Annotated in this window: 227 protein-coding genes, 2 pseudogenes, 1 riboswitch and 1 other annotated feature (2 of these 231 running past the window's edge); of the genes and pseudogenes, 35 read left to right on the forward strand and 194 right to left on the reverse strand. The window is 53.7% G+C overall.

Features of this window, described 5'->3' with window-relative positions; all coding sequences use genetic code 11:
- Positions 1-257 carry the start of an ATP-binding protein gene (locus tag V4U88_RS01400; protein WP_334071433.1) on the reverse strand. Its footprint begins 2,062 nt before the window's first position, so only the first 257 of its 2,319 coding nucleotides appear in the window; the start codon lies at positions 255-257; the stop codon falls past the left edge of the window.
- Between the two features lie 44 nt (positions 258-301).
- Positions 302-1,105 (reverse strand): CPBP family intramembrane glutamic endopeptidase, encoded by an 804-nt coding sequence (locus V4U88_RS01405; RefSeq protein WP_334071434.1) that lies wholly within the window; start codon positions 1,103-1,105, stop codon positions 302-304.
- Positions 1,106-1,284: 179 nt separating this feature from the next.
- Between V4U88_RS01405 and V4U88_RS01410 the strand changes: the two genes are divergently transcribed.
- Positions 1,285-2,214 (forward strand): serine hydrolase domain-containing protein, encoded by a 930-nt coding sequence (locus V4U88_RS01410; RefSeq protein ID WP_334071435.1) that lies wholly within the window; start codon positions 1,285-1,287, stop codon positions 2,212-2,214.
- Positions 2,215-2,281: 67 nt separating this feature from the next.
- On the opposite strand, the gene V4U88_RS01415 is transcribed toward V4U88_RS01410, so the two are convergent.
- From V4U88_RS01415 to V4U88_RS01445, 7 genes are all read right to left on the reverse strand, one after another.
- A complete protein-coding gene (locus tag V4U88_RS01415) occupies positions 2,282-2,962 on the reverse strand; it encodes an MOSC domain-containing protein (RefSeq protein WP_334071436.1) in 681 nt (226 codons plus the stop codon).
- A 19-nt stretch (positions 2,963-2,981) separates the two neighbouring features.
- A complete protein-coding gene (locus tag V4U88_RS01420) occupies positions 2,982-3,476 on the reverse strand; it encodes a hypothetical protein (protein WP_334071437.1) in 495 nt (164 codons plus the stop codon).
- The gene (locus V4U88_RS01425; protein WP_334071438.1) at positions 3,473-4,573 is read right to left on the reverse strand and encodes a GIY-YIG nuclease family protein; all 1,101 of its coding nucleotides are present in this window, start codon (positions 4,571-4,573) and stop codon (positions 3,473-3,475) included. The genes V4U88_RS01420 and V4U88_RS01425 overlap by 4 nt, the downstream gene beginning before the upstream one ends.
- A 208-nt stretch (positions 4,574-4,781) precedes the next feature.
- On the reverse strand, positions 4,782-5,336 hold the full coding sequence (locus V4U88_RS01430) for a hypothetical protein (RefSeq protein ID WP_334071439.1): 555 nt from the start codon (positions 5,334-5,336) through the stop codon (positions 4,782-4,784).
- A gap of 179 nt (positions 5,337-5,515) precedes the next feature.
- Positions 5,516-6,538 (reverse strand): DUF5643 domain-containing protein, encoded by a 1,023-nt coding sequence (locus tag V4U88_RS01435; RefSeq protein WP_334071440.1) that lies wholly within the window; start codon positions 6,536-6,538, stop codon positions 5,516-5,518.
- Between the two features lie 21 nt (positions 6,539-6,559).
- Positions 6,560-7,732 (reverse strand): DUF4179 domain-containing protein, encoded by a 1,173-nt coding sequence (locus V4U88_RS01440; protein WP_334071442.1) that lies wholly within the window; start codon positions 7,730-7,732, stop codon positions 6,560-6,562.
- Positions 7,698-8,288: an RNA polymerase sigma factor gene (locus tag V4U88_RS01445; RefSeq protein WP_334071443.1), complete on the reverse strand. Its 591-nt coding sequence runs from the start codon at positions 8,286-8,288 to the stop codon at positions 7,698-7,700. Before V4U88_RS01445 ends, V4U88_RS01440 begins: the two co-directional genes overlap by 35 nt.
- 169 nt (positions 8,289-8,457) lie before the next feature.
- Here V4U88_RS01445 and V4U88_RS01450 point away from each other — a divergent pair, with 169 nt between their 5' ends.
- Complete coding sequence (locus V4U88_RS01450; RefSeq protein ID WP_334071444.1) at positions 8,458-9,327, forward strand: M23 family metallopeptidase; 870 nt, start codon at positions 8,458-8,460, stop codon at positions 9,325-9,327.
- Between the two features lie 10 nt (positions 9,328-9,337).
- Here V4U88_RS01450 and V4U88_RS01455 read toward each other — a convergent pair whose 3' ends face one another.
- From V4U88_RS01455 to V4U88_RS01465, 3 genes are all read right to left on the reverse strand, one after another.
- Positions 9,338-10,351 (reverse strand): phosphotransferase, encoded by a 1,014-nt coding sequence (locus tag V4U88_RS01455; RefSeq protein ID WP_334071445.1) that lies wholly within the window; start codon positions 10,349-10,351, stop codon positions 9,338-9,340.
- 161 nt (positions 10,352-10,512) lie between these two features.
- Complete coding sequence (locus V4U88_RS01460; RefSeq protein WP_334071446.1) at positions 10,513-11,370, reverse strand: alpha/beta fold hydrolase; 858 nt, start codon at positions 11,368-11,370, stop codon at positions 10,513-10,515.
- A gap of 15 nt (positions 11,371-11,385) precedes the next feature.
- Entirely contained in the window at positions 11,386-12,075 is a 690-nt protein-coding gene (locus V4U88_RS01465) for a FadR/GntR family transcriptional regulator (RefSeq protein WP_334071447.1), read from the reverse strand.
- A gap of 150 nt (positions 12,076-12,225) precedes the next feature.
- Here V4U88_RS01465 and V4U88_RS01470 point away from each other — a divergent pair, with 150 nt between their 5' ends.
- The 3 genes from V4U88_RS01470 (at position 12,226) to V4U88_RS01480 (ending at position 16,053) form a co-directional block, all read left to right on the forward strand.
- Positions 12,226-13,638, forward strand: a complete 1,413-nt coding sequence (locus V4U88_RS01470) for an FAD-binding oxidoreductase (RefSeq protein WP_334071448.1) — start codon at positions 12,226-12,228, stop codon at positions 13,636-13,638.
- An 89-nt stretch (positions 13,639-13,727) separates the two neighbouring features.
- A complete protein-coding gene (locus tag V4U88_RS01475) occupies positions 13,728-14,981 on the forward strand; it encodes a (Fe-S)-binding protein (RefSeq protein ID WP_334072043.1) in 1,254 nt (417 codons plus the stop codon).
- Positions 14,982-15,327: 346 nt separating this feature from the next.
- Positions 15,328-16,053: a DUF6273 domain-containing protein gene (locus V4U88_RS01480; protein WP_334071449.1), complete on the forward strand. Its 726-nt coding sequence runs from the start codon at positions 15,328-15,330 to the stop codon at positions 16,051-16,053.
- A gap of 197 nt (positions 16,054-16,250) precedes the next feature.
- Here the strand turns inward: V4U88_RS01480 and V4U88_RS01485 are convergent, their stop codons facing one another.
- From V4U88_RS01485 to V4U88_RS01535, 11 genes are all read right to left on the reverse strand, one after another.
- On the reverse strand, positions 16,251-17,180 hold the full coding sequence (locus V4U88_RS01485; protein ID WP_334071451.1) for an N-acetylglucosamine kinase: 930 nt from the start codon (positions 17,178-17,180) through the stop codon (positions 16,251-16,253).
- Positions 17,181-17,195: 15 nt separating this feature from the next.
- On the reverse strand, positions 17,196-18,764 hold the full coding sequence (locus V4U88_RS01490) for a glycoside hydrolase family 3 protein (protein WP_334071452.1): 1,569 nt from the start codon (positions 18,762-18,764) through the stop codon (positions 17,196-17,198).
- The gene (locus V4U88_RS01495) at positions 18,761-19,918 is read right to left on the reverse strand and encodes an exo-beta-N-acetylmuramidase NamZ family protein (RefSeq protein WP_334071453.1); all 1,158 of its coding nucleotides are present in this window, start codon (positions 19,916-19,918) and stop codon (positions 18,761-18,763) included. The genes V4U88_RS01490 and V4U88_RS01495 overlap by 4 nt, the downstream gene beginning before the upstream one ends.
- A 45-nt stretch (positions 19,919-19,963) precedes the next feature.
- Positions 19,964-20,674, reverse strand: coding sequence for a PIG-L deacetylase family protein (locus tag V4U88_RS01500; RefSeq protein ID WP_334071454.1), 711 nt, complete (start codon positions 20,672-20,674; stop codon positions 19,964-19,966).
- A 2-nt stretch (positions 20,675-20,676) separates the two neighbouring features.
- Positions 20,677-21,645 (reverse strand): GNAT family N-acetyltransferase, encoded by a 969-nt coding sequence (locus V4U88_RS01505; RefSeq protein ID WP_334071455.1) that lies wholly within the window; start codon positions 21,643-21,645, stop codon positions 20,677-20,679.
- Between the two features lie 387 nt (positions 21,646-22,032).
- Entirely contained in the window at positions 22,033-23,232 is a 1,200-nt protein-coding gene (locus tag V4U88_RS01510) for an anhydro-N-acetylmuramic acid kinase (RefSeq protein WP_334071456.1), read from the reverse strand.
- The gene (locus V4U88_RS01515; protein WP_334071457.1) at positions 23,229-24,089 is read right to left on the reverse strand and encodes a carbohydrate ABC transporter permease; all 861 of its coding nucleotides are present in this window, start codon (positions 24,087-24,089) and stop codon (positions 23,229-23,231) included. The genes V4U88_RS01510 and V4U88_RS01515 overlap by 4 nt, the downstream gene beginning before the upstream one ends.
- A 14-nt stretch (positions 24,090-24,103) precedes the next feature.
- Positions 24,104-25,024 carry a carbohydrate ABC transporter permease gene (locus V4U88_RS01520; protein WP_334071458.1) on the reverse strand — a complete coding sequence of 307 codons (921 nt, stop codon included), beginning with the start codon at positions 25,022-25,024 and terminating at the stop codon, positions 24,104-24,106.
- An 85-nt stretch (positions 25,025-25,109) separates the two neighbouring features.
- A complete protein-coding gene (locus V4U88_RS01525) occupies positions 25,110-26,543 on the reverse strand; it encodes an ABC transporter substrate-binding protein (RefSeq protein WP_334071459.1) in 1,434 nt (477 codons plus the stop codon).
- A 30-nt stretch (positions 26,544-26,573) separates the two neighbouring features.
- A complete protein-coding gene (murQ, locus tag V4U88_RS01530; protein ID WP_334071460.1) occupies positions 26,574-27,488 on the reverse strand; it encodes an N-acetylmuramic acid 6-phosphate etherase in 915 nt (304 codons plus the stop codon).
- Between the two features lie 212 nt (positions 27,489-27,700).
- Entirely contained in the window at positions 27,701-28,570 is an 870-nt protein-coding gene (locus V4U88_RS01535; protein ID WP_334072044.1) for a MurR/RpiR family transcriptional regulator, read from the reverse strand.
- Positions 28,571-28,856: 286 nt separating this feature from the next.
- On the opposite strand from V4U88_RS01535, the gene V4U88_RS01540 reads away from it, so the two are divergent.
- Together V4U88_RS01540 and V4U88_RS01545 are read left to right on the forward strand one after the other, a co-directional pair.
- A complete protein-coding gene (locus V4U88_RS01540) occupies positions 28,857-30,149 on the forward strand; it encodes a 6-phospho-beta-glucosidase (RefSeq protein ID WP_334071461.1) in 1,293 nt (430 codons plus the stop codon).
- A gap of 9 nt (positions 30,150-30,158) precedes the next feature.
- Positions 30,159-31,172 carry an N-acetylglucosamine kinase gene (locus V4U88_RS01545; protein WP_334071462.1) on the forward strand — a complete coding sequence of 338 codons (1,014 nt, stop codon included), beginning with the start codon at positions 30,159-30,161 and terminating at the stop codon, positions 31,170-31,172.
- 90 nt (positions 31,173-31,262) lie between these two features.
- Here V4U88_RS01545 and V4U88_RS01550 read toward each other — a convergent pair whose 3' ends face one another.
- Positions 31,263-32,306 (reverse strand): HD-GYP domain-containing protein, encoded by a 1,044-nt coding sequence (locus tag V4U88_RS01550; RefSeq protein WP_334071463.1) that lies wholly within the window; start codon positions 32,304-32,306, stop codon positions 31,263-31,265.
- A gap of 230 nt (positions 32,307-32,536) precedes the next feature.
- Between V4U88_RS01550 and V4U88_RS01555 the strand changes: the two genes are divergently transcribed.
- From V4U88_RS01555 to V4U88_RS01570, 4 genes are read left to right on the forward strand one after another with little or no spacing between them, the layout of a single operon-like run.
- Complete coding sequence (locus V4U88_RS01555; RefSeq protein WP_334071464.1) at positions 32,537-34,153, forward strand: spore germination protein; 1,617 nt, start codon at positions 32,537-32,539, stop codon at positions 34,151-34,153.
- Positions 34,150-35,343 carry a Ger(x)C family spore germination protein gene (locus V4U88_RS01560; protein ID WP_334071465.1) on the forward strand — a complete coding sequence of 398 codons (1,194 nt, stop codon included), beginning with the start codon at positions 34,150-34,152 and terminating at the stop codon, positions 35,341-35,343. Before V4U88_RS01555 ends, V4U88_RS01560 begins: the two co-directional genes overlap by 4 nt.
- 15 nt (positions 35,344-35,358) lie before the next feature.
- Entirely contained in the window at positions 35,359-35,574 is a 216-nt protein-coding gene (locus tag V4U88_RS01565) for a hypothetical protein (protein WP_334071466.1), read from the forward strand.
- A 25-nt stretch (positions 35,575-35,599) separates the two neighbouring features.
- Positions 35,600-36,718, forward strand: a complete 1,119-nt coding sequence (locus V4U88_RS01570) for a GerAB/ArcD/ProY family transporter (protein ID WP_334071467.1) — start codon at positions 35,600-35,602, stop codon at positions 36,716-36,718.
- 15 nt (positions 36,719-36,733) lie between these two features.
- On the opposite strand, the gene V4U88_RS01575 is transcribed toward V4U88_RS01570, so the two are convergent.
- Positions 36,734-37,582 carry a prohibitin family protein gene (locus V4U88_RS01575; protein ID WP_334071468.1) on the reverse strand — a complete coding sequence of 283 codons (849 nt, stop codon included), beginning with the start codon at positions 37,580-37,582 and terminating at the stop codon, positions 36,734-36,736.
- Positions 37,583-37,713: 131 nt separating this feature from the next.
- On the opposite strand from V4U88_RS01575, the gene V4U88_RS01580 reads away from it, so the two are divergent.
- The 3 genes from V4U88_RS01580 to V4U88_RS01590 all read left to right on the forward strand — a co-directional run bounded on the left by V4U88_RS01580 (position 37,714) and on the right by V4U88_RS01590 (position 40,349).
- Positions 37,714-38,559 (forward strand): GNAT family N-acetyltransferase, encoded by an 846-nt coding sequence (locus V4U88_RS01580; protein ID WP_334071469.1) that lies wholly within the window; start codon positions 37,714-37,716, stop codon positions 38,557-38,559.
- Positions 38,560-38,713: 154 nt separating this feature from the next.
- The gene (locus V4U88_RS01585) at positions 38,714-39,577 is read left to right on the forward strand and encodes a class I SAM-dependent methyltransferase (protein ID WP_334071470.1); all 864 of its coding nucleotides are present in this window, start codon (positions 38,714-38,716) and stop codon (positions 39,575-39,577) included.
- Positions 39,578-39,590: 13 nt separating this feature from the next.
- Positions 39,591-40,349, forward strand: a complete 759-nt coding sequence (locus V4U88_RS01590) for an RluA family pseudouridine synthase (protein WP_334071471.1) — start codon at positions 39,591-39,593, stop codon at positions 40,347-40,349.
- Positions 40,350-40,402: 53 nt separating this feature from the next.
- Here the strand turns inward: V4U88_RS01590 and V4U88_RS01595 are convergent, their stop codons facing one another.
- Entirely contained in the window at positions 40,403-40,831 is a 429-nt protein-coding gene (locus V4U88_RS01595) for a MarR family winged helix-turn-helix transcriptional regulator (RefSeq protein WP_334071472.1), read from the reverse strand.
- A 177-nt stretch (positions 40,832-41,008) separates the two neighbouring features.
- Complete coding sequence (locus V4U88_RS01600; protein WP_334071473.1) at positions 41,009-42,076, reverse strand: branched-chain amino acid aminotransferase; 1,068 nt, start codon at positions 42,074-42,076, stop codon at positions 41,009-41,011.
- Positions 42,077-42,291: 215 nt separating this feature from the next.
- On the opposite strand from V4U88_RS01600, the gene V4U88_RS01605 reads away from it, so the two are divergent.
- Positions 42,292-43,173: a LysR family transcriptional regulator gene (locus V4U88_RS01605; protein ID WP_334071474.1), complete on the forward strand. Its 882-nt coding sequence runs from the start codon at positions 42,292-42,294 to the stop codon at positions 43,171-43,173.
- A 534-nt stretch (positions 43,174-43,707) separates the two neighbouring features.
- On the opposite strand, the gene gyrA is transcribed toward V4U88_RS01605, so the two are convergent.
- The 9 genes from gyrA to V4U88_RS01650 form a co-directional block, all read right to left on the reverse strand.
- Complete coding sequence (gyrA, locus tag V4U88_RS01610) at positions 43,708-46,140, reverse strand: DNA gyrase subunit A (protein ID WP_334071475.1); 2,433 nt, start codon at positions 46,138-46,140, stop codon at positions 43,708-43,710.
- A 13-nt stretch (positions 46,141-46,153) separates the two neighbouring features.
- On the reverse strand, positions 46,154-48,139 hold the full coding sequence (gene parE / locus V4U88_RS01615) for a DNA topoisomerase IV subunit B (protein ID WP_334071476.1): 1,986 nt from the start codon (positions 48,137-48,139) through the stop codon (positions 46,154-46,156).
- Between the two features lie 140 nt (positions 48,140-48,279).
- Entirely contained in the window at positions 48,280-49,260 is a 981-nt protein-coding gene (locus tag V4U88_RS01620) for an ABC transporter permease (RefSeq protein ID WP_334071477.1), read from the reverse strand.
- Between the two features lie 7 nt (positions 49,261-49,267).
- Complete coding sequence (locus V4U88_RS01625) at positions 49,268-50,224, reverse strand: ABC transporter ATP-binding protein (RefSeq protein WP_334071478.1); 957 nt, start codon at positions 50,222-50,224, stop codon at positions 49,268-49,270.
- A gap of 22 nt (positions 50,225-50,246) precedes the next feature.
- A complete protein-coding gene (locus V4U88_RS01630) occupies positions 50,247-51,062 on the reverse strand; it encodes a GDSL-type esterase/lipase family protein (protein ID WP_334071479.1) in 816 nt (271 codons plus the stop codon).
- 162 nt (positions 51,063-51,224) lie between these two features.
- Positions 51,225-51,731 (reverse strand): DUF4178 domain-containing protein, encoded by a 507-nt coding sequence (locus tag V4U88_RS01635; RefSeq protein ID WP_334071480.1) that lies wholly within the window; start codon positions 51,729-51,731, stop codon positions 51,225-51,227.
- 38 nt (positions 51,732-51,769) lie between these two features.
- On the reverse strand, positions 51,770-52,441 hold the full coding sequence (locus V4U88_RS01640) for a PspA/IM30 family protein (RefSeq protein WP_334071481.1): 672 nt from the start codon (positions 52,439-52,441) through the stop codon (positions 51,770-51,772).
- Between the two features lie 176 nt (positions 52,442-52,617).
- Positions 52,618-54,384: a dihydroxyacetone kinase subunit DhaK gene (gene dhaK / locus V4U88_RS01645; protein ID WP_334071482.1), complete on the reverse strand. Its 1,767-nt coding sequence runs from the start codon at positions 54,382-54,384 to the stop codon at positions 52,618-52,620.
- Positions 54,381-55,523: a glycerol dehydrogenase gene (locus V4U88_RS01650; RefSeq protein WP_334071483.1), complete on the reverse strand. Its 1,143-nt coding sequence runs from the start codon at positions 55,521-55,523 to the stop codon at positions 54,381-54,383. Before V4U88_RS01650 ends, dhaK begins: the two co-directional genes overlap by 4 nt.
- Positions 55,524-55,699: 176 nt before the next feature.
- Between V4U88_RS01650 and V4U88_RS01655 the strand changes: the two genes are divergently transcribed.
- The gene (locus V4U88_RS01655) at positions 55,700-56,737 is read left to right on the forward strand and encodes a PocR ligand-binding domain-containing protein (protein ID WP_334071484.1); all 1,038 of its coding nucleotides are present in this window, start codon (positions 55,700-55,702) and stop codon (positions 56,735-56,737) included.
- 1 nt (position 56,738) lies between these two features.
- Here the strand turns inward: V4U88_RS01655 and V4U88_RS01660 are convergent, their stop codons facing one another.
- From V4U88_RS01660 to V4U88_RS01700, 9 genes are all read right to left on the reverse strand, one after another.
- On the reverse strand, positions 56,739-57,248 hold the full coding sequence (locus tag V4U88_RS01660; RefSeq protein ID WP_334071485.1) for a CAP domain-containing protein: 510 nt from the start codon (positions 57,246-57,248) through the stop codon (positions 56,739-56,741).
- A 189-nt stretch (positions 57,249-57,437) separates the two neighbouring features.
- Positions 57,438-58,445, reverse strand: coding sequence for a galactose/methyl galactoside ABC transporter permease MglC (mglC, locus tag V4U88_RS01665; protein WP_334071486.1), 1,008 nt, complete (start codon positions 58,443-58,445; stop codon positions 57,438-57,440).
- A gap of 24 nt (positions 58,446-58,469) precedes the next feature.
- Complete coding sequence (locus V4U88_RS01670; protein WP_334071487.1) at positions 58,470-59,981, reverse strand: sugar ABC transporter ATP-binding protein; 1,512 nt, start codon at positions 59,979-59,981, stop codon at positions 58,470-58,472.
- A gap of 167 nt (positions 59,982-60,148) precedes the next feature.
- Positions 60,149-61,186: a galactose ABC transporter substrate-binding protein gene (locus V4U88_RS01675; RefSeq protein WP_334071488.1), complete on the reverse strand. Its 1,038-nt coding sequence runs from the start codon at positions 61,184-61,186 to the stop codon at positions 60,149-60,151.
- A 159-nt stretch (positions 61,187-61,345) separates the two neighbouring features.
- The gene (locus V4U88_RS01680; RefSeq protein WP_334071489.1) at positions 61,346-62,170 is read right to left on the reverse strand and encodes an MBL fold metallo-hydrolase; all 825 of its coding nucleotides are present in this window, start codon (positions 62,168-62,170) and stop codon (positions 61,346-61,348) included.
- A gap of 81 nt (positions 62,171-62,251) precedes the next feature.
- Complete coding sequence (locus tag V4U88_RS01685) at positions 62,252-63,232, reverse strand: substrate-binding domain-containing protein (protein ID WP_334071490.1); 981 nt, start codon at positions 63,230-63,232, stop codon at positions 62,252-62,254.
- Complete coding sequence (locus tag V4U88_RS01690) at positions 63,229-65,073, reverse strand: sensor histidine kinase (RefSeq protein ID WP_334071491.1); 1,845 nt, start codon at positions 65,071-65,073, stop codon at positions 63,229-63,231. The genes V4U88_RS01685 and V4U88_RS01690 overlap by 4 nt, the downstream gene beginning before the upstream one ends.
- On the reverse strand, positions 65,070-66,731 hold the full coding sequence (locus V4U88_RS01695) for a response regulator (protein WP_334071492.1): 1,662 nt from the start codon (positions 66,729-66,731) through the stop codon (positions 65,070-65,072). The genes V4U88_RS01690 and V4U88_RS01695 overlap by 4 nt, the downstream gene beginning before the upstream one ends.
- A 60-nt stretch (positions 66,732-66,791) precedes the next feature.
- Positions 66,792-66,926, reverse strand: coding sequence for a hypothetical protein (locus tag V4U88_RS01700; RefSeq protein ID WP_334071493.1), 135 nt, complete (start codon positions 66,924-66,926; stop codon positions 66,792-66,794).
- 62 nt (positions 66,927-66,988) lie between these two features.
- Here V4U88_RS01700 and V4U88_RS01705 point away from each other — a divergent pair, with 62 nt between their 5' ends.
- Both V4U88_RS01705 and V4U88_RS01710 read left to right on the forward strand, forming a co-directional pair.
- A complete protein-coding gene (locus V4U88_RS01705; RefSeq protein ID WP_334071495.1) occupies positions 66,989-67,579 on the forward strand; it encodes a hypothetical protein in 591 nt (196 codons plus the stop codon).
- 178 nt (positions 67,580-67,757) lie between these two features.
- Positions 67,758-68,639: an AraC family transcriptional regulator gene (locus V4U88_RS01710; protein WP_334071496.1), complete on the forward strand. Its 882-nt coding sequence runs from the start codon at positions 67,758-67,760 to the stop codon at positions 68,637-68,639.
- A gap of 92 nt (positions 68,640-68,731) precedes the next feature.
- On the opposite strand, the gene V4U88_RS01715 is transcribed toward V4U88_RS01710, so the two are convergent.
- The 12 genes from V4U88_RS01715 to leuC all read right to left on the reverse strand — a co-directional run bounded on the left by V4U88_RS01715 (position 68,732) and on the right by leuC (position 85,238).
- Entirely contained in the window at positions 68,732-69,121 is a 390-nt protein-coding gene (locus V4U88_RS01715) for a GNAT family N-acetyltransferase (protein WP_334071498.1), read from the reverse strand.
- 62 nt (positions 69,122-69,183) lie between these two features.
- Entirely contained in the window at positions 69,184-70,365 is a 1,182-nt protein-coding gene (gene purT / locus V4U88_RS01720) for a formate-dependent phosphoribosylglycinamide formyltransferase (protein WP_334071499.1), read from the reverse strand.
- 343 nt (positions 70,366-70,708) lie between these two features.
- Positions 70,709-74,368, reverse strand: a complete 3,660-nt coding sequence (locus V4U88_RS01725) for a dynamin family protein (protein ID WP_334071500.1) — start codon at positions 74,366-74,368, stop codon at positions 70,709-70,711.
- 229 nt (positions 74,369-74,597) lie between these two features.
- Positions 74,598-74,885 carry an NAD/NADP transhydrogenase alpha subunit gene (locus tag V4U88_RS01730; RefSeq protein WP_334071501.1) on the reverse strand — a complete coding sequence of 96 codons (288 nt, stop codon included), beginning with the start codon at positions 74,883-74,885 and terminating at the stop codon, positions 74,598-74,600.
- 35 nt (positions 74,886-74,920) lie between these two features.
- A complete protein-coding gene (nth, locus tag V4U88_RS01735; RefSeq protein ID WP_334071502.1) occupies positions 74,921-75,589 on the reverse strand; it encodes an endonuclease III in 669 nt (222 codons plus the stop codon).
- A 159-nt stretch (positions 75,590-75,748) separates the two neighbouring features.
- Positions 75,749-78,478 (reverse strand): S-layer homology domain-containing protein, encoded by a 2,730-nt coding sequence (locus tag V4U88_RS01740; protein WP_334071503.1) that lies wholly within the window; start codon positions 78,476-78,478, stop codon positions 75,749-75,751.
- A gap of 73 nt (positions 78,479-78,551) precedes the next feature.
- Positions 78,552-79,163, reverse strand: a complete 612-nt coding sequence (locus V4U88_RS01745; protein ID WP_334071504.1) for a GerMN domain-containing protein — start codon at positions 79,161-79,163, stop codon at positions 78,552-78,554.
- A 30-nt stretch (positions 79,164-79,193) separates the two neighbouring features.
- Complete coding sequence (locus tag V4U88_RS01750; protein WP_334071505.1) at positions 79,194-80,630, reverse strand: N-acetylmuramoyl-L-alanine amidase family protein; 1,437 nt, start codon at positions 80,628-80,630, stop codon at positions 79,194-79,196.
- Positions 80,631-80,814: 184 nt separating this feature from the next.
- A complete protein-coding gene (locus tag V4U88_RS01755; protein ID WP_334071506.1) occupies positions 80,815-81,411 on the reverse strand; it encodes a GerMN domain-containing protein in 597 nt (198 codons plus the stop codon).
- Between the two features lie 45 nt (positions 81,412-81,456).
- Positions 81,457-82,959 (reverse strand): N-acetylmuramoyl-L-alanine amidase family protein, encoded by a 1,503-nt coding sequence (locus V4U88_RS01760; protein ID WP_334071507.1) that lies wholly within the window; start codon positions 82,957-82,959, stop codon positions 81,457-81,459.
- Positions 82,960-83,193: 234 nt separating this feature from the next.
- Entirely contained in the window at positions 83,194-83,784 is a 591-nt protein-coding gene (gene leuD, locus V4U88_RS01765; protein WP_334071508.1) for a 3-isopropylmalate dehydratase small subunit, read from the reverse strand.
- Positions 83,785-83,810: 26 nt separating this feature from the next.
- Positions 83,811-85,238, reverse strand: a complete 1,428-nt coding sequence (leuC, locus tag V4U88_RS01770) for a 3-isopropylmalate dehydratase large subunit (protein ID WP_334071509.1) — start codon at positions 85,236-85,238, stop codon at positions 83,811-83,813.
- Positions 85,239-85,501: 263 nt separating this feature from the next.
- On the opposite strand from leuC, the gene V4U88_RS01775 reads away from it, so the two are divergent.
- Positions 85,502-85,822 (forward strand): hypothetical protein, encoded by a 321-nt coding sequence (locus V4U88_RS01775; protein ID WP_334071510.1) that lies wholly within the window; start codon positions 85,502-85,504, stop codon positions 85,820-85,822.
- A gap of 33 nt (positions 85,823-85,855) precedes the next feature.
- Here V4U88_RS01775 and V4U88_RS01780 read toward each other — a convergent pair whose 3' ends face one another.
- From V4U88_RS01780 to lepB, 3 genes are all read right to left on the reverse strand, one after another.
- Positions 85,856-85,951, reverse strand: coding sequence for a YjcZ family sporulation protein (locus tag V4U88_RS01780; RefSeq protein ID WP_334071511.1), 96 nt, complete (start codon positions 85,949-85,951; stop codon positions 85,856-85,858).
- 233 nt (positions 85,952-86,184) lie between these two features.
- Positions 86,185-86,421, reverse strand: coding sequence for a hypothetical protein (locus tag V4U88_RS01785; RefSeq protein WP_334071512.1), 237 nt, complete (start codon positions 86,419-86,421; stop codon positions 86,185-86,187).
- Between the two features lie 34 nt (positions 86,422-86,455).
- Complete coding sequence (gene lepB, locus V4U88_RS01790) at positions 86,456-87,010, reverse strand: signal peptidase I (protein WP_334071513.1); 555 nt, start codon at positions 87,008-87,010, stop codon at positions 86,456-86,458.
- A 124-nt stretch (positions 87,011-87,134) separates the two neighbouring features.
- On the opposite strand from lepB, the gene V4U88_RS01795 reads away from it, so the two are divergent.
- Positions 87,135-88,043, forward strand: coding sequence for a LysR family transcriptional regulator (locus V4U88_RS01795; RefSeq protein ID WP_334071514.1), 909 nt, complete (start codon positions 87,135-87,137; stop codon positions 88,041-88,043).
- On the opposite strand, the gene V4U88_RS01800 is transcribed toward V4U88_RS01795, so the two are convergent.
- Complete coding sequence (locus V4U88_RS01800; RefSeq protein ID WP_334071515.1) at positions 88,031-88,840, reverse strand: carbon-nitrogen family hydrolase; 810 nt, start codon at positions 88,838-88,840, stop codon at positions 88,031-88,033. The two genes, V4U88_RS01795 and V4U88_RS01800, sit on opposite strands and share 13 nt — an antisense overlap.
- Positions 88,841-89,056: 216 nt before the next feature.
- Here V4U88_RS01800 and V4U88_RS01805 point away from each other — a divergent pair, with 216 nt between their 5' ends.
- The 7 genes from V4U88_RS01805 to mtnB all read left to right on the forward strand — a co-directional run bounded on the left by V4U88_RS01805 (position 89,057) and on the right by mtnB (position 96,433).
- A complete protein-coding gene (locus tag V4U88_RS01805) occupies positions 89,057-90,262 on the forward strand; it encodes a pyridoxal phosphate-dependent aminotransferase (RefSeq protein ID WP_334071516.1) in 1,206 nt (401 codons plus the stop codon).
- A gap of 368 nt (positions 90,263-90,630) precedes the next feature.
- Positions 90,631-91,737, forward strand: coding sequence for a glutamate 5-kinase (gene proB, locus V4U88_RS01810; RefSeq protein WP_334071517.1), 1,107 nt, complete (start codon positions 90,631-90,633; stop codon positions 91,735-91,737).
- A 30-nt stretch (positions 91,738-91,767) separates the two neighbouring features.
- A complete protein-coding gene (locus V4U88_RS01815) occupies positions 91,768-93,015 on the forward strand; it encodes a glutamate-5-semialdehyde dehydrogenase (protein WP_334071518.1) in 1,248 nt (415 codons plus the stop codon).
- Positions 93,016-93,035: 20 nt separating this feature from the next.
- Entirely contained in the window at positions 93,036-93,896 is an 861-nt protein-coding gene (gene proC / locus V4U88_RS01820; protein ID WP_334071520.1) for a pyrroline-5-carboxylate reductase, read from the forward strand.
- Positions 93,893-95,113 carry a 2,3-diketo-5-methylthiopentyl-1-phosphate enolase gene (locus V4U88_RS01825; protein WP_334071521.1) on the forward strand — a complete coding sequence of 407 codons (1,221 nt, stop codon included), beginning with the start codon at positions 93,893-93,895 and terminating at the stop codon, positions 95,111-95,113. The genes proC and V4U88_RS01825 overlap by 4 nt, the downstream gene beginning before the upstream one ends.
- On the forward strand, positions 95,110-95,781 hold the full coding sequence (locus V4U88_RS01830; RefSeq protein WP_334071522.1) for a 2-hydroxy-3-keto-5-methylthiopentenyl-1-phosphate phosphatase: 672 nt from the start codon (positions 95,110-95,112) through the stop codon (positions 95,779-95,781). The genes V4U88_RS01825 and V4U88_RS01830 overlap by 4 nt, the downstream gene beginning before the upstream one ends.
- Position 95,782: 1 nt before the next feature.
- Positions 95,783-96,433, forward strand: a complete 651-nt coding sequence (gene mtnB, locus V4U88_RS01835; RefSeq protein WP_334071523.1) for a methylthioribulose 1-phosphate dehydratase — start codon at positions 95,783-95,785, stop codon at positions 96,431-96,433.
- 85 nt (positions 96,434-96,518) lie between these two features.
- Here the strand turns inward: mtnB and V4U88_RS01840 are convergent, their stop codons facing one another.
- From V4U88_RS01840 to V4U88_RS01885, 10 genes are all read right to left on the reverse strand, one after another.
- Positions 96,519-97,718 (reverse strand): MFS transporter, encoded by a 1,200-nt coding sequence (locus tag V4U88_RS01840; protein WP_334072045.1) that lies wholly within the window; start codon positions 97,716-97,718, stop codon positions 96,519-96,521.
- Between the two features lie 227 nt (positions 97,719-97,945).
- Positions 97,946-98,818 (reverse strand): undecaprenyl-diphosphate phosphatase, encoded by an 873-nt coding sequence (locus V4U88_RS01845; RefSeq protein ID WP_334071524.1) that lies wholly within the window; start codon positions 98,816-98,818, stop codon positions 97,946-97,948.
- 18 nt (positions 98,819-98,836) lie between these two features.
- The gene (locus V4U88_RS01850; protein WP_334071525.1) at positions 98,837-99,445 is read right to left on the reverse strand and encodes a DedA family protein; all 609 of its coding nucleotides are present in this window, start codon (positions 99,443-99,445) and stop codon (positions 98,837-98,839) included.
- Between the two features lie 27 nt (positions 99,446-99,472).
- Positions 99,473-101,350, reverse strand: coding sequence for an ABC transporter permease (locus V4U88_RS01855; protein ID WP_334071526.1), 1,878 nt, complete (start codon positions 101,348-101,350; stop codon positions 99,473-99,475).
- 40 nt (positions 101,351-101,390) lie between these two features.
- Positions 101,391-102,161 carry an ABC transporter ATP-binding protein gene (locus V4U88_RS01860; RefSeq protein ID WP_334071527.1) on the reverse strand — a complete coding sequence of 257 codons (771 nt, stop codon included), beginning with the start codon at positions 102,159-102,161 and terminating at the stop codon, positions 101,391-101,393.
- Positions 102,162-102,229: 68 nt separating this feature from the next.
- The gene (locus V4U88_RS01865) at positions 102,230-103,246 is read right to left on the reverse strand and encodes a sensor histidine kinase (RefSeq protein WP_334071528.1); all 1,017 of its coding nucleotides are present in this window, start codon (positions 103,244-103,246) and stop codon (positions 102,230-102,232) included.
- Positions 103,243-103,944: a response regulator transcription factor gene (locus tag V4U88_RS01870; RefSeq protein ID WP_334071529.1), complete on the reverse strand. Its 702-nt coding sequence runs from the start codon at positions 103,942-103,944 to the stop codon at positions 103,243-103,245. The genes V4U88_RS01865 and V4U88_RS01870 overlap by 4 nt, the downstream gene beginning before the upstream one ends.
- A gap of 116 nt (positions 103,945-104,060) precedes the next feature.
- Positions 104,061-105,134, reverse strand: coding sequence for a hypothetical protein (locus V4U88_RS01875; protein ID WP_334071530.1), 1,074 nt, complete (start codon positions 105,132-105,134; stop codon positions 104,061-104,063).
- 57 nt (positions 105,135-105,191) lie between these two features.
- Entirely contained in the window at positions 105,192-105,656 is a 465-nt protein-coding gene (locus tag V4U88_RS01880; RefSeq protein ID WP_334071531.1) for a hypothetical protein, read from the reverse strand.
- On the reverse strand, positions 105,653-106,174 hold the full coding sequence (locus V4U88_RS01885) for an RNA polymerase sigma factor (RefSeq protein WP_334071532.1): 522 nt from the start codon (positions 106,172-106,174) through the stop codon (positions 105,653-105,655). Before V4U88_RS01885 ends, V4U88_RS01880 begins: the two co-directional genes overlap by 4 nt.
- A 351-nt stretch (positions 106,175-106,525) precedes the next feature.
- Here V4U88_RS01885 and V4U88_RS01890 point away from each other — a divergent pair, with 351 nt between their 5' ends.
- Positions 106,526-107,686 (forward strand): asparaginase, encoded by a 1,161-nt coding sequence (locus V4U88_RS01890; RefSeq protein ID WP_334071533.1) that lies wholly within the window; start codon positions 106,526-106,528, stop codon positions 107,684-107,686.
- Positions 107,687-107,871: 185 nt separating this feature from the next.
- Here V4U88_RS01890 and V4U88_RS01895 read toward each other — a convergent pair whose 3' ends face one another.
- The 27 genes from V4U88_RS01895 to V4U88_RS02025 form a co-directional block, all read right to left on the reverse strand.
- A complete protein-coding gene (locus V4U88_RS01895; RefSeq protein WP_334071534.1) occupies positions 107,872-108,783 on the reverse strand; it encodes an ATP-grasp domain-containing protein in 912 nt (303 codons plus the stop codon).
- Between the two features lie 131 nt (positions 108,784-108,914).
- On the reverse strand, positions 108,915-110,186 hold the full coding sequence (locus V4U88_RS01900; RefSeq protein ID WP_334071535.1) for a TolC family protein: 1,272 nt from the start codon (positions 110,184-110,186) through the stop codon (positions 108,915-108,917).
- A gap of 48 nt (positions 110,187-110,234) precedes the next feature.
- A complete protein-coding gene (locus V4U88_RS01905; RefSeq protein ID WP_334071536.1) occupies positions 110,235-111,482 on the reverse strand; it encodes an ABC transporter permease in 1,248 nt (415 codons plus the stop codon).
- Entirely contained in the window at positions 111,479-112,801 is a 1,323-nt protein-coding gene (locus V4U88_RS01910) for an HlyD family secretion protein (protein WP_334071537.1), read from the reverse strand. Before V4U88_RS01910 ends, V4U88_RS01905 begins: the two co-directional genes overlap by 4 nt.
- 34 nt (positions 112,802-112,835) lie before the next feature.
- On the reverse strand, positions 112,836-113,426 hold the full coding sequence (locus V4U88_RS01915; RefSeq protein ID WP_334071538.1) for a TetR/AcrR family transcriptional regulator: 591 nt from the start codon (positions 113,424-113,426) through the stop codon (positions 112,836-112,838).
- Between the two features lie 210 nt (positions 113,427-113,636).
- Positions 113,637-114,323, reverse strand: a complete 687-nt coding sequence (locus V4U88_RS01920) for a DnaD domain-containing protein (RefSeq protein ID WP_334071539.1) — start codon at positions 114,321-114,323, stop codon at positions 113,637-113,639.
- Positions 114,324-114,344: 21 nt separating this feature from the next.
- The gene (gene asnS, locus V4U88_RS01925; protein WP_334071540.1) at positions 114,345-115,640 is read right to left on the reverse strand and encodes an asparagine--tRNA ligase; all 1,296 of its coding nucleotides are present in this window, start codon (positions 115,638-115,640) and stop codon (positions 114,345-114,347) included.
- Between the two features lie 53 nt (positions 115,641-115,693).
- Positions 115,694-116,899 (reverse strand): acetate/propionate family kinase, encoded by a 1,206-nt coding sequence (locus V4U88_RS01930; RefSeq protein WP_334071541.1) that lies wholly within the window; start codon positions 116,897-116,899, stop codon positions 115,694-115,696.
- Entirely contained in the window at positions 116,896-117,768 is an 873-nt protein-coding gene (locus tag V4U88_RS01935; RefSeq protein ID WP_148451947.1) for a 3-hydroxyacyl-CoA dehydrogenase family protein, read from the reverse strand. The genes V4U88_RS01930 and V4U88_RS01935 overlap by 4 nt, the downstream gene beginning before the upstream one ends.
- A 137-nt stretch (positions 117,769-117,905) precedes the next feature.
- Positions 117,906-119,408 carry an AAA family ATPase gene (locus tag V4U88_RS01940; protein ID WP_334071542.1) on the reverse strand — a complete coding sequence of 501 codons (1,503 nt, stop codon included), beginning with the start codon at positions 119,406-119,408 and terminating at the stop codon, positions 117,906-117,908.
- On the reverse strand, positions 119,401-119,934 hold the full coding sequence (locus V4U88_RS01945; RefSeq protein WP_334071543.1) for a hypothetical protein: 534 nt from the start codon (positions 119,932-119,934) through the stop codon (positions 119,401-119,403). Before V4U88_RS01945 ends, V4U88_RS01940 begins: the two co-directional genes overlap by 8 nt.
- 191 nt (positions 119,935-120,125) lie before the next feature.
- Positions 120,126-120,611 carry a cell wall elongation regulator TseB-like domain-containing protein gene (locus tag V4U88_RS01950; RefSeq protein ID WP_334071544.1) on the reverse strand — a complete coding sequence of 162 codons (486 nt, stop codon included), beginning with the start codon at positions 120,609-120,611 and terminating at the stop codon, positions 120,126-120,128.
- A gap of 51 nt (positions 120,612-120,662) precedes the next feature.
- Positions 120,663-121,961, reverse strand: a complete 1,299-nt coding sequence (locus V4U88_RS01955) for an amidohydrolase (protein ID WP_334071545.1) — start codon at positions 121,959-121,961, stop codon at positions 120,663-120,665.
- Positions 121,939-122,601, reverse strand: coding sequence for a redox-sensing transcriptional repressor Rex (locus V4U88_RS01960; protein ID WP_334071546.1), 663 nt, complete (start codon positions 122,599-122,601; stop codon positions 121,939-121,941). Before V4U88_RS01960 ends, V4U88_RS01955 begins: the two co-directional genes overlap by 23 nt.
- Before the next feature lie 35 nt (positions 122,602-122,636).
- Positions 122,637-125,495, reverse strand: coding sequence for an ATP-dependent DNA helicase DinG (gene dinG / locus V4U88_RS01965; RefSeq protein WP_334071547.1), 2,859 nt, complete (start codon positions 125,493-125,495; stop codon positions 122,637-122,639).
- A 180-nt stretch (positions 125,496-125,675) separates the two neighbouring features.
- Positions 125,676-126,308: a tetratricopeptide repeat protein gene (locus V4U88_RS01970; protein WP_334071548.1), complete on the reverse strand. Its 633-nt coding sequence runs from the start codon at positions 126,306-126,308 to the stop codon at positions 125,676-125,678.
- Positions 126,309-126,417: 109 nt separating this feature from the next.
- On the reverse strand, positions 126,418-126,801 hold the full coding sequence (gene panD / locus V4U88_RS01975; RefSeq protein ID WP_334071549.1) for an aspartate 1-decarboxylase: 384 nt from the start codon (positions 126,799-126,801) through the stop codon (positions 126,418-126,420).
- Complete coding sequence (panC, locus tag V4U88_RS01980) at positions 126,794-127,708, reverse strand: pantoate--beta-alanine ligase (protein WP_334071550.1); 915 nt, start codon at positions 127,706-127,708, stop codon at positions 126,794-126,796. The genes panD and panC overlap by 8 nt, the downstream gene beginning before the upstream one ends.
- Entirely contained in the window at positions 127,705-128,574 is an 870-nt protein-coding gene (gene panB / locus V4U88_RS01985) for a 3-methyl-2-oxobutanoate hydroxymethyltransferase (RefSeq protein WP_334071551.1), read from the reverse strand. Before panB ends, panC begins: the two co-directional genes overlap by 4 nt.
- A gap of 276 nt (positions 128,575-128,850) precedes the next feature.
- On the reverse strand, positions 128,851-129,822 hold the full coding sequence (locus V4U88_RS01990) for a biotin--[acetyl-CoA-carboxylase] ligase (RefSeq protein WP_334071552.1): 972 nt from the start codon (positions 129,820-129,822) through the stop codon (positions 128,851-128,853).
- A complete protein-coding gene (locus V4U88_RS01995; protein WP_334071553.1) occupies positions 129,809-131,137 on the reverse strand; it encodes a CCA tRNA nucleotidyltransferase in 1,329 nt (442 codons plus the stop codon). The genes V4U88_RS01990 and V4U88_RS01995 overlap by 14 nt, the downstream gene beginning before the upstream one ends.
- A 58-nt stretch (positions 131,138-131,195) precedes the next feature.
- Positions 131,196-132,356, reverse strand: a complete 1,161-nt coding sequence (gene bshA, locus V4U88_RS02000) for an N-acetyl-alpha-D-glucosaminyl L-malate synthase BshA (protein WP_334071554.1) — start codon at positions 132,354-132,356, stop codon at positions 131,196-131,198.
- A gap of 40 nt (positions 132,357-132,396) precedes the next feature.
- Positions 132,397-133,104 carry a bacillithiol biosynthesis deacetylase BshB1 gene (gene bshB1, locus V4U88_RS02005; RefSeq protein ID WP_334071555.1) on the reverse strand — a complete coding sequence of 236 codons (708 nt, stop codon included), beginning with the start codon at positions 133,102-133,104 and terminating at the stop codon, positions 132,397-132,399.
- Entirely contained in the window at positions 133,101-133,523 is a 423-nt protein-coding gene (gene mgsA / locus V4U88_RS02010; protein WP_334071556.1) for a methylglyoxal synthase, read from the reverse strand. The genes bshB1 and mgsA overlap by 4 nt, the downstream gene beginning before the upstream one ends.
- A gap of 11 nt (positions 133,524-133,534) precedes the next feature.
- Entirely contained in the window at positions 133,535-134,341 is an 807-nt protein-coding gene (dapB, locus tag V4U88_RS02015; RefSeq protein WP_334071557.1) for a 4-hydroxy-tetrahydrodipicolinate reductase, read from the reverse strand.
- Positions 134,342-134,372: 31 nt separating this feature from the next.
- The gene (locus V4U88_RS02020) at positions 134,373-134,906 is read right to left on the reverse strand and encodes a tetratricopeptide repeat protein (RefSeq protein ID WP_334071558.1); all 534 of its coding nucleotides are present in this window, start codon (positions 134,904-134,906) and stop codon (positions 134,373-134,375) included.
- 52 nt (positions 134,907-134,958) lie between these two features.
- Entirely contained in the window at positions 134,959-135,291 is a 333-nt protein-coding gene (locus V4U88_RS02025) for a nucleotide pyrophosphohydrolase (protein ID WP_334071559.1), read from the reverse strand.
- A 151-nt stretch (positions 135,292-135,442) separates the two neighbouring features.
- Between V4U88_RS02025 and V4U88_RS02030 the strand changes: the two genes are divergently transcribed.
- Entirely contained in the window at positions 135,443-136,306 is an 864-nt protein-coding gene (locus V4U88_RS02030; protein ID WP_334071560.1) for a YitT family protein, read from the forward strand.
- A gap of 701 nt (positions 136,307-137,007) precedes the next feature.
- On the opposite strand, the gene V4U88_RS02035 is transcribed toward V4U88_RS02030, so the two are convergent.
- From V4U88_RS02035 to aroC, 24 genes and pseudogenes are all read right to left on the reverse strand, one after another.
- Positions 137,008-137,913, reverse strand: coding sequence for a sporulation protein YpjB (locus V4U88_RS02035; RefSeq protein ID WP_334071561.1), 906 nt, complete (start codon positions 137,911-137,913; stop codon positions 137,008-137,010).
- A gap of 44 nt (positions 137,914-137,957) precedes the next feature.
- Positions 137,958-138,596 (reverse strand): DUF1405 domain-containing protein, encoded by a 639-nt coding sequence (locus V4U88_RS02040; RefSeq protein ID WP_334071562.1) that lies wholly within the window; start codon positions 138,594-138,596, stop codon positions 137,958-137,960.
- A gap of 94 nt (positions 138,597-138,690) precedes the next feature.
- Positions 138,691-139,569, reverse strand: a complete 879-nt coding sequence (locus V4U88_RS02045; protein WP_334071563.1) for a c-type cytochrome — start codon at positions 139,567-139,569, stop codon at positions 138,691-138,693.
- Positions 139,570-139,631: 62 nt separating this feature from the next.
- A complete protein-coding gene (gene qcrB / locus V4U88_RS02050) occupies positions 139,632-140,303 on the reverse strand; it encodes a menaquinol-cytochrome c reductase cytochrome b subunit (RefSeq protein WP_148451926.1) in 672 nt (223 codons plus the stop codon).
- Between the two features lie 16 nt (positions 140,304-140,319).
- On the reverse strand, positions 140,320-140,862 hold the full coding sequence (locus tag V4U88_RS02055; protein WP_334071564.1) for a QcrA and Rieske domain-containing protein: 543 nt from the start codon (positions 140,860-140,862) through the stop codon (positions 140,320-140,322).
- 175 nt (positions 140,863-141,037) lie between these two features.
- Positions 141,038-141,466 carry a DUF2487 family protein gene (locus V4U88_RS02060; protein ID WP_334071565.1) on the reverse strand — a complete coding sequence of 143 codons (429 nt, stop codon included), beginning with the start codon at positions 141,464-141,466 and terminating at the stop codon, positions 141,038-141,040.
- A gap of 78 nt (positions 141,467-141,544) precedes the next feature.
- Entirely contained in the window at positions 141,545-141,727 is a 183-nt protein-coding gene (locus V4U88_RS02065) for an IDEAL domain-containing protein (protein ID WP_334071566.1), read from the reverse strand.
- A 16-nt stretch (positions 141,728-141,743) separates the two neighbouring features.
- Positions 141,744-142,018 (reverse strand): annotated as a pseudogene (locus V4U88_RS02070) (gamma carbonic anhydrase family protein); the annotation flags it as partial.
- Between the two features lie 9 nt (positions 142,019-142,027).
- Positions 142,028-143,116, reverse strand: coding sequence for a DUF5302 domain-containing protein (locus V4U88_RS02075; RefSeq protein ID WP_334071567.1), 1,089 nt, complete (start codon positions 143,114-143,116; stop codon positions 142,028-142,030).
- 106 nt (positions 143,117-143,222) lie between these two features.
- A complete protein-coding gene (locus V4U88_RS02080) occupies positions 143,223-143,822 on the reverse strand; it encodes a histidine phosphatase family protein (RefSeq protein WP_334071568.1) in 600 nt (199 codons plus the stop codon).
- 118 nt (positions 143,823-143,940) lie between these two features.
- Positions 143,941-144,540, reverse strand: coding sequence for a zf-HC2 domain-containing protein (locus tag V4U88_RS02085; protein ID WP_334071569.1), 600 nt, complete (start codon positions 144,538-144,540; stop codon positions 143,941-143,943).
- Entirely contained in the window at positions 144,537-145,130 is a 594-nt protein-coding gene (locus V4U88_RS02090; RefSeq protein ID WP_334071570.1) for an RNA polymerase sigma factor, read from the reverse strand. Before V4U88_RS02090 ends, V4U88_RS02085 begins: the two co-directional genes overlap by 4 nt.
- Before the next feature lie 249 nt (positions 145,131-145,379).
- Positions 145,380-146,165, reverse strand: a complete 786-nt coding sequence (locus V4U88_RS02095) for an SDR family NAD(P)-dependent oxidoreductase (RefSeq protein ID WP_334071571.1) — start codon at positions 146,163-146,165, stop codon at positions 145,380-145,382.
- Positions 146,166-146,627: 462 nt separating this feature from the next.
- Positions 146,628-147,722, reverse strand: a complete 1,095-nt coding sequence (locus V4U88_RS02100; protein WP_334071573.1) for a prephenate dehydrogenase — start codon at positions 147,720-147,722, stop codon at positions 146,628-146,630.
- A 38-nt stretch (positions 147,723-147,760) separates the two neighbouring features.
- Positions 147,761-148,858: a histidinol-phosphate transaminase gene (hisC, locus tag V4U88_RS02105; RefSeq protein ID WP_334071574.1), complete on the reverse strand. Its 1,098-nt coding sequence runs from the start codon at positions 148,856-148,858 to the stop codon at positions 147,761-147,763.
- Positions 148,859-148,909: 51 nt separating this feature from the next.
- The gene (gene trpA, locus V4U88_RS02110; RefSeq protein WP_334071575.1) at positions 148,910-149,740 is read right to left on the reverse strand and encodes a tryptophan synthase subunit alpha; all 831 of its coding nucleotides are present in this window, start codon (positions 149,738-149,740) and stop codon (positions 148,910-148,912) included.
- Positions 149,737-150,948, reverse strand: coding sequence for a tryptophan synthase subunit beta (trpB, locus tag V4U88_RS02115; protein WP_334072046.1), 1,212 nt, complete (start codon positions 150,946-150,948; stop codon positions 149,737-149,739). Before trpB ends, trpA begins: the two co-directional genes overlap by 4 nt.
- 27 nt (positions 150,949-150,975) lie before the next feature.
- Positions 150,976-151,695 (reverse strand): annotated as a pseudogene (locus tag V4U88_RS02120) (phosphoribosylanthranilate isomerase); the annotation flags it as partial.
- Positions 151,616-152,452, reverse strand: a complete 837-nt coding sequence (gene trpC, locus V4U88_RS02125) for an indole-3-glycerol phosphate synthase TrpC (protein ID WP_334071576.1) — start codon at positions 152,450-152,452, stop codon at positions 151,616-151,618. The pseudogene V4U88_RS02120 and the gene trpC, both read right to left, overlap by 80 nt.
- A complete protein-coding gene (gene trpD, locus V4U88_RS02130; protein ID WP_334072047.1) occupies positions 152,442-153,497 on the reverse strand; it encodes an anthranilate phosphoribosyltransferase in 1,056 nt (351 codons plus the stop codon). Before trpD ends, trpC begins: the two co-directional genes overlap by 11 nt.
- Before the next feature lie 22 nt (positions 153,498-153,519).
- The gene (gene trpE / locus V4U88_RS02135; protein ID WP_334071577.1) at positions 153,520-155,082 is read right to left on the reverse strand and encodes an anthranilate synthase component I; all 1,563 of its coding nucleotides are present in this window, start codon (positions 155,080-155,082) and stop codon (positions 153,520-153,522) included.
- A gap of 463 nt (positions 155,083-155,545) precedes the next feature.
- The gene (gene aroH / locus V4U88_RS02140) at positions 155,546-155,920 is read right to left on the reverse strand and encodes a chorismate mutase (RefSeq protein ID WP_334071578.1); all 375 of its coding nucleotides are present in this window, start codon (positions 155,918-155,920) and stop codon (positions 155,546-155,548) included.
- Positions 155,913-157,016 (reverse strand): 3-dehydroquinate synthase, encoded by a 1,104-nt coding sequence (gene aroB, locus V4U88_RS02145; RefSeq protein WP_334071579.1) that lies wholly within the window; start codon positions 157,014-157,016, stop codon positions 155,913-155,915. The genes aroH and aroB overlap by 8 nt, the downstream gene beginning before the upstream one ends.
- Positions 157,016-158,185: a chorismate synthase gene (aroC, locus tag V4U88_RS02150; protein WP_334071580.1), complete on the reverse strand. Its 1,170-nt coding sequence runs from the start codon at positions 158,183-158,185 to the stop codon at positions 157,016-157,018. Before aroC ends, aroB begins: the two co-directional genes overlap by 1 nt.
- Before the next feature lie 245 nt (positions 158,186-158,430).
- Between aroC and V4U88_RS02155 the strand changes: the two genes are divergently transcribed.
- Positions 158,431-158,724: a phosphatidylinositol kinase gene (locus tag V4U88_RS02155; protein WP_334071581.1), complete on the forward strand. Its 294-nt coding sequence runs from the start codon at positions 158,431-158,433 to the stop codon at positions 158,722-158,724.
- A 234-nt stretch (positions 158,725-158,958) separates the two neighbouring features.
- On the opposite strand, the gene V4U88_RS02160 is transcribed toward V4U88_RS02155, so the two are convergent.
- From V4U88_RS02160 to V4U88_RS02325, 34 genes are all read right to left on the reverse strand, one after another.
- The gene (locus V4U88_RS02160) at positions 158,959-159,135 is read right to left on the reverse strand and encodes a hypothetical protein (RefSeq protein ID WP_334071582.1); all 177 of its coding nucleotides are present in this window, start codon (positions 159,133-159,135) and stop codon (positions 158,959-158,961) included.
- A gap of 65 nt (positions 159,136-159,200) precedes the next feature.
- Positions 159,201-160,001 (reverse strand): CheR family methyltransferase, encoded by an 801-nt coding sequence (locus tag V4U88_RS02165; RefSeq protein WP_334072048.1) that lies wholly within the window; start codon positions 159,999-160,001, stop codon positions 159,201-159,203.
- Between the two features lie 17 nt (positions 160,002-160,018).
- Entirely contained in the window at positions 160,019-160,462 is a 444-nt protein-coding gene (ndk, locus tag V4U88_RS02170) for a nucleoside-diphosphate kinase (protein WP_334071583.1), read from the reverse strand.
- 107 nt (positions 160,463-160,569) lie between these two features.
- Positions 160,570-161,544 (reverse strand): polyprenyl synthetase family protein, encoded by a 975-nt coding sequence (locus V4U88_RS02175; RefSeq protein WP_334071584.1) that lies wholly within the window; start codon positions 161,542-161,544, stop codon positions 160,570-160,572.
- Positions 161,541-162,407: a menaquinone biosynthesis protein gene (locus tag V4U88_RS02180; RefSeq protein WP_334071585.1), complete on the reverse strand. Its 867-nt coding sequence runs from the start codon at positions 162,405-162,407 to the stop codon at positions 161,541-161,543. Before V4U88_RS02180 ends, V4U88_RS02175 begins: the two co-directional genes overlap by 4 nt.
- Entirely contained in the window at positions 162,388-163,017 is a 630-nt protein-coding gene (locus V4U88_RS02185; RefSeq protein ID WP_334071586.1) for a UbiX family flavin prenyltransferase, read from the reverse strand. The genes V4U88_RS02180 and V4U88_RS02185 overlap by 20 nt, the downstream gene beginning before the upstream one ends.
- Positions 163,017-163,889, reverse strand: coding sequence for a UbiA-like polyprenyltransferase (locus V4U88_RS02190; RefSeq protein WP_334071587.1), 873 nt, complete (start codon positions 163,887-163,889; stop codon positions 163,017-163,019). Before V4U88_RS02190 ends, V4U88_RS02185 begins: the two co-directional genes overlap by 1 nt.
- On the reverse strand, positions 163,882-164,607 hold the full coding sequence (locus V4U88_RS02195; protein WP_334071588.1) for a demethylmenaquinone methyltransferase: 726 nt from the start codon (positions 164,605-164,607) through the stop codon (positions 163,882-163,884). The genes V4U88_RS02190 and V4U88_RS02195 overlap by 8 nt, the downstream gene beginning before the upstream one ends.
- Before the next feature lie 14 nt (positions 164,608-164,621).
- Positions 164,622-165,494 carry a heptaprenyl diphosphate synthase component 1 gene (locus V4U88_RS02200; protein ID WP_334071590.1) on the reverse strand — a complete coding sequence of 291 codons (873 nt, stop codon included), beginning with the start codon at positions 165,492-165,494 and terminating at the stop codon, positions 164,622-164,624.
- A gap of 106 nt (positions 165,495-165,600) precedes the next feature.
- On the reverse strand, positions 165,601-166,140 hold the full coding sequence (locus V4U88_RS02205) for a hypothetical protein (protein ID WP_334071591.1): 540 nt from the start codon (positions 166,138-166,140) through the stop codon (positions 165,601-165,603).
- A gap of 101 nt (positions 166,141-166,241) precedes the next feature.
- The gene (gene mtrB, locus V4U88_RS02210; RefSeq protein WP_334071592.1) at positions 166,242-166,502 is read right to left on the reverse strand and encodes a trp RNA-binding attenuation protein MtrB; all 261 of its coding nucleotides are present in this window, start codon (positions 166,500-166,502) and stop codon (positions 166,242-166,244) included.
- A gap of 111 nt (positions 166,503-166,613) precedes the next feature.
- On the reverse strand, positions 166,614-166,886 hold the full coding sequence (locus V4U88_RS02215; RefSeq protein WP_334071593.1) for an HU family DNA-binding protein: 273 nt from the start codon (positions 166,884-166,886) through the stop codon (positions 166,614-166,616).
- A 184-nt stretch (positions 166,887-167,070) separates the two neighbouring features.
- Positions 167,071-168,057 (reverse strand): ABC transporter permease, encoded by a 987-nt coding sequence (locus V4U88_RS02220; protein WP_334071594.1) that lies wholly within the window; start codon positions 168,055-168,057, stop codon positions 167,071-167,073.
- The gene (locus tag V4U88_RS02225) at positions 168,054-169,577 is read right to left on the reverse strand and encodes a sugar ABC transporter ATP-binding protein (protein ID WP_334071595.1); all 1,524 of its coding nucleotides are present in this window, start codon (positions 169,575-169,577) and stop codon (positions 168,054-168,056) included. The genes V4U88_RS02220 and V4U88_RS02225 overlap by 4 nt, the downstream gene beginning before the upstream one ends.
- A gap of 94 nt (positions 169,578-169,671) precedes the next feature.
- Positions 169,672-170,787 carry a sugar ABC transporter substrate-binding protein gene (locus tag V4U88_RS02230; protein WP_334071596.1) on the reverse strand — a complete coding sequence of 372 codons (1,116 nt, stop codon included), beginning with the start codon at positions 170,785-170,787 and terminating at the stop codon, positions 169,672-169,674.
- A gap of 148 nt (positions 170,788-170,935) precedes the next feature.
- On the reverse strand, positions 170,936-172,414 hold the full coding sequence (spoIVA, locus tag V4U88_RS02235; protein ID WP_334072049.1) for a stage IV sporulation protein A: 1,479 nt from the start codon (positions 172,412-172,414) through the stop codon (positions 170,936-170,938).
- Between the two features lie 386 nt (positions 172,415-172,800).
- Positions 172,801-173,553 carry a DUF3939 domain-containing protein gene (locus tag V4U88_RS02240; RefSeq protein ID WP_334071597.1) on the reverse strand — a complete coding sequence of 251 codons (753 nt, stop codon included), beginning with the start codon at positions 173,551-173,553 and terminating at the stop codon, positions 172,801-172,803.
- A 245-nt stretch (positions 173,554-173,798) separates the two neighbouring features.
- On the reverse strand, positions 173,799-174,155 hold the full coding sequence (locus V4U88_RS02245; RefSeq protein ID WP_334071598.1) for a 2Fe-2S iron-sulfur cluster-binding protein: 357 nt from the start codon (positions 174,153-174,155) through the stop codon (positions 173,799-173,801).
- Between the two features lie 16 nt (positions 174,156-174,171).
- A complete protein-coding gene (locus V4U88_RS02250) occupies positions 174,172-174,819 on the reverse strand; it encodes a hypothetical protein (RefSeq protein WP_334071599.1) in 648 nt (215 codons plus the stop codon).
- A gap of 29 nt (positions 174,820-174,848) precedes the next feature.
- Complete coding sequence (locus V4U88_RS02255) at positions 174,849-175,028, reverse strand: DUF2768 family protein (protein ID WP_148451894.1); 180 nt, start codon at positions 175,026-175,028, stop codon at positions 174,849-174,851.
- 142 nt (positions 175,029-175,170) lie between these two features.
- Entirely contained in the window at positions 175,171-175,443 is a 273-nt protein-coding gene (locus V4U88_RS02260) for a stage VI sporulation protein F (RefSeq protein WP_334071600.1), read from the reverse strand.
- 98 nt (positions 175,444-175,541) lie between these two features.
- Positions 175,542-176,582: an NAD(P)H-dependent glycerol-3-phosphate dehydrogenase gene (locus V4U88_RS02265; protein WP_334071601.1), complete on the reverse strand. Its 1,041-nt coding sequence runs from the start codon at positions 176,580-176,582 to the stop codon at positions 175,542-175,544.
- Positions 176,575-177,186, reverse strand: a complete 612-nt coding sequence (gene plsY / locus V4U88_RS02270) for a glycerol-3-phosphate 1-O-acyltransferase PlsY (protein ID WP_334071602.1) — start codon at positions 177,184-177,186, stop codon at positions 176,575-176,577. Before plsY ends, V4U88_RS02265 begins: the two co-directional genes overlap by 8 nt.
- A 15-nt stretch (positions 177,187-177,201) precedes the next feature.
- Positions 177,202-178,524, reverse strand: coding sequence for a ribosome biogenesis GTPase Der (gene der / locus V4U88_RS02275; RefSeq protein ID WP_334071603.1), 1,323 nt, complete (start codon positions 178,522-178,524; stop codon positions 177,202-177,204).
- A gap of 189 nt (positions 178,525-178,713) precedes the next feature.
- The gene (gene rpsA / locus V4U88_RS02280; protein WP_148451889.1) at positions 178,714-179,949 is read right to left on the reverse strand and encodes a 30S ribosomal protein S1; all 1,236 of its coding nucleotides are present in this window, start codon (positions 179,947-179,949) and stop codon (positions 178,714-178,716) included.
- Between the two features lie 119 nt (positions 179,950-180,068).
- Positions 180,069-180,650: a lysophospholipid acyltransferase family protein gene (locus V4U88_RS02285; protein WP_334071604.1), complete on the reverse strand. Its 582-nt coding sequence runs from the start codon at positions 180,648-180,650 to the stop codon at positions 180,069-180,071.
- On the reverse strand, positions 180,647-181,354 hold the full coding sequence (cmk, locus tag V4U88_RS02290; protein WP_334071605.1) for a (d)CMP kinase: 708 nt from the start codon (positions 181,352-181,354) through the stop codon (positions 180,647-180,649). Before cmk ends, V4U88_RS02285 begins: the two co-directional genes overlap by 4 nt.
- 117 nt (positions 181,355-181,471) lie before the next feature.
- Positions 181,472-181,681 carry a hypothetical protein gene (locus V4U88_RS02295; RefSeq protein ID WP_334071606.1) on the reverse strand — a complete coding sequence of 70 codons (210 nt, stop codon included), beginning with the start codon at positions 181,679-181,681 and terminating at the stop codon, positions 181,472-181,474.
- Positions 181,682-181,777: 96 nt separating this feature from the next.
- On the reverse strand, positions 181,778-182,431 hold the full coding sequence (locus V4U88_RS02300) for a flagellar brake protein (protein ID WP_334072050.1): 654 nt from the start codon (positions 182,429-182,431) through the stop codon (positions 181,778-181,780).
- Positions 182,432-182,587: 156 nt separating this feature from the next.
- On the reverse strand, positions 182,588-183,943 hold the full coding sequence (gene ypeB / locus V4U88_RS02305; protein ID WP_334071607.1) for a germination protein YpeB: 1,356 nt from the start codon (positions 183,941-183,943) through the stop codon (positions 182,588-182,590).
- A gap of 69 nt (positions 183,944-184,012) precedes the next feature.
- Positions 184,013-184,162, reverse strand: a complete 150-nt coding sequence (locus tag V4U88_RS02310) for a hypothetical protein (protein ID WP_334071608.1) — start codon at positions 184,160-184,162, stop codon at positions 184,013-184,015.
- A 75-nt stretch (positions 184,163-184,237) separates the two neighbouring features.
- Positions 184,238-184,927, reverse strand: a complete 690-nt coding sequence (gene prsW / locus V4U88_RS02315) for a glutamic-type intramembrane protease PrsW (RefSeq protein WP_334071609.1) — start codon at positions 184,925-184,927, stop codon at positions 184,238-184,240.
- 75 nt (positions 184,928-185,002) lie between these two features.
- Positions 185,003-185,623, reverse strand: coding sequence for a genetic competence negative regulator (locus V4U88_RS02320; RefSeq protein WP_148451882.1), 621 nt, complete (start codon positions 185,621-185,623; stop codon positions 185,003-185,005).
- Between the two features lie 189 nt (positions 185,624-185,812).
- Positions 185,813-186,178 carry a hypothetical protein gene (locus V4U88_RS02325; protein ID WP_334071610.1) on the reverse strand — a complete coding sequence of 122 codons (366 nt, stop codon included), beginning with the start codon at positions 186,176-186,178 and terminating at the stop codon, positions 185,813-185,815.
- Between the two features lie 96 nt (positions 186,179-186,274).
- On the opposite strand from V4U88_RS02325, the gene V4U88_RS02330 reads away from it, so the two are divergent.
- Complete coding sequence (locus V4U88_RS02330) at positions 186,275-187,165, forward strand: polysaccharide deacetylase family protein (protein ID WP_334071611.1); 891 nt, start codon at positions 186,275-186,277, stop codon at positions 187,163-187,165.
- Between the two features lie 74 nt (positions 187,166-187,239).
- On the opposite strand, the gene serS is transcribed toward V4U88_RS02330, so the two are convergent.
- The 3 genes from serS to V4U88_RS02345 all read right to left on the reverse strand — a co-directional run bounded on the left by serS (position 187,240) and on the right by V4U88_RS02345 (position 189,726).
- Positions 187,240-188,529 (reverse strand): serine--tRNA ligase, encoded by a 1,290-nt coding sequence (gene serS / locus V4U88_RS02335; RefSeq protein ID WP_334071613.1) that lies wholly within the window; start codon positions 188,527-188,529, stop codon positions 187,240-187,242.
- Between the two features lie 238 nt (positions 188,530-188,767).
- Positions 188,768-189,136 (reverse strand): hypothetical protein, encoded by a 369-nt coding sequence (locus tag V4U88_RS02340; RefSeq protein WP_334071614.1) that lies wholly within the window; start codon positions 189,134-189,136, stop codon positions 188,768-188,770.
- The gene (locus V4U88_RS02345; protein ID WP_334071615.1) at positions 189,133-189,726 is read right to left on the reverse strand and encodes a CPBP family intramembrane glutamic endopeptidase; all 594 of its coding nucleotides are present in this window, start codon (positions 189,724-189,726) and stop codon (positions 189,133-189,135) included. The genes V4U88_RS02340 and V4U88_RS02345 overlap by 4 nt, the downstream gene beginning before the upstream one ends.
- A 102-nt stretch (positions 189,727-189,828) precedes the next feature.
- Here V4U88_RS02345 and V4U88_RS02350 point away from each other — a divergent pair, with 102 nt between their 5' ends.
- Positions 189,829-190,749, forward strand: coding sequence for a hypothetical protein (locus tag V4U88_RS02350; RefSeq protein WP_334071616.1), 921 nt, complete (start codon positions 189,829-189,831; stop codon positions 190,747-190,749).
- A 154-nt stretch (positions 190,750-190,903) separates the two neighbouring features.
- Positions 190,904-191,141 (forward strand) — a binding site (T-box leader).
- Positions 191,142-191,359: 218 nt separating this feature from the next.
- Complete coding sequence (serA, locus tag V4U88_RS02355; RefSeq protein WP_334071617.1) at positions 191,360-192,949, forward strand: phosphoglycerate dehydrogenase; 1,590 nt, start codon at positions 191,360-191,362, stop codon at positions 192,947-192,949.
- 90 nt (positions 192,950-193,039) lie between these two features.
- On the opposite strand, the gene V4U88_RS02360 is transcribed toward serA, so the two are convergent.
- From V4U88_RS02360 to ribD, 22 genes are all read right to left on the reverse strand, one after another.
- Positions 193,040-194,503: an ATP-binding protein gene (locus tag V4U88_RS02360; protein WP_334071618.1), complete on the reverse strand. Its 1,464-nt coding sequence runs from the start codon at positions 194,501-194,503 to the stop codon at positions 193,040-193,042.
- Positions 194,504-195,220 (reverse strand): response regulator transcription factor, encoded by a 717-nt coding sequence (locus V4U88_RS02365; RefSeq protein ID WP_334071619.1) that lies wholly within the window; start codon positions 195,218-195,220, stop codon positions 194,504-194,506.
- 68 nt (positions 195,221-195,288) lie between these two features.
- Positions 195,289-196,551 (reverse strand): cytochrome c biogenesis protein CcsA, encoded by a 1,263-nt coding sequence (gene ccsA / locus V4U88_RS02370; protein WP_334071620.1) that lies wholly within the window; start codon positions 196,549-196,551, stop codon positions 195,289-195,291.
- The gene (gene resB / locus V4U88_RS02375) at positions 196,548-198,218 is read right to left on the reverse strand and encodes a cytochrome c biogenesis protein ResB (protein ID WP_334071621.1); all 1,671 of its coding nucleotides are present in this window, start codon (positions 198,216-198,218) and stop codon (positions 196,548-196,550) included. The genes ccsA and resB overlap by 4 nt, the downstream gene beginning before the upstream one ends.
- 24 nt (positions 198,219-198,242) lie before the next feature.
- Positions 198,243-198,770 carry a peroxiredoxin family protein gene (locus V4U88_RS02380; RefSeq protein WP_334071622.1) on the reverse strand — a complete coding sequence of 176 codons (528 nt, stop codon included), beginning with the start codon at positions 198,768-198,770 and terminating at the stop codon, positions 198,243-198,245.
- Positions 198,771-198,979: 209 nt separating this feature from the next.
- Complete coding sequence (locus V4U88_RS02385) at positions 198,980-199,984, reverse strand: LacI family DNA-binding transcriptional regulator (RefSeq protein WP_334071623.1); 1,005 nt, start codon at positions 199,982-199,984, stop codon at positions 198,980-198,982.
- A 135-nt stretch (positions 199,985-200,119) separates the two neighbouring features.
- Positions 200,120-201,502 (reverse strand): ABC transporter substrate-binding protein, encoded by a 1,383-nt coding sequence (locus tag V4U88_RS02390; protein ID WP_334071624.1) that lies wholly within the window; start codon positions 201,500-201,502, stop codon positions 200,120-200,122.
- Positions 201,503-201,557: 55 nt separating this feature from the next.
- Positions 201,558-202,448, reverse strand: coding sequence for a carbohydrate ABC transporter permease (locus V4U88_RS02395; RefSeq protein ID WP_334071625.1), 891 nt, complete (start codon positions 202,446-202,448; stop codon positions 201,558-201,560).
- Complete coding sequence (locus V4U88_RS02400) at positions 202,445-203,302, reverse strand: carbohydrate ABC transporter permease (RefSeq protein ID WP_334071626.1); 858 nt, start codon at positions 203,300-203,302, stop codon at positions 202,445-202,447. The genes V4U88_RS02395 and V4U88_RS02400 overlap by 4 nt, the downstream gene beginning before the upstream one ends.
- 359 nt (positions 203,303-203,661) lie before the next feature.
- Positions 203,662-204,426, reverse strand: a complete 765-nt coding sequence (locus V4U88_RS02405) for a pseudouridine synthase (protein WP_334071627.1) — start codon at positions 204,424-204,426, stop codon at positions 203,662-203,664.
- 94 nt (positions 204,427-204,520) lie between these two features.
- Entirely contained in the window at positions 204,521-205,507 is a 987-nt protein-coding gene (locus tag V4U88_RS02410; RefSeq protein WP_334071628.1) for a DUF2167 domain-containing protein, read from the reverse strand.
- A 163-nt stretch (positions 205,508-205,670) separates the two neighbouring features.
- Positions 205,671-206,204 (reverse strand): spore maturation protein, encoded by a 534-nt coding sequence (locus V4U88_RS02415; RefSeq protein ID WP_334071629.1) that lies wholly within the window; start codon positions 206,202-206,204, stop codon positions 205,671-205,673.
- 8 nt (positions 206,205-206,212) lie between these two features.
- Positions 206,213-206,845, reverse strand: a complete 633-nt coding sequence (locus V4U88_RS02420; RefSeq protein WP_334071630.1) for a nucleoside recognition domain-containing protein — start codon at positions 206,843-206,845, stop codon at positions 206,213-206,215.
- 28 nt (positions 206,846-206,873) lie between these two features.
- Positions 206,874-208,055 (reverse strand): D-alanyl-D-alanine carboxypeptidase family protein, encoded by a 1,182-nt coding sequence (locus V4U88_RS02425; protein WP_334071631.1) that lies wholly within the window; start codon positions 208,053-208,055, stop codon positions 206,874-206,876.
- Between the two features lie 153 nt (positions 208,056-208,208).
- A complete protein-coding gene (gene ytfJ / locus V4U88_RS02430) occupies positions 208,209-208,703 on the reverse strand; it encodes a GerW family sporulation protein (protein WP_334071632.1) in 495 nt (164 codons plus the stop codon).
- An 82-nt stretch (positions 208,704-208,785) separates the two neighbouring features.
- Positions 208,786-209,484, reverse strand: a complete 699-nt coding sequence (locus V4U88_RS02435; protein ID WP_334071633.1) for a DUF2953 domain-containing protein — start codon at positions 209,482-209,484, stop codon at positions 208,786-208,788.
- A 129-nt stretch (positions 209,485-209,613) separates the two neighbouring features.
- Positions 209,614-210,228 carry an SMC-Scp complex subunit ScpB gene (gene scpB, locus V4U88_RS02440; protein ID WP_334071634.1) on the reverse strand — a complete coding sequence of 205 codons (615 nt, stop codon included), beginning with the start codon at positions 210,226-210,228 and terminating at the stop codon, positions 209,614-209,616.
- On the reverse strand, positions 210,197-210,994 hold the full coding sequence (locus V4U88_RS02445) for a segregation and condensation protein A (RefSeq protein WP_334071635.1): 798 nt from the start codon (positions 210,992-210,994) through the stop codon (positions 210,197-210,199). Before V4U88_RS02445 ends, scpB begins: the two co-directional genes overlap by 32 nt.
- A 97-nt stretch (positions 210,995-211,091) precedes the next feature.
- Complete coding sequence (ribH, locus tag V4U88_RS02450) at positions 211,092-211,559, reverse strand: 6,7-dimethyl-8-ribityllumazine synthase (RefSeq protein ID WP_334071636.1); 468 nt, start codon at positions 211,557-211,559, stop codon at positions 211,092-211,094.
- A gap of 69 nt (positions 211,560-211,628) precedes the next feature.
- A complete protein-coding gene (locus V4U88_RS02455) occupies positions 211,629-212,867 on the reverse strand; it encodes a bifunctional 3,4-dihydroxy-2-butanone-4-phosphate synthase/GTP cyclohydrolase II (protein WP_334071637.1) in 1,239 nt (412 codons plus the stop codon).
- 15 nt (positions 212,868-212,882) lie between these two features.
- The gene (gene ribE / locus V4U88_RS02460) at positions 212,883-213,560 is read right to left on the reverse strand and encodes a riboflavin synthase (RefSeq protein WP_334071638.1); all 678 of its coding nucleotides are present in this window, start codon (positions 213,558-213,560) and stop codon (positions 212,883-212,885) included.
- Positions 213,561-213,572: 12 nt separating this feature from the next.
- Positions 213,573-214,712 carry a bifunctional diaminohydroxyphosphoribosylaminopyrimidine deaminase/5-amino-6-(5-phosphoribosylamino)uracil reductase RibD gene (gene ribD / locus V4U88_RS02465; protein WP_334072051.1) on the reverse strand — a complete coding sequence of 380 codons (1,140 nt, stop codon included), beginning with the start codon at positions 214,710-214,712 and terminating at the stop codon, positions 213,573-213,575.
- Positions 214,713-214,987: 275 nt separating this feature from the next.
- A riboswitch (FMN riboswitch) is annotated at positions 214,988-215,183 on the reverse strand.
- 298 nt (positions 215,184-215,481) lie between these two features.
- On the opposite strand from ribD, the gene tlp reads away from it, so the two are divergent.
- A complete protein-coding gene (gene tlp, locus V4U88_RS02470; protein ID WP_334071639.1) occupies positions 215,482-215,706 on the forward strand; it encodes a small acid-soluble spore protein Tlp in 225 nt (74 codons plus the stop codon).
- A 70-nt stretch (positions 215,707-215,776) separates the two neighbouring features.
- Here the strand turns inward: tlp and V4U88_RS02475 are convergent, their stop codons facing one another.
- The 9 genes from V4U88_RS02475 to V4U88_RS02515 form a co-directional block, all read right to left on the reverse strand.
- Positions 215,777-216,211: a peptidylprolyl isomerase gene (locus V4U88_RS02475; RefSeq protein WP_334071640.1), complete on the reverse strand. Its 435-nt coding sequence runs from the start codon at positions 216,209-216,211 to the stop codon at positions 215,777-215,779.
- Between the two features lie 417 nt (positions 216,212-216,628).
- Positions 216,629-217,960, reverse strand: a complete 1,332-nt coding sequence (gene lysA, locus V4U88_RS02480) for a diaminopimelate decarboxylase (protein ID WP_334071642.1) — start codon at positions 217,958-217,960, stop codon at positions 216,629-216,631.
- Positions 217,961-218,062: 102 nt separating this feature from the next.
- On the reverse strand, positions 218,063-219,718 hold the full coding sequence (locus tag V4U88_RS02485) for a spore germination protein (RefSeq protein WP_442951863.1): 1,656 nt from the start codon (positions 219,716-219,718) through the stop codon (positions 218,063-218,065).
- Positions 219,719-219,742: 24 nt separating this feature from the next.
- Positions 219,743-220,168 carry a stage V sporulation protein AB gene (locus V4U88_RS02490; protein ID WP_334071643.1) on the reverse strand — a complete coding sequence of 142 codons (426 nt, stop codon included), beginning with the start codon at positions 220,166-220,168 and terminating at the stop codon, positions 219,743-219,745.
- Positions 220,165-220,818: a stage V sporulation protein AA gene (locus V4U88_RS02495; protein ID WP_334072053.1), complete on the reverse strand. Its 654-nt coding sequence runs from the start codon at positions 220,816-220,818 to the stop codon at positions 220,165-220,167. Before V4U88_RS02495 ends, V4U88_RS02490 begins: the two co-directional genes overlap by 4 nt.
- A gap of 124 nt (positions 220,819-220,942) precedes the next feature.
- Complete coding sequence (gene sigF / locus V4U88_RS02500) at positions 220,943-221,698, reverse strand: RNA polymerase sporulation sigma factor SigF (RefSeq protein ID WP_334071644.1); 756 nt, start codon at positions 221,696-221,698, stop codon at positions 220,943-220,945.
- 11 nt (positions 221,699-221,709) lie between these two features.
- The gene (gene spoIIAB / locus V4U88_RS02505; protein ID WP_334071645.1) at positions 221,710-222,162 is read right to left on the reverse strand and encodes an anti-sigma F factor; all 453 of its coding nucleotides are present in this window, start codon (positions 222,160-222,162) and stop codon (positions 221,710-221,712) included.
- The gene (gene spoIIAA, locus V4U88_RS02510) at positions 222,159-222,512 is read right to left on the reverse strand and encodes an anti-sigma F factor antagonist (RefSeq protein WP_334071646.1); all 354 of its coding nucleotides are present in this window, start codon (positions 222,510-222,512) and stop codon (positions 222,159-222,161) included. The genes spoIIAB and spoIIAA overlap by 4 nt, the downstream gene beginning before the upstream one ends.
- Positions 222,513-222,601: 89 nt before the next feature.
- Entirely contained in the window at positions 222,602-223,792 is a 1,191-nt protein-coding gene (locus V4U88_RS02515) for a D-alanyl-D-alanine carboxypeptidase family protein (protein WP_334072054.1), read from the reverse strand.
- Between the two features lie 362 nt (positions 223,793-224,154).
- Between V4U88_RS02515 and V4U88_RS02520 the strand changes: the two genes are divergently transcribed.
- Complete coding sequence (locus tag V4U88_RS02520; protein ID WP_334071647.1) at positions 224,155-225,639, forward strand: Lsa family ABC-F type ribosomal protection protein; 1,485 nt, start codon at positions 224,155-224,157, stop codon at positions 225,637-225,639.
- Between the two features lie 381 nt (positions 225,640-226,020).
- On the opposite strand, the gene V4U88_RS02525 is transcribed toward V4U88_RS02520, so the two are convergent.
- The 4 genes from V4U88_RS02525 to xerD all read right to left on the reverse strand — a co-directional run.
- The gene (locus V4U88_RS02525; RefSeq protein ID WP_334071648.1) at positions 226,021-227,352 is read right to left on the reverse strand and encodes a pyrimidine-nucleoside phosphorylase; all 1,332 of its coding nucleotides are present in this window, start codon (positions 227,350-227,352) and stop codon (positions 226,021-226,023) included.
- Positions 227,353-227,371: 19 nt separating this feature from the next.
- Positions 227,372-228,199, reverse strand: a complete 828-nt coding sequence (locus V4U88_RS02530) for a purine-nucleoside phosphorylase (RefSeq protein ID WP_334071649.1) — start codon at positions 228,197-228,199, stop codon at positions 227,372-227,374.
- Positions 228,200-228,217: 18 nt separating this feature from the next.
- Positions 228,218-229,405, reverse strand: coding sequence for a phosphopentomutase (deoB, locus tag V4U88_RS02535; protein WP_334071650.1), 1,188 nt, complete (start codon positions 229,403-229,405; stop codon positions 228,218-228,220).
- Between the two features lie 72 nt (positions 229,406-229,477).
- Positions 229,478-230,060, reverse strand: the 3' portion of a protein-coding gene (gene xerD / locus V4U88_RS02540) for a site-specific tyrosine recombinase XerD (RefSeq protein ID WP_334071651.1). Its footprint extends 338 nt past the window's final position; the window shows 583 of its 921 coding nt (coding positions 339-921); its start codon lies beyond the right edge, outside the window — the gene reads right to left on this strand; the stop codon is at positions 229,478-229,480.

Genomic DNA, 230,060 nt, shown 5'->3' on the forward strand with positions numbered 1-230,060 from the left:
CTTGCGCTCGCTCCTAACCGTTCATCCGCCGCTTCCCCGTCTATGGTCAGCACACGGTCTCCCGGTCCCATCCCCCACACGGCCGCTTTTCCGTAGGGATTCACCTCCGCCACGATCCATTGCGGGCCGCTCCGCTCCAACAATGCCCCGATGTAGGGGTAGCGGATGGATTCAGCATGTATGTACACGGCCAGACACAGAAAAGCCAAAACGGCCAACGTCATTCGAATATGATATTTGGAACCGAACAACGGCATAAATTCCCGTCTCCTTCAAACTAACGAATCGAATCGTCAGAGGGTCACACACCTACCAGGTACAACGTAACGAACCCCCACAGCGTATTGATATAAACGTGAAACAGAATGGCGCCATATATATTTTTGCGCAAACGAACCAGTATTTCGCAAGGAATGATTACGGCAAGAGGAATAAACGCCCAGTTTACGGGGGCTTGCCACATGTGATAGAACTGGAACAGCACGCTGACGATGAGCCAGTTCCATTTGAGGGCTCCGACTTTGCGCAGGAGATACCCGCGAAAGTAAATTTCTTCCCCGATAAAATTGCCGATCAGGCCGATGACGAGCAGCGGCCAGGGGAAATCGTAATAGCCCTGATTGTAGATATGCCATTCTCCCATATGCAGCGCGGGAAGACGATCCAGCATCCCCGACAAGGGAGGATAAATATACTTCATATAGGGAAGGGACAACACGGTGAACACGACCGTGATGATGGGCAGAACGAGAAGCAGCCCTTTAAGATCAAGCTTGGTAAATCCCAGGTATTTCAACGATTGCTTAAAGGTAAGCTTATCCACAAATCTTAGCATGAAAAAAGGAAAAAGAATATGCCAGCCGCTGGCCATCAAAGCCAGAATCAAAAACTGGTAATTATGGCTGGACAACCCCGTCCATGCCATCAGCGGTTCGCGAAACGGGAAAATCAGCAGATAGGTGAAGATGCCCGGGAGGATCCCGAGCGAAAGGTACAACGCGATCCGTTTGGGGGTTTTGGCTTGATGCTGTTCCAGGAAACGGTCCATCTCCGGATCTTTGCGGACAAAAAAGTCGGTAAGGCGGGCTTTCCAGGCGGTACTCATCCGATATTTCCACTCCTCATTCTCTACTCGGTACATTCCCAGAATAGTAGAAAAATCGCTTCGGCGAATCCGTATTGAACGGTGGTTTTCGGGCGGAGCCCGCCGATTTTTTTGCGTGATCACGCAACCGCTGATATAGTAATGGAAATGATGGTAACGAACCAAAGGATGATTATCGTATGAACCTGACCTCATTGCAGCAGACCTTAAATCCGTTTGACCTTCGAAGCTGTTTGATCAGCCACCGCGGAGAGCCCGTGTTCCGGCATTACCGGGATATCCGCTGCGGCACGGAGCCGGCAAAGACCAACTCCTGCACGAAAAGCATACTTTCCGCCCTGATCTGCATCGCGATGGATCAGGGGAAGCTGCCGGAAGCGGGAGCGGCCATCGCCGATTTTTTCCCGCAGCTGGCCGACGATCCAGACCCTCGAAAACGGGACATCACCCTGGAGCATCTCCTGACCATGTCGGCCGGATGGGAATGGACGGAATTCGGCGGGCGCAACTCCTTCCCGCGGATGACCCGGACCTCCAACTGGGTGGACTTTGTGCTTGCGCAGCCTTTGGCCCATCCGCCAGGCGGCCGGATGGAGTACAATTCCGGGGCGTCGCAGCTGCTTTCCTCCATCCTGTTCCAAGCCACCGGCATGGATGCGGCCGCCTTTGCCGAACAATTCTTGTTCGGACCGCTCGGCATCGGAGAATACAAGTGGGAGCAAGATCCCCAGGGGCATCGCACCGGAGGCTTTGGGTTATGGCTGCGCCCGGCCGACCTGCTCAAATTCGGCCAGCTTTATTTGCAGGAAGGCCGCTGGGATGAACAGCACCTGATATCCCGCAGGCTGGCCAAGCTCTCCGTACAGCCCGCCCTTCCTGCAGCTCCGCCGAACCGCGGCAGGTACGCCTGGCACTGGTGGACCGACACTTACGGCGAAACGGCGGAGACGGCTTTTGATTATTTTTATGCGCGCGGCTTTGGCGGCCAGTTTGTTTATGTCGTTCCGAGCCTGGATATCGTGGTCGTCTTGACCGATGATAAACGCAAAAAAGACCGGAGCCCGGTCGATCTTTTCCGCCGGCATATCGCGCCTCTATTGGTTCGGTAAATCCGCAATCCCCGCCTGATCACGAAAAAGGAGGCGATTTCCGCCTCCTTGCATCCCCGCTCTTGGTTTAGTTACCTTGCAGCCGTTCCCGCGTATTTACATCTTGCCCTTCCAACCGCTTCGTCAAGGTAGCCCGCCAGCTCTCCGACAGTTCTTTGACCTCGAGAAGCCGCTTGATGCCATCGACGTTCTTCTTGTCATGGTGCATTATCCGGTTGGCGAAATCCACGGTTACGCCCAGAGGGTGTCGGGTCAGCAGTGTTAACTCCGAGGTTGGGAATACCGTCCCCTCTTCAAGCACCCGGAAATAATAGCCGGTAAAGCCGGTGTCCTGAACTTTTATCGGCATGTCGGGAACCTGGTAACGGGCGGCTAATTTGTAGCAGGGCTGGCGCGGCTGTGTGATTTGCACCACCGCTTCGCCCAATTGAAAAGTATCCCCGATGCACACATCGGTTTCCAGCAGCCCACGTGTGGTCAAGTTCTCGCCGAACGCGCCGAAATCCAGCGTCGTCCCCAGTTCCTGCTCCCAGTAAGGATAATGCTCGTAAGGATACACGCAAACCGCCTTATCCTTGCCGCCATGGTGGACCAGGTCGGCCTGACCGTCCCCATCCAGGTTGATCCGGGACAGAAGCAACGGCCGCCCGGCCGGCTGCTTGCGAATCCCGCTTTCTACCTCTTTATTATTGTACATTAAAGGCTGTGGCTTGCCGATGTTCAATGAAACGATTTCCGCACGTGTCATGGTTTCCCCCTCCGTTAAATTAGATGCAGGTCGGCTTGACCGGAATGTCGTACAGCCCGATCGCCGTCTCCAGCGTTTGATTCAATCGTTGGATCACCTTATACGCCGGCTCCAACGTATCCTCGATCCCGTCGACAAAGAGCTCGATATGGAATTTCAAGCTCGTCCCCAACTGCCGGCCAAGCGGAGAATCCGGCGGCAAAGCAAACGGCCTCATTTGGATCTTCGTCCCTCCCCTGGCAGCATCCCGCACAAACCAGGCCAAAAACTCGATCGCTTCAAGCCCCTCCACCGAGTACTCGATCCCGATTTCAAACTGGATCAGCACTTCATTTTCCATTCCGCCCCCGGTGCGCAATAGAGCGGCATGCGGCAGGTGGGCAAATGGGGGGAAACGCAGCACCTCGGCATCCACCGCAGCCAAATTGTCGACTCCGCTCTCGATTTCCGTAATCCCCTTGAGCTTCATGATGGTTTGATGAAAATCTTGAATTTCGTTCGGATAATGGCTCATCCCGTTCCTCCTGTCATTAGCCTTTCCCCGCCTAAAAAAGACACTACCGCCCGCCTTAGATCATCCTCTCCGTCCGGTTCAAGCCAGGCTTCCGACAGGATCAAATGCCGGCAGGTGCTGTTCCGCAGGTAGCTGTAAATAATTTGCGCTTCATCAATTTCCTCGCGCGTAAGCTCATGAGTGGCGGCCGTCTCCTCCACACAACGGCTGTGAAGCCAGTTCATCAAGGATGAAACCGGCTTGATTCGATCCGCTTCCAGCGGGTTGTATTTGATACTATAAAGAATTTGATGGCGCCGGACAAGAAACAGCTTGCTCTCGCGTTCATTCAGCGGCTCCGACAACAGAATCATCCGGTTTTGCTCGGCGAAAGAGATGACCTTCTCCTGCCGCAGCAGAAGCTTCAAAGCATCGATCCCGTCCCGGTATCTGGCCGCCCGCTCGAAATCAAACTCACCCGCCGCCTCATCCATTTCCCGCTGCATTTCCTCCAAGAGGCCGAAATCCCGGGCTTCCAGAAGCGCTATCAGCCGTTCCATGACGCGATCCGACTCCCTGGCGGCCACTCCCCCAAGACATCCTCCGAGACAAAGGCCGAGGGACACATTCAGGCAAGGACCGCGCGCCCCGGCGGACTGGACGCAGGCAATGCGCAAGCTTTCTTTGATTTTGGTTAGCGCCTTCCCGACCGTATGCCTGCTCGCAGTGTACGGCCCGAAACTTGGCAAATCACTTTCCGGCTCGCCCCGTCGGCCCAGTTCCAGGCTGCGCCTGCCATCCTTGCCCGTCCTTACTTTCACATAGACGTAGGCCTGCGGACTTTTCATCTTCTTGTTATACATCGGCCGCAGCTCATGAATGAGACGGCATTCCAGCATAAAAGCCTCGAATTCGGTATCCGTAATCCTGATCTCAAGGTCCTTCACATTGTTGACCAGCCTCTGCGTTTTTCTCGAATGCTTTTCGGAGGAGGTAAAGTACGATTTGACCCGCTGCTTCAAATTTTTGGATTTACCGACGTACAGAATATCCCCATGACCATCCTTCATCATATAAACGCCCGGTAAGGCGGGAAGGTTCTGCAATTGGTCTATCAAAATGTCCGCCTCCTCTTCCTGCGCTCTTCCACCCTTCCAACTCCAAATAGATGCAAATCTGCAGGCATTTCTGGCTATTTTAGAGAAACGGGTCGGTTTCGCTGAAAATTCCTGCAGATTTGCAGGCATTTTGAAATTCTTGTTCCGTACAAGAAAAAACATGCATATTTGCAGGAATTCTATGTGATCAAGGTTGTGTGACGGAGTGCTAGTTTTTATAGGTTATGGCTGTTCCGCAAAACTCGCACTTCACCGCTTTTTCGGGGTAAACCACCGTCTTAGCGCCGCAGCCGGGACAATCCACGGATATCGGCCCTTTCGGGGGCTCGCTCTTCTGGGGAGCTTGGCCGAACAATACGTTGAAGGCTTCGCCCAAATCACCCAATTCGCCCGGATCGAGGGAGAACGTAACTTGAGACGCCTTCGCGGCGGTTCTCTCTTGGATTAACGAGCGGACAAAGTCGTTAACGAACCTCGCGTCCATTCGCAAATAACCCATGGGGTTATAGACGAAGGCTTGCGGCGGCTCTCCGGAAAGATCCGGGATCTGAGCGCCGGGAGCCAGTTGCTCTTGGGGCTGCGAAGGTGTCGTCGATCCTTTAAATAAGACAATCGAGAGCCAGAGCAGCAGTCCGCCGGGGATTAGAAAAAATAGGGCGGTGGGCAAATCTCTTTGAGCTAGAATAACTATCAAAAAAAACAGCAGAAACAAAAAAGAGACAATGGATGAAATGACGCCCATGGAAAATCTAAAAACCTTCATAACCTCAAATTAATCCTCCTATTATTTACAGAGCACAGAACTCCGGTTTAACCTAGTTTCTATTTCGATATCGGCGTGGCAGTATCCTGCTGACAAACGAAGATTAAGGTCGAAATTTGTCCGTGACAAACGAGAAAAAGGCTGCCCAGGACCCCGAGGTCCATGGACAGCCTGTCAACTTACTTCTTGATTTTGTCCAAAGGAATTTTCATTTCTAATTCCTTCCAGTATGTTTTGGTTCCGACACTTTTCTCCGTGTCACCGACGACGCTCCAGTCTTTTTTATTGACCGTCAGCGTAAACGGTTTGATTGTAACGTACTTCGGTGTTCCTTTCACCGGGCTGTACAACTCGTCGATGTGGTATTTGGTTTTCGGCAGGCTGTTATAGTAAGGGAATTTCTGCTGCTGCAGCAGGTTCCCTTGATCGTCCACGATATCGTAATACATCATGCTGGCGATATATTTGCCGGTCTGCTTGGACGTCGCCGGCACTTTGCCGGTGCTGTCGATGACCAACTGGGTTGTGGACGACGAGATGTACAGTTCCTTGACGGTGTAGCTGAACCCTTTGTGCTTCTTCGTGGCGTTGGGCTTGACAAGAATCGATTTCTTATCGATTTCTACCGGAATCTTGAATTCGAAGGCCTCATCGACCCCGGTCACCTGGGCCTGGATCGTCAGCTCAAACTGATCGGGCCAATCGGCTTTTTTTCCGATTTGATACATACATGCGTTTTTTATTCTCCCAGAGTCGCCGAAGCTGCCCCAATCGTTCATCTCCTGACCGTCGATCAAAAGAGTGGGTCTTTTAATATACCCTTTTCCCTTTTTGTTTTTTTCTCTTTCTTCGTTAAGGATGACAACCGATTCATCGTCCGGAAAATTTGCACCCTGGCGCTCTATGACGAAGGATAACCGGGTTTTGTCGTAAATCAGATGGGATAGCCGGAGCGTCACGCCGTCGTGCGTTACGCTGAGATTGGCCGCGGCGGCGTTCCCGGCCGCGCCGCTGGCCGCCGCCAGCAAAGAGCTATACGACAAAGTTGGCTTAAAGGCCTCATCCAAGGCCGCGGCCTTGGCCGCGGGCAGCGTGCCGGCGACGGGGATCACAGCCCCCAGCACCGCCGCCGCGGTTAAGGTCAGTGCGGATTTCTTCAACAGTTCGGCTATAGAGGATACATCTTTTTTTGTTCTGTTCATCGTTTTCTCCATTCTGGTTGATTATTTTTCCACGGGAATCGTCATTTCCAGATCCTTGATGTAGTTTTTGGTTCCAAGGCTGCCTTGGGTCTCGCCGATAGCCTTCCAAGTCTTCTTGTTGACCGTCAGGGTGTACGGCTTGATCGTGATCGATTTCGGCGTTCCCTTGAACGGCGAGTATAGTTCGTCCACATGATATTCGGTTTTGGGCTCGCTATAAAATAACCCGACCTTGCGTTGATCCAGCATATTCCCTTGGTCATCGACGATATCGTAATACATCATGCTTGCGATATAATCGCCGGACAGTTCCGGGGAACTCGGCACCTTCCCTTTGCTGTCGATAACCAAACGGGTGGTAACCGGTGTGATGACCATCTCTTTTACGTTATAGCTGAAATCCTCATAAGTTTTGGTAGCGTTAGGCTTGAGCAGGAGGGTATTGTCCTGGATTTTCACCGGAACCTTGAATTCAAAGACTTCATCAACCCCCGTCACTTCGGTGCGGATTGTTAATTCAAATTCATTGCCCCAAACCGGTTTTTTAAACTGCACCTCCGCCATGTATGCATTTTCCCGCTTGGCAAAATCTCCATATCCGGCCGTTTGAACGTTCTCTAAACCCTTCAAAATGTCTTTGCCATCAATAAGTAAAGTCGGTTGCCCCCCTTTTATATAACCTTTTGGAATTTGGTCCTCGGGCTTTTCTCTTTCGCTAAGAGGAGCAACCGTACCCGGAAGATCCACGCCTTCCCGGTCCAGGATAAAGGACAATCTCGTTCCGTCATACAACAGGTCGCTGAGTTTCAAAGTGATGCCGTCATGCGTTACGCTCAGGTTGGGATCTATGACCAATCCTTGATCCATAGCGGCCTTGACCGCCTCTTCGCTGGTCCCCTCAAAAAGCGTGCTGAACATCGGAATCTGTTTCAAAGCATCCGCCATCACCGGGGATACAAAGCCCGATCCGACGATGCCTCCTCCGAGAATCGCGGTGGCTGCGGCGGTCAATGCGGCCCGTTTCATGATATTCGGCTTGTTTTTGGCGTACTTTTCCGTTCTGGACATCTCCATCTCCCCAATTCGATTCATAATTTTATCGTTCAAACTTGTCTTAGGTATCGAGGACTGACGAATCATTCGCTCGATCGCTTCCATTTCAGCGGACTCCACTGGATCCGGCCATTTTCCCATGAGCTAACTCTCCTTTTTCAAGAACTCGGTCCATCAGTTTCCGGCGCAACCGTTCATATTTCTTGCGCAGGGTGGCCGGCTTCACGCTCATAACCTCGCCAATTTCATCAAAGCTGTACTGTTCCACGGATTTTAACAACAGGATGTGGCGTTCTTCGGCCGTCAAATACGTCAACAACTCTTCAATCATCGTTTCATGCGGCGAGATCTGTTGAACCGGTTGCTCCTCCATGCACTTTTCGACCAGTTGCATCCATCGGCCCTGCTTCTTCTTCATATTGATCAAATGATGATAAGCGACCTTGTAGAGCCATGCCGAAAATGAGACCTGCCTGCTGTATTTGTGAAGGTTCAGGTAGGCGCGAATAAATATCTCCTGAACCGCGTCTTCCGTTTCCGCATGATTTTTCAAAATATAGTAGCAGTAGGTGTACAGTTGCCGTTCAAACTGCCGGATGATGAGACCGTAGGCGTCCTTGTCTCCCGACTGGATCCTCTCGATCATCGCTTCGATCCGCGCTTTTTTCTCTTCCGCTTCCCCGGGGATTGGCTGCAAAAGATCACCTCCTTGTCTGTTTGCCTATATAACAATTCAGAACGTGCATTTTGTGACATGAATTTTGCAGGGGTGGATATAGTCTATTACGTCTTAATAGGAGGAATAGAAAATCTAACTCGAATCAAGGGGATGTTTGGTTGTGAAAAGACTGCTAAAAACAGCGGGGATGACAAATTTAGTCCTACTCCTGCTCGTCATTGTACTGTGGGGAACCGTGTATGCCGTAAATGGCCTGCCCGGGGCTTATGCCTGGTTTGTCCTGAAATTCGCCGTCCCGCTCTTGGGACTGGCTTATATTCTCATATGTACCGTCCTGCTCCTTATCCGATTTCGCAAAAAAAAGAGCCGCAACCGCGGTTGGACCGGGCTGGGCGTAGGTACCGTTCTGTGTCTGCACCTGCTGCTCATGATGAATGTCATCCCGCTCGCCTATCCCGCACGGATTCAAAGCACCTCTCCCGCTATCACCGTATCCTGGCCGTTTGCCGGGAAAGCGACCGTCGGCTGGGGCGGTGACGCGGTGAACGACAATTCGCCGCATGCGGTTTGGCCTTCCGAACGCTGGGCTTATGATTTGCTCATGGAGCCTTACGGCACGGGAAGTACGAATCCGGAGGATTACGGGATTTGGAACCAGGAAGTGCTTTCTCCGGTCGCCGGAACGGTAATCGCCGCTTATGACGCCGAGCCCGATATCCAACCGGGAAGCGAGGAGATTCTCTCCATGGAAGGGAATCATGTCTACATTCAAATCGAAGAGACCAGAACTTATTTGCTGTTGAATCATTTAAAACAAGGCAGCGTACAAGTAAAAACCGGAGACACCGTGAAGCCGGGAGATGTTCTCGGGCGGGTCGGCAACAGCGGATCGACCTCGGAGCCCCATCTGCACATTCATCATCAGCGGCAAAACCCGTTGACCGTCCTTCATCCCGTCCTGGCGGAAGGGCTGCCGCTGTATTTTGAGGGGACGGATGCCGATCCCATGCCGATAAAAGGGACGGTAGTGGCACCCGTGTTAAACAATAAAGACTGAGCTTGAGTGGCTAAGCCAGATGGTCCAGCAGATGCTCTCGCAAAATTTCGCGAATCCAAATTTCGTCCTGCTTGAGGGCTTCCAGCCCGGCGGACAAAGTCTGCACTTGCGACCGAAGCACCTGCGGGCCATCCGTTCCCTTAAGGAACCTGCTCATAAAATGTAAAAAGACATCGACCTTGCGCAATCTCAGGAGCAGCGGAATCGCCGAGATTTCCTCGGGGATCAGCCTTAAGCGGGCTCCATAGCCGTCGCAAAAGCGGAGGATATTCATCCGCTTTGCGTCATAACCGAGCAAATCCGAAATGGCGACCGCGGCCTCCATCGCACGGACATCCCGTGTGCAAAACTCAAAATCAAGCAAAGCCGTCACAGTCTCTGGACGCTCCGCATCGACCAGCAAATTTGACGGGTTCAAATCGCCGTGCACCAGCTGATGAGGCAATCTGCGAAGCTCCGGGAGCCGGTCGCAAAGCTCCTCGTACGCTTCGCCAAGCAGGAGTAGCGATGGCTTCAGCTCGCGGAACGGCTTCGGAGGACTTCCGCAAAAATCCCGGACAGCCTCATAGCCGCAATCGGGGTAAGCTTGTTGGAGCTCGTAGTAAGCGCGGTATGCCGGAACCTTCTCCATTTGGACCGCCGCCAGCGCCAGCGTCAATTCGGCGGCAGCTTGTCCAAAGGAGTAAGCCGCATGAAACCCGTCTTCTTTGGGCCGGACGCCTTCGATATACTCGAACAGACAAGCATAGCGCTCCGTCCCGTCTTCCAACGCAATAATGGTTTCCCCCTCCGGTGTCCGCACCGGAACGGGGACCTTGAAATTTAGCGGAAACTTTTGCAAATGCATCAGCACATCATGCTCAAATTCGATTTTATCCCGGTCGCGATGAGTTTCATAAATGCGCAGCACGCAGCTGAGTCCTTTGTTTTCCACGTACCGGGTCGTGTTGTTCCAGCCGCTGTCGCCCTCTTTTACCGCCCCGTTCCAATCGGGCCAATACTGTTTCACCATCTCATCTGACATTCTAATCCTCTCCTGGCATTTCAACTTACATAGAACAAACATTCCTAGATTACCAGTATATCATTCCGCCGGACAAAACAAAAAGGAGCCGCACATTGTCAATGAAGCTCCATTCTCTGCGCGGTCCTATTCGTAAGAACAAGGAATTTATTCAAGTATTATTACGAGTAAAGCCATTCTGTAAATACGGCGTCGAAGCGCTCCGCTTCCTCCAGCATTGGACTATGACCGCTGCGGTCAAAGACGGCCTTCCGGAGCTTGGGATATTCGTTCTCGATGCCTTCCCAAAGGGTGTGGGGGCCAACCAAGTAATCGTAGCGCCCTAGGGCCAAAAAGACCGGCTTTTCCGTCAACGTCAGACGATCCGGGATATGGAGCTTCGCGAAGGCCTCCCCCCACAGATAGTCGATCCAGGGCATATTCGTATACACTCCATCCCACGTCGGAGCCGCATCAAACTGGTAATCGAAAAAACTGTGCGCCCCCATCCGAATGCACATATGTGCGAACCGGCGCTCCGGATCGCGTTCAATGTCGGCAGGCAGCCGGGCGAAGTCGGCGTGAAATTTAACTTTTCGCGCTTCGTCCGCGGTTTCTTCGAAAAAGGCAATGCTCCCTTGCTGTCGTTCGGGACTGTTCGACGTAGCCGTGTTCAGTAGGGCTATTTTCCTGACATATTCGGGGTATTTAATCGCATATTCCAAAGCGAGGAAGGCGTTGCCGGAGTGCCCTGCCACTACGAAATCCTTAATCTCAAGCTGCCTGCGGATCGCCTCAATATCATCCAGCACCCGGTTCAGCGGGTCCCGTTCCTGCAGCGCTTCTTGCCCTTCCGGCGAGGGAGCATGTCCCCTGTGATCGATAAAGATCAGCTTGGCTTGCTTGCGGAGCTCCTCCGAAAACAACCTGGGATAGTAAACCGAGCTTCCTACAACAAGCACCGGAACACCTTCCCCCTCCACGCGGTAACGCAACGGGTAACCGTCTATCCAAACCGTTCCCTTTCTCTCAAGATCCATTCCCGTTAATCTCCTCTAAATATCCATACTCGCCGCAATTTCCTTTCCCGCCTTGGTCAAATGAAGGTCCATCAGGCGGCTGGCCTCGCGGCTGTCTTGTTGTTCAATAGCATGAAGCATTTTCTTGTGTTCCTGAAACAGACGCTGTGCCGATTCCTGTTCGCTGAACAGCCAGAGGCTCCGGGTATCGCGCATCGTGCGGAACATCATTTCGGAAATGCTCTCCATCATACCTTGAAGCATTTGGTTTTGCGTCGCTTTGGCCACCGCGAGATGGAAGTTGACGTCATATACCTGGCTGATCGCCTCGTTCCCGATGGCTTCCTCCATCAGACCGACAATCTTGCGCAATTCCTCCAGGTCCATGGCCGTGCGAAAATCCGCCGCCAAACCGATGCTCCCCACTTCCAACATTTTACGGACCTGCAGCAGGTGGATCAATTCCTTTTTGCGGGCGATTTTGTGAACTCCAATAAGGTCAGGCGCCTGCGCCCGGACATAGGTTCCCCCTCCCTGTCTGGTTTCGATCAACCCCTGAGCCTTTAAATGGCTGATCGCCTCGCGCACGGTTGAACGCCCTACGCGAAACCGGGCCGCCAGCGCTTCCATGGTGTCCAGCTTTTGGCCCGGCTTGACATGGCCCGATTCAATAATTCGTCGTATTTCCTCTGTGACGATATCCACATTCTTTTTGCTTAAATCCATCCGGCTTGTTCCTTCCGCTTCAAAATTTAATTGTCATAAATTCTTAATAATAGTCTATACAATTTAAATAAAATATGGTAGATTGATTTCAAATTCGTCAGATGACCTGATTAATTATTCATATTACAGGATCCGGGAGGAGTTGCACAAATGATAACCCCCGAAATCAAGCGGCAATTGATATCTATTGTGGGAAGTTCTTGGGTCAAGGACAGCCCTCACGAGCTCTACTCCTATTCTTACGATGCGACCCCGATGTATCAGTCTCTCCCCGAAGCCGTGGTCATGCCGGCAACTACCGACGAGGTTTCCGCCCTACTTCGGTTGGCCAACGAGCATATGGTTCCGGTCGTTCCCCGGGGATCGGGGACGAATCTGGCGGCCAGCGCCATCCCGGTCCAGGGCGGCATCGTCCTCAATATGAATCGGATGAACCGGATTTTTGAAATCGATACCAAAAACCTGACCGCTACCGTCGGGCCCGGCGTGATTACCGCAGATCTGCACCAGGCCGTCGAGGCATCGGGTCTGTTTTATCCCCCGGACCCCGGTAGTATGCGGATCTCCACGCTAGGCGGGAATTTGTCTCAATGTGCCGGAGGGATGAGGGGGCTAAAATACGGGGTGACCAAGGATTATGTGATGGGTCTGGAATACGTGCTCCCTTCGGGCGAAATTTTGCGCTGCGGCGGAAAAAACGTCAAGGACGTGGCCGGTTACGACATGACCCGCCTCCTCGTCGGATCGGAAGGAACCCTGGCGGTCATTACGGAAATTACGTTGAAACTGCTGCCGCTGCCCGAGACGAAACGAACGCTGCTCGCCTTCTTTACAAGCCTGGTGGATGCCGCCAAAACCGTGGAACAAGTGATTGCCGCCAAAATTATTCCCGCCACGGTGGAATTTATGGACCAGGGAACGATGCGGGTCGTCGATGAATATGCCAAACTGGGCTTGCCTTTGGAGATGAAATCCATGCTGCTGATCGAACAGGACGGCCCGGAGGAGCTGGTCAAGAGAGATATTGCAAGTATTGCGGAGATTGCCAAGGCCAATGGCGCCGCCAACGTCGAAGTGGCCGCAACTTTGGAGGAAGGCGCCAGACTCCTGACCGCCAGACGTTCGGCGCTGTCCGCCCTGTCCCGAATCAAACCGACAACCATCATGGAGGATGCCACCGTCCCGCGCTCCCGCTTGGCTGACATGGTAACGGAAGTGGAGAGAATTGCGGACAAATACGGCCTGCAAATTTGTACGTTCGGCCATGCCGGTGACGGCAACCTGCATCCCACCTGCATGACGGATGAAAGAAATAAAGAAGAGATTGAACGCGTAGAGCAGGCGTTTACGGAAATTTTCGCCGCAGCGCTCGCTTTGGGCGGAACGATTACCGGAGAACACGGCGTCGGACTCGCCAAGAAGAACTACTTGCCTCTAAAAATCGGGGAAGGCGGAATCGATTTAATGAAGCGGATCAAAGAGGCGTTCGATCCCAACCACATTATGAATCCCGGCAAAATTTTCGCCGGCCCCGCGCGCCGTAGAAGGGTGGTGAGACGATGAGCGAAATTGCTCAAAAAAACCAGGCTCTCCCTGCCTGCTCTTCCTTAAGCGAACCGAAGTCAACCGATGGGCTGCCGGAGCGTTTTGATATGGATGAGATCATGAACTGCATGCATTGCGGCTTCTGCCTGCCGACCTGTCCGACCTACGTCCAGACGGGTTTGGAAACCTACAGCCCGCGGGGCCGGATCGCCCTGATGAAAGGCGTGGCCACGGGCCAGCTGGCGGCGGATGCCGAGTTCGAGCACCATATGAACGCCTGCCTCGGCTGCCGTGCCTGCGAAACGGCCTGTCCGGCAGGGGTTCCTTACGGCGAATTGCTGGAAACGGCGCGCGAGGTCGTGCAAGAAACGAAAAAAGCCGGGCAAAAGCCTTCCGCCCTGCGGAACCTGATCTTCAACCGGATCTTTCCGTACCCGAATCGGGTGAAACGGCTGGGGAGCGTGCTGTGGGGCGCACAGACGCTCGGCCTGCAATCCTTCGCCGACCGGACCGGATTGATCCGCATCCTGCCGCGTGAACTGGCCGAAATGCAAAAATCGGTCGGTACCGTCGCTTCCCCCCGGGAACGTCGGACGCGCCAGCCCCGGATGAAAGCAGAGGGCGAAACGCGTTTGACGGTCGGCCTGTTCACCGGCTGTATTATGGATGTGATGTTTTTCGAAACGAACCAGGCGACAGCGCGGCTGTTAACGAAGGCCGGCTGCGATGTGGTATTCTTCGAGGGGCAGGGCTGCTGCGGGGCGATGCACGCCCACTCCGGGGAGATGAGCGGCGCGAAGGAGCTGGCCAAGCGGAACATCGAAGCGTTCGAACGGTCCGGGGTCGACTTCGTCGTCAATAACGCCGGCGGCTGCGGGGCGGCGCTGAAAGAGTACGGGCATTGGTTCAAGGGCGATTCCGCCTGGGAAGAACGGGCCAGACGGTTTGCCGCCCGTAATCGCGACGCGAACGAAATGCTCGCGGAGCTCCCTCCCCTGTCGTTCAGCAAATCGCTGCCGGCGAAGGCTACCTATCAGGATTCCTGCCATCTCGCGCACGGGCAAGGGGTCCGGAATCAGCCCCGCGAGCTGCTGCGCCGCATCCCCGGGCTGGAGCTGGTGGAGATGCGGCAGCCGGACAGCTGCTGCGGTTCCGCCGGTACGTACAATCTCACCCAGTTCGACATGTCGATGCGGATCCTGGACGGCAAAATGGAACAAGTGCGGGAAACCCAGGCCCATCTGATCGTGACCTCGAACCCCGGCTGCCTGCTGCAAATGAAACAGGGTATCTTGCGCGCCGGCCTGGCCGGTCAAATGGAAGCCGTGCATATTATGGATTTACTGGACCGGGCCCTATAGGAGGCAAATTAAAGGGAATTCTTCCCGTTAATTTGGTGCGTATGCGGCTGCAGAGGCGAATTAGCTGGAAAACCTCCGGCTAATTCGCCTCAAATTCTGTATATCGGCCATTGGGCCGCGAAATAGATGGAGCTTTTCCAGCTAAATCCGATCCAAGACCCAAGAGAGCTACATTAACGGGAGGTTTTCCCGTTAGGTGTGCAGGCTCCGACGGTGCGATGGCGCTTTATATCTGCGATTGTGGATGTTGGCAACGTTTCTCCGAAACCATTTCTTCACGTCCTTGCCCAACATCAATTCTTTAGTTCATCCTATATAATAAGAAAAGAACAAGGAGGAGAACGAATTGGAACATGGTAATATTACTATCACGCCGAACCTGGACATCAAGCCCGGCGAAATCATGACTTTCGGCTCGTATCCGCAGTCAGCGGACGGTGAAGAACTGCCGATTGAATGGCGTGTGCTGCAAAATTCGGGCGGCGAATTGTTTATGATTAGCGAGTATATACTGGACTGCAAGCGGTACCATGGCAGCAGCAAGGACATAACGTGGCGTGATTGCGTGGATATTACGTGGCGTGACTGTGATTTGCGCAAGTGGCTGAACGATGAATTCTATAACATCGCATTCAGTGCCGCCGAAAAGGAATATATAAAGACGGCGCATTGCGCGGACAACGGAGAAGGCAGCCCGGAGACGGAGGACAAAGTTTTTTTGCTTAGCGTCGACGAGATAAAGCAGTTTTCCGAAATTCACGGCAAGGATTTGCGGCGCGCGGCTGGAACGGATTTTGCCAAACAGAAAAAAAACGATGGGTGCAGCTTATATGTATATGATAAAACAAATAAAGATAACTTTATCATCAAAAACGGCGAAGAAGTCGGCTGTTCCTGGTGGTGGCTGCGAACTCAGGGAAACAAGCCTTCACGTGCGTTTTTTATCGGTCCGAGTTTCAGTATTCGCAGCTATGCGAATGTCAGTCTGGCCCGTGACGGCGTGCGCCCCGCTTTAATCATTCAAGTGGGATCTCCAGGCCCGTGTGTGATTAACGGGAAAAACTCCCATTAATTTACCGCCATTGGCCCCAGGATCGGATTTAGCCGGAAAAACGCCAGCTATTATCCGACCCTGACCGCCGATCTAACCCATTGCAGATGAATTAGCTGGAGGTTTTCCAGCTAATCATCTCTACGGTATGGTAGACACTCTATTAACGGGAGAAATTCCCGCTAATAGGTCTTCGTCCCGCTTCGATGTACAAGCTCTTATGGCGTTTCTCCGGTAAGTTCCCGGAACGCGATCATCGCCGCCCCGCGGGCGGCATCCTGTTTCGGCAGCGTGCAGACAAGCTCGGGATAGCGCTGCCGCAGCATCCCGCCGAACGCTTCCCGCACCTCTTTATTGCACCGGAGGACGCTTCCCGCCAAAGCGAGTTCACCCGTCTGCAAGCCCAACCGTTCGGCCACAGGAGCAACAAGCTCAACCAAGGCGCCCGCGCTTTGCCTTACAATCGCCAAAGCCTGCTCGTCCCCCATCGCACAAGCCCGAGACAGAATTGGAGCCAGCGCGGCGATATCTTTTTTGTTCGTGTTCTTGTCGTACACGAACCCGATGATTTGCCGCACGCTGCTCATCTGCAGCTGCTCGTATACCATGGCCGTGATGGCGGTCAGCGCGATCCGCCCGTCCTCCGCCCGCACTACCGCGCGCAGCAGGTCCCGTCCGATGCTGTAACCGCTGCCTTCATCATCGATGAGGTACCCGAACCCGCCGGTCCGATGCGTTTGCCCGTTTGCGTTTTGCCCATAACAGATGGAGCCTGTTCCGGCAATGACAATCATCCCGACGGGACTTTCCAATGCTCCGCACAGGGCGGTCACATGATCTCCGGTCAACGTCAAGCCACCGGTATAACCGGCTTCCCGGACGATCGACTCGAGCCGCCTCGCAGTCTCGGGATGGCTAATCCCCGCCGCGCCGATGCAAAGATGCTTGCAAAATGCCAACCCTCGGCAAACGTCGGAGATCCCCCTCATGATTTCATGCAGGCTGTTTCGGACCGTGCTCTCCTGCTGTCCGTTAAAATTGATAGCCCCCGAAACAAAGGAGTGCACCGCCGCTCCCCTCTCATCCATGATGACGACAGCGGTTTTGGTGCCCCCTCCGTCCAGTCCCGCCACATATTGTCTACTCATGCTTGTGTCACTTCCTTATCTCAGAGCGATGCTCATCCGTCCGGTGGCTGTGACAGAGCCGTCCAGAACGCGCGCGACCGACATCACGGCCAGCGGCGTGTACTCGAAAGCGGCCAGCCCGCACACATCACCGTCCAGCATCTCCAAATCGTAGGGACGCCCCAAGGCAACCGCCGTAACTTGGTGCCCCTGCTCCCGTAAACGGCGGACCAGCTTCAACTGGCCCTCATGTTCACGAGCGTTGAATAATCCGATGACGATATGCGGGTACGGTCGTACATCGGCGGCAATCCTTTCGATTTCCTCGTCCTCCGGATCGATGCCGATCACCTGATGCGCCGCAGAGAATATTCGTCCCAACGTCTCCGGAAACGAAAACGCGGCATCGACGCTGCTGGAGGCAAGGTCGGAACGGTATGGCCGGCTTCCGATAAATATTGTCCGCGGATCTCCCGGTTCCACACGTCTTAGTTCACCGCGAACGCGGCAAATGCTCTCCAGGCTCATTTGCTCGGCCGCGCGGCGGTGAGCCGTACAGCCGACGATGGACAAGTCCTGCCCGGCCCGCTCAACCGCGGCATACTTACGTTTATAATACAGCACCTTGGCCACCGCTTCATCCAAAACCTCCATCGGGAGTTCGCCCGATTGAACCGCCTGCTCCAACAGTTCCACCGTTTCGATCACAAGCTCCGGTGTATGGCTGACGAATACCATGTGCACCCCGGCCTGCAAAGCGCCTAACGCCCCTCGGGCCGTACCGTAAAACTCTTTGATCGCATCCATCTCCAGGCAATCGGAAACGATCAGACCATCAAACTGAAGCTCGTTTTTGAGCAGATCGGTCACGATCTTCCGGGACATCGTCGCCGGCACCCGCTCGGCCTCCAGCGCCGGAAACAGGATATGCGCGGTCATGAGACTTTCGGCACCGGCTTCGATGGCCCGGCGGAATGGCACAAGCTCCAGCGCCTCCAGCTCTTCCAGCGTTTTGCCGATGACCGGCAGGCCGAGATGCGAATCGACCGCCGTATCGCCATGCCCGGGAAAATGCTTGACCGCCGCGAGCACGCCGCCGTCCCGCAAACCGCGCAGCATCTGCAGGCCGTACTCGGTAACCGTCTCCGCCGTGTCCCCGTAAGAACGGACATTGATTACCGGGTTGTGCGGATTGTTGTTGATGTCCAGCACCGGCGCCAAATTGAAGTTTATCCCCAGCGCCCGCAGCTCGCGGGCCGTGATGCGCCCGGCGGCATACGCCTGCTCCGGCCGTTCGCCGGAGGCGATCGCCATCGCCCCCGGTACGTTCGTCGCCTCATCCGGCAACCGCGTGACCCGGCCGCCCTCCTGATCGATCGAGATCAGCGCCGACTGCCCCGTCTCCTTCATGATCAACGCTTGCAATTCGCCGCATAACCGGCTTAACTGTTCCACGCCGCCTACATTATGCGAAAATAGAATGATGTTGCCGATTTTATACTCCGTAACCAAGCGGCGCAAATCGCCCGTCATTTCCGGCGCGGAGAAGCCCGTCAGAATCAGTTGGCCGATTTTTTCCCTTACCGTCATCGCCGGAGATGTCATACGTGGTCACCCCTTGAATAGAGATGATACTTCTCTTTCATCTTCGCAAACACCCGGCTCTCCTCCCGGAACTGCTCCAGCATTTCCGATAGCGGCACCGTTCCTTCGCGGTACAGTTTATCGCCGCACAGCAGATCGATAAACGGCCGGGCGTTTTCCTTGACCGGCGACAGGTATGCGAAATCTTCGTAATTTCGCTTGATCGTATAAAGCAGCGTCACCCCGGCCTCCACAGCGTTGAGCGCCCGCGCATCCGTCACGTAAAGTTGCACGCCCCCGCACAATTCCCCGGCAAATTTGGATGTCGTCGGCTTAAAATACACCGGCAGGAACATCACCCCCGGCAGCCGCAGCGCATTCATTTCCGCGGCCAGCGCCTCCGGCTCGATGAATGGCGCGCCGATCATTTCGAACGGAAACGTCGTGCCGCGCCCCTCCGACAGGTTCGTGCCTTCAAACAGGCAGGTGCCGCCGTACAGCAGAGCGGTTTCAAAGCGCGGGATATTCAGCGAAGGATGCACCCAGATCCGCCCCGTTTCCGGAAACAGCATGCGCCGGTCCCAGCCTTCGCAAGGGATGACATGAAGTTCGGCGTTCCAGCCCACCATCTCGTTCGCCATCGCCGCCACCTCTCCCGCGGTCAAGCCGTACCGTACGCAAAGCGGATAATTGCCGACAAACGACTCGAACCCCGGCTTAAGGACATTGCCCTCCACCGTAACGCCGTCCAGCGGGTTAATCCGGTCCAGCACAATAAACGGCTTGCCCGCCTTGGCGCAATCTTCCAAGGCATACAGCATCGTATAAATAAACGTGTAGTAGCGAATCCCCACATCCTGAATATCGTAGACGACCGCATCGACTTCCTCCAGCATCTCCGGCGTCATCCGCTTGGAATCCTTCCGGTACAGACTGTACACCGGAACGCCCGTCAGCGGATCCGTATAGGTTTCGACCATGGCGCCCGCCGCCTGGTCGCCGCGCACGCCGTGTTCCGGCGAAAACAGGGCGGCCAAATGAAAATGCTCCTTCAGTACCTGAATGGTGGACACAAAGCCGGAAGCGAGTCCCGTCGGCGACGTGATCAGTCCCAGGCGTTTCCCTTTGAGCAGCCGGGCGTACGACATGATATTATCGATCCCGCTCTTGACCATAACCACAAACCTCCCCTTAACGGCCTGCTGAAACACGCCGTTTCATTACATCAAATCCGATTTCAGCACGCGCATCGTCTCCGCCGGCACCATAAAAGTCTCCGCATACTGCTTCCGGGCTTCGATGCCGCGCACGCGGGCCAGATGCTTGTAATATTCCAGATAAGGAAAGGAAGCGCTTCCCGTGACGAACCAATGCTGGGACACGGCCTTCACCCACAGGTCGTAGGCCTCCTGGTCGAAATCGATGTACACGTAAGGCTTGTAGTCGACCGCGTCCTCCCAGTTTTCCGCATAGTACAGCCTGGAAGCAAAATGCGCCGGCCGTTCCCGCTTCAGCGAACCCAGCCCGGCGAAAAAGCGCGCGTCGTTCACGATCAAATGCGTAGTCATATGATCTTTGTGCATGCTGTTCTTGAAATGGGTGATCAAGATGTTCGGCCTCACCTCGCGGATCACGTCACACACCCGGTAGCGCATCTCTTCACTGTTCGTCAGCTCGCCGTCGGGAATTTCGAATACGATGGACTCGCCTCCGAGCATCTCGGCAAAAACGGCCGCCTCCCGCACTTTCTGCTCCCGGTACTCGGCCATATCCCTTCCGGCCGGAACGCCGCGTTCCCCGGCGGTCAGCGCCAGCGTGACGACGCGGTCTCCCTTCAGCGCGTGGCTGGCAAGCACGCCTCCCGCGGTTAATTCCATATCCCCCACATGGCCTCCGATAGCCAGAATCGTTAACCGTTCCTGTTCGCTCATCGCTAGAACTCCCTTCTCATGACCGCAAATGTTTTGACCTTCCGAAATCCCGCCTGCTCGTAAATCCGCATCGCCGGATTCGTCATACCGGTAAACAACGACATGTAATCCGTCCCGATCTGTTGAAATGCCTCGCACAGTTTGAAAAATAAAACGCTGCCCAGCCCATGTCCCTCGTGCGCGGGGTGCACTCCGATGCCGGCGAAAAAGCCGCGGCCTTTCTCCTCCCGGATGACCGGCCCGGCAAAGCCAGCGGCCTTTCCGTTCAAGGCTGCGATCACCAGCGGTTCGCCGGCTTCGGCGTACTCGGGAATCTGCCGCCTCCACAGCGGATTGTCGAAGCCGTCCAGCATCTCCACAAGACCGTCGTGCCGGGCGGGATCGTAGAGCTCGACCCGGTATCCGGCTTCGGCCGCCTTTTGCTCCTTGGCCCGGATCTCCTCCGGGATCGTAAATTGTTCGAGCGGCAAATACATGCCGCACTCCCGCGCCCGTTCCGCGTAGCCACTGCGGAGCAAAAAGCCGTGCAGCCCGCTCCCTACCGGGACGCCGGGCGCATTGTTGTGCTCATGCCGCGGCGTGTCGGGGATGTACCACGGCAGCTGCATCGGATTAAAAAACAGCACATCGGCCTGCTTTTTGCCTAAGCTTCGAAAACGCCGCTCCAGGGCTTCCAGCAGTCTTCCGTAACTCTCATCGGTTTGCAGCTCCTCGTCCAGCACGATGCAGGTAATGTAACCCGCGATGTCCCCGAGCGGCAAATCATCACCCGTGCACCCGCAGGCGAAGCCCCGCACCGTCCCGTCTTCGTCCCGCATCACCCATGCCGCTTCGCGGTCAAAATACGGGCTGGCCGTAAAAATGCCTCCAAAACTTTGTTCGGTCAGCGCTTTGTACCCGTCCCGCACCGCTTCCCGGTTCCATAGCTCGATGACCCCGGGGGTGAAACGATCTTCCCATGTCATCAACATGCGCGCGATCCTCCCTGCCTGGTTCCGGCTTGACAACCTCTAGTGCCCCATCAGACAACCTTGATAACATTGAATTCCTGCATATCTGCATGTTTTTTTCTAGTACGGAACAAGAATTTCAAAATTTCTGCAAATCTGCAGGAATTTTTGACGAAACCGGCTCGTTGCTCTAAAATCGCCAGAAATGCCTGCAGATTTGCATCTTTTTTCGCACCCCCTCGTGAATCAGCCTAAATACCTGCAGATTTGCATCTTTTGGAGCTGGAAGGGTTGGAAGGTGCACTCGGCACCTTGATCGCCGTGGGCCTCAAACGATTTGGATGTCTGTGGGCGTGCGAATGTATTCTCAATTTCTCAATATCCCCTACTACTATGTCTGATGGAGCATTAGTAACTGATCTTGCCCATCACCACGGGGCGCTCCGCCCCGGTCACGCCGGGCAGATTGTTGGCCCGCCCGGCCAGCGTATAGCCGGCGAGCAGCGCGAAGGCCACCGCCTCTTTGGCGTCGCTGCTCAGCCCTACTTCTTCCTGGGTCCGTACGGCGACGTTCATCGGTGCCATCTCGGCGTTCAAGAAATCCATCAGCACGGGATTGTAGCTCCCGCCGCCTCCGACGATCAGCGCGTCCGCCGGATCCCGGTCGCGGACGAAGCGGCGGTAAGCTTCGCCGACCGTCCATGCTGTCAACCGCGTCACCGTCGCCACGAGATCGCACGCCGAAAGGCCATGCCGTTCCCGATAGTCCAGCAATCGATCGATATAGGACGCTCCGAACAGCTCCCTTCCGGTCGATTTAGGGATCGGCCGGGAATAATAAGGCTCCCGCTGCAACTCCCGAAGCAGCCCATCATGGATACGCCCGCGTTTGGCCATATCTCCTCCGGCATCCATCGTCTGCCTGCCCAGAGTCAGCCCGGACACCACCCCGTCGATCAGCATGTTGCCGGGGCCCGTGTCGAAGGCGTAAACCTGCTCCGCCCGGCAGCCCGCCGGAAGGACGGTCATGTTGCCGATGCCGCCGATATTTTGCAGCAGCAAAGTCCGGTGCTCTTCCCGGTACAGCAAGTACTCCGTAAAAGGGACAAGCGGCGCCCCTTGCCCGCCCGCGGCCATGTCGGCGACGCGGAAATCGGAGACGCAGGGAATGCCCGTCCGGGCCGCGATCACGGCCCCTTCCCCGATTTGCACCGTATACCGCAAATCGAAGCCGTCCCGTTCATGCGCTTCCGGCGCATGATAGATCGTCTGCCCGTGCGAACCGATCCAGGCGATCTCCCGGGGCGTCAGTCCCGCCTTGCGGATCACCTCCAAAGCCGCCTCCGCGAACAGTTCGCCCAGCCAAACATTCAACCGGCCGACGCGGTCGATCGTCGCTTTCCGCGGATCAAACAGTGCAAAAATTTCTTCCCTGGCTGAAGCCGGATACGGAAAGTTCTCGAACGCCACCAGGCGGACTTGCGGTTTCAGGTCCAGCTCCCCGCGGATTTCCACCACCGCCGCGTCGATCCCGTCGACGGAGGTGCCGGACATGAGTCCCACCGCGTAGCGGGTGCCGCCGCCCCCCTTGCTCCGCCCGTCGTTCATCCTTTCACCGCCCCTACGGTAACGCCTTCCAGGAAGTATTTTTGCAGGCTGAAGAACAGGATAAACATCGGGATCGCCGAAATGGCGGCCCCCGCCATCATCGGGGCAAAATACGTTGTATTGGCAAAACGGAAGTTTTTCAATCCGACTTGAATGGTCTGCATATCCATCGTGTTAGTCACCAGGAACGGCCAGAAGAAGGTATTCCAGCTATCCATAAATGTAAGAATCGCCATGACCGCCATGACCGTTTTGGACAGCGGCACGATCACGCGGATAAAAATTTGGAACTGGTTGCAGCCTTCCACCTTGGCGCATTCCAGGATTTCGTTCGGAATCGACGACATGAACTGTTTGGCCAGAAAAATATTGTAGACCGTGACGATCCCCGGCAGGATGAGCGCGCCGTACGTATTCTGGATTTGGAATACGTTCACGATCAGAATGTAAAGCGGTACCTGGGTAACTTGATAAGGAATCATCATCGCGCAGAGTAAAATAAAGAACAGCACGTTTCTTCCTTTAAACCGGATTTTGGAGAACGCGTATCCGGCCAAGGTAGCAAACACTACATTGAATACCGTGACACTGCCCGCGACGATCAGCGAGTTCAGCAGCCAGCGGTAGGAATATTCGCTGTAATCAAAGAAGAACTTGTAGGAATCCAGTGAGATCTTGGTGGGCCAAAGCGTGTAGCTTAGAGCGCCGGCTTCCACCGGGTCGCCGAAGGAGGAAATAATCATGAAATAGATCGGAAACAGGGTGGCGAGCGCGAAGAGCACAAGCACGATGATCATGAAGGTATTGCGGGCAAGCTTTACGCTTTTGCGTCCGGTATGATTGCTGTATAGCGCCATCGTTCTCTCCTCCCCTAGTACTCAACATCGTTGCCGAGAAATTTGAATTGGATCAGGGAAATACCGGCGATAATCACCGTCAAAATCAGGGATTGCGCGGCGGCTTCGCCAAACTCGAAGTATTTGAACGCGTTGTCGAAGATCAGCAGTCCGACCATCGTCGTCGCGTTGTCCGGGCCACCGCCCGTCATCAGATAAGCGTTCTGGAAAACCTGGAACGAACCGATGACGCCGGTCACGAGCAGGAACAAGGTGGTCGGCTTAAGGCACGGGATCACGATGTACCACAGCTTCTGAAAAAAAGAAGCCCCATCCAGATCCGCCGCTTCGTAATAGCTTGAATCGATGCCGAGCAGCGCGGCGAGATAAATAATGATGCTGGTGCCGTGGCTCGACAGCCAGGCCATCAGCACGAGGGAGAACATGGCCGTCGCGCTCGATCCCAACCAGTTCTGGTTGGCGATGCCGAACACGCCCAGCAGTTGGTTCAATATCCCCGAGGTCATCGGATCAAAAATCCACAGCCATACAACCGATAAAGCGACCCCCGATGCGACGGCGGGGAGGTAGTAAACCGCTTTAAACGTCGTTTGCAGCCCCTTCTTAAAGGGAAGAATCATGATCGCGACGGCAAAGGACAGAAACAGCGATACCGGAACGGTCAGGGCCGTATACACCACAGTATTCGTGATCGATTTCCAAAAGAGCGAATCTTTAAATGTGCTTACGTAATTATCAAAGCCGATGAACACCGAGCCGAGCGGCCGGTACTCCTGAAAGCTGATGATAAAGGCGCTGACCACGGGGTAGGCGGTAAACATGGCGTAGACGACCAGCGCCACGGCGATAAACGCGTAAGCCCAAGCGCCGTCTCCTTTCCATTTGCGCTTCTTGCCGATCTTGGGTGGATTCTGTGCTTTTGCCAAGTGAGCCATAATGTCCAAACTCCTTCTCCAACCGTTTTGCGAAAAAAGGATCGGGCAGCCGAATCGGTTTTACGCGACTGCCCGATGGGTAGGACTAATCGTTTACAATTCCGTCTTGACCGAAGGTGCCGATCGCCTCGGCCTTGACCGCTTCGTACATTTCCTCCGGCGTGATTTCGTTTGCCAGAAGCGCCTGCAGCTTCGGAATGATAACGGCATCCTCGATCTTGATCGCTTTGGCGCCAAGGTCGACCGGGATGTCCGGCCGGGCCGGGTTCGCATGCGAGAGCATCGTTTCCACGGCGGCCACATTGTCCGGATTCCGGTCAACCGTCATGCTCTTGGCCGCTTCTCTCCCGCTCTTCGTGATATGGGCAGCAAATAGATCGTTGTTTGTCGTGGCCGCTACCTTACCGCTTGCCAGGAAGTAGGCGGCTTTTACCACATTTGCCTTATGCTCGGCGGTCGGCTCTTTTTTGCCGCGGAAGGTAACATAACCGTCGACCACAGTGCTGGAAATCGGCTCCTCGCCCACGAAGGTCGGTACCGGCAGGACGATATAATCCACAGGGATGCTGCCTTGTACGGCGCTGCCATCGTTGGCCTTGAGCTTTTCATTATTCTTCTTGGCGGAATTCTCAAACGTCGCGAGCCCTTTGCCGGTGATCATGGTCTGTCCCGTAAGGAACATATTCCAACGTTTGCCGGCATCGACGGAGCTAAGCTCCTTAGGCATCGAGCCGTCGTCGATCAACTGCCGGATCGCCTTCAACACTTCCAGGAAGTTTTTGCTGGTATACGCATATTTCAAATCTTTGTTGAAAGGGGCCGGCATCCCGGCATTTTTAATCAGAATGTTCAAGTAGTCCTTCGCGGTGACGCCGGCGGTAGCGAAAACGAATCCGTATCGTTTCGTGGTGTCGCCTTCCCTGACGACTCCCTTTTTGATCGCTTCGCGGAATTCTTCGTAAGTCCAGCCGTTTTTCTGCACGTTTTTCCAGTCGATCCCCGCGGCCTCAAGATATTCTTTGTTCCCGCCCAGTGCGTGTACTTCCATATAAGCGGGGAACCCGTAGAGTCCTTCGCCTTTCTTCATATATTCCAGCGGCGCGGGATCATAGTCGGCGATCATTTCCGGGGTCGCGGTGTCGGTAATATCCATCAGCATCCCCTGTTGAACGTACTTGGAAATCCCATCCGAGCCAATGAAAGCGATATCAGGAGGACTTCCCGCATTGACCTGCGTATCGAGCTTCTGGGTCATATCCTCCCAGCTCGCAGGTTCGATTTTCAAAGTAAGATTCGGGTAGAGCGCATTAAAGTCTTTCTCCATTTGGGCAAAATTGTTCTGAAATTCCCCCGAAACCGGCGGAAGCAGCGCGGTAATGGTATCTTTCGCTTCCCCGTTCCCGGCTTTTGCAGCGTTTGCGCCGCCGCCTTCGTTACCTTTGGTTCCGCAAGCCGTCAACGTGGCAAGCAGCATAGAGAAAGCCAGCAGTGAAGTCAGTACATGCGTTTTTCTTTTCATTTGAAAATCCTCCCCCCGGGTTATCGAACGTTATCTTACTTGATTGGTTGTGCGAATGGCGGATTTCAGGTTCCCTTCGCATTCCGCAAGAACCCGCTCCGCCTGGACCGCGTCCAGTCCGGTTTTGATCATCAGGATCGCCAGCTTGCAGTTCATGGACGCCTTCGCCAAAAAATCGGCCGCCGTATCCGGATCGACTCCGGTAGCGATCCGGATGATCCGGACCGAACGGTCATAGAGCTTCTTGTTGCTTGCCTTCAGATCCACCATCAAGTTGTTGTAAGTCTTCCCCAGCTTGACCATCGTGCAAGTGGTCAGCATGTTCAGCACCAGCTTCTGGGCCGTGCCCGCTTTCAGCCGGGTCGAGCCCATAATAACCTCGGGGCCGACCACCGGAACGATGCAAATATCGCAGACTTCCTCCAACCGGGACCCCTTGTTATTGACGATGCCGATCGTTACCGCCCCCAATTCGGCGGCTTTCTTCAAACCGGCGATGACGAAGCTGGCCGAGCCGCTGGCCGAAATGCCGATGACGGCGTCCCGCGCTGTCACGCCAACGCGCTCAATTAAAGCGATCCCCTCCTCCGCACTGTCTTCAAAACCTTCAACGGCTACTCTTAATGCCATGTCTCCCCCGGCAATATGTCCCTGCACCAGGGCGGGATCGACACCGAAAGTAGGCGGACATTCGGAGGCGTCCAGCACCCCCAATCTTCCCGAGGTGCCCGCTCCTATATAAAACATTCTGCCACCCTGTTTGAGCAGTTGATGGAGAATATCCACCGCCCTGACGATTTGCGGGATTTCCGCAGCCACAGCAGCAGGAACCTTGGCATCCTCCTGATTGAGCAGCCGCAGCATTTGCTCGGTCGTGCACTCGTCAATCATTTGCGTGTCGGGGTTGATTCCTTCTGTGGTCAGTCCTGCAAAGTATTGTTCCATGGCCGATTCATTCTCCTCACTGGTGAATTGGGACCTCAATTCTTGGTTTTATATTAATTGGGCAAACCTTACACCGTCAATAGTTTTTGAAATAAAATTTTATGATGTAATATTTTTTTGTTTTTTTAATTCGTCCACGAGATAAAAAAAGCCGCCCCTCCATCATCAAAGATGACCTTGGGACAGCCCATTATGTAGCCCAAAATGCCGGGTTATTTCCGGTTTCTATGTTTGAAGGCGAGAATATTGTGCGTTTTTGTAAGAAACTTCTTCACGTTCTGGTAATCCGCGCTCGCCACGCCGGCAAATAAAATGTCGATGACGGTAAGCATGGCGATTCTTGAGCCCATGGCCCCGCTGCGCATCGTCACTTCGGGCGTCGAAATCCCCAGGAGAATGTCGGCCTTATCCGCCAGCTCGCTCTTATTGTACCGGGTGATCGCGATCGTGCTGACTTTGTTCTTCTTGGCCACTTCCAGCGTGTCCAGGATTTCGGCCGTATCTCCCGAATTGGAAACAAAGATGGCCACGTCGCCCTTGCCCAGCAAGGTCGCCGCCGTAAGCTGGCTGTGCGCATCGATATAAGCGTGACACATTTTGTTGATCCGCGAAAATTTTTGCTCACCGTCCTGGCAGATCAGCCCCGAAGCGCCCATGCCGAAAAAAACGATACGGTTGCTCGCCCGGAGTGCTTTAACGGCCCGGTCCACCTCATTCCTGTCCAAAACGCTGAGGGTATCTTCTATGGATTTCATATTGTTACGCGAAATATTCGAAATAATGGTGTTAAGATCGTCCCCCGGCTGAATGTCGGTGTATCCGTCGTTCCGCTCCTCGTCCATGGAGCCGACGGCGGCGGAAATACTCACGATGAAATTTCGGTACCCGCTGTAGCCCATCGTTTTGCAGAAACGCAGCACGGAGGCGTCGCTGGTCTTGCTTAAACGGGCCAGACTCTTGATCGACAAATGCGGAATTTCTTCCGTATTGGCCAAAATATACTCGGCCACCAGCCGCTCTACCGGTGTCAAATTCTCTTTCATTTCCCGGATTTTGATCAGGATATTATCATTAATCGCCATCGCAGCTTCCCTACTCACTTAATGAATTTCTCTTACTCTACTTTTCTCTCAAAAAGCTGACTTCCCATGATATGCATTCATATCTTAAGCGCTTTTTGCGTAAAAAACAAGCGATCTCTTTCAAAAAACCTGGAAATCGATCCCTCCCACTTAAAATTTTATTTCAAAAATATTAATTCAACATAAAATTTATTTACGTTTTTTATTGTCGCATCGATGAACACCATGCTATAATAACCGCGAAAAAGTCTGGATGTTCACGTCATAACAACAAAGGATGGTTTCCATGCATAACAAGTTAAAAATCTCCATTATTGGAGCGGGAAGCACCTATACGCCCGAACTGATCGAGGGTATCCTCAAGCGCAAGCATGCTCTACCGGTCACGGAGCTCGTTCTTATGGACATCGATGCCCGCAAGCTTGATATCGTGGGCCGGCTCTGCGAACGGATGATCCGGGCCGAGCAGCTCACCTGCCGCGTCGTCAGGACGGCGGATCTGGATGAAACGCTGCGGGATGCCGACTTTGTGCTGGGGCAAATTCGCGTCGGCAAACTGGCTGCCCGGATCCTGGACGAGAAGATTCCGCTCAAATACGACCTGATCGGCCAGGAAACCTGCGGCATCGGCGGTTTTTTTAAAGCAATGCGAACCATCCCCGTCATGTTGGGAATCGCGCAGCGGATGAAGGAGCTTTGCCCGGACGCCTGGCTGATCAACTTCTCCAATCCCGCCGGCATTCTTACGGAAGCCCTGCTGAATTATAGCGACGTTAAAATGCTGGGGCTTTGCAACGTTCCCTTCAATATGTTCAAGAGCATCCGTGAAACGCTGCAGTTGGACCACCCGGAGATCACCTATTTGGGACTTAACCACCTCAGCTGGATCACCGCGATCGAACAAGATGGCCAGGACTATCTCAAACGGGCGCTCGATATGGGCCTGAACAGCGAAGCCATGAAGAACATTCCTTCCAGTGGTTTCAGCAAGGAATTGATCCAAATGGTCGGTGCCATCCCTTCCTCCTATCTCGAATACTACTACTTCAAAAACAAGAAGCTGGACCTTCTCCGGTCGAGCGAATTGAGCCGCGGGGAAAAATGCGTGCAAATCGAAGAGGATCTCCTGCAAATCTACTCCGATGCGAATTTGCATACCAAACCCGAGCTGCTGTCCTCCCGGGGTGGGGCCAATTATTCCGAAGTTGCGATCAGTCTGGTGGACGCCATTTACAACGACAAGCAGGAAGTTCATGTGGTAAATTTGTTGAATCGCGGAGCGCTTGAGTTCATGGATGATACGGATGCGGTGGAAGTCCGGGCGGTCATTGGACGCGACGGGGCCAAACCAATCAAAGTTGAAGGTTTCGCGAACCGGCACATCATCGACTACATGCGTATGGTCAAAGCTTACGAGCGCGAGACCGTGACCGCCGCCGTGACCGGAAGCGAAGACGCCGCCATGCGCGCGCTGCTCATGAACCCGCTGGTCGGTGATTATGACGCGGCTTACGCCTGCTTCCAGGAATTGAAGGAAGCGCACAAAGTCTATTTGCCGCAATTTTTTCCCGTAAGTTAGGTTCTGGCCATGGATAAAAAATATGTGATCGGCGTTGATGGCGGAAACAGCAAGACGGATTATTTCCTGTTCGACCTGGACGGCAATTATATCGATCATCTTCATACCGGCACCTGTAGCCATGAACGGTTTCCCGACGGGTATGCCGGCGCGGAACGGGCCATGAGGGAGCATTTAAGCAGGTTGTTGGCGCCCCACCGGCTTGTTCCGGAGCTGCTTGCCGCCGGTGCCTTTGGCTTGGCTGGAGCGGATATCCCTCCGCAAAAAGCCAAACTGTGCGAGGTGGTCGAGCGGCTTGGTTTGGCCCATTTTGCGCTGGATAACGATGCGTTTCTCGGCATCAAGGCGGGGAGCGAAAAAGGGTACGGCGTCTGCTCCATTAACGGGTCGGGGATGTCCACCGCCGGCATATCCGAAACCGGGGAGCGCCTGCAGATCGGCGGAGTCGGCAGCGAACTGTCCGGTGACGAAGCAGGCGGGTTTTATCTGGCCAGACGCGTATTGCGGACGGTTTACGACACCTTTTACCGGCTTGGCCCCAAGACGGCCATGACCGGGCCGGTAATGGAACTGCTGCGTATTCCATCCAAAGCCGATTATATCGAAACCGTGCTGGAGGGCTCGGTAAGGCGAAGCTTACCCACGACAGAACTGGTTCGCATTTTGTTCCGCGCCGCGGACCAAGGAGATTCTGCCGCACTTCAAATCATTCGTCACTCGGGGGAGCAGCTTGCCCGCTCTGTCGCAGGCTGCCTGGAGCACTTGAATTTCGCCGGCGATCGGGAAGCTGACATTATTTTGGCCGGGTCCGTATGGGTCAAGGCCGAGACGCCTCTGCTGTTTGATGGCTTCAGACAGCAGATGGCCGCTCTGACCCAAGTCCCCTGCAATTATATTTTCCTGCAGGTTCCTCCCGCCGCGGGAGCCGTCCTCTGGGCCTTGGAGCTGGCGGGGGAATCCCCCGTGAAGCCGGAACTGCGCGGCAAAGTCATCGGACATATCCAAGAGACGCGACTATCCTGAGAGAAGCCTGGAATTCTATATACAGAATAAAACAGCCGGTTATCGCTTGTATTAGCGGTAACCGGCTGTTTGCCGTTTCTCTGTACATTCTTACATAAAAATTTCTTCCAAGGTCAGTTGGCGTTCCACGGATAGATCGAGGAACTGTTCGTTCACCTTCACCAAAGGGCGGAAATAATCGCTCGGATTGTTCCAGACGATCATCGCGGTCTCCCCGTTGCTCAAACGGGCGTGCTTCCCCACAAAGTGCGGAAGCAAATGGCGGACCAGCGCCTGCACGACCTTCTCGTTCAGTTCCCCGAAGCCGAGCTCGTACACCTCGCGCAGAACAGCCAGCAGCCCCGGTCTGCCCTTAAGCCGGTCTGGAGCCGTCATTTCGACGTACATGTTGGCGACCGCCACGATTTTGGCATACGGATGAATCTCTTCAGCCTGGAGCCCTTGCGGGAATCCGGTACCGTCCTCGCGTTCGTGGTGCTGTAGCGCGACAAGCGCGGGTACCATATCCGGCATGGAATCGCGAATAATTTCAAAGCCGTAACGCGTGTGGCGCCGCATTTCGTCCAACTGCGCCTCATTCAACGAGCCGGAATGATTGCGCAGCTCCTGACGGACCTTGCTTTTTCCGATATCGTGGAGGCAGCCCGCCTTGCTGATCTCATAGCACTCGTCCCGGCTGTAGCCGAGCCAGGAAGCGATGTAATACGACAACAGCCCAACCTGCAGGGAATGGTTGTAAAGATTGACGTCCTCTTCCCCAAACGTGATCAGCAGGGAGACGACATCTTTCTTCTGGTCAATGATTTCAAGCATCGGCTTCAGCTTGTCGTCCACCATCGTTTGATTAAACTTCCCGGTTGTCAGCGCCTCAAGAAATATGGACTGATAGCCTTTCACCGTGGATTCGAAATTATCCTTCAGCAGCTTCTGAAAATCGGACCGGTTCAGCTGGGAAAGCGCCGCCCCGTCCTCCCTTGGTTCGATATCGACATAATCGATACTTTGCCGAATCAGAAGTGCGATTTCTTCCTTATGTATACTTGTTCCCTTTGGCAGAACGTGTAGCCCGGCCTTGTTAAAGATATCCGTCTTTAGCCGGTCCCCATCCTGCAGCTCCATAACGTGGGTTCTCACGAAAGGCCCCCTTCCTTCTCTTCTCTACTTCGGTTCTCTCCGTTTGCAATTTCTAAGATGACACGCCCAACAGGCCGATATATTCAGGCTATATCATAAATATCGATCAAATGACCCCATAATTAAATAGTTCCAAAGTCTGTATTTAAATCGGGCCGAAAGAATAATTTTCCTGTCTCCCGCAAATCTTTATAGTGTCAGAACCTCGTAAAGAAAGGAGGCACACCGCTTTGCCATTTTGGAGAAGACACCGGCTCACTCTGCGGCCCGATAACAAACCGGACCAGGAATCGGGAAATCGATCGGACGTAAACACGAAAAAACCGGAGTCAGGTGGGGAGACGGTTGAGGGACCGGATGCCCGCGATCTTCAAGAACGCCTCGCCTGGTATCAGCGGGAGCTCGATTTATGTTCGGATGTCATCTACAGGCAGTTTGTGCTCAGCACCGGCCAGGAATGCGCGCTCATTTACCTGCGGGGGATGATCAGCCAGCCGACTGTACAGAACTTTATCCTCAGAAGTCTGCAGAAACGGGCCGAGGAGCTTAAAGAAGGCGATATTTTTAAATTTTTGTTCGATGACAAGGGGCTGGACGTTTCTCAAAACAAGTTGGTTACGGATATGAACGAAGGCTTAAACGCGGTTCTTGACGCGGGCGCCTTGCTCCTCATCGATGGGGACCACCGTATGATGACCTTCTCCATTTCGGATTACCCGACGCGCTCCGTCAGCGAAGCGCCCAATGAATCCGTGATCCGCGGGCCGCGGGAAGCCTTTATCGAGGATCTTGAAATCAATCTGACTTTACTGCGCAGGCGATTAAAAAATAAAGATTTTAAGTGTGAGGAGCTTAAATTCGGAACTAAAACCAAGTCGAGCGTCGTCGTTGCCTTTGTACAAGGCGTCGCCAAGCCGGAGATGATTGCCGAAGTCAAACGGAGACTGTCCTACATCGATATTGACGGAATTATGGGAGCCTCTTATCTGGAAGAGTCGATTGAGGATAATCCCTACTCGCCTTTTCCCCAGATGCAATACTCCGAAAGACCGGATGTCATTGCCGCCTCCCTGCTTGAGGGACGAATCGCTTTAATGGTGGACGGAACGCCGTTGGTGCTGCTCGTTCCGGTTACGATGACCATGCTGCTCCAGTCGGCGGAGGACTATTACCAAAGGTTCGTGGCGGCGACATGGATTCGTTGGATACGTTATTTTTTTCTGTTCGCATCCCTGCTGCTGCCCTCCCTTTATATCGCGACGACAACCTTTCACCCTGAAATGATACCGTCACAGCTTCTATATACGCTTGCCGCTTCCCGGGAAATCGTGCCCTTCCCCGCGCTGCTTGAGGCCTTCATTATGGAAATAGCTTTTGAGGCGCTTCGCGAGGCCTCCATACGAATTCCCAAGGCGATCGGCCAAGCCGTTTCCATTATCGGTGCGCTGATCATCGGGACAGCCGCCGTGGAGGCAGGCATCGTATCCGCGGCCATGGTCATCATTGTGTCACTGACGGGGATCGCCTCATTTATCATCCCGCATTTCGATCTGGGCCTGTCTTTTCGGCTGCTACGGTTTCCAATCATGTTTTTGGCCGCGATGTTCGGGCTATACGGGATCGCCTGCGGACTGATCTTGATCTACACTCACCTGACCAACCTGAAATCATTCGGGGTTCCTTATTTGGCACCGATCGCCCCCTTGGTCAAGGATGACTTGAAAGACACTTTGGTAAGGGCACCCTGGTGGCATATGAGAACACGGCCCCCGTTTATGGCGGGGAACAAGATCCGGCAACAAAACAAATCCAGAGACTGGGCGAAGAAGAAAGGTGAAGGCAATTGATCAACAAATACCTGAGGCTGGCGCTCACCACCGGACTAGCCATCGCCGTTCTGGCGATTACCGGAGGCTGCTGGTCATCCAAAGAAATTAACAACCGCGCTTTCGCCCTTTCCATGCTGGTGGACCGGACCGACAACGGCGAAATCGAGCTCACCATCAGTTTCCCCTTGCCGAACCGGATGATTCCCGGCCAAGCCGGCGGCTCCGGACAAGCCAAGGGGGAGCCGTATTCCTTTGTGACCAAGAAAGCCCCCAACATCAGCGAAGCGCTGAGAGAAATCCAAGTGGATATGTCCCGGACCATCTCGTTCGGACAAACCCGAATTATTGTCATCGGCCGAAAGCTGGCGGAGCACGGAATTGAATCGATCATTGAATTCGTCCATCGGCAACCCGCCTTCCATTTAAGCGCCAATATGTTCGTGACGCCCGACAGCTTGAAGGATATAAGCAACACTCCATTAATCTTTGAGCGATTCGTCTCGGATATTTTGCGAAAGTATATCAATCAGCATGTCACTCTCGATACCACGGTCAAAGACTATATTTTGGCTTATTACCAAGGCGGAGACATTCTGCTGCCCCTGCTGAGTTTCGGCCGTCAGCCCGATATCGAAACCTCGGATCAGGCCAAAGACACATGGATGGGAACCGGGGGGGCCGCCATTTTCAAGGGGGGAAAAATGTCCAAGATCGAGCTCTCCACGCAGGAATTAAGGGGGGCTCTATGGATCAGCTCCCAGCTCACATCGTCGATCGTTACAGTTAACGCCCCTTCCGACGGAAAAGAAATCAGTTGTGTCGCCGAAAATATAGGCACTAAAATCAAACCCGAAATTAAAGAAGGGAAAGTCGCTTTTCAGGTCCGGAGCCATGCCGATGCCTATGTTCTTTCCTCGAGTTCCTCGATAGATTTAAAAAATCCGGATAATTTGGAGCAAATCGGTGATTTATTGGAGAAGGATATCGAACGCCGATTTAGCAGCGTTTTGTCCAAAACCAGGAAAGCGCGCTCCGACGCCTTTTTAATGAGCCAATATCTCGACTGGAGATACCCGGAAGAATGGAGGAAGATTAAGCCGAAGTGGCGGGAATACTATGCGACCGAGCTGCCGATTGAGGTCAAAGTCGGAATCAAGCTGGATCGGACCGGCTCAATTACCCGGTCGGTCATGCAAAGAAAACAATAGATAGGGGGGAAGATTATGTTTTGGATTGGAGCCATTTTCTTTGCGGATATGGGATACAAATGGATAAAGCGGCGCAGAGAGGGTGTAGCATGGAAGCACCATTGGTCCGTTCTGGCGGTTTCCTTCCTCTTGTTCCTGCTGGCCGAGGTTCAATTTCTGTTGAAGGACCGGTGGAATTTGCCGATTTTCTTTCATACGATAAGCACATCGATCCAAGCCTGGCTTTTTTGAGATTCTGAATCCGGAGGCAGCCCGTATGCAAAAAAACGTTACTTCAAGCCAAATTTTTTCTCTCTACAACTTATATATTTTTACGACCGTCATAGCTTTTTTGCTGGGTATTTTGCTTGAAGCAGCCGGTTATTCCACTCCTGTCGGGATGATTGTCGGCTCGTTTGCGGGACTGCTATTGGTTTATCCCGCTTATAAAACGGCTTCCTTAAGGCCAAACGAGTTCATCGTCCAATACGGAAGCGAGCTGGTGGGACGGTTGCCGCACCTCTTGTTTATTTTGATGATCATCGGTGCGCAGCTCCTGCTGGCCGCCGTAAATCTGCGGCAGTTATCCGACTTTCTGCAGTCCGTATATTTGATCGGAACTCCGCAGTGGGCTTTGGTCGCGATCTTTGGCATCTGTGTCGCCTATGCGGTTCACTGCGGCCTGGAGACGATTTTCCGGATCGCCCAAGGCATCTTTCTCATCAGTGCGATCGCCTTCTTCATCATCCCTTTTCTTGCGACCCAGGAAGCCAAAAGCGATATGCTAATCGCCTTGATCACCCATTTGAGTCTCGAAGACGTCGGTTCGGGAAGCTATTTGATGGCAATCATGGTTGGCGAGCTCTCTTTTTTGTTTCTTGTATTTCCGTATCTGAAATCTCCCAAAAAGGTATATCGGACTTTCCTGGCCACCATTTTGTCTTCCTTGGTCATCATCTTCTCCCATGCCATCCCGGTCCTGCTTGCCTTCGGGCCTGAGCTTGGGGGCAATCTGACTTATCCCGACATGGAATTGATCCGTTTTATCCGGGTTGGGTCTTTTATCGAAACACTGGACCCCATTTTGATTATCCTGTGGCTGACCAGCATCTTCGTAAAAATCTCTTTTATCATTTATACATCGGTGCATGGCATCTCCCAATTAACCGGGGTCAAAGATCATAGGCCGTTCTCTATCCCGGCTACCGCGTATGCCGCGGTCTTCTCCATTACCCTGGCCAGATCGCATATTGAATTGCTTCGGTTTCTGCTTGAGGGATTGGCCCCCGTTCTGATCCTCACTGAATTTTTCATCCCGTGGATTTACTGGATTGCCGGTACGATTAGGGGTTCGAAACGAAACGAAGAATCCGCCGACAGCGAGTCGGCGGATTGATAATGAGGGAATTGTTCAGGGTTGATTCGTAAACGACTGGATATCAATGAACGGTGTGGCACCGCCTGTCACGGACGGCAGACGCCCATCCCATTTTTCCAGCGCCTTCTCCTGAACTTCGATCTGCTTCAGTTGCACCAGTTCCGGCGTAACCTCCTGCTTTTTCAGCTTGAGCGCCTCCGCTTCGGCCTGCGCCTGGGCGACCTTCTGCTTCGCTTCGATCTCGATCCGTTTCAGATCGTTGCTGGCTTTCAGCGCCTGCTGCTGGGCGACCTGCTTCGCTTCGATCGACTGGTTGAAAGCGTCGGAGAACTTGAAATTGACGATGTTGATTTCATTGACGATCAAGTCATATTTGGCCAGCCGGCTTGTCAAGTGTTCGCTGATTTCGCCAGCGACCATATCGCGCTTGGCGATCAGATCCTCGGCTTGGTATCTTGCGGTGACCTCCTTGACAATTTCCTGAACGGCCGGGTTGATGATCACGGAATCGACATTTCTCCCAACATTGTTCATAAGGTTGTACGCGGATTCCTTGTTCACCGAGTAGTTTACCGCCACATGCGTGGATACCGGCTGCAAATCCTTGGAAGATGCGCTTGTATCCGTTTCCGCTTTGGTCACCTGCGTATTGACCTGAATAACCGTTTGAACAAACGGGATCTTCAAATGAATCCCCGGGGACAATATATTGCTGTCGAGTTTGCCGAACGTTTTATAAAGCCCCACATGCCCGTATTCGATTTGCGCAAAGCTGTTGGCTCCTAAGACCAGGACGACCAGGCCGGCAACCGCCGTTGTCGTTATTCCCTTCACATTAAACTTCCTCTTGGCTCCCGGATTCTTCACAGTCTCCATGTCCATCCCCTCCGTCTCCTGATATCTCCCCGTTTAACGGTTATAGTAAGTAGTACGGAAATATGGCGAAATGGTGTCATGCAGATGCTTTTTTCCCCTGAATCGGCTAGAATACATGCGAAAGGACGTGGTCGAGCGTGATCATTACTAACCCGATAACCTGGGAAGATGTAAAAGAACTGCAGCACATATGCGAGGCTCATGATTCGATCGTGCTGAAGCTGAACTGGGACACGCTGCTGTCCCGCAAACCCGCAGAAAAAGCCGATTTGGCCGAGTATCGGGACGGCCGGCTCATCGGTTTTCTCGGTTTTTACGATTTCGGCAGTTCGGTGGAGCTTTGCGGCATGGTCCATCCCGACTACCGGTGCCAGGGGATTTTTACCCGGCTGCTGCAAAAAGCCCTGAATCCGGAAAGCTTGTCCGCCTACAAGCGGATTTTATTAAATGCGCCCGAAAACAGCGAATCCGCCAAGGCCTTTATGAGCACCGTGCCGTTTACCTACGACTTTTCGGAGTATCAGATGAAGCACGAGCCGAGCGGCGATCTCTCGCTTCCGGTCCGGGACGATGTGATGCTCCGCAGTGCTGAAGCGAAGGATGTGCCTGTGCTCGCCAGGCTGGATAGCGAAGGCTTCGATTTGCCGCTGGAAGAGTCCGTTTCCTTCTATGAAAATTACGAAACGATCGCGGAAAACGAGGTCCTGATGCTGGACGAAAATCCGGTGGGCAAGCTCCGGGTCTCCCGGTCCAACCGGGAAGCCTGGATTTACGGTTTTGCCGTCTCCCCAACCTACCGTGGACACGGTATCGGATCCGCCGCCCTGCGGCAGATCGTCCGCCGCGAGACGGCCGCCGGCTACGAGGTGTGGCTGGAGGTGGCGCTGGACAACCCGAACGCCATGCGGCTTTATGAATCCACCGGCTTCCGGACCGTCCGGGCGCAGGATTATTACCGCTATAATTTTTCCGAATCAAGCTAAACGTTAACTAGCAAACAAGTTTTTCGGGGATGCTGGCATGCCGATAGAAAAATAAGGTACAATAACTAGCGAACTCCACAACTTGGCAGCGATTCTTGATTCGGGCGGTCCGCGAAGGACCGTTCTTTTGAAACGGAAGGAAGGGTTTAAACACATGTACGTAGCAAACGACTGGAAAGATTATGAGGTTATCGATACCGGGAACGGAGAGAAGCTGGAGCGTTGGGGCGATGTCGTGCTCCGGCGTCCGGATCCGCAGATCATTTGGCCGATCCGGGACGAGAACAAGGAGTGGCGCGATGTCCACGGCCATTATCACCGCAGCTCATCCGGAGGCGGCCAATGGGAGATGAAGAAGCAGATTCCCGACCGCTGGACCATCTCTTATGACCGGCTTAAATTTTATATCCGCCCGACCAATTTCAAGCATACGGGCCTGTTTCCCGAACAGGCGGCGAACTGGCGCTGGATGATGGACAAGATTTCGGGGGCGGGACGTCCGGTCCAGGTGCTCAACTTGTTCGCCTACACCGGCGGAGCTACCGTGGCGGCCGCTTCGGCGGGCGCTTCGGTCGTGCATGTGGACGCCGCGAAAGGGATGGTGCAATGGGCCAAGGAGAACCTGAACCTGTCGGGCCTCGGCGACCGCCCCGTCCGCTTTATTACGGACGATGTGTTTAAATTCGTGCAGCGCGAGCAGCGGCGCGGCAACAAATACGATGCGATCATTATGGACCCGCCGTCATACGGCCGGGGACCCGGCGGCGAAATGTGGAAGCTGGAAACGAGCCTCTATCCGTTCGTGGAGTCCTGTCTCTCCATTTTATCGGATACCCCGTTGTTCTTTTTGGTCAACTCCTATACGACCGGGATTTCACCCACCGTGCTGCATAACATCTTGTCGATGACCGTCAAGAAGCGTTACGGCGGAGTCATTACGGCCGGGGAGTTGGGGCTTCCGATCACCCGCTCCGGTCTGAATCTTCCTTGCGGCATCTTGGGCCGCTGGGAGGACTAAGGAGGGCTGCTCCATGCGAATTCCAGGCGAGCCCGGCGTGGTGATTCTTTATGAGGACAACCATATACTCGGCATTGTAAAGCCAATCAATGTTCCCACCCAGGAAGATGCAAGCGGAGATCCCGACTTGCTGAACCTGCTCAAAGCGGATATTAAAGAAAGGTACAGTAAGCCCGGCAATGTGTATCTGGGGCTGGTTCACCGGCTCGACCGGCCCGTCGGCGGCGCCATGGTGTTCGCCAAAACGTCGAAAGCCGCGTCACGGTTGTCCGATGCGGTGCGGACCCGCAGCTTTGAGAAAGGCTACGTGGCCGTCATCCGGGGGATTCCCGCGCGGGCCAGCGGCACGTTGACCGATACGCTGCTGAAGGACGAGAAGACCAACACGGTGCGCGTAGTTAAGAAAGGCACGCCAGGGGGCAAAGACGCCAGACTCGATTACCGGGTGTTGGGCAGCTCCCCCAAGGACAATCTATCCCTGGTGCAGATCCGGCTCCATACCGGGAGATCCCATCAGATTCGCGTGCAATTCAGCCATTTGGGCTGCCCGCTTTACGGTGACCAAAAATACGGCGCCGCCTTAAACAAACCCGGTGAACAAATCGCCCTGTGGTCGGTTTATGTCGGTTTTCCCCATCCGGTCAGCAAAGAAATGATCGACCTGATCTCGCTTCCGCCCCGCTGCTATCCCTGGGATTTGTGGGAAGAGCGGATTTATCGCGGGGTCGGTGAAGCCTGCAAATCGGGCGGTGCCGCCGGAGAACTGTGGTAATCAAAAATGCGAGTTGCCGGAGTTCATCCTCCCCGGCAACTCGCATTTTCGTTTCAGTCTCCCGTTACGGACTGAGATTTTCCGGATATTTTCCCCATTAAATAGACGAGCAGCTGCTGGTTATGCGTTGAAATTCGATCCAGCATTCCGCCCAGATAAGCCTCTCTTACCTGAACGCCCCGTTCCGCCTCACGCTTCCCTTTCTCCGTAATCGACACCCACACAATTCTACGGTCGCCCTCATCCCGTTCCCGCCGAATCAATTCCCCCCGCTCCATCCGGTCAAGCAGCATGGTTACCGCCGCCGGCGTGGTGGACAGAAAGGGGAGCAATTCGGACGGCTTCAGCTTGCCCTCGCGTTCCAGCACCTCCAGCACAGTCAATTGGGACGTCGTCAGCGCGGGAGCCAATTCTTCCTCCATATGCGTCTGGTAGTCCTTTATGATGATGCCCAGCAATTTAGTAAATTCCGCAGTATGCATGACTTCCCCCCTTAAATAACTTCCAGCCGAGTCCGCTCTTATATACGTCATGAATATTTCGACAACCATTTGAAAATTCCTTCCTGAGTCCATGTTGAAACTTCATCAGACGGCAAAAAGCCCGCCCGGCTGGGAAGCCGAGCGGGCTGGCATGTGGTCGCGTTACGCATGATGATATTAATGAATTTCCTTCATCCAGTCAAAACGGTCCTCAAGGAGTCCCTTCTGGATGCCTGTAATGGTATCATACAGCTTCTTGGCGTACTCTCCGGTGTTACCGCCGGCGATGGTGATCTGCTCCCGATCCCATTTCATCGTCCCGATCGGCGAGATAACCGCTGCTGTCCCGGTACCGAACGCCTCTTCCAGCAGGCCCTTTCGGGCCGCTTCAAACAGCTCCTCGACGGTGATTCTGCGTTCGGTCACCGTCAGCCCCCACGAGCGCAGCATCGTAATCACCGAATCGCGCGTGATGCCGGCCAAAATGCTGCCCGACAAAGCGGGCGTAATGACTTCGCCTCCGAGTTTAAAGAAGACGTTCATACTGCCGACTTCTTCGATGTATTTTTTCTCAACGCCGTCCAGCCACAGCACTTGGGAGAAACCTTGGTCCTTGGCAACTTCCTGGGCCTTGATCCCCGCGGCGTAATTGCCCGACGTCTTGGCGGCCCCTGTTCCTCCGCGAACCGCCCGGACGAATTGATCCTCCACGTAGATCGATACGGGATGAATCCCTTCCGGGTAGTAGGAGCCCACCGGCGACAAAATAACGAGCAGCTTGTACTCCTTGGCGGCCCGAACGCCGAGGCACGGCTCCGTCGCAATGATAAACGGGCGGATATACAAGGAAGTATCATCGCCTTCCGGAATCCAGTCCCGATCCAGGCTGACCAGTTCCGTAATCCCTTCCAGCACCGCCTCCGGGTCGACCTGAGGAATGCTGAGCCGTTCGCAGGACTGGTTCATCCGTTTCATATTCATGTCGGGACGAAACAGGGCGATCCGCCCGTCTCCCAAGGCGTAGGCTTTCATGCCTTCAAATACTTCCTGGCCGTAATGAAATACCATGGCGGACGGGTCCAAGGAAATCGGTCCGTAAGGAACGATTTGCGGCGGCTGCCAACCTTTCTCCGCCGTATAATCCATCACCAGCATATGATCGGTGAAATATTGTCCGAAACCCAGTTTCTTCGGGTCCGGTTTGTCTTTCGGCTGCTCGCGCCGTACGATTTGTATTTTGCCCACTGCGAACGCTCCCTCTCTTTTCCGTAACTTCTGACACTAACTATACCCCTTGTTTAAGCATTGATCAATATTATGATATCAATAATTATCATAGATTGTTTCTATGCTTCCTATCCCGTTTCATTTTCCGATTCTTCTAGCCAATCCAGAATTTTTTCCATATCATAGATGTAATCTATTAAATAGATGATCAACCGGGATTGGAGAAACTGTACATGGAGCATCGACTATTGGATTATTTTTTGGCGGTGGCCGAGGAGCTTCATTTCACGAAGGCCGCGGACCGGCTCGGCATTACCCAACCGACATTAAGCCACCAAATCCGCCTGCTGGAGCAAGAGGTGGGCACTCCCTTATTCCACCGTTCAGGGAAAAAAATCCATCTGACGCAGCCCGGCACGATTTTGCTGGAGCATGCCAGGCGGATTCTGCATGAGCTGGAGCAGGCCAAACTGGAGATCGGCCAGCTTGCCGGTCTTCAGCGGGGAAGACTCCGCATCGGCTGCTCCGGCAACCATCTCCTGTCCGATGCGCTTGTCTCGTTTCACCGCCAGTATCCGGGAATCGAGCTGAACGTCATCGAACTGGCGACTGAAGAAACCCGTGACGGCCTGCTGGGCAACCGGCTTGACCTGGGGGTTGTCTTTTTGCCGCTGGAGGATGAGCAGTTGATCAATCTGCCCCTGTATGACGAAGAGCTCGTTCTCGTCGTTTACCACAGTCATCCTTTCGGGGCCTTCACTGCGGTGAAGCTGGAGCAGCTTGCCGAAATACCGCTGGTGCTGTTCCAACCGAAGTTTTTTGTGCGGCAAATGATCGATTCCGCCTGCCATATGGCCGGGCTAACGCTAAAGCCGGTCATGGAGCTGTCCACTATGGAATCTCAGATACGGATGGTCAGGCAGCATGTCGGCGGAACGATCCTTCCCGCCTCTTACGCCGGAACGCTGGATTCCTCCGGGATCTCCGTCATTCCGCTGGCCGAGCCGGCCCCCCGAAAAAAGGTGGGGCTCGTTTACCGGAAACATACGTTTATGGATCCCAGTCTTCAGGCCTTTATCGAGCATTTGGCGACCAGCCGGATTCCGGGCGATTAACAAAAGCGTCTGTAGCGTATATATCCGCCATCGCCGTTAAATTAACGGGAGTTCCTACCTTTATTTTGATGTTACTCAAGCCGCTTTTCACACTATATAGGTTGAACTAAAAAATTGGCGCCGGGCAAGGACGTGATTTGGTTACGGAGATACGTTTGCCAACATCCACAAATGTAATTTTAATACCCCACCGTCGGAGTCTACATCATTAACGGGAAAACCTACCGTTAATGTACCGCTCTTGGCTCCTCGATCAGATTTAGCTGGAAAAGCTCCAGCTATTTCGCGGCCCAAGGGCCGATGTACAGAATTTCAGGCGAATATGCACCAAATTAACGGGAGAAATTCCCTTTAATACAATGAGCTGCAGGCTATGAATGTGAAAAGAACCTTCTTTACACCACTTGTCGCGCTTTAACGGTTTCTCATCCATCGATGCACTCCCAACATAGACAGACCGAGATCGCGGTCTGTTTACCCGCAAAAAAAGCTTCGCCCGGCGATTTCTACCGCCGCCAGGCGAAGCTTCCGGTGCTATTTCTCGAGCAGATCGACCAGCTCGTCCTTCTTGTCCACGGGTACCAGCTGCTTTCCGGTGGATTTCCGGTCCGCCAGCGGCGCATCCTCGGAGCTGAACGAATGCATCGCCCCCTCCTTCGTCACCGCGAGCAGCGCCAGCGGAGCCTTGCTGTGGAATCCGCCCGCCAGTCGGGTGCCGTTCGGCTTGACCCGCTTGCCTTCCTTGAATTCGAACGTCTGCACGCCCTTGCCTCCCCGGCTCTGCACCGGGTAATCGAGCAGCAGCGTCCGTTTGCCGTAGCCCAGGTCCGAGACGACCAGGATTTCCCCTTCTTCGCCTTCCACCCACAGAGCGGATACGACTTCGTCTTCGTCCTTGAGCTGGATGCCCTTGACCCCTGCCGAGACGCGGCCCATCGCGTTCACTTCATTCTCGGCAAACCGGATCGCCATCCCCTGTCTCGTCACGAGCAGAATATCCTGCCGGTTATGACTCAGCTTGACGCCGATGATTTCATCGCCGTCCGCCACTTTACAGGCCGCCACCGCACCGGAGCGTTTCGTTTCGTAATCCTTCAGGTCCGTCCGTTTGACCTGGCCCCGCTTCGTCACGAACACCAGGCTTTCGCCCGGTGCGTCAAAGCTCTTGACCGGGATGACGCTGACGATCCTGTCCTCTTTGGCCATCGGAATGACATTGACGATCGCCGTTCCGTTATCCTTCCACTTGAACTCCGGAATTTGATGCACCGGCAAGAGGAAGTATTGACCCCGCTGCGTAAAGATCAGCAGGTTCTGCAGCGTATCCACGTCAAACACTTGGCGGATATAGTCGCCTTCCTTGACTCCCGAGCTGTCCCTTTCCCCGCCGGAACGGGTAAAAGACAGCATGCTTGTCCGCTTGATATATCCTTCATGGGAGAGGGTAACAAGCACCTCTTCCTGGGCTACGAGCACCTCCAGGTTGACCTTGAGCTCCTCCACCTCGCCCTGAATCTCCGAACGTCGGTCAACCCCGTACTTGTCGCGGATTTCGGTCAGCTCTTTGCGGATGACAGCGATCAGTTTTTTGTCGCTCTCCAAAATTCCGCGCAGGGTAGCGATTTTCTTCCGGATATCCTCCAGCTCTTTTTGCAGGGAAGTAATCTCCAGATTCGTCAAGCGATAAAGCTGCAGCGTCAGAATCGAGTCGGCCTGGCGTTCGGTGAATCCGAACATCCACTGCAGGTTGTTCTGGGCGTCCTGGCGATTCTTCGACGCTTTGATAGCGGCGATGACCTCGTCCAGAATATTGAGCGCCTTCACCAGACCTTCCAGCACGTGAGCCCGGTCCTCCAGCTTTTCCAGTTCAAACTGGGTCCGGAAGGTCACGACCTCCCGCTGGTGGGCGATGTAGGCTTCGATCATCTGCTTCAATCCCAGCTGGCGGGGGGCCTTGTTAACGATCGCGACCATATTGAAGTTGTAATTGACCTGCAGGTCGGTTTTCTTCAGCAAATAAGCGAGGATGCCCTGCGCGTCGGCGTCTTTCTTCAGTTCGACGACGATGCGGAGCCCGTTGCGGCCGCTTTCGTCGCGGACCTCGGCAATGCCGTCCACTTTCTTCTCAAGCCGGATATTCTCCATCGCCGTGACCAGTCGCGATTTCACGACCTGATAAGGAATCTCCGTGATCACGATCTGCTGTTTGCCGCCGCGGAGGGTTTCGATCTCGGTCTTGGAGCGGATATAGATCCTGCCTCTTCCGGTATCGTAAGCTTCGCGGATCCCCTCTTCGCCCATAATGATCCCGCCGGTCGGAAAATCCGGCCCCTTCACATAGGTCCGGATTTGCTCCATCGGCAGATCGGGCTTCTCCATTACGGCGATGCAGGCGTCGATGACTTCCCGCAAGTTGTGCGGCGGAATCTCCGTGGCAAAACCCGCGGAAATCCCGCTGACCCCGTTGACCAACAGGTTGGGAAAACGCGAGGGCAGAACGATCGGCTCCATCGCCGTATTGTCAAAGTTATCTTTGAACGGGACGGTACGCTTCTCGATATCGCGCAGCAGTTCCATGGCGATCGGCGACAAGCGGGCCTCCGTGTACCGCATAGCGGCGGCCGGATCGTCGTCCTGCGAACCCCAGTTGCCATGGCCGTCCACCAGGACATGTCCCATTTTCCACGGCTGGGCCATCCGCACCATGCCTTCATAAATGGAGGAGTCCCCGTGCGGATGATAGTTCCCCATGACGTCCCCAACCGTTTTGGCGGATTTGCGGTAGGGTTTATCCGGCGTATTGCCCGAATCGTACATCGCGTACAGAATCCGGCGCTGAACCGGCTTCAAGCCGTCGCGTACGTCGGGAATCGCCCGGTCTTGAATAATATATTTGGAATACCGCCCGAAGCGGTCACCGACGACTTCCTCGAGGAAGGCCGGCAGAAAATTCTCCAATGAACTCAACTCATGTCACCTTCTATTCCTCATAATCCGTGAAATCCACATTCTCCACAATCCAGCGCTTCCGCGGATCGACCTTGTCTCCCATCAGGGTGGAAACGCGCCGTTCCGCCTTCGCGGCGTCTTCGATCTGAACCTGGAGCATCGTGCGGGTTTCGGGATTCATCGTCGTTTCCCAGAGCTGCTCAGGGTTCATTTCCCCGAGTCCCTTGTACCGCTGGAGTTCAAAGTTCTTACCGAACTCCTTCAGATAATTCTGCAGCTGTTCTTCGTTCCACGCATACCGGACGGTCTCCAGCTTGCCGGAACGACGGGTGATCTTGTAAAGCGGAGGCTGGGCGATATAAACCCGGCCCGCGTCGATCAACGGCTTCATGTAACGGTAAAAGAAGGTCAGCAGCAGCACCTGGATGTGTGCTCCATCCGTATCGGCATCGGTCATGATTATGATTTTGGAGTAATTGCTGTCTTCCACCGCAAATTCCGGCCCGATCCCCGCGCCGATCGCGGAGATGATCGCCCGGTACTCGTCGTTCTTCAAAATATCGGCCAACCGGGCTTTCTCCGGATTCATCGGCTTACCTTTCAGCGGAAGAATCGCCTGAATTTTGGAGTCCCGGCCCTGCTTAGCGGAACCGCCGGCGGAATCGCCTTCCACAATAAACAGTTCGTTGCGCGTAAAATCCTTCGATTGCGCCGGCGTCAGCTTCCCGCCCAGATTGGAGCTTTCGCTCCGCTTCTTGCCCGAACGCATCTCATCCCGGGCCTTGCGCGCCGCTTCTCTCGCTTTGGAGGCCTGAACCGCCTTCTTGATCAGCGTTTGCGCCACCTGCGGATTCTCTTCCAGGAACAGCGCCATCTTCTCGGACACGACCGCGTCGACCGTGCTGCGCGCGGAAGCGCTGCCGAGCTGGTCCTTCGTTTGGCCCACGAACTCGACCTCCGACATCTTGACGCTGATAACGGCCATCATGCCTTCGCGCAAATCGTTGCCTTCGAGGTTTTTGTCCTTTTCCTTCAGCATGCCGTTCTTGCGGGCATAATCGTTCATGACGCGCGTGTAAGCCGTCTTGAAGCCCGTTTCATGCGTCCCGCCGCCCCGGGTCGGGATCGAGTTCACGAAGGAAGCGAGCGTTTCCGTATACCCCGCGTTATACTGCAGGGCCACCTCCACCTCGATATCGTCCCGCTCGGCGTAGAAATGAACCACGTCATGCAGCACATCTTTGCCTTCGTTCAGAAACTGCACGAACTGGCTGGCGCCGCCCTCGTAAAAAAACTCGTCGGAACGATCCGACCGCTCATCCTTCAAGGTCACTTTGAGGCCCGAATTCAGAAAAGCGATCTCCTGCAAACGTTCCGCGAGCGTATCATAATTGAGTCCGATTCCATTGACAAAGACGCGAATGTCCGGCTTGAACGTCACCTTTGTCCCGGTCCGGTTCGTATTTCCAAGCACCTCCAGGCCTGTGACCGGTTCGCCGACATGCTCGACTCCCTGATCGTCCACCCAGTACTCGAACCGCATCCGGTGGATTTTGCCCTCCCGGTAAATCTCGACCTCGAGCCATTCGGACAAGGCGTTGGTCACCGAAGCGCCGACCCCGTGCAGACCGCCCGATTTCTTGTAACCGGAGCCGCCGAACTTCCCGCCGGCGTGCAGAATCGTATAGACGACCTGCGGCGTGGGAATGCCCGTCTTGTGCATCCCGGTCGGAATGCCGCGGCCGTTATCGAATACGGTAACAGATCCGTCTTTATTTAATGTAATCTCGATTTTGGTGCAAAATTTGGCCAAATGCTCGTCGACCGCATTATCCACGATCTCCCATACCAGATGATGAAGTCCCGACGAACTCGTACTGCCGATATACATACCTGGTCGTTTACGTACCGCGACAAGCCCTTCGAGCACCTGAATGTCGTCCGCTTCGTATCCCGAAGCCGCCTGGCCCGGCTTGACCCCGGAGGCGTCTTCGAACAAATCGATTTGTTCGGCCATTCATGCTCCCCCTTTTATCTTCTTTATGTAGTCCATGGAAGAGGTTGTTCCAAAAAGGTTCTCTCTTTAGAAAGTTTCTCTCCGAGAACAAGCACTTTACGTCTACAATGCAAACAGATGTTTTGTTATCCTTGTCCATTTTAATGCAATATATCCTGTTTCGTAAAGACAAGGAATGAAACGACCAATGAGGCGGCGGCCCAGATCCCCAGCACGGCCAGGGAAAAACCCAGCGTCATTCCCTCGATGGGAGCCGGCGTTCCCGCCAGATAATTGGTTAATCCCAGGTTGACCATGAACAAATACTTGGCGCTCGCCCACGATGAAGCCATATTGCTCAAAATGCTGCCGGCGATCAGCGACGCCATCATAATCACGATGCTGGCCGCCGTACTGCGGACCAATACCGAGACCATGAAGGCCAGAACAGCTACGGTCACGCCGACAAACCAGACCAATCCGGCTTGCATAAACAAATATTTCCACTGCGGGACCGCATGCACCGCCGAAATGTCCACATCGGAGCCGGAAAGTTGAAATCCCGTAAAGACCGGGGCGTCAAATCCCTGGTATCCGAAAAAGAGCCCCGATATCAAATAGCATATGACAAAAGTGGACAGAACGATCAGCGACACGAACATCAGCAGCGTGATCAGCTTGCTCAGCAGGATTTTCCAACGGCGGACCGGACGGGTCAGCAGCACCTTGATCGTGCCGGACGTCCGTTCCGAGGATACGATGTCCGAACCGATACCCATAATCAGCAGCGGGATGAACAAAGATGAAGCGTTGTCGAGAAATTCGCGGGTAAACGATACCCCGCCGGGCTGCGCCGGATTCACGTCATGCTCCAGATAGTACTTCAGTTGCTGGATATAAATTTGCCGGTACTTTTTCCATTCCTCCGGCACCCGATCGCTTCCTAGCGAGTTCTGATTGTCGGTGATCGCCTGCTGCACTTCGCGGCGCCAGTCACTTCCGTATTTTTCGATTTTGTCCTCCGCCTGCTTCAATTGGGCGTACGCAAAGATCGGCACGAGAACGAGCAGAACCAACAGAACGACATAGAAACGTTTTTTCTGGACCATTTTGATCATTTCGTTCTGAATTAAAGAAAGCATGAGGGATTTATTCAATCGTTTCACCGCCTGTCATTTCCAGAAACAGTTGTTCCAGCGTCGGATTGATTTTGTGCACCGAGCTTACCTTCACGCCGGCCGCAACCAGGTCGGCGAGCAGTTGCGGAACTTCCTCGCTCTGCATTTGTGCCACCACCGAGTTCGCGGACATCCCCGCCAGGACGGCGTCGTCAAGCACCTCTTCCGCCCGTTCAATCACCTTGACGCCGGCGGATTCAAGCAGCGCCCGGCCTTCCGCTTTCGGCGCCAGCTCCCAAATGACATAGCCGGCGCTTTCGCGGATCAAGTCGCTTACCGTGCCGACCGCCAGTACGCTTCCCCGGCTGATAATCGCCACCCGGTCACAGAGCAGCTGAATCTCGCTCAGTAAGTGGCTTGAGACGAGCACCGCCAGCCCCTCTTCCGCCAGGCTGCGAATAAATTGCCGCAGCTCCTTGATCCCCTTCGGGTCGAGCCCGTTTGTCGGCTCGTCCAGAATCAGCAGCTTCGGCCGCCCGAGCAAGGCTTGAGCGATGCCCAGCCGCTGGCGCATGCCAAGAGAGTAGGTTTTGACCTTGTCATGAATCCGTTCCCGCAGGCCGACTAATTCGCTGACTTCCACGATCCGGTCCCGGTCCACCCCTTTCACCATGCGGGCAAACTGTTCTAAATTTTCCCACCCAGTGAGGTAGGCATACACTTCGGGATTCTCTACGATGGAACCGACAAAGGCGAGCGCCCGTTCGGGGTCCCGGTTTACGTCAAAGCCGCAAACCCGCACGCTGCCCTCCGTCGGGCGGATCAGATCGACCAGCATGCGGATGGTGGTTGTCTTTCCCGCTCCGTTCGGCCCCAGGAAGCCGAAAATTTCCCCTGCCCGCACCTCGAAGCTCACGTCCTTGACGATCCATTTGGCGCCGATCTTTTTCTTCAAACGTTCTACCTTTAAAACTGTTTCTACAGCCATGCTGCCCACACTCCCGTAATTCCTAAGGTATGGCGATGCCCTGGGCGATCCTTTCGGCAATCGCCTGGTATCCCGTTCCGTTCGGATGAAAATGATCGCCGGATAGATAGCTCGAAGCACGCAGCGTAAACAGGTCGGCCGTTGGCGTGACCCGGCTCCCCTCCAGGGAAGAGATCTCCTCCGCCGCTATGGCGTTCCAGCGGGCCACCGCTTCGTCTCCCGCCTCCTTCAACTGTTTCATATCGGAAAACGGGTTGTACAATCCGATATACACTAGTTGTGCCTGCGGATTGATCTCATGGATTCTCTTCACAATTTCGACCAAGTTCGTTGAAGCGCCTTTGATGGCTTGTTCCAATTCGTTCTCCGTCGGAATCTCCGTTCGTGTCTCCAGCCGCTGCTCCCCGTCAAATAAATCATTGGCTCCAATGGACAGCAAAATAACCCCCGCCTGCTTCAGCGAGTATTGTACGCCGGGCTCCTCCAGCATGGGGAGAAGCTCTTTCGTCGTCAGCCCGTTAATGCCCAGATTGTTAATCAGCTTGGACTTCGCACCCTGCCGGTTCAGCAAATCCACGACCCTGCGCGAAAAACCGCTGCCCGTATCGTCCCCCGTCCCCTTGGCCAGGGAATCGCCAAGCGCGGTGACATCCAGCGAAGCGACTCCATTTCCTCCCCGCTCCACAGCGTCCGATGGTGCCGGCCGGTCCGCAAGGGATGCGACGGGATTCAGGATATCCTTGACCGCATATACGAACCCGGACAACAGCAATAACGTCCCCAGTACCGAGACCGAAACCAGGACGGCCGTACGCCGGATGCCGGATGTTGTCTTCATCAGCTCGCCTCCCGTAAGATGTTGTCCTTCTTATTCTCTCCAGTTTATGTAATAACCATAAAGCTTTACTGCCCTGAGAAGCAAATTTCTCTCGGACATTTCGACAAAGAAAGGCTGTCCTTCAGCCTTTTCGCCGCGGACAGCCCTTCAATTTATTAGCAACTAACTAGCCCGGATTACTTTCACGTCCGCCGCAATCACTTTCTCGCCTTCATAGAGCATGAAGCGGCCGTTTTGCCACTCAATCCGCAATAATGCAAAATCATCCGACTGAAACTGCCAAACATACTGCTCACCACCCTGCATGAAAGGGGTCCGTCCGGAGACCGTCACCGTCCCGATGTATTGCTCGTCGAGGTAGTAAGTTCTTCCGTCCAGCTCCATCTCGGCCGGAACCTCATCCGGCGTATCCAACCGCCCGTCAATCGGCCGGTAGAGCTGGTACCGCAGCGTTTCCCGCTCTTCGATAAGCAGGTAGCTGATCTGGGCCCCGTCCTGCAGGGTCAGTACCACGGCATTACGGCCGCGGTTATGAACCCGCCCCGTCACCTCATAAGTCACCAGCGACACTTCGCACATGTCGCCGGGCGCCAGAGTGAGCATGCTCTTCTCCGCCTGGGGCGGCTGTGGCTTCGCGAACAGGTTTCCGATTCTTTTCCAAACACTCATGAGCTTCGCTGCCTCGCTTTACCGTCGTTTCGAAAATCCTATTGTTTATTCTCGTACTGCTTCATCAGTGCAGCCAATTCGTCTTCCACTTCTTTGTCTTTGCCGAGCTTCTCGAACTCCTCGTCCAGATCGGCGCCTTTGGCGGCCATTTCATTGCTGGCTTCGGCGCGGGCTTCCATCTGCATCATTTTCTCTTCCATGCGTTTCAGGCCTTGGGCAGCCGTGTCCGAACCGAATCCGGTCATCGCCTTGTTAATCTCCGTTTGCGCCTTAGCCGCATTATATCGTGCAACCAGCGTTTCGCGCTTGTTTTTCATCTCGGTCAACTGCTTGCGCATCTCTTCCAGTTTCTTGCGGAGATTGTCGGCCGCCGTTTTGTTCTGTTCATAGTTGGCTTTATATTCGGCCATTTTCTCTTCCGCGGACTTCTTCTCCTCCAGCGCGCGGCGGGCCAAATCCACATTTTGCGCCTGCGCGGCCGTGTGAGCCTGCTGCGTCCGTTTGGCCACCAGCGCTTCCTGTTCCTCATACAGCGCCTTGAATTTCTTCTCGATCGCGATTTGCGCGGCTACCGCCTTTTCGGCATCCTCCAAATCTTCCTGCATGTCCCGGATATATTGATCGGTCATTTTGATCGGATCTTCCGCTTTATCAATCATTGCGTTAATGTTGGACATCGTTAAATCGCGTAATCTTTTAAAAATCGACATGGTTTAGTTTCCTCCCCAAATGTTTTGCCTTCTTGAATAATGTTTACGTGGTGCGAAGGAAGAGGTTTCACCGTTTATTAAAAATAATTAAAAAAAAAGACCCGCTTGCATCCGCAAGCAAGGTCCGGGTAGCCGGACGGGATTGATCCCGTCCGTTTTCTAAGCCTGATTCGCCCCTATTTCAAACTCTCCGAGAGCGCTTTGAAAATAACCCCCAATGCGTAAGCGCCCGCATCGGGATAACCAAGGCTGCGCTCACCGACATTTCCGGCACGTCCCATCCGGGCGACGAAATCCGCAGTTCTTCTCGCGCCATCCTCGGCCGCTTCCGCCGCCTTCCGGAAGGCGGTCAGCATGTCGTCTCCCGCCTTAGCGCTGGCCGTCCAGGAGTCCGCGCACGGGGCGAGCGCATCGATCAGCGTTTTGTCCCCGACGACGGCTCCGCGTCCGAAGGAACGTTCCCCCGTAGCCTGAATTCCGCGCACGGCCGCCTGCAGCAGGTCACCCATGTCGGCCACATTAAGCCGGGCCTTCGTGCCCGCCGCTTTCCCGGCCGCCCGAAAAGCCGAGCCCCAAATCGGGCCGGAGGCTCCTCCGCAGTGTTCCATAATGACCAAGGAGCACGCTTCAAGAAAATCGCCGATATGTTCCCCCTGACCGGAGATAATCTCTTTCCACTCACGCTTCAACTGCTTGAAGCCCTTGGCCACGCTCATGCCGAAATCCCCGTCTCCGGCATGGGCATCGAGCTCACAGAAAGGCACCTCATTTTTAATGATGATTTCACTCATTTTGTCGACAAGATAGATCATATTACGCAGTTGGATCTCGTTGTCACGGATCAGCCCATATTCCTCCGGGGTTTCCGCTGTGAAGAATACTTCTTGCCCCTCGACATCCTGCTCCTCGAGGATTTCCCGATAATCGGCGGCCGCTTCGGTGCCGGTCATTTTAAATGCCGGTGTATCGCTCTCCGCAAACAACAGTTGCTTTAATTCGTCGTCCAGTTTCATGATCGAGACGGATGCCCCCGCCATATCGATGCTGGTCATGTAGTTGCCGACGAATGTCTTGCAAATTTGCAGACCGGATCTCTTGACCAGTTCCTTGGTTACTGCATGATTCAGAACATACAGCTCCTGCAAAGGGGTAGCCCCAAATCCGTTGATCAGCAAAGCGATTTCCCGGCCTTCCCCCCCGCCGATACTCAAATCCTCCAAAAGCGCATGTACCATCCGTCCGGCAAGCTCGTCGGCCGATGCGGCTTTTTCGCGCCGGATGCCCGGCTCTCCATGGATGCCAACGCCATATTCCATCTCATCCGCGGCGATTTCAAACGTCGGCGTCCCTTTGGCCGGAACGGTACAGGAAGTCAGGGCGAAACCGATGGTGCGAACCCGTGAGGCCGCTTTCTCGGCAACCTCCTTGACTTCCCGCAAGCTCCGCCCTTCTTCAGCCGCGGCCCCGGCGATTTTGTGAACAAGTACCGTCCCCGCAACACCCCGTCTTCCAACGGTGTAAAGGCTGTCTTGGACGGCAATATCATCCTCAACCCGAACGTACTCCACCTCAATTCCGTCTTCCCCGGCCAAAAAAGCCGCATTCTTGAAATTCATCATATCCCCGCTGTAATTTTTGATGATCAGCAGGGCTCCTTTTTTGCCGGCAGTCGCCTTAATGGCTTGATAGACCTGAATTTGGGAAGGCGAAGCGAAGACATCGCCGCACACGGCCGCATCCAGCATCCCTTTTCCCACGAACCCCGCATGGGCGGGCTCGTGGCCGCTCCCGCCGCCGCTGATCAAACTCACTTTGTTCTCATCGATGCGCTTCCTCTTGATGATCTTATGTTTCTTTACGAATTCAAGCTCAGGATGCGCCAAGGCAATACCTCTGCACATTTCCGCGACAACATCCTCGGGTCGATTGATGATTTTCTTCACCGGTTTGCCTCCCTTGACGTTTTATACTTTTTGCCGATTCTGTCCGCTGTGGCAATTGCCGCAGCCACCTCTTCCGCCTTGACCGGGAACGGCATCGAATGGATTGATTCTTCGGGAATACAGGCCTTTTCCGCCACTTTCTGAAGTTCGTCCTCCCCGATCGAGTCGACCCCGATATCCTCCAGACAAACCGGCAAACCTACATCCAGGCAAAAGTCGAGTACCTGATGCAGCTCTTCGTTAGGCGCATTTTCAAGGACCAATTGGGCCAAAGTTCCGAAGGCGACTTTTTCCCCATGGTAATAGTGATGGGTTCCTTCCAAAATCGTAAGTCCGTCATGGATCGCATGGGCTCCGGCCAAGCCCGCGCTTTCGAAACCGAGGCCGGACAGCAAAATATTGGTCTCCACAATATTCTCCAATGCCTGTGTGACCTTGTTCGCGTCGCAGGCGACCTTGGCTTTAGCGCCATCCTTCAGCAGTATTTCATAGCATAGGGTTGCCAAGGCCAGTGCCGCATGTGTCCCGACGGCAGGCGGACAAACGCCTTCCCGGGTTCCCGTCGGCAGGCTGGCATTGACTCGCGAGTATGACTTGGCCGTTGCCCGGGCTTCAAAATAGGTCGACAAAGCGTCGCCCATCCCGGCAACGAGGAAGCGCGTCGGCGCATTGGCGATCACCGTCGTATCGACCAGAACAACGTTTGGACTTTGTTTGAAATAAGCGTAATCGTCAAAAGCCCCCTCCGGTGTATAGAGGACGGCGGAATGACTGGTGGGCGCGTCCGTCGCGGCGATCGTCGGGCAGATGATCAGCGCTTCGCCTTGGGCTACGCATTTCGCCGCGTCAATGGCCTTCCCGCCGCCGAGGCCCACGGTGCATGTGCAGCCTTTTTCCTTGGCGATCTGTTGCAAGCGGGCTACCTCCTGCCGGGAACACTCTCCCATAAAACCGCTTTCAACAAAGGTAATCCCGAATTTCTCCGCCGTAGCTTCCAGCTTATCCTTTACACGGGCCACATCGTCACGGTGGGCAATCAACAATGCGGATGTTCCGAAAGAGCGGACAAAATAGCCCAGATTCAGCAGTTCGTCCTCTCCCTGTACATATTTTGCGGGGCTTATAAACGCTTTTCTCATCGTTCTTCCTCCTTGGTTATATCAATTTTATTTTTTAATACCTTAAATTATAGCCGAGATAAACGGTCTTGAAAGGGAACAAAGATTACGGATAATTGCAATTCCAAATCGTAAAATTTTGCACTTTTCCGGATAAATGGTATCCTTATGACATAAACAACGAGAGGGTGCGAACGATGATCCAGGAGCATCTGCGTATTCACAAAATTCTAGATTTAAATAAATGGAAGCGTCTTCAAGATTCACTGGCGACCGTGACCAACCTCGCGATCCTTACGGTGGATTATAAAGGAAATCCCGTCACGAGCCATAGCAGCTGTCAGGCCTTCTGCCGACATGTGCGGAAAGACCCCGAGCTCCTTCCGTACTGCCTGAAATGCGATTCCCGCGGCGGCCTTGAATCCGTCCGTTCCAATGCTCCGTATGTCTACCTTTGTCATTTTAACATTATCGATATCGCTATCCCGATCTCCGTGGATGACAAGTACATCGGAGCGGTGATGGCCGGCCAGGTCAGGTTGTCCGATCCGGAAAATGCCCGGGACCTCGAACAGATTCTGAGTTTGAAAGATACCCGGCTGCACCGGACCAAACGTGCCGAACTCCAACACTTCTACGACGAACTCCCCGTCATGACTTATGAGGAAGTGGTCAAAATCTCCAACATGCTGTTTCTGTTATGCAACTACATCGTTGAGGAAGCGCTAAATAAAAATCTGCTGATCGAGATGTTTGAAAAAACAGCCGGAAATGGCGAGACCGTTAATGTCTCCACCATTCTACCGGGCTATTCGCTCAAAAATATCGAATCCATCAAAAAAGAGATGACAAACGTCATTGCCGACGCCTACCTGAATAAGACGGATTCCGAATCCTACGCATGTACGAACAGCGTTCTAAAGCCCGCTTTCGAGTATATTCACCGCCACAAAAGCGAGCAGGCCTCCCTTAAGCAAATGGCGGATTTGTGCCACATCAGTCCAAGCTATTTCAGCAGGCTCTTCACCAAGGAAACAGGGGAAAATTTTACGGCTTATTTGGCCAAACTTAAAATCAGCTGGGCCAAGCAGCTTCTGGAGGTCACCGATATGCCCGTAGCGCAAATCAGCGATGAACTTGGCTTTAATGAGCCGGGGTATTTTATCAAAACGTTTAAAAAATTCGAGGACATTACGCCCTACCTGTACCGGAAATATTATAAAACCTCGGTGTAAACTACTTTCCGATAAACTCCTGCACCCAGTACCCGTTATAATAACCGACCCCGATCAGCGTGTAATGGGCATTCAGAATATTCGCCTTATGGCCGGGGCTGTTCATCCAGTCCCTTACGGCTTCCTTGGCGGTCGTCTGACCCATGGCGATATTCTCACCCGCATAGCGATAAGTAATATTAAACGTATCCATCATGTCGAACGGTGACCCGTACTCGGGGGAAGTGTGGTCAAAATAATTGTTCTTAAACATATCCATGGCCTTGAGCTTGGCCATTTTCGAAAGATTGGTATGTATGGTCAGCGGTTTCAACCCGGCGGCTGCCCGTTCTTTGTTCACCAGTTTCACGACCTCCGAAGCGCGTTCGGTTTGGATTTTGGCATATGCGGCCGCAACGGCCTTCTTCGATGGAACCTCGGCTCTCACAGGATGGTCCAAAACGGGAGAGAACAGCAGCGCACCTGCCAAGACAGCGAATAATAAGCCTTTTCCGACCTTTTTTATGCTCATCTCTTCAACTTGTCTCCCCTCATTTTTATTTTTTTCTACACGAATTGGTTTCCTTAACACATTTTAGCACGGGAAATTGCCGGATGCATACGAAATTTATGGAAAAATGAAAGTTCCTGCCGCAGGACCACAACAAAACGCCCCGAAGCGGGACATCCGCTCTGAGGCGTCTTTTCTAGGTCTATCGGACTATTTCTTGGATGCGTATTTTCTCATATCAAACGCGACGGCGGCCACAATGATCGCCCCTTTGATAATTTGCTGCCAGTATGGGCCGACCCCGACGAAAGTCAAACCGTAGTTAATGACGGTGAAGATGAGTACTCCGGCCATAACGCCCGGCACGGTGCCGATTCCGCCTGTGGTGGACACGCCGCCAACCACGCAAGCCGCAATCGCGTCAAGCTCGTACATGTTCCCATAGTTGTTCGTGGCGCCGCCGGTTCTGGCCGCTTCCAGCACCCCGGCCAACCCGTACAGGGCGCCTGCGATGGAATAAATATAAATCAAATACTTGGTGACATTAATACCGGATACCTTTGCGGCCTGTTCGTTGCCGCCGATCGCGTACATATTTTTGCCGAGGCGGGTTTTATTGAACATCACCCAGACGATAAAGCAGACGGCGATCGCGATGAGTACGATATAAGGAAGCGAGAATTCGCCGCTGCCGATGCTGCCGGAGCCCAGCGTCGTGAAGTCGTCGCGCAAACCGCCGATCGGCTGCGATTGGTTCGGTTCCGTATCGAAGTACAGCGAGTTAATGCCGTAAATGGCAACCATGGTACCCAAAGTGGCGATAAATGGTGGTACTTTAAATTTTGCGACGATCAATCCGTTGATCAGACCGAAGATCAGACCGACGACAATAGCGATCAGAATCGGTACGAGCAGCGGCAGATGCGGCAGGTCCGGAAAAAACCGGCGCGGATAGTTCTCCACCTGCAGCAGGGATGCGGAGATGACCGCGGTCAAACCGACCATCCGGCCGGCCGACAAGTCCGTGCCGCCGGTGATCAGAATGAAGGCCACACCAAGGGCGATAATGACCCGGGTGGACGACTGAATCAAAATATCGCGCAAAGTATTGACTCCGATAAAGCTGGGATCGTAGACGGCGATGCCAATCACCAGCACGGCTAGAACAATATAGATGGCGTTTTGGGTTACAAAATTCTGTATCTTTTTCGTTTGCATGATTTTTCTCCTCCTTGAATGGCCTTAGTGCTGGGCCGCCAAACGCATGATTTCTTCTTCCGAAGCCTTGCTGCCTTCCAATATTCCCGTCAAGCGGCCTTCGGACATGACCATCACCCGGTCCGACATGCCTAACAGCTCCGGCATTTCGGAGGAAATCATGATGATGCTTTTGCCCTGCAGCGCCAAATCCGCAATGATGGAATAAATCTCGTATTTGGCGCCCACGTCGATCCCCCGCGTCGGCTCATCGAGCAGGAGGATGTCTGGTTCGGTCAACAGCCAGCGTGCGAGCAGTACCTTTTGCTGATTCCCCCCCGACAAATTCATAATCAACGTTTTCGTGGTGGGCGTTTTGGTCCGCAGCTTCGCGACCATCTTGTCGACCTCTTCTTTTTTGCGCCGGTCATCCAGCAAGCCGTACGGCTTGACGTAGCGCTCCATATTGGCGATCGCCGCATTTTCGTGCACGGACAATACCGGGAAAATCCCCGTCGTTCGCCGTTCCTCCGTCAGCAGGGCAAGCCCGTGGCGTTTGGCGTCCCCGGCGCTGCGGATCTTCACTTCTTTGCCGTTGATCGAAATCGTCCCGCTTTTGATCTCGCGGAGCCCGAACAACGCCTCGATCAGCTCGGTCCGCTGCGCGCCAACCAGCCCGCCCACTCCCAGAATCTCGCCTTTGCGGAGCTCGAAAGACACGTTATTAAACGACTTCGGATCCGGGGAGGTCAAACCGTCTACCTTCAAGATGACGCCGTTCGGCGTATTGTACCGATCCGGAAACCGCTGCGTCAGGTCGCGTCCCACCATTTTCGAGATAATCAGATCGGTGGTCATTTCAATCGCCGGCCAGGTCCCGATCTTTTTACCATCACGCATGATGGTGACATCGTCGGAAATCCGCAATATTTCCTCCATTTTGTGGGAGATGTAAATGATAGCGACTCCGCGTCTTTTCAGATCGTTAATAATCCGGAAAAGATGCTCCACTTCCACACTCGTCAAGGAGGATGTCGGTTCGTCCATCACGATGATCCGCGAATGGAAAGAAACCGCTTTCGCAATTTCGATGGATTGGATTTTGGATACCGACAATTTCCCGACGAGCGTATCCGGACTTAAATCTATATCTAATTGTTTAAACAGCTCTTCCGTGTCCCGGTGCATTTTCTTGTGGTCCACAAATTTGAAGGGACCCGCGCCTTTCAGCGGGAATCGGCCAAGCCATATATTTTCCATCACATTGCGGAACGGCACCGGGTGCAATTCCTGGTGAATCATGGAGACTCCAAGGCGAAGCGCATCGCTGGAGTTGTTGATGTCGGCTTTTTGCCCGTCCAAATAAATTTCGCCTCCGTCGGGTTTATAAATCCCGAACAGGCATTTCATCAATGTCGATTTCCCCGCCCCGTTCTCGCCCATCAGGGCATGCACCGTTCCGGGCCGCACTTGCAGCGTTACGCCATCCAGCGCCTTAACGCCGGGAAACTCCTTGGAGATGTCCTTCAGCTCCAATGCATACTTCGAATCTGTCATACTCAACGCCCCCTATTTTTTTCTATTCCTGCAGAGGCACAGCAAGCGTTTCCTCCTAAGTCGCCATCCTTACATTCGCTTGATCTAAAAAACAGGAGGCTCGCACCGTCAGGCCCGAACCTCCCATATATGATGATGATGAGAAGTCCTGCTGCAGTCGCAGCGGTTTACTTGAATTGCGCTGCGTTTTCTTTCGTTACTTTTTGGTAAGGAATCCACACGTATTGATTGTCGGTAATCTCGAAACCTACGCTGTCCTTGTTCACTTCGCCGCCTTTAGCCAGCAGGGAAGCCAGGGTGACCGCCGCTTTGCCTTGGTTTTCGGCGTCGTTGAGTACGGTGCCGAGCATCGTGCCTTGCTCAAGGGCTTGAAGTGCCGGGGCGGTGGCGTCTACGCCCACAACCGGCATATATTTGTCGCCTGTAAAGTAGCCTGCGGCTTTCAAAGCTTCAATCGCACCGAGGGCCATGTCGTCGTTGTTCGCAAAGACGGCTTCGATTTTGTCGCCGTTCGCGGCCAGGAACGCGGCCATTTTCTCTTGGCCTTTAACGCGGTCCCACATGGCGGTATCCTCGGCTACTTTCTCTACCTTGATCCCGGCGTCTTCCACCGCCTGAATCGAATACTGAGTCCGCAGCTCGGCGTCTTGGTGCCCAGGCTCGCCCTTCAACATGACGTATTGGAGCACACCGTCGCCGTTCTTATCCGCCTTCGGATTGGCCTTCCAGTAATCGACGACGATTTGGCCGGAAAGCGTACCGGATTCTTCCGCTTTCGCACCGACGTAGTAGACTTTGTCCCATTTCTTCATATCTTCCGGCAGCGGTTCACGGTTCAGGAAGACCACCGGCGTTTCCTTGGCTTTCGCTTTATCGATAATGACGCCTGCGGCCGTCCGGTCCACCGGGTTGACGATCAGGGCATTCGTCTTCTTCGTCAGAAACAAGTCGATTTTATCGTTCTGGGTAGGCTGCGAGTTTTGGCTGTCGACGATATCCACCTTGGCGATGCCGCCCGCATTCTTCTCGATCGAATTGCGTACGCCGGTCATGAAGGTGTCGTCAAATTTATAGATCGCTACGCCGACTTTCGGTTCCGCGGCCCCGTTACCGCCGCTTTCTTTGCTTCCGCCGCCGCTGGAGCAACCGGCAAGCGCTCCTCCGAGAAGTACCGCAGCCAATAGTGCCGATCCGATTTTTTTCATATAAATGACCTCCTGAACTGATTTGAGTTATCTTTATTTATCCTCTTGGATACGTTTTCATTATGCCTTGTTTCCTCGCGATTGCGAATCAAAAATCCTCAGATGTTCTATTAAAATTCTCATGAGGTTAAAATACAAAAAAGAAGGCCCGGGTTTGCCCTAGACCTTCTCCTCATCATTCACATATTTGCCCTGCTTCGGAACCGCAAGCTCGTCGAAATGCTCGGCGAGCCGATTTAACCCGAACTGCAGGTCCCGTCCGCTCATCGGCTGGCCGTGTCCCGTTAAGGCCACCTCCGGCGTCAAGGCCGCTAGCCTTCGCACCGACTCCTTCGCCGCCTCCCAGTCCGGCGTAAAGTACATCGGCGGCCCGTGCAGCTCGAGCTCCTGCTTCATGACGGCCAAAGCCGACTCCTGCTTGACGGTGATGAACGCATCGCCGGCAATTAACGCCTTATCCCGCTCACGGAACAAGGACACATGGCCGGGGCTGTGTCCCGGCGTCGGGATCCACCGCCACTCGGGAGCGCCCGGGACCCGGCCGTCATCCGGCAGCGGGAGGAGCCGGTCCTTAAGATCGATCGCCCGGTTGGGATATAACGGTGCCACGCCCGCCATCAGACCGCCTCCGACGGTGGGATCGCCTTCCGGATAGTCTTCCAGGCCGGTGAGATAGGGGAACTCAAGGACGTGAGCATAGACCGGAATCCCCCACAAATCGGCCAGCTCAATCACATTGCCGACATGATCGAAGTGCCCGTGCGTCAGCACGATCGCTTGCGGCGGCCGGCCGAACAACCGGTCCGCCTCCTCGACCAGGGCATTCCGGAAAGGCCCCACCCCCGTGTCTACCAAAATCCAGTCCCCCCGATCCGGATGGCCTGCGAAGCCGACATTGACCATCAGCGTCCGGACGCACCACAAATCCTCCAACACCCGGGTCGTATCCACCGCGCCGGTGTGCAGTATATCTTTTTCACTCACCTGTCTCCCTCCCTTTCTATGGATAAATAAATGGGTTCTCCTGTAATTTACCCGGGCGCCATAAAAATACTCCCGGTACGCTTATTTCACAAAAGGGAACAGCAGCTTTTGATTTTCCGGCCACAGCATATTATCGAGGTCGATCAGCTTGGTGTCGGTCGGAATGCGGTCTTCCAGCCGTTCGCCCCGGGCCGCCATTACCGCGGCGTTGACCGCCATATAACCGTTGTTGAACGGATTTTGCACCACCATCGCGTGGACGGTCTCCTCCTGGAGCAATTCCAGCATCTCCGGCGGATTATCAAACGCAATTAGCTTCACTTTGCCGCCGTAGCCGAGCTCTACCACCGCGCGTCCCGCACCGATGGAAGACTCGGCGCTCAAGGATACCAGCCCGTCCAGCCCCGGATGCCGCTCCAGAATCCGCCGGGTCAGCCGATAGGCAAGCTCCTCGTCCGAACCGCAATACTGGATGTCCACAACGGCAATCCCCGGAAACCGGGCCACATAATCCAAAAAGCCTTCCTCCCGCTGATCGGCATTTCGCGCGCCCTTCACAAAGTTGACGATGGCGATTTCGCTCTCTTTCCCGGTCAGTTCGACCAAACGCTGCGCCGCCTTCTGCCCGGCTTCGTAATTATTGGTGCCGACATAGGTTTTCACCTTGGTTGAAGCCACCTCCGAATCCATCGAGATGACCGGAATGTTAAAATAAGAGGTCCTGTCGGTAACCTGACCCAATGCCTCATAATCGCTGGCGGCCAGCACGATCGCATCCGGCTTTCGCGCAATGGATTCCTCCATAAGCCGGATTTGGTCTTTATAGTCGTTCTCGTTATCCGGGGCGATAAAGTTCAGCTTCACGTTAAATTCCTTGGCCGCCACCTCCGCCCCCATTTTGACCGTGCTCCAGTAGTCCCCCCGATCCATCTTCACGATCATGTCGACCATAAGCGGCCGCTCGTCCATCGGGCCATTTCCGGCGGGGGCGCAGGAAGCCGACAAAGGAAGCAGCAGCAAGCCGAGCAATACGCCCTTTGCCGCATTCAAGCCAAACTTCATTCGTTCTCCCCTCCATTTCCCGACTTTTCCGGCTTCTCAGGCTTCTCAGGCTTCTCAGGCTTCTCAGGCTTCTCAGGCTTCTCAGGCTTCACGATCGGCAGCTTGATCGTTACGGTCGTTCCCTCTTCCGGCTCGCTGTCGAAGTACAATCCGTACGGCTCCCCATAATAGAGGCTGACGCGCTCCTGAACATTGGTCACGCCGACGCCGGAGCCTTTCTCGCTTCGCAGGTTGCCGGACCGGAGTTTGCTCAGCGTTTCCTCTGTCATCCCGATCCCGTTGTCCTTGACGATCAGTTCCAGATGATCCCCGGCGAACCGGGCGTACACCCCGATAAATCCGGCTTCAGCCGATTTTTCGATGCCGTGGTGGATCGCGTTCTCAACCAGCGGCTGTAATATCAGCTTCAGGGTAAGGCAATCCAGTGCTCCTTCATCGGCTTGGATTTCGTAGGTGAATTTGTTTTTGAACCGGATCGTCTGGATAATTAGGTAATGCCGGACATGTTCCAGCTCATCCTGAACCGTGATAATATGATCGCCCTTGCTCAGACTGATGCGGAAAAACCGGGACAGCGACGTGATCGTCGTCACCACTTCCTCCGTCCGCCCAAGCTCCGCCATTCTGGTCACGGAATTTAGTGTGTTGTATAAGAAGTGGGGATTGATCTGGGACTGGAGCACATCCAGTTCGCTTTTCCGTTTCGCTTCCTGTTCGCGTATAATCTGGTCCATCAGCTCCCGGATCCGCCGCAGCATGAGGTTGAACCGTTTGGAAAGCTGCTCCACCTCATACGCCCCGCCGACATGCACACTCGTGCCGAAGTCTCCCTTTTCCACCATTTTGACGGAGCGTTCCAGCCGCCGAATCGGCTGCGAAATCCGCGCGGATACGTACAGATTGATTACCAAAATCACCGCGATGGCAGCCAACAGAAAGCCGTATAAAAAGCCGCCAAGCTCCTTTCGCGTCGTCAGAAACTCCTCCGCATAGGCGACCCCGACGATTTTCCAACCGGCCGGTTTCACGGTTTGAATCGTAATCAACCGCTGTTCGCCCTCCGTTTCATCCAAATAACTTCCAAAGGCGTAGTTGAGTACCGGCTCGATATTTTCATATTTCAACCCGGCATAAATGAGCTGCTGCTGCGGGTGATAGACGATATTTCCAACGCTGTCGATGATATAAACATATCCTTTTTTGCCAAGGCTGACCCGCTGGCTCAATTCATCGATCGTTCGAAAATTGATGTCCATCACGAGCACGCCTTCCTGGTCCCGGGAGTCATCCCGGTACTTGATAAGCCTGCTCATGGACACTACCCAACGGTATTCGGACTTAAACAAATTCTGAATATGCGGCGGCGAAAACTGCAGTTCTTTCGGATGGCGGAGCGCGGATTCGAACCATAACTGTTCGGTCAGCCGGGTATTTCGCCGCATCGGATAAGCCGGAACGCCCCGCACGAGCTCGCCCTCTTTCGTGAAGAGCGCGATGGACACGAGGTCCTGCCTCGTTCCCATTAGCGTTTCTAGCTGCTCCTCCAGCTTCGGTTCATCCGTGATGTCGGAAGCTTTGCTCATTTTGTCCTGCGCGACTTGAAAGATGTCCTGCATCCCGCTCACGTACATTTCCAGGTTCGAGTTGACCTGTTCGATGATTTGGCCGAGATTAAGATAGGCATTCTCTTCCGCCGCTTTGGAAAAACGGTCGAACAGCAGAAAGCTGACCAGGACGACGGCCAGAATCGTAATCGTAATCGACGAGAACGAGATTAACACCTGGATCTTTTTGAAATGGAAGCCCTTGAGCAATCGGGCGACCGCCCGCGTCCACTTCATAGCCCGCCGACTCCGTTCCGGTATTCCTTCGGCGAAATGCCGAATTTCTTCCGGAAGCAAAAGCTGAAATAGTTCGGATCGGCGAATCCGACCTTTTCCGCGATCTCAAACGATTTAAGATCGGTCGTTCGCAGCAGATGTTGCGCGGCCTCCATTCGGACTCCCATCAAGTAATTGACGAAAGTCGTCTTTGTCTCTTTTTTGAAAATGCCGCTGAAGTAGCCCGTACTAATATGAAGCTGCTTGCATACTTTGGCGATGGAAAGGTCGCTTTCTCCGTAATGGGCCTGAATGTAGGCTTTGGCTTCCTCGACCAGCCGGTTGTAGCTGGTTTGCCGCTCGCTGGCTATCGAGTGCTTTAGGGTTAGGCATACTTTCGTGAACCAATCCTTCGCCTCGGCTGCATGTTTGAGCTTGGAGATCTGCCCCAGAAACAGCGAGCTTTCCCCGAACAGACTGTCCATATCCGCATGAACCTCTTGGGACGCCTTTATGATCGCCGTCAACATCATCAGGAGATATACCTGATAATCCTGGTATGAGATACGGCTGTCCAGCAGGCCGCTAAACAGTTTCTCCAGCATCTCCTTCAATTCTTCGTCGCTGCCGACTTTAAGAACGCGGATCAGTTCCTTTTCCTTCACCTCATCGAACGTAAACGGAACGACCTGCCTCGCTTCCACATCCTGAATCCAGATCACCTTGCCGCTCCCCAAAATCAGCCGGTAATCCAGCGCCCGCTGCGCTTCCTGGTAGGACGCAAACACCTCGCCGACATCGGTTCTTATCGAACCGACACCTATAGTAACCGTCAACTTCAAAAAACGTTCCACACTAAAGCGGATTTCTTCCAACAGCTGCAACATTCGCGCCGTGATTCCCTCGTCGTCCGCACTGACAGCGCTGTCAAATACGCGAAGCATGACGATTTCGTCGTGGTGAATAAACACTTTATCACCCGGTTGATCCCTGCCGACGAGCTCCGAGGCGATATTCAGCACGGCGAACAACTGCAACTGCGTATCCTGGGTTTCGCGGAGCGACAGCGAGCCCCCCGGCTTGCGTACCGCCGCTTCCTGCAGTTGGACCGGATCGATTCGGAGTGTGGCAATCATGTAGCCTTCCCCGTCCAGGTTCAGATCGTAATGCCTGCCTTTTTCATGAATTTCCGCCTTAGGCAGACGCCGGGAGACCAGGCTGGACAGAAACAGGCTTTGCAGAATCGGCAAATTTTTGCGGTAATGCTCGGTCAGCAGTTGAACGTTTTCTTTTTCCGCTCGCTCCTCATCGATCTGCGTCTTGACCTTTCCGAGCACCGCGGCGAGTTCCGCCGAAGAAAACGGCTTGAGCACATACTCGTCGATGCCGAGACGAATGGCCTTTTGAGCATACTCGAACTCCTCAAAACCGGTAAGAATAATAATCTTCATGGCCGGGTACGTTTCCCTGATCCATTCGGAAAGCTCAAGGCCGTTCATAAACGGCATCTGGATATCCGTTACCACGATGTCGGGCAAATGCTTGTCCACCAGTTCTACAGCTTCCTTGCCGTTCTCCGCGGTATCCATGACCTGAAATCCAAGACTTTCCCAATCAATCAATTGCAGCAGACCTTCCCTAACGTCTTCCTCGTCATCCGCCAAAATCAATTTGTACATCGAAGACCATCCTCTTCATTATTCTTCATTTCAGGCGTGCCTCCCAATTTCCCCCCGATTTTATCGCATCGCCCGATATTTGTAAATCCAGCCCCCGCAAGGGATGGCGGAAGAGTCCACGACCTTGGTCCAGTATAATTTCCGCCTCCGGTCCGTTTCACTATTCCCCCAAAGCCCGTACCATGTTAATATCAAATGGAAAACGCGTTGCTTTTTCTTCTACATACCCAATAATTAAATGGCGGTTGAAACCTAATATGAAAAATGAGAAACAAATCTATATCCTGCTAAGCAATCCTAATACAGTTGTTGCGAAAATGATCGGCTTTTATACAAAAGCTCCCTATAACCATGCCTCCATCGCTTTTGACCCAGGGCTCCGGGAAATGTACAGCTTCGGACGAAAACACCCTCTGCTCCCCATGTTCGGCGGCTTCGTGAAGGAGAACGCCCGTTCCCGGGTATTCGAGCGGGCGACCTGCGCGGTGTACAGCTATACCGTCGACCTGGAAGCTTACAATAAAATGAGAGCTTATGTCCGGCAGTTCGAAGAAAACGGCGATCTGTATAAATACAATTTTCTCGGCATCCTGGGCATTGTGTTGAATATGGAACTGGGCGGAGAGAATGCCTACTTCTGCTCCCAATTCGTATGCAGCGTATTCCAGAAGGCCGGGGTAAAACTGCTCAATAAGTCGGCTGGACTGACGACTCCCGACGATCTGACCACCTGTCCTTCCTTGAAGCTCGTGTTCCGCGGTGAAATGGAAACTTACCGGCGCAACTACTGCGTGCGCCAGGGAGCCTCGACCGCGCTGGAGCAGCATCCTTACTACGTCGCCAACTGAATGTCCTGACTAACAATCGAGAAAAAAACCGTTAACCGTCTCAATGGAGGGCTTAACGGTTTTTTTATGACGTATGCGGTTTGCAGACCGTTTCCCGTCATCCCACAAAACCGTGCACCGATTGTCGGGCGGAGCAACATCTTTTCCATTAATCTTAAAGACAAGGGAGGTCAACGTGATGGATGCACTTCAATCTATGAACGAAGCGATGCGGTATATCGAGGGTCGGCTCACCGGGGAGATCGATTACCAGGAGGCGGCCCGGCTGGCCCAATGCTCGGAGTATCATTTCAAGCGAATGTTTTCCTTTTTGGCGGGGATCCCGCTTTCGGAGTACATCCGCAGAAGGAGATTGACGCTCGCCGGACTGGAGCTTGGCAGTTCCAACGCCAAAATTATCGATGTGGCCATGAAGTACGGCTACGCTTCCCCGGATTCGTTCGCAAGAGCGTTTCACGCGATGCACGGCATTCTTCCTTCGGAAGCCAAAGCCCGGGGATCTTTGTTGAAGGCTTATCCGCGGATGACCTTCCAACTAACGGTTCAAGGAGGAGATGAAATGAAGTACAGGTTGGTAGAGAAAGAGGCTTTTCGAATCGTCGGCTTAAAAAAGAGGGTGAACCTCATTTTTCATGGCGTGAATCCGGAAATTGCCGAAATGGCGGCAAGTCTGGATGAGGAAACGATCAAGCTTCTCAAGCGGCTGTCCAATACGAACCCCCAGGGGATCATAAGCGCTTCCGCTCATTTTTCGGACGGCCGGATGGAGGAGCAGGGCGAGCTGGACCACTACATCGGCGCCGCCACAACACTGGAGGGACCGGAGCACCTGGCTTCCTTGGAGGTGCCGGCTTCCACTTGGGCCGTCTTCGAGGCGGTCGGGACTTTTCCGGATGTGCTGCAAAGTGTCTGGGGCCGCATCTATTCCGAATGGTTCCCGTCCACAGATTACGAAGCCGTTGAGGGGCCTGAAATCCTTTGGAACGAACACCCGGACACCACGGACCCCGACTATCGGAGCGAGATCTGGATCCCGGTTCGGAGAAAGCCGGAGCACTGAGCCGCCCGAGTCTTGGTTATGGATTAAGCTTCACTAAAAACTACGGAAGCGGCGAGGGAATTCCCCTCGCCGCTTCCGATTTAGTTCCTAGACTATTTCAGTTCCTTGCTCAGGCGGTAGCCCATGCAGGAAAATCCCGTACATTCGTAAAACGATTTCGAAGACAAATTGTTCTCCCCGGCCACGGAGACGAACAATTGCGAGCTTCCCCGCTCTTTCCCCCAATTTTCGGCTTCCCGCAGAAGACGTTTGCCGATCCCGGTTCCCCGGTGCTTCTCGTCAACCACCAGGGCGGTAATACGGGTGACGGGTCTTGGCATATCGTGTGTCTGGTGCTGTCTCAGAAAAACGGTCCCCACCACGGCACCGTCCAGCTCGGCGACAAGACTTGTGAGCTGCTCATGTCCCTCCAGCATAGAAAGGCGCTCCTTAAGCACGCTCGGCGTGGTCGGATAGCGCAGTTGCCGCATCAAAGGAAGCATATGATGGGCATCTTCACTGCAACATCTACGGATTACCAAAGTCGGAGCACAAACCTCAATACTCAATTGGACCAAACCACCTTTAATAAACTTGCCGCTTGCTTCGCGCGGCTGCGGGCTGTTTCAACATCTTCGGCCGCGCTAAGCGCGACGGCCATCCGTCTGCCGGGCTTGGAATCCGGCTTGCCAAATATACGAACTTGCGTACGCGGCAGGCTTAAAGCCTCCTCGATACCACCGATCCGGAAGTCTTCCCCTTCCCGGTCGGATTTCAAGGTAGCCGATGCTCCAGGGGTTAAAAGCTCCACCGAAGGAATCGGCAATCCGAGAATCGCGCGGACATGCAGCGCAAATTCCGACAAATCCTGCGTCACCATGGTGACCATCCCTGTGTCATGCGGCCTTGGCGATACCTCGCTGAAAACGATACGATCCGGCGTAATGAACAGTTCCACTCCGAACAGACCAAATCCCCCGAGCGCACCGGTGATCTTCGCAGCGATGGACTGAGCCTCATTCAGCTGCGCTTCGCTCATAAAATGCGGCTGCCAAGACTCCACGTAATCTCCATCCCGCTGGATATGGCCGATCGGCGGGCAGAACAGCGTCCCGGACGATGACCGTACCGTCAGCAGGGTGATTTCGCTTGTAAACGGGACGAAAGCTTCAACGATGACGCGCATCTGCTTGGCTCTTGCCCCTTCCAGCGCCGCATTCCAACAGCCGGCCACCTCGCCCGGCTTCCGGCAAACGCTCTGACCTTTGCCGGAGGAGCTCATCAACGGTTTGATGACGCACGGCAGGCCGATTTCCGCCACCGCGGACTCCAGCTCCTCCAGGCTGTTCGCAAACCGGTAGGCCGCGGTCGGCAGTCCCAGCTCTTCGGCAGCAAGCCGCCGGATGCCTTCCCGGTCCATCGTCAACAGAGCCGCCTGCGCCGTCGGGATAACTCGAAATCCTTCCTGCTCCAGCTCGACGAGCGCACGGGTCGCAATCGCTTCAATTTCGGGAACGATCAAATCCGGAGCGATGCGGACAATCAGCGATTTCAAGGCTTGCTCGTCCAGCATGTCGATACAGTAAGCTTCATGGGCTACCCCCATCGCCGGCGCATGCTCATACCGGTCAACCACGATTGTCTTCAGGCCAAGACGCTGTGCCTCAATGACAACCTCCTTGCCTAATTCCCCGCCGCCAAGCAGCATGATACTTTTGGCGCGTTCTGAAAGAGGAGCCCCCCACATGCGTTCCTATATCCCCCTTGCTTAGACTTGAATCTATCTCTATTTTGATATTTTACGACCAATATTGCAATAGGGCGATGAAAACTGATAGTGGAAATTCGACAAGAAGTTACAAAAATCGAAACTGTGCTTGGCTCCTTATCCATAATCTCAAAGATACGCTCCGAGAAGGCCATGGCGACCGGCAATGAATTGTACGTTTGGCCCGGGCGGTTAATGGGGTTCCCAAAGTTACCGATATAGTTGCTGAAAGCGGCCAAGAGACAGATCGTTAGTTCGCCGGATCGGAGCAAATAACCCCCGAGCATAAGCCCAATCAGGCCCACAGACGTGTCCAAACCGCTTACTTAAATGAATCCAGCAGTTGATCGAGCCGAGTCATAACGGCATGCCAATCCTGCTCCCGGTTTTCCCCCTCCGCCATATCGGCCAAACCTGATTCCCAGGCTTTCCATTCGGTTTTGTAGCGCTCCGCAAGCCGGACAAAGCGTCGGGCCGTTTCCGTGGCGTAAAAATTCCCCAGCTCGCTACCCGCGGATTCCACGGCTTCCTTAAGCACGGCCGCCAGCGGCTGCTCCAAAGCCTCGCGCAGCTTCTGCTTCCCTCCGCCCTCAAAAAAGGACTTCGGATTCTTAAAGTACGAGGCGTAAGTATCGGCCTTCAATCGATGCTCCAAAACTCCTTCCGCGATTTCCGGAGTTTCCCACGGTCCCGACTCGGGATCGGACAGTGCCGGAACATGCCTTAATGCGCTTTCCGTCTTGTCCCGCCACTCCGCGGCGTCCGTCGCCAGCAAGCCTTCACATATACGCTCGAGTCTTAACGAGGTGGCTTGAAGCTCGCGTTCCAGTTCCATGGACAATTGAGCCAACCACCCCCGGAAGGAGGCGGCGAATTTACGCCGGAAATCCCCACCGTCCTCCTGGAGGAGCGAAGGGTGAAAAAACTCCTGGAACAGATCCCCCGCCAGCAGCCGCAGCCGCTGCCGGACATGGAACAGCAGTTCTCCGGCTTCTTGCAGGATCAGCGGGCTTCTGTTGAGCGCAGCCAACTGCCGAAGTCCCTCCTCGAAGGAGCTGCAGTCTTCGCGGATTTCATCAAGCCGCTTCCTCCGCTCTTCCCGGCTCTGCAGCAAAGACCGGCTCCATTCCCGGGCAAGCTGTCCCAAGGCCTCGAACTCCCGCTTGGCGGAAAGGACGGCCAGGCCCGCCAGCTCGTTGCCCAGAAAATCGAAAAACCTGGATTCAAACCGGGAAAATCCGCTGGTATGCAGCAGCCCGGCATCCCCGGTCTCCTTGGCGGCCTGGGCCGATAAACTGGAGACCGCGAAAATCTGCGGCTGATCGATGCCGGCAGTCCTTAGACCGTCCGAGACATGGCCGACAACCGCGTCCAGCTCTTCCGGAGAAGCGGCCAAATCGGCGGCATTGACGACAAAAAACATCTTATCGAGCGCAAAGTTCCCCTTCACTCTGCCCAGGTGGGCCAGAAACTGGCGGTCGGCCCGCGAAAACGCATGGTTATAGTAGGTCACATAAATCAAGGCATCGCAGTTTTTCATGTATTGAAAGGTGACACCCGTGTGGCGGGCATGAATCGAGTCCGCCCCCGGCGTATCCACAATGACAATCCCTTGTTCCGTCAACGGGCAGGAATAATAAAGATCCATTCCGTCCACAAAGCAGGCCTTGCTCTCTTCCGCCACGAACGAAGCAAAATCCGCCATCCCCGCGATCTCTTGCTTCCCCAGACGTTCAGCGTGATCGTTCCACCCTTCGTCGGCCGCCTTTAAAAAACTGTAGTGCGCCCGTCCGGAAGGCGGAACGTCCACCGCGCGGAGCTTCTTAACTTCGCTTCTCCACGTCCGCTCCTTCCAGGGACCGAGCTGCAGCGCCTCAAAAGAGTACGCCAAATCGGACTGCATGGCGTCCCTGCTTTTGAATGTAATTACGGCTTGGCCGTGCTCGATGCCGTCCGTCGGAGCCAGAATCCTGTTGATCGCCGCCGTCGTCGGATGCGGCGAGACCGGCAGCACCTTCGCCCCCAGCAGCGCGTTGGCGAAGGACGATTTACCGGCGCTGAACGCCCCGAACAGCGCCACGGTAAAGCGACCGCCGCGCAAGTGGGCCGCACGCGCGCGCAGCTCCGAGGCCCCGGGCCCGAAGGCCGGGTACGGGGCCAGCGCCTCCGCCGCGGCTTCCAGAGCAGCGGCGGCTGCCGTGAGCCGCCGCCGGCCTGCGGCCGCGGCCGGCGGCACCGCTGCCGCGCCGGGCGCGGCGGCGGGCTCCGGCGCAGGGCCCCGCGCATGCGCCGGGGCCTCCGGCTGCCGCGGCTCCGCCGGCGGCAGCGCCTGGGCCCGCACGTCCCTCACCTCCGGCAGCAGGCCGGGAGGGAGGGACGGCGGGGCGCCCAGCAGCGCGCGCAGCTCGGCCGCGCGCTCGCGGGCGGCGGCGCGCAGCGCGGTGACGCGCGCCGCGGCGGCCGACCGCGCCAGCAGCGCCTCGCGCTGCGCGGCCAACTCCGCCCGCGCCGCCTCAAGCCGCGGCGCGTTGGCTTCGAGCAGCCCTTCCGCCACGGAAAGGGCTGCCCTGCGGTACCGGCCGGTAATGCCGGCCGCGACATCGGCGGTATAGCGGAGCGTATACTCGCCGGACAGCATTGCGCCCTCCCTGGCCGGCCCGCTGATCCACGCTTCCTCCGCCTTCGGAAGCGCCTCTTCCATCCGGCTCTCCCACGCCGGATTCCATAGCTCCAAACTCCGGCCCCATTTCCGCAGCAGGTCGCGGACATGCCAGTCAACCTGGGCGTCGGTTTGTTCCTTCAGCTTCGCAAGGAAATCGCCGCTCCTCCGTTGCTGCTCCCGCTTCGTTTTATCGCGATGGAACATTAACCCGGTCTTGAACCCCGGCTGTAAGCTTTCCAGGTAAAGCCCGGCCGCCTCCCGGAGAGCGGGGGTCATCAGATAAGCGCTGTCCAGCAAGCCCTCCAATTCTTTCGTCCACTCGCTTCGCAGCGAGTCCGTACGGTTTTCCAGAGTTTCCTGCTCCTGCTGCAGCAAGGCCAACTGCCCTTGAATCGTTTCCACAGCCTCTGGGCCTCCGGCTTCACGAATCCAGCGATCCAGTTCCTCTTCCTCCGCTGTCTCTCGACGCTCTAAATATTGCTCGGCACTATGGTGCAGCGAGCTCGAGACGCTGTACTCCAGCAGCGGCTCAGGTTTCTCCAGAAGCCGCCGAATCGTCAGCTTCAATCCCGGCAGCCTATTTTCCGGGTGTTCCGCATCTTTAAGCGAAATATAAAAGACCCCGGCCGGGGCAATTCCCCACAGCTCAAACGCCTGTTCCACCGACCTTCGGTAAGTTTCAAAGCTCAGTTCCTGCTCGCGGTGCTTGTCGATCTGGTTTACGACCAGATAAAGCGGTTTTCCCCAGTCGACCAAACGCCGGGCAAACCCCAAATTGCTTTCCGACAGCACATGATTGTAATCCATCACATAGAATACGACATCCGCCAAATGAAGCGCCGAGTTCGTCGCGGCCGCATGCGATTCTTCGCCGGAATCAACGCCGGGGGTATCCAGCAGCACGCCGTGCTCACCGAGCAGCGGGATATCGTCCCATAAGGCTACCCGTTCATAAGCGGTGCCGTCCCGGCAATAGGGAGCCAGTTGATTTAGCGGAATCTCGACCGGATGACCGCCGCTGTTCGCGGACGGAATCAGCAGCGCCTTGGGTGCCCCGTTTTGTAACGAAGCCACATTGGCTGTCGTCGGGAGAGGTCCGGCCGGAAGCACGGTTTTCCCGCATAACGTGTTGATCAGACTGGATTTCCCCGCGGAAAAATGGCCGCAGAAGGCGATCGTCAATCGGCCGGAGGCGAATTTTTCCTTCAGGTCGAAAAGTTCATTTCTGGCGATTCGGTCTCCCTGGGCCGTGAACCAGGTCTCCAATCCGGCTATACGGTTCATCAGGGAGCCCTTATGCCTGTCTGTAATCGTTTCCACTATTCTTCACTCCTTCTTCCCTGTCCCTCTAGGGACGAGCCGGGAAGTCCTTCCCTTCTGTCGGGATCTGGATCTGCTTTTGAAATACATTCATTTTACCCTACCTGAAAAAGACATGGAAGCCTCTTAGGCCATTTCTTTAAATTTGATCTATTTGATTGGGAGGACGGGAAAAAACAAAAAACGATGGCGGGGAAAAAGTCCCCATCCATCGTTTTTCTATTTTAACTTATACGGAAGCTTCGCTTTCCATTTTATCCGCTTCCGAAGGAATCAGGATTTCGAACACTTTGCCATGCTGCAAAATCGTAATGCCCTTATCGCGGTCACGCATAACCACCACTTCAGGTTTAACGGACATGCGCTCCAGGTAATGCTTCGGAACTTCCCCCGAATCGCTGACGGTGACGCCTTCAAGCTCACGCTCATCGTTTTCCTGTAAATCGATCGCGATCACTTTTTCAAAAACATCGGAAAATAATTCAAAATTGTCGGTATAAACGGAAATACACTTCATGGAATCTCATCCTCTACTATCGTAATCTTGTTTTGTCACTCTTCTCTATTATTTCTGGATTGTGACTTTTTCATACGTTTTTTGCCCTCCCGGCAAACATCCAACAGCGGGCAAACCGGACAGTTGGGGTTCTGGGCTTTGCAATGATATCTCCCGAAAAATATCAGCCGATGGTGCGTAATCGTCCACTCCTCGCGGGGGACCTTCTTCATCAGCTTCTTTTCGACCTCCAGTACGGAGTCGTTCCAGTTGGCCAAACCCAGCCTTTTGCTTACCCGCTCCACATGGGTATCCACCGCGATGGCAGGCACCCCGAAGGCATTGGAAACGACCACATTCGCCGTCTTTCTGCCGACGCCCGGCAGGGTCACGAGCTTGTCATGCTCGCCGGGAACCTCACCGTTATATTGTTCAACCAAAATACGGCACAGATTCTGAATATGCTTGGCCTTGCTGCGGAACAGCCCGATGCGGCGAATATCCTGCTCCAATTCTTCCAACGGGACGGCAAGGTAATCTTCGGGCGTCTTGTATTTTTGGAACAAGTCGACCGTCACTTTGTTGACCGTAGCATCCGTGCACTGCGCCGACAACAGCACGGCGATGGTCAGTTCAAAAGCGTTGCTGTGGTTAAGCTCGCAATGCGCATCCGGGAACATTGCGGCGATGGTGTCCAGGATATGGCGCACCCCAGCAGCATTCATTTCCCCACCCCCTTTAAGGTAACTAAAAATCTGAATTTTGATCACGAACCGCCGGTGATTCCAACCTCTGGGTCAATGAATTAAATCGTCCAAGGACGTTTAAAAACCGCCTTGACCGGGAAATATCCCGTATCAAGACGGTTATTCTCACGAAAACGATTATTGTTTTTCCACTTCAATCAGCTTGTCGCCATTGAAATACAGAACAATTTTATCATTTTCCTTGAGGGATTGCACGGATATTGTCGTGTCACCTTGATGAATATATGTCTCCGATGTCACGAAGAAGCGGTAGTTGCTGTCGGCAAGCCCTTCTCTGAACACGATAAGTTCCTTGCTGTTCGCATCGTAGCGCGACATTTTCCGCTCCATCGACTTCAGAACCTTGACCATCAGCGAACCGTCGGTGCCTTTGCTGACTTCGACATGATCGGAGGTCGTCAAGCCTGTAGCGCCCGTGCTTACCGAAGTTCCCCGCATGACCTTCACTCCGTTGGCCAACGGGTACGATTCCTGAGTCCCGGTGAACGACTTGATCGTCAATGTCGAGCCGTCAATGCTGGCAATCTTTCCGAGCGTCAGCTTAATCACTTGCAGGGTGGTGACGGTACGGCCCGTAAATTCCACGTTGACGGTTTGTCCCGGCTGAAGATCCGCCACGCGAATCGCTGATCCGTTTTCCCCCAGAAGCTTGGCTTGATCGACATATAAATCGTCGGAGATGCCATCGGCCACCACCCGGATTCGGCTGTTGGACGTATTGACCGACTGAACTTCGAATTGAACTGATTTTTTGACCGCCAGCGTTTGCAGCGCATCCTGGTTTCCGGAAAGAACGGCAGCCACCGGATCCCCGGATTTGATATCCCCTAGCGTCGGTTTTGTTTTTCCGTACAGTTCGATCGTTGGCTCCACTCCTTGATAAGGAATTTCGATTGACTTGCCGTCCGCTTTCAGGATCGTGACTTTCTTGGTGTTCGTATTGATGGACACAAAAGTCCCCTCGTACTTATACATAACCTGAACGGAAATCGCTCTGGAGCCGATATGGTGGATATTTATCTTCCGCCCTTTTTCCAGCAAGGACTCCAATCCCGCCAGGGACGGCTCCTTGGAGTTGTAATCGTATTTGGTTTTCGCATCGATTACGAACACGTAAGGCTTCTCGGCCGAATCCATTACGGTTAACGTTTTGAGCTTCGAATCGTAATTGATAATGGTAACGCCCGTAAGCTGATCCGATTCGCGTCCGGTTACCGCGATCTTTGTGATTCGATCGTCGGCATTGATGGTAAGTTCGACCTTGTCCCCACCGTCCACATCGGCAATGAGATCATTTAGCGTCGGCTCGGCAATACCGCTGATAATGATCGTCGGCTTGTCCGCAAGCGACTTGATTTCCGCGACGCCGGAGGAATTTGTGTAGCTGAGCAGTTTATTGCCTTCCACGCTTAACAGCGTTCCTTTGACCGTCCGCTCTATTCCTTGCGTAATTTCGAGCCGGGTCAGCACACTGTTTTCGACCGTGTATTTGACCGAAGCGCCGGTTTGAATCTCGTCGGCATCCTTCAACAGCTGATTTTGATAGACCATCACGGAGTCAGCGTCATATTTAAAGGTTTCCACGTTCCCGGAACTGTCCTTAATTTTGATCGTCTTCTCCTTCAAGCTGACCGAATCGATCGTACCGTTGCCGGATTTGCTGAGGATCGCCGACTTCACCTGGACGATGACCGGCTTTTTCTCGGACGTAAATGTCTCGCGCTGCACCACGACCGTACTGTCATTCGTCAGGTTCTCCGGATTGATTTTATTGCCGTTTTGATCCAAAAAGGTCGTTGTATTGTCATAAGTAATGTCCATGGAATCGTTGTTAACCAGCATCAAAAGCTTTTTTCTGTCCGTCAAAGCACGCAGCAAGGTTCCTTCGGTTTGCTCCAACTGTTGCTTCGGATCGCGCACCTCTATGTATGCCGCGGCCCCCGCCTTATCCACTGCCAGCACCTTTGTGTACGGCTTAATCTCACTCTTGGTGACTTTGGTTTCGGAATCCTTGGTAAAATAGATGGAACGGTTATCCAGCTTAAAGCTCTTCAATTTCCCGTCCGCATACAAGGTCAGCTTATTGTCCGTCAGTTCGGTCACGATACCTTCGTATACATTCTCATAACCCGGCGTGACATATTCGCCGCCCCGGCTGAAAAACGTCGCCAATTGCGCCCGCGTCACTTTGCCTTGCGGGTCGAACTTGTTGCCCGCGATCCCTTTGGTCAGATCGAGCTGAACGGCGACATTCACATACCCGCGGGCCTCGGCGGAAATGCTGGATTGATCCGTAAAGCCCGTGGAGGCTCCTGCCGCTGCCTTCGCCTCGGCGTCACGTCCCAGAGCGCGAACGATCAACTTGGCAATCCACTCGCGCGAAGCTTTCTTCTCGCCCCAGGATTCCTTAGCGCCGGTCGCTTTCACTTCTTCCGCTTTATCAATCAGCTTCTTCTCAACGGCCAATTCCAGATAAGGCTTGAAATAGCCGCTAACCTTAAGCTCGGCCGGCGCCCCGCTGCCCGCGCCCAGTTTGGACTCCAGGTTCATAAAGCGGATGGCCATCGTGATCGCTTCCTGCTGCGTTACGCTGTCGCTTGGCCGGAATTTCCCTGCATCCCCGAGGATGATCCCTTGCGCGGCCAGCTTATTTATATGCTTCTCAGCCCAGAATCCATTGGTCACATCACTGAAAATCAAAGAGGCGGCTGTCGACTGCGAAGTTTTGGTCGCCGGTGTTTCCTCCGCAAATACGGCGCCCGCACCGCCAAGGCACATCGCCGTTACAAGCATGGCGGATACTGCCTTCTTCGTGCTGCGTCTAAAAGTACGTTTATAAGATGACATTGCATTCTCCCCTTTAAAATAGTTCTGCATATCCAAGTTCGACAATCTACCCTCCGGTTCCTTTAAAAAGCGACTAATTTCTTGGAATCGGATGTTCGAGTTCCTCGTGCCCCATTAAAGTTTCAACCGGATCGCCATCCACCAGCAGGTCGACAGCCTCAATCTCCTTAAACTGGAAAACCGTGCGTTTCAACGCCTCCAATGCAAGCGCTTCTCCGCCAGCCCCCAACCGGGCTTCATCGGGTAAATGGATATCGACGGTCAGAACGCCATCTTTTAAATTCGCCGAACGGAATTCCGCCTTCTCCCACAACGCAAACATATCGGATTGGCCGCTGGACTTCAAAGTTTGAAGAGCGGCCAAGTATTTATCCTGTTCCTTTTTATAAGTGATTTCGGCGGTTACCGTTTTCAATTCGAGCATTTGATCATCCGTATAGTAGGCCTCGATTCGCTGTTTTTCTGCAGAATCGGCCTGCGCTTGTCCGGAGGAATTCACCTTTGGAGGTTCCACCGGCTGCTCCGGGCTTTCGGAAGCATCCTGCGGAGCTTCGTTCAAAGCCGCTTGCCGGGTCTCCGTCCCAGGTTTTTCGTCGGGTGCCGCTTGCGGCTTTTGCCCGCACCCGGTGCTCCATGCAAGCAGGAGAACGATCATTCCTAGTTGTGTCCATCGTTTTGTGTTCATCGCCGTTGCCTCCTTCATTACCGGGTAGTATTAGTGTAAGCCGACGTATTCCTTGATTCCGTCCACGATACCGGCAGCGACCCTATCCTGGAATTCTTCCGTAAACAGAACGGCATTGTCATTATTATTGCTGAGATATCCGCATTCCAGCAGAACAGCCGGCATTTTCGTTTCGCGCGTGACGTGCAGACTCTTGGCGCGCACACCGCGGTCGCTAAGTCCGGATGACTCGACGAGATACTTATGCATCACATTGGCCAAAGCCAGGCTTTCGGAGCGGGTATAATAGGTCTCCACCCCGCTGGCCTTAGCGCTGCCCGAATTGGCATGGATGGATATAAACAGATCGGCGTTAAGGTCATTCGCGATTTTGACGCGATCTTGGAGTGTCGGATAGGTGTCGCTGCTGCGGGTCAAAACAAAGTCAATCTCGGTTTCCTGCTTCAGCAGCTCTTCTACCTTCAAAGCAACGGCGAGGTTGAAATCCTTCTCCTTCTTCTTGGTCACGCCGATCGCCCCCGGGTCCTTGCCCCCATGCCCCGCATCGATAACGACCAGCTTCTTCCCGTCATCGCCGGGCAGATTCCCCGTTGAATCATCCACATTCAAATCCACAATGATCAATCCGTCATTGTTGTTAATCAATTCATAGTTCTTGTCCTGGTTCATATCCAAAACAATGCGGATGGTCGATGGATCGTCGTTGAACAACGCATACCTGACCTTGGAAACGTCCGGATACTCCGTAACGTCAATATAGCCGTTCTGGGTGGCATCCAGCATTTGCCCGGTCGAAAATGTATCCGCAAACCGGGTATTCGGCAAATCGATGACGATGCGATCCGGATCACTCATTTTAAAAATCGTCGGCTGGACATTTTTGTCCACGGCAACCATCAGTCTGTTTTCGCTGAAGCTGATCCCGCCGACATTCGCCAACTCGGTATTCGGAACGGGGACTTCCCCCGTCTGCCCGCCTTCGTTACCGCTCGTATTTTCACCGGAACCGGCTCCATTTCCACTTCCGGAATTCGGAGTAATGAGATAGGCCGCCTTTTTAGCGTTGTCCCAACTGACCTTGAGTCCCATTTGTTCCCCGACGAAACGCAATGGGACCAGGGTAGTATCGCTTACTAATTTAGGGGCCGCGGACAATTTGACCTTCGAACCGTTCACTGTGGCCGTGCTCTGATCCACGACCAATTTCAATTCTGTACCGGACTGCTGTATGGTTACCGTGCGCGTCTTTTTATCCCAGTTGACGTCAAAACCCAGCTCCTCCACGACGACACGAATGGGTATCATCACATTTCCATTCACATTTTGGACTTGCCCGTTCTTGGTCAGCTCCAGCTCTTTACCGTCCAGATAAATGCCGGTGCTTCCTCCGGCGGCTTGTCCCGCTTGCGGAAATACAAATAAGATCATTGCCAAAAACATAAACACCGAAAAACCAATTTTTTTCATCCGTCACCCCTACCATCCTAAAATTTTGCCTTCTGACCGCCAGGTTTAAAGCGAAAATCCCGGCTACCACCAGACGACATATTAGACGCCCATAATCCTCAAAAGTTGCGTAATTATGCTATTTTTCTTACCAAAAAAAGAGAGCCCCGGAGCTCTCTCCAGGGCACGACTGTCTATAGTCCGATTACTTCTTGAACGGGTGCTCCAGCTCAACATGTCCCATCATGGATTCCTGCTGTTCCCCGTCGATGGTCAACTCCAGTTCCTTCACCTCGTCAAATTGGAAGAAGGTTTGCTTTAGCGCGTCGATCGCCAACGATTCGCCGCCGGCTCCGAGGCGTGCTTCGTCCGGAATGGTAACATCCAGCGTAATCTTGCCTTTCGAAAACCGGACCGAGTTTAAAGTGATTTTATCCCATAGCGAAATCATCCCGTCATCCGGGGTCTGCAGCGCTTTGAACGCCTCGTTGTACTTTTGGGACTCCTCCGTATACCCGATTTCTTTCTCGACCGTTTTTAGTTCCATCAACTCATCGTCGGTATAATAAACCTTGATCTTCTGAGTCAGCGCTTTAGGCGTTTCCTCTAGCTGCTTGCCTGTTCCCTGGTCGCCCGGTTCCTCCTGGGCACCGCCGCTTCCCGTTACCGGACTCACCGTCCCCGGGGCGGTGACGCCCGTTTGCGGCGATTCCGCCGCATTCGGCTCGGTCTCGGGCTTTTGCCCGCAGGCCGACACAACCAGCACCAGCAGCAGCATGGCTGACAATCCTATTTTTTTCATGGTACGACCCCCTATTCAATAACTGAAACCAATATCATTTTACCATTACTGTCCCAGATACTCCTTGATTCCGGCCACGATGCTCTCGGCCACACGTTGCTGGAAATCCTCCGAATACATCAGAGCCTCGTCGGTTGTATGCCTCAGATAACCCACTTCCAGCAGAACCGCGGGCATTTTCGTCTCCCGGGTCACATGCAGACTCTTCTTGCGGACTTTACGGTCCGGCAGCCCCGTTCCTTCAACCAGATGTTTATGCATCACGTTGGCAAGCGGAAGGCTCTCATCCCGGGAATAATAGGTTTCGCTTCCCGTTGGGCTCGACTTCCCGTCGAAGCTGTTGCCATGGATGGATACAAATACCGCAGCCTGGTTGTCGTTCGCCAATTTCGCCCGGTCTTCCAGGGACAGGGTGACGTCGGTGGTCCGCGTCATTAAGACATCCAGTCCGGATTCCTGCTGCAGCAGAGCCTCCACTTTTAAAGCCAAAGCAAGCGTGAAGTCCTTCTCGTTCTTATTCGTAATACTGGTTGCTCCAGGCTGCTTGCCTCCATGCCCCGGATCAATAACCACGAGCGGTTTGCCGCTGTACACCGGCGGAACGACGGGAACGGTGGACGAGGCGGCCAGATCCACAACGAGCAATCCGTCTCCCTCATTATTAACCTGATATTGCACCTCTTTATTCAGGTCGACGACGATCCGTATGGTTGAGGTGCTGTTGTCGAACATGGAGTAACGGATCTTGGACACATCCGGGTAGTCCGTTACGGGCAGTTCACCCTGCAGCGAATCGCTCAGCGGGTGCTGTTGTTTGAAGCCTTCGGAGAAAACAACGTTCGGAATGTCCACAACCAGCCTGTCGGGTCCGCTCATGGTGAACACCTTCGGCTGCACCGCGTCGGAGACCGCGATCATCAGCCGATTCTCGCCGAAGCCGATACCGTTAAGATCAACCGTCGCTCCTTCTTTTGCGGGAGGGGATTCCGGTATGTATGTCGATTTATCGGTTTGTTCGCCGCCTCCGGTTACAGGGGTCAACGTTCCGTCTCCGGCCGCTTCTTCTTCGGGAGAGGAACTGGTGCGTCCGGGAACAATCCCCACGGATTCTCCCCCGTCCGGACTATAGAGATAGGCGGACTTGCTATCGTTGTTCCAACTGACCTTCAGCCCGGTCTGCTCTCCCACAAAGCGAAGAGGGACCATGGTCGAACCGCCTTGAACCACCGGAGCGGCGGATAATTCGATCGCCTTCCCGTCCACGACGGCTTTGGTGCTTCCGACCGTTAACTGCAAGCTTCGCTTCCCCTGCCGGATGGCCACAAGGCCGGTTTTTTTGTCCCAATCCACCTCATATCCGAGGTTTTCAATAATGACGCGAAGCGGAACCATGACGCTGCCTTTCACGCTCCCGGCCTGGGCATCGGCAGGCTGCTCAAGTTCGGCCCCGTCCAGGTAGATATGCGTCCCCCCCTGGGCGGCCATGCTCACTGAGGGGAGCATCAGCAGGAAAAACGCAAAGACCAAGAGAAACCCGATTTTTTTCATTGTAAAATCCCTTTCATTCTCCTTATTTGCCGGATGCACGCATATCGTCCGAAGATCGGAACCCTCTCTCTACCTTCGCCGCATACGTTTCAGGCATCCCGTTGTCTTCCCTGGATTTCTAATTGCTTCCATAATACCAGAAAATCAGCTCCGCTAATAGACTTATATTTTCATGGAAAGACAAAAACCGCCGGGGATTCTATCGAATCCTGCGGCGGCCTTGTAGCGGTGCGATTAAGCGAATCTCTTTTTCTCGTAAGCGGCGATCAGATCCTCATGCTGCAGCGTAAGTCCGATATCGTCCAAACCTTGGAGCAGGAATTGCCGGCGATGCTCGTCAAGATCAAAATCGATGTTCAGGCCATAGTTGTCGGTAACCTTCTTTTCTTCCAGATCCACCGTCAATTGATAACCCTCATACGTGGCCGTCCGCTGGAACAATTCCTCAACCTGCTCCTCGGACAGCTTGATCGGCAGTATGCCGTTCTTAAAGCAGTTATTATAGAAAATATCGGCAAATGACGGCGCGATCACGCAGCGAAAGCCGTAATCCAGAATCGCCCAAGGCGCATGCTCCCGCGAGGAGCCGCAGCCGAAGTTGACGCGGGAAATCAGGACCGAAGCCCCTTGATAGCGCGGCTTGTTGAGTTCGAATTCCGGGTTTACGTTGCCTTCCGTATCGAAGCGCCACTCATAGAATAGAAACTGGCCAAACCCGGTACGTTCGATCCGTTTAAGAAATTGTTTCGGTATAATTGCATCGGTATCGACGTTAACCCGGTCGACCGGGCCGACGATACCCGTGATTTTTTTGAAAGCTTCCATGGTTGTTTCCCCTCTCTTCCGCTTGATTAGCCCACAGCTTCTTCGCTCTTTACGTTCCACTCGCGCACGTCGACGAAACGGCCTTTAATCGCTGCCGCTGCCGCCATGGCCGGCGATACGAGATGGGTTCTGCCGCCACGGCCTTGACGGCCTTCGAAGTTGCGGTTCGACGTCGATGCGCAGCGCTGTCCCGGCTGGAGCACGTCCGGGTTCATCGCCAGGCACATACTGCATCCGGCATCCCGCCATTCAAAACCGGCTTCGATAAACACTTTGTCAAGCCCTTCCTTCTCGGCCTGAATCTTGACGCGGCCCGATCCGGGGACGACGATGGCCGTCACTTTCTCGGAGACTTTGTAGCCTTTGGCGATTTGGGCCGCCGCACGCAGGTCCTCGATCCGTCCGTTCGTGCAGGAACCGATAAACACATAGTCGATTGCGATATCGGTCATTGGAGTTCCCGGTGTGAGACCCATATATTCCAAAGCTTTTTCCGCCGCCTTGCGCTCGTTGTCACTGGCGAAATCCACAGGATTCGGCACGCGGTCCGTAATGCTGGTGCCCATCCCCGGACTCGTTCCCCAAGTCACCTGAGGAATAAGGGAATCGACATCGAACTCGACGACGCGGTCGAACGTCGCGCCTTCATCGGTCGTCAGTTGCTTCCACTCTTGTACGGCACGGTCGTAGTCGGCGCCTTGAGGCACATGCTCCCGTCCGCGCAGGTAGTTGAACGTCGTCTCGTCCGGCGCGATCAGCCCGGCTCTGGCCCCGGCTTCAATCGACATGTTGCAGACGGTCATGCGCTCTTCCATGGACAGCTCGCGGATCGCTTCGCCCGTATATTCGATGACGTAGCCTGTGGCAAAGTCCGTCCCGTACTTGGCGATAACGCCGAGGATCATATCCTTCGCGGTGACGCCCTGTTTTCTTTTGCCGACAAAACGAACTTCCAGCGTCTTCGCTTTCGCTTGCTGCAAACATTGCGTGGCCAGCACATGCTCCACTTCGCTCGTTCCGATCCCGAAGGCGAGCGCGCCAAACGCGCCGTGAGTGGAGGTATGGCTGTCGCCGCACACAATCGTCTTGCCCGGATGCGTCAGGCCGAGCTCCGGCCCCATGACGTGAACGACACCTTGATCGATCGTATCCAAGTCGTACAGTGTCACGCCGAAATCGCGGCAGTTTTTGGACAGTGTGTCGATTTGCTGTTTGGAAATCGGATCCGAAATGTTATAACGGTCCTTCGTCGGCACGTTATGATCCATCGTCGCGAAAGTCAGATCCGGACGGCGAACTTTGCGCCCGCTGAGACGCAGGCCTTCAAAGGCCTGCGGGGAGGTTACCTCGTGCACGAGATGCAGGTCAATGTACAGAATGCTAGGTTTGCCCTCTTCCTGGTAGATTACGTGATTGTCCCAAATCTTCTCATACATTGTCTTTTTGCTGGTCATTGAAATTCACCCCATAGCGTAAATTCGAACATGCGACTTAAAAAGCAGCTCAGCGCGAGCCGCCTCTCTCGTCTGTTGAATACAATATAGCATCTCGCAACTGATTGTTCCAAGATATAATATCTATAATGTCCATAGGAATTACCTATAGACAAAGCAAAAAAGACAGTGAGAGGCCTCACTGTCCAGGTCACTTGAATATGAACCAGGAGTTCCTAATTCGCATAGTATAACAACATCTCAATTAAGGAGGAATCCGTTCCATGAGTCTTCAGCTTGGAGGTCAACAGCAGATCGTCCTGTATCAGGCGGACCAGGATCTTGCGCAGAATTTGACAGCGATCAGAAACAAAATGCATCACATTTGCAGCCACTACGCCAATCGTACCGTACGTATTGTAACCTTGGACGGTCAAACGTTTGTCGGTCGAATCGTAAACTGCAACAAAGGCTTGCTACATTTGGCCGTACCTAACTACGGCGGGCAACGGGCGTTCTTTGGGGGCCCTTTCTACAACTCGGATGAACTCATCCTGACGCTTGTTCTTTACGAGTTGCTCGTAATTACTCTGTTGTATACTTAGGACGCACCCAATATTTTTCTGATTTTCTTCGCTTTAGAATGTTCTCAGTACAATAACAAGCAAAATGTAGAGAACCAAGATTGTAGCCGTAGATGTAAAAATGAAGTTTTTCCCATCGTAACCGCTCATTATTTTCCCTCCCAGGACTTAATTTTTATTACACCACATCTTATGAGGCAAATAACGGGTTGGTATAGACGATAACCTATAGCGGCTAATCCATTATCATTTTTTTCGAAGACGCAGTTAAAATATACTTTCGCATCCGCCAAGCGGGTGCTTTTTTTTGAAGCACGAACTTAAACCGAAGCAATAAAAAAACAGATCAATCGCTTGATCTGTCGGATAAGGCGAGGGCAGCTCTAAGGCTTCCATTTATGACCGCAGGCCGTGCATCGGTTAACTTTCCCCTTCATAAAGCTGAACAAGGAAATCACAATCGGAACAAAGCCCGCAACCACCAGAGGCCAGTAAAACAGTAGTCCAAGCCACATCAGGCAGCCGCCGGCCGCAAACCAGAGGTAAAAATAAAAAAGCTTGCCCCGCGTAACAACCTGGTCAGATTTGCATTGGGGACAGGTTTCCCAGACATCCGTCATTCTCTTCTCTCCTTTAGCCAGATGCGAAAATTAATCAGAAAGAGTCAATCCCCATCACGTGGTCCTGAGGTACGGGGCCGATACTTCTGCTGTCATTGCTGTTGTTGCGATTATCGCCCATCACAAACACATGGCCCTCCGGAATTTCCCAGGACTGGTTCGTTCCGCCGTTCATCGCTTCCTTGATGTAAGGTTCATGAAGACCCTCCCCGTTACGGTACACTTGTCCATCCTTGATTTCAATCGTATCGCCCGGCAGACCGATCACCCGTTTCACATAAAAAATCTCCTGTTCTTCGGCGCCCGAAAGCAAACGGATCAACGGATGTTCCTTTACGTCATCCAGGAACGACCTCTCACGGTCTACCCGGCTGTCGATAATGACGATATCGCCGTACTTCGGCAGCTTGTCGAAAGAATGTACGAACTTCCATGCGTAAATCCGCTGGTTATCATTCAGTGTCGGTTCCATTGAATGGCCGTCCACTCTGTAGGGTTGAATCACGAATATGCCGATAATCATACTAAGTACAAATCCGATGATGATGGAAATTCCCCATCCCTGAATTTCTTTCCAAACTTTTTTCAAAAGCCAAACCTCCACTACAACTTTTTCTATTATTATACATTGAAAACTGCAACATTCCAAACCTATAATAGCATATAATATTAATAGGTTTGGCTTATAAGAAAACATGCACAGAGGTGATACGATGGAGCTTCGACAACTACAATATACGCTGCAAATTGCCGAGGAACGTAACTTCTCCAGAGCGGCGGACAAACTGCATATTGCCCAGCCTTCCTTAAGCCAGCAGCTGTCCAAGCTGGAACAAGAGCTGGGCGTCAAGCTGTTTCAACGGAACACAAGCACCGTTGAGCTTACGCACGCGGGAGCGAGTTTTATTGAGCACGCCCGCAAAATCATGGACGCCGTGGAGCAGCTTCGCCAGGAGATGGACGACATCTCCCAACTGCGGGCGGGGCGCGTCGTCATCGGAAGCATGCCTATTACCGGCTCGCATTTGCTCCCATATGTGCTCCCGGCCTTTAAGGCGGCCTACCCGGATATCCAGGTAAACCTTCTGGAGGACACGTCGCTGAATCTGGAAAAACTGACCGCCGGCGGCGGAACCGACCTTAGCCTGCTTTCGCTTCCGCTGCAGGAGCCGACGCTGACGTATGAGGCGATCGGCGAAGAGATGATCGATCTGGCCGTCCCGCCCGATCACCGGCTGGCCGCACTCGAACACCAAGCGGGCGGCATTTCGCTCGCGGAGCTTAAGGAAGAGCCGTTTATCGTCCTCAAAAAAGGCCAGGGTTTCCGCAAGATCACCATTGACTTGTGCAAGAGCGCCGGCTTTGAACCGAACGTCGTATTTGAGAGCAACAATATCGAGACCGTACAGTCTTTAGTCGCGGCCGGAATGGGAATCACCCTGGTGCCCAGATTTATCGCCCGGGCCAAACGGAGCGAACTGATTCCGGTCTACGTTCCGCTAGCCTCCTCGCCGAGCCGCACGCTGGTTATCGCCTACCGCAAAGGAAGGTACCTGTCCAAGGCCGCCGAAGCCTTCATAGATACCTTCAAAACCACGCTGGCGGAACGCTATAGCTCGTAAAGCTTTGGGCGGCGGTCGCTGAAGACCGGAATCCGCCCGCGAACCTCGGCGGGGAGACCCAGGTCAACCCGTCCGGTAACGATCTCTTCCTCTTCCCCGCCCTCGGCCACGATTTCTCCCCAAGGGTCGATGATCAGGGAGTGCCCGAAGAATACGTCGCGGCCGCCGCTTCCCGTCCGGTTGCAAGCGATGACGTACATCTGGTTTTCGATCGCCCTGGCCATGAGCAGCGTACGCCAATGATGGAGACGGGGATGCGGCCACTCCGCCGGGACGAACAGCACTTCGGTTCCGTTTAAGGACAACGTGCGCGCAAGCTCCGGAAACCGGATATCGTAACAAATCGAAGCTCCGGAGCGGATGCCGTCCAGCGTAAACGTGACGGCGCGATCGCCCGGAGTGAGATGCTTCTCCTCCTCCATCAACCGAAACAGATGGATTTTGGAATACGCGGCGACCTCGTTTCCGTCCCGATCGAAAACAACCATGGTGTTATACACCCGGTCTCCTCTTTTTTCCGCGATCGAACCTGCGACAACGTGAACGCCATACCTGCGGGCAAAGGAAGAAAGCCAGTCTCTGGACTCTTTCCCTTCGCAGTCGGCGAGACTCCCGATACGGTTCAGGTCGTAGCCGGTGTTCCACATTTCCGGCAGGACGATCACATCCGGCTTATCCGGAGCGGTTGCCGCCTGTTTCATCCTCGCTTCCATTCTTTCACGGTTTAGCGCGGGCTGTCCAAGGACGATATCACATTGAATCAATGCCACGTTCCATGCCTTTGTATTGTTGCTCATGGTTATCTAACCTTCCTTTCTTATCGGGCGGCAACCTGCGGGCGGCCGACTATACTTGACTCCCATCATAATCTGGCGGAAAGAGACGCGCAAGGCTTTCACACCTGAAATTCCATCTATGCAGCTAGGTTAAATCGTGTTAAATTAAAACATATTATTTTTGAAGTGACGCTGAGTCAAAAAATCGCGTTTCTCATAGACCGGAGAGTGTGAGCCATGAAATCAAATCAACCTAACCCGGGGGCCGCTTCTTTTTCGATCCGGCCGGCCGACATCATGAATAAACTGCCCAAGCAGTTCTTCGCCTCGCTGGTCACCAGCGTAAACCGGGAGATCGCCGCGGGACATGACGTCATTAATCTCGGACAGGGCAACCCGGATCGCCCTACCCCGGAGCATATCGTCCGCGCCGCGCAGGCCGCCGTCGCCAACCCCCAGTATCACAAATACTCCCCCTTTCGAGGCTTTCATTTTCTGAAAGAAGCCGCGGCCCAGCGATACCGCGAAGATTACGGCGTTAACCTGGACCCGGAAACCGAGGTCGCCATCCTGTTCGGCGGCAAAACCGGGCTCGTTCAGATCAGCCAAATTTTACTGAATCCGGGCGACCTGTGCCTGGTGCCCGATCCGGGCTATCCGGACTATTGGTCGGGCACCGCGCTGGCCGGCGCGGAAATGTCGTTCATGCCCCTCAGAGAGGAGAACGCTTTTCTTCCCGACTACAACGCCATCCCGGCGCGGGATAAAGAGCGGGCCAAGCTGATGTTCCTGAATTATCCGAACAATCCGACGGCCGCCACGGCTCCGCTGTCCTTTTATGAGGACACCGTGAAATTCGCCGCCGCCCACGGCATCGTTGTCGCCAGCGACTTCGCTTACGGCGCCATCGGTTTTGACGGGCAGCGTCCCGTAAGCTTCCTGCAAGCGGAAGGCGCCAAAGAAGTCGGCGTTGAGTACTACACCTTGTCCAAAACCTATAATATGGCCGGCTGGCGCGTCGGATTCGCCCTTGGCAATAAGGAGATCGTCTCCTTAATCAACCTGCTCCAAGATCACATTTATGTCAGCCTGTTCGGCGCTATCCAGGAAGCGGCCAAAGTCGCCTTGACCGACTCGCAGCAATGTGTGGCCGATTTGGTGTCCGTCTACGAGTCCAGAAGAAACGCCTTGTTTACAGCTCTGGCCGAGATCGGCTGGGAAGCCCGCAAACCGTCCGGCTCCTTCTTCACCTGGCTTCCGGTGCCGAAGGGCCTGGATTCGGCCGATTTCGCCAAGCTGCTGTTGGAGCGGGCCAAAGTCGCGGTGGCGCCCGGCATTGGTTTTGGCAAGTATGGCGAAGGATATGTACGGCTCGGATTGCTCACCGAAGAAGCGCGGCTTTCGGAAGCCGTCCATCGGATCGGCAAGCTCGGCCTCTTTTGAGCCGGTGCGGTCATTTTCTTTTGCAAAGGCCGGATTCGCGTGGTATCCTATCAGTAATTCAAACAAATAAGCACCATATTTTGATATTAAACGTAATGACGGGACCAGTAAGAGACCGGTGCGGCCCCCAGAGAGCAGATTCCTTCGGCTGTGAGAATTTGCGGCCCGCCCGCTTTGAACCCTATCCCCGAACGGCCGGCCACAAACCGGACAGCGCCCCTGTTACCGGGCAACCCAAGTCGGATGATGAATCATCAATAAAGGTGGTACCGCGGAAGTGAAACTTTCGTCCTTTGCAAGCAAAGGCGGGAGTTTTTTTGTTTTACCTGTAGTCTAAGCTATGATTTATTTCATAAGGAGTGGTCTCCATGCAACGCCGCATTGTCGTAAAAATCGGAAGCAGCTCGCTAACCTCCCCGGAGGGCGGGTTAAACCGGGAAGCGATCCGCTATTTCGCCTTCGAGCTCGCCGCTTTGCGGTCGGCGGATACCCGGGTTCTGCTCGTATCCTCCGGCGCCGTAGCCGCTGGCTTCCGGGAAATCGGGTATCCGGAGCGGCCCAAACTGCTTCATGAAAAACAAGCCGCCGCCGCCGTCGGGCAGGCGCTGCTTATGCAAACCTACCGCGAGGAACTGGCCGAGCACGGAATTTCCGCGGCGCAAATCCTCCTCACCCGCTCCGATTTCCAAAACCGGAGCCGGATGGGCAACGCCAGCATGGCGTTGGAAGAGCTGCTGAGCCGGGGTATCCTCCCGATTATCAATGAAAATGACACCGTCTCGGTCGATGAATTGAAATTCGGGGATAACGATACATTGTCCGCGCTGGTCGCCAATCTGATCAAAGCCGATCAGCTCATTATCCTGACCGATACCGACGGATTATACACCGCCGACCCGCGCATCGACCCCGCGGCCGTCCGGATCGACCGGGTCGCGGAAATCAACAAGGAGCTGTACGCCATCGCCGGCGGGGCGGGCTCCAGCGTAGGGACGGGCGGCATGCGCTCCAAGATCGACGCGGCCAAAATCGCCTCGCGCGGCGGCATCCCCGTCTTCGTCGGCAAAGCCGGCCGCCCCGGGGATCTTCGGCAAACGCTGGAAGGCCGCGGCCGGGGAACTTATTTTGAGACGCACAGCTCCGCCCTGCCGCGAAAAAAACAATGGCTTGGCTTTATATCCACCCCGATCGGCGCTTTGACCGTCGACGCGGGGGCCGAGGAGGCGCTCATCCATGGCGGGCGCAGCTTGCTTCCCGTCGGCGTGCGCGGGGCTGAGGGCCATTTTCAAGCCGGCGACGTGGTGGAAGTGCTGAACGATCAGGGGGAAGTGCTGGGGAGGGGCATCGTCAACTACGACGCCGGCCAGCTCCGGGACGTTCTTGGCTTGCCCAGCACGGAAGTGATGAAACGTTTAAACGAAGTCCACCGTCTGGAGGTCATTCATCGGGACGAATGGATTTCCTTAAAATCTTAAATACTCGATATCCATGAAGGAGGTTAAACCATGAGTGAAGTAAGAGAAAAAGCGGCGTTAGCCGGCAAAACGACCGCCATCCTGGGCGGTCTGAGCACGGAAGCCAAAAATGAGGCCTTGCTCGCCGCGGCCAAGGCGCTGGAGGAGCGGGCCGCCGAAATTATCGCCGCGAATGGCGAAGACCTGGAACGCGGCCGGAAAAACGGCACATCCGAATCGCTGCTGGACCGCCTTGCCCTGAACGAAAGCCGGATTGCCGGCATCGCCGAAGGGCTGCGGCAAATCGCGGAGCTTCCCGATCCCGTGGGCGATGTGCTCGCGACGATCGACCGCCCGAACGGCCTGCACATCGTCCAGCAGCGCGTGCCGCTCGGCGTTATCGGCATCATTTACGAAGCCCGTCCCAACGTCACGGTGGACGCGGTCGGCCTTTGCCTGAAAACCGGCAATGCCGTCGTGCTGCGCGGAGGCTCCTCCGCCCTCTCCTCCAACCGGAAAATCGTCGAAATCATCCACCGGACGCTCGAGGAAACCTCCGTCCCGAAGGACGCCGTCCAGCTGATCGAGGATCCGAACCGCTCCTCCGTCGATGAGATGCTGAAGTTAAACGGGCTGCTGGATGTCGTTATCCCGCGGGGCGGCAGTTCCCTGATTCAGACCGTCGTGCAGAACGCCACCGTTCCGGTCATTGAGACCGGGGCCGGAATCTGCCACACGTTCCTGGATGAGTCGGCCGATCCGGCCATGGCCGAAGCCATCACTTTGAACGCCAAGGTACAGCGTCCCTCCGTTTGCAACTCGATGGAAACGCTGCTGGCACACCGCTCCTATGCCAATCGCCACTTGGCGGATCTGGCGGATAAATTCCGGGAAGCGGGCGTGGAACTGCGGGGCTGCGAATCGGCCCGCAAACTCGTCGCCTGGGCCAAACCGGCAACCGAAGAAGACTATGCGACCGAGTACAACGATTATATTTTGAACGTGAAGATCGTGGACGATCTGGATGAAGCATTAGCCCATATATCCCGTTTCGGCACGAAGCACTCCGAATGCATCGTGACGGAAAACGGCGCGAGCGCCGCCCGCTTCCAGCGGGAAGTTGACGCGGCCGCCGTATACCATAACGCTTCCACCCGCTTTACGGACGGCTTTGAGTTCGGCTTCGGCGCTGAGATCGGAATCAGCACGCAAAAGCTGCACGCCCGAGGGCCGATGGGATTACCCGCGCTCACTTCAAGCAAATATATCATTCACGGGAACGGTCAAATCCGGAAGTAAAGATTTAGGAGGTTGAAACCATGCTGAACGAATCCACCGCAAAGGCGCCGGAGATCTGTTTTTACGGCGCCGGTTCCATGGCCGAAGCGATCGTGCGCGGCTTAATCCACAAGCAGGTAGCGGCCCCGGGACAGATCGTCATGCTGAACCGCAGCAGCGCAGAACGGCTGGCTTACCTGGAAGAACAATACGGCGTAGTTACCGGAAACGGCGCAGACAAAACCGCGAAACATCTGGGCCAAGCGTCCGTAATCGTTCTGGCGATGAAGCCGAAGGATGCGGGCGAAGCTTTAAAAGCGCTGGGGCCCATGCTTCGCGAAGGGCAGCTCGTCATCTCCGTCATCGCCGGCCTGTCGATCGGCACCATCCAGGCGCTGCTCGGCGTGAAAGCGCCGGTGGCTAGAACGATGCCGAATACGTCCAGCTCGATCGGATTCGGCGCCACCGGCATCTCCTTCTCCGCCGAGACCTCCGAGGAGCAGCGCCGGCGGGTGCTCTCGATGTTTGAAGCGGTCGGCACCATCCAGGTGATCCCCGAGGACCGGATGGACATATTGACCGGGATTTCCGGCAGCGGGCCCGCTTACTATTATTACATGATGGAAGCGATGATCGCCGCCGGCATCGAAGGCGGACTCACCGCCGAGCAGGCGCGCGAGCTGACCGTGCAAACCGTGCTCGGCGCGGCGGTCATGATGAAGGAAACCGGCGAAGCGCCGGAAAAACTGCGCAAAGACATTACTTCGCCGAACGGGTCGACCCAGGCCGCGCTCGAAGTGCTGGCCGACCGCGGGTTCGAAACGGCCGTCAAAGCGGCGGTTCACCGCTGCGCGGAACGCTCCCGCGAAATGGGCGAAGCGGTAAAGGAGGCTTTGTTATGAGCTATTGTACAGCGACGTACCGGATTTACGATGCCAAGGCCGATTTTGAACGCAAGGCCCAAGCCATCGCCATCGGCATGACCGTCGGCACCTGGACCGAGCTGCCCCAGATCAAGCAGGAGGAGATGAGGCCTCACCTAGGCCGGGTGGAACGGATCGAGGTACATGAGCCGGATAACGGCGATGATACCGAGCGTTACGCGGACGTGTTGATTTCCTATCCCGACATCAATTTCAGCCGCGACCTCCCCGCCCTGCTGATCACGGTGTTCGGCAAAATCTCGATGGACGGCAAAATCAAGCTGCTGGACCTCGATTTTTCGGACTCGTTCCTCAGCGCCTTCCCCGGCCCGAAATTCGGCCTGAACGGCGTAAGGGACCTGCTGGGTGCCCAGGAACGCCCGCTCCTGATGAGCATCTTCAAATCCGTCATCGGCTACGATCTGAACGGGCTTAAAGAGCAATTTCTCGCCCAGGCGCTTGGAGGCGTCGACCTGATCAAGGATGACGAGATCTTGTTTGAAAATCCGCTGACTCCGATCGACCAGCGCGTGCGCGTCTGCCGGGAAGCCGCGGAGGAGGCCGAGCGCGTCACCGGCAAAAAGCTGCTGTACGCCACAAATCTCACCGGTCCGACTTCGAAGCTGAAAGAGCAAGCGCTGCGCGCCATCGATGCCGGGGCCTCCGCCCTGTTGTTCAGCGTGCTGCCTTACGGCTTCGATGTCCTGCACGAACTGAGCTCCGATCCCGACATCACCGTGCCGATTGCAGCGCATCCGTCGCTGGCCGGCGCGTTGTACCCGTCGCCGCACTACGGCATCTCCGCCTCCCTGCTGCTCGGGAAGCTGATGCGGATCGCCGGGGCCGACCTCGTGCTGTTCCCCTCGCCTTACGGCTCGGTCGTGATGCCGAGGGAGGAGAACCTGGCGATCCGCCGCGAGCTCACCGCCGAGGCGCTGCCGCAGCGCGCGAGCTTCCCGGTGCCGTCGGCCGGCATCCATCCGGGGCTTGTTCCCCGGATTCTGGACGACTTCGGCACCGATGTGGTCGTGAATGCCGGCGGCGGCATTCACGGTCACCCGGGCGGCGCGAGCGCCGGCGGCCGCGCCTTCCTGCAGGCGATCGACGCCGCGATGAACGGCGTCTCCCTCGAGCAGGCGGCGGCGAGCCTGCCCGAATTGAAAGCGGCCCTCAACCTGTGGGGAGGGCAGCGATGAACAGCGGCAAGCAGCCCGTCGTCTTCTGCGATTTCGACGGGACGATCACCAAGAGCGATAATATTGTGGCGATCATGCAGCATTTCAAACCGCAAGGATACGAGCCGATTATGGAGCGGATCCTTTCCCGCGAATTATCGATCCGGGAAGGCGTCGGGGCGATGTTCGCCCTCTTCCCGGCTTCGATGCGCGAGGAAATTACCGCGTTCGTCTTAGGACAAGCCGGGATCCGCGCAGGCTTCCGGGAATTTCTCGCTTACGTGAAGCGGCGGTCGATCCCTTTTTTCGTCACGAGCGGGGGCATCGATTTCTTTCTGGAGCCGCTGCTGGCTCCGTTTGATATTCCGCAGGACCATATTTTCTGTAATACCGCCGATTTCAGCGGGGAGCGCATCGCTATTTTATGGCCCCATCCCTGTGACGAACATTGCAGTAACGATTGCGGCATGTGCAAAGCCGCGGTGATGCGGCGGTATCCTCCGGATCAATACGAACGGATTCTGATCGGGGACAGCCTGACCGATTTTGAGGGGGCCAAGCTGGCGGACCGGGTTTATTCGCGCGCCAAACTCACCGAAAAATGCCGGGAACTGGGCATATCCCATATTCCATTCGAGACGTTTTTCGAAATTACAACCGACATGATCAGGCGGGAAGGAGTGAACTAAGTTGACATTTTCAGAAATCTCTCTGGAGGAAAAACAGAAGGCCCTCGGCGAACTCCGAAATATCAAGGAACAATTTGCCGCCCGGGGCTGGTTCCCCGGAACGAGCGGTAATTTGTCCGTACGGGTCGGGGGCTTCTCCCCGGACCGGTTTCATTTTGCGGTCACTTCGAGCGGAAAAGACAAATCGGTTCACAGCCCGGAGGATTTCCTCTTCGTGGACGCCGCCGGCGAAGCCTGCGAAACGACGTCGCTCAAGCCGAGCGCCGAAACGCTGATTCACGCCAAAATTTACCGAATGACGGGGTGCGGGGCTATTTTTCATGTGCATACCGTTTACAACAATCTGATCAGCGAATACTACGGGGACGAGGGGGCCGTACCGGCCCAAGGCATCGAGCTGATTAAGGGGCTCGGTATTTGGGAGGAAAATGCCGCCATCCAAATTCCGATTCTCCCCAATTACGCGGATATCCCTTCGATCGCCAAGCTGATCCCCGGAGCGCTCAAGCCGGAAATCCCCGGCATCCTGCTGCGCAATCACGGCATCTATGCCTGGGGAGCCAACGCATTTGAGGCGAAGCGGCATTTGGAGGCTTTCGAGTTTATTTTTGAAGTGCTCTACCGTTCGCTGCTGCTCCGCGCCCATAAGTAAGCGTACTTCTACGCGCCCCCGCCCGCCTGGTTTATCGCAACCACGGCGGGCGGGGTTTTTTTCTAAGTTTAAAGCACGCCTCGCTTTATATTATTTCTTTCCGTTTAGAGAGATAGATGTACAAGACTATACCGGTTATCGAGCAGATTGCCGCGCATAGACCGATGAACCCGTAACCGGCTTGAAGCCCGCGCAATAAAGCTGTCTCAGGATCGGACGTGTACAACCCCTTAACAAGCTCTATCACGCCGCCAATGATATAGTTCCCGATGACACTTCCCAGCCCCATCAGGGTTACTGTAAAAGTAATGGCGGTATCGCTCCCGTGAGGATATCTTTTGGCGATAAAGGCCATCACCGTGGGATAGATCATGGCGATCCCCAAGCCGGCAAGGGAAAACAAAAAGGCGAAACGCTCGCCGGTAAGAATCGCGGCAAACGTACAGACCGCCGAAAATCCCGAAAACAGGATCAGCGACAAGGTGAAGCCGATTTTATCGGTGATCGGCCCAAGCAGCAGCCGCGCCAGCGTAAAGCAGAGGAAGAACGCCGACAGCATGCCGGAAGATTTCACCGTGTCCCAACCGTAGGCTTTTTCCAGAAAATTGACCAGCCATCCCCCTACCGCAAGTTCGGAAACAACGCCAAACGATAAGATGAGAACCATGAGCCACAGCACGGGGTCTCGCATCAATGTCTTCAGGGAAATCCGATCCTCCTGCTTGATATCATCCCCCGGAAACTTGCTGCCGAGAGCGAAAAAGATGGGGAGTACCGACAAAGAAAGCATAACCAGATACATCCCCCTCCAATCCAGCGTAAAACCGTAAATCGTGATTTTCATTAAGCCCGTGGCGACGAGCGGTGCCACCATAGAGCTCAGACCGTAGAAACCATGGGTCAAATTCATCATCGTTCCTGCATTTTTTACGAAAATTCGGGCACCGAGAATGGCCAGAGCAATCTCCAGCATCCCGTTGCCTATGTACATGAGGAAATAAGACGCTGAAAACACCGGGTAATTTTGCGAGAAAAAAATCAGAATTCCCGAGACGATCATGGCCAAAAAGGAGAGTATGGTTACTTTTTTAATTCCCCAGATCCGGGTCAGATAAGCGGTAAAGGAACAGGCCAACAAATAGCCTAATGCATTGAGCGACAACAATGTGCCCAACTGGGATTCGCTCAGCATAAAATCAAACTGAATTCGCGGGATTGCCGGCCCCTTTATATTCTCCGAAAACCCGAATATAACAAATCCTATAAATATCGTAGCCAGTTGCATGATGTAAATCTTATTGAGTTTGCCAGAATTCTTCCCCAAATTTTTACGCTCCTTACTTTCCGTTTTTTTGCAATAACCTGCCGGCCGTAAGTTAAACTCTCCAGCGTTGCCGCCACCAGGCCTTGCCTGAAATCCTCTCGTGTATGATGATACTCGAACACAAAAAGAACCGCCCGCACAACTGAACACCACCGGACGGTCCTTTAACATTTTACCAGAAATACAGCTTACCAGAAATACAGCGCTCCGATCACGACGGCCAGCAGCAGCCGGTAGACGGCGAACGGGACAAGCCGGATCCGGTTGATCAGCTTGAGGAAAAAGCGGATCGAGAGCAAAGCGAAGATAAACGCGCTTATAAAGCCGGCAATAAAGAAGGGCAGCGCATCCACCGTGAAATACTCCCAGTTTTTCAGCAGGGAGAGCCCGCTGGCCCCGGCCATGATCGGCACGGCCATAATAAACGTGAAATCGGCTGCCGCCCGGTGGCTGAGCCCGAGCAGGACTCCGCCGGATATCGTCGAGCCCGACCGGGAGAATCCGGGCCAGATTGAAAGGCACTGGAACAAGCCGATCGCAAACGCCTGCTTGTAGGTGATCTGGTCGACGGATTCCACGGTCGGCCGCTTCGGCCCCAAACGGTCCGCCGCGATCATCAGCAGCGCGCCCACGACCAGGCCGACCAGCACCGTGGCGGTGGAGAACAGGTATTCATCGATATAGTCCTCCAACAGAACGCCGAGAATGCCCGCCGGCACCAGCCCGACCAACACCTGAGCCAGCTTCAGCCTCGATCCTTCGCCGACCTTGCCATAACGGGATGCCGCGGCGGCACCATGTTCCCCGCGCCGCTTCATCCGGGAAATGCCGAGCAGATCCATAAACCGTTCCCGAAATACGACAAGCACCGCCAGAATGGAGCCTAACTGGACGACGACTTTAAATGTATTCGCCACATACTTGGATTGCAGCAACTGCTCCGTCTTCAACCACATATCGTCCACGATGATCATATGGCCGGTCGAGGAAACGGGGGCAAATTCCGTCAATCCCTCGACCAATCCGAGAATGACCGCTTTGATCAAATCGATAAAATCCATGCGAAACCTCTCTCCCCGTCAACCCTTTTTTCTCGTCCGCCAAAACCAAAACACGCCGCCGATCACAACCACCGCGATCAAAGCGTAGGCAATATTGGAGTAAACGTCCATAAACTCGACGATCTTCTCCCAGGAACCGCCCACCGCGGCGCCTACGGAAACGAGGATAATGTTCCAGATCAAAGTACCGATCGTCGTAAACAACAGGAACAGACCGAACTTCATCTTGGACATCCCCGCGGGAATCGAGATCAGACTGCGGATCAACGGAATCATCCGGCAAAACAGCACCGTCCAATAGCCGTATTTATCAAACCAGGCATCCGCCCGCCGGATATCCTCTTTTTTCAGGCGCAAAAATTTACCGTACCGGTCCACCCAACCTTCCAGCTTATCGACATTGATCAGGTAACCGATCCCGTACAGGATGACCGCACCGAGCACCGAACCGACCGTCGCCGCGGCAATGACCCCGACGACCGTCAAGCTTGTATACGTCGTCATAAAGCCCCCGAAGGTGAGAATCACCTCCGACGGAATCGGCGGAAACACATTTTCCAGCGCGATCAACAGCAAGATCCCGGCATAGCCAAATTGCTCCATAATATTCGTAATCCAGTTTTCCACGAAGTACCTCCAAAACGGTTATAGATGTCATTTTTGCAAATTCCGTAAATACCGCGCACGAATGAAGTAGAAATACATCCCCTGCACGAAACAAAAGCTGAACAAGATCAGGCAAGCCTCCCAGGCAATCGGGATAAAAAGATAGCTCTGCAGCGCGATGAACGCAAAAATACTGTGAACGAGCGCTACCCCTACCGGCAAAAAGAACATAAGACCCAGTTGAGCGGTCACAACCCGCTCCATTTCCTTGCGGGTGAGCCCAAGCTTGGTAAGCGCGGCATACTGCCGCCGGTCATAGTCCAGGTCGCTGTAAAGCCGGAAGTAAAGAAAGCTCCCCGCCGACATAAAAAACACGGTTCCGACCAACATCGCAAAGAACAGCAGAGCTCCGTAGGTGGTCCGTTGAACCTCGAACAAGGTCCCGCTCACCGACATGGCGTAATCCAGAGTGGTTTCATACTTCATCTTTCCGTTATCCGTCAAATTTTTCGCCATCCCGACGGTCTCTTTCAGCTCGGAATCCGTATAAAACGCTGTGTAAACCGCCCGATTTGAGCTCGGAGCCAGCCGTTCCCACATCGCGTCGCTGACGACGAGCCCCGAAAAATTGCCGCCCCGGAAATCACCGAGCTCCGGCGTTAAATATTCGGGAACGGACACGTGTTGCGTAATGCCGGCTTCGTGCAGCCGCACTCCATCCGCTTCAAGCACATAACTTGCCGGCTTCCGTCCCCGCAGGAGCAGCTTTTCCCGCTGTGAGCTCATGAGCACAAGCCCCCCGTTGTCGTCCGGGGGTTCCTCCCCAATCTCAATCCCCGCGGCGGCCACCAGTTTTTTATAATCGGAAAAAGAGAGCAGCGCCAGCTGATCGGGAACATTCGCAAGTGTCGCCGACGCAACGTCAGCTAGCAGTAAATCCGCCTTTTCCTCGTGAAAGGCGAGACCCCGCCCCGCAAGCTCCTCCCGGATCTGCGTTAGATGCTCCTTGCTCCCGGCATTTCCCGGCTTGGCCATATAGCCGATTTGAGCGGGGTGATCCTGCGCGAACTCGCCGGACAGCCGGTTGACGGAGGCGAATACGCCGACCGCACAAAACGTGACCGTCGAAATCATGGAGACGAGAAAAAACATCCAGGCGTTCTCTTTCAGCCGGTACGATAAATTGGAAATCAGGATCAGATTCGTCCTGCGCCAGTACCTGGCCAAATTTCTCTTCAACAGGTGAATCAAAGTGAGGCTGGCTTGCGAGAAAAATAAATAGGTGCCGAGCATCGTCATCAAGGCCACGGGGACCATGCGAAGCTTCACAACCGGTGCCGATGCCGTCACGGCCAGTACATAGCTGGCCATGAGCAGGGTTGCCGCCAGCAGGGACAGCCCTTTGGAGAACCGGGGCTGGCCTTTCCTTTTCACGCCGGATTGAAACAAGTCGATAAGCCGGGTGGAGCCGAGCAGCATCGTCGTGCAGGACGAAATCGACAGAAACAGCAGCAGGAATGCCGCCAATGTCAACAGAACGCTCCAGGGTGAAATATGGAACGACAGCCCTTCGATCCCCAGCAGATTCGAACCAGCCATAAGAAACAGCTTGGCCGTCAACAGGCCGGCCAGTATCCCCGTGCCCAGCGCTCCGAGGCCCACCAGCATATTTTCCGTGAACACCAGCTTGCGCAGCTGTTTTACGGTCAACCCGTGCAAGAGAAGCAGCCCGAATTCCCGTTTCCGGGAACGAAGGAATGAACCGACGGAGTAAAGAACAAACAAAAAGCAGAATACGAACATGATTCCTTCCGCTTGCCCCAGCACAAGCAGTGCCGACTTCCAGGCCACCCTGGCGCGCAGCTCCGGATGAAACAGAAACACGGCGCATACGAAAAAGATCATGACCGAAAACGTGCTGCTCAAAAAATAAGCCGCATAAGTGCGTTTTTTCCTTAACACATGACTAAAGGCGAGCTGACGAAAGGTGATCCGTATCCCCTCCCAGCAGCGACATCATGTCGATGATTTTTTGAAAAAAAGCCTGGCGGTTGTCCCCCCGGTAAACTTCGTTATACATGCTTCCATCCTTGATGAAGATCACCCGGTGACAAAAACTCGCGGCAAAGGCGTCGTGCGTCACCATCAGAATCGCGGCCCGCTCCGCTTTGTTCATCATCGCGAACGCTTCCATGACATCCCGGGAAGACTTGGAATCCAGGTTTCCGGTCGGTTCGTCGGCCAGGAGCAGCGAGGGATGATGGATCATCGCCCGGGCGATCGCGGTCCGCTGCGTCTGTCCGCCGGAGATCTCATGCGGAAATTTGTCCAGCACGCGGACGATTCCCAGCCTTTCCGCCAAATTCGCCGCATTTCGCTTCATTTCCTGTACCGGCGAACCTTCCAGCGTAAGCGGAAGCACGATATTTTCCTCGACGGTCATCGTATCGAGCAGGTTAAAGTGCTGAAAAATAAAGCCGAGCTGCCTTCTCCGGAAGAGGGCCATCCGCTCCCGATCCAATTCGTGCGGGTTTTGTCCTGCGATCTTTACGGTCCCTGAGGTAGGTTCGTCGATCGTAGCGATGACGTTGAGCAGCGAGGTTTTCCCGCTGCCGGAGGGACCCATAATCCCGACGAATTCCCCCTCCTCCACCGTAAAGCTGACATGGTCAAGGGCCTTGGTGGAAATTTTGCCTTCATAAATTTTTGACACTTCCCGGACTTCCAGAATCGGCATCCTTCCACCTCCTCACTCCGATAGCTTCATTATACCCGGGACCTCTAGCGGGTTCCCATGGATTAACCTTACACTTCCTTACTTCCTTGTAAGGTTCCCGCTCGATTTCCTCCAAAGAAAATCCGGACCGTAGTCCCCTCCATGACGGCAGACTCCAGCTCAACCCGATGACCCAGTTGATGACAAATCTGCTTGACAAGATACAGCCCCATCCCCGTGGACTCCCTGAAATTCCTGCCGTTTTCCCCGGTAAAATATGCATCAAAAACACGCGGGAGATCGCTGGCCGGGATGCCGACGCCTTCATCGGAAATCTCCAGCACGGTTTCATCGTCCCGCAGGTAACCTCTTAACGACAAATTCGCATCTTCCTTGGTCGTGTATCGGACCGCATTGGTCAAAATTTGGGTCAACGCAAATGCCAGCCACTTCTCGTCGGTGGCAATGACCAGGCGTACTCCAGGCGGGAACTGCAAGTGGGGAAATACTTTGCTGCGGATAAAAAGCCGTTTCTGCTCCGAAACGACGGAGCGGACAAGAGACTCCAAGTCCAGCTTCTCCACCATGAAATCCTGCGAGAAAGCGTCCAGCCTCGTGGCGTACAGTACCAGGTCCAGCCCTTTGCGAAGCCGGTCCACCTCATCTCCCACCGCGACGAAGCGCGCATCATCGCTATCCTGCACCAGAAGATGAATGACCGAAACCGGGGTTTTCATCTGATGCACCCACTGGCTTATAAACTGAAGGTGGCGGGTGATTTTGTATTGTTGGGCATCCAACTCGGTGATGTACGAGCGGTATTGTTTTTTCAAGAACCTATACAGCGATTCGGAAAGCGGCGTTTTCGGCTCCACTTCCTTGAAGCCGTCCATCGCCCCGTCCTGTTCCAGGCAAGTGTAGAACGAACGGTGGGTCAAATACCGGACGAGCAAATAGGCGGCCAGCAGGCATCCGCTAAGCAGTGCGGCGTACAGCACGACAAAGATATTGCGGTACCCGTCCAGCCAGTACACGCCGGAAACCACCAGCAATTGCAGACCGTATACGGCGACGAGAGCCCGGTGATCTTTCAAAAAAAGCTTCATCGCGCCTCCTCCCAATGGGGCATCAGCCGGTAACCTTGGCCGCGCACGGTTTGCAGGGCTTCCTCAATCCCCAGGGCGGCGAGTTTTTTGCGAACCCGCGTTACATATACGTTCAAGGTATTATCGTCGACAAAAACCTGGTCGTCCCAAATCTTCTCCAGCAGACGATCCCGGCTGACCACCGCTTCCCCTCTGCGCATCAATTCTTCGAGGATTTTGACTTCGGTCAGACTGAGCTCGATCTTCTTGTCCCGCAGACTCAAATACAGACGGTCCTTGTCCAGCCTAAGACCTTCCAGATGAATTGATCTTTCACCGCCGGCCGCGGCGTAGTCTCCATAAGTTCTGCGCAGCTGGCTGCGGATTTTGGCCAAAACGATGTCATAGTCGAAAGGCTTCGTTATGTAATCGTCCGCCCCGTTCTCCAACGCCATGACCTGGTCCATTTTCCCTTCCCTGGCGGAAATAAAAATAATCGGGCAGGTGGACAAATTGCGGATCTGTCTGCACCAGTAATAGCCGTCAAACTTGGGCAGATTGATGTCGAGCAGAACAAGATGCGGCGCTTCCCGTTCAAACTCTTCTTTGATCCGCTCAAAATCCGCTGCCTTGCACGTATCGTAACCGAACCTCTGCAAATAGTTTTCCAGCAAGCCGGCAAGCTGTCGATCATCTTCCACAATATATATTTTGAACATCCGGTCTTCTCCTTCTATACCAACGTTTCATCTGTCTGCATTGTAACAAAAATAGACTCCGAAATAAAAAAAGAGGGCCGCAGACTCCCTGCAACCCTCGATTGGCTTGATGCCGTTTATAGCCGTTCCTCGCCGCCCCACTCCGCTTCCTTCCGGCGGCCGGACAACAGCTTGAGGCCCCCTCCGATCAGAATCGCCGCAACCAGAACCGGCCGTAGATATTCATCAATCAAATAGCGTATCTGCAGGTACGGGAACCACCGGTCGAGCGCAGGAATTATAAATTCCACTCCCACATAATAGACGCCCATCAATACAAGAGCGATTCCCAGCCAATGCTGGCTGCCCCCCCTGCTTCGGATCAACGGAATGTCCTCCATCGGCAGAATGCCGTACCGGCTCGTCTGCTGCAGTCCGTCAAAAAAGCAGTAAAACCAGATCACGGGGACCACAAACAGAAAAACGGACAGACGCAGTACGTCGATAATGTAGAAGCTGCCGAGAAACAGCACCATCATCTGGAGACCACGCTTTTGCAAGCCGAGGTACATTTGGCCCGCTCCGGGAAACGCGGACAGGAGTGTAGCCAGGACCTTGCTGCGGCGCCCCTCGATCCGGCCCGCTTCCCATTCATCCAAGAGCGACCGGTCCTGCAGAGGTTCCCCGGCCTGCTTGCGGTGAATGAGCTGGACGGCGTCGAACATGCAGTAGAGCCAAATAATCGGTAATAAGCCCAGAAACAGCAGGAATACCGTTACATGCGTGACGCCGGTCAAGAAGAACATCATCGTGATCAGTCCGAAGAAGAGGATCAGAAAGGACAGCCCCCGCTGCATCAGCCCCATTTGGAAATGACCGAGTCCCGGAACAAAAGAGAGCAGAATCGTAAAGAATCGCTCGGTTTCGGCTTCGCCGCGGCGCGATGCTGCCATCGGGTCGTACGCCGAACTTTCCTGGGCCGCCGGCTCTCTCAACACTACGATAAGCAGATCCAGCATGGAAATGGTCCAAAGGATCAACTCCATTATCAAGCCGGCCAGGAAGAATTCTCCGTGATCACTGATCAACGCCACCAGAAAGCCGCAAAAAATCCCTCCGAAGAAGAAGAGCGGATAGAAAATCCCTCTTCCCTTCTTCCCCCAGTAAAAGTGGCCCAGCCCGGGGATCACATTCAATATAAACGCCAGCATTCTGCTGCGATAGTAAGTCAATGTTATCATCCTTTCCCCGTGAATTTAGCTACCATCTTAGTTATCAGCCGCAGCTGCCGCGGGCTTGATCCGATCCATCCACAACGAGGCCCGCTCCAGGAGCTGCTCACTCAGCGGAGCCCCGCTGCCCTGGTGTTCCACCGCTGCGCTCGTCCCCGCCGCCAGCAGATCAAACACTCCGCCTCCGAGCAGCAGGAAGGTGATGGAAGCGGCGATCACATAATGCAGCACCGGGCGGTCCCAACGCCACTGCTTCCTTTTTCCTTCGGCCGCCCCGTTCAACCGCCGACCCGGAAGCCGGGCCATGACATCACTTGCGAAGCGCTCTTCATCCGGCAGCGTCGGCAGTTCGGACTCGACCGACTGAAACTCCTCCATATAGAGTTCAAACTGCCTATCATCCGCCCGCATCAGCGCCTCCATTCTGTCGGCTTCCGCCTTCGGCAGTTCGCCGAGGATATACTTCCGCCAGAGGATCCGCTGCATTTCCGGTTCGTTCATTTCCATTCCTCCTCCTTCCAATGCTCACGAATCCAGGCCCTGGCCCGGTACAGCTTTGACTCAATCGTCTTGACGCTTAACGCAAGCTCCGAGGCGATTTGCTCATGGCTTTTTTCTTCAAAATAAAAAGCGGTCACCACCTGCCGGTGGTTCGCAGGGAGCTCCGACAGTTTGGATCGCAGCTCGTTTCTGCGCTCCTGGCTCAGCATCTTCTGCAATAATTCATCTTCTTGCGCGGGAATTCGGTCCGCCACATCGGCAGGATCCCAATGTTCCTCACGACGTCGATCCCGCCGCCGCTTCAAATCGATCGCTTTGTTGACGGTGATGCGGGATAACCAAGACTTGATTCCTTGCGAACGGTAAGCGGAGAGAGACTTATAGACTTGAAGAAAAGTTTCCTGTGCGGCATCTTCCGCCTCTTTCTCGTCATGGAGGACCGAGTAAGCAATACGGTATACCATCTGGCCGTAAAGCTTGACAAACTCGTGAAATGCCGCGCGGTCGCCCTCCTTCATCTTTTCGATTAACTCCTCGTCAATAGCTCTCCCCTCCCCTCCAAAAACAATAGACGCCCAAGGAAGACCTTCCCCCTGCATTAAGATCAATTTTTTTTAAAAAGAATCCGATTTATCATGAATGTCAACTAACATTACATGAATCAATGAATCTTATATGAGTTTGAAACTCTGCAGATATTGAATGAATAGAAACGATATCCGTAGGAAAACTAGCATTGTAACGCTTACTTTGCATATAAACTAACTTGTTAATAAACCTTACATCATTTTATAATCCACTCAGTTAACCAATTATGCGTAAGATTATATTACATATGGTTAACAAATTACATCATGGAGGTCGATCCTATGAACACTTGGAAATCCCACACCTTGAAATGGGTGCTCGCCGCCGGTCTCGCCGTTACGACAGCCGCGCTTCCGGCCATGCCGCTCCCCCGCGCGTTCGCTGCCGAATCCGGGGCAGCCGCCGTGGACGCACAAGCCGCCAAAACGCTGCCCAAGGTTCAAGTCATCGCCACCGGCGGTACGCTGGCTGGCAAATCGGTGGACGAAACGAGCTTTACGAACTACCGGGCGGGAACCCTTCCGATTGAAGACATGGTCAAAGCGCTGCCGAACAAGGATAAAATCGCCGAAGTCAGCACCCGGCAATTCGGAAATTCGGGATCCAGCGCCTATTCCATACAGCAATTATACGATTTGTCCCTCAAGGTTGATGAAGCGTTGAAAACCCAGGACGGCGTCGTCGTAACCAGCGGAACGGATACGATGGAGGAGATCGCCTATTTCCTCGATCTCACGGTCCGGAGTCCGAGGCCGGTCGTGGTTACCGGCTCCATGCGTCCGTGGACGGTGATCGGATCCGACGCCCAGGCCAACCTGTACAATGCCATCAAATTGGCCGCCAGCGGAAAAACCAAATATTTCGGCACCGTAGTGATGCTGAATGATGAGTTTCATGCCGCTCGCGAAGTGACCAAGACGAATTCCTACCGGACCGATACTTTCGCCACTCCCCAAATCGGCTCTCTAGGTTATATCGACGAAAACAATATTCGCGTTTACCGCGCCCCATTTCGAGCCCTGAAAACCGCAAAGGAATGGGCAACTCCATTCGACCTTACCAAAATTACCAAAAATGATTTGGCCAAGGTCGAAATCGCCTACTCCTACCAGGATGCGGGTCCCGGCGCTATCAGCGCTTTTGTGGCTAACGGGGCCAAAGGAATCGTCACGGCCGGTACAGGCGCCGGAGGCATCTCCCAAGCGATGAGCGAAGAACGCGCCAAAGCCATTGAACAAGGCGTCCTATTCGTGACGACGACACGCACAGGCTCCGGCAGCAACTATTCCAGCGGCAAAGGCATCATCGCCGGGGATAACCTGAATGCACAGCATGCCAGAATCATGCTCTTGCTCAGCCTTTCTTTCTCCAAGGAGTTCGCGACCATCCAGGACTGGTTTACCACTTACGGCTACGGACAGATCGAGCTCCCGGCCAAATAACTCCAGTCCCCGCTTATATATCAAACTCCGGGAGGAAGTCTGCAAGAATAGAACGTTACAGAGGCGAAAAAAGATACTGATTACGGCAAATCTCATACTCTAACAGCAAAAAAGCGAGCTGCCGGGATACTCTCCCGGGCAGCTCGCTTTTTTTCATCGCTAGAATAGAGGACTATTCATGCTCTTTATTCGCCAAAACGGTTCAATCGAACGCGAAGAAAATTATATATTTCCTCCGCGATGTTGACATTGCAACAGGATTCAATGCCCTCAAACCCCGGGGATGAATTCGCTTCGCATATTTTATAATGATCCCCGTCAAACAGCAGATCGATCCCCGCAATATCCAGGTTCAGCAGCCGAGCCGTTTCCAGTGCCAGCCACTCCATTTCGGGGGTAATTTCGTAAGGTTCCACGATCCCGCCCCGCGAATAATTCGCCTTGAAGCTGTCGTTTCCGGAGCTGCGCTTCATGGCAGCCACCGCCCGTCCCCCGATCGTCAGAACCCGCAAATCCATCCCGCGGCTGGATTCGACAAATTCCTGCAAAATCATCGTCGCATTTTCTTTGTAGGCATTGATCATTTCCAGCAGATCGATAAATTTGGATTTCGTCTCGGCCAAAAATACGCCGCTTCCCTGGGACCCGGAAATCGTCTTGACCACGACCGGAAACCCCAGGTGCTTTTCCACCAAATTAACATCCACTTTGGACCGGATCAGCATCGTCTTTGGCACCGGCAAGTTATGCTCCGCCAAAATTTGCTGGGTGAATAATTTGTCCTTAACCGTGTCGATGCTTTGCGAGGAATTGAACGTCCGCACGCCAAGCCTTTCCAGATGCCGGATCAAGGCCAGTCCAAAATAGTTCGTTCCCGCCCCCATCCGCGGCAAGACGAAATCAGGCAACTGCAGTACCTCTCCGTCCACCATCACGCTCTTGCGGTCATCCCTTGTCACGATCAGCTCAAACTGCTCCGGAGCGAGCACGCGGATTTCGATCCCCTGCTGCTCCGCCTCCTCGACAAGGCGCCGGATTTCGTACATTTCAGGCTTTACATCCTGGGGTAAATGCTTGTAAATAATCCACCCTATCAACGGAGAATCCCCCTTCGGCACATGCTAGGTTTACATAAATTTAAACTACCATACCAATTCATGATTTATATGATGAGAATGTTTGCTTCATGTAAAAATAGCAATTCCGGAAAGCCCGCCTCGATAACACTCTAGATGATCAGACCATTTTCCATGGATGTTACCTTTTGAGTCAGGGCAAAGTACTTCAGCTTAGCCAACTTCTCTTTTGCCTGAGACTGCGTAAGAGTAAACTTCAGTTTGTTCATATCGAAAGCGGAGATAAATCCTTTTTCAAACCGGATATAATTGTTGTTGTAATCCTCCAGAGCATCCTGGCTCTGTTCGGTCGCTGTCAACACCTGAAGATACGCGGTTTCCGCTTCGTTATAGACTTGATCGATTTTCTTGGCTTGCTCTACTAACAGCTGTTCTCCTTGCATCTCCTTAATCCGGGTACTTATATCCAAGTAATCCTTCCCGTCCTCACCCGAAGTATTCGTATGAACCTCTTCCCATCTCGCTTGCTCAATATCGTTGTATTTTATTTTAATATCATAAGATTTAGCCAGAATCTGGTTTCTATCCTTCCGTTCGACAGGCTGGGGTTCCGTTAGGCTGACCTCTTCGAGAACCAAGTCCGGTTTGTATTCGATTCCCAAATCAAAACTGAGTTGCACCAAATCGACTTGATAGGCTCTTTCCAAAATTTCCAACTGTTCCTTTTGCTCGCGAACAGCCCGTTTTGCCTTCACGATGTTTTCTTTGGATCCGCCCCCCAGGCTTTCCAGGCTTTGAGCCCTCACTACATCATTCTCAAGCAATTCGATATACTCCTTGGTTGTATCGATCTGTTCCTTCTTCGACAACAATGTCACATACTCCGAGGTCATTTGCAGTTTCGTAGCCTCTTTAGCTTTATCCGACTCCACCAATGTTGTCTTTTTGTTGGTATCCATTTGCTCGATCGCAATTTCCAATTGATTTCGCTGAGAGCGTATTAATTTGTTCATTCCCTCAACGATATCCCCCATCCCGTCCAACATTTTATTGATGACCGTGTTCGCCTCAATCGTAGGGCCTAACCAAACCAATTGCTCTGGTTTAGTCGTATTGGGAATACCGTATTTGGGATCGCCCACGATATCGCCTGGGCTCGTCGGCAGCCTGTAGGAAGGCACGGAGCCAGCATCCGGCAGATCTTCTTTTTGGGCCTTCAAATCATCCTGCTTATTATCCAAGGCATTGAATTTCAACTGCAGTAGAGACAAATTGTAAGAGTTGTCGACGGCCATTTTGATAGCGGACTCCAAATCCAAACGGTCTACCTTTTTCAAATCGGTTAACGGATTATTATCCGCTGAAACCGGTCCATTTCCGAGAAATAGCAGCAATGCTGCAATTGCAAAAATCCCTTTTTTCATAACAAGGCTTCCTCTCAACTAAATTCGGACTCTTCCTGAACTTCATCCCTAAACAGAGGTGGTTGTGGATTGCGCAGCACTGAATGACTGTGTTGTAACTGGAACTACATGGTCAACCATGTCCATTTGTTGTCCTTCATCCAGTTTACGAAAGGAGATAAACCGGGAATAAAGCAGTGCCGACAACAAGGTGATTAATCCGATTACAGCAGTGGCGACACAATTGTTCAAAATGTGATGAGTTGGCAATCCCTTTAACATAACCGTCCGCAATGAATCGAGAAAATAAGTTAACGGCAATCCATGCGCTATGAATGACAGGAATTTAGGCATGGCTTCCAATGGCCATGAATGACCCGATAAAGAAAACGACGGGAGGGCGACCAGCATCGAAATCTGCAGGGCCACAATTTTGTTTGGAGCGACCAGGCTGAGAAAATAGCCAATGGAACTCACCGTGAAAGAGAACACGACTCCCGCCAGCAGGATAGACCATACCGAGCCATGGAATGACAACTTAAATACCGATGTAAGGATGGACAATACTACAAAGACATTTAGCACACTTACTATAAAGTAAGGAAACATTTTTACAAAAGCTATTTTCCAAGGACTTCTTTTCCATGCGGCAAATCTGTCCCAAGTTTGATCTTCTTTTTCTCTAGCCACGGACATCCCTACGGCCATAAATATCACCTGCTGCAACGTCGTGGCCGCCATCCCGATCACCAGAAAATCCTCATAATCAAAAGTTGGATTGTATAGCGTCCGGGCGCTAAATGGAATGTTTGATAAAGTCGTGCTGATCTGCTCATCCTGAAGCCCCTGCTGCTGCAATTTTTTCGAGGATGCTCCAAAACTGTAAGTAGCGATGACTTCATTGGCCCCTTTAATCACGGAGTTTGTAATCATCAAGTTCGTCCCGTCGACAAAGGTAATGACCGGCGTCACCGTTCCATGCTTCAATTTGGCTTCCAAATCATAAGGGATAACGATGGCAGCTCTAGCCTCACCATTGTCGATGGCTTCTCTTACTTCCTTATTCGAATAAACTTCACCGACGATTTTAATCGATTGATGCGCATCCATCGCCTGGATGATTTCCTGGCTTAATTCACTGTGATCTTCATCATAAACGATGGTAGGAATTTCCGTTACGGCGCGCTGATTATATAGCGATGCAAAGAAAAACGTATAAAAAATCGGCCCTATAAGCAGGATTACAAAAATGACCCGGTCTCGCAGGATTTTTTTCCATTCATCCTGCAGGGCGCTTCCTACTGTAATGTTGTTCACTTGACCTCACCTGCTTTTTCTCCTTGGGACGTTCCGTTTTCCTTGCCGTACCATTCTAATGTCATACCGACCGGGACGCTCGAAGGCAAATCCATCAACTGCACCTTGACACCAAAAGAACGAATATCGAAGTCACCCGTATTCTGGGTTGCCTTCTGCGAAGCGAATGTGGCCGCTTGAGCAACGGAAACCACTTTGCCTTTAATCATTTTACCGCTTGACACCAACTTGATATTTACGATGTTTCCTTTTTCGAGGCCCGCCATGTCCGTTTCCGGCAAATAAAATTTTGCGGTTTTGATGCTCTTGGTTTCCTGCAGCGTAAATACCGGAAAGCCCGAGCCCACAATTTCGCCCAATTGTGCGGATTGAGATACGATATACCCGTCCGCCGGGGCAAACAATTTAGTGTAGCTCAGATAAGTTTTCGCTTCGGACAAAGCGGCGGATGCTTGCTGTTTGCCTGACTGTGCCGTATGTAGCGCCGCTTCGGCTTGTTGAACCATAGCATCCGCCGCATCGACATCCTGCTCTTTGATGGCCACCTGAGCCTTGTTCGCCTTCGCCAAACCTAAAGCGGCCTGCGCTTGATGAAGTGCTGCCTCGGCGGCCTTGATTTCTTCCGTACGCGCGCCTTCCTTGGCCAATGCAAGCTGTTCGGCGGCAGCGTTATAAGAAGCTTCCGCCTGTACATTTGCTACTTTGGCTTTATCCAAATCAGCCTGACTAACCAACCCTTGAGCAAAAAGCTCTTCTGTACGGCTCAAAGTATCTTTCGCCACTTCCAAAGCCTTGTTTGTGGCGTCCGCCTGGATTTGAGCCTGATTGATTTCTTGCGGCCGAGCTCCCGCTTTTAGCGCATCCACCTTGGCTTGAGCCGCTGCAACGACGGCCTCGGCTTGCTCGATTTGCTTATTAATTGTTTCTGATGTGAGCGAAACCGCACCTTTCCCCTGTTGTTTTTTGGTCTTGGCTGCATTGATGGAAGCTTGCGCCTGACCAATTTGCCCCTCGGTTACGGCCACGGCCGCTGTGGCTTGGGCAACCTTGGCATTAACTTCCTGACTTTCGATGTAAGCAAGAACATCTCCCTTCTTAACCTCGTCCCCTTCTTCCACCAAAATCTGCTTGATCCGTCCTCCGACTTTGAAACTAACACTGGATTGATCGGCTGCAACAAAAGCGGTCGGACGATTAACCTGTTCACTGCCCAATGTAATTTGATTTGAACTGACAATCCAAATGCCGGTCGCGATCAGCGCACAGATAACTACATAAATTGAAATCTTGGCAATCCATGAAAAATTAAATTTTCCCATTTCCGTTCTCCCCATATCCCTATGAAATTTCTCTTTATTCCTGATTTCTTACCGAAAGCCCGCCCGCCAAGAAAACTCTGATAAACTCTTTAATCTGCTCTTTAGTCAAGGGCTCATTATTTTGATTCCAATCTACGGTTAATGCAATATAAAGCTTTAGCATCACAAAAGAGATGATCTTGGGATCAAAAGATTGGATTTCACCATTTTGGCCGGCAATCAAGATTTGCTTCTCCAAGTAGCTTAATATCGCACTCTCCACTTTATCCAATCCTTCTTTAGCTTGCTGCGTCCCGAAACTGCGAACCTCCTGAAACAATTTGGCCAGAAGTTCATGCTTGCTTCTGTATTCCAATAAAGCATCCATAATTTGGTACAAATTCTCGAAAAAAGGTCTATCCTCCCTTATTGTTCGGTCAACAATGAGCTTCATTTCCGCAATAATCGAACCGAGAATTTCATCAAAGAGTTCTTCTTTATTTGAGAAAAAAGTGTAGATGGTTCCTTTGGCCACATTTGCAATTTTGGCTACCTGGTCCATGGTCGTTGCTTTATACCCGAATAGTGAAAAGGACCGTTCTGCCGCCTCCACTACCCAGTCGCGACGATTCACTGCTTCCGCCAAGAAATACTCCCCCCCACGAAAAAATTGTACCGATTGACCAACTTGTAATTGTGGTCATTTAGTCAATGACTATAATACCACTTCCTCAATTGGATGACAATTCCTCAGCGCAATTTTTTTTATTTCATTTTTTACTTCTTAAATCTGGCATAAAAAAACCTTATTCCGGTCTTCCCAGAATAAGGTTATATATCATGAAAATTCTATTTATTACCGTCCGCCCGTCCGGAAGCGCTGCGCATACGCCTTTGCATCCGCCGCCGTTTTTACGCGGTTTCGGCTCCACTCCAACAGGATGCGGTCGATATACCGGAAATGGACTTTTCCGGCAAACACCGCTTCCTTCAAAGCCAGCAGAATCAATTCCTCCGCGTAGCCATCCTGATCCATCCAACCGGAAATGGTCTCGCATTCCATCGGAGACAAGGGACGGGCGAATTCTTTCTCAAAAATGACAAAGAGATTTCGCTCCTGCTCCTCTCTAGCGGCCTCCGGTAGATTTCGTTCTTCGGCTTGCCGTTTCGCGGCGGCAGCTCGCAGCTGAGCCAGATGCATACCCAGCTTCTCGTACATACCGGCGAGATTGTAATATTCCGAGCGGATGCCGGTCGAGGTCTCTTCCTCATCATCGATGCTGAGCCATCCGTCCTTCAACAACCTGCGGATCATCTGGGACAACTCATCCGGAGCGGTTCCCATCCGCCGTTCCAATTGATCCAGGGTCGGAAAATCGTTGCGTTCCTGTTTAAAGGCGAGCAGTTGAAGAAGCAGCATGACCTCTCTGTCGGTCAAGCGGAGATCCCGGTAATGCGCGAGCAGCGCGAGCGGAATATTCACCGTCCCCGATTCCAGGCCGAACGAAATTCCTTTGGCCCATATTTTCCAGCTATCGGTCATCCCTGCAAGTTCTCACCTTTCCTATGGATACAGGCGGTACAGCATACGAGGGAACGGAATCGTCTCCCGAACATGATCCAGTCCGCAAATCCAGGCTACCGTCCGCTCCAGTCCCAATCCGAAGCCGGAATGAGGAACAGAACCGTATTTTCTTAAATCGAGATACCATTGATAGGTTTCCTGCGAAAGATTGTGCTCCTTGAAGCGTGCTTCCATCAGCTCCGGATCATCGATCCGCTGCGAGCCGCCGATGATTTCGCCATAACCTTCCGGAGCGATCATATCGGCGCACAGCACCACTTCCGGGCGATTCGGGTCCGGTTTCATATAGAACGCTTTAATTCCTGCAGGATAGTGCGTAATGAAGACCGGTTTGTCGTAACGCTCGGCGATCGCCGTTTCGTGCGGCGCCCCGAAGTCTTCGCCCCAAGGAATATCAAAGCCCTGGGTGTGCAAATATTCAATCGCTTCATCATACGTAATGCGCGGGAAAGGAGCCTGGATCTTCTCCAGCTTCGAAATATCCCGTCCTACCGCTTCGAGCTCGGCCCGGCAGTTCGCCAGAACCGATTGCACGACATGGGAGATGAATTGCTCTTGAACTTTCAAGCTCTCCTCATGATCCGTAAACGCCATCTCCGGCTCAATCATCCAGAACTCGATGAGATGTCGGCGCGTTTTCGATTTCTCCGCCCGGAAGGTCGGGCCGAAGGAATAAACCTTCCCCAGCGCCATCGCGGCTGCTTCCATATACAGCTGGCCGCTCTGCGTCAAATAGGCGTCTTCGTCGAAATATTTCGTATGGAATAAGTTCGTCGTTCCTTCCGCACTGGTCGGGGTCAAAATTGGCGGATCCACCAGCGTAAACCCGTTCTTGTCAAAAAACTCCTGCACCGCGCGGATAATTTCCGCACGGATCACCATAATGGCGCGCTGTTTCGTCGAACGCAGCCAGAGATGACGATGATCCATCAGGAAGTCTACGCCATGCTCCTTCGGGGTAATCGGGTAGTCTTCGGTCAAATGGATGATTTCCAGATCCGTAACCGTCATTTCATACCCGGACTGACTGCGCGGCTCCTCGCGGATCACGCCGGTCACATACATCGAGGACTCCTGGGTCAAGCTCTTCGCGTTGTTCCAGGTTTCCTCCGACACCTCACTCTTTACGACAACCGCTTGAATATAGCCGGTGCCGTCCCGGAGCTGCAGAAACTGGATTTTCCCGCTCGAACGTTTGTTGTTCAGCCAGCTCCCGATTACGACGGTTTCACCGACATGCTCTTTCACCTGACGGATCACTGTTTTGATCGCCATGTTTAACCTCTCCTCTAACGTCACCTGATATAAAAAATACGCTCTATCCCAGATTACTTCATTTCATTGACGATACGCAACGTATCGCGGGCGATTACGAGCTCTTCGTTCGTCGGAACGACAAGGACTTCGACTTTGGAGTTTGGCGTCGAAATCCGGCGCGGATCGCCCGAACGAATCTGGTTCAATTCCTTGTCGATTTCCACACCGAGATAGGTCAGGTTCTCACAAACCTTCTCCCGGACGATCGCGGAGTTCTCGCCGACGCCGGCCGTGAAGATGATGACATCGACACCGTTCATAGCCGCCGCGTACGAACCGATGTATTTGCGCAGACGGTATTCGTACATTTCAAAAGCCAGCGTCGCGTTCGGTTCGCCCTCCGCCATACCGTCGGTGATATCGCGCATATCGCTGCTTGCGCCGGAAATCGCCAGCAAGCCGCTATGTTTATTGAGCATGGAATTCACTTCATTGATCGTCAGTTCTTCTTTATTCATGACAAAAGGAACGACCGCCGGATCCAGGTCACCGCTGCGCGTACCCATAATCAGACCTTCCAGCGGAGTCATCCCCATAGACGTATCCACGGAAATACCGCCCATGACGGCTGTCAAGCTCGCGCCGTTACCGATGTGGCAGGTTATGATCTTCAAGTCTTCAACCGGACGATTCAAAAACTCGGCAGCAGCTTTGCTTACATAAGCATGCGACGTCCCGTGAAAACCGTACCGGCGCACTTTATGTTTCTTGTAAAGCACTTTCGGAATCGCATAAAGATAGGCTTTCTCGGGCATCGTTTGGTGGAAAGCCGTATCGAACACGACCGTGTGCGGTACATTCGGCAGGTTGGCTTCAGCGGCCGAAATCCCCATCATACTGGCCGGATTGTGCAGCGGAGCCAGGTCGAACAAGCGGCGGATCTCCGATTTCACTTCACCGGTAATCAGCGCGGAGCTCTTGAACGCTTCGCCGCCATGCACGACGCGATGGCCGACGGCATCGATTTCATCGATCGACTCCAATACGCCATGCACCTTATCGGTCAATTTATCCAACACCTTGCGGATTGCTGTCGTATGCTCGAGAATATCGCTGACCTCGGTTACTTCTTCCTTACCCGTCGGTTTATGCGTCAGAATGGAGGAATCCATTCCGATCCGTTCCACAAGCCCCTTGGCCATGACGGATTCGTCCGTCATATCGTACAGTTGGTATTTCAACGAGGAGCTTCCCGCGTTAATAACTAGAATTTTCATATCCGGTCACCATCCTTGTCGTATTTGAAAAAGCCTTCGCCCGTCTTCACACCGAGTGAGCCCGCGCGAACCATTTTTTTCAGTACAAAGGAAGGGCGGTATTTCAGCTCTCCGAATTCGCGGAACATCCGCTCCAAAGCGGCAAGCACGGAATCGAGCCCGAAGCGGTCGGCCATTTCAAGCGGACCGTATTGGAACTGGTATCCGATACGCATCGAGTCATCGATATCCTCGGCGGTGGCCACGCCTTCGCCAAGCACATGGAGCGCCTCGTTGATCATCAGACAGATGATCCGGGAAGTGACGAAGCCCGGGGATTCGTATACCATAATTCCGCGCTTATCGACAACTTCCTCCACAAACCGCTTCGTTTCTTCAAACGTGGAGTCCGAAGTTTTCAAGCCGCGGATAATTTCCACGAGATTGATTTTGGCTACTGGATAAATAAAGTGCATGCCGATCACGCGCTCCGGATACATCGTCGACCCCGCGATCTCCGTCAAGCTGAGCGTCGATGTGTTGCTGGCCAGAATAATATTGCTCGGACATACTTGGTCGAGCTGTTTGAAGACCTCGCGCTTGGCATTCAAATCCTCCGAAATGGTCTCGATCACCATATCGCAGGTACCGAGTTCGGCAAAATGCGTCACTTTATGAATTTTGGATAAGATCAGCTTCTTCTCCGCCTTGGTAATCGCCCATTTCTCGAGCTGTTTGTCCAAGCTTGTTTCGATCATGCTGTACGCATGGTTTAATTTCTCCGTCGTCTCTTCCACGAGTAGCACGTCGAGTCCTTTGGCCGCCAGCATTTCGCTGATGCCTTGGCCCATCGTGCCGCCACCAATGACACCTATTCTTTTGAAGTTCATGGTCCTCTCGCTCCATCCTTTCATGGTCTCTCCATAATATTGTACCCCTGATGTCGAATAATACATCATTTTATACCCAACATATAATAATATCTTAGCACGAGCAAAAAGTAAAAAAAAATAACCGGCATGATAAATCATGCCGGTAAAGTCAAGCTGTCACGAAATTGACAACGGAATTGATCGCCGGAAAGGCGCTCTTCTTTAAGCAAAATTTCCAGAGAACGGTCGAATACGGCCGAATGGTCGATCAAAATCTGTTTGGACCGGGCCGCAAGCTCGTCCAGAATCTTGGAGTTTTCTTGCATCAACACCTCTTTGGTTACCATGTCCATATTCACGATGCCCAGCGAGGTCAAGCCCGAAGTCATCATCGTCTGCACCAGGTTCAACGCCTGTTCGAAGTCGTTGCTGGAACCGGTGCTGCGCCCTCCGTAGTAAATCTCCTCCGCGGCAGCTCCCGCCAGGGCGATGATAATCTGCCCTTCAATATAATGCTTGGTGTACAGGTATTTTTCCTCCCGCGGATTATGGCGCACATATCCCAGCGCTCTGCCGCGCGGGCTAAGCGCAACCTGGTTGACGCTCCCCGGAGCGACGACCTCGGCGGCAACCGCATGGCCAAGCTCATGCACGGCCACGCGCCGCTTCTCTTCTTCAGTCGATTGACGGTCTGTTTTTTCGCCCATCATGACCTTGTCGATCGCCATCGATAGATGACTTTGTTTAATTTCCTCCAATTGATCGCGCATCGCGTAAATCGCCGCTTCGTTCATCACGCTCTCCAGTTGGGCGCCGGAGAAGCCGTAGGATTCCTCGGCCACCTTGTCCAAATTCACTTCCGCATCCAGCGGCTTATTCTTCGCATGAATCTCCAAAATATGACGGCGGCCCTTCTTGTCCGGCAGATCAACCTGGATATGCCGGTCAAAACGGCCCGGGCGCAGCAGTGCGCTGTCCAGCATCTCTTTGCGGTTCGTGGCCGCGATCAGCAAGACCCTCGGCGTATCGGACGTATAGATGCCGTCCATTTCAGTCAGCAGCTGGTTCAGCGTCTGGTCATACTCGCGCTGTTGGCCGCCTTCCCGTTTGCCGCCGATCACATCGATCTCATCGATAAAAATGACAGCATTCTCTTTGTTCTCCTTCGCCGCGCGTGTGCGGGCGTCCTTGAACAAATCGCGAATCCGGCTGGCCCCGACGCCTACGTACATCTCCACAAATTCGCTGCCCGATGCCGCGACAAACACGGCGTTCGTGTACTGGGCGGCCGCTTTCGCCATCAGCGTTTTGCCTGTTCCCGGAGGCCCGGTCAGCAAAATCCCTTTCAGCGGGCGAATCCCGAACTTTTTGATCTCTTCATGACGCACCATAAAGTCGAGGGCTTCCCGGAGTTCCTGTTTGGCGCTGTCTTGACCGCCGATCTCTTCAAACGTAAGCCCGGGCGACGCCACTTTCTTCCGCTTGCGCTCCTGGGAAGCCGTCGCGACGATCCCGCCGCGCATTTTAACGGCCGTAAGCAGTGCGCCCACCATGACGAGACCGACGAGCAGCGGAATCACATTATAGCCGATAAAAGCGAGAAAGATGAGGAAAACCGGGACAAATCCGGCCGCAACTTCAATCATCCACTTACGCATTAGGCCACACCCCCATACTTTGCGGTACGCGAGGTAAAATAACAAACTTGCTCGCCTTCTCATCGGTTAACGTAATATACACGTTCTTATCGTCCATTTCCGCTTTGGCCGAAACGCCTTCGGTCTGCTTTTGCAGTTCATCCAACGTAGTCGTGATATCGGTGTACTCTTTCTTTTCCATAGCTTGAGCGATCGGGAACAAGGCCTTGTCCCACAATTCGTTCAGCTTCTCTGAGGCTTTGTCTTCCACGACCACTTTTACTTCGCGGCTGCCGATCCATTTGCCGCCTTCCCGCTCAATTTGCTCAACGAGGCTGCCCAAATTCGTTCCGGGCTCCAAATCAAGTTTCAACTCCACCTGTTTTGGGGTAATATCTGTTTGTACACTTTTTACGCCTTCCATAGAATTGATTTTATGCTCAAACGGGCTCTCAACCGCCCATTGTCTATACGCAAACCATCCTCCGAACAACAACAGTGCGGATACGGCCACACTTGCCACAATCGGTCCAACACGCAATTTCACGTTGAGGTCCTCCTTGCTGTAGAAAAATATAATGATAAGTATATCAGAAAATGGTAGACAAATACGCAAATTAAACTTACAAAGATGAGTATATCACATCGTATATACGATTTCGAATCAAGTTGTGAAATTATTTTAAATTTTTACGAAAAAAGCAGCCCAATGGGCTGCTTTTTGTTCTGAAGTTGATCTTACCGGTTGGGTAAAGTAAATACTTCCTCCAACGGCTCTCCATCGCTGAATCGGAAAAACCGGTAAAAATGATGGGCTTTCTCTTTGTAAAAGAGCTGCCAGACATACTGGTTGTTGTATATCCCCGGCATCAACCGGACAGGGGTTATCCCCGGAAATTTGTCTTTAATGATCTTGCGAATTTGACTCTCCGATACGCCTTCGGAAAGGGGCTTTACTTCCGGATTCCCCTTTTCCGGCAGCCAGACCATGACTTCCCGGCCGCTTTCATCCTTCCCCTGAACGACCCAGCACACTTGGTCCCAGACGGATTTCCAGACCTCATCGGCCTCGGTCAGTCCGGTTTCTCGCATCGCCCGCTGAATCGCTTGCTTCTCCCCCTGCCGTAGATCCTGCTGTACAAAAAGATAGAAGCGGTGAAGCCCGATGAGGACGAGCCCCAACATCAGAAGGGAGAGCAGGATCCACTTGGTTCTGTTCCTCAACCTTCTCTTCCTTTCCCCGATCGGCGTAGTTTCAACATACAGTAGATCGTCTTATCGGCCGAGAAGGCGCTCGAACGCAGCTTGGGCTTCAAAACGTACTTTTTCCTCATCAAGCGTCAGGCAAGCGCCATGCTTAACCACTTGCTTGCCGTTTACCCAAACATGCTCCACATCTTTCGGTCCCGCCGAATATACGATATGGGAAATATAGTCCGTGCGGGGCAGAAAATGCGCCTGTTCCGTATTCAGGGCGATAAAATCCGCCTTCATACCGGCGGCGAGCCGGCCCGTATCCTCAAGGAACAGCGCCTTCGCCCCGTATTCCGTACCCATGCGAAGCGCCTCTCCCGCCGGGACCGCCGTCGGGTCTCCCGACACGCCTTTATGAATCAGCGCCGCCAGGCGAATCTCCTCAAACATGTCGAGGTTATTGTTGCTGGCGGGTCCATCCGTTCCCAGCGATACGGTAACGCCCGCCCTGAGCAACTCGGGCACGCGGGCTACGCCGCTGGCCAGCTTCAGGTTGCTCCCCGGGTTGTGGGATACCGTTACCCGGTGCTCCGCCAAAACGCCGATCTCCTCGTCCGTCAGATGGACGGCGTGGGCCAGCAGCGTCGGCCGATTGAACATCCCGAGATTCAGCAGGTGCTGAACCGGGCGGACGCCGTAATCGGCTACATTTTGCTCCACCTCGGCTCTCGTCTCCGACATGTGCGTGTGCATCGGCAAATCCAGCTCATGTGCCGCCTGTACAATTTTCTCAATGTAATCCGGAGGGCAAGTATATGGAGAGTGCGGCGAAATCATGGTGGTGATTCGTCCGTCCGCCTTGCCGTGCCAATCGCGCGCAAAGCTCACCGCTTCGTTCAGCTTGCTTTGCTGCACCTCAGGAGGACAGAGCCCGATTACGCCGCGAGTCAATACGGCGCGGATTCCCGATTGATCCACGACGGAAGCTACCTGTTCCATATGGTCGTACATATCCAAAAAGGTGGTCGTTCCGCCCTTTAGCATCTCCAGCACGGACAAGGCCGTTCCCCAATATACATCCTCGCCGGTAAACTTCGCTTCCATCGGCCACATTTTCTCCTGCAGCCACTCCTGAAGCACCATGTCGTCTCCATAGCCGCGCAAGAGCGACATCGCCGCATGACCATGCGTATTGATCAACCCGGGGAGAAACAACAGCCCCTTGCCGTCAAACGTTTCGGCCCCTTCCACGCCTTGCGGGCGCTCCGTTCCGACGTATGTGATCCGGTCTCCTTCGACCAGCATATAGCCCCGGATGATCGGGGTTTTCTGATCCGGCACCGCGAAGGTACCGTCTTTAATCAGCCATTTTCGCGTCATGTTCCGTATGTTCCTTTCCGCCATCCAGATAATAAGCCAAACTCATCAAATCGGTTGTGAAATCCGCCGCATGCACGCGCACTTCCGAAGGCACCTTAAGGATGGTTGGCGCAAAATTCAAAATCGCTCCGATTCCCGCAGCCACCAATTGATCGGCAACCCGCTGCGCTTCCACATCGGGTACGGTGATGATCCCGATGCGGATGTTGCTGCTCCGCACCGTATCCACCAGCTCCTCGATCGGCTGAATCGTAATATGGTTGATCTGCGTCCCGATTTTGTGGGGGGATGCGTCAAAGACCGCTACAATTTTCATATTATCTTTCACATACGCGTTATAATTGGACAACGCGTGGCCAAGATTACCGGCCCCGATCAAAGCTACATTAATTTGCTGATCCAGGTTCAGAATTTGGCGAATTTTCTCGATCAGATACGTTACGTCGTAGCCGATTCCCTTGCGCCCGAAATCTCCGAAGTAAGCCAGGTCTTTACGGATTTGCGCCGGATTCAAATCCAGCTTCTGCCCAAGTTCCTGCGAAGAGACCGTAGGCACCTCCCGGCGGCTGAGTTCATTGAGAAAGCGCAGGTACACCGGCAGGCGGCGAACCACTGCATCCGAAATTTTTTCCGATTTCATCAAATTTCCCCCTACTTACACGATTTGAGGAACACTTACGATTCCCCGGCGTTTAACCATTCCGAAATTCGAGGCACCATCTGCTCCAACGGCATATGCTCCATTTTCGGTCCGGGCAAAGAATACAAGAAGTATTTACCGTAATAGGATTCCAAGATCCGAGTATCATAAACCACCACGATCCCGCGGTCCTGCGAGGACCGGACCAGTCTGCCGAAACCCTGTTTAAAGCGGATAACGGCTTGGGGAACGGACAGTTTCATGAACGGGTTCTTCTTCTCTTGCTGCAGCCTCTCGCTTTTCGCCTCCACCAGCGGATGGTTCGGAGGCTGGAACGGCAGGCGAACGATTGCCAGGCTCGTCAAGGCCTCGCCGGGAATGTCAACGCCTTCCCAGAAACTGCTCGTGCCAAGCAGAACTGAGGCTTGCTGTCCTTGAAACCGGCGGGTCAGCTTCGTTCGGCTTCCGCTGTCCATCCCCTGCCCGATTACGGTGATCCCCTGTCCGGCAAGCAGCTCCTTCAGCGGATCATACACCTGCCGCAGCATCCGGTATGACGTGAACAGGACCAGCATTCTCCCGTGGGTGGCGATCGCCGTATCGGCCAAGGACCGAACGAGCGTAGAGACAAAATGGTCGTCTCCGACACTGCCTTTCACGCTCGGGAAATCCCGCGGAATGACAAGTAAGGCCTGTTCCCGGTAATTAAACGGGGACGGAAGCATAGAGGTGTTGAGCCGCTCCTGCTCCGCCGCTTCGGTCAGCCCCAATTGATCGATCATGTACTGGAAGGACTTGTCGACCGAGAGGGTCGCCGAAGTCATCACTACACTTTTCTTCTTGTTGAAGAAAAATTCCTTCAATTGGGTGCTCACATCGATCGGCACCGCAAAGATTTGCAGCGATTTGCTGCGGTAATTGCCATTGCTCTCGATCCAGTAGACCGTGCTTAAGTCTTCAAGCTTGATAAAAAAGCGAAGCGCTTCCCGCTCGGTGGCGAGATCTTTCAGCAGCCCGCCGATATCGGTGATCAGGCTGTCATAGCCGTAGTCGTGCTCATCGTCTTTTAACTCGCCGATCAGCCTTTCCCCTTTGCGGATCACGTCGCCCAGAGCGGTATAGATCTGGTTCTCCAGCGCAGACAGGGCCTCCCACTGCTTCGGTTTCTTCTGGGGCAGCAGGCGCAGCACAAATTGCCCCGGATCCCCGGGCGCCGCGTCGCTGCGTTCCGGCATTAAGCCGAACATCTGGTCCGCCAGCCGATCCCAGATTTCCTTCACATCGACCAGTGTCGGATACAGCCCGTCGATGACGGAGCACCACTCGGCCGATTTTTCGCTCCCCGACTGATCCAGCATCACGCGCAGATTCGGAAATTGGCCTGTCTTGCTGTCCTTGAACAGCCGGGTGAGCGTATGGACAACGGTGAAATATTTCATTTGGAGCCCTAGGTGTTTCCCGGCGACTTCCTCCAAATGATGGGCCTCATCGATCACCAGGCGCTCGTACCCGGGCAGCAGCTGGTGTCCGGCCTGAATATCGGTAAACAGCTTGGAATGATTGGTGATGACCACGTCCGCTACGCCGGCTTCATGCTTCGCTCTGTGGTAGTAGCACTTGCGGAACCAAGGACAAGAGCGGCCGAGGCAGGAATCGGACTCGCTCGCCACCGTCTCCCAGAAGTCCCCGCCGCGGTTTCCGAGGTTCAATTCCTCGTCGTCGCCCGTTTCCGTGTGCGCCAGCCACACAATCATCTGGGCGGCGGTGATTACCTCTTCCTTAGGTGAGGCAAAGTCTCTTCTATTAATTTTATGTTCAAATTTGCGCAAACACAAATAGTGCTGCCGCCCTTTGAATACGGCGGCCCGAAACGGAAACGGAACCGCATCAGTAAGCAAGGGGACATCCCTTTCCCTAAGCTGCTCCTGCAAATTGATCGTATGCGTGCTGACCATCACCTTATCGTCCTGTTTGACACTATGATAGATGGCCGGCAAAAGATATCCGAGCGATTTTCCCGTTCCGGTCCCCGCTTCGATCAACAAGTGCTTGTCCTCGGCAAACGCTTTGCCGACTTCGGACAGCATCATATTCTGCGCTTCGCGCTCCTCGTATTCCGGCAATATCGTCTTGAGACGCTCCCGCACCTGATCCATAAACTGCTCGAACGAGACGTCCTTGAGCGGATTGTCGGAAAGGCCATTCCTGGCCGGCTCGATATCCATCCAGTCCTCAACCTGGAGCGCAAACTGGCGGTAATACACAAAACCGTCCGGGCTCGGCTCTCCTTCCCGCTCTCTCTCCTGAAGCATGGCGTCGAAGAACCAGCCGAGGTCGCTATCCTCGCCGGCGAACAGGTCGGCCAAACGCTGAACCACCAGAAGCGGCAGCCCTTCCAGCTCCTCCAGACACTTCAGGAAGATCAGTGCTGTGGCCAAAGCGTCGCTGTCGGCCTGATGGGGGCGCTCATGCTCTACGCCGAACTCGACAGCGACCATCCCCAGTTGATAGGTTGTCAGCGAAGGAAAGAAGATTTTCAAGAAATCCATCGTATCGAGAATCCGCCCGGTAAAGGGCAAATACCCTGTCTTATCGAGCGCGCTCTGCAAATAATTGAAATCAAAGGCTACGTTATGGCCGACGAGTACGGCATCGTTCAAGAGCGGAACCAGGTCCACCATCACTTCATCCAGTTCCGGCGCATCCTTGACATCCTCTTCCGTAATTCCCGTCAGGTTCGTAATAAACGGCGGAATCGGGATTCCCGGTTTGACAAAGGAACGATACACTTGGGAAATATTCTGTTCTTCATCTATAATGGCAAGCCCTACTTGAATAATTTCATCAGAGGACTGGTTTCCTGTCGTTTCAAAATCGAGTACGGCATATTTCATTGATTCCTAAGTCCCTTTCGTTCCAGTCTCTTTTACAGCATAACAGAAGTGATCCGATTTGAAAATTGCGTGAAGCGGACGGGAGGCCTCCTTCCAGAAAAAAACGATGTCTCCCGCGATCCCGGGACACACCGTTTCTTCCGAGTACATCAAATTACGCTAAATCAAGATAAGTTCATTTTAAAGGAGGGAGGTCAGTTCATTCCCGTACTTCAGCTTTCCGGTGCTTCGCATGCAGGCTTCCAAGTTCGAAAGCGGCTCGGCCAACGAAGGATCATGATAGTGCGCCAGGGTAAAATACTCCTTGGCCTTGGCGCGGCCGCCTCTTTGCGCCTCGATGCAGCCCAGGGCGTTGTAAATAATCGACCTTAGCCGTTTATTCTCCGTCCCTTCCAGCACCCGCCAAAAGTGCGGAATCGCCTCATCGGTTTCCTCCATATGCAGATGGCACATTGCCAAATACGTTCGCGCCGAGGGGCTTTCCGGAAACTGTTCCAATGCCTGTTTAAAGTGGGTAAGCGCCTGCGGAAACATCATCAGTTTGTAATACCCCTGTCCTTTGACAAACGCATCGCAATCCATTTCGGGCAGCTTAGCGGCAAAATCGCCTTGGGGGCCTGCAGAACTCTGGCGCAACAAGCCCATCTTCTCTTCAAAGCTCAGCCACTCTTCGATAATTCCATCGCTCATCTGCTGAAGCAAATGCCATTTCTTTGCCAAATCCTGTTTCTGGGTGCCATGGGCTATTGGATAGAACTGAATAACCTCATCCAACATCTCATTCATTTCCGCAAACATGTGCTGAAACATCATCACCATTCACCCCTAACAAAATGAAGTCAGTGCGAGCCTTACGTTCATTTTTTGTTGAAGGCGGACATTTCATTCCCGAAGGGATTAATTGCTTGCGGCTTGAAGAGCCTTATCGCACCGTGGCATGCAGTTCCTGAGTCGCTTTCTCGACGGGCCGGTTGCCCGAGTCGACAAACACGACGGTTGGCTTATGGCTCCGCACTTCCTCGGCGGACAGCATCGCATAAGAAATGATGATCACCTGATCACCGGGTTGAACCAGCCGGGCCGCAGCGCCGTTCAGGCAGATGACCCCGCTGCCGCGCGGCCCCGGGATAACATAGGTTTCCAGACGGGCGCCGTTATTGTTGTTGACGATCTGCACCTTTTCGTTCTCCAACAGATCCGCCGATTCCATCAGATCCTCATCAATCGTTATGCTGCCCACATAATTCAGGTTGGCCTCCGTCACCGTGGCCCGGTGAATCTTCGACTTCATCATCGTTCTAAACATGGAACTGCTCCCCCTTATTCATCAAAATCACGTTGTCGATCAAGCGGGTTTTGCCAAATTTGACCGCCAGGGCGACAAGGACACCCTCTTGCTCCGCGGTCTCGCCAAGCACGGTCCCGCCGTCAAGCGGCTCCAATGACGGAAAACGGACAACCTCCACATAGTCGATAACAGCCAGCGGCTCGGCCTCAATCGCTTGGATGACCGCCTTCCTGGCCTGCCCGGCGGTTATTTCCACCCCCGCTTCCACTTCCGTCTGAAGCTTTAGCAGGCTTCCGGAAAGGACCAGTGCCGCCTGGCGCTCTTCCGGGCTCAAGTATACGTTCCGGGAGCTCAGCGCCAAACCGTCGCTCTCCCGGATAATCGGGCACGGCACGATGCGGACGGGGAAATTCAAGTCCTCAACCATCTGCGCTACAACGGCCGCCTGTTGGGCGTCTTTCTGGCCGAAATAAGCTTGGTCCGGCCGGACGATATGCAGCAATTTCCCCACCACCGTGGTTACTCCGTCGAAATGGCCGGGCCGGGAGGCGCCGCACAGCGAGTCGGTCAACCCCTCCACCTTGATTTTCGTGCGGGTAGGCTTAGGGTACATTTCCTCCACCGTGGGCAAAAATACCGCGTCCACTCCCTCGCGTTCAGCCAAAGCCAAATCCTGTTCCTCCTTGCGGGGATAACGTTCAAAATCTTCGTTCGGTCCAAACTGGATCGGATTGACGAAGATGCTCAGCACGACCAGATCATTTTCCCCGCGTGCCCGCCGAAGCAGGCTGGCATGCCCTTCATGCAGGTAGCCCATCGTCGGCACGAAGCCGGTTTTAATTTTTTTTCCTTGCCGGACCGCCGCGTTAAAACGCTCTTCGCCCAGAAAATGGGCAAGCTCGCCGATTTTTCGAAATACCTTCATCCCCGGATCCCCGCCTTTCCTGGACCGTACAAACTGTCAAGCACGCCTTCTTCCGCGGCAAACACATGTTGCTCCGCCGGAAAAGCGCGGTGCTTCACTTCACTTACATAAGCGGCGATCCCTTCTCGAATCCTTGCGCTGATATCCGCGTACGTTTTGACAAAGCGTTTCTCGCGGTAATCGGGGTCATACTTCAGCAGATCGTGGAAGACGAGCACCTGGCCATCCACGTTTCGTCCGGCTCCGATTCCGATGGTGGGAACGCCGATTTCCGACGTGATCGCCCCGGCGACTTCTTCCGTCACGAGCTCCAACACAATGCCGAATACGCCGGCTTCCTCCAGCGCCTTGGCATCGGCCAGCAAGCGTTTGGCATCCCGCTCGTCCTTCCCCTGGACGCGGTACCCGCCGATCTGATTGACGGACTGCGGCGTCAGTCCAATATGCCCCAGTACGGGCACTCCGGCTTGCACGATGGTGCGGACCGTATCCGCGATCTCGGCCCCGCCCTCCATTTTGACGGCGTGCGCATGTCCCTCCTGCATGATGCGCCGCACCGTTCGCAGCGTCTCATCGATGCTGCCGTGATATGTCATAAAAGGCAGGTCCGCCACGATAAACGTGTGCTGTGCCCCGCGGGCGACCGCCCGGGTGTGGTAGACGATATCCTCTGTCGTCACGGGAATGGTGGAATTGTGGCCGAGCACGACGTTTCCGAGCGAATCCCCGACCAGCAGCACATCGATCCCCGCCTCCTCAGCCAGTTTGGCCGAAGGGTAATCGTAAGCGGTGATCATCGTAATCGGCTGACCTTCCTGCTTCATTTTTTTCATCTTCACAATGTTTAGAGCTTGCTTTACTGCCATGGTTTTCCCCATCTCCTCCGGTTTCCCTTACGCATCATCACTATGGATGGCACGACAAAAAAACCTTTTAGTTTACGCACTAAAAAGGTCCGAAATCCAAAGAAGAGTTACTAGCGCTCGTTCTTTCTGTCTCGGTCCTCTTCGGCTCAGAGCAGAATCCAACGTCATTTGTGAAACCCTAATTCTTAAACAGCTGTATTGTGCCCTCATGAGTGCAATTCGAAACTTCGATATCGCCTCATGAGGACAGTATAACAAAATGCGTTAGATTTTTCATCAGGCAAGTTGGACTTCCCCGGAAAAAAGCGTGTATGGCTCCCCATTCTCATCCAAGAGAACCAGTGCCCCGGACTCGTCCAAAGCATCGGCCACGCCCGACATTTCCTCTTGGGGCGTCTGTACCGTCACCCGTTTTCCGAGTGTAACGGACAACGCCTCCCACAGATGCCGAATCGGCGTAAATCCTTCCTGCTCATAAAGGAAGTAAAGCTCCTCCAGTTCATTCATCACGGCCGCGATCAAGGCGGCGCGATCCTGGGTTTGTCCGCTTTCGATTTTCAGCGATGTCGCCACCGGCTGCAAGTCGGCTGGCAATTCTCGGGCTTCCACATTCACGTCGATACCGATTCCCGCGATACAATATCGGATCCGTTCATCCTCGCTGACGGATTCCACAAGAATTCCGCACACTTTTTTGCCTTGTACCAGCAGGTCGTTTGGCCATTTAATGCCCGCATCGACGCCGCTTGTTTTCCGGATCGCCCGGCAGACCGCCACCGCGATAAGCAGCGTCAGTTGGGGAGCAAAGGAAAGCGGGCGCTCCGGCCGCAGAAGCAGGCTCATCCATACGCCTTTGCGCGGCGGAGAGAACCATTTACGGCCCTGCCGGCCACGCCCTCCCGTCTGCTCCTCGGCAACAACGAGAGCGCCCGAAGGCGCCCCCTGTTCCGCCAAAAGCCGCACCTCCTCCTGGGTAGAAGTGGTGACCTCCACCAGCTTCAGATGGCGGCCGAAAGAACGGGTCCGCAGCTCCTGCAGCACCCTTTGCGGGTCGAGCTTATCCGGTGAGTGGACCAAACGGTAACCCTTACGGGAGACGGCTTCAAACTCAAAGCCTTCCTCGCGCAGCTTATTTATTTGTTTCCACACTGCCGTCCGGCTGATCGACAGCCGTTTGCTGATCTCTTCCCCGGACAAGTATTTTCCTTCGTTTTGCCGGAACATGTCCAACAATTTATGATGCTCCATCTTCATTCACCACAACTTTCGCTTGCTCCAGCAAAATTTCCCGCGCATTGGGCAGTTCCCTCGAGGCGACCATAAACAAAAGCCGGTCCATCAACCTCCCAAGCCACGGTCCGCCCTTCCTTCCGGTAGCCTCGATCACATCCTCGCCGCGGATCGCCAGTTCCTTGAGTGTGTGTATCGGGATCTCCTCATGCCACCGGGCTTCTCGTTCATTCATAAGGTCCAGCTCCGCCTGCAGCTTCTCCGGTGCTTCGGCAAACCGCACGGCCAAGAGTCTGCGCTCCCGCTTCAGCCATAACGCCGCCATGTGCTTGCCGAAGCGAAGCTGGAGAGCAACCCAGTGCTCCCTGAGCTGGCGGCTCCCGCCTGCTTCCTCCCTGCGGCTCTTCCAAAGCTCATCGAACAAGATGAGATCCGCGGTCCGCCGGGCAATGGCGTTCGGAAACGTCCACAGCTTCATCAGCTCGGCCGCCTCTTCACCTCCGACGCCAATCCCTTGCAACAGCAAGGTGTACCTAAGTTCGGGGGACTCTTCCGGCGGCACCGCGGCGAGCGCCTTCATCGCCGCCAGAGCATTATCCCCGGCAAGCGGCCGGAGCGCGGCGGGAGGCACCGGGGCTTTTATGTAGGGGAGAAGATCGCTTCGCTGCAGCAGTACCAGCCCGCGCAGCGGGTCGGGCCCAAGCAGCATCTTTTCGAATTCCGCCCGAATCCGTTCGATGGCGATAAACGAAATTTTGGAACGGCTCGACTTCAAGGCGGACCACAGGCTTTTGACCGGGCGAAACCCGAAGACGGAAGCGAACCGGATCGCCCGCATCATGCGCAGCGCATCCTCATCGAACCTTTCGCCGGCGTCTCCGACGCAGCGGAGGACTCCGGCCTCAATGTCCCGCCTTCCGCCGAACGGGTCGGTCAGATTTCCGCCCGCATCCGCGGCGATCGCATTCATCGTGAAGTCCCGCCGGCGCAAATCCTCCAACAGCCCGTCCACGAACTCCACCCGGGTCGGGTGGCGATGATCCTCGTAGTCGGCTTCCTTGCGGAAGGTTGTCACTTCAAAGGCTTCCTGCTCGGCCAAAACGGTGACCGTACCGTGCTGAAGCCCTGTCGGCACGGTGCGCTCGAACAACGCGAGCACCTCTTCCGGTCTGGCCGAGGTGGCTATATCCATGTCGTGCACCGGTCGGCCCATGATTTCGTCGCGAACGCATCCGCCGACAAAGTAGGCTTGATGCCCATGTTCCTGCAGCCGTTTAAGCACGTATTCCCCCTGATGACGCATCAGGGGGGGGACCATTCTCCAAAAACTCATGTTTTGCACATCCTCCATACGGCGGAGATCACGATTTCCGTCTCGGGGTTTTCCTCGCTTATCCGCAGGCCGGTTTTAAGCGGGGCAGCTCTCGGTTCAACACCCGATAATAAATCGCTTCATACGCCGCCGTAATGATTTCGCTGCTGAACTCCGTTTTAGCCCGCTGCAAGCAGGCTTCACGCACCCTGCCCGAGAGCTCGGGGTCCGTTAATAGGGAAACGCAGTATTCCGCCATCAGGCGGGTGTCGCCGATCGGCGCCAAAAACCCGGTCTCCCCATGGGCCACGAGTTCCGGAATGCCGCCGGCGATCGAACCGACGGTCGGAACGCCGCAGGCCATCGCTTCCAGCGCTACAAGGCCGAAGCTCTCTTTTTCCGAGGGCAGCAGCAACACGTCCGCCATGGAGATAACCTGGGCGATATCATCCTGTTTCCCAAGGAAATGAACGCGGTCTTCCAGTCCCATTTCCTTAATCTTCCATTGAATCTTCGGCAGATCCGGCCCTTCGCCGACAAAGAGCAGCCGGGAAGGCACCTTCCGATTGACCATTTCGAATACATCAACGACATCGCTTACCCGTTTGACCGGTCTGAAATTGGAAATATGCATCAGCACCTTTTCCCCCGGATCGGCGAAGTCCTTCCGGCAATCACAGCACACCCGCGGATGATACACCCGTTCATCCACAAAATTGTAGGTCAGGTCGATATCGCGGGTAATATCCAGGACTTCCCGGGTTTCGCGCATCAAATCGCGGGATACGCTCGTCACGGCATCGCTCTCGTTAATGGCGAGACGGATTAAATCCTTCAGCGATTCGTCCTGGGCCAAAACCGTTATATCGGTACCGTGCAGCGTGGTGACGACTTTCAATTTGTCGCCGACCATCTGTTTGGCCAAAAAAGCGCACACCGCATGCGGAACCGCATAATGGACATGCAGCACGTCGAGATTTTGCGACTTGGCCACTTGTGCCATTTTTGTCGCCAGCGACAGGTCATAAGGAGGATAACGAAACACATAATAATCGCTAACGTCTACCTCGTGGTATTTGATGTTCTTATGGAAACTGCCAAGCCGGAAAGGTACACTGTGGGAGATGAAATGGACCTCATGGCCTTTTTCCGCAAGCAGCTTCCCCAGCTCGGTTGCAACAACCCCCGAACCTCCCAACGAAGGGTAGCAGGTAATTCCGATTTTCAAAAATGAATCCATCTGGCGGGGGCCTCCTTTTCAAACCTTTTCTGTTTCCAGTCTATGTTCGGTCAGATCCGAATAGATGAATCAGATAGGGTGTTTTTACCATAAATCCTTCCGCATAAGGGATTAGTCTGCGCTGTCCGAGCAGCGCGTCTCTGGCCTTCACCCGTTCGACATAACCCTGGTTGAGTGGGGTCGGAGCGACATCCTTGTCCCCTTCAGCTTGTCCAAATTGGGATTTGTAGCAGCCCAGCGCCTCTTCCTTGACGGAGTAGAAATCCGTAACATCCATGAGCAGATCCGGTGTCTTCCAGTCATTGATAAAATAATAATACAATTCCGGCGCCGGAACAGCCGGTTTGCCGGGCATATACCGGCGGAGTTTGGCGTTGAACGCCGCCTCTTCCACCAATTTGCTGCAAGCGACATGATCGGGATGACGGTCCTCCCAGTAGGGGGCAAAAATCACTTGAGGCGCATATTCCCGGATCACTTCCGTAACCGCCGCAATTTGTTCCGGCGATCCGCTTAAACCGCGGTCGGGCAAGCCCAGATTGATGCGCCGGGACACGCCGAGCACGCGGGACGCCGCTTCCGCTTCCTGCAAACGCAATCCGACGTTTCCGTTGGACGACAGCTCGGCCCGGGTCATATCGCACAGCCCTACCGTATAACCGGCGGCAATCTGCTTGGCGATCGTTCCCGCCATTCCGATCTCCGCATCGTCGGCATGTGCCCCGAAAATCAGGATATCCAAAGTCATTGGCCTAGCCCCGGCTTGTTCAATTCCACCAGTTCTCTCCAGGCAAAATCGCCGCGATCCAGCGCGCGGACCAAAATCTCCGCTGTCGCCAGATTGGTCGCGACAGGGATGCCGTGCACATCGCAAAGTCGCAGCAGTGCGGTAATATCGGGTTCATGGGGCTGAGCCATCAACGGATCGCGGAAGAACAGAACCAGATCCATCTCATTCTGGGCAATCAGAGAACCGATCTGCTGATCTCCTCCCAACGGCCCCGAGAGGAACCGGTGAATCTTCAGGTCCGTCGCCTCCATGATTCGCGTTCCCGTCGTTCCGGTGGAGTACAATTTCTTGTCCTTGAATACATGCTCGTACGCTATGACAAAGTTAACAATATCTTCTTTCTTCCGGTCGTGAGCAATAAAAGCAATGTTCAACATATTTACACCCCTTATCCATCCACAAAATGATCGAAACCGTAGATCATGCCTTTTTGTTCCAACACTTTTTTGATCGCCAGATTGACGCCGGGCATATACCCGGCTCGTTCGTAGGAATCATGGCGGATCTTAAGCGTCTGCCCGTAACCGCCGAATACGACCTCTTGCTGGGCAAAAACCCCGGGAAGGCGTACGCTGTGAATTCGGAATCCGTTATAATAACCGCCTCTGGCGCCTTCGATAGTCTCTTCTTCCTGCGGGTTCCCCTGTCTCATCTCTTCGCGGTTCATCGCGATGAGCTCGGCCGTTTTGATCGCCGTGCCCGATGGGGCGTCCAGCTTCTGATCGCCGTGATACTCGATGATCTCCAAATGCGGGAAATATTTGGCCGCTTGGGCGGCAAACTTCATCATCAGAATCGCGCCGATCGAAAAATTGGGGGCGATCAATCCGCCGATGCCTTTTTCCCGGCACTGCTTGTCCAGAAGCTCGATTTGCTCCGGGGTAAACCCGGTCGTACCGACGACGGGAGCCACGCCGTGCCGGATCGCCGCCTCGGTGTTAACATAGGCCGAAGCCGGAGTCGTAAAATCGACCATGACGTGCGGGCGGCTCTCCGTGAGCGTCCGCTCCAGATTGGAGGTGAGCGGTACCCCGCACTCGGGCATACCGACCAGGGTGGCCGCGTCGACGCCTTCATTGTTGAGGCCGAGGGCGGCCACCAATTGAAGAGATGGATCCTCCAAAACCATCTTCACTACTTCTTTACCCATTCTTCCGGCCGCACCTGCAACAGCGACTCTAATTTGTTCCTCCATGTCAGATCCCCCACATTCCCTGGAATAGTTGCTATTTCAAATGTTTCCTAATGCGTTGTTCCAACTCTTGCAGCTGTTTCGCAATTCCCACGTCCTGCGGTAAAACGGATGCCTCCTGCACGGCGCTCAAAGCGCGGTCATACTGTTTCAATTCGGTATAAGCGATCGCCAACCATACCTGCGCGTCAACGGACAACGGATCGAGCCGGACCGCCCGCTCCAGCAGCCGGACCGCGGGTTCGCAGGATAATCCCGCATCGACCGCGCTGCCCGCGGATTCCCCCTCCAACAGCCGTTTGGCCATGAGAGTCAATTCCATGGACTGCAAACGGTCAAAGTGAAGCTTATATTCCTCCTGCACCGGAACCAGCGCGGAAGCCAGCCTGGCGTGGGCCAGCGCTTTCTCCAGCCGGCCGCTTCGAGCGCAGGTAATCGAGCACCTGTAATGAATATCCGCGTTATCGGGCTCCAGGACAAGGGCATGCTCAAACCATTGGATCGCCTGCTCAAAATCGTTTTCATAAATGCTGCGGTAAGCTTTTTTTAAACAGTCCTCCGCCTTCATCTGCCTTCCCCCCGTTGATGGGTGATATTGCTACAGCATATGAAGCAAGGACCTATTCGGTGTCCTTTTTGGTCCACCGGTTCGCATCCCGGGTATTGAATTTGTGCATCACTTTATCGTGCGCTTCCGTCAAATCGATACCGAGTGAATTTGCAAAGCAAATCGTAATGAATAAAATATCGCCAAGCTCCAGTTCAATCGAATTTTCGGCTTCGCTCGCTTTCTTGGGTTTCTCGCCGAAACGGTGATTGACTTCACGGGCCAGTTCGCCAACCTCTTCGCTCATCCGCGCCAGCATGGACAGAGGACTGAAATAACCTTCTTTAAACTGCGATATGTATTGGTCCACTTCCCGCTGCAGCTCGGCTAGAGACTTCTCTTCCAAGGGCCATCCCTCCGTCTGTGGTCAGGTGTCATTCCTATGTTATCGTAAAGACAATTTGAAGACAAATCATTTTTTAATCGCTCCAGAAAAAGGTATACTAACAAAGAATGCGCAAAAATCTATATTAAATTTATGGGTGAGGGATTATTGCATGAAGACGAGCAAACTTGGAGGTTATATGAAAACGGTGCTTCCCATTCTGCTGGGGACAGCCATTTATGCCTTCGCACTTCTTTATTTCATTATACCCAATCAACTTATGGAAGGCGGCGTTACCGGGATAACGATTTTGCTGAAATACGCGTTCGGCATATCCCCCTCGATTTCCAATCTGCTGCTGAACATTCCGCTGTTTCTTCTCGGGTGGAAGATACTTGGGGGAAGACAGATCATTTATACGGGCATCGGGATCGGGGCACTCTCGTTTTTTCTCTGGATCTTTGAAAAAATGATTGAATCGGGTTGGATCAGAACATTCCAAACCGACTACATCCTGGCTTCTTTATATGCCGGGGTTACACTCGGGGCCGGGCTCGGCATTGTGTTCCGGTTCGGCGGGACCACGGGCGGGTCCGATATCGTCGCGCGGATACTCGGCAAGAAATACGGCTTCAGCATGGGACAGATCATTCTGACAATCGATGTCATCATCATCGGGCTTTCGCTGTTTTACGTGGCGGTCGAGAACATCCTGTATACCTTGGTCGCGGTGTTTATCGCCTCCCGGGTAATCGACTTTATTCAGGAGGGCGCGTATGCGGCCAAAGCCTTCACGATCATCAGCGACCGCGCGCCGGAAATCGCTGATATTATCACCAAAGAGATGGACCGGGGCGTCACACTGATCCCCGCGGTCGGGGCTTACTCCAAGCAGGCGAAGCATATGGCCTATTGCGTCGTCTCCCGCACGGAAATCCGCCGGCTGAACGGTATCGCCAAATCCGTCGATCCCCGGGCGTTCATCATTATCAGCGACGTGCATGACGTCCATGGCGAAGGGTTCCGGGAAGACTAGGCCCCATCAGCCATCGTTGTACGAGAAAATGAGTATTCTTTACGTCGGGAGTGAGATGCTCCATAAGCACACAGAACATCCCAATCCGTGATAAGTCCGCAGCTTTCCATGCGCCGAATGCAATTTCAACTCCAAATGATGCAAATCCGCAGTTATTTCTAGTGATTATTGAGAATCAAGCACTGACATTTCCTTCAAAACATGGCATAGTGCTGCCTATTCAAGACTTTTCGCCTTAAAGAATTGGCGTGGGCAAGGATGTGATAGGGTTTCGGAGATACGTTGCCAACATCCACAATTTTAGATATAAAGTCCCACCGTCGAAGTCTACATCATTAACGGGAAAATTTCCCGTTAATGTACCGCTCTTGGCTCTTCGATCGGATTTAGCTGGAAAAGCTCCATCTATTTCACGCTTCTATTGCCGGTATACACAATTTCAGGCGAATTAGCGGGAGCTTTTCCAGCTAATTCCCTCTACAGCCGCATACGCACCAAATTAACGGGAATAATTCCCTTTAATTCATACCAAACCATTAGTTGCAGGTCAAGAGTGTGGAACCCTTTACACCGCTGTCTAATATGCAAATCAATAGTTCAACCTATATAGATCTTAAAAAAAAGAAAAGTGCGTGCTGTACCGGGAGGTTCCCGTTACAGCACGCACTTTTCTTTTCCCGAACTCACTCCGGTATCCCTCGTTAAAACCTGTAGCTGTCATCCCGGTCTTTGGGCGAATGCGCGGCCATCACCGTCTGATCCGCCATATACTTCCGCAGTCCGGTATAACCGAGTGCCAATACGATCCACCCTCCGATCAAAAGGCTCCAGTACACCGGTTTCCCGTACCCTGTCACAGGAAGAAATACGGGATCCTCCGTTTTGCCGAACAGCTCCTTTAGAAATTTCTCCCCCTGCTTAAGGGCCTGACTCAAGGCCTCGCCATTCGAAGTCTGCTCTTCGCTGAGCCCATCTACATGCGACATCCAGGAGTCAAACCGGCTGATCTCCCATGCTTCCTTCCGGATCACCGCAGCCGGCCGGATCACGTCATAATGCCGCTTGAGCCCCAGAAAGGCTTCGCGGACAGCCGTCCGGCTTCCCGAAATCCGGCCGCTTTCGATCTTGTCCATTTGCTCGTGCATGACCTTATAGTATTGAAGCCAGAGCGCATCGTCCCGATGAACGAGACTGTTCGCCGCCAGCCGGAGCTTCGCCGACACAAACATCCAGTCGTCGGGAGAAACCTCCGCGCGGATGAGTGTCTGCTGCACATCCATAACGCTTTCGGCCAACGCATGAATGCCTTCTACCGAAGTCAAACCTTTAAACGAGAGACCTGTCAATGCATCCGTTAACCGTTCCATATCCTCCAAAGCCTGCTGCGTATACCCTTCCTGCATGCTGCGGTACAACTCCTCCGTAGCCTGTTCGAACCGGGCAAGCTTGGCCTCGCGGCTTTCCCGAGCCGTTCCGCCCTTCCCCGATTCTCCGGCGGCCTTAGCGGGATCCGCTCCCGCATAGCCAGTCCCCGAAAACGGCAGACCGGCGAGGACGACAAGCCCCCCCAGCAATAGGATCAAAGCGATGGTGTTTCTCCTTTTCACGGACAATCCCCCCTTACCTCCATGGTATGGCGGGCTGTCCGTCCTTAGAACCCGGCTTTCGTCCGGCCTGCGCCCTTGAGGGCGAACCAGCCGGCGGCCACGCTTGCCAAGGTGAGGCAAAACGTGAATATCATGACGGAAGGAACATCATCCCATAACGTTCTGGGAAGCCATGGATAAACTTCATAAGTATAATCAACCGCGTCGTTCAGCAATGTCCAGCAACCGGCGGCGATCAGCATACCCGTGCCGAAGCGGAACAGACGGACGTATAACAAGGCTTCCACCGCCATCGCCAAGTGGGAGCCTACCAGCATCCAATCCTGCCACCCGAGGACGTCACCCTGATAAGCGCCGGCAAAGATCATACTGACCGCCCAAACGCCGTATTTTACGCTGGTCACGACAGCCAACCCTTCAAGAAGCTTGCGGGTTCCGGCAAACCTGCCCAAACGTACGGGAAATAGCAAAAACAAGAGCGATAGTGTGAAGAACAGACTTGCCGTAGGGCTGTCAGGCACAAAAACAATCCGCCAAAGCGGATGGTTCAGCCAGGTCTCCCGCAACTGCGCATCGTACCATATGTATCCGTAGACCGTCCCCAACAAGTTGCAAATAAACAGCGGCCAGAGCAGCAATCGTGACGAGAGCAGTGTCCGGCTCCAGAAAAAAGACAATTTCAAAAAAAAACCTCATTTCCTCAAATTTAGCCCATGTCCGGCGATACTAAAAAAACCTGACCGCCGAAACGATCAGGTTTTCTCTTATTGCTCTATTTTACTGTTCCGTTTTTTGTTTCGCAAGCCATTCGGCCAAATGGTCAATGTCCTGATCCGTCAGACCTGCGCTGATCGCGGTATCATACATCGGCGGCATCTTCCCGTTATAACCTTCCTTTATAATGGAAAGGATGGCGTCCTTATCGTGCTTGTCGCCAACGCCTCTCAGCGCGGGACCGCTGGCCCCTTTCAGATCGGCGCCATGACAGGACACGCAGGTCGCTTTCTTGTAGGTCTCCATGGCCGGATCGTCCTTATCCACAATCGCGACTTCTTCCTGTTTGACTCCACTTGAAGTCGGCAAGCCTTTCTCGCGGTTTTCCCTTGCCTTCTCCTCGCGCTGGATATGCTCCGGTTGCACCCCCGAAGCTTCCAATTCATGCTTATAGTGCGTCCAAGCGAAGTTCGTAAGGTATACCAGCGAAGCCAGGGAAAGAAACATCAGCGCCGAAGCGATCGGCCGTTTATAAAAACGGCGCTCCTTGCCGCGATCCAGGAAAGGCGCCAACAGCAGCCCTCCGAACGCCACGGTCGGAATTCCCAACGTGCCGAGAACCACGAAATCTCCGGACGCATAAGGATATTTCAAGTATTGGTACAGAAACAGGAAGTACCAGTCCGGCATCGGGATAACCGATGCGCTCGGATTCGCCGGGAAACCGAGCGGAGCCGGCTCCGAAATCGTCAGTACCAGAAAACCGACGAGGACGACGACGCCCACCATCCATTCCTTGAGCAGGAAGTTGGGGATAAACGCCTCGGATTTCCCCGGGTACGCCGTATAGTCGGGAGGAGTGATGAAACCGTTCCCTTTGCGTACCCGTGAATCGCCGACAAATACGACTTTTTCCTGTTTTGATTTGTCACCATGAGCCATGTAATTTCCTCCCTTCTCAAAATGTTTGGTGTCTGCCAGCAGGGGCACGCCCCTGTTCGATGTTAAAGCGGGCCCGAGATGCCTTGTCTGCGGATCATAATGAAGTGTCCCACCAGAAGGATCAGCAGCACCGCCGGAAGGAAGAACACGTGAATGGCGAAGAAGCGGGTAAGCGTTTCGGCACCGACAATCGTACCGCCTTGCAGCAGTTCCTTAATAACGGGTCCGAGTACGGGAACCGAGTTTGCGATTTCCAATGTTACTTTGGTAGCGAAGTAGGCCTTGTTGTCCCAAGGAAGCAAATAGCCCGTCAGCCCGAGACCGATCATTACGAAGAAGATCAGCATGCCGACCACCCAGTTCATCTCACGCGGCGCTTTGTAAGAACCTGTGAAGAACACGCGGAGCGTATGCAAAAACATCATGACGATAACAAGGCTCGCGCCCCAGTGGTGCATCCCCCGGACGATTTGCCCGAACGCAACCTGGGTTTGCAAAAATTCAACGCTGTTGTATGCGTTAATGATATCGGGAACATAATACATCGTCAGAAACATCCCCGATAAAATCTGGATCACGGTAATAAAAAACGTCAAGCCGCCGAAACAGTAAACAAATGCCGAGAAATGGTGCGCCGGGTTGACATGCTCCGGAACTTCATGATCGGCAACATCTCTCCAGATCGGCGTGATATCTAGACGTTCGTCAATCCAGTTGTAAACATTTTTAAACATCTGAATCTACGCCTCCTTATTTCACGATCGTATTCGGGATGATCTCGCCCAAATAAACCCACTCGTCCTTGATCATTACCTTGTATTCATCAAGCGGCTTCGACGCGACGGCAAGCTGTTTGCCCTCCTTTGTGTAGTGCGCCCCATGACAAGGACAATGATATTGGTCGGGAAAATTCGTGTTGGTGTTCCAGCCGATCGTACAACCCAAGTGCTTACAAATCGGTGAAAGCGCATAAATTTTTCCGCTCTCGTCTTTACGGATCCAGGCCGTCAGGTTCGAGGTGCTCAAGTACCAACCGTCCTGCTGCTTGAGTTCAAAAGTAAATTCCTGCGGCTCGTTTGTGATTTTACTGACCTCTACTACTTTAACAAACGCACCTTCATCTTTCTTTTGCAGAATCGGATCCACGGCAAATCGAACCATCGGAAGCGTCACACCTGCTGCCATAAAGGCGGTCGCGCCTCCCAGTGTATATGTAAGAAACTGCCGACGGGACATTTCCTTACGAATGGGCGGTTTATGCAATTCTTCATGCTCTTCGTGCTGATTGCTCATACAGTCTTCAACCCCCTTTGCCTACCAATTCTCTCTCCGTTTCAATGACAATTATCACATTGTTGTGTAAGACATATTAATAATATATTAGGCTTTCAAGAGCGTCAAGAATTAGACACATTTTTTCCCTTGGCCAGATTGCTAACGCTTTCTATTTGTCAATAATTTGTCACATTCAGTACTTGCTTCCTTGCCAAAGTGCTTGAACCTGCTCCATTACCCTCTGCTTCGGCAATTTTTCTTCCGTTGGGGGAAACAACCCCGGGCTGATCAACAAATCCGCATCGGGCAGTTGTTCCCGGCGCAGCTCCAGTCTGCCCGAAATCACGATCGCATACATAAATCCGGACCGTTTCACACGGCGGCAGACCTCATTGATATGTGGCATCATTTCTTCCTCTCCATATTGGAATGAAGGGTACGTCACCACTCTCCCGTGAAAAGGAGACTCCACCCAATCCAGCACATCCCGTAATTTCTCCAACGCTTCCACGACCTCGTTCGGCCGCTCCTTCCCCGTTAGGCCCGTGACCGGAATCAGGCAGGTGTCCAAATAGGGCCGCAATTCCTCCCATGTCCCCGGTTCGATGTCACTAAATTTCATAATATTCGCCCCTTTCTCTCCTGCTCCCATTATAATGAAAAATTTAATGAAAAAAAGAAATGCCCGGGGGCATTTCTTTTATTTTTCCAGCGTCTTCAGTTCATCCGTCAGAAGCCGGAAGGCCACCTCATCGCCTTGTTCCAGAGCGTTGTCAATCTCGGTGTAAATCTGCTCCGACCGGTGTTTGCGTAACGCTTCGTCCCAAACCATCTCCGCCGCTAAACTGAGCATCGCTTCATAAGTAACCTTCATCTGATCCATAGGATGCACCTCCAACCTACTGTTTAGTGATCCTATATTCCTTCTCCCTGATCAGGTAGCGTTCCGCCGTCCCTCGGGAAAGAGTATAGGGTGGAATTTTTTTGTTTTCCGTAACGAAAGAACCTGCTCCTACTAAAGCATATTCACCGATTTCGGCTCCGTTTAAGACGATAGCCCCCATGCCGATTAATGTGCCTTGGCCTAAAGTACAGACGTGGATAATGGCACCGTGGCCAACCGCTAGCCGGTTCCCGGCGATTAAGGCTGCCCCGTATTGAACTGCCCGATCACGCTGGACGATCAGCTTTTTAGAAGCCGATGTACTGCAGATTTACCAAACGGTGTCGTCTGCACGTACCTTTCTCCCCGACCGTCTTCCCCGATTCTCACCATCCCCAGGTGAAGCATCATATGTAGAATGCGCTCCTCAAAAATGGATGCGGACGAATCGTAGAAGAAGGGCTTGATCAGGGACGACATCCTGCCATATAGCGAGGATACAGTCACCCACTCTCTGCTGCAACTTTCGATCCAGTAGACCAAAGAGAGTAAGTTAGGGATCGGCCCTTTATAAAGTCTTAACCAAAAGGTGACGAACTGTATCATCGGTTCGCGTCTTTCTTCGTTCAAAAACGCCCCGCCCGCGGGAGTCAGCAGGAGACGGTCCCCCTCTTCACGGATCCAGCCGGCATGGCTGGCGTAATCGTAAAGCAACGCAAACCGGTTCGGGTAATCTTTGAAACGCCGGCCATACCCGAATCGCCACCCTTTGCCGACCAGCGGCTCCGAAATGTGAAAGCTCTCCAGAATTTGCTGCTGGTTTCGGCGATACATCACACCCTCGTTGTTCAGGGGGATTTCCTGCTTCTCCACATAGCGCAGAAACAGAATTAAATCCTCGGAGAGCAAGTCGGGTTCCTCCCGGTACATGGGCGGTTCATCGGTACAGGTCACGACCCCCGCTTTAAAGCGGCGCTCCAGCGCTTCCCGGAAACGGCGTTTTAAATCTTCCGGAACCTCGTACAAATATTTCGTGTTATGGGTCATCCCCTGGAACAGCCACCCCCGTTGTCTGAACCGGGTGATGACATCCCGCGGACTCTCCCTCTCTCTGGCGTCCTCCGTATAGCGCGACTGCTGGGCGCGGGCAATCAACTCTTCCAAACTGAACTGACGGCGTCCGTCAAAGATCAGGCCATTCAGAAAGCGCAAATCTTCCAAACTCATCCCTTCCACGTGGGAATCGATAAACTCCCTTCGCCCGATCGTTTGAAGGATCGATTGAATTAATTCGTGCTTGGAATTCCCGTTGCATTCGCATTGGTAATGGTTTGCTATTCTGCTAAGCTGTCCGATGTCGGCATATGTAAGCATATCCGCCAGATTCATATCATACCGCCTCGCCGTTTTACTACCATTATGGGATTTTTTTCAACTTTTATTCCGGGGACCTAAAAAAAACAACCCGGAATCCCCCGGATTGTCTGACATATCCTTATTTTATCTCCTCTATGATCTCTTCCAGATGGCGGAGGCAGTTATAGAGACGCAGGTCCCACTTCAACTCGTTTTTTTCCAAAATAGTCAAGGATAAGTTGCCTATTCTTTCCGTGCATTGTTCCTGATACAACGCCGCGAACAATTGGGCGAGCAGACCGCCGTGACTGACTACAAGCACATTTTTATCTCCGTAACGTTCTCCCAGGTCGCTCAAAAACGAAAGACCCCGCAGCCGGATCGCTTCAATCTTCTCCTGCCCCAACTCTTGAAGATCCCAATCCTTTCCCCACTTGGCCTCCCTTTCCAACGCCGTCAAACCCTCCGCCTGACCGAATGACCTTTCCATAATCCGTGAGTCCGGTTCATAAAGGGGTATACCCAATCGATTGGCGATAATTTGGCCCGTCTCTTCCGCTCGCTTAAGCCCGCTAGTAATCACGAAATCCCACTGTGTATCCTCTTCTTCCTTTAAACGTTCAGCCAACCGTACCGCTTGTCTCCGGCCTTCCTCATTCAGCGGAATATCGCTCTGCCCCTGAATTCTTCCGGCCGCGTTCCAGTCGGTGAGCCCGTGACGGATCAATCCAACTAGCATGGTTCCCCCTCCTTGGTCGAATAGTGATCTATTGTATACCATATTATATCATTCAAAAAACAAAACGCCTCATTCCGAGTAAAAAATCGGAAGAAGCGTTATTCAAAGGGACAGCCGATCATCTTCGGTATCGTCGAATTCCTTTCCAAGACACCAGTGCCAGCGCCATTCCGGCCATGGACAGCAGCATCCAATATTGCGGATAAGCCGGTCCCAGTTGGACGACAAACGGCTCGACAACCCCACGGGAAACGGTAGGAAGTTTAAATGTAAAATCCCCCGAAATCTCCGTATCCGCAGAGACTACGGCCGCAGGAACGATGCCGGTTGCCGGTTTATTGGCTTCCTTCTGCTCCAGTGTACCGCCAATAAAGAACAGTAAGGTGCTGAAAAGAAAGACGGCCAGAAAGCAAGCCGACCAGAGGGTTACACGACGGCGAATGCGCCGGGCATACCCTTTATCCCGGATGTCGGGAGCAAGCCAAGGCGATTCCGCATAGATGCGATCCATTACCCTACGGTTGACGGACTCCGCTTGTTCCTCACTGACTTCGATGGGCAGTGCTTGAACGGCGTCAAGACTCTCCGTCCAAATCTGATATTCAGCCGCGCAGGACTCGCAGCCCAAAATATGCCATTCCAGCATTTTGCGCTGTGGATGATGCTCCGGCAAATCGGGCATCACACCGAACAATTCTTGGGCCTCTTTACAATTCATCTGCTTTTCATCCCCTCGTAATGCTCGTAAATCGGTTCGTAAAAGTAGGGTTCAAGCTGACTCTTTACGCTGCTCCTCGCCCGGAACAAAAGGGATTTCACCGCGCTTACGCTCTGTCCGAGAATACTGGCGATTTCCTGATAGTCCAACTGGTCGTATTCGCGCAAAATTAAAGCGGACCGCTGTTTCTCCGGGAGATTATTAATCGCTTCCCGGACCTTGCCGACCTTCTCGCTCCGGAGAACGGCTTGCTCCGGCGCAACGTCAACCGGCGCCACCGGCACGATCCCGCTCTCTTCCAAAGGTATATTGGCGCCGCGCTGCTTGCGCAGCTCACTGAGCACCGTATTTCTGGCAATAGTGTAAAGCCAGGTCGAAAAGGAAGCGTCCACTTCCCGGAAAGAATGCAAGCTGCGAAATGCTTTATAGAACGTTTCCGAGCAAATATCTTCTGCGAGCAACTCCAGTTGGGCGCTCTTCAACATGTGGTAGACAAAGGCCAATATCTTTCGCTGGTAGCGACGCATCAGCTCTGAGTACAGCTCCGTATTGCCTTCCTTAATTTCACGAATCATTTGGGAATCCGTCATCTGAGTGCGATCCTCCTCGCCCATCCATACGCTCTCCCCGTTCGATCCTACACACATTATTACCGAACAGGAACGAAAAAGTTGCGGTTCTTATGTAACAAATTCAATAAATTGAAGATTAAAGCAACAACGAATGTCGAAAAATAACGCTTTTTTACATCAACGATTAGTATATCATGAAATACAAAAATTAAAAAATATCATCAGGTACGATTAAACCAACAACCACCCGTCCAAAAAACGAAAGTTTTAAAGGACGGCCGAAAGTCCCCCGTCGATGTTAACTGCGGTTCCGGTAATATAGGAGGCTGCCTGCGAAACCAGAAAAGCGATAACATTGGCGGCCTCTTGGGCCTCGCCGATCCGTCCGAGCGGAATGCCGTGCCTCGGATCGCGCGCAAATTCCTCCCAGGACAGCTCTGGGGCGAGACTCTTCCATTTCCGTTCAATCTGCGCGCTATGGATCAGGCCGATACACACAGCGTTGACGCGAATCCCTTCCCCCGCCAGGTCTTTGCTCATCGCTTTGGTTAAGGCCAGGCCGGCGGCGCGGCTCACCGAGGTCGGCAAGGACGAGGCCCCAGGCGTCTTTCCTCCGATGGCAGTGACATTAACTATCGCGCCGCCTCCCTGGGCTTGACGAAGATAAGGCAGAGCCGTCTTGGAAAAATGGGCGGCCGCGAAAAGTTTAAGATCCAAATCCGCCGTCCAGTCCTCCGTTTCAACCTCGTCGAACGGACGAGCCGCCGAGGTGCCGGCATTGTTTACCAGGATATCCAACCCGCCGAGGCCGCTTACGGCCGTTTCGACCGCCTTCTCCGCTTCCCGCTTGACCGACACGTCCGCGGAAATCCAGAGTGGAGCGGTACCCGTACGCTCCTCGATCAACTGCGCGGCGGCCTTCAGATCATCGCGGTCCCTCGCCACGATCGCCACCTTGGCTCCTTCGGAAGCCAAAGTAAGCGCTGCGGCTAATCCGATCCCCTTGCTGCCGCCCGTAACGATCGCTTTTTTGCCCTTTAATCCGAGATCCATGGTTCGGAGCCCCCTTAACACTATGTACTGAACCGTTCGCATATCCGTAATCATAGCATATTCAAACTTTACGATATTGTTAAACCCTGACACTATTTGCCGCCAACAGCGTTCCGTACTTTTCTAAATGATAACAAAAAAGAGGGAATCTTACTATGTGTGTGTTGCGATAAATTGCCTTTTCTAATATCTAACTAACGAAAATTGCAGCCGTTTTGTTGCGTTCATCAACTCCAAATCGTCATTTCCAGTAGCGGCCGGTGCTTTTATTTACCAAAAAATACGCAAAAAAAAGGCCGCTGTTCGCGGCCCATTGCTCATTTTCAGAGCAATACAGTTATTGGATAGGAGTGGAGAGAAACCATACTGTACTTTTATTATATGTATCCGTTTTCATTCTGTCAACACTTTTTTTTAAGCGTTTACATCTGCCGGTTCCGAAGGGGGGCTCCCCCTCCAAATTCAGACGTACACCGAGTACCCGAGCGTCAGCAAATGGTCTTTGGCCCGCTCCATCTCCGCCTCTTGCCGGAAGGAAAGCCGCAGTACGCCGGGGACGTCCTCCCGGCTCTCGATGATTTGCATATTGCTCAAATTGATCTGATGGACGCCGAGCTGGGTAGCAATCTGCCCAATGATCCCCGGATGATCGGGAACGTCGATGTACAGATCGAACAAGGATGTTATCGCTCCCTTGCGCCGTTCCGGCAATTCGCCGCGGAACTGGTTGGCTTTTTCGAAAGCCTGCTTGATCCCGTCCCCGTCCTGCGCTTCAAGCAGCCGGATAAAACCGGCGATTTCCCCGTTCCAATCCCGCAGCAGCGAAAGCAGCACCTCCCGGTTGCTGAGGAGTATATCTCTCCAGATCAAAGGATCGCTCGAGGCGATGCGCGTAATATCGCGAAATCCCCCGGCGGCCAGCGTCCGGTAGAGCCCGTTGGCCGCGTTGTAATCGCACACCTGGTTGACCAGCGCCACCGCGATAATGTGGGGAAGATGGCTGATCGCCCCGACGATCCGGTCGTGCATAACGGCGTCGACGCGTACGATTTGGGCCCGCGTATAGGCAAGAAGCTGCTCCAGCCGCGAGTAAGCTTCCTCCGGCACATCGGGAGAAGGGGTCAGAACGTAAAAGGCGTTTTCAAACAGCAAAGTCGACGCCGCATCCACACCGGAGCGCTCCGATCCCGCCATAGGATGTCCACCGATAAAATATACGCCCGGAGCGGAAAGGCTCCGCGCACGCTCCGTGACGGAAGCCTTCGTACTGCCGACATCGGTGATGATGCAGCCCGGTTTTAAAGGCAGCGCGTAAAGCTTCTCCAGATATTCTTCCAAATTTCCGACCGGGACGCATAAAAATATAAAATCGGCGTCGGCGGCCGCTTCCTCCATGGAAAGGGTAGCGGCATCCACGACCCCGCGTTCGATCATCCGGTTCAATGAACCGGGGCGCTGGCTGTGTCCAACGACGGTGATGCCGGGCTTGCCTCTCAGGCAGAGCCCCAGCGATCCGCCGATTAAACCGACGCCGAAGATTGCTACTTTAGTCGTCATATGCATTCACTCGATTTCTGATTTATAGTCGGCAAGCTCTAGACTCCGGCTTTCTGCGCGGAGAGAACTTGCTCCAGTGCTGCGATAAATTTGGCGTTCTGTTCGGAGGACCCGACCGTGACCCGAATATATTGCGGGTATTTCCCGAATCCCGCGCGCACGATGATACCCAGCTTCATCAGCGATTGGAACATCTCTGTCGCCGGCATTTCGACATCCACCATGATGAAATTGCCGTGCGCCGGGAAATGGGTCAAGTTCAACCGTTTAAACTGCTCGGTGAGATATTGGATCCCCACGCTGTTCTGGCTCCGGCATTCGGCAACAAAACTGTCGTCACCCAGCGAAGCGAGCGCGGCCGCCTGGCCGATCCGGGACGTATTAAACGGTTCGCGAACCTGATTGATGAATTTGATGATGTTCGGCTGCCCGATTCCGTATCCGATCCGCAGCGAGGCAAGTCCGTAGATTTTGGAAAATGTCCGCAGCACGATCAGATTAGGATACTTCGACAACAGCTTGACTCCATTCGTATACGAAGGATCGGTGACATACTCGGCATAGGCTTCATCCAAAACAACCAGCACATGTCCCGGTACCCGGTCCAAGAAAGCGATCAACTCGTCGTTTGAAACGATTGTCCCCGTCGGGTTGTTCGGATTGCAGATCCACACGGCTTTTGTTTTGTCTCCGATCTTCTCCAGCATGGCTTCCAAATCATGGGCGCCCTCCCGGAGCGGTACCTCAATACTGACCGCCCCTTCGATGTCCGCATTCGACTTATAGACGGAAAACGTTTGATCCGCCATCACGTTCTCGTCACCGTGAACGAAGAAGGCGCGGGCAATCAAGGCGATAATTTCGTCGGAACCGCACCCGAAGATCAGTTGATCCCGATCAACTCCGTGATAGGCCGCCAAAGCCTCTCTCAATTCGGCGGCGCTGCCGTCCGGATAAAGGCTTAAATGGGATAGCTCCGCTTCGATCGCCTGACGGACGCGCGGCGAGCAGCCGAAGGGGTTCTCGTTCGATGCCAGCTTGATCACTTCCGTCAAACCCAGCTCACGCTTTACTTCTTCTATCGGTTTTCCCGGCTGGTACACCGGAAGATCGACGATGTTCGGTTTTGGCTGCATATAAGTACCTTCCTCTCTCAGGCAAAATCGGGCAATACAGCTCCAACTTTGCTAGTCTTTTATATTTAATTGTGCCACAAAGTCGTGGATTTGCAACAAGCCTTGTTCTCGGGTAGCCTCTTGTTGCAGTAGAGGCAAGCTCTCTTCGATCTTGCGGACGATGGCGCTTCCGACCACGACTCCATCGCAAAACTCTGAAAAACGCTGGACCTGTTCGCGATTGGAAATCCCGAAGCCGACGGCGACCGGCAAATCGGTCTGAGCTTTGACCGAGGCGATAAATTCGTCCACCTGCTGGTGAAAAGAACTTCGCTCTCCGGTAACGCCAAGCGAGGATACGCAGTAAATGAAGCCTCTGGCCCGGGACAAAATCTTCGCGACTCGGCTTTCCGAAGTCGGAGCGACGAGCGGAACGAGCCGGATCCCCGCCGCATCGGCCAGCCTCAGGGCCTCCTCCGCTTCCTCAAAGGGAAGGTCGGGGATTATAACGCCGCTGATTCCGGCCTCCCGCAGAAGAAGGAAGAATCGCTCCAACCCCGTCTGCAGCACGGGATTATAATACGTGAACAGAACAAAAGGCATGCTCACGCCCCGCTCCCTGGCTTTGCGCGCCGTATCGATGCAGGTTTCCACCGCAATCCGGCGTACCAGCGCCCGCTCCGACGCCCGCTGGATGACGGGGCCATCGGCCAGCGGATCGGAATAAGGGACGCCGAGCTCCAGAATATCCGCCCCCGCCCGCTCCAGTTCGACGATAATGTCGAGCGTGGTGTCGGGATCGGGATCGCCCACCGTTATAAATGGGATAAGTGCGGTTTTGCCGGCGGCCTTCAGGTTTGCAAACGTCCGATCCATCAAATTGACAGCAGTAGCGCCGCTCATAGCTCTGCGCCTCCTTCCGTATATGCCATAATCGACTCGACATCCTTATCCCCGCGGCCGGAGAGGCAGATGACAACGATCTCGTCCCGGCTCATGTCCGGCGCCAGCTTAACCGCCTGCGCCACCGCGTGCGCGGATTCCAGCGCTGGAATAATCCCCTCCAGCCGGCTAAGCAGTTGCAGCGCGTCGAGCGCTTCCCGGTCGGTAATCGGATAATATGTCGCCCGCTCGATATCCTTGAGATAGGAATGCTCCGGGCCGATCCCCGGGTAGTCAAGTCCTGCCGAAATGGAATGCGCAGGCAGTACCTGACCGAAGGCGTCCTGCAGCAAATAGCTCATGCTTCCCTGGAATACGCCCTTCGTGCCCTTCGTCATCGTAGCGGCATGGAATTCCGTGTCGACGCCTCGGCCCGCGGCTTCCACTCCGACAAGCTTCACGCCTTCATCGCCAACGAAAGGATAAAACATTCCGATCGCATTGCTGCCGCCGCCGACGGCGGCGATCAGCATATCGGGCAGCCGCCCTTCCGCCTCGAGGATTTGCCGGCGCGTTTCATCGCCGATGATCCGCTGGAAATTGCGGACCATCATCGGGTAAGGGTGCGGTCCCGTCGCGGAGCCGAGGATGTAAAACGTGTCCTGCACATGGCTCACCCAGTACCGGAGCGCCTCATTGCAAGCGTCCTTCAACGTGCGCGTGCCCGACAGTACCGGAACAACCTCGGCGCCGAGCAGCTTCATCCGAAAGACGTTCAACTGCTGACGCTTCGTATCCTCCTCGCCCATGAACACCTTGCACTCCAGTCCCAGCAACGCGGCTACCGTGGCTGTGGCCACCCCGTGCTGTCCGGCGCCGGTTTCGGCGATCACCTTTCGTTTGCCCATCCGTTTGGCCAAAATCCCCTGCCCGATCGCATTGTTGATTTTGTGCGCTCCGGTATGGTTCAAATCCTCACGCTTCAGATAGATCTTGGCGCCGCCCAAATGCTCGGTCAGCCGCTCCGCGTAGTACAGCGGGGTTTCCCTTCCGGAGTACTGCTTAAGTAAATAGGCGATCTCCTCCTGGAATATCGGATCATCCTGAAATTTGCGGTAAGATTCCTCGAGTTCGATCAAGGCATTCATCAACGTTTCCGGTACGTAACGGCCTCCAAAGGGACCGAAGCGGCCATGCTCATCCGGCACCTGCTTAGTCTCTTGCGTCATGTTCCCCTTCACCCTTTCCACAAATGCTGCGATTTTCGCAGGATCTTTCACCCCGTCGCTTTCCACGCCGCTGGAGACGTCAACGCCATCCGGTGCCATCGCGGCGATCGCATCCCGGACATTCTCCGGGTGCAGGCCTCCGGCCGCCAGGAACAAGATCCCGCGAGCTCTCGCCCAGTTCCGGTAATAAGCGGCATGCTCCCAAGCGAAGGACGCTCCCGAACCTCCCCCATAAAGGGGATCGTAAGTATCCAGCAAAATCCCGTCAAGCACACCCTCGTAGGCTTCCAGGGTGAGCGACCCGTTCAGGCTTCCGTCCTGTCTGACAGAAAAAGCCTTAAACACCTTCACGCCGAAACGCCGTCTGACCTCCAGGCAAAATTCGGGAGCTTCCGTTCCATGCAGTTGAACCACATCCAGACGGGCCTGGGACAACACCTCGGCGAGCTCCTCCAGCTCGGGATTGACAAATACGCCTACGGTCTCCGGAGCTTTCCCGGTCCCCCGGCTGCCCAGCGCGGCGGTCAACTCGGCGGCCTTCGCCGGACTGATCTTCCTGCGACTATTCGCGAACACGAAACCGATATAATCCACCGGCAAGTTTATCATAGATTTTAGCACTTCAACGCTTTGAAGTCCACAAATTTTTACGACCGTTTCTCCCATTTCAAGACAAGCTCCCTTCGAAGCGGGGCAAACCGAACGCGTCCCCGCCCAGCGGGCCCAATAGCTCGCATACCGCTTCATCCACCCGTTCTTGGCGCATAAACGTTTCGCCGATCAGCACGCCCCGGGCTCCTCCGGACCTCATCAAAAAAGCGATATCCTCCCGGGTCCGGATTCCGCTTTCGCTGATCAGCGTGATGTTAGCGGGAACCTGAGCGGATAGAGCGCTCGTGGTCTCCAATGAAGTTTCGAAGGTCCGCAGATTCCGGTTGTTTATCCCGATCAGGGTTGTAGAGCCGAATTCCAAAGCACGCTCCAGCTCCGCCTGGTCATGGACCTCGAGCAGGACGTCAAGCCCGAGGGCTTGAGCCAAACCGGAATAACTGCCGAGCTGGTCATCCGTCAGGATGGCGGCGATCAGCAGCACGGCGTCCGCGCCCATTAACCGCGCTTCGTAAACCTGCCGCTCGTCGATAATAAAATCCTTGCGGAGCAGCGGAACGTCGACCGCTTCGCGGATGGCGGATAAATAGGCGGCGCTTCCCTGAAAGTACTTTTCGTCCGTCAGCACCGAAATGCAGTCCGCCCCGGCGCTAACGTAAGCTTCGGCAAGGCTGACCGGGTGAAAATCCGGACGAATCAGCCCTTTGGACGGCGAGGCCTTCTTCACCTCCGCGATAAGTCCGATCTCCCGCTTGCGCCGAAGCGTCAAGGCCTCATGAAAGCCACGGGTCGGCGGCATCGCCGCAATCTCACGTTCCGCAGCGGAGAGCGAAAAACTTGCCGCCAATCGTTCGACCTCTTCTCTTTTCGTTTCCACAATGCGATCAAGATACATAGCTCAGTTCCCCCGTCGTCTGAATTAATTGGTCCAATTTAGCCATCGCCCGTCCGGAATCAATCGACTCCGCCGCAATTTTTACTCCTTCGGCCATACTGTCCGCCAGGCCCGAAACGTAGATACAAGCACCGGCGTTTGCCAATACGACATCGCGGTAGGCTCCCTTCTCGCCTCCGAGCACGCGGCGGATAATCTCCGCGTTCGTCATCGGATCGCCGCCGATCATTTCGTTCAACGGGTAAGTTCTTAAGCCCAGATCCTCAGGCTTCAGCTCATAGGTCGTAATCACACCATTCTTGAGTTCGGACACCTTGGTCGGAGAAGAAATACTGATTTCGTCCAGACCTTCGCTGCTTGTCACGACCAGCGCCCGCCTAGAGCCCAGTTCGTTCAGCACCTTGGCGATTGTCTCGGTTTTGCCCGCGTCATAGATGCCGAGCACCTGGCGGTCCGCCCCTGCAGGATTCGTCAGCGGACCCAGCATGTTGAAGACGGTTCTCACCCCAAGTTCTTTGCGCGGCGCGGCCGCATGGCGCATCGACGGGTGATAAACCTGCGCGAACAGGAAGCAGATTCCGATTTTATCCAGGCACCGCTTGGCCTGTTCGGCGTTCAAATGAATGTTGACGCCCAGCGATTCCAGCACGTCCGCACTGCCCGCCCGCCCCGAGGCCGAACGATTCCCGTGCTTCGCGACCCGGACGGATACCGAGGCTGCCACAATCGCCGAGGTCGTGGAGATGTTGAATTTGTGGATGCCCGATCCGCCGGTGCCGCAGGTGTCCAGCAGTTGACGGCTTTCCGTATGCAGACGGCTCGCATGGCTTCTCATCGCTTCCGCAAAACCGGTGATTTCCTCCACCGTCTCCCCCTTGATGCGAAGCGCAGTCAACAGCCCTCCGATCTGGGCGGGCGTCGATTCGCCGCTCATGATCGCCTCCATAATGCTGCGGGCTTCCGTACGTTCCAGATTCCGGCCTTCAATGAGACGGCCGATGCCGTACTGCACCGCTTCCTGTCCGTTCCGCGTTCCGTCCATCATTCCGTTCATGATTTATTCCTCCTTATCCCCGAGGGGTATATTCGTACAGATAATCCTGGTTAATCACGCCCTCACTCCGGGCCGGCGGGGGAAACATTTGCTCCGCCGTGCGGATTGCGGTCAACAGCGCTTTGGCCTTGTTCACCGATTCCTGGTATTCGTTCTCCGGCACGGAATCCCATACGATCCCCCCGCCCGCCTGAACATAGGCCTTCCCCTGCTTAAACACAATCGTCCGGATCGTTATGCAGGAGTCCATGTTTCCGGAGAAGCCCAAATACCCGATCGCTCCGGCATAGGTTCCCCGCGCTTCGTTCTCCAGCTCGGCGATGATTTCCATCGCCCGCAGTTTGGGCGCCCCGGAAACGGTCCCCGCCGGCAGGCAGGACAGAAACGCGTCAAAGAAGTCTTTTTCCTCCGCCAGCTTGCCGGAAACTTTGGAAACCATGTGCATCACGTGGGAGTACCGCTCAATTTCCATATACGAGTCGCATTTGACCGAGCCGAATTCCGAAACGCGCCCGAGATCATTGCGGCCCAAATCCACCAGCATCAGATGCTCCGCCCGCTCTTTCTCGTCTTTCAACAGCTCCGCCTCCAGGGCGGTATCCTCTTCGTCCGTCGCTCCCCTCGGCCGGGTACCGGCGATCGGCCGGGTTTCCACCCGGTCCCCCTCCACCTTGACCAAAGCTTCCGGAGATGTGCCGACGATAATTTCGTCGTCCATTTTGAGGTAATACATATAAGGCGAAGGATTCATCGTACGGAGCACCCGGTATACATGAAGCGGATCGACCTCGGTTTCGATATGAAACCGCTGGGACAGCACCACCTGAAAAATGTCGCCTGCGCGGATATACTCCTTCCCTTTTTCCACGTTGGCCAAAAATTGCTCCTTCGTCAGGTTGGACCGCACATCGCCAAGTTCCACCTGCCCCGGAATGGGGGTCCGGTTAAAGTTCTCGCCGGGGCCTTCCTGTTGCAGCAAATCGGCGGCTTCCTCCAGCTTCTTTTCCGCCGCCTGATACGCTCTGCGAATATCCTCGTCCCGGTCTCCCTCCCGGATATGCACATTGGCCACCAGTAAAATCCGCTGCTTGACATGATCGAAAACGATGACCTGATCACAAAACATAAACTGCATATCCTGCATGCCAAGGTCATCCACCCGATGGGCAGGAAGCTTCTCATAATACTGCAGAACATCATACCCGAAAAATCCGATCGCCCCGCCGGTAAAAGGCGGCATCTCCGGCAGCTTGGGACTGCGGTAGCTGCGGAGCACCGCCTTCAGCTCATCCACGGGTTTTTGGGAAGAAATCACCTGCTTCTCCCCTTGCCGCTCGATAACCATCTCACCCTTTTTGGCCGTCATCATCAGAAACGGATCCGTTCCGATAAAAGAGTACCGGGCCCATTGAATGCCGCCCTCCACGCTTTCGAGTAAAAATGCCCGATCGCTCCGGGCGAACCGCCGGAATATCCGGATCGGCGTCTCCAGATCGGCAAGCAGCGTCCGTACGATCGGAATCAGATTATAGTCCTTGGCCATGGCGATGACCTGTTCAACGTGGGGAGTCGTCATAATAGCACCCTTCCTTTTCGGCTCAAAATAAAAATCGGATTCGGAAAAACAAAAAAACCTCTACCTAAGTAGAGGTTTGCTTCTATGCAGTAAGTTGTATGAACGGGATTATGGATGCTCCCATGATTCAAGTACACGAGTGGCCGATGTGGAAATAAACCCGAACGCACCCCCGTTGCCCGCTACGGACTTTCAAGGTGTTTACGAACGCCTCATCCTTGTCGCCAGTATACTCTAATCACATCGAAGCAATTCCCTGCTCCAAACTCAACTCGACTCTGCTCATCTCAGCTCAGCTCTACTCAACTCTTAACATATTGCGGTCTTCGTCTCAAACTGCTCTTCTCAACTCTTCATCCGAAAGGATGATCTCTTCTCTTCACGACGCTTTCGTGAAAATCTTAAAATTAATATAACGCAACACCGGCCGGTTTGCAAGCACTCTATTTGCCGAAAGCCCGTCTTAGGACTCCGATCCGCTGAGATCGGGGCGCAGGCTTTGCGCCTCGTTCAGATAAATGTGCTTCATCTCCCGCTGCCCTTTGGTCGTGTTTACATGAAGGAGCAGGCGGACGCATTTCGGCAGCCCGCCCTTCACCGGAATCTCCGTCGAACACATTAACGGTACCATATCCCAGCCGCTTAAGGCGCGGATGGCCTTAGCCGGAAAAGTGGCGTCCAGATCGGGCGTAACGGTGATCCAAACGCTGCAAATATCCTCCGGTACGATTTCGTTCCGCCGAACGACTTCCTGAAGAAGTTCGGCCGTCGCATCCAGAATCTCTTTTTCTTCGTTGCGGTTTACCGTTGTGGCTCCGCGAATTCCCCGGTTATACATGAGGCCCCTCCTTTTTTAATTCCCGAATGACCCGGCGGACCTCCTCCACCTTCACATCCGATACGATTTCCACTTGCCCGATCGCAACCGGAAGCACAAAAACGAGCTGCTGCTCCTTGAACTTCTTGTCATGCATCATCGCGCCGATGATACGTTCTTCATCCAGATGCTCCGGCATGACCGTCGGCAGCCCGAAGCCGCCAAGCAATCGGACAGTCTCCGTGTACAACGCCCGGTCGGCGCCGCGGTTGACGGCGATCAGCGCCGATGCGGCCATCCCGATGGAGATCGCTTCCCCGTGCAAAAATTCGCCATACCCGCCGATCGCTTCCAGCGCATGACCGATCGTATGACCCAAATTCAAAATCGCCCGCAATCCCAGCTCCCGTTCGTCCTGGGACACGACCTGCGCCTTGATTGAGCAGCCCATTGTGAGACCGTAGCTCAATGTTTCGGGATCGAGCGCGAGCAATCGGTCGGTATTCTCCCCGCACCATGCCGCGAACTCGGCGTCCCAGATCAGACCGTGCTTGACCATCTCGGACAGCCCGGCCCGGATTTCACGTTCGGGCAAAGTAAGCAGCGTGCCAACGTCATACAAGACGAGCTCGGGCTGGTGAAAAGCGCCGATCATGTTTTTGGCCAGCGGATGGTTGATCGCCACCTTGCCGCCCACGCTGCTATCGTGCGCCAAAATCGTCGTCGGCATCTGCACGAACGGCACGCCGCGCATATAGGTCGCGGCCACAAACCCCGCCAGATCGCCGACCACGCCGCCGCCTAGCGCAACGACGGCGGAGCGCCGGTCCAGGCCGCCTTCGATGGCGGCTGTCATGACATCATGGAATACGTCCAACGATTTTGCCTTCTCTCCGGCCTTAACGACTTTGCTGACGGTCCGGTACCCCTCGGCTTGGAGGTTCTCCTCCACTTGCTTCAGATAAAGCGGGGCCACATTGCCGTCCGTAACGATCAGGACCGGGCTTTTCTTGCTCAATTGATGCTTGGCGAAGATCACACCCGCCTCATTCCGCAGGCCGCTGCCGATATAGATCGGATAGGATCGGTCCCCTAAATCCACTTGAAGCGTACGCATCAGTAGCTCTCCAACTGAGCCTTGTAGCTCCGTACGTTGCGTTCGATTTCCTCGATGGAATCGCCGCCGAATTTCTCCAGGAACGCCTTGGCCACTTCCCAAGCCACCACATGCTCCAGAACGACGCTCGCCGCCGGAACCGCGCAGGCATCGGACCGTTCCACCTGGGCCGTGAAAGGTTCTTTCGTATCGATATCCACGCTTTGCAGCGGCTTGTACAAAGTCGGGATCGGTTTCATGACGCCGCGAACCACGATCGGCATGCCGTTAGTCATCCCACCTTCAAAGCCTCCCAAGCGATTCGTCGCCCGGTAATAGCCCCGTTCCTCGCTGTACATGATTTCGTCATGAACCTGGGAACCCGGCAATTTCCCGGCCTCAAAGCCGATTCCGATCTCAACGCCTTTAAAGGCATTGATCGACATGACCGCCTGTGCGATTCTGCCGTCCAGCTTGCGGTCGTACTGCACATAGCTGCCCAATCCGACCGGTACGCCTTCGACGATACACTCCACGATGCCGCCGATGGAGTCGCCTTCTTCCTTGATTTTGTCGATGTAGGCCTCCATCTTCTTCTCCGTTTCCGGATCGACCACCCGGACGGAGGACTCCTCCGTAAGGCGCGCCATCTCCTCCAGGGACAGATTGTGCGGCGGCGCTTCGATTTCCCCGATCCGGATCACCTGCCCGGCGATGCGTATGCCGAATTTCTCCAGAAGCTGTTTCGCCACCGCGCCTACGGCAACGCGAATCGCCGTTTCCCGGGCGCTGGAGCGTTCCAGCACGTTGCGCAAGTCCTTAAGATTATATTTCAATCCGCCGTTCAGATCCGCATGACCCGGGCGCGGCCGATGAACGCGGCGCTTCTCCTCATCCGTTCCCTCAATCGGCTCGATATTCATGATGTTCCGCCAATGCGTCCAGTCATTGTTGGCGACCACCAGCGCCACCGGAGCGCCGGTCGTATTCCCGTGGCGTACGCCGCCGACAATTTGGGCCGTGTCCTTCTCAATTTGCATCCGGCGTCCTCGTCCGTAGCCCTTTTGACGGCGGGCCAACTCAAAATTAAGCTTCTCGAAATCCAGCTTCAAATTGCTGGGCAAACCTTCAATAATCGCCGTAAGCTGGGGACCGTGCGTTTCCCCGGCAGTCAAGTAACGTAATGTCATGATGCGTTCCCCCTTTAAACTGTTAAACTGTAAAGAGCTAAAATCCGATGATTTCTTTGCTCATTATAATATTAGTACTAATGTCTTGTCACGCCCGTATTTTTTCCGGATTTTTAATTATTCCCCCAAACGCATGATGACCACCTGAAACCTTTTTGTAATATTTTTGACCTTTAGGCATATGCCGCGATCAAAGTAGGTTGTAGGCCATAGACTGTTGTCGAGTAAATTTTAGGAGGTTATCCATGGATACCAATTATCAACAAGTCGCAATGAGCTGTATGAATAAATATGTTGGTATAACAACTACTGACGGCCAGTCTCACGATGGTTTTATTGCACATGTTGACCAGGACTACATTACTCTTGCAATTCCATCGAACGAAATGATCGGACAAATGAACGGAATGCCCGCCAATGCATCCACGTACAGACAATTTGGATTCTTTCCGGGCTTTTTTCCACGCCGACGCTTTTTTCGCCGACGCATACCACTTCGCATTATTACGGGTTTATTTTTGCTCCCGTTTTTCATTTAATCGCTGGCATGCCCCCCTTTATGGGGGCTCATGCCCGCTCAAATGCGTTTATTGATCTTGTAACACAGCTCCGGCCGACAGGTTGGTCCGCCGTGTAACCGTACCCTGGCAAGTATGCCGCGAAAAGGTTCCTGCAGGCAAAACAGAAAAAAACGCGCGCTCCTTCGCTGAACGCGAATTAAACGCACGTTGATTCCAACCTTCATTCTCAATCAAATCAGGCTTATTTCCGCACTAAAAGTTTCCCGAGGCCGGCTGGTTATCCGCCAATAGGTTCTCCGCGCCAGGCGCCTTAGCGCCCTGCTCCAGCAGACGCGTCAACTGGCCCTTCTCCAAGCCAAGAACCTGGGCGCATTCCTGTGGTGTAAGGAAGCCTCGGCGATAGGCATCGATGACCTTTCTCTTATCCATTGAACGACCTCCCTAACCCTGTTGTCAGTCATTATGGGAAAAGTGGGGAAGGATTATACCGTCTTTTAAGCCTTTTTTCTGTAAAAGAACGTTTCCGCCGGCTCCAGCGCATATTGGGACGGGGAAAAGATCTGTTCCGTGCTGCCGACGAATAAAATACCGCCCGGCCGAAGCGCCTGGGCAAACTTATGGTACAGCCCGTGCTTCGCTTCCTCGGTGAAATAGATCATGACGTTTCGGCATACGATCAAATCAAAGCTATCTTCAAACGGATCAAGCAGTAAATTCTGCTTTTTGAAGGTGACTGCTTTTTTGAGTTTGGGGTCAAACCGATACATCGCTCCTTCCGGAGTAAAGTACCGTTTCGCCACCTCCGGAGGAACGTCCTTCAGCGACCGCTCCAGATACAAGCCTTCCGCCGCCTTGGCCAGCGCGCCCTCATCGATATCCGTCGCCAGCAAGTATGTACTCGTCAGCAGCCCTTGATCCGCAAGTATCATGGAAAGGGTATACGGCTCTTCCCCGGTAGAGCATGCCGCGCTCCAAACCCGAAGCTTGGATTTACCGGCGGCAATCCCGGGAAGAACGACATCCCGCAACACTTCCCAGCGGTTCGGATTACGCCAAAATTCGGAAACGTTAATCGTCATCTTGTCAAGAAATTCGTAAAAAAGCGTCTTGTTTGCCATCATGGCTTGATAAAATGCATCGAAAGATGAAAATCCGTTCTTGTTGCGGAGCGTCGTCAAGCGGCGTTTCATCTGAGCTTCTTTGTACTGGGCCAGGTCGATCCCCGTACTTTTCTTGATATGGAGGATAAACGCCGTGTAATCGGGATCCGGTGCGCCCGCCTCCTCTTGACCCATGGCCGTTCTGGCCGAGATCAGATCCATGGCGTAATACTCTTCGAATAGGCTACGATTTCGTGGGGGGCAAAGAAGTTCGCAATCTCCCGCTCCGCGCTTTCGGGGCCATCCGAACCATGAATCAAATTGTAAGGAGTGTGGGCTGCAAAGTCGCCGCGAATGGTGCCCGGGACCGCCTCCGTCACTTTGGTCTTCCCGATGACCGCCCGGGACAACGCCACAATGTCATCCCCCTCCCAAACCATGGCAAACACCGGTCCGGAGGTAATGAAGCTCACAAGACTGTCAAAGAACGGCTTTCCTTCATGCTCCGCATAATGCCTTTTCGCTTGCTCCTGGGTCACCTGTACAAATTTTCCGGCAACCAGCTTAAAGCCTTTGTCCTCAAACCGGCTGACAATGCGGCCGATCAACCCTCTTTGAACGCCGTCCGGCTTAACCATCAAAAAAGTACGTTCCATGCTTCTCCTCCCGATATCGACAACTTGGTAATCCATGAAAAATCTGGCTCAACAGGTGAGTTTACCACCATTCTACCAAAAAAACCGGGTGCTGATAAGCTTGATTCTTAATAGGACCGTTTATTTACAAACAAAGCTATCTCTTTCAGGTGGGTTTTGGGCTTGCTCTCCGGAAGCCCTTCCAAGGCGTCCAGCGCTTTTTCGATAAATCGGTCCGCAAGCTCCTCCGCCCGCCGGATGCCCGGACTTCCCAAGATCATCTTGATCGCCCGGCTGGCATCGGCTTCCATTCCATTCGCCCGGATCGCAGCGAGTTCCACCAAGAGCGGCTCACGGATCTCCGTCTCCTGCAGCGCATAAATGACCGGTAACGTGATATTCCCCTGCCGCATATCGCTGCCCGGCGGTTTGCCCAAACTTTTCTCCGTGCCGCACAGGTCCAGCAGGTCGTCCCTGATTTGAAAAGCCATGCCGACATTGTACCCATACCGGTAGAGCTGGGAATGAACCCGGGAAGGAGCTTCCGAGGCCAAAGCGCCGAGCTGGCAGCTGATCGCGATCAGGAGCGCCGTCTTTCGGCGAATGCGCAGCAAATAATGACGAACCGACTGTTCCGTGTTGAAAAAATCGCGAATCTGCTCCATTTCCCCCACCGACATCTGGACCATCGCTTTGGCCAGAATCCGGTGCAGTTCGGGAATCGGCAGCCGGGTGGCCAGCGTCAACGCCTTCGCATAGATATAGTCCCCGGTATACATCGCGATTTTGTTGTCCCATTTGGCCTTCACCGTAGGCTTGCCTCTTCGGGTCCCCGCATCGTCGATAACATCGTCATGGACGAGCGACGCCGAGTGAATCAGCTCGAGAGGTACCGCTACATGCTGCAGCTTCTCCAAATCGTAGGTCCCGAATTTCCCGCCGAGCAGAACGAAGACCGGGCGCAGCCGTTTCCCCCCCGCCTTCAGCAGGTGCAGAGATGTTTCGCTCAGCAGCTCCTCATCGCCTTCGATGCTCCGGTACAGCTGCCGCTCAATAAAATCCATATCCCTTTTCAGCGCGCCGAAAATATCCATTAATTTCATTCTTTCACCCGTGTCAGCGTATTCTCACTCCAAATATCCATCCGTACTTTCTTCGGCAGAAGTCCCATTTCATAGGCGTAAGAGAAGTATAAGGCCAAGCCTTTCCGCCGCCGTTCACTAAAATCATAACACAAGTTACGGAAATAATGTTCCCAGTACTCCGCACTGCCCCCGATCTCATCGCGGGCCTTGTCCACGAGCGGCGTCAAATCTTTCAAGCTTCGACGTTTGCTCGCCTCGAAAACGCCCAGCACTTCGGACAAAAAGCCGGGTTGCGCTTCGGCAAACGCCCTTTGCACGGCCCATACGGCAAACGTCATGCCGTAACCGGTCCATTGTTTCCAGACTTCCCCCAAATCCGTAACGATATAACCGTGGTCCCTCCAGGATGCCTGGATGGCGTGGTCCCCGATCAACAGGGCGGCATCGCTCCGCTCCATCATCGTATCCAGGACGGGTTCGCTTTCCCAATAGGTCGGCTTCCCTTCAAAAGCCTTCTCCATGATGATCTTTAGCAGATTATTCGAGGTCGCCGACGTATTCGTGAGCGCGATGACGCCGTTGCGAATTTCCTCGGGCGGTTTCCGGGAAAACAGCAGGATCGAATTTACCGGACCGTCCGAGCTGACGGAAAGATCCGGCAACAGAACCAGATCTTCCGCCCCGTACCCAAAGGCAAACGAAGATACGGGCGACAGGTCAAGCGAGCCGCTCAGCATGCGGCGGTTCAGCGCCGAAGGCACGTCGGTCACCATCGTGACCTGGTGCGACAGGCTCTTCGCTTCAAAATAATGAAAAACAGGCCATACATTTGTATATTTGATTTTTCCGATGAGGATGTCGTCATTCTCCCGATTGTTCACTGTGATCCCCCCATCTTTTAAATAACGCATGTTCGATATTCAAATTGTCCAGCACTTTGCCCACCAGGAAAGCGACCAGATCGTCAATGGTTTTGGGGCCAAAATAAAAAGCGGGCATTGCCGGAATCAAGCGTACACCGAGCCGGGCCAGCTTCAACATGTTTTCTAGATGAATCGCGTGCAGCGGGGTTTCGCGGGGAACCAGCACCAGCGGCCGTCCTTCCTTCATCATGACATCGGCCGCCCGGGTCATCAGGTTGTCCGACGTCCCGTTCGCAATCGAGGCGAGCGTCCCCATCGAGCAAGGCATGATGATCATCCCCATTGTCAAAAAGGAGCCGCTGGCGATCGAGGCGCCGATATCGGCGATGGGATGGTATATCCAACTGCCGGTTCCTCCACGCAAATGCTTGCGCAAAGCGGCTTCGCGATCCGTCGTTTCCCAACCGAGCTCCTCTTTCAAAACCCGCCAGCCGGCATTCGAAATGACCAGATGAACGGTAAAACCCAACTCCAGCAAGGTTTCCGCCAGCTTGACGCCATAAACGGATCCGCTGGCCCCGGTAATTCCGACAACGAGTTCCCTGTTCTTCTTCGCATTCTCAGGCATCAGGAATGGCGCACCACCAAATCGATCAGAGTAAAGGAAAAGACGACGATGCTCAAAACGCCGTTCATGGTGAAAAATGACGTTTGCAGCCGGCTTAAATCGCCGGGAGAAACGATGTGATGCTCATAGAAAAGAATCAGGTAAGCGATGATCATGCCCGCGATATACCACCAGCCCAAATCGCTCATGAGCAGCAGAGCGATAAATCCAATCGCGGTGAAGATATGGAACGCCTGCGCAATTTTCAGGGATTTGGCGACCCCGAATCTGACGGGAATCGAATGGAGCCCTTCTTTTGTGTCAAACTCTACGTCCTGACAAGAATAAATAATATCGAAGCCGGCAACCCAAAAAATAATCGTGGCAAAAAAGACCATCGCGGTCGCGTCGACCTTCCCCGCTACGGCCACCCAACCGCCCAGCGGAGCCAGGGCGATCGTAATTCCGAGCACAACGTGGCAAAGCCAGGTGAAACGTTTCGTGTACGAATAAATCACGAGCATGAATACCGCGATCGGCAGCAGCTTCATCGCCAGCGGATTCAATTCCGCTGCCGCCCAGAACAGCAGGGCGAAAGAGCAAATAATAAAGACGACAACTTCGCCGATCTTCAGCAGACCGGCCGGGATCGCCCGGTTTGCCGTGCGCGGATTTTTGGCGTCGCTGACCCGGTCGATCAGCCGGTTAAGCCCCATCGCCGCGCTGCGCGCTCCGAACATCGCGAGCAGTACCCAGCCGATTTCGGCCCAGGACGGCAGCCGGTGGTGGATAGCCACGGAACCGAGCAGAGCGCCCATAAAGGCAAAAGGAAGTGCGAAAACCGTATGTTCAAATTTAATCATCTGCAGAAATATTCCAATTTTCCTAAACATCTTGCGTCTCCTTCGTTCCGATATGCAGTGCGGCAATTCCGCCGAAAAAAGGATACACTTCGACGCTGGAAAGCCCGACTTCCGTATAAATTCTTGCGAGCTCCTTGCGGCCCGGAAACTGAATCAGCGATTCCGGGAGCCATTTGTACTGCGCATACCGCTTGGCGATCAACTTGCCGAGCATCGGCATCAGATACCTGAAATAGAAGTAATACAGCCCTTTGAACGGCTGCCAGGTCGGTTTGGACAGTTCCAGACAAACCACTTTGCCGCCGGGCCTGACCACCCTCGTCATTTCGCTCAGCACCCGGCGCGGATCGGGCACATTGCGAAGCCCGAACCCGATCGTCGCAAACTGGAAGCTGTTGTCTTCAAACGGTAGGTCCATGGCGTTCCCCTGGAAGAGCTGAATCGAGCGGTCCAGTCCGCGCTCGGCGATTTTGCGGCGGCCGATCTTCAGCATATTTTCGCTGAAATCAAGGCCCGTAATCGGGCCTCCAGTCGTTTCCGCCATGCTGATCGTCCAGTCGCAAGTGCCGCAGCACAAGTCGAGCGCCGTATCCCCCGGCGACATATTCATTTTGTTCATCGTAAATTTACGCCAGGCCCTGTGGCGGCCAAAGCTGATAATATCGTTCATGAGATCGTACTTTGGAGCCACGCTCTCGAACACGGAATGTACGAACTCTTCCTTCGGTTTGGAGGACGGATTACTCATTTAAACCTTTCACCTTACCCTTCCTGAATTGCGGGAGACCGCGACGACAACACGGCCATCATCGGTTCCAGGATCGCGCCGATCTCAGTGCGGGTATGTTCCTCCCTGCACTCGTGCATCAGATTCTTCACGTTCTCCACGGATTGGTGCAGCATCGTGATTAATTGCTTTTCAATCCGGTATTTCTGCAGAAGCCGCCTCCACTCCCCGGTCTCCAGTCCGTTTCGGACGAGCTTCTCTTTGTCCTCAGCGGTGCAGGTCTCCCAGATCCGCAAATAAGCGTATCCCTTCCGCTCCTCTTGAGCTTCCGGACCGGGACTCATTTCATCCAGAGCCACTTCGCACCGGCTTAATTCCGTAAGCAGCAGCGCCCAAATGTTTTGCGCCGGCTTGTCCAACTGCTCGGTAAAAACATGGAATAACTCGCTTTTTAACCGCACGCGCTGCTTTATGTACTCCTCCGCGGAAATTCGCATGTTCCTCAGCCCCGTATACAGCCGAACCTTGATCCGGTTCACTTCGCAGATGGCCGCGCTCAAGGTGGATATCACGCCGATCAGCCCCTCCTGCGCCAATTGCTGATAAAAAACGCTGCTGAAGTAATCCCCGGCCAGAACCTTCAATTGACGCGAGCGCATTTCCTTCTCTTCCTTCCGGAAGTCCCCGACATCGATCGAGTCGTGCGTATCGAGTCCCAATTGAACAAGGAAGGCCGCGAGCGCGCAGGTTTCCCCCGAGCGTTCCGGCAGACGGGCCGAGTCCTTTAAAAACGTATAAAGCAAACGAACACGGGGAACCGGGAAATTCGGTAGCTCCGTGTGAGTCGTAATCATGTCGTATTCGACATACTTTTGGGCCAGTTCTGTTATGCGATCAGGTCTCATCATCTGCCTCCGAGCCGCTAATACTGACATCTTTGTTTACACTTCGGAAACAAAGATGTCACAATCTTGTCTATTATAGCATATGTTATTTGGGAGCGCACGGAGGGGCTTAATGGATTTTATCCCTCCAAAGCGCCGTTTCTGTCAGACGGAACCATTGCTTCAGCTCCGTGGGGATTTCACCGTTTCCGGCCGCGCGAAGCCGCTCCGGCGCATCCATCGGCCATTCCCCGCGCCGCACGTCCGCAGCCACCAGCAGATACCGGCTTCCGAGCCACTGGTCTTCGGCGATGAGGCGAAGCAGCAATTGGTCGATGTTGGTCGTCCGTGCAAACGCAAAAGAAATCAGGTCGGCCATGCCGGCGTATAAGTCATTTTTTGTCAGCCGTTCATCCTTCACTTTCAGATCGACCGACAGAATCCCTCCGTTCAGATCCACCTTCGCAATCGGGACATTCAGCTCAAGAGAGGACAAGCTGTCCACCAGATTGTCATCGGTCAATTCGACGGGCTTGCCGGTCTCCGAGAAAACTTCAGCGACAAGCCGTCCCGGTTCCGACAAAGGCCCTCCTTCTCTCGTCATCAGAGCCAAAGCGATGGCCGCACCGCAGGTCAGCAGAAACGCTTGCATCATCCATTTCGACTTCACGGGAATCCCCCTTCGATATTCACCGGATCTCCCGGACATCCTTAAAGGTTCATATCCCATTGTACAAAAGAAAAAAGCAGGCTATGCCTGCAAATTGAATTTCATTCTTCGGTGTCGATGATCCCGTACTTCGTATAAACGACCGCTTTGCCCCGGACCTTGACGGCCGAAGTGTGGTCGGTGAACTGGGCGATCAACACCTCGCCCTTATCCAGCTTTTCCGTATGGTGGAACCGCGTATCCTTGCCCCGGGTCAGCCCGATCACCGTAACCCCTTGTTCCTTGGCCTTGACAACGAAGTAATCGCCACTGCCCGTCCCCTGTTCGGCTCCGCCGGATTTGGCCTGTTGCTCCTGATTCATGAACGGCATTCCTCCCCGACATAGATTAGCACTTTCGCTCATGTTAAAAGAAAAGGCCGTGAACAAAAAATGCCCACGGACTCTTTCAACACGGAAAATATGTAGAAATCTTTATTTAATTCCGTCTTTGAGCGCTTTGCCTGGTTTGAATGCTGGAATTTTGCTCGCAGGGATTTCGATTTCTTCTCCGGTTTGCGGGTTGCGGCCTTTACGTGCGGAACGCTCGCGCACTTCAAAGTTTCCGAAACCTACCAATTGTACTTTGTCTCCGTTTTGCAGAGCTTCAGAGATTGCGTCAAAAATCGCATCAACCGCTTTGGTCGCGTCTTTCTTGGACAATTCTGCGCTTTCCGCCACTTGAGAGATCAAGTCGGATTTGTTCATTAGGGTTCACCTCCCTACCAAAATTAATAGACCATTCTGATATTCTGTGTTTCCGTTTTGCCGTAGAATATACGTGGAACCGCGCATAAACCGTAGAAATTCCCGAAAAAATCGGCTTTTTACGAGGTTTAGGGCCTGCGGAACAAACTTATAGTAATACAGTCAAAAGATATTTTCAAGTTTTTTAAGTCCTGGATCGGTTCAGGACATAGAAAGTCACGGACAGTGCGAGTACCAGAACAGCCCCTTTGACGATGTCATGGGCAAAATATTGGACATTCATCATTGTTAACCCGTTCACCAGAACCCCGATCAGAACGGAGCCGACAAAAGTGCCGATGATATTCGGCTTCCCCGCGCCAAGGACGGAAAAACCGACGAACACCGCCGCTACCGCTTCCATGAGCAGCGGGGCTCCCGCATCGATCTGTCCGGACCCCACCCGGGAAGCGAACAGCATGCCGCCGATCGCGGCGAACACGCCGGATGCGACATAGGCCAGGGTCCGTACCTTTTTCACCTTGATACCCGACAGGCGCGCCGCTTCCTCGTTGCCCCCCGTTACATAAATCTGCCGGCCGTATTTGGTCCGGGTGAGAAAAAAGTGGACCAGCACGACGAAAATCAAAAGCAGAATAACGGAGACCGGAATTCCCAGCCATTTTCCCTGCCCCAGCAGCAGGAAGGTTTTGTCCATTTCCCCCGCGGCCTTACTGCCGTCCGGGAATTGCATATGATTATAAATCGTGTAACCTTGGGCATACGTTTTATGAATCCCGCCGACGATATACATCATCGCAAGCGTCGCCAGCAGATCGGGTATCCGCATTTTGACGATGAGAAACGCATTGAGCAAGCCGATGATCGCCCCGATGACCAGCGGCACGACCAGTACGATATAAAGCGGCATTTGATACCAGATCATTAATGTAGCCGTAACGACGGTGCTGAGCGATACCGTGGAGCCTACGGACAAATCAAACCCGTCGACCGCGAGCGACAAAGTAACCCCGATGGCCACAAAGGTGACGATGGCGATCGAATTTAAAATATCGGTTATATTGCTGTAAGTGAAAAAGTAAGGCAGCCGGAACGAAAAGAAGGCGAAAACCAGCACAACTACGACCAACGCCCCGTACCTAAACGACAAGTTAAGCAATTTCTCTCTCATGATTGGATTTCCCTCCGTCCCCCGCTAGCGTAAAACAACGCTTGTTCCTGTGAGATTTCTCCCCGCGCAAACACGCCCGAAAGTTTGCCGTCAACCATCACGGCGATTTGATCTCCGATCCCGAGGCCTTCATCCAGCTCGCTCGTAAAATAAAGAATCCCTTTGCCTTGGGCCGCCAGGTTGCCGATGATCCGGAAAATATCGCTTTTGGCGCCGATATCCACCCCTTTGGTCGGTTCATCGAAGACCAGCACATCGGCACCCCGCTCCAGCCATTTGCCGATGGCGACTTTCTGCTGGTTGCCTCCGCTCAAGTATTTAACCTCCAGGTCGGGGCTTGGGGTTTTGATGCCGAGCGCGGAGATAACCCTCTCCGCCAAGCTACGTTCCCTGCGCGCGGACATGACGCCGAGGCGGCTTAATCTGCCCAGCAGCGGCAGACTGAGGTTCCGCTCCACGCTGTCCTGGATGACGATCCCCTGCTTGCGGCGCTCCTCGGGAATACTGACAATGCCGGCCCGGACCGCGTCGGCCGGCTGCCTGAAGCTGAAAGTCCGCCCCTTCAGCTCAATCGTCCCGGCCTCGGGACGATCCGCGCCGGACAGCAGGCGGGCCAGCTCACTCTTGCCGGCGCCGACCAGTCCGACGACGGCGACGATCTGACCGCGGCGCACTTCCAGGTCGACGCCGCGCACCTTGGTTCCCCGCTTCAAACCATTGACGCGCAGCAGCACGTCGCCGATCTCCGCGGGAACCTTGGGGAATTCCTCGGCAAACGTCTTGCCGAGCATGTGCGAAATGAGGCCGTCGATCCCTCCGGCTTCCCCCAGGGGGCCGGTATAAACCACCCGGCCGTCGCGCATGACCGTCACCCGGTCGGCATGGTCCATGACCTCCTGGAGGCGGTGCGTGATGAATACGCACGCCACCCCCTGATCCTTCAGTTCATGAAGGATTCTAAAGAAGCTGTCCGCCTCCGCTCCGCTGAGCGGTGCCGTCGGCTCATCAAAGATGATCACCTTGGCATCCTGGGACAAAATACGCGCCAGCAGAATCATCTGTTTCTCCGCGATGCTCAGCTCCGCCACTTTGCGCTTGACCGGAATGCTTACCTTCAGCCGCTCCAGCACCGCTTCCGCCCGGCGGGCGATCTCGCCAGGAAAGAGCCAGGCCTTCGTCCCCGGCTTGGCCAGCTCGTCCAGCATGACGTTCTCGGCCACCGTCAACTGGGGGACCAGCGCGGCATCCACCTCCTGATACACGCAGTGTACGCCGTGCAGCTTGGCGTCGGAGGGGCCTTGAAAGCGAACCTCCTCTCCCAGCAGCTTCATGCTGCCGCCGTCTCGCTCATAGGCGCCCGACAAAATCTTCATCAGCGTGCTTTTCCCGGCTCCGTTCGCCCCCAGCAAAGCATGAATTTGCCCTCCTTCCAGCGTAAAGTCCACCTCGTTCAAGGCGGTCACGCCGGCAAACGACTTTGTAATTTCGTGCATTTCCAGCACCTTCGGTGATAATGGCATCTTTCGAGTCTTCCTCCTTTCGCCGGGAAAAGGCGGCGCCGCCCGTTGCCGGACGGCGCGCCTTGGTATTCTCCGCAAACTATCGGTTGCTGCGTTACTCCACACCGTACTCCTTCATCCAATCCTGGATCCCTTGCTTTGATCCGCCCCAGCCTTCCACATACTGCGACAGTTCATCGGTGGAAATCTGCTGTTCCGGCAAAGCCTCGCGCGTAACCAGAACGGCTTTCAAGACCACCTGATCGTCCGTCGAATCGCCATGCAGCTTTTGATAAGCGTAGCGGACCTGAATCCGTCCGATATCCTTCGGATCCACCGCCGCCGAAGCGACCCACGGGCTCTTCGGATCCTGAATCATCTGCAGATCTTCGTCGCTAAGGTCCATGCCGTACACCTTGATCTCATCGCGGCCCGCCAATTGAATCGCCCGGGCCGCGCCCTTGGCGAATTCATCCCAGGCGGCCCATACCGCGGTGATTTCACCCTTCGGATACTGCTTCAGCACCGCTTCCATTTGCGTTTGGCTGTCCAGGGCCGGGTTGGACGCGTTGCCAAATGCCGCGATCTCCTTGATCCCGGAATTTTCCGCCAGGAACTTCTTATACTCCTGCTCGCGCCGTTCCATCGGCGCAAAGCCCGCTACCCACACTTTAACGATATTTCCCTTGCCGCCGCTATCCTGTTTCAATTTGTCGAGAGTAAGCGCGGCAAGACTTTGATCGTCCTGGGACAGCACCGTGGCTCCCGGAACGTTGACCAGCGCATCGAACACCACGACCGCGATCTTTTGCTCGACCGCCTTCTTGATGCCGGACTCCAAAAACTCCGCCGACCCGTGATCCGTCAAAATGACATCGAACTTCTGATTGATCGCCGATTCCAGCAAATCCGCCATTTTTGCCCGATTGTTCTCCGCGACGAAGGTCGTCAATTCCCCGCCGAATTTCTTCACTTCTTCCGTGACGCCCTGTACGTACTGCTGCGAAAACGTGCCGGTATTGAATTCCATGATCAAGGCGATACGTTTGCCCGCCAGTTCTTTGCCCTCTGCGGAATTTCCTTCCTTTTCCGCCTGGGCCGCCGTTGCCGGCGTGGTGGTCCCGCTATTTTCAGCGGGCATTTTCTTAATGCCGCAGGCGCTGATCGTAAGCACAAGCGCAAGCAGTAGGAAAACGAAGCCCGTTTTTTTCAAATCTGTGATTTTTTTCATCGTTTCTCCCCCTGGAATTGTGGTATGTAAAAATCTTTATAGATTACTATAATGCCAAATACCAAGTATGTAAATCGGTTTTATTTATTTAACGCAAAAAAACGCGTTTGGCTCTTTTTCCCAGCCAAACGCGTTTGGTTTTTAGCGATTAGAGAATGATGGCGATCAGGCCGCCAGAGCCTTCATTGATAATTCTCCCCAGCGTCTCCTGCAGCTTATAGCGGGCATTATCCGGCATCATGGCGATTTTGCCCTGGATGCCTTCCCGGACGATTGAGTGCAGCGAGCGGCCGAAGATGTCGGACTCCCAGATTTTGATCGGATCGTTCTCGAAATCCTGCATCAGGTAGCGGACGAGCTCCTCGCTCTGCTTCTCCGTTCCGATGATCGGCGCGAATTCGGACTCGACATCGACGCGGATCATATGAATCGAAGGTGCGGTGGCTTTCAAACGAACCCCGAACCGGGAGCCTTGACGGATCAGCTCCGGCTCATCGAGCGCCATCTCCGCCAGCGACGGAGCCGCGATGCCGTACCCTGTCGTCTTGACCATTTCCAGCGCTTCCGCGAACCGGTCATACTCCTTCTTGGCATGCGTGAATTCCTGCATCAGCTGGAGCAAATGATCCTTGCCCCGGATTTCCACGCCGACCACTTCCATCAAAATCCGGTCGTACAAATCGTCGGGCGCGTACAGGTCGATCTCGGCGACGCCCTGCCCCATGTTCAACCCGCTGAGGCCGGCCCGGTCGATAAAGTCGTACTCCATAAAGTTGCTGACGACCCGGTCCACGTCGCGCAGACGGCGGATGTCCTTGACCGTATCGCGTACGGAATTTTCATAGTTGCTGCGGAGCCAGTGGTTCTCATTCAGCACCATCACCCAGCTCGGGAGATTGACGTTGACCTCGTGTACCGGGAACTCGTACAGGACTTCGCGTAAGACGCCCGTGACATCCTCCTCGGTCATCGTGGCCGCGCTAAGGGTAATGACCGGAATGTCATACTTGGCGGCCAGTTCGCCCCGAAGCTGCTGCGTTTCCTCGCTGTTCGGGCGCGTCGAGTTGATGACGAGCACGAACGGCTTGCCGACCTCTTTCAGTTCGGCCACGACCCGCTCTTCCGACTCGACATACGAGTATCTCGGAATATCGGCGATCGTGCCGTCCGTAGTAACGACGACACCCAGGGTGGAATGCTCCTGGATGACCTTCCGCGTTCCGATCTCCGCCGCCTCCTGAAACGGAATCGGCTCTTCAAACCACGGCGTCGAAATCATACGGGGACCGTTTTCATCCTCATATCCTTTGGCGCCTTCCACGGCGTAACCTACACAATCCACCAGCCTGACATTGACCTCAAGCCCTTCGGCCACCTTGATTTGTACCGCGTTGTTCGGAACGAATTTCGGTTCGGTCGTCATAATCGTTTTCCCGGCCGCACTTTGCGGGAGTTCATCCACCGCACGCGCCCGGTCGGCTTCACTCGCGATGTTCGGGAGCACCACCGTTTCCATAAATCTTTTGATAAATGTTGATTTGCCGGTGCGGACAGCTCCGACGACACCCAGATAAATATCCCCTCCGGTACGTTCGGCAATGTCCTTAAAAATGTCTACTTTCTCCAATACCAATGATATCCCCTCCTCAAAATTCGCCGAAGGAAAAATGCTCGCCGAGCATCCGCTTCGTTATTCGCCAATAATTTGAAATCATAGCTACGGTAAGGAGCGGCAGCTCCTTTGTACCTGTGTCCGCCGCCGCAACCCCGGGTGGAGAGAACACAAACGAAGCGGCGTAACTCGTACATGCATTTGGACTAGTAAAATCATATGTACCAGATGCGGAATTATGACGGTGTAGACCGTCCGAGTCGGCTTTTTTTCAAGCTTCGCTTCGTCACGAACATGACGGGGCCATCTCCCGCCACATTGATAGTTATGAATCTATCGATTCCAATATGTATTTTTGGGCAAAAAAAAACGCAGCACCGTTGCTGCGACATTAGGCCGGCTTATTCGATTTGCGGTACAGGCGTACCGTCGACCCAGCGGTAGGGCAGGGACTTTACGGGAACGAAATAGGATCGATCGGTTAATATCTCCCGTAAATCCGCGGCCGCCCCAGGTTTTTCGCCTGATTGATCCAGGGCTTGCATAATATCGAAGGCATAATCCACATAAACGCGGCCGTCTTTGTCCACAAGATAGTCCTGCGGCTGGCCGGAATAAACGCTTTTGATGTCATACGCTTCGGCTCCGGCCGCTTCCAGATCAACCTTGAACACTCCGGGGGAAATCTCGCCGTTCACCTGGACAGGAAGTTTCCCGTCTTGTTTGTTCCGGAATAGATCGACCGACCGCTGCACATCGTTCACCTTTTGTACGGTGGCCAGGTCCATCACCTTGACCGTAGGATCCTCTTCCTCATTGATCACGAGAAAATAGACGCTCCCCCCTTTTTCGAAGGCGGTTTCCGGAATTTGCTCCAAATAACCCTGTCTATTCAACTGATCCAAATTGACCCTGAACTTCTCGTACTTTGGCGTCTCCTCACCTGCCGTTATCATCGGTAAAATCCCCTGGTCCTCTTGGAAACGGTCCACGGCCCTTTGTACCCTGTCAACGCTTTCAATATACGAAACCCGCCTTTCCTGCGGTTCCCCCCGGTATAAACAGCCGGACAACAAGCCCGACAAAATGAGGATCGTTAATCCGCACGCGATACGGCGGTACTTCCATCCGCTCCGTCGTTTTCGATTATGCATGTTCAAAGCTCCTTCTGTTCGTACTCTTTTGGTTCTAGATAAGTGTCAGCTCCCTATTAAGGGGAAAACCCTCCCTCCCCGTCCTCGAGCAAGGCGGTGGGGCGCTTCCGGCGCGCCAGCTTCCCTTTGGGCCGAGCAGGTAAATAAGGCCTTTTGTTCCCCGCGGGAGCCAAAGCGGGCCGCAATAGCGCCCCAAAAGGACCCAAAAGGCCGCTATTACGAAAGATAATTTCCCGTTAACTGGATCACCAAAGATCATCTTCCCGATTTTGGGCTTCCAACTGTTTACGGATCGCCGCTTTCAACGGGCTTTCCGGCAGCCTGACCGTGGCGGGTCCTACAATCTTCGCCTGGCAGGCCAGCCGGATCCCCTGTTCCAGCAGCGGCCCCAGCTTGCGGCGTTCCGCCTCGCCGGGAGGCGTGAGACCAGCCGGTGTCCCTTCCGCACTCTGGACTTCCACTTTACACATCAGGCAGCCCGCATTTCCGCCGCAGCGGGTGGGGATATGAACCCGTGCTTTGCGGGCGGCCTGCAGGAGGTTCGTGCCGGAGCGTACTTTTAGCGTTCGGTTCCCCGGCAAAAACGTAACTTCCGGTTCCATTGTCGGGCTTTCCTCCTTATTGGCGGGCGTTTTCAAGTTCTCCCCAAGGTCCTGACAATAGCGGCTGATTCAACAGTTCCGCCATCCTTGCAACGGTCTCCGCGGACCACTGATTCCGGCGCAGCAGCTGATAAAGCAGCGGAAGATGATGCTCCGCCTCCCGGCGCATCACACCCGCGATGTTCAAATACCGATCCGGACGCCCCCTCAGGAAGTTGAAGACAAACTCGTGACTCAGAGGCATCAGGCGGAGCTCCGCCCCGCCCAACCGAACCGACGGGGCGTTGGGCGCCAGCACTTCGCTCACTTCCGTCTGGTATTTGGCCCCTTCGGCCCTCACCTGAAAACCGCCGACCAATTCCAAAGTCCAATCGTTCAGCCGGTAATGGCTGAGTTGGGACAGATAAAGTCCGCTTTGGTCCAGACGCGGTTCGTCCAAGGCCGCTTCGGCCAACAGGCCGTGCAGTTCCTCCGCTCCGGTCATATCCGCATAAATGTCGATATCCCGGGGCGGCGAATCCAGGGGTACGCCCTGCAGCCAAAGTCCGCAGCTACCTCCCAGCAGCCAGGGCTCCTTCGCTCCCCCACAGCGGTGCGACAGCGTCTGAAGAGCACTGCTGATTTCCGGGTACTTTTCATCCCAATCCTTTATGTCTATTTCCATTTTCGATCCTCTTCTCTATCCCCGAAATCTTATGTGATCGACACGAGTCCCGTTAGAAAACCCGCCAGCATAATCACGAATGCGACCAAGGAAAGCACCCCGCGCAGAATGCCTTTCGTTTTGGTCCTGGCAAACGTAATCAAAAATACAGACAAGCCCATGACAAGAATCGCGGCCAAGGACAGCCACATTTTAGTCATTGCGTCCATGATCGGTACACTCCCCATCTGATTTCACGGCATTTATATGATGAATATTATAGCATCTCCGGAGCGAACAGGCTATGTAAACGAAACCGAATAAAAAAAGCTGCCATGATAAGGCAGCTCCGCCATTCGGCAGTAAAAAGATTTATTTCTTTATCATCATTTTCATTAAGGCTTCCATATTGTTGGAATTCATGCCGCTTTTTTTCACGGCGCCGACAATTTCGTTGATGGTGCTCTCCGAGACGGGTACCTTGGCCATCGCGGAAACCTGCTTGATCAGCTTTCTCAGTTCGGCCTCGCTCTGCATCGTCGAGGGCTTTACTGTGCTGGCCAGCTTTTTGACCGCGCCTTCCGAAATCTTCTTCCCGGTCTTCTTATTGATGGCATCCAAGGCATCCTTGGAAACTTTGCCCATATTCTCGCCTCCTCCATTGTCCTCCCCAACAGTTTATGAGTAGGAGCCGGAAAAGGTCCTGGGCCTTAGCGGATGATCCAGGATGCCCTTTAGATAACTCAGGTATGCCACTGTTCCCAGGTTTCCAGCGACATAACCTCCATTTCGGTTTTGCGGTCCCGTCCCATCAGCGCTTCCACCGCGGTTCTGGGATCCATTCCTTCGAACAAGACATGGAAGAGCTGCTTGGCGATCGGCATCTGGACCTGGTATTTTTCGGAGATCGTATGGGCGGCTTTCGTCGTCCGAATGCCCTCCACAACCATCCCCATCGAGCCTAGCACCTCCTCCAGCGATTTGCCCTCCCCGAGCAGGTAGCCGGCCCGCCAGTTCCGGCTGTGCCGGCTCGTCGCCGTAACTACAAGGTCCCCGATGCCGGCCAACCCGGAAAAGGTGAGCGGGTTGGCTCCCATCTCCACCCCGATCCGGGTAATTTCGGCCAAGCCTCGCGTCAATAAAGCCGCCTTGGCGTTGTCCCCATACCCGAGTCCATCGGACATGCCAGCGCCCAGGGCGATGATGTTCTTCAAAGCCCCGGCCAGTTCGACGCCGACCATATCCCGGTTCGTATAAACCCGGAAATAGGAGTTCATGAATAAGTCCTGGGCCGCGGAGGCTTGAGATTCCTCCAACGACGCTACGACAACCGTCGTCGGACATTGCTTCACCACTTCCTCCGCATGGCTCGGTCCGGACAGTACGACAATCCGTCCTTCCTCGCACCCCAGCTCTTCGGCGATGACCGTAGAGATTCGTTTTAAGCTCTCGGTTTCAAAGCCTTTGGTGGCGTGAACGATCAGCATGTCTTCCTTCCAATGCGGCTTCAAGGAACGTGCGACCTCCCGCACGGCCGAGGAAGGAGCGACAATGACGACCGCCTTCGCGCCTTCCACCGCTTCCTTCATGTCCGTCGTTGCGCGCAGATGGGACGAGAGTTCGACGCCAGGCAAAAAGCGCTCATTGCGGTGCAAATCGTTGATTTCATCCCGTTGCGCTTCGTTCCGGGTCCAGATCATGACATTCATTTTCTTGTCAGCCAATACGCTGGCGAGGGCCGTTCCCCAACTCCCTGCCACCAGCACAGCAGCTTTGTCAGACAACGCGTTTTCCTCCTTTGGAGCCCAGTTTGTTCTCCTTGCCCTGGGCGATTTTCACGATGTTGGTGCGGTGTCTCCAAAAGGCGAAAACGCAAATGACCAGACTCGTCCAAAAATAAGGGCCGAATTCGCCTGTTACCGCAAGAAAAACCGGCGTCAAAAACACGAAAATCAAAGAGCCGAGCGAGACGTATCTCGTAAATACAATCGAAAGGATCGCGATGATTCCGGCATACAAGGCCGGAAAGAAGGCCAGGGTCGCCATGACCCCGATCGTTGTGGCGATTCCTTTCCCGCCGCGAAAGCGGAAGTAGATCGGCCAGTTGTGACCGATAATCGCGGCGATCCCGCAAAGCGAGGCGACCCAGGCGGAATCGCCTCCCAGCCAGCGACCGATCCACACCGCCGCGATCCCTTTGAGCACGTCAAGGGCCAGCACCAGGATCGCCGGACCTTTGCCGAGCACGCGGAGCGTATTGGTCGCCCCGGCATTGCCGCTTCCGTGCTGGCGGATATCGATCCCTTTCAGCGACTTGGCCAGCAGTACGCTGAAGCTGACGGAGCCCAGCAAATAACACACGATTACAGCTACGACAGGTAAAATCACTTCGCCTCTACTCCCCTAACCTTCATCTGACTTGCGCCGCGTGAACAACCGGATCGGTGTGCCTTCAAAGTCGAAAGCGGCTCTGATTTTGTTCTCCAGATACCGTTCGTACGAGAAATGCATCAGCTCCGGATCGTTCACGAAAACGACGATGGTAGGCGGTTTGACCGACACCTGCGTGACGTAATTGATCCGAAGACGGCGCCCTTTATCGGTCGGCGGCGGGTTGATCGCAATCGCATCGGAAACGACGTCGTTCAGCAAGTGCGTTTGCACCCGTTTCGTATGCTGGTCCGCAACATGCTGAACCACCGGAAGCAGCTTATGCAGGCGCTGCTTGGTTTTCGCGGACAGAAATACCACCGGCGCATAAGTCATGAACAGGAAATGGTCGCGGATTTTTTGCTCGAATTGATGCATCGTCTTGTCGTCTTTCTCCACAACATCCCATTTATTGACTACAAACACCGAGGCTTTCCCCGCTTCATAGGCGTAGCCGGCGATATGTTTGTCCTGCTCGATAATCCCTTCCTCCCCGTTGATGAGGACCAGGACGACATCGGCGCGCTCAATGGCTTTCATCGCCCGCATCACGCTGTATTTCTCGGTCGTTTCATAAACCTTGCCGCGCTTGCGCATGCCCGCCGTATCGATCAGCACGAACTTCTGTCCGTCCTTCTCGAAAGGAGTATCGATTGCGTCCCGGGTCGTGCCGGCGATGTCGCTGACGATGACCCGCTCTTCGCCGAGAATCGCATTGACGAGCGAAGATTTGCCGACATTCGGACGTCCGATTAACGCGACCCGGATCACATCGTCTTCATATTCGTCGTCCGGCAACTCCGGCAAATTCTCAGCGATGGCGTCGAGCAAATCGCCGACTCCGGTGCCATGGCTGCCCGATACGCCGATCGGGTCGCCGAACCCAAGATTATAGAACTCGTAAATATTTTCCATCCGTCCGATATTATCGACTTTGTTTACGGCCACGATTACCGGCTTGCCTGAACGGTACAGCATTCCGGCCACCTCTTCGTCGGAGCCGGTTACACCGGCCTTGGCGTCGCACATAAAGACGATGACGTCCGCTTCCTCAATGGCGAGCTCGGCCTGCATCCGGATCGATTTCAGAATCGGCTCCTCATCGTCCAGCTCAATTCCGCCGGTATCGATAATGCTGAAAGCTTTACCGTTCCATTCGGCGGCTCCATAAATCCGGTCCCGGGTAATCCCCGGTTTGTCTTCCACGATGGCCAAGCGGTCGCCGATAATGCGGTTAAAAATCGTCGATTTCCCGACGTTCGGCCTGCCCACAATGGCCACAACAGGTCTTGCCATGCGCATTCCTCCCTGACATTTCGTCTATATTTTAATTTTTCGTGTCCTTTTTCCGTTATACCTAGAACATCATAGCAAAAAAAACCACGATTGGCGAACCGAACCGGGGCCGCTATTCCCCTCAGGCTAAATAAAATCGGCGAACCCGCTGCAAGGGTCCGCCGATCCATTCGTCTGCCTGTATCCCGCTTATTTCAGTTTGCTCAGCTTATCGCCGAAACGTTCACCCAGCGTGATGCTCAGTCCTTGGTTGCTCAGCGAAACGTTCGGGTTGTCGCCCAAATCTTCTTTTCTTACGCTGCTGCCTTTGGAAGGCTTCTCGCTTCTAGGAGCCGGAGCAGGAGCTTCTTCGGTCTCCTTAATGCTGAGGCTTACCCGTTTCTCGGCCGGATTCACATCCAACACTTTTACTTGAACGGTTTGACCTTCTTTCAGCACTTCGTGAGGTGTGCCGATATGTTTATGCGAAATTTGAGAGATATGAACAAGTCCTTCAACCCCAGGCGCGATTTCCACGAAGGCGCCGAAATTAACCAGACGCTTCACTTCCCCGCTTACGATATCCCCGGTGTGGAATTTCTCTGCGGCCGTCTCCCATGGTCCAGGTGTGGCGGCTTTGATGCTGAGGCTGATTTTGCCTTTCTCCGGATCAACCTTCAGGACTTTCACTTTCACCTTGTCGCCCTCGGAAAGAACATCAGCCGGTTTGTCGACATGATTCCAGGCGATTTCCGATACGTGAACCAGTCCGTCTACTCCGCCTACGTCCACGAAGGCGCCGAATTGAGTCAAGCGTTGTACCGTACCTTCCAGCACTTCGCCTTCCTTCAGCTCGCTCATGACTTTCAGCTTGTTGGCTTCGAACTCTTCGTCCAGTACATCCTTTTGGGAAAGGATGACTTTGTTGTTCTCGGGATCGATTTCCTTGACTTTGACGCGCAGAGTGCGGCCTTTATAGTCACTGAAATCTTCCACGAAATGACGCTCTACCATCGAGGCCGGAATGAAACCGCGAACGCCTACGTCCGCCACGATTCCGCCTTTTACGACATCGGCGACCGTAACTTCGAACGTTTCTTGGCTTTCAAAGCGTTTCTTCAGTTCTTCCCAGGCGTTCTCGCTATCGATTGCGCGCTTGGACAGAACCAGGCGCTCTTTCTCGTCGTCGATGCTGACAACCTTGGTTTCCACTTCCTGTCCCACTTGAACGGCATCGGCTGCGTTGTCCAGGTGAACCGAGGACAATTCGCGAATAGGAATAACGCCGTCATATTTATATCCAATGCTTACATAAGCCTGGTTATCTTCAATTTTGACGATCGTTCCTTTTACGGTGTCCCCTTTTTTCAAGGATACGATTTGTTCCATTTCTTCCTGGCTTGCCGTTTCAGCAGCTTCAAACTCGTTTTTTGTTTCTTCCGACATGTGAATACCCTCCTCAATTCAGAAAACCCATTTATTTAAACCCGCCTGAAGCGAAGTTCAAAACATTCATTCCTAGCTTGCCAAATCCCCCCTGCCTTCATGCATGGAAGGGAAGCAGGTCAGCCTCGCGATTTCAATTCCGCAATTCGCGCCATAATCGCCTCGGTGGCCATTTCGGCGGCGTCCGGGCCTTTGTCTTCTTTGAAAGCCGACAAATCGACAGGCGGGCCGTAAACTACTTTCATCTTGCGAAAAAGTTTATAATCCCCAATAATTGCAACCGGCACTACGGCAGCATCGCTGCGGAGCGCGAACGTAGCGGCTCCTCGCTTGCCAATGCCCGCGTCTTCCCCTTTGTTTCGGGTGCCTTCGGGAAATATCCCCATAACATGACCCTCACGAAGCAAGGTTAGCGCGGTTTTGATCGACTCCTTGCTCACACCGCCCCGTTTCACGGGGAAAGCTCCCAGTTGCTTGATGAGCCAGCCTAAGCCGACGATATCAAACAATTCTTTCTTGGCCATAAAATGAACCTTCCGCTGCAGCAAAATGCCGATGGTCGGCGGATCAAGATTGCTTATGTGATTGGAGCATAAAAGAACTCCTCCCTCAGCAGGGATATGTTCCAAGCCGTGGGCTTCCAAGCGGAATAACAGCTTGTAAATGAGGCGCAGCGCGCCCCGGCAAAAACTGTAGATCATTCCGTTTCTCTCTTTCTTACATAAGTTCTGCACATGGAAACGATGGTCTCGGCCACCTCATCCAGCGTCATGTTCGTGGTATCCAGCAGGACGGCGTCTTCCGCCTGTCGGAGCGGAGAAATTTCCCTTTCCCGATCCAGCCGGTCGCGTTCGTCCATATCGCGAATGAGCTGCTCCAAGGTGATCTGGTCCTGCTCCTTCATCTCCTTGTAGCGCCGACGGGCCCGTTCCTCAACACTGGCCGTCATAAAAACCTTGACTTCGGCATCAGGAAGAACCGTTGTACCGATATCGCGGCCGTCCATGACGACGCCTTTGCGCAAAGCCATTTGCCGCTGTAGAGAGACAAGCCTGCCTCGCAGCCCCTCGATTTGCGCATATCGGGACACCTGGGCGTTCACCGCCAGGGAGCGGATCTTCTCCGTCGCCTCTTGGCCGTTGACGCTTACCCGCTGCCCATCTTCTCCGGGTATTAATTCAATAACCAGATTGGGCACCGTTTGAAGCACTTGTTCCTCATCTTCCGGTTTGATTCCAAGCTGCTGAAAATACCAGGTTGCCGCCCGGTACATGGCACCGGTGTCGACGTAAATGTATGACAGCATGCCTGCAACCCTGCGGGCGATCGTACTCTTGCCGGCTCCGGCCGGTCCGTCGATCGCGATGTTGATTTTGTCATAAGATGATGACGCTCCGCTAGCCAAAAGGGTATTCCTCCTCAGAAGACGGTCTCAAGAAAAAAGCAGGCATTGCCTGCGACGTGAAAATTATACCACACAAAGCAAAGGGATGCAAAAGCCTTCCGCGAGCAATAGCGGATTCTAACGGTTTTCCGCACGGCGGATCGGAGTCCCTTCATATTTTTCGGCCGAAGCCATAAAATGGCGGATGGCCGGAAGCGTTAAAAGCGCCTGGAACAGAATCAGGCAGCATAACAGCACGAGCAGCGCCTTGCGAAACCACAACTCCACCTTGTCCGAAAATTGCAGAAACATCGAAACGTAAAATTCCCGGTCCTTTTTTTCACGCATGACTTCACCCCTTTATGCCTAACAATGGATTTTCCCGCCTTAACAGGTTATCCAAAAAAAGGGTGAACCTTCATATCCGTCTGCAGGCACTTTAAGTTATCGATTTCTGAAATCGAATTGACGTTCAAAACAGTAGCGGATAATTTTTTGCCGCTCCATATCGGAGATGTTGACGAATTTCAACATAACGAGGTCTCTGCCCGTCTCCAGCTTTTTGGTCCGCACCACCTCGGCTTCAAACGGTGCGTGCTCGACGGATCCGTTCTTGTAAGGAATCAGCAGCCAGCAATATAGCTGGTCGCCCTCCATAAGTCTGTATTTGCCGTCGCAAATCAGAGAAACGCCCCCGCCGCCAACATCTTCGGTCAACGCTACAAATCGGGTATTGTCCTGCACACGGACCGCGATTTCCAGCTCGGCAACGACCCGCAAATAATGCCGGCGTTGAATTTTGGTGACCGCCTCCGGCTCCGGCTTGCGGATACGGATGAGCTGAACCACATCGTCCGCAAATCCGAGGACGTATGTATTAAAGTAATTTTTCACGCCGCCTTCGGTTAAAAAATAGATAGACAGCTCGTCCCCCACAAAAAGCCTTCTAATTCTTCCGCTGCCGACTTCGATCGGCACCTCGACCAGGTAAAAATCATCCCCAATGTCCGCGATTCGCGATTTGCACTCCTTGTCATCTTCCTTTTTATCCGCAGAGGCGACCTGGATATAAATTAAATCATTCACTTTTGGCAACAACGTCCCCACCGACCCCTTTATTCATCTAGCTGCTTTTCGTCACGTTACCGATTATATCATGAGGCGGGGCATTGGAGGAGAGTTTTGTCCCGATCAAATGGTAAACAGAAAAAGGAGAACCCGTGTGGGCCTCCTTCTCTGTGGCAGGTATGAAATTTAAGAACGGGTTCCCTGTCCCCGATTTCGGATCTCTTCGACCGTTTCTTCGGCCCCTGTTTCCGCATTGATAAAAATCTTATAATCCGAGCCGTTGATCGATCCCCCGAATTCGTAGGTCAGCACCTTCTCGGACATTTCGTTCTCGATCAGGGCCAGACGATGGTATTTCTCTTTATATTCCGAATTCAGGAACTTGCGCGCTTGCTGCGGCGTCAGCTTCGGCTTTGACACCTTTTCCCGGTTTTCCCGTTCGTAAACATAGTCGCTGGCCTGCATGCCCGTCACTTGGCCGTTGTCCAGACCAACCCTTACGGTTAGTTTTTCGGGGTAAATCAGTACGCCGTTTTGCTTGGATACGAAAGTAAAGGTACCTATGTTGTCATATTCGTCATAGGCGACCGGGGTAACATCCCGGAATCCCTTATCCTGCAGGAATTTTTCCGATGCCGCTCTGGCTTCGCGGGTCCCGATCGCTTTAGGACCGATGTTCCGGTCATGCACATAAGAGATCAGATGACCCCCGTTTCGGGTAAAGTCCAGGGTCACCGTCTCTCCCTGATTGCCGTGAAGCTGAGCCGTATAGGAGGCCCATTCGGTACCGCGGCCGTTTTCAACCACTTTAAACGCGTTAGAATTCGCTGTGCCCATAAAACGGGCGGCTTCCGTCTTGATCTTTTGTTCGGTCACCGGGGTTCCGCCCAATTTCTTGACCGAACGTTTATTGTACATGCTTGATACGGAGGGCCCCCAATCCAGCTCGGGATATTCGCCCACTCTCTTGTCCACGGTTTTGAATCCGTCGATGATCGTGTTGTCGCGGGGCTCCCTTTGACTGGCCAAGGCCGTCTCCACGTCCATCCAGCGCAGCCGGTTGCTGATCACCTTGTTTTGGACTTCCTGAAGGTTCTTCGAGATCTCCGCGGAGCTTTTATAAAGTTCCTTCAAATTTTTAAGTTCGCCATCGGTCAGAGGCTGCTTCGTTAAATCCCGGATCGCCGTCTGATAAGAAAACTTGGAGATTCGGGACAAAAACTCCTCGGTTTTGTTAAACGGCAGCAGCGTCAGCGGCAGCTGATTGATTTCATTCTGGGCTTCGCTCGTGATCCGCCACACATTGACCAGACCCTTCCGGTGCGAGCCGGTCGATGCGGTATGTACCGCCAGCGTATTCCCGAGTTCGCGGTGGAGTTTGTCCACATGAAAGGACAAATCATGGAACGCACGTTGATATTGGTTTTCCGCCTTGATCAGAATAGCGTTTTTTTCCTGGTTCTCCTGATAACCCCAAACCAGCGCACCGATCAGTAGAATCGTGGCAACCGGAAAAAGAATAGCACTCAATCGTTTGTACATGGGTATTCGCACTCCCTTCTTCAACTGTCTGAGGGTAGTTTGACATGAAGTTGGGAGGTTTATGCATGCTTAGAGGTGTTCCTCCTCGATTTCAAAAGCATTGCGGTTATCGCAGATACACTGCTTGAACCCCGTATCGATCTGCCCCTTCTCCTTTTTGCCGCGGAGAATAAATCTTTCCCCGCAATTCTTGCATACGATTTTCACTTTTACGCGCACAAAAAAGGCACCCCTTTCAGAATACCGGCTATTCGCCTTGTTTCCAAAATAAAGGATGCCCTCTTTGAATTCTTCTTAATCTTGTCCCCTGGCTTCCGTAAGACGGAAGGGAGAACGGTTGTTGGCGCGATACATTTTGCCGATCCCTCCATACCACAAAAAGGCCATTAGAGGGACGATGTACCAGATCCAGTAATGACTCACGTTGTCGAGGATCCAGTCGTAGACACCGTGCCATAGGAGCGGAAGCAGCAAGGAATAAATTAAAAACTTGGTGCTCTTCCGTCCAGTGGAAAATTTGGCTCTCCCCATATAATACCCCATCATCACGCCGAACATCGCATGACCTGAAACCGGAAGCAGCGCGCGCACGATCATCGTTCCGATCGAAGCGTGGCTGGCGAAAGCGTAGATAACGTTCTCCACGGTGGCAAAACCCAATGAAATCGCGGCCGCATACAAAATACCGTCATAGGGTTCGTCAAATTCCGTGTGATTGTAGATCATATGGAACAAAACGAACCACTTCAAGGTTTCCTCAACCCCGGCGGAAATGCCGAAGGCTGAAATGAACGGGCCTTCCCCGAGCCAGATCGCGATGCCGCGCTGCACGATCATGACCGGGAGGACGATCAAGAAACCAAGCATAAACACTTTAATCACCATATGCAGTGGTTCGGCATCATACTTGTCCTTCAGATAAAAATAGGTCAAGAGAGCAATACCGGGAGCAACCGCTGCTGTGGCAATCGAGAAAAAGAGCAACGGTATCCCCCCTTACCTTCCTCAATGACCGTCCTTATCTCCCGTGCGTCGTTTAACGCAAAAAATCAACCAACATTAATCCTGACGTTTAAAATGGCTGCAGATGACGCCGATTGCGTTCTCCGCCATGATCACGTCTCCGTATTCGTCCAGCATGGCCGATGTTACGGAGGTAGCCTCGCCGAATTCGGCAAGAACGGCAATCAATGCCGGCACTTTCGTCTCGTCAAGCTCGTCAGGTTCCAGCCTCAGAACCCATTTCCCGTTATATTTATACAGTCTTCCGGCATCGTCAAGCATAGGCCGGAGAACGTGAGCCGCTTCAATCAGCACCTCAAAATCATCGAAAGAGTAGAGAATCGTATCACTCTGTTCCAGCGTCACTTCCATCTCGTAAACTTCCTCGGGCAGTTCATCCTCGTAAGGCGAACTTGCTCCAAAATGATGGTGATCGTATTTGCCTCGTGTAACGATGACGACCATGCCTTGCGCAGGAAGCGCGAATACTTCCACCGCTAAAGGACCTGTGGCATCAAAGCCCACTTCGTTGTACGCCTGATCCATCATCTCCGTGAACAGATCATGGACCTTCGGAATTTCCTGCCACATATCCTCTTTCTGAATACCGCGTTCGCTCAGATCGTCAAACGTGAGGAAAATCCGTATTTTATCCTGACCAAGTCTTTCAATCCTCATACAGGATCCTCCTCTCCATGCCGTGTTATAACAGATTATGAAACCTGCTGTAATATGTGCTGGAAATGGTTCTTTGTAAGTATGTTATCACTAATTTTCCCTAAATGCACGCAATAAAATAATCAAAAAAAGAATCATTTTCCGCAATCCTCCAAAGGGAGCGAAAAATGATTCTTAGCCTTGCCAAAATTAGAAGCCGGGGACGGCCGTACGTGTTTCTTTGAGGATCGCTTCCACCTCGCGGCGGACATCGGCGTCCCCCTTAATGAAATCCGATATTTGCTTCAAACTGTATTCTTTCGAATGACCCGAATTTGTCGATGAAACCGAACTGGGAAACACCTGGGCCGTTGGATCGGCTCCATTCTTTTCCGAACCTGAATTCGAGGCTGCATGAGAAGACTTGTCGTGTTGTTTCCCATCATTCATTGCCGGCAGCTTAATCATGGATCCCGCTTCGCTAAGCATGGACATCCAGCCGCCTTTTCGCCGGGATGCCAAGCCCGTCGCCACAGCGCCAAGGATAACGCCGAATAAAAACGTGGAAGATTTCACCTAAACAACCTCCTTAGATATGTTAAAATCAGTTGTAGTGTTCGCGCTTTACGACAAACTCATGCGGCATAAATACAGGAAAGCGAGTTGATACGCTTGATCAGCAAAAAAGCGCTGCTTATCGCAGCCTTGTGTCTGTTGTTAAGCTCCTGCGCCCAGAAGCAGGCCGAGCCGGACAAGGCGGAGCAGACACCTCCGGCCGCCGGACAAACCGTACCGGCAAACAATTTATCCGGCGGCGAAGCGGGCGGCACGCCAACGGACAAGGAAGAGAGCCCGCCGCAAACCGGCGAGCCGGGCAAGCCGAACGTCGGGAAGGCGGAAGAAATGGAACCTCCGGCATTGCTGTACCATATCGATAAAGCCTACAATGTCAAACCGAATGAGGACGCAACGGAGAAAAAAGTCGTTTTGCTGACCTTCGACGACGGCCCGAAGGAGAAAGAGATGATCGAGGGCTTGATCGATACGTTGGATAAACATCAGGCGAAGGCGATCTTTTTCGTGAACGGTTATCGCGTAAAGGAGAATCCGGACCTGCTGACCCTGATTCACGAGCGGGGACAGATTATCGGGAATCACAGCTGGGATCATATCGATCTTAAGAAAGAATCGGCGGCCAGCGCCCGCAAGCAGGTGGAGGACGTACAGAACATTGTGGAGGAAACGATCGGGGAGCGTCCGCGCTTTTTCCGGCCGCCGTTCGGTTCGGGCAATGACCGGCTCCATAAGATCGTGGAGGAGAACGGAATGATCTATATGACCTGGTCAAACGGCTCTTTGGACTGGGATTCCAAAAACAAAAACAAACCGGGGGCGGTTATCCAGAACGTGCTCGACCAGCTTCATGCCGGAAGCAATATTCTCATGCACGAGCTGCCGTGGACGGTGGAAGCGCTCGATGAACTGTTGACGAAGCTGGAGGCGAAGGGATACGGGTTCGTCGATCCCCGCAGCATCGGCGACAAGCCGGCTGCCAGTCAATAACCGTAGCAACATGAGCATAAAAGGGGCTGTCCCTCGTCATTATTATGACTTTTGGGACAGCCCGTTTTTTATATTCACTTAGACGGCTTCAAGGTGTCCACCCCGCCCATATACTTGCGCAAGGCCTGCGGAATATGAATCGATCCGTCCTCCCGCTGGTGGTTCTCAAGTAAAGGGATCAGAATTCGCGGTGACGCGGCAGCCGTATTGTTCAGGGTGTGGCAGTATTCAAGCTTCCCTTCCGCGCCCCGGCAGCGTATGTTTGACCTGCGGGCCTGAAAGCTGTGCAGATTGGAAGAGGAGTGCGTCTCGCCGTAAGCCCCGCGGCTGGGCATCCAGGTTTCAATATCATACTGCTTGTAGGTTTTTTGCGACATGTCCCCGGTGCAAACCGCCATCACCCGGTACGGAAGCTCGAGCATATTCAGCAGGCGTTCGGCATGCCCGGTGATCTCTTGATGAAGCGATTCCGACACGGCGGGGTCCGGGCTGCAGATGACAACCATCTCCACCTTGGCGAACTGGTGAACCCGGTAAAGCCCGCGGACATCGCGTCCTGCCGACCCCACTTCATTGCGGAAGCAGGTCGAGACTGCAGCCAGCTTGATCGGCTCGCTTACATCCACGATTTCATTTTCATAAAATGAAATGAGCGGAACCTCCGACGTGCCTGCAAGCCATAGATCTTCACCCTGAATCCGGTATGCCTGGTCTTCTCCCGTAGGGAAAAATCCCGTGTTCCACATTTGCGCGCCCCGCACGAGCATAGGAACCTCCAGCGGATGAAAGCCGGCCTCCATCACGAGATCCAGAGCAAGCTGCTGAACCGCGCGATGCAGGAGCATTCCCGTGCCCTGCAAATAATAACTGCGGCTGCCGCCAACTTTGACGCCTCGGGGGATGTCCAACATCCCGTGCAAAAGGCCAAGCTCCACATGGTCACGGGAGTAGAAGTCGAACTTCGGCGGCTCTCCATGTTTGCGGAGCTCCACGTTATCCGCGTCGCTGTTCCCTGGCGGCGTGTCAGGCGAAGGAACGTTCGGGACTAGGCCCATCAGCCGGTCGAATTCCCGCTGCGTCGACTCCAACTCCGTCTCGACAGCCCTTAAATCCTCATTCAAGCGCCTTACCCGCATTTTCAAACGATCGGCGCCCTCTTCCGGCCAATGTCCCGATTTGGAACATTCGGCTATGATTTTCGTACTCCCGTTTCTCTGCCGCCGCAACTCTTCCGCTTGTTTCAACAAATCGCGCCGCTGCTCGTCCCGCCGGAGCAACTCCTCGATCGAGACGCCGATTTTTTTGGCGTCAGCCGCCATTTGAACCGCTTCCCGATGTTCCCGAATCCATCTAACATCCAACATAACAATACCGCCCCTTCCGCATGGTAAAAAGACAAAGAGCGCCCTCATCCTTGGGACGAGGAGCGCTCTGCTCGCGGTGCCACCCAACTTATTACAACGATTCAAGCGCTGTAATCACTTGGTTCCGCGATAACGGGCGGTCCGGTAAACTTGGAGAAGACCGGGCTTCTCCTGGCGAAAACGCCTCCGAGTTGGATGCTCATCATCGGCATAGTGCGGATTTGAAATTTTTCTTATTTTAGCTAAAATGAAGCGGAAATTCAACCCCGATGGACAGCCCGTATTTCTCACCCCAAGGCGAATCGCTTAGTCCCCACCACAGCAGAACGAGCAAAATCGCCACAAAAACATAAAGAAGAGAATTGAAAAACCATTTCGTCCATTTGATCCGCTGCGAAGGATAAAGCTCCCTGCGGGGCGGGAGCTTGCTGACCTCCACCTCGCCCGGGTCCTCCTCGTCCACAAGGGTAATCATCCCGGAAGCATATCCTTCGGATGCCTCGGCAGGAATGGCCCTCGTTGATGTGACGCCGCCGTCGGCCGATGCGCTCCTTCCATTTTTGCGGCTCCGTTTATGACGTTCCGATCTGCTTAAACGTTCGTTCATGATTCCCTCCGATATTTTATGACTAATCCCGAGATGAGGTCGATGAGAAAGTGACAAACGATCGGTGCCCAGAGGGTTCCGGTTTGCACATAGATATAACCTAAACCATAGCTGCTGGCAAAGACCCAGCCTGTCGGCAGCCAATGCCTCAAGTAACGGATATGAATCGCCGCAAAGAGCACGCTTGTCCAATACGGTCCGATTCCGTTTTGGATAGCGCCGCGAAACAACAGCTCCTCGCATACCGACACGACCAGGGCGATCACAATAGTGTGCCAAACGGGCCTTGTCCTGAAAAGCTTGCTGTTAATCCCTCCGTCATCCATCGCTTCCTCCATGATGAATTTGGAGAGCAGTGCGTCGATCAGAAGCATGGCGGCGGCCAGGCCGGCACCCCAATATAGGAAATTTGGATCATTTGGAAGTTTCAAGATAGAAAGTGGGTTTCTTTTCTGAAAAAAGAGAATGATTAAGCCGATAAATAAAGCAAGTCCCTGAGTAAAGTACAGATTGATCAGCAGCAGTCGATCATCGAGCTGAGCCGGATCCACTTTTTGAATTTTTACGTTGCCGAATTTGAATTTTTTCATAGTTTTTGTCAGACCCTGTCCTTTAAAATATGGTGTAAAGATGCATCCGGCATAGTCTCGCAAGACTCACGGACTAAAACATGGATAAGGAGCGTTCGTTCTATGAACAGAAAGAAATCATCGCGTTTTGAGGTCTGGTTTACCTTCGGATTCCTGTTTACGCTGATCGCAGCGTTCGGCACCTTCATGCTCGGCCTGAGCATGGGGATCACCCGTACGGAGGCCAAGTACTTGAATTATAAAGCCTCCGCGCTCGAATCGGAAACCGAGGTTTCCTACGGGCAGCAGGATCTCGTCACATTCTATTATGTCGTTTATCAGCCCTATCAGCAATTTAAAGAAGAGTACATAAGCATGACAGATCGCCTTCAAAGCGCCGACTCCAAGCTTGCAGCGGCCAAAATTTTAAAGGAGGCTCAGGAGTCCGCCCAGAACCAATACGGCCTCATTTCGGCCAACCCGATTTCGGGCTCTTCGCCGCTGTTGAAGCAAGCCCAGAACGATATATTAAAGAGCCTGAAGCTGTTTGACGAAGGAATCTCCCGCAACGTATCCTTCATGAGCGGCGAGACCGGGCCGAAACTAGCCCGGATCTTGTCAAGCGATGAATTTGCGAAAAACGCCATGGATTACGGCCTGAAAGCCCAAAGCAAGTTCTATGCATCGATTTTAAAATGGAGCGCCAAAGCCGATCAACATATTCCGGATAATTATACGTTCCGGTCCGACACCTTGATCAAGCAGTGGAAGACGTTCTCGTTGGCCCAGAAGAATAAAGCGGTGTCGGACATGATGCAGAACAGCAGATTATATGTATCTTATCTGCCGCAGGATATGACGGCTAAAATCGACCAAATGATCGCAAGCGGCAAGGCTTCCGCCTTGAAACTAAATTCTGTGTCTTCAATTGTGAAAATCCTCACAGAAACGGAAGCCGTCCAAAGTAAGGAGTTCATGAAATGGAAAGCGACATATTATAAATCCGAGATTCTACCCGAACTCCCTTTCTTTGCGGGAAGCTGAGATTTCGCGTTCAGTCGAGAGTTTTCGACATACCTAAAATGATAACTAAAATGCTACCGCGATTCAAGAACCGCCCGGCCTTTCGCTTCGCGGGATTTGAAAGAGTATTGACACCCTCTTACGCAGCATGATACATTATGAAAAATTAGATTTGCAAAACACGTTGAAGGAAAAGAAGTCGTCCGGAAGCTCCCAGAGAGCCGGTGGTGCTGCGAACCGGTAGCGGAAAGGCAACTTCAGCGATCCTGAGTCACTGCGTTGAACCTCTTGGCCTAAGTCAGTAGGCGCAGTCGGATGAATTCCGTTATCATTCCGTCATTTCGACACTGAGGCTATGTCCTGCAAAGGCGCAGCGAATTAGGGTGGTACCACGAACAACTCTCGTCCCTTACTACGGCAGTAGTATGCGGTTCGGGAGTTTTTTTATCACCTGTTTTCAAAGGGCATAGCTTAAAGTGGCGTAATTTGGCCGACCTCCGCTCTTTGACGCACTATAACGGCAGTGGAGAAAAGCGTTCTCGTTTGCGACTGCTTTCGAAGGGTGTCCGTCAAGTATGACCATCCTTACGAACAGCAATCCTATAAAAAAAATACTTAGGAGGAAGAAATCATGTTTAAAGTGTTAGTATCGGATCCGATCAGTGACATGGGGATCCAGCAACTGATGGACGCAAACGACGTCGTCGTAGAGAAAAAGACAGGGCTCACCGAAGATGAACTGGTTCAAATCATCCCTGAGTATGACGCTCTGCTCGTACGCAGCCAAACGAAAGTGACCGAGAAGATTATGGAAGCCGGCAAAAACCTGAAGGTGATCGGACGAGCCGGTGTCGGCGTCGACAACATTAACTTGGAAGCCGCCACGAAGCGCGGGATTGTCGTGATCAACGCCCCCGACGGCAACACGATTACAACCTGTGAGCATGCTTTTGCGATGATGATGGCCTTGGCACGCCATATTCCTCAAGCCTATGCCAAGACGATCCAAGGCACTTGGGACCGTAAATTCCTCGGCGTCGAGCTGCGCAACAAAACATTGGGCGTACTCGGGATGGGCCGAATCGGCAGCGAGGTCGCCAAACGCGCCAAAGCGTTCGGCATGGACATCCTGGGTTATGATCCGTTCCTGACCGAGGAGCGCGCCGAGAAGCTTGGCATCAAGCTGGCAACGGTGGATGATATCGTGCGGAATGCCGACTTCATTACGGTGCATACTCCGCTCACGCCGGAGACGAAGCACATGATTTCGCGCCCGCAATTCGAAGTGATGAAGAAAGGCATGCGGATCATCAACTGTGCGCGCGGCGGTGTGGTTGACGAATTGGCGCTGGTCGAGGCGATCGATCAAGGAATCGTTGCCGGTGCCGCCTTTGACGTCTTTGAAAAGGAACCGCCTGAAGCGGATCACCCTTTCCTGCACAACCCGAAAATCATCGTGACCCCGCATTTGGGCGCGTCCACGGTCGAAGCCCAGGAAAATGTGGCGATCGACGTTTCGGAACAGGTGCTGCATATTCTGCGCAACGAACCGTTCAAAAACGCCGTCAACATGCCGCCGGTAGCCCCTAGCGTCATGAACAAGCTGCAGCCTTACTTCGAGCTGGGCGAGAAACTCGGCGCATTTGCCGCCCAACTGAACAACGAGGCGGTTCAGGAAATCCACGTCGATTACGCGGGCGATTTGTCCGAGGTCGATACGCAGCCGCTGACCCGCTATATCATTAAAGGGGTGCTGTCCCGCCATTTCGGCAGTGACGTCAACATTGTAAACTCGCTGCACCTGGCCAAGGCCCGCGACGTTAATGTGGTCGTTTCCCAGGCTTCCGCCACCAAAGGGTTCACGAACCTGATCAGCGTTTCGCTGAAAACCCAGGACGGCGCGGAACGCCGCGTTGCCGGAACTTTATTGAACGGATACGGCGCCCGGATCGTGCAGATCGACAAGTTCCCGGTCGATATCGCTCCCGAAGGCCATCTGATCTTTATTTCGCACAACGACAAACCCGGCATTATCGGCAGCGTCGGCACGCTGCTCGGCAAGAACGACGTCAATATCGCCGCGATGCAAGTCGGACGTAAAATCGTCGGCGGCGAAGCGATCATGGTCCTCACCGTCGATAAAGAAACGCCAAAGGAAGTGCTTGGCGATCTGACAAAATTGCCGGAAATTAACAAAGCGCAACAAATTGCCTTCGAATAAAGAAAAATCAGATATGTTTCACGTTGAACAAGATTTATCTTCCGCGTTCAACAAAAAAACACCCTTTTCTTAAAGGGTGTTTTTTTGATTTTATCTTTCCTGCGGTTTCTCGACAGGAAGAAGCATATGAAAGATCGTGCCTGTACCGGGCTCGCTTTCGGCATGGATCGTTCCGCCATGGGCGTCCACGATATTTTTCACGATGGAAAGTCCGAGCCCCGTCCCGCCTCTTTCGCCCCGCACCCGCGCCTTATCGGCTTTGTAAAACCGTTCGAAGACGAAGGGCAAGTCGTCGGCCGGGATCCCGACGCCGCTGTCCTTCACGCTGACGTGCAGCGCGGGCCCTTCCCGCTGCGCCTCCATCGCCGCACCGATCACGATCCCACCGCCATCCGGCGTATGGCGAAACGCATTATCCAGGAGATTCGTCAGCACTTGCTCCAGGCGGTCTTCATTCGCATAGGACAAGTGCAAGCCGCCTTCCCCGAGATCAAGTTGCAAGGCGATTTCGTGCTCCTTCGCCCGGACCAGAAATTTACGGTATACCCTTTCGGCCAGTTCCCGGAAATCCACCTCACGCATCGACATGTCGGTATGGCCGGCCTCCATGCGCGCCAGGTCCAACAGGTCGCGGACCAACCGGCCCATACGCAGCGACTCGTCGTGGATAACCTGCACCAGTTCGGCGCTCTCCTCGGGCGATGTCGCCATACCGTCCAACAGCGCCTCGCTGTATCCCTGCATCATCGACAGCGGGGTGCGAATTTCGTGGGATACGTTGGCTACGAAATCCCGCCGCATCTTCTCCAGCCGGACTTCCTCGGTGACATCTCTTAACACCGCGACGGCCCCGCGGATCTCCCCGTCGGAGGTTAGCGGCGCCATATGCACGGACCACACGCCCTTTTTGACATGAATGTTCATGCTTTGGTCGCCTTCCTGGGCCAAAATCCGATGAAACATCTCCATCAGCGGCTTGGGCACTTTGTTGGCGTTCCCCGGCCCGGATGCGGATGAAGCCGCCCCCCCTTCCGGATCGCCTGCTTCCTGCTCCGACAAATCCCCCCACATCTCCAGTATGCGATCCCCCGGGGGATTGGTCAGGATAACATAACCGTTTCCGTCCAGTGTGATTACGGCGTCGTTCATACTGCGAAGCACGCTGGAGAGATGCTCTTTCTCGTGATTCAAACTGCGGATCGTCTTCTCCAGTTCCTCGGCCATATGATTGAACGTGTTGGAGAGCACGCCGATTTCATCGCTGGTGCGCAGAGATAACCGGGTGTCGTACTTTCCTTTTCGGACCGAATCGGCCGCCTGGATCAGCCGCTGCATTGGTTGAGTTATTTTGGTAAACAAAAACAAGGCAAAGAACGTAGTCAGAGAGAACCCAATCATCCCTATAATGACGAACAGCTGTTTAACCGCTCCGGAATTCGTGAAGTTGGTGTCGATATACGGGAGCAGGAACAAGCCCATGGAAAGCAGGACAAACGCAACCAGACAAATGATCGTAATCCACAGTTTGCCGACAAGCGTTCTCCAGAAGCGCACTTATTTCGCGACCTCCAGTTTATATCCTACGCCCCAGACCGTCGTTATCATAGCTGCGGATTCGGGCGAAACCTTATTCAGTTTTTCGCGAAGACGCTTGACATGCGTATCGACCGTGCGTAGGTCACCAAAAAATTCGTAGTTCCACACATCTTTCAACAGCTCCTCCCGGGAAAATACTTTATCCGGAGATACCGCTAAATAATGTAGAAGTTCATATTCTTTCGGCGTAAGACTGACCTCATGGCCGCTGGCCGTCACCCGGTGGGCGTCATGTTCAATGACGAGGTGCGGGAACACGATGTTGTTGCTGGTTCCGCTCTCCTTGGTCAAATAGGCGGTCGCCGAAGCGCGACGCATAATCGCTTTGACCCGGTATATCACTTCACGCGGGCTGAACGGCTTTACCACGTAATCGTCGGCACCGACTTCAAACCCTTGAACGCGATTGATTTCCTCCCCCTTGGCCGTCAGCATCAGAACCGGCGTGGATTTCACCTGCCGCAACCGATTGCAGACCTCCACGCCATCGATTCCCGGCAGCATGACGTCGAGCAGAATCAGCCCGTAATCATTGGACGTCGCTTTTTTCAGCGCCGTTTCGCCGTCTTCGGCTTCATCGATTTCGTATCCTTCCTTTTCCAAATACATCTTAAGCAGGCGGCGAATCCGCTCTTCATCGTCGACTACCAGAATGCGATTTTCTTGATCTGACATGGACAACAACCCCTATTCATCATCTTACATTTCAGCTTAACGGCAAAACTTCGAGATCAGGCGCGAGCTTAATCCGTTCCCGCATAGGAATGAAGCCCGGCAATAATAAGGTTTACACCCACGAGCGTAAACATGACAACGAGGAACCCCAGAACGGCAAGCCAAGAAGCCTGCTTGCCCTGAAATCCGCGGGATAACCGAAGATGCAGGTATGCGCTGTAATACAGCCATGTAATCAAAGCCCAGACTTCTTTGGGATCCCAGCCCCAAAACCGCCCCCAGGCTTGCTGCGCCCAGATCATGGCAAATACAAGCGCCCCCAGCGTAAAGATCGGGAACCCGATCGCGATGGCCCGGTAGCTGATCTCGTCGAGATCATCCGGGTCGATCCCCTTCAGCATAGGAGCCAGCAGTTGACTGAGCGGCCGACGGAGGATAAGCCTTAGCAAGGCATAAATAACGATACCTGATAGTATCGACCACAATACCGTGTTGAATTTACGGCCCGCATTCACGCCCTTCATCCAGGACGGAGCTTCAAACAAAGCCTGATCCATCCCAAGGAATGGCTGGATGGATTCGATCTTGCTGTTATGAGGAGCCACGATAGGCGGCAATTTGTACACTTCTTTACCTATTGTACTATTTTCCTCTACTTGGCTGTCAATATTTGTCGTATTTTGAGTGAAAACCGCTTCGTATCCGGCGGCACGGAACGAGTATACCGAGACAATGAAGCCCACTACTATAATAATAGAAAAAAGCGTAAATTCAACCCATCTTTTTTGCCGGCGGCCACTTTTGTCATGGCTGCCAAAGTCGACGGTCCGCAGCAAATACATTAGCCCGGCGGCGAAACCAACCGCGAAGAAGGATTCTCCCGTCGCGGCCAAGGTGACATGAATGTACAGCCAGATGGATCTCAGCGACGGGATCAGAGGCTGCACTTCCTGCGGGAACACCGCCGCATAAGCCATCACCAGAATCGCAAGCGGCAGCGCGAACATACCGAGCAATATTTTGCGGTAAATGAGAAAAACGACCGTAAAGGCGATCATGATCATCATCGACAGGAAGCTCATGAATTCGTACATGTTGCTTACCGGAACATGTCCGCTGTAAGCCCAACGGGTCCCGCAGTAGATCAGGTGGGCCAGAAGCCCGAGCGATGAGGTCGCGAAGGAAATGCGTCCCCATTTGCGTTCATGCTGCTTGGGGTCCCGGTTCTTCCACGTTTTCCCCGTTACCGCGATCGCGTAAAAGATAAATGAGAGACAATAAAGATAAAAGGCACTTACAAACGCCAGCCTGCTGATCTCCAAAAAATTCATGACCGTTCCCCCCCGTTTTCCAATTCCTTCTCATTCACATCCACGTTCATTCCCTTCAAGAACGCGGCTACTTCCCGGCGTAGGCCGAACCAATTCTTCGACGTATGGGCGCCGAGCGTCAGTACACCGTTATCGATGCGCAGCCAGATCCGGCGATGATGCCAGTAGAATCCCATAACCAGACCGATCATCACAATGCCGAGTCCCAGCCAGACAAAAGGCATCGCGCGGTCGACGCGAATGTTCAGATAACTGGAAGACGCGATAAAATCGACATCGTCCATCCCGAGGACGTCCAGCGAAAGTTTGTTCTGAAGTCCGCCCAACTTTTTGTTGATCGCATCCTGTTGAAAACGCTCTTTGTCAACGACTTTGGGAAAATAAATATATTGAACCCCTTCTTCCGGTAAATCGGGTCCTTTCACCAGGAACAAAAAAGCCGGAGCATTCGGATCGTTCGATTTGGAGACCGGCTGCCCCTTTTCGTTGAGGGAAAAGTCCATGTACTTGTTCTTAAGCTCCAGCGTGTAAGGTCCCAGCTCGTATTTCAGCTGCGGGTCGGTCATGTCCAGTTGAAACTTGCCATACTGTTTTCCCGTTTTCACATCGACCAGAACGGGTTTCACGGACCGAAGCTTCGGCGTAAGATCGAAATCGAACTGATAGGCTTTAACCCCCTGGTAATTCAAGGGATCGTTGACGCGAATCGCATGCCGTTTGACTTCCGTAAGCTCCGGCTCTTTGGAAGGATCGTCGCAATTCGCCGTACATTTATAGAGCACCGCTTTGGTCTCGAACAGCTTAGGAACGACTTTTCCGGTTTCCCGGAATTCCTCGGACATTTCTTCTTCCGTATAGTATTCCACGGTGAACTTCTCATTCTTAAGATACAAATTCGTATCGGGAATTTTCGTGATCTCCCCTTCGGGGAACCAGTAATGCTTGTCAAGATGCAAGCCCGGAAGACCGCGGAACAGCACGGCCAGCAGGAACACGATCAGTCCGATATGAATAACGTAGGGCCCCCAGCGGCTGAACCGCTGCTTCTCCGCCAGCAGCGCATCGCCGTCCGTGTGCACGCGGTAACCTTTCTTCTTCAACGGGGCAATCGCCCGCTGCGTCCAGGCTGCACCGTCCTCCTGGATCGGTCCCTGGTAAACCACCTTTTGGCGCGTAAGGAACTGCATGTGCTTCCTGATCTTCTGCTTTGAAAGCGCTTTGTAAAGCGGCAACACCCGGTCCAGGCTGCAAATGACCAGGGAGGCCCCGATCATGACGAGCAGCGTGACGAACCACCAGGACTCATACGTATGGGACAGCCCCAGCTTGTAATAAATGTCCCCGATCGTCCCGTACTTTTCTTTATAAAAGGTAGAGGGATCGAAACTGACAAAATTGCTCTCCTGTTCGAAGATCGTCCCGAATATGGCCCCGATTAGGGTAAATATGATCAGATATACCGCAACTTTCACCGAAGAAAAAAAATTCCAGATTTTATCGATCCAATTTGGGTTGGCCCGCTGCGAGCGCCGGGCGGCCCCGTCATACCGCATTTCCAGCAGCTCGGTGGAATCGCCGCTGTCGTCCAGGGGTTTCCCGCACGCTTCGCAGAGAACCGTACCGACCCGATTCTGATGACCGCACTCGCACTTCGTGTTCTTAATCATGGCTACTACGCCCCCTTATCGTCGTCAAGGATTTACTAGCTGCTTGATTTGGTCGTCCAGTGTCTCCAAATTCAGCTCCCCTTCGTGGATAGAGGCGATTCTGCCCTTCTTGTTCACAAAAAAGGTCGTCGGCATCGGCACCACGCCGTAATTGCGGACCGCATCGTTCTCAAAATCGTGAAGGACCGGGAAATCGATGCCCAGTTGCTCGATAAAATTCCGCACGGTCATTTCATCTTCTCCGGTATTGATTCCCAGCACAACAACCCCTTGATCGCGCCATTTTTCCCATTGCGCCTGAAGGGCCGGCATTTCGTTTACGCAATAGGTACACCAGGTTGCCCAAAAATTGAGGACCACGGCTTTTCCTTTGTACTCCTCCAGCGTATGTACCTTACCATCCAGCCCAAGCAGCTTGACGGCAGGAGGCTTGTCCCCGAGTTCCGGCTTCCCGCTATCCCCGCCGAATACTGCCGAGCTGATGGCATATCCTCCGAGTATGACGATAAAAACCAATATAATGATTTGAACAGGCCGTCTTGCCTTCCCCATAAAACAACTCTCCTCTGTGACGAATATCATAATCAACGACAAAAAAGTGAACATCCTATGAACATTATATCGAAAAGGAGCGTCTTTTCCGCCGGGGAAATTTTGAATATTATGTGACCTTCTCAATTATATAATAAAATCGCACCGCTGCAATTCAAAAGGCCGCTCATCCGGCGGCCTCCCTGCTATTAAATATTTGACGAGAACGCTCAGCGTTCTCTATGGCTTCTCCCGATCGTCGATTCCCGGGTGATCAGTTCCGGGTCGATCCGCTGGACCGCGCTTCTTTTGATCCTTCCTTCGATGCGCTTCAGCAGCATCTCGGCGGCGGCCAGTCCGATCTTATCGGCAGGCTGCCGGACGGTCGTCATCTGCGGATGCAGTTGCGAGGCGATGTATTGATCGTCATACCCCACCACCGCAACTTGTTCGGGAATTGGGATTCCCGCTTCCATCAGCGCGTTTACGACGCCCAGGGCAATATTGTCATCGCCCGCAAAAACGGCCGTCGGCAGCTTCCCTTTCTCCAACCACCGCCTGCCGGTCTCGTAGCCGAAGGCGATTTCAAAGTCTCCGTTAACGATTTCAAAAGGGGCGATTCCTTTTTCCTCAAGGGCTTGGAGAAATCCCGCCCGGCGTTCCCGGGTGCTTCGGAACGTTTCGTTTCCGCACAGATGGGCTATGGAAGTATGGCCGAGTTCCAACAAATGCGATGCGGCGGCATAACCGCCCTTCAAGTTGTTGATCGTTACGGAAAAAGTGTCATTCTCCGGTTTCTGGTTATCGATCAGGACGTAGGGGATCCCCCGCCGCTTCATTTCCACAATGTAGCTGTCCTCCTCCATCGGGGAGAGAAGAATCAGCCCGTCAACCCGGTCTTCCTGAATCAAATAGTGGCTCCCGTCGGAACCCAGACCGTTCGACACCGAGATGGCCAGAAAATAACCGTGCATGGCCAGCACTTCATTCATTTCTTTTACGATAGCATCGAAAAAAGAGTCTTGAAGTGTTGTCACAATCAAGCCGATAATCCCCGTCTTCCCGCGGGCCAGACTTCTCGCGGCGGCATTCGGCCGATAATCCAGCTCCCGGATGGCATCCAGAACCTTTTGCCGGTTCTTTTCCCGGACCGTCTCCGCCCCGTTTAACACGCGCGATACCGTGACTACGGATAGACCCGACTTTTTGGCCACGTCAAAAATGCTAACTTTCATACCCATTTCTCCTTGCGGCATCATATTCCGACCCAGGGTCTAACCCAAGTATACATTGCCGGAAGCTCTTCCGCTAACCCCGTTTTCAAAAAAGCCGCCCTTCCGGGCGGCTCGCTAAGCAATCTCCGCAAAATTTTACCGGTTCAAGATTTCAGTCACTTTCTTCTGAATTACCGGCATCACTTCCTCCACGGTTTTATGGCCGGTTTCGATCGGCTGCATCTCATTAATAAACATATCGTTGATTTGCGAATAGTGAACGACAAGGTGGTTATACGACTCAAAACCATACTTTGTCGATCCTTCGATAACTTTCTTGATATCCTCCGGTTCGATCCCTTCAAAATGCTTGTAATAAGATTCGGCCGCCTTGGAATTAACGGGTGGATTGCCGCCGCTGAGCTCGATGGACTTCTCCTGGATTTCATCCGTCAGCAGAAACTTGATCCACTCGAACGCTTCTTTCGGATGTTTCGAATCCTTCAGAATCATCAGCGGATCGACAAACAGGTTGCTCCGAACCTTGTCGTTCCCGCCCCAAGGTACCGCCGCCACACCGACCTTAAACGGAAAATCGTTGGAGCCCGCGAGAATCCAGGAACCGCCTACCGTCATACCGATTTTGCCGGCCACAAACGGATCTCCGTTCTGACCCGCGACGCTCTTGCTCCACTCGGAAGTCGGCGACACTTTTTCTTTGAAGATCAGGTCAAAGAGCTTGTTATAGGCGGCGATCACTTCCGGAGAATCAAAATGCGTCTCCGACGGTACGCCGCCGTTCGTCCAAGTATCCTCCGAATACGGCTCCGCTCCGAAATACAGCGGTTTCATATCGCGTTCGGACCAGGCGAAATCCAGGCCGTATTGGGTTTTGGCGATGTCGTCGGAAAGCACGGTCATCTTTCTGGCATCCTCCACCATTTTGTCGAAAGTCCAGCTCTTGTCCTCATAATCGCTCGGCGGGTACGGCAAATTGGCCGCATCAAACATGTCCTTGTTATACATCATCAAGGTTACGTAGATATTGACCGGTATACCGTAGGTTTGCCCTTTCACTTTATAAATTTCCATCAATTCCTTGGGAATGCTGTAGGTTGCGGCATCAAACCCGTCTTCCTTCATCAGGTCGGTCAAATCAAGCAGCATGTCTTTATTGTAATATTCCGCGAAACCGCCATATCCGTAGTGGCTCGTCACATCGGGCGAATTGCCGCCGGCGATCAGCGTCTGCAGTTTGCTGTCAAACTGCTCATAAGGAGCTTTCTCCACTTTGACTTTGATATTGGGATGCTGCTTCTCAAATTCAGGGATAAGCTGCTCGATAAACGTGCGATCCGGGGAATCGATCGTGTAATGCGTGATGGTCACTTGACCGCCTCCGCCGGAGTCCGTTCCTCCACCGCCGCCAGGGACCGTATCCGCAGCCGACTTCCCGCCGGCGCAGCCCGACAAGGATATCGCCGCAAGCAGCAACAATACCATACCAATAACACCTTTCCGCCTTCTCCGAATGTTCATGTTCCAATCCTCCTAATCGATTTATCATTTTGATTTCCGCGCTTTTCGCGGCAGGCTACGACTTGATGCCGGTAAGAACGATCCCCTCCACAAACTGCTTCTGGGCTACGGCGAACAAAGTGACGATCGGAACCATGGCCAGGACGGAGGCGACCATCAATAAATGCCAGGGCGGAATCCGGAATCTCGACGACGTTAACGACGACATGCCGATCGGCAGCGTAAAATGCTCGGACGAGCTCAAATAGAGCACCGGAGTCAGCAGATCGTTCCAGCTATAGATAAAAGCGAATATCGCCACCGTAGCCAAAGCGGGTCCGGAGAGAGGCAGCGCGATCTTGTACCAGATCCGCAGTTCGCTGCACCCGTCCATCCGCCCCGCGTCAAACAAATCATCGGGCAGGGTCAGGAAAAATTGACGCAGTAAAAAGATGTTATACGCGGACCCGAAAAATGCGGGTACGATCAGCGGCAAAAAAGTATCGATCCACTGCAGCTTGGAAAACAGGATGAACTGCGGCACCATGATCGCCGGATACGGCAACATCATCGTGCTGAGCAGCAGCATAAACCAGATGTTGTTGCCCCTCCCCCGGTATCTCGCAAACCCGTAAGCCACAAGCGCCGAGGAGATCAATGTCCCGATTACCGTCATCACGGCAACGATCAGGCTGTTTTTGTATAACGTGCCGAATTGCAGCGTATCGAAAATCTCGCTATAATTCCCAAAACTCCAGGTTTCCGGTATAAAAGTCGGCGGAAATTTCAACATCTCCCGGCTCGATTTCAAAGACGTAGATACCATAAAAAACAGGGGAAGCAGCATCGTAAACGTCGTCGCCAGCAAAAGCAGAAAGCTGATGATTTTCACCGTATCCGGTTTCCGCGGACGCGGAGTTTCAAACGACGGACGACCGGGCTCCGCGGCAGTTCGAACCGTGCTCATCTACGGCCACCTCCTTCATAATGGACGAAGCGGTTGGATAACTTCATAATCAAGGCGGTACAAATCATGACCGCGATCAGCAGCACCCAGGCAAGAGCGGAGGAGTAGCCGGCGCGATACTCTTTAAATGCGCTGGTGTACAGGTTGTAGACGTAAAACCAGGTGGAATAATTCGGCCCGCCTTGCGTCATTACGTACGCCTGAGTGAAGACCTGGAACGAGTCGATGATGCCCATAATCAGTTGGAACAGCAAAACCGGGGAGATCATGGGCAAGACGACGTGTACAAAAATTTTGAACCTTCCGGCCCCATCGAGTCTGGCCGCCTCCACCAAACTGGACGGCACGCCCTGGAGTCCGGCAAGGAACAGAATCATTCCGGAACCGGCTGTCCAAAACGTCATAATGATCAAAGCATACAAGGCGGAATCCGGATCCATCAGCCAGGCCGGTCCCTTGATGCCGAACCAGGACAGCATGTAATTGAACAAACCGATTTGCGGATTAAAAATCCAATACCACAGCAGAGACATGGCAACGCCCGACACCATACTCGGAAAATACATGGCCGTTCTGAAAAATCCGCGCAGCGGAATTTTCTGGTGCAGCAGCAGCGCAAACCCGAGCGCGAGCAAAAGCTGAACGGGAACGCTGATAAAAGTGAACTTCAGGGTTACCCGGACGGATTGCCAGAACAGTTCATTTTGGAACATCTCCCGGTAATTCGCCAATCCGATAAACTCTGGAGGGTGGATAATGTCATAGTCCGTAAAGCTGAAATAAAGTGATGATAAAATCGGGTAAAGCGCAAAAACCAGGAAGCCGATGATCCAAGGTGAAATAAACAAATACATGTAAAAGGTTTGCCTCCGACTCTCACGATGAGTCACAATATCACCATCCTCTTTTAAAAATTAAAGCGCTTTAACTTTTTGTCATTATGTATCGTATGTACCAAATCATCTAGATGCCACCCTAAAAGTTTAAGTGCTTTAACTTCATTTCCTTTGTATACTTAGCATAGAAGATCATCCCAAAATAATCAATAGTTTTTTTTCGGATGTAATCGCTTCCTGTTACTAAACCTCACATAACCCTATGAAATCAAGGATTTCTCCGGCTTTCTGTTTTCAATTTACAGCTGAAAATGGGTGGATATTTAAATGTATGTAATAAAAAATAACACAGCACTGGATGAGTGCTGTGCCCTGTTTCATTTTTCTTTTTTCGGAGCCGGTCTGTTTCCCGGCTTGCCTGCCGTTCTGGCCAGCTTAACTAGGCCTTCAACCTCTTCCTTGGTTAAATGACGGTACAACCCTCTTTTCAGGTTGCCGAGATAAAGATCGCCGAAGGATATGCGCTTCAATTTAGTGACAGGGTGCTGAATGGCTTCAAACATTCTGCGAACCTGCCGGTTCCTTCCCTCATAAATCGTGATAGAAATGGTCGAGTGCTTCTCCTCCGGGTCGATATCGTAATATTCCACCTCGGCGGGGGCCGTGATTCCATCCTCGAGCATGATGCCGTTTTTCAGCTTGTCCAATGCCGTTCCATGGGGGACTCCTTTGACCGTTGCCAGGTAAGTCTTAGCCACGTGGTGCTTGGGATGTGTCAGCAGATGGGCAAATTCGCCATCATTGGTTAACAGCAGCAAGCCTTCCGTATCGTAATCGAGGCGGCCTACCGGGTAAAGCCGCTCGTTAATCCCCTTCAAATAGTCGGTGACGATTTTTCGGCCCTGTGGATCCGAGGCGCTTGTGATGACGCCTTTCGGTTTATTGAACACAATGTACATTTTCTTCTGCGCACCGACCGTTTTCCCGTCAACGGTGATAACGTCCGCTGCGGGATCCGCTTTGGTACCCAGTTCGGTGACGGTTTCCCCGTTGACCTGAACCCGGCCGCTTTGAATCAGTTCCTCGCACTTCCGGCGCGAAGCGACACCCGCTCCCGCCAAAATCTTCTGCAATCTCTCCATGTATATAAGTCACCTCATACACATGATACCCATAGAACCTGAAATTAACAATAGCGGGAGACAACTTGCCTGCCTCCCGCTAAGGTTGAGTTCGTTATAAGGTTTGCCCTGGCCCAGGCGGATTAGCCGGACGGTCCTGGGATCCTTCCGGCAGCCCGGTTTCGCCGTTTGTACCGCCCTGAGGGCCTTCCGCCAGTTCCGTCGGCAAATTCTGGTTATTCTTTTTCTTACCGGTGATCAAGCGCCAAACCACGCCCAAAGCCGCGATAATGACATACCAGAATTTTCTCAACAGCAGAACCAGACCGGCGATCAGCCCGACTTTTTTCGCCACCGCCAGGCCCGCTCCGCCAAGAATCAATGCGGTCAACCCGTATTCGGCCTTCTTGTCCGTCTTGGCGTCGAAATCCTCATAGCGCTGACCTTCTTTAAGCGTAAAGGCCGGCAGCAGCTGGTCCTCCAAAATTTGCTTGGATTTCGCCAGTTCGTTCGGATCGGAGACCAAAATGGCGGATACGTTGCCCTGCCGCGTCAGTATTCTGATGTTGTAGTTGATGATAGGTTCTTTGTTAATGTCATGCGCGCGCAATGCCCAGGTCAAGCTTTTCAGCTTCTCGTCATAGGCCGGAGGCGTTTCCCACCCGTCGACAAACATGTGGTCTGTTTCCGGCCGTTCTTTATTATTCTCCTCGGTCCCCTTGATGTAGCTCTCCAATAAGGCGTCCGCATCGATTTTGTCCTTCTCGTCATCCGAAATATGACCGGTTTCTTCATATTCGAATATGACCGCCCACGATTGATCTTCGGCGATCGGAAATACGGAGCCGATCTCCGTTCCGTTCGGCACGCCGCCGCTTTCGCGCTTGAAGGTTTGGGTATCGGTGCCGTTCAGGAACACAAAATCCTCGCTCAGCTTCAGATCGGCCAGATTGTTCCCGAGCGTTACCGTTTGCCCTTGCCCTTCAACCCAGTTCAGTTCCGTCTCGGCTTGAACGCCGGTGGACGAGAACATGGTAGTAAGCAGCAATGCCGTTAAAGCGACCGCCCCCATTTTTTTCTTCAGTGCACTTTTCATCCGCATGTTATGTAATTCCCTCTTTCCGTTATGTATTTGCAAAAAATGCAGACCTATTCATTTAACCACAACCAATAAAAAAAACCGATATCCCGTGTCAAAACAGGAATATCGGTCCGTGAAGAAAGAACTAAAAAAACCCATTGTTTAGGTAAAAGGTCATGCATAATCAACCAAATAGTATCAGACATACGGCAATCGCCGCAATGAATCCAACCACATCGGAAAACAATCCGACCTTTAAAGCGTATCTTCCGTTTCGTATCCCGACCGCTCCAAAATAAACCGTCAACACATAGAGTGTCGTGTCCGTGCTCCCCTGAATGGTTGAAGCAATGCGCCCGATCATCGAATCGGGTCCATAGGTTTTGATCAAATCGGTCGTGAAGGCCAAAGAGCCGGTGCCGGTCAACGGCCGAAGAATTCCGAGCGGCAGGACTTCCGGGGGAACGCGAAGCGCCTCCAGAAAAGGCGACATCCATCCGACGAAAAACTCCAGCGCCCCCGATGCCCGAAAGACACTGATGGCGACCATCATCCCCACCAGATGCGGAATGATGCCGATGGCGGTGGAGAAACCGTCCTTGGCTCCGTCCACAAAGGACTCGTAGACGGGGACTTTCCTTATGTAGGCGTATAAAGGGATAAACGCGATCATAACCGGAACGGCCCAGGCGGACAACAGATTGACCCAGTTCAGCAAATGTCATCTCACCTCTTTATCGTTAAATTGGGCGCGGAAGTCGTAACGGTCGGCGGTTTTTTCCAGGCGTATCTTCTTCTGTACCAGCGATCCGCGACAATGGCGGCCAGCGTAGCGATGGCCGTAGCCAGCAGGGTAGAGCCGACGATCTCCGCGGGATTAGCGGAGTGGTAATTCAAACGTATGGCGATTAAGGTTGTCGGAATCAGCGTAATGCTTGCCGTGTTCAGCGCAAGCAGGGTGCACATAGCGGGAGAGGCCGTTTCTTTGTCGGGATTAAGCTCCTGCAACTGCTGCATCGCACGGATCCCCATCGGCGTGGCGGCATTGCCGAGTCCGAGCAGGTTGGCGCTCATATTGGATAAAATAAATCCCATGGCCGGGTGATTCTTCGGAACATCGGGAAACAAATAGGCTACGACAGGACCCAATAGGCGTGAGATGGCCTTTACCAGGCCGGATTCTTCGGCAAGCTTCATAATCCCCATCCAAAACACAAGCACACTGATGAGCCCAAAACAGACGGTAACTCCTGTAGCCGCCCCTTCGAATGCAGCTTGGGTGACCGTGTTAATATCGCCTTTTATGGCGGCAAACAGAAAACCGATGAGTATTAAGCCCAGCCAAATTTTGTTGACCACAAGGATTTCCCCCTTCCCAAAACGGTCCTTAATCCCTGGCGAGCAGCAGCCTTCTTAGCACCATTTCCAGCGAACCGGGCCAGGTTGCGGGATACCCACCGTCCGGCCGATAGGAAGAGGATGTCTTCGCTTGATGAAAGCTGCTCTTTGCCGGCGGGTTGCCGCCATCGGAGCGGCTTTGGTAGACCGGAACCTTGCCGATTTCCCGCCCTTGGAGCGAAACCACAATTTCTCCCCGATAAGCGAAGGACAACACCTCTCCTTCCCGGCTCTTAAAATGAAGCTCGACCTCCCGCTTCTCGCTTTCCATGAGCGGGTATCGAAACCCGGTACCCGCGGTTAAACCGGTTTTTACCGCTTGCCCTTCTTCCACCAGCGTTTGCAGCGGAAAATGGGCGAAGCCGTAATCCAGCATTTTTCGATGATCGTTCCAGTCATCCCCGTCGTTGATCGTCACCGCGACCAACTGCTGGCCGCCCCGGGTGGCGGAACTGACCAGACAGCGTCTGGCCGTCTTGGTATACCCGGTTTTTACGCCGTCGGCCCCTTCATAAAAACGCAGCATTTTATTTTTATTATCCCAACGGTAATCCCAAGGATCATTGGGATTCGGAGCTCTTCGGCTTGGCGTTTTCACAATTTCCTTAAATAATGGATTATGCAGCGCATAGGCCGTAAGCTTGGCCAAGTCGTTCGCCGAAGAATAATGCCCGTCGGCGTCAAGGCCGTGAGGGTTTTTAAATTGCGTATGTTCCAGCCCAAGCATCTTGGCCTTTTGGTTCATCAAATACACGAAGCCTTCCTCGGAGCCGCCGACATGCTCGGCGATCGCCGTCGCCGCGTCGTTGCCGGACCGGAGCATTAAGCCGTACAGCATGTTTTCCAGACTCATTTCCTCGCCGAGGTGAAGATAGATCGAAGAGCCTTCTTTGCCGTAAGCGTTCCGGCTTACCTTGACAAGCTCATCGGGTTTGCCGTGCTCGATGGCGACGATGGCCGTCATGATTTTGGTCAGACTGGCGATAGGCAGTTCTTGGTCTCCCGACGCACTGTATAGAATCCGGCCGGACGTCACATCGATCAGCGAGGACGCCTGGGCGTGCGTGGTCGGGGCTGCCGGTTCACCCTGTGCTTGTCCCGATAATGAAAACGCAAGCACAAGACTTAAGGTAAGCATGCCGAGTGCCCGAATTCTGGATGTACGTTTCATCTTAATTCCTCCGACTTTCGCTTATGCGAACTGGTATATTTATATGCAGCAGTCCATGGGAGTATGTCCAAACCCCGAAAGACAAGGGACAGTTATATTTGCGCGACTGTTCAAAAAAAGACCCCTCCCGGGGTTCCGGAAAGGGAACAGCGATTACGCAAAAGGTTGGATGGCGGGCGTTGTGGTTGTTCCAGCCGTTGCGTTCGCCATATTTGCCGTGGACATTGCCCCTGTCGTCTGGGCCCCGCCGCTGTTTGGCAGCATCGATTGAATTTTGTCGATGACCGAAGGCACGGCGTCGATGATTTTCTCCATCAGATGAGTCTGGTTGTCCAACGGAACGATGTTCACACCCTGCTTGCCCACGACCAGGAAGGCGATGGGATTGATCGAAACGCCGCCACCGCTGCCGCCGCCGAACGGCCGCCCTTTACCGCCGTCGGGATGGGCTCCGGTTTTTCCGTCTTTCTCGTCAAGGTTAAAGTCACTTCCCCCTGCGGCAAAGCCGAAACCCACGCGGCTGATCGGTAAAATGACGCTGCCGTCCGGCGTCTGGACAGGCTCGCCCACGATCGTGTTCACATCGACCATGTCCTTAATATTTTCCATAGCTGTCTGCATAAGGCCTTGTATCGGATGTTCATTCATTGGGTCACTACCTCCTTAATAAGCCGGATTTATTAAGCAAGCATTATGTTGTCCTGCCCCGGAGGGAAATATGCAAGCCGCCCTATTGCGGTTTTGATCCGGTAAGAAGCCGCCGCCATATTTTCAAACCGCCCTTTACTTTCAAAACCCGATAAATCAGTATCAATCCGGCATAAACAGCATAACCGAAGCTAATTTCCGCCATGCAGACCAATTCCGTGGAAAATGTCGGGCTCGTACCGAACAGGGGAACGACAAACAGTTTGGGGCGCCGGCGCAGCTTGATATGATAGGATAGCCATCCGACAATCGTGCTTTTTACGGCCCACAAAGCCCCGGTCAGCGTGGCGGTATGGGCGGCATCCCGCAAGGCCACATTGGTGGACCAATCGAACTGGACAAAAGAGATTCTTTGAAGCGTGTTGATCAGCCATTTCTTAAACCCTTCCGTCGCCGTCACCATCTCACGAAGCTGCTGCATCCAATGTTTTACCTTATCCTTGTTGATCGAATTCTCCCCGGCCGCCGAAGGTCCAGCCGTAAAATTGTCGCTCCGGTCGCTCTCCACCCACAAACCTTGCTTCAGATCGGCAAAACCCATGGCCGGGATCTCATAATGAAGCGATACCAAACCGAACAGAAGTGTGACATCCAGTTGAATCAGTTCGTCCCGGTTTTCTTTTTTAGCTTTCAAGCGAAATTTAATTTTGGAATTCAGGATGACGAATAGGACGATCAGCAGCAACAAAATCAGGATGCTTCCGAGCCAAAAAATCCACACAGGAAAGCCCTCCATGCCATTCTATGGAATAACAAGCTCCGATTAGTATGACACTGGGTTCATAAAAAAATTCCAGCCCTGCCAGAATTAAAAAAACCGCCCCAACGGGCGGTTCAATTCAAATCCTATTCAATCCTGTTCATTCTTGTCCACATCGTCAAACGTCAACTGCTGTTCCTCCAGTTTCTGGAATAACAGCTGTGTTTCTTCTTCCAATTGCTCGCTGCTTTCAAAATCGGCCAAATCCGGCAAATCCTGAAGGCTGGCCAGTCCGAAATAATCGAGAAAAGCCTTCGTCGTCCCGTACAAAATCGGTCTGCCGATCGCATCCGCACGGCCCACTTCTTCGATCAGATCTTTGTTGACCAGGGTATGGATCGCCCTTTCCGACTTCACCCCGCGAATCTCCTCGACTTCAATCCGGGTGATCGGTTGACGGTAGGCGATGATGGAGAGTGTCTCCAGCGCGGCTTGCGACAAAGTGGAACGCGAGGGGGAATAGGCCAGTTTCTCGAAATACGGCGCATGCTGAGGCAGCGTTGCCAGCTGGTAGTTCCCGGCGATCTGTACGATCTGCAGCCCCCGATCTTGACGCTCGAAGGAGCTCTTCATATCCTGCAAGGCTTCGATAATCAAGTCCTGCCGCTGATCCGTCACTTCCGCCAGCTGCTTCGGACTGATTCCTTCTTCACCCGCCAGAAAAAGCAATCCCTCAATAATCGATTTCAATTCCTGATAATTCATCGGCCTTTCCTTCCCCTCTCCACTCCATAACGATATCATCGAACAATTTGTTCTGGTAACATACGATTTGCTTCATTTTCATTAACTCCAGTACAGCCAAAAAAGTCACTACGATTTCATGTCTGTGCATCTCCTGATGCAGCAGCTTGGAAAATAACAGTCTTCCGCCTTTTCCCACCGTTTCCAGGGCGGATAGCACCTCCCTGATCCGGTCCTTTACCGAAATTTCGTCGCGATGAATCCGCGCCACGGCATTACGCTTGACCGATTTACGGATCGCCTTCTGAAACACCGCGATCAGATCGGCGGCATGAAGTCCCTTAACCGGGTTCTCCTCGATATCCGGCAAGTAGGGCGTTAAATCCTCGGGCTCCTTGGAAAAGATCAGGCTGCGTTCCCACTCACGCTCATGAAGATGCTCGGCAATCCCTTTATATTTGCGATACTCGATCAACTGGCGGATCAGCTCGTCCCTCGGGTCCTCTTCTTCCTCCAACAGATAATCGAAATCGTCCTCCAGTTCAATAACGGGCGGTTTGGGCAGGAGCTGTTTGGATTTTATGGACAGCAGCGTCGCCGCCATGACGAGGAACTCGCTGGTCACCTCAAGCTCCAGTTCCTGCATATTGTGCAAATACTCGAGGTACTGGTCCGTGATCTCACTGATCGAGATTTGATGAATATCGATCTCGGCCTTATCGATCAGATGCAGCAGCAAATCCAGCGGCCCCTCAAATGTCTCCAGTTTGTATAATACGGTCGTCAATGAACATCCTCCACCCGTTGTACATCGTGAAGCATCCAGTGCCTCTAAAAAGAAAAAATGCAGTACCCGAAAAAGAGGGTACTACATTAAATAAGCACTATTTTAGCTGTTTCGTCAAGTTTGCCATTTCGATCGCGGCCATGGCGGCGTCCCAGCCCTTGTTTCCGGCTTTGGTGCCGGCGCGTTCAATCGCCTGCTCGATATTTTCCGTAGTCACGACGCCGAAAATGGCCGGAATGCCGGTCTTCAGACCGATGGCCGCGACACCTTTAGCCACCTCATTGCAAACATAGTCATAATGCGAAGTGGAACCCCGGATAACGGTGCCCAGCGTGATCACCGCGTCGTAATTGCCGCTTTCCGCGAGCTTCTGTGCGGCCAAAGGAATTTCAAACGCGCCCGGTACCCATGCGACGCTGATCTCTTCTTCCTTAACGCCGTGGCGTTTCAGGGCATCGAGCGCTCCGCTGAGCAGCTTGCTTGTTATAAACTCGTTGAACCGGCCTACAACGATGCCGTATTTTAACCCTTCCGATACCAGATTGCCTTCAAAAACGTTCATCATAATGATTTCATCCTCCCTGTGCTTTAAACTGTGTTTTATAACCGTTACAAACGGCTGTGCTTCCCGCGATTAAACCTCGGCGGATTCGTTTTGCTCCAAATCATCGAATTTCAGCATATGCCCGAGCTTGGCTTGCTTCGTATGCAGATAACGGGTGTTATCGGCATTTTCTTTCATTTGCAGCGGAACCCGCTCCACCACTTCCAGACCGTAACCTTCCAGGCCTTTAATCTTTCGCGGATTGTTCGTGAGCAGGCGGATATGGCGAACGCCCAAGTCCTTGAGAATTTGCGCCCCGATGCCGTAATCCCGCAAGTCGGCCGGGAAACCCAGCTTCAGATTGGCGTCGACCGTATCGAACCCCTCTTCCTGCAGCTTATAGGCTTTCAGCTTGTTGACCAGTCCGATCCCGCGGCCTTCCTGGCGCATATAGAGGAGAATCCCCCGGCCCTCTTGTTCGATCTGCCGGAGCGCGGCTTCAAATTGCGGGCCGCAATCGCATCTGTGCGAATGAAAGACGTCGCCGGTCAGACATTCGGAGTGGACCCGAACCAGAACGGGCTCATCACCGTCGATTTCGCCTTTGACTAGGGCCACATGCTCCTTAGCGTCTACCTCGTTCGTATAAGCCACCGCCCGGAATTCGCCGTAGTCGGTCGGCATCCGCACCTCGACTTCCCGGTTGACCAGCTTTTCTTTCTCATTGCGGTAATGAATCAGGTCTTTGACGCTGATCAGCTTCAAGTCATGCTTCTTGGCGATTTCCACCAGATCGGGGAGTCTCGCCATCGTCCCGTCCTCTTTAATCACCTCGCAAATGACGCCGGCGGGATACGAGCCGCACATCCGGGCCAGATCGACGGCCGCCTCCGTATGGCCTGCCCTGCGCAAGACACCGCCCTTCTTGGCAATCAGCGGGAACATATGGCCAGGCCGCCGGAAGTCCGACGGTTTCGCCTTCGGGTCCATAATTCCGCGAACCGTCAAAGAGCGCTCGTGGGCGGAAATTCCGGTGGTCGTATCTTTATGATCGATCGAAACGGTAAACGCCGTTCCGTGATAGTCGGTATTTTGAGCCACCATCGGCGTAAGCTCGAGTTCCTCGGCGCGCTCCGCCGTAATCGGCAGGCAGACCAGCCCCCGGCCCTGGGTAATCATGAAATTGATCACCTCCGGAGTGGCTTTCTCGGCCAGCGCCACAAAATCCCCTTCATTTTCGCGGTCCTCGTCATCGACCACGATGATCACCTTGCCGCGCATCAGCTCGTAAATCGCTTCTTCCACGCGGTCCAGTTGAAATTCGCTCATGGGAATCCCTCCATTTTACATAAATCCGTGCTCCGACAGAAATTGCGGGTCAATGCCCCTCGCTGGAGCGGACACCGTCTTCCGGTCTCCGTTTCCCGAAGTTCCGTAATTCAAAAGATGCTCTACATATTTTCCAAGCACGTCGCATTCCAGGTTAACCGTATCCCCCGCCCCTTTATAGACGAGGATCGTCTCTTTTAAAGTATGGGGAATAATCGATATGGAAAATCCGCCTTCATGTGCTTCAACCACCGTCAGACTGATTCCGTCCACCGTTATGGATCCCTGGGGGATAATGTACCGCGAGAGTGAAGCATCGGCCAATTCGATCTCGTATACGACGGAATTTTGGTCCTGACGCTTGCGTACGATTTGACCCGTTCCGTCCACATGGCCCTGCACGATGTGTCCGCCGAACCGGCCGCCGGCCGCCATCGCCCGTTCGAGGTTTACTTTGCTGCCGGGTTTTAGATCCTTCAGATTAGTATGACGGAACGTTTGCGGCATCACATCGACCATAAATGAATGATCATCAAAAGATACGGCCGTCAGGCATACGCCGTTAACGGCGATGCTGTCCCCCAGTTTCAACCCTTCAGTGATGACCCGGGCCGCAATATGCAGTATGAGTGCCTCCCCTTGGCGGCTAACCGATTTCATCGTCCCGATCTCCTCGATAAGTCCTGTAAACATAGGCTGCCCCCTTTACGCCTCCGTATTTCCTTCGATGTCTGCCTGCACTTCCTCCGGCCAAACCGGCTTTCCTTGAATACAGACATTGTCTCCGATCGTCTCGACTTTCACACTTGCCAGCGTGACGGCTTGGCTCATTTTCTCATATCCCGGAAAAATAAAGCTCCCCGGCGCTTCCACCCCGCCGACCAGTTTCGGGGCGATAAACAGGACGATCTCATCCACCAGCCTCTTTTCCAGCAGAGAGCCGTTTAACCGGCCGCCCCCTTCGACCAGAATGGAGGAGATTTCGCGTTCCCCCAGTTTTTGGAGCGCCAACTGCAAATCCACACGCGGCCCCTCCCCGCAGGGAATCACTTCGATGCCCCGCTCCGTCAGGGCAGCCATCTTCGCACGGTCCGCGGCCTCGGTCGTCAGGACGAGGGTCGGCGCCGCTCCGTCGCTCAGTACCCGGCTGCCGACCGGAACCCGAAGCGTCGAATCGACGATGATGCGCACCGGATCCAGTCCGGGAACCGCTAGACGGGTCGTCAATTGCGGATCATCCGCCAGCACGGTTCCGGAGCCGACCATAATACCTTGATGGCGGTGCCGCATCGTGTGCACGATTTCGCGCGAGGCTTCGTTCGAAATCCACTTGCTGTCCCCCGTTTTCGTCGCGATTTTACCGTCCAGCGTACTGGCCGTTTTTATCGTGACGTATGGGAGACCGGTCGTGATGTACTTGATGAATTTCCGGTTTAAAGCCACCGCCCGTTCCCGAAGCACCCCGGTTGTGACTTCGATGCCGCTTTGCCGCAACCGTTCGATTCCCCGCCCGGCCACCTGCGGATTGGGATCTTCGGTGGCCACGACAACCCTTGCCACCTTATCCTCGATCAGCCGCTCCGCGCAAGGAGGAGTCATCCCGTGATGGCTGCAGGGCTCCAGCGTAACGTACACCGTGCTTCCTTCGGCCAAGGGGCCCGCCATGCGGAGCGCATGCACTTCCGCATGCGGCGTTCCCCTCTTCAGGTGGGAGCCCAAGCCGACCACCGCGCCGTCTTTGACCACGACAGCCCCGACGACCGGATTGATCCCGGTCTGCCCCTGGGCGCGTTCGGCCATTTGCAGGGCCAGCTCCATGTAATATTCATCGCCGATCGTTTCTATAACCGCCCCTCCTTTTGCTTTAGACATAAAAAGCTCCCGCCGGAGCATTCCGGCAGGAGCTGTTGAGAGTGATCATCCGCGAAATAAAAGCTGCGTTAAATTACACCTAACCAAGCCATGACAAAATCATAGCCGGTAGGCATTCTTCGCCTTCGCCAAATCGAGCATCTTGTTCAACATGGAAACACAAATAAACCATGTGAAAACATGAACTTTAACGAAGCTGCTTTGTTTTAATTAAAAGCACCGTACGATTGACCTACGAATGCTCTTCGCGTCTCCTTCTCCCATCCAGACTATACTGTCGGTCCCGGAATCACACCGGCTCAGCCATATGCGAGCAGTTCCCGCATACGGGTCACGGACTTGTGCGCGCCCTGATCTCCGCATTCGTTGTAACAACTCATTGCCGGAGCCTCAAAGCCCGCCATCACCGTCGGTAGGGAATTTCACCCTGCCCCGAAGGAATGCATATGAAATTGATAAAGTCATTAAACCATCTGACTTGAGGAAAGAATAGCATAAAAAAAACAAAAATACAACAATACCCGATTCAGATATTGTTGTCAGTTTATTCTCCGCACCGCTAATCATTATTACTATCACTGGAGCTTAAGTTGCTCGGTGGTTGACATTTTTTATAATCGCTCCTTTATTTAGGAAACAAAAAATAAATAGTACGCCATTCATCTGAATAAAAAAAGCCTCCGCGTGCGACAATAACATTGCCCCGTTTGCCGGGGAAAGAAACCTTCAGGAGGGAACAGCCATGGCCAAACCTGACAACCGCGCCGATAACGTGGAAAAGCTGCAGGAGAACATTCAGAATACGATCCGCAACTTCCGCGAAGGCCAGGACTACCTGAGCGAACATGCCGATGAAATCACCGGTGAGGAAAAACAACAAATTGAAGAAAAGAACGCCCGGCGTATAAACAGTATCCGCGGCTTCCGGGAGGAAGTCAAGGACGAAGCGGCTGACCGGCAATCCTAATCTTATCATGGAATAGCAGAAGGGCTCCCGGCCAAATTTGGCCTAGGGAGCCCTTCGCATTACACAAGGATTACTCGTCCCAGACGGTAACCTCTTTCATTTTGTCCCCGGGACGGATTTGATCCACCAGGTCCATACCGGACGTCACCTTTCCGAATACGGTATGCACTCCGTTCAGGTGAGGCTGCGGCTCATACACGATGAAGAACTGGCTGCCGCCGGTGTCTTTTCCGGCATGGGCCATCGACAATACGCCGCGTTCGTGCTTCGTCGTATTCGTGGCTGTTTCGCATTTGATCGTGTAACCCGGTCCACCGGTACCAGTCCCGTTAGGGCAGCCCCCCTGCGCTACAAACCCGGGAATAACACGGTGAAACGTCAGCCCGTTATAGAAGCCGGAGTTCGCCAGCTTCTCGAAGTTCGCCACAGTACCCGGAGCCTCTTCCGGCAGAAACTGGATTTCCACTTCCCCGCCTTTTTCCAAAACGATCTTTCCTTTTTTCATATAGGTCACTTCCTCTTCTTCTTTAGTGAACATGCTTCGGGACAAACCTATTCCAGTGTACTATGAAATCCCTCGGGTAGCAAAAAAAGGCCCGATCAGAGCGTTGGAATCCTACTTCCCGGCACAAGAAAAAGCCAGTTCACACTTAGAAATGAACTGGCTTAGTCCGTGTGAAATGTTCTTCCATTTCACACGGCTGCTTATCATATAGATGAATTCCTGCAAATCTGCAGGCTTTTTACCATTCAGAAGGTTTGTGCGAAATTCATGCAAATCTTGTATTTTTAGCGGAGAATCCCTGCTGGCCGCAAATCGCCAAAAATTCCTGCACAATAGCATCAATTTGCGAATACCGAGGGGATATGGCGAAAATTCCTGCATTTTTGCATCTATTCGAACTTCACTTACCGTCCCCTCTTATTTCAGGGACGGCTGTTTGGCAATGCGCTCGGGAATAACGTCGCAGGAGGTGATGTCCTGCAGGGTCTCCCGTTTAACAACCAGATCGCTTTGACCATTCTGCACGAACACGACCGCAGGCCGGCGGATCCTGTTATAATTGCTCGCCATGGCGTAGTTGTAAGCTCCGGTACAAGCAACCGCCAGCAAATCGCCGGATTTGACCTTCGGCAGTTCCAGATCCCAGATCAGCATGTCGCCGCTTTCGCAGCATTTACCGGCGATGGAAACCGTCTCTTCGGCCGCATCCAGGCCGCGGTTGGCCAGCATCGCTTCATACTTGGATTCGTACAGCGCCGGACGCGGGTTGTCGGTCATTCCTCCGTCAACGGAGACATATTTCCGTACCCCCGGGATGTCCTTGCTCGTACCGACCGTATATAGCGTAGTTCCGGCGTCGCCCACGATACTGCGGCCCGGTTCCACCCAAATCTCCGGCAGTTGCGGATAAGCGTCGGCAAAAGAAGACTTCACCGCATCCGTAATCGCCTTCACATAATCCGATACCTTCAATGGCGTGTCCTCGGAGGTGTAACGGATCCCGAAGCCACCGCCGAGATTGATGACTTTAAAGATGACGTTCAGTTGATCCTTGACGCGAAGCGCGAATTCCGCCACGCGCTCCACAGCCATCTGAAAGCCTTCGACCTCAAAAATTTGCGAGCCGATGTGGGAATGCAGCCCGAGCAAATTCAGGTTCAAACTGCGGGATGCCTGTTCAACCGCTTCATAAGCGGAGCCGTTGCCGATATCGAAGCCGAACTTCGAATCCGTTTGCCCGGTGGAAATATATTCATGCGTATGGGCTTCCACCCCCGGCGTGACGCGCAGCAGAACATTGACGGTGACGCCTTTTTCGGCGGCAAGCGCCTGCAGCATGTGCATCTCCGTAAAGTTATCCACTACAAAACAGCCGATGTTCGCCTGAATCGCCATCTCCAGCTCTTCCGGCGTCTTGTTATTGCCATGAAAATGGATCCGCTGCGCAGGGAAACCAGCCTGCAGTGCCGTATATAATTCCCCTTCCGACACGACGTCAAGGGACAGCCCCTCTTCCTCGGCCAGCCGGCACATAGCCATAACGCAGAACGCTTTGCTGGCGTAAGCCACCTGGAAGGACAAGCCCGATGCCCGAAACGCTTCCATATATTCACGGCATCTTTGCCGAATCAAGGCTTCATCCATAATGTAGAGCGGAGTGCCGTAAGTTTCTTTCAGCTCTAGCGTATCGCATCCGCCGATTTCCAGATGTCCCTTGGAGTTGATTTTGCTGGTACCGTGTAAATACATCTATGCAGTCCTCCACTTTCAGTTTTTCATCAGTATAGCAAACAACCACCCAACTGAAAAATGGATTTTTAGGAATATCATTTGTGTTTTTTGCGGACTGGCCTACGAATCCCGCTTCTCGCGCGGCATCCTCGTCCGGTCCCTCGTCTTGTTCATGGAAGGTCTCTGCTTGGACGTGAGCACCGGGACGCGGAAGATGATGGCTGCCATCGCCTTTGCATTAAAGGGAATAAACGGCCACAAGTAAGAAGTATTAAACGACCGCTGCAGGCTGAGAAATATCATAAAAGCCGTGATCCCGCCGATAAACCCCGGCGCCCCGAAAATCGCCACCAGGATGATCATAGTCAACCTGACCGCCCGATTGGCCAGCCCCAGCTCATAGCTGGGCGTGGCAAACATGCCGATGGCGGCGACCGCCATATACAGCACAACCTCGTTGACGAACAGACCGCTCTTTACCGCGATATCCCCAATCAGAATCGCCGCGATCAAACCCATCGCCGAGGCCAGCGGAGTCGGGGTGTGAACCGCGGCCATGCGCATCAGATCCACCCCGAACTCCACCAGCAGGAATTGGGCGATCAGCGGGATTCTGGCCATTTTTTGCGGCCCGATGAAGTTCAATGCTTCCGGTTTTAATTCCGGATGAATGACGACAAGAAGCCATAACGGTAAGAGGAACAGCGAGGCGAAAATGCCGAAAAATCTGACCCAGCGCAAATAGGTGCCCATAAACGGCGTCTGCCGGTTTTCTTCCGCATGTTGGCAGAGATCGAAGAAGCTCGTCGGCAAAATCATGACGCTCGGCGAAGTATCGACAAAGATCACGACCCTCCCCTCCATTAGATGGGAGGCGACGACGTCCGGGCGCTCGGAATAACGAACCATCGGATAGGGGTTCCACCTCTTCTTGATAATCGCTTCCTCCAGTTGCTTGTCGGCCAAGGGAATACCGTCCAGCTCTACCGCCCGAACCTTTTCTTTTACGGCGTCAACCAGCACCTTGTCCACGATGTCATCGATATAGGCGATGCAGACATCCGTTTGCGAACGGCGGCCCACTTTCATCACTTCGAATTTTACGCCAGGATCGCGAAGGCGTCTGCGAACCAGGATCACGTTCGTCACAAGCGTTTCCGTAAAACCGTCCCTGGCACCGCGAACCACCCGTTCGAGGGAGGGCTCTTCGGGGCTGCGCACCGGATAAGAGCGGGTATCCAACAGGATTGCCGATTGCTCCCCTTCGATAAAAAAGACGCTCATGCCGACCAGGACACTGTCGATGGCCTTGCTCAGTTCCTCCGTTTTTTCAACCTGAATATGCGGAATGTACAGGTCGAAAAAGGATCGCAGCGCACCTAAGCTCAAATCTTCGGGAGTCAGATAAGTCAGCCGTTTGAGGATTTCCTGAAGAATCGCATCCTTAACGAAGCCATTAATAAAGAGAAGTCCTGTCTTCTTACCGCCGAAAGTCATTTCGCGAAAAACGATGTCGAAGCCTTGGCCCAAACCGACAACTTCTTCGAGCGTTTTTTTCGTCGTATTCAGGCTGCGGCTGATTTGATCGCTCTTCTGCCAATAACGGATCGATTCCTTCACGGAGTCTGACCGCTCGGTTTCCACTTTCCGGCGATGTACCTCCTTCGCCTCTTCACCGCCCTCCAAGTCGTATTCCCCGAAGCCCGGCATGAATCTCGGCTCCTCTCCAGTGTGCTCCCCGGTTCCCCCCCGGCCGCCCCGTTCCTGACCCATCATCTCACATCAACCTCCTCGATCTGTTTACTTTCTGTAGATGAACCATTCGAAAAAGGAGCCGGCCACCTTCCCGCACACCATCGCCATCAGGAGGCCGACAAGATAGTCCTGCATGCGCAGCCTTTTGGCCAGAATGGGCAAGACGTTCAGCACTTCCGTGAGCGCCGCCGCCAGCATCCCGACAAACACGCCGTTCAGCAAACCGACAATGCCGGTTCCCAGCCAGGGGCCAGGCAGGCTCCAGTTCCAGAAATCCGCGACTGTCCCGAAGAAGGCCCCACCGATCATCGCCCCCTCATACCAATGGGCCTTGTTGTAGGACTTCGTCACTTGGGCTAACCGCGGAATCACATCCAGGACAATGAATAAAGCGATCACCCCGCCTCCAACGGCAATGCCTCCCGCCAGGCCGATAAACACCGTTACGAAAAAAGACAGAACGGAACTCAAGGCTCTTTCTCCTTCCGATCCGTACAGGCTTCCGCCCGGCGTTTTTTCTCGTATTCCTCGAATATCACGTATTGATTCAAATTTTCTTGATAAAGGTACATTTCGACTTCCAACGGCGTCGGCTCTTCGTTCCACTTTTTCTTAAAAAGATGATTAAAGAAAATGATCATCCCAAGGCCGATCCCGATGGAGTATGCCCCTTGAAACAAGTAGGGGTGGTCGTCCTTTTTTCCCGTCAGCATTTCGACGATCCTCACCTGCACCTGGGGCATGCTGACATCGGCATGAAAATTCATGATGGTCAGCGCCGCTCCGAAAAACAGCAGCAACCAGACGATAATAAACAGGGACAGCGAAGGTTTTTTTTCGCCGGCCACCATTTCGACAAGAACATGGGGCTCCCCCAGTAATTCGATCCGCAAGCCGGGAAAGCGTTTATGAATGCATTCGATTACCTGAAGCATGTCAACAACCAGAAGGTTCCCCTCATGATAATCCGGCCGCTCCAGCACGAGAGCTTTAAGTTCTGTTTCATACGCCGGATCCGCCAGGATGCGGGCGATATCTTCCAAACGAACCGCCCTTCCGGCCTGAAGTTTGACATACTTGCGCAGTCGCAGATAAACGGGAGTTGCCGTCCCTTTCTCCATCATGGACACCCCTCTACTGCAGTAATGTCCATAGTATGCCAAGTCCTCCTGCGGTTTACTCAAAACGAAAAGCCGCCCGGATGTTAAATCCGAAGCGGCCTTTTTTTACTTAGAATATTCTTATTTACTGGGCGATCTGATCCCTAATGCTCTGCAGTATTTTTTTCTCGAGGCGGGACACCTGAACCTGGGAAATCCCCAGCCTGTTAGCCACCTCGGATTGGGTCTGATCCCGGTAATACCGCAGATAAACGATGAGACGTTCCCGTTCGCTCAAGCCGTCAATGGCTTCGTGAAGGGCGAGCTTATCAAACCAACGTTCCTGGGATTCATCGGCGATTTGATCCATCAGTGTGATCGGATCTCCGTCGTTCTCGAAGACGGTTTCGTGAATGGAAGCCGGGGGCTTGTTCGCCTCCTGCGCGAAAACCACATCCTCCGGCGTCACTCCCAGTTCCTCGGCCACTTCTTTGACCGTGGGGAGCCGATTCAGCACCTTGGACAGTTCATCCTTCTTTTTGCGCACTTTATTCGCCATTTCCTTCAGCGAGCGGCTGACCTTCAGCGTCCCGTCATCGCGCAGAAATCGTTGGATTTCTCCGATGATCATCGGCACGGCGTACGTCGAAAACTTGACGTCATAGCTGAGATCGAACTTGTCGACCGATTTCAGCAGGCCGATACAGCCGATCTGGAACAGATCTTCCGGTTCGTAGCCGCGGTTCATAAACCGCTGCACCACGGACCAGACAAGCCGGATATTGCAATTCACCAGCCGGTCCCGAGCCGCGTTATCCCCGCTTTGGCTCAAGGCGATCAGCCGTTTGACTTCGCTATCGTCCAAATATTCTCTCGAGGCTTGCTTCACTTCGGCATCCATAGCTCCAACCCCTAATTGTACAAAGCTTTCTTAGATACAATCCTCTTCTTCATCCGGATGGAAGTGCCCCTGCCCATCTCGCTGGTTACATCAAATTCATCCATGAAGTTCTCCATGATCGTAAAGCCCATACCCGACCGCTCCAATTCCGGTTTGGACGTATACAGCGGCTGTTTGGCCAGCTCCACGTCCTCAATGCCGCGCCCTTGATCCTCCACCGTAAGGATCACCGTGTCGCCTTCAATCGCCGCCGAGATCGTCACGATCCCTTCGGGATCACCGTCATAACCGTGAATGATCGAGTTCGTCACCGCTTCGGAGACGACCGTTTTCAAATCGGTGATTTCATCCATCGTCGGATCGAGCTGGGAGACGAAGGCGGCTACCGTCACGCGGGCAAACGACTCGTTTTCCGATTTGGCGGCAAACTGCAGTTTCATGAAATTACGGTCGATCTGGTTCATAGAGCAACCCCCAATTCCGAAAGCGCCTGGCTTTCATCCTCGTGCACCGACATGATTTTGAACAGCCCGGACATGTCAAACAGCCGGTGAACCGGAGGGTTCACTCCGCAAACGACCATTCTCCCGCCCTTCTGCTTAATCAGCTTATATCTGCCCAAAATCACGCCGATTCCCGAGCTGTCCATAAACTGCAGCGATTCCAAGCTAAGCAAAAGATGGCGGCAGGTTCCCTTCGCAATTTCCTCATCCAGGGATAAACGGACCTCATCGACCGTATGGTGATCTAACTCTCCAACCAAACGAACGATCAGCGTATCCCGGTGTCTTTTCATTTCCACTTGCAGATTCACGTCTGTTCACTCTCCTCCCTGACATGAACACAACAATTCTACGACCTTGCGCCGTATTCCTTCCCGCTGACAAAACTAGAAGAAAAACGCTACGAATCTACAAAAAACAAGTGGGAGGCCGTACGTTTGAACAAGGTCCACCACCCGGCTTTCTTGATGGCGGCGGCGGCTTTCAGTTCGAACTCGTTCAGTATCTTGCCGTCCTGGTACACAACAAGCTTGCCGACAATCTGCCCTTCTTGAACAGGTGCGGCGATTTTCTCCGGAACCTCCAGCTTATGCGTAATGTTGCCTTGAGCGGACCCTTTTTTAACAAGAACGCTCATCGTACGCGACGCGGCGACTTCCAGATGCGCGGCTTCCCCCCTCTGAACCTTGATTTTGCCGATGATTTCGCCGGCTTTGTAGATCGGATGAAGGGCATACTGGGAGAAGGCGTAATCAAACATCGCCGACACCTCGGCATTGCGGGTTTTGGTGTTCGGCTCCCCGAGCACGACGGCGATCAACCGCAAACCGTCACGCTTGGCGGTCGCCGCCAGACAGAAGCGGGCCTCCGACGTATATCCGGTCTTCAGACCGTCCGCACCGCTGTAGAACCGAACCAGTTTGTTCGTATTCACAAGCCAGAACGGCTTCTCCGTATCCTTGCGCAAGTAATCCTGATACGAACCGGTATACTTCGTGATCGCCTCGTATTTGAGCAATTCCCGGCTCATCATGGCGATGTCATGGGCCGAAGAATAATGATTCTCCACAGGCAGGCCATTGCAATTGGAAAAATGGGTGTCCTTCAGCCCCAACTGCGCTGCTTTCTCATTCATCATCTGCACGAAGGCCTTTTCCGTTCCGGCGATTTTCTCGGCCAGAGCCACGGAGGCATCGTTGCCGGAAGCCATGGCGACGCCCTTCAGAAGCTCGTCCACCGTCATTTCTTCCCCCGGCTCCAGAAAAATTTGCGAACCGCCCATGGAAGAGGCGTTTTCGCTGGCGGTGACTTTATCGGTCCATTTCAGCTTGCCCTGATCGATCGCCTCCATCGTCAGCAGCATCGTCATAATTTTGGTAATGCTGGCAGGCGGCAACTGCTCGTGGCTCTTTTTCTCGTAAATAACCGTGCCCGTATCCGCATCGATCAGAATCGCCGACAGCGCGTTGTCCGCCAGGGCAAGACCCTCGTCCGCCTTATGCGGCCGTCCGTGATTAGCCAATGCGGCGTTCGGCCAGAACGGAACGGCCAACAGCATCGCCAAAAAACCGAAAAACAACCGTTTCTTCAACATAGTTCCCCCTTCGAATAAAAATCAGGATTCTGCTAACCCAGTATGCCCTCTCTTTTGTCATATTATTCCTGAGTGGATCATTAATAGAGGTTGCAGTAAAAATGAGGATATGTTAAAATTTCGCTAACACTTAACGTTAGGAGATGAAGAGGATAATGTAAGATTTCTTGCCCTCGTTTAAAGAATAAAGCGCGATTGGTTTTATTCTTTTTTGGCAAGAAAGTTACTTTATTCTTTTCACTCAAAAAATAGATTCCGTCCACCCTTATACTCGGGTAGGATTTGACGTATTTTTTTGAGCTGTAAGAAAGGTAACTTTCTTGCAGCTCATTTTTATTTGGACAAAGGAGGTTACCGCCATGTCATTAATCAAGGTAACAAACCTGACGTTTGCCTACGACGGCAGTTACGACAACATTTTTGAAAATGTAAGCTTCCAAATGGATACCGACTGGAAGTTGGGCTTTACGGGGAGAAACGGCCGGGGCAAGACCACGTTTCTGAATCTGCTGCTCGGCAAATACGAATACAGCGGGACTATTTCGGCCAACGTCAACTTTGAGTATTTCCCCTTTACCGTTGAACACAAAGAGAACAACACCGTCGACATCGTCGCCGAGATCTATCCGGACTACGAGCATTGGCGGCTTATACGCGAGCTTTCGCTGCTAAAGGTGTCGGAGGATGTGCTATACCGGCCTTTCGAATCCTTGTCCCACGGAGAACAGACGAAGGTGCTGCTGGCGGCCCTGTTCCTAAAGGAAAACCGGTTTTTGCTCATTGACGAGCCGACCAACCATCTGGACCTGCATGCCCGGAAGCTGGTCAGCGATTATTTGAACGGCAAGAGCGGGTTTATTTTGGTGTCGCACGACCGGGCGTTTCTCGATCATTGCGTAGACCACATTATTTCAATCAACAAAACAGATATCGAAGTGCAGAAGGGGAATTTTTCCGACTGGTGGGAGAACAAGCAACGGCAGGACCTCTACGAGATGGCCGGGAACGAAAAACTGAAGAAGGATATCAAGCGGCTGTCCGAAGCGGCCCAGCGCACGAGCAACTGGTCGCACGAAGTGGAGAAAACCAAAAACGGTACCCGCAACTCCGGCTCCAAGGTCGACAAAGGGTACATTGGTCACAAGGCCGCCAAAATGATGAAACGGTCCAAGTCGATTGAGCAAAGACAACAATCCGCTCTCGAGGAAAAATCCCGGCTGCTGAAAAACGTCGAAAGCTCGGAAGCCCTGAAAATATCCCAATTGACGTATCATAAACACCAGCTCGTGGAGCTTGACCGCGTTTCGATTCATTATGGTGAAAAACAGGTGTGCGGCGACATCAACTTTACTATTGAGCAAGGGGACCGCATCGCGCTTTCCGGTCCGAACGGCTCGGGGAAATCCAGCTTGCTCAAGCTGATTTGCGGTGAGGACATCCCTTATACCGGCGCGTTACGAATAGGGAGCCAGTTGAAAATTTCCTATGTTTCGCAGGACACCTCGCATTTACGGGGTGATTTGTCGGACTTCGCCAGAAACAGCGTGATCGACGAAAGTCTGTTTAAATCGATTTTGAGGAAACTTGATTTTTCCCGCTTGCAATTCGAAAAAGATATTTCTTCTTTTAGCGGGGGACAGAAGAAGAAGGTGCTGATCGCGAAAAGCCTTTGCGAGCGGGTTCATCTTCATGTTTGGGACGAACCGCTGAATTTTGTCGACGTCATCTCCCGGATGCAGATCGAGGAGCTGCTCCTACAGCATGCTCCGACAATCCTTTTTGTCGAGCATGACAGCGAGTTTTGCAGCCATATCGCGACTAAGACGGTGGAGTTGAAGCTTTGAGAGACGATCGCCAATTAAGAAAAACGTCTATCGGCTTACTCTTGCTTTTTGTCCGACGGTGGCCATGCCAAGCGACTTCGCTAGCGAATTAACGGGAATTTCTCCCGTTAATTCGTTGCTTTTTGCACCATCTTGCGCTTTAGCTGGAATTTCTCCAGCTAAATCTGCCTCTCCGGTGCATACCGAACTTCCGGCCGAAAAATAGCTGGTGCTTTTCCAGCTAATCTGGCCCCCGGCCGTTTTCTCGTGTGATTAACGGGAGATTTTCCCGTTAATCACAGCCAGAAAGCAAATCCCACGAAGTGTATGCTTTCTGATATTTTAAAAAAGCAGCCGGAAGAATGAAATCTTTCCTCACTCCCGGCTGCTTTTCAATATTCATTAAAACCTGCGCACCCCGTCGGGGGTAATCAACGCAAAAACAAGCGGTCTGCGGGGCACCTTCTCGTCCGTGATCCCGTAGGCTTCTTTCACTTTGCGGCTTGCTTCCTCCAGCCGGCTTTGGAATGACGGATTGAGATGGAGAACCGCCAGCACTTCCCCAACCTCAACCGGATCGCCGATCTTCTTGCGCAGGCTCAGGCCCGCCGCCAAATCGATGACGGAATCCTTCGTCTCGCGGCCCGCGCCCAGCAGCATCGCGGCGATGCCGATCTCCTCCGCCTGAATCGATTCGACAAAGCCGCGCTTCTCCGCCTTCACTTCCACGTGAAGCTCGGCCTTCGGCAGCAAGTCCGCGTTTTCGATTTGCCGGGTATCCCCGCCTTGGGCTTCCACCATCATCTTCAGGCGTTCCAACGCTTCTCCGCTGGCGAGCTTCTCCCGAAGAATGGCCCGCGCCGCCTCCTCATCCGGAGCTTTACCGCCCAGAACAAGCATATGCGAAGCGAGGATCAGGCACACTTCTTCCAAATCCTTCGGCCCCTCGCCCCGCAGGGTGGCAATCGCCTCCTCGATCTCGAGCGCGTTTCCGATCGAGTAGCCGAGCGGCTGGTCCATATCGCTGATCACCGCGATCGTGCTCCGCCCGACTTGCGTGCCGATATCGACCATCGCTTTGGCCAGCCGGATCGAATCGTCCAGGGTCTTCATGAACGCGCCGCTGCCCGTCTTCACGTCCAACACGATAGCATCGGCCCCGGCCGCGATCTTCTTGCTCATCACGGAGCTCGCGATGAGCGGGATGGATTCCACGGTCGCGGTCACGTCCCGCAGACCGTACAGCTTCTTGTCCGCCGGCGTCATATTGCCGCTTTGGCCGACCACGGCCAAGCCGATTTCGTTTACCTGGCGGAAGAACTGTTCCTGCCCCAGCTCCACGGAGAAGCCCCGGATCGCCTCCAGTTTGTCGATCGTCCCGCCGGTGTGGCCGAGGCCCCTTCCCGACATTTTTGCTACGGGTACGCCGGCGGCCGCGACAAGCGGGCCGATAACGATCGTCGTCTTGTCTCCCACCCCACCGGTGGAGTGCTTGTCCACTTTCACGCCGCGGATCGAGCTTAGATCGATCATATCGCCCGAGGATGCCATGTGCATCGTCAAATCCGCGGTCTCGCGCGCGCTCATACCTTGGTAATACACGGCCATTGCCCAGGCCGCCATCTGATAGTCCGGGATGTCCCCTTCGCTGTAGCCCTTGACCAAAAAGCCGATTTCCTCATGGCTCAGCTCCAGGCCGTCTCTTTTTTTCCGAATCAGGTCAACCGCTCTCAACGGCTCACACCTCCCCCCGCTACATTTCCGGAATAATCGTAAGCACCAGACTCAAAAATTTCTCGCGCACCCGATCCGTCGTTTCCATAACTTCATCATGCGACAGCGGCTGATCCAAAATGCCGGACGCCATATTGCTGATGCACGAAATGCCCAGCACTTCCAGTCCGGCATGTCTGGCCACGATCACTTCGGATACGGTGGACATGCCGACGGCATCTCCTCCCAGGGTCCGCAGCATCCGGATTTCCGCCGGCGTTTCGTAAGACGGGCCCAGCAGCCCCACATAGACGCCTTCCTGAAGCGGAACCCCCGCTTTCTCTGCGGTCTTGCGGGCCAAATCACGCAGCCTCCGGCTGTAAGCCTGCGACATGTCGGGAAACCGGGGACCCAGTTCATTGTCGTTCTGCCCGATCAGAGGACTCGTTCCGGTCAAATTAATATGGTCGGAAATCAGCATCAAATCGCCAGGCTGGTAGGAAGTATTGATTCCGCCCGCCGCATTGGTAACGAGCAGCTTTTCCACGCCAAGCTCCTTCATGACCCGGACCGGGAACGCGGTCAATTCAGGGCCGTAACCTTCATACATATGGAAGCGGCCTTTCATAAGTACAACCGGCGCGCCGTTCAAGGTACCGATCATCAATTCCCCGGCATGCCCTTCAACCGTCGATTGGGGAAAATAAGGGATATCCGAATACGGAATGCTAACCGCCCCTTCGATATGGTCCGCCAGGACGCCCAGTCCCGAACCGAGAATCAAGCCGACCTTCGGTGAAGTTTCCGTTTTGGAACGGATGTAGTCCGCCGCCTCGCGGATCATGCCAATCGTAAGTACTGTCGCCATTGTTCATCTCTCCCGTTCTTATTTCAGTAAGCGCAAAAAGCTTTTGCCATGTTCGGTGCCGTAAACGCCGAAATTGTCGGCGATGGTCGCCGCCAGATCGGAATAGGTCGACCGCACGCCCAGGTCCCCCGGTGTGGTCAGTCCTTTGCCATACACCAGGATCGGCACGTATTCCCGCGTATGATCCGTACCCGGATGCGTCGGGTCGTTCCCGTGATCCGCGGTGATGATCAGCAGATCCTTCTCGCCCACCCGCTCCATCAGATCGGGCAACGAGGCGTCGAATTCCTCCAGCGCGCGGGCATAGCCTTCCGGATCGCGGCGGTGCCCGTAAAGCGAGTCGAAATCGACCAGATTCGTAAACAGCAAACCGTTAAACGGACGTTCCATCAAGCGCTGCGTTTCGTCGATGCCGTGGCGGTTGCTTTTGGTCGGATAGGATTCGGTAATGCCTTCCCCGGAAAAAATATCGTTGATCTTCCCGACCGAAATCACCTCCTTGCCGGCATGCTTCAACGCGTTCAATACGGTCGGCGCCGGCGGGGTAACGGCATAATCGTGCCGGTTGCTCGTCCGCTTGAAAGCGCCCGGCTGCCCGACAAAGGGTCTGGCGATGACCCGGCCGACCGAGTGCTCCGGTTCAAGGGTCAGACGCCGCGCCACTTCGCAGGCGCGATACAGTTCATCCAGCGGGATGATCTCTTCGTGGGCGGCGATCTGAAATACGCTGTCCGCGGAAGTGTAGACGATCCAGGCCCCCGTTTTCATGTGCTCCTCGCCAAGCTCGTCCAATATCTCCGTGCCCGAAGCCGGTTTGTTCCCGATGATCTTCCGGCCGGTCTCCTGCTCGAATCTCGCGATCAAATCCCGCGGAAAACCGTTGGGATAGGTTTGAAAAGGGGTGTCGATTTTAAGCCCCATCAATTCCCAGTGTCCGGTCATCGTGTCTTTGCCCGAAGAAACTTCAGCCATTTTGCCGAAATAAGCCGCCGGAGCATCGACCGGATTCAAGTGGGGCAATTCCGCAATATTGCCTAGCCCCAATTTTTGCAGATTCGGCAGCTTCGTGCCGGGCACCCGCTCCAGAATATGTCCGAGCGTGTGCGAGCCCTTATCGCCAAATTTGACGGCGTCCGGGGCTTCCCCGATTCCTACGCTGTCCAGGACGATTACGGTGATTTTATCGAAACGGTTTTTATGTTCCATCTTCGTCACTCCTTCAATCTTTGCTGTTAGTTATCCCTGTAGCGGCCAAATCCATTCCCGACTTTGCCGCAGCTACGCATCAGGGTCTTGAACGGCTTCCCTGACCCGGGCTCTGGGATGAAAATGATCATAGACCGACTTCAGATTGGGCCTCGCCTGGCTCAAGTAAATCTGAAGTGTCGCCATATCGGCATGCCCGAGCATCTCTTGAACGGATTTTATATCCGCTCCCCCCTGAAGCAAATGGAGCGCAAAGGAATGACGCAACGTATGGGGAGTGATCTCTTTGGCAATGCCGGCTTCGCGGCTATACTTCTTTATCACCTTCCAGAAGCCCTGCCGACTCATTTTGCCCCCGGTCCGATTGGGGAATAAGGGGGATTCGGGCCCATTCGGTTCCCAAACGGGGCGTACCTGCTGCAAATACCGATCCAACCAATCGGCAGTGATCCGTCCAAAGGGAAGCACCCGCTCCTTTCCCGCTTCCCCGGAACAGCGGAGAAAACGGACGCGCGTATCGATATCTCCTACCTTGAGCGAAATCAGCTCGCTGACCCGAACCCCCGTCGCGTACAGCAGTTCCAGCATGGCCCGATCCCGGAGGCCTAACGGGGTAGCGGTCCGGGGCATGTCCAACAGCTTTTCTGTCTCCTCC

It is taken from the genome of Paenibacillus sp. A14, assembly GCF_036864815.1.
In the GTDB taxonomy this organism is placed as follows: Bacteria; Bacillota; Bacilli; order Paenibacillales; family Paenibacillaceae; genus Fontibacillus; species Fontibacillus sanfengchensis.

Bases quoted from the DNA above. Each gene is read 5' to 3' on its own strand.
- V4U88_RS01405 (WP_334071434.1), bottom strand. From the start codon at position 1,105: ATGAGTACCGCCTGGAAAGCCCGCCTTACCGACTTTTTTGTCCGCAAA.
- V4U88_RS01410 (WP_334071435.1), top strand. From the start codon at position 1,285: ATGAACCTGACCTCATTGCAGCAGACCTTAAATCCGTTTGACCTTCGA.
- V4U88_RS01415 (WP_334071436.1), bottom strand. From the start codon at position 2,962: ATGACACGTGCGGAAATCGTTTCATTGAACATCGGCAAGCCACAGCCT.
- V4U88_RS01420 (WP_334071437.1), bottom strand. From the start codon at position 3,476: ATGAGCCATTATCCGAACGAAATTCAAGATTTTCATCAAACCATCATG.
- V4U88_RS01430 (WP_334071439.1), bottom strand. From the start codon at position 5,336: ATGAAGGTTTTTAGATTTTCCATGGGCGTCATTTCATCCATTGTCTCT.
- V4U88_RS01435 (WP_334071440.1), bottom strand. From the start codon at position 6,538: ATGAACAGAACAAAAAAAGATGTATCCTCTATAGCCGAACTGTTGAAG.
- V4U88_RS01440 (WP_334071442.1), bottom strand. From the start codon at position 7,732: ATGGGAAAATGGCCGGATCCAGTGGAGTCCGCTGAAATGGAAGCGATC.
- V4U88_RS01450 (WP_334071444.1), top strand. From the start codon at position 8,458: ATGACAAATTTAGTCCTACTCCTGCTCGTCATTGTACTGTGGGGAACC.
- V4U88_RS01455 (WP_334071445.1), bottom strand. From the start codon at position 10,351: ATGTCAGATGAGATGGTGAAACAGTATTGGCCCGATTGGAACGGGGCG.
- V4U88_RS01460 (WP_334071446.1), bottom strand. From the start codon at position 11,370: ATGGATCTTGAGAGAAAGGGAACGGTTTGGATAGACGGTTACCCGTTG.
- V4U88_RS01465 (WP_334071447.1), bottom strand. From the start codon at position 12,075: ATGGATTTAAGCAAAAAGAATGTGGATATCGTCACAGAGGAAATACGA.
- V4U88_RS01470 (WP_334071448.1), top strand. From the start codon at position 12,226: ATGATAACCCCCGAAATCAAGCGGCAATTGATATCTATTGTGGGAAGT.
- V4U88_RS01475 (WP_334072043.1), top strand. From the start codon at position 13,728: ATGGATGAGATCATGAACTGCATGCATTGCGGCTTCTGCCTGCCGACC.
- V4U88_RS01485 (WP_334071451.1), bottom strand. From the start codon at position 17,180: ATGAGTAGACAATATGTGGCGGGACTGGACGGAGGGGGCACCAAAACC.
- V4U88_RS01490 (WP_334071452.1), bottom strand. From the start codon at position 18,764: ATGACATCTCCGGCGATGACGGTAAGGGAAAAAATCGGCCAACTGATT.
- V4U88_RS01495 (WP_334071453.1), bottom strand. From the start codon at position 19,918: ATGGTCAAGAGCGGGATCGATAATATCATGTCGTACGCCCGGCTGCTC.
- V4U88_RS01500 (WP_334071454.1), bottom strand. From the start codon at position 20,674: ATGAGCGAACAGGAACGGTTAACGATTCTGGCTATCGGAGGCCATGTG.
- V4U88_RS01505 (WP_334071455.1), bottom strand. From the start codon at position 21,645: ATGTTGATGACATGGGAAGATCGTTTCACCCCCGGGGTCATCGAGCTA.
- V4U88_RS01510 (WP_334071456.1), bottom strand. From the start codon at position 23,232: ATGAACGACGGGCGGAGCAAGGGGGGCGGCGGCACCCGCTACGCGGTG.
- V4U88_RS01515 (WP_334071457.1), bottom strand. From the start codon at position 24,089: ATGGCGCTATACAGCAATCATACCGGACGCAAAAGCGTAAAGCTTGCC.
- V4U88_RS01520 (WP_334071458.1), bottom strand. From the start codon at position 25,024: ATGGCTCACTTGGCAAAAGCACAGAATCCACCCAAGATCGGCAAGAAG.
- V4U88_RS01525 (WP_334071459.1), bottom strand. From the start codon at position 26,543: ATGAAAAGAAAAACGCATGTACTGACTTCACTGCTGGCTTTCTCTATG.
- murQ (WP_334071460.1), bottom strand. From the start codon at position 27,488: ATGGAACAATACTTTGCAGGACTGACCACAGAAGGAATCAACCCCGAC.
- V4U88_RS01535 (WP_334072044.1), bottom strand. From the start codon at position 28,570: ATGGCGATTAATGATAATATCCTGATCAAAATCCGGGAAATGAAAGAG.
- V4U88_RS01540 (WP_334071461.1), top strand. From the start codon at position 28,857: ATGCATAACAAGTTAAAAATCTCCATTATTGGAGCGGGAAGCACCTAT.
- V4U88_RS01545 (WP_334071462.1), top strand. From the start codon at position 30,159: ATGGATAAAAAATATGTGATCGGCGTTGATGGCGGAAACAGCAAGACG.
- V4U88_RS01565 (WP_334071466.1), top strand. From the start codon at position 35,359: ATGTTTTGGATTGGAGCCATTTTCTTTGCGGATATGGGATACAAATGG.
- V4U88_RS01570 (WP_334071467.1), top strand. From the start codon at position 35,600: ATGCAAAAAAACGTTACTTCAAGCCAAATTTTTTCTCTCTACAACTTA.
- V4U88_RS01575 (WP_334071468.1), bottom strand. From the start codon at position 37,582: ATGGACATGGAGACTGTGAAGAATCCGGGAGCCAAGAGGAAGTTTAAT.
- V4U88_RS01585 (WP_334071470.1), top strand. From the start codon at position 38,714: ATGTACGTAGCAAACGACTGGAAAGATTATGAGGTTATCGATACCGGG.
- V4U88_RS01590 (WP_334071471.1), top strand. From the start codon at position 39,591: ATGCGAATTCCAGGCGAGCCCGGCGTGGTGATTCTTTATGAGGACAAC.
- V4U88_RS01595 (WP_334071472.1), bottom strand. From the start codon at position 40,831: ATGCATACTGCGGAATTTACTAAATTGCTGGGCATCATCATAAAGGAC.
- V4U88_RS01605 (WP_334071474.1), top strand. From the start codon at position 42,292: ATGGAGCATCGACTATTGGATTATTTTTTGGCGGTGGCCGAGGAGCTT.
- parE (WP_334071476.1), bottom strand. From the start codon at position 48,139: ATGGCCGAACAAATCGATTTGTTCGAAGACGCCTCCGGGGTCAAGCCG.
- V4U88_RS01620 (WP_334071477.1), bottom strand. From the start codon at position 49,260: ATGCTTTCTTTAATTCAGAACGAAATGATCAAAATGGTCCAGAAAAAA.
- V4U88_RS01625 (WP_334071478.1), bottom strand. From the start codon at position 50,224: ATGGCTGTAGAAACAGTTTTAAAGGTAGAACGTTTGAAGAAAAAGATC.
- V4U88_RS01630 (WP_334071479.1), bottom strand. From the start codon at position 51,062: ATGAAGACAACATCCGGCATCCGGCGTACGGCCGTCCTGGTTTCGGTC.
- V4U88_RS01635 (WP_334071480.1), bottom strand. From the start codon at position 51,731: ATGAGTGTTTGGAAAAGAATCGGAAACCTGTTCGCGAAGCCACAGCCG.
- V4U88_RS01640 (WP_334071481.1), bottom strand. From the start codon at position 52,441: ATGTCGATTTTTAAAAGATTACGCGATTTAACGATGTCCAACATTAAC.
- V4U88_RS01650 (WP_334071483.1), bottom strand. From the start codon at position 55,523: ATGAGAAAAGCGTTTATAAGCCCCGCAAAATATGTACAGGGAGAGGAC.
- V4U88_RS01655 (WP_334071484.1), top strand. From the start codon at position 55,700: ATGATCCAGGAGCATCTGCGTATTCACAAAATTCTAGATTTAAATAAA.
- V4U88_RS01660 (WP_334071485.1), bottom strand. From the start codon at position 57,248: ATGAGCATAAAAAAGGTCGGAAAAGGCTTATTATTCGCTGTCTTGGCA.
- mglC (WP_334071486.1), bottom strand. From the start codon at position 58,445: ATGCAAACGAAAAAGATACAGAATTTTGTAACCCAAAACGCCATCTAT.
- V4U88_RS01670 (WP_334071487.1), bottom strand. From the start codon at position 59,981: ATGACAGATTCGAAGTATGCATTGGAGCTGAAGGACATCTCCAAGGAG.
- V4U88_RS01675 (WP_334071488.1), bottom strand. From the start codon at position 61,186: ATGAAAAAAATCGGATCGGCACTATTGGCTGCGGTACTTCTCGGAGGA.
- V4U88_RS01685 (WP_334071490.1), bottom strand. From the start codon at position 63,232: ATGAAGTTTGGCTTGAATGCGGCAAAGGGCGTATTGCTCGGCTTGCTG.
- V4U88_RS01690 (WP_334071491.1), bottom strand. From the start codon at position 65,073: ATGAAGTGGACGCGGGCGGTCGCCCGATTGCTCAAGGGCTTCCATTTC.
- V4U88_RS01695 (WP_334071492.1), bottom strand. From the start codon at position 66,731: ATGTACAAATTGATTTTGGCGGATGACGAGGAAGACGTTAGGGAAGGT.
- V4U88_RS01705 (WP_334071495.1), top strand. From the start codon at position 66,989: ATGAAAAATGAGAAACAAATCTATATCCTGCTAAGCAATCCTAATACA.
- V4U88_RS01710 (WP_334071496.1), top strand. From the start codon at position 67,758: ATGGATGCACTTCAATCTATGAACGAAGCGATGCGGTATATCGAGGGT.
- V4U88_RS01715 (WP_334071498.1), bottom strand. From the start codon at position 69,121: ATGCTTCCTTTGATGCGGCAACTGCGCTATCCGACCACGCCGAGCGTG.
- purT (WP_334071499.1), bottom strand. From the start codon at position 70,365: ATGTGGGGGGCTCCTCTTTCAGAACGCGCCAAAAGTATCATGCTGCTT.
- V4U88_RS01730 (WP_334071501.1), bottom strand. From the start codon at position 74,885: ATGAAGTGTATTTCCGTTTATACCGACAATTTTGAATTATTTTCCGAT.
- nth (WP_334071502.1), bottom strand. From the start codon at position 75,589: ATGAATGCTGCTGGGGTGCGCCATATCCTGGACACCATCGCCGCAATG.
- V4U88_RS01740 (WP_334071503.1), bottom strand. From the start codon at position 78,478: ATGTCATCTTATAAACGTACTTTTAGACGCAGCACGAAGAAGGCAGTA.
- V4U88_RS01745 (WP_334071504.1), bottom strand. From the start codon at position 79,163: ATGAACACAAAACGATGGACACAACTAGGAATGATCGTTCTCCTGCTT.
- V4U88_RS01750 (WP_334071505.1), bottom strand. From the start codon at position 80,630: ATGAAAAAAATTGGTTTTTCGGTGTTTATGTTTTTGGCAATGATCTTA.
- V4U88_RS01755 (WP_334071506.1), bottom strand. From the start codon at position 81,411: ATGAAAAAAATAGGATTGTCAGCCATGCTGCTGCTGGTGCTGGTTGTG.
- V4U88_RS01760 (WP_334071507.1), bottom strand. From the start codon at position 82,959: ATGAAAAAAATCGGGTTTCTCTTGGTCTTTGCGTTTTTCCTGCTGATG.
- leuD (WP_334071508.1), bottom strand. From the start codon at position 83,784: ATGGAAGCTTTCAAAAAAATCACGGGTATCGTCGGCCCGGTCGACCGG.
- leuC (WP_334071509.1), bottom strand. From the start codon at position 85,238: ATGACCAGCAAAAAGACAATGTATGAGAAGATTTGGGACAATCACGTA.
- V4U88_RS01775 (WP_334071510.1), top strand. From the start codon at position 85,502: ATGAGTCTTCAGCTTGGAGGTCAACAGCAGATCGTCCTGTATCAGGCG.
- V4U88_RS01780 (WP_334071511.1), bottom strand. From the start codon at position 85,951: ATGAGCGGTTACGATGGGAAAAACTTCATTTTTACATCTACGGCTACA.
- V4U88_RS01785 (WP_334071512.1), bottom strand. From the start codon at position 86,421: ATGACGGATGTCTGGGAAACCTGTCCCCAATGCAAATCTGACCAGGTT.
- V4U88_RS01795 (WP_334071514.1), top strand. From the start codon at position 87,135: ATGGAGCTTCGACAACTACAATATACGCTGCAAATTGCCGAGGAACGT.
- V4U88_RS01800 (WP_334071515.1), bottom strand. From the start codon at position 88,840: ATGAGCAACAATACAAAGGCATGGAACGTGGCATTGATTCAATGTGAT.
- V4U88_RS01805 (WP_334071516.1), top strand. From the start codon at position 89,057: ATGAAATCAAATCAACCTAACCCGGGGGCCGCTTCTTTTTCGATCCGG.
- proB (WP_334071517.1), top strand. From the start codon at position 90,631: ATGCAACGCCGCATTGTCGTAAAAATCGGAAGCAGCTCGCTAACCTCC.
- V4U88_RS01815 (WP_334071518.1), top strand. From the start codon at position 91,768: ATGAGTGAAGTAAGAGAAAAAGCGGCGTTAGCCGGCAAAACGACCGCC.
- proC (WP_334071520.1), top strand. From the start codon at position 93,036: ATGCTGAACGAATCCACCGCAAAGGCGCCGGAGATCTGTTTTTACGGC.
- V4U88_RS01825 (WP_334071521.1), top strand. From the start codon at position 93,893: ATGAGCTATTGTACAGCGACGTACCGGATTTACGATGCCAAGGCCGAT.
- V4U88_RS01830 (WP_334071522.1), top strand. From the start codon at position 95,110: ATGAACAGCGGCAAGCAGCCCGTCGTCTTCTGCGATTTCGACGGGACG.
- V4U88_RS01840 (WP_334072045.1), bottom strand. From the start codon at position 97,718: ATGCAACTGGCTACGATATTTATAGGATTTGTTATATTCGGGTTTTCG.
- V4U88_RS01845 (WP_334071524.1), bottom strand. From the start codon at position 98,818: ATGGATTTTATCGATTTGATCAAAGCGGTCATTCTCGGATTGGTCGAG.
- V4U88_RS01860 (WP_334071527.1), bottom strand. From the start codon at position 102,161: ATGCCGATTCTGGAAGTCCGGGAAGTGTCAAAAATTTATGAAGGCAAA.
- V4U88_RS01865 (WP_334071528.1), bottom strand. From the start codon at position 103,246: ATGAAGCTTTTTTTGAAAGATCACCGGGCTCTCGTCGCCGTATACGGT.
- V4U88_RS01870 (WP_334071529.1), bottom strand. From the start codon at position 103,944: ATGTTCAAAATATATATTGTGGAAGATGATCGACAGCTTGCCGGCTTG.
- V4U88_RS01875 (WP_334071530.1), bottom strand. From the start codon at position 105,134: ATGCTGGCGTTTATATTGAATGTGATCCCCGGGCTGGGCCACTTTTAC.
- V4U88_RS01880 (WP_334071531.1), bottom strand. From the start codon at position 105,656: ATGAACGAACCGGAAATGCAGCGGATCCTCTGGCGGAAGTATATCCTC.
- V4U88_RS01885 (WP_334071532.1), bottom strand. From the start codon at position 106,174: ATGAAGGAGGGCGACCGCGCGGCATTTCACGAGTTTGTCAAGCTTTAC.
- V4U88_RS01890 (WP_334071533.1), top strand. From the start codon at position 106,526: ATGAACACTTGGAAATCCCACACCTTGAAATGGGTGCTCGCCGCCGGT.
- V4U88_RS01900 (WP_334071535.1), bottom strand. From the start codon at position 110,186: ATGAAAAAAGGGATTTTTGCAATTGCAGCATTGCTGCTATTTCTCGGA.
- V4U88_RS01910 (WP_334071537.1), bottom strand. From the start codon at position 112,801: ATGGGAAAATTTAATTTTTCATGGATTGCCAAGATTTCAATTTATGTA.
- V4U88_RS01920 (WP_334071539.1), bottom strand. From the start codon at position 114,323: ATGACCGATAGCTGGAAAATATGGGCCAAAGGAATTTCGTTCGGCCTG.
- asnS (WP_334071540.1), bottom strand. From the start codon at position 115,640: ATGGCGATCAAAACAGTGATCCGTCAGGTGAAAGAGCATGTCGGTGAA.
- V4U88_RS01930 (WP_334071541.1), bottom strand. From the start codon at position 116,899: ATGAAAATTCTAGTTATTAACGCGGGAAGCTCCTCGTTGAAATACCAA.
- V4U88_RS01935 (WP_148451947.1), bottom strand. From the start codon at position 117,768: ATGAACTTCAAAAGAATAGGTGTCATTGGTGGCGGCACGATGGGCCAA.
- V4U88_RS01940 (WP_334071542.1), bottom strand. From the start codon at position 119,408: ATGCGTAAGTGGATGATTGAAGTTGCGGCCGGATTTGTCCCGGTTTTC.
- V4U88_RS01955 (WP_334071545.1), bottom strand. From the start codon at position 121,961: ATGACGCGAAAATGGCTGATTAAAGACGGTACCTTCGCGGTGCCGGAT.
- V4U88_RS01960 (WP_334071546.1), bottom strand. From the start codon at position 122,601: ATGAAATCGGAAAAAATTTCGGATGCAGTGGTTCGCCGCCTGCCGGTG.
- dinG (WP_334071547.1), bottom strand. From the start codon at position 125,495: ATGAAATATGCCGTACTCGATTTTGAAACGACAGGAAACCAGTCCTCT.
- V4U88_RS01970 (WP_334071548.1), bottom strand. From the start codon at position 126,308: ATGATGTTTCAGCACATGTTTGCGGAAATGAATGAGATGTTGGATGAG.
- panD (WP_334071549.1), bottom strand. From the start codon at position 126,801: ATGTTTAGAACGATGATGAAGTCGAAGATTCACCGGGCCACGGTGACG.
- panC (WP_334071550.1), bottom strand. From the start codon at position 127,708: ATGAAGGTATTTCGAAAAATCGGCGAGCTTGCCCATTTTCTGGGCGAA.
- panB (WP_334071551.1), bottom strand. From the start codon at position 128,574: ATGGCAGTAAAGCAAGCTCTAAACATTGTGAAGATGAAAAAAATGAAG.
- V4U88_RS01990 (WP_334071552.1), bottom strand. From the start codon at position 129,822: ATGGAGCATCATAAATTGTTGGACATGTTCCGGCAAAACGAAGGAAAA.
- V4U88_RS01995 (WP_334071553.1), bottom strand. From the start codon at position 131,137: ATGAGTTTTTGGAGAATGGTCCCCCCCCTGATGCGTCATCAGGGGGAA.
- bshA (WP_334071554.1), bottom strand. From the start codon at position 132,356: ATGGATTCATTTTTGAAAATCGGAATTACCTGCTACCCTTCGTTGGGA.
- bshB1 (WP_334071555.1), bottom strand. From the start codon at position 133,104: ATGACTTTGGATATCCTGATTTTCGGGGCACATGCCGACGATGCGGAG.
- mgsA (WP_334071556.1), bottom strand. From the start codon at position 133,523: ATGTTGAACATTGCTTTTATTGCTCACGACCGGAAGAAAGAAGATATT.
- dapB (WP_334071557.1), bottom strand. From the start codon at position 134,341: ATGGAGGAACAAATTAGAGTCGCTGTTGCAGGTGCGGCCGGAAGAATG.
- V4U88_RS02020 (WP_334071558.1), bottom strand. From the start codon at position 134,906: ATGAAGGCGGAGGACTGTTTAAAAAAAGCTTACCGCAGCATTTATGAA.
- V4U88_RS02030 (WP_334071560.1), top strand. From the start codon at position 135,443: ATGAAGACGAGCAAACTTGGAGGTTATATGAAAACGGTGCTTCCCATT.
- V4U88_RS02045 (WP_334071563.1), bottom strand. From the start codon at position 139,569: ATGGCTCATGGTGACAAATCAAAACAGGAAAAAGTCGTATTTGTCGGC.
- qcrB (WP_148451926.1), bottom strand. From the start codon at position 140,303: ATGTTTAAAAATGTTTACAACTGGATTGACGAACGTCTAGATATCACG.
- V4U88_RS02055 (WP_334071564.1), bottom strand. From the start codon at position 140,862: ATGAGCAATCAGCACGAAGAGCATGAAGAATTGCATAAACCGCCCATT.
- V4U88_RS02060 (WP_334071565.1), bottom strand. From the start codon at position 141,466: ATGAAATTTAGTGACATCGAACCGGGGACATGGGAGGAATTGCGGCCC.
- V4U88_RS02065 (WP_334071566.1), bottom strand. From the start codon at position 141,727: ATGGATCAGATGAAGGTTACTTATGAAGCGATGCTCAGTTTAGCGGCG.
- V4U88_RS02075 (WP_334071567.1), bottom strand. From the start codon at position 143,116: ATGAATCTGGCGGATATGCTTACATATGCCGACATCGGACAGCTTAGC.
- V4U88_RS02080 (WP_334071568.1), bottom strand. From the start codon at position 143,822: ATGCTAGTTGGATTGATCCGTCACGGGCTCACCGACTGGAACGCGGCC.
- V4U88_RS02085 (WP_334071569.1), bottom strand. From the start codon at position 144,540: ATGAATTGTAAAGAGGCCCAAGAATTGTTCGGTGTGATGCCCGATTTG.
- V4U88_RS02090 (WP_334071570.1), bottom strand. From the start codon at position 145,130: ATGACGGATTCCCAAATGATTCGTGAAATTAAGGAAGGCAATACGGAG.
- V4U88_RS02095 (WP_334071571.1), bottom strand. From the start codon at position 146,165: ATGGATCTCGGATTAAAGGGCAAAAAAGCGATCGTTACGGGCGGCAGC.
- V4U88_RS02100 (WP_334071573.1), bottom strand. From the start codon at position 147,722: ATGACGACTAAAGTAGCAATCTTCGGCGTCGGTTTAATCGGCGGATCG.
- hisC (WP_334071574.1), bottom strand. From the start codon at position 148,858: ATGCAGCCAAAACCGAACATCGTCGATCTTCCGGTGTACCAGCCGGGA.
- trpA (WP_334071575.1), bottom strand. From the start codon at position 149,740: ATGAGCGGCGCTACTGCTGTCAATTTGATGGATCGGACGTTTGCAAAC.
- trpB (WP_334072046.1), bottom strand. From the start codon at position 150,948: ATGACGCAAGAGACTAAGCAGGTGCCGGATGAGCATGGCCGCTTCGGT.
- trpC (WP_334071576.1), bottom strand. From the start codon at position 152,452: ATGTATCTTGATCGCATTGTGGAAACGAAAAGAGAAGAGGTCGAACGA.
- trpD (WP_334072047.1), bottom strand. From the start codon at position 153,497: ATGATGGACGGAACGCGGAACGGACAGGAAGCGGTGCAGTACGGCATC.
- trpE (WP_334071577.1), bottom strand. From the start codon at position 155,082: ATGACGACTCCCCACGTTGAACAGGTCATCGCCATGGCCAAGGACTAT.
- aroH (WP_334071578.1), bottom strand. From the start codon at position 155,920: ATGTATAACCGGGGAATTCGCGGAGCCACAACGGTAAACCGCAACGAA.
- aroB (WP_334071579.1), bottom strand. From the start codon at position 157,016: ATGCGTACGCTTCAAGTGGATTTAGGGGACCGATCCTATCCGATCTAT.
- aroC (WP_334071580.1), bottom strand. From the start codon at position 158,185: ATGACATTACGTTACTTGACTGCCGGGGAAACGCACGGTCCCCAGCTT.
- V4U88_RS02155 (WP_334071581.1), top strand. From the start codon at position 158,431: ATGGATACCAATTATCAACAAGTCGCAATGAGCTGTATGAATAAATAT.
- V4U88_RS02160 (WP_334071582.1), bottom strand. From the start codon at position 159,135: ATGGATAAGAGAAAGGTCATCGATGCCTATCGCCGAGGCTTCCTTACA.
- V4U88_RS02165 (WP_334072048.1), bottom strand. From the start codon at position 160,001: ATGGGTCAAGAGGAGGCGGGCGCACCGGATCCCGATTACACGGCGTTT.
- ndk (WP_334071583.1), bottom strand. From the start codon at position 160,462: ATGGAACGTACTTTTTTGATGGTTAAGCCGGACGGCGTTCAAAGAGGG.
- V4U88_RS02175 (WP_334071584.1), bottom strand. From the start codon at position 161,544: ATGAAATTAATGGATATTTTCGGCGCGCTGAAAAGGGATATGGATTTT.
- V4U88_RS02185 (WP_334071586.1), bottom strand. From the start codon at position 163,017: ATGCCTGAGAATGCGAAGAAGAACAGGGAACTCGTTGTCGGAATTACC.
- V4U88_RS02190 (WP_334071587.1), bottom strand. From the start codon at position 163,889: ATGTTTAGGAAAATTGGAATATTTCTGCAGATGATTAAATTTGAACAT.
- V4U88_RS02195 (WP_334071588.1), bottom strand. From the start codon at position 164,607: ATGAGTAATCCGTCCTCCAAACCGAAGGAAGAGTTCGTACATTCCGTG.
- V4U88_RS02200 (WP_334071590.1), bottom strand. From the start codon at position 165,494: ATGATGAGACCTGATCGCATAACAGAACTGGCCCAAAAGTATGTCGAA.
- mtrB (WP_334071592.1), bottom strand. From the start codon at position 166,502: ATGAATCAGGAGCAACAGGCCAAATCCGGCGGAGCCGAACAGGGGACG.
- V4U88_RS02215 (WP_334071593.1), bottom strand. From the start codon at position 166,886: ATGAACAAATCCGACTTGATCTCTCAAGTGGCGGAAAGCGCAGAATTG.
- V4U88_RS02220 (WP_334071594.1), bottom strand. From the start codon at position 168,057: ATGAGAGAGAAATTGCTTAACTTGTCGTTTAGGTACGGGGCGTTGGTC.
- V4U88_RS02225 (WP_334071595.1), bottom strand. From the start codon at position 169,577: ATGCCATTATCACCGAAGGTGCTGGAAATGCACGAAATTACAAAGTCG.
- V4U88_RS02230 (WP_334071596.1), bottom strand. From the start codon at position 170,787: ATGAAAAAAATCACAGATTTGAAAAAAACGGGCTTCGTTTTCCTACTG.
- V4U88_RS02240 (WP_334071597.1), bottom strand. From the start codon at position 173,553: ATGCATAATCGAAAACGACGGAGCGGATGGAAGTACCGCCGTATCGCG.
- V4U88_RS02245 (WP_334071598.1), bottom strand. From the start codon at position 174,155: ATGGAACCGGAAGTTACGTTTTTGCCGGGGAACCGAACGCTAAAAGTA.
- V4U88_RS02250 (WP_334071599.1), bottom strand. From the start codon at position 174,819: ATGGAAATAGACATAAAGGATTGGGATGAAAAGTACCCGGAAATCAGC.
- V4U88_RS02255 (WP_148451894.1), bottom strand. From the start codon at position 175,028: ATGGACGCAATGACTAAAATGTGGCTGTCCTTGGCCGCGATTCTTGTC.
- V4U88_RS02260 (WP_334071600.1), bottom strand. From the start codon at position 175,443: ATGGGCAAAGTTTCCAAGGATGCCTTGGATGCCATCAATAAGAAGACC.
- der (WP_334071603.1), bottom strand. From the start codon at position 178,524: ATGGCAAGACCTGTTGTGGCCATTGTGGGCAGGCCGAACGTCGGGAAA.
- rpsA (WP_148451889.1), bottom strand. From the start codon at position 179,949: ATGTCGGAAGAAACAAAAAACGAGTTTGAAGCTGCTGAAACGGCAAGC.
- V4U88_RS02285 (WP_334071604.1), bottom strand. From the start codon at position 180,650: ATGATCTACAGTTTTTGCCGGGGCGCGCTGCGCCTCATTTACAAGCTG.
- V4U88_RS02295 (WP_334071606.1), bottom strand. From the start codon at position 181,681: ATGCGTGAAAAAAAGGACCGGGAATTTTACGTTTCGATGTTTCTGCAA.
- ypeB (WP_334071607.1), bottom strand. From the start codon at position 183,943: ATGTACAAACGATTGAGTGCTATTCTTTTTCCGGTTGCCACGATTCTA.
- V4U88_RS02320 (WP_148451882.1), bottom strand. From the start codon at position 185,623: ATGAGGATTGAAAGACTTGGTCAGGATAAAATACGGATTTTCCTCACG.
- serS (WP_334071613.1), bottom strand. From the start codon at position 188,529: ATGTTGGATGTTAGATGGATTCGGGAACATCGGGAAGCGGTTCAAATG.
- V4U88_RS02340 (WP_334071614.1), bottom strand. From the start codon at position 189,136: ATGAACGAACGTTTAAGCAGATCGGAACGTCATAAACGGAGCCGCAAA.
- V4U88_RS02345 (WP_334071615.1), bottom strand. From the start codon at position 189,726: ATGAAAAAATTCAAATTCGGCAACGTAAAAATTCAAAAAGTGGATCCG.
- V4U88_RS02350 (WP_334071616.1), top strand. From the start codon at position 189,829: ATGAACAGAAAGAAATCATCGCGTTTTGAGGTCTGGTTTACCTTCGGA.
- serA (WP_334071617.1), top strand. From the start codon at position 191,360: ATGTTTAAAGTGTTAGTATCGGATCCGATCAGTGACATGGGGATCCAG.
- V4U88_RS02365 (WP_334071619.1), bottom strand. From the start codon at position 195,220: ATGTCAGATCAAGAAAATCGCATTCTGGTAGTCGACGATGAAGAGCGG.
- ccsA (WP_334071620.1), bottom strand. From the start codon at position 196,551: ATGAATTTTTTGGAGATCAGCAGGCTGGCGTTTGTAAGTGCCTTTTAT.
- resB (WP_334071621.1), bottom strand. From the start codon at position 198,218: ATGATTAAGAACACGAAGTGCGAGTGCGGTCATCAGAATCGGGTCGGT.
- V4U88_RS02380 (WP_334071622.1), bottom strand. From the start codon at position 198,770: ATGGGGAAGGCAAGACGGCCTGTTCAAATCATTATATTGGTTTTTATC.
- V4U88_RS02385 (WP_334071623.1), bottom strand. From the start codon at position 199,984: ATGAAAGTTAGCATTTTTGACGTGGCCAAAAAGTCGGGTCTATCCGTA.
- V4U88_RS02390 (WP_334071624.1), bottom strand. From the start codon at position 201,502: ATGAACATTCGGAGAAGGCGGAAAGGTGTTATTGGTATGGTATTGTTG.
- V4U88_RS02395 (WP_334071625.1), bottom strand. From the start codon at position 202,448: ATGAGCACGGTTCGAACTGCCGCGGAGCCCGGTCGTCCGTCGTTTGAA.
- V4U88_RS02400 (WP_334071626.1), bottom strand. From the start codon at position 203,302: ATGTATTTGTTTATTTCACCTTGGATCATCGGCTTCCTGGTTTTTGCG.
- V4U88_RS02405 (WP_334071627.1), bottom strand. From the start codon at position 204,426: ATGGAGAGATTGCAGAAGATTTTGGCGGGAGCGGGTGTCGCTTCGCGC.
- V4U88_RS02410 (WP_334071628.1), bottom strand. From the start codon at position 205,507: ATGCGGATGAAAAGTGCACTGAAGAAAAAAATGGGGGCGGTCGCTTTA.
- V4U88_RS02425 (WP_334071631.1), bottom strand. From the start codon at position 208,055: ATGAAACGTACATCCAGAATTCGGGCACTCGGCATGCTTACCTTAAGT.
- ytfJ (WP_334071632.1), bottom strand. From the start codon at position 208,703: ATGAATGAACATCCGATACAAGGCCTTATGCAGACAGCTATGGAAAAT.
- scpB (WP_334071634.1), bottom strand. From the start codon at position 210,228: ATGAATTATCAGGAATTGAAATCGATTATTGAGGGATTGCTTTTTCTG.
- ribH (WP_334071636.1), bottom strand. From the start codon at position 211,559: ATGATGAACGTTTTTGAAGGCAATCTGGTATCGGAAGGGTTAAAATAC.
- V4U88_RS02455 (WP_334071637.1), bottom strand. From the start codon at position 212,867: ATGAGCGAATTTCAACTGGACCGCGTGGAAGAAGCGATTTACGAGCTG.
- ribE (WP_334071638.1), bottom strand. From the start codon at position 213,560: ATGTTTACAGGACTTATCGAGGAGATCGGGACGATGAAATCGGTTAGC.
- tlp (WP_334071639.1), top strand. From the start codon at position 215,482: ATGGCCAAACCTGACAACCGCGCCGATAACGTGGAAAAGCTGCAGGAG.
- V4U88_RS02475 (WP_334071640.1), bottom strand. From the start codon at position 216,211: ATGAAAAAAGGAAAGATCGTTTTGGAAAAAGGCGGGGAAGTGGAAATC.
- lysA (WP_334071642.1), bottom strand. From the start codon at position 217,960: ATGTATTTACACGGTACCAGCAAAATCAACTCCAAGGGACATCTGGAA.
- V4U88_RS02485 (WP_442951863.1), bottom strand. From the start codon at position 219,718: ATGATGGGTCAGGAACGGGGCGGCCGGGGGGGAACCGGGGAGCACACT.
- V4U88_RS02495 (WP_334072053.1), bottom strand. From the start codon at position 220,818: ATGGAGAAAGGGACGGCAACTCCCGTTTATCTGCGACTGCGCAAGTAT.
- sigF (WP_334071644.1), bottom strand. From the start codon at position 221,698: ATGGATGCCGAAGTGAAGCAAGCCTCGAGAGAATATTTGGACGATAGC.
- spoIIAB (WP_334071645.1), bottom strand. From the start codon at position 222,162: ATGAACCAGATCGACCGTAATTTCATGAAACTGCAGTTTGCCGCCAAA.
- V4U88_RS02520 (WP_334071647.1), top strand. From the start codon at position 224,155: ATGTCATTAATCAAGGTAACAAACCTGACGTTTGCCTACGACGGCAGT.
- V4U88_RS02530 (WP_334071649.1), bottom strand. From the start codon at position 228,199: ATGGCGACAGTACTTACGATTGGCATGATCCGCGAGGCGGCGGACTAC.
- deoB (WP_334071650.1), bottom strand. From the start codon at position 229,405: ATGGAACATAAAAACCGTTTCGATAAAATCACCGTAATCGTCCTGGAC.